Annotated in this window: 200 protein-coding genes, 3 tRNA genes and 22 pseudogenes (1 of these 225 cut by a window edge); 107 read left to right on the top strand and 118 right to left on the bottom strand. The window is 67.7% G+C overall.

What is annotated here, in order from left to right; translation table 11 throughout:
• From BJF87_RS06950 to BJF87_RS25700, 4 genes are all read left to right on the top strand, one after another.
• Window positions 1-1,072, top strand: the 3' portion of a protein-coding gene (locus BJF87_RS06950; protein WP_006357729.1) for a fumarate hydratase. Its footprint begins 626 nt before the window's first position; the window shows 1,072 of its 1,698 coding nt (coding positions 627-1,698); its start codon lies off the left edge, out of view; it ends in the stop codon at window positions 1,070-1,072.
• A gap of 7 nt (window positions 1,073-1,079) precedes the next feature.
• On the top strand, window positions 1,080-2,492 hold the full coding sequence (locus tag BJF87_RS06945) for a class II fumarate hydratase (protein WP_006357728.1): 1,413 nt from the start codon (window positions 1,080-1,082) through the stop codon (window positions 2,490-2,492).
• Between the two features lie 13 nt (window positions 2,493-2,505).
• Window positions 2,506-3,189, top strand: coding sequence for a PIG-L deacetylase family protein (locus BJF87_RS06940; RefSeq protein ID WP_006357727.1), 684 nt, complete (start codon window positions 2,506-2,508; stop codon window positions 3,187-3,189).
• 167 nt (window positions 3,190-3,356) lie between these two features.
• Entirely contained in the window at window positions 3,357-3,521 is a 165-nt protein-coding gene (locus tag BJF87_RS25700) for a hypothetical protein (protein ID WP_006357726.1), read from the top strand.
• Between the two features lie 28 nt (window positions 3,522-3,549).
• Here the strand turns inward: BJF87_RS25700 and BJF87_RS06935 are convergent, their stop codons facing one another.
• Window positions 3,550-5,277, bottom strand: a complete 1,728-nt coding sequence (locus tag BJF87_RS06935) for a GAF domain-containing sensor histidine kinase (RefSeq protein ID WP_006357725.1) — start codon at window positions 5,275-5,277, stop codon at window positions 3,550-3,552.
• A 246-nt stretch (window positions 5,278-5,523) separates the two neighbouring features.
• On the opposite strand from BJF87_RS06935, the gene BJF87_RS06930 reads away from it, so the two are divergent.
• From BJF87_RS06930 to BJF87_RS06920, 3 genes are all read left to right on the top strand, one after another.
• On the top strand, window positions 5,524-6,171 hold the full coding sequence (locus BJF87_RS06930; RefSeq protein ID WP_006357724.1) for a response regulator transcription factor: 648 nt from the start codon (window positions 5,524-5,526) through the stop codon (window positions 6,169-6,171).
• 183 nt (window positions 6,172-6,354) lie between these two features.
• Window positions 6,355-7,230, top strand: coding sequence for a universal stress protein (locus tag BJF87_RS06925; protein ID WP_035750519.1), 876 nt, complete (start codon window positions 6,355-6,357; stop codon window positions 7,228-7,230).
• Between the two features lie 145 nt (window positions 7,231-7,375).
• Entirely contained in the window at window positions 7,376-7,582 is a 207-nt protein-coding gene (locus BJF87_RS06920; protein ID WP_035750516.1) for a hypothetical protein, read from the top strand.
• Here the strand turns inward: BJF87_RS06920 and BJF87_RS06915 are convergent.
• The 5 genes from BJF87_RS06915 to BJF87_RS06895 all read right to left on the bottom strand — a co-directional run bounded on the left by BJF87_RS06915 (window position 7,569) and on the right by BJF87_RS06895 (window position 14,375).
• Window positions 7,569-8,525, bottom strand: coding sequence for a L,D-transpeptidase (locus BJF87_RS06915; protein WP_035750513.1), 957 nt, complete (start codon window positions 8,523-8,525; stop codon window positions 7,569-7,571). The genes BJF87_RS06920 and BJF87_RS06915 overlap by 14 nt on opposite strands.
• Window positions 8,526-9,156: 631 nt before the next feature.
• Entirely contained in the window at window positions 9,157-10,464 is a 1,308-nt protein-coding gene (locus BJF87_RS06910) for a PhoH family protein (protein ID WP_006357721.1), read from the bottom strand.
• 349 nt (window positions 10,465-10,813) lie between these two features.
• Window positions 10,814-11,686, bottom strand: a complete 873-nt coding sequence (locus BJF87_RS06905) for an acyl-ACP desaturase (RefSeq protein ID WP_006357720.1) — start codon at window positions 11,684-11,686, stop codon at window positions 10,814-10,816.
• A gap of 68 nt (window positions 11,687-11,754) precedes the next feature.
• The gene (gene glyA / locus BJF87_RS06900) at window positions 11,755-13,062 is read right to left on the bottom strand and encodes a serine hydroxymethyltransferase (RefSeq protein WP_035750511.1); all 1,308 of its coding nucleotides are present in this window, start codon (window positions 13,060-13,062) and stop codon (window positions 11,755-11,757) included.
• 86 nt (window positions 13,063-13,148) lie between these two features.
• Window positions 13,149-14,375 carry a hypothetical protein gene (locus BJF87_RS06895; protein ID WP_042378378.1) on the bottom strand — a complete coding sequence of 409 codons (1,227 nt, stop codon included), beginning with the start codon at window positions 14,373-14,375 and terminating at the stop codon, window positions 13,149-13,151.
• 126 nt (window positions 14,376-14,501) lie between these two features.
• Between BJF87_RS06895 and coaA the strand changes: the two are divergent.
• Window positions 14,502-15,442: pseudogene (coaA, locus tag BJF87_RS06890) on the top strand (type I pantothenate kinase).
• 20 nt (window positions 15,443-15,462) lie between these two features.
• Here the strand turns inward: coaA and BJF87_RS06885 are convergent.
• Window positions 15,463-16,035, bottom strand: a complete 573-nt coding sequence (locus BJF87_RS06885) for a TetR/AcrR family transcriptional regulator (protein ID WP_006357717.1) — start codon at window positions 16,033-16,035, stop codon at window positions 15,463-15,465.
• Window positions 16,036-16,106: 71 nt separating this feature from the next.
• Between BJF87_RS06885 and BJF87_RS06880 the strand changes: the two genes are divergently transcribed.
• Entirely contained in the window at window positions 16,107-17,270 is a 1,164-nt protein-coding gene (locus tag BJF87_RS06880; RefSeq protein WP_006357716.1) for an acyl-CoA dehydrogenase family protein, read from the top strand.
• A gap of 90 nt (window positions 17,271-17,360) precedes the next feature.
• Here BJF87_RS06880 and BJF87_RS06875 read toward each other — a convergent pair whose 3' ends face one another.
• A complete protein-coding gene (locus tag BJF87_RS06875; protein ID WP_006357715.1) occupies window positions 17,361-17,849 on the bottom strand; it encodes a carboxymuconolactone decarboxylase family protein in 489 nt (162 codons plus the stop codon).
• Window positions 17,846-18,640, bottom strand: coding sequence for an SDR family oxidoreductase (locus BJF87_RS06870; RefSeq protein WP_006357714.1), 795 nt, complete (start codon window positions 18,638-18,640; stop codon window positions 17,846-17,848). The genes BJF87_RS06875 and BJF87_RS06870 overlap by 4 nt, the downstream gene beginning before the upstream one ends.
• Before the next feature lie 97 nt (window positions 18,641-18,737).
• On the opposite strand from BJF87_RS06870, the gene BJF87_RS06865 reads away from it, so the two are divergent.
• Window positions 18,738-20,240: a PLP-dependent aminotransferase family protein gene (locus BJF87_RS06865; RefSeq protein WP_006357713.1), complete on the top strand. Its 1,503-nt coding sequence runs from the start codon at window positions 18,738-18,740 to the stop codon at window positions 20,238-20,240.
• Here the strand turns inward: BJF87_RS06865 and BJF87_RS06860 are convergent.
• The gene (locus BJF87_RS06860) at window positions 20,199-20,981 is read right to left on the bottom strand and encodes an isoprenyl transferase (protein WP_006357712.1); all 783 of its coding nucleotides are present in this window, start codon (window positions 20,979-20,981) and stop codon (window positions 20,199-20,201) included. The two genes, BJF87_RS06865 and BJF87_RS06860, sit on opposite strands and share 42 nt — an antisense overlap.
• Window positions 20,982-21,095: 114 nt before the next feature.
• Here BJF87_RS06860 and BJF87_RS06855 point away from each other — a divergent pair, with 114 nt between their 5' ends.
• Together BJF87_RS06855 and BJF87_RS06850 are read left to right on the top strand one after the other, a co-directional pair.
• The gene (locus BJF87_RS06855) at window positions 21,096-21,770 is read left to right on the top strand and encodes a hemolysin III family protein (protein ID WP_006357711.1); all 675 of its coding nucleotides are present in this window, start codon (window positions 21,096-21,098) and stop codon (window positions 21,768-21,770) included.
• A 337-nt stretch (window positions 21,771-22,107) separates the two neighbouring features.
• On the top strand, window positions 22,108-23,742 hold the full coding sequence (locus tag BJF87_RS06850; RefSeq protein ID WP_035750507.1) for an alkaline phosphatase: 1,635 nt from the start codon (window positions 22,108-22,110) through the stop codon (window positions 23,740-23,742).
• 36 nt (window positions 23,743-23,778) lie between these two features.
• Here BJF87_RS06850 and BJF87_RS06845 read toward each other — a convergent pair whose 3' ends face one another.
• Both BJF87_RS06845 and BJF87_RS06840 read right to left on the bottom strand, forming a co-directional pair.
• Window positions 23,779-24,864, bottom strand: a complete 1,086-nt coding sequence (locus tag BJF87_RS06845; protein WP_006357709.1) for a 3-deoxy-7-phosphoheptulonate synthase — start codon at window positions 24,862-24,864, stop codon at window positions 23,779-23,781.
• A gap of 231 nt (window positions 24,865-25,095) precedes the next feature.
• Window positions 25,096-25,542 (bottom strand): Lrp/AsnC family transcriptional regulator, encoded by a 447-nt coding sequence (locus tag BJF87_RS06840; protein ID WP_006357708.1) that lies wholly within the window; start codon window positions 25,540-25,542, stop codon window positions 25,096-25,098.
• A 255-nt stretch (window positions 25,543-25,797) separates the two neighbouring features.
• Here BJF87_RS06840 and BJF87_RS06835 point away from each other — a divergent pair, with 255 nt between their 5' ends.
• Together BJF87_RS06835 and rocD are read left to right on the top strand one after the other, a co-directional pair.
• Window positions 25,798-26,199: a hypothetical protein gene (locus BJF87_RS06835; protein ID WP_006357707.1), complete on the top strand. Its 402-nt coding sequence runs from the start codon at window positions 25,798-25,800 to the stop codon at window positions 26,197-26,199.
• Entirely contained in the window at window positions 26,169-27,416 is a 1,248-nt protein-coding gene (rocD, locus tag BJF87_RS06830; RefSeq protein WP_006357706.1) for an ornithine--oxo-acid transaminase, read from the top strand. Before BJF87_RS06835 ends, rocD begins: the two co-directional genes overlap by 31 nt.
• Here the strand turns inward: rocD and BJF87_RS06825 are convergent.
• The 4 genes from BJF87_RS06825 to mca are packed head-to-tail and all read right to left on the bottom strand — an operon-like array spanning window position 27,408 to window position 31,178.
• A complete protein-coding gene (locus BJF87_RS06825) occupies window positions 27,408-27,908 on the bottom strand; it encodes a TspO/MBR family protein (protein WP_006357705.1) in 501 nt (166 codons plus the stop codon). The two genes, rocD and BJF87_RS06825, sit on opposite strands and share 9 nt — an antisense overlap.
• Window positions 27,909-27,959: 51 nt before the next feature.
• On the bottom strand, window positions 27,960-29,948 hold the full coding sequence (locus BJF87_RS06820; protein WP_075862894.1) for a thioredoxin domain-containing protein: 1,989 nt from the start codon (window positions 29,946-29,948) through the stop codon (window positions 27,960-27,962).
• A 13-nt stretch (window positions 29,949-29,961) separates the two neighbouring features.
• Window positions 29,962-30,282, bottom strand: a complete 321-nt coding sequence (locus BJF87_RS06815) for a hypothetical protein (protein WP_006357703.1) — start codon at window positions 30,280-30,282, stop codon at window positions 29,962-29,964.
• On the bottom strand, window positions 30,282-31,178 hold the full coding sequence (mca, locus tag BJF87_RS06810; protein ID WP_006357702.1) for a mycothiol conjugate amidase Mca: 897 nt from the start codon (window positions 31,176-31,178) through the stop codon (window positions 30,282-30,284). The genes BJF87_RS06815 and mca overlap by 1 nt, the downstream gene beginning before the upstream one ends.
• 48 nt (window positions 31,179-31,226) lie before the next feature.
• On the opposite strand from mca, the gene BJF87_RS06805 reads away from it, so the two are divergent.
• From BJF87_RS06805 to greA, 3 genes are all read left to right on the top strand, one after another.
• Window positions 31,227-31,685 carry a DUF4307 domain-containing protein gene (locus tag BJF87_RS06805; RefSeq protein WP_006357701.1) on the top strand — a complete coding sequence of 153 codons (459 nt, stop codon included), beginning with the start codon at window positions 31,227-31,229 and terminating at the stop codon, window positions 31,683-31,685.
• Window positions 31,682-32,458 (top strand): queuosine precursor transporter, encoded by a 777-nt coding sequence (locus tag BJF87_RS06800; protein WP_006357700.1) that lies wholly within the window; start codon window positions 31,682-31,684, stop codon window positions 32,456-32,458. Before BJF87_RS06805 ends, BJF87_RS06800 begins: the two co-directional genes overlap by 4 nt.
• A 129-nt stretch (window positions 32,459-32,587) precedes the next feature.
• Window positions 32,588-33,082, top strand: a complete 495-nt coding sequence (gene greA, locus BJF87_RS06795) for a transcription elongation factor GreA (protein WP_005195705.1) — start codon at window positions 32,588-32,590, stop codon at window positions 33,080-33,082.
• Window positions 33,083-33,223: 141 nt separating this feature from the next.
• Here greA and BJF87_RS06790 read toward each other — a convergent pair whose 3' ends face one another.
• Together BJF87_RS06790 and BJF87_RS06785 are read right to left on the bottom strand one after the other, a co-directional pair.
• Window positions 33,224-33,661: an Ltp family lipoprotein gene (locus tag BJF87_RS06790; RefSeq protein WP_035750500.1), complete on the bottom strand. Its 438-nt coding sequence runs from the start codon at window positions 33,659-33,661 to the stop codon at window positions 33,224-33,226.
• 115 nt (window positions 33,662-33,776) lie between these two features.
• Window positions 33,777-34,712 carry a type IV toxin-antitoxin system AbiEi family antitoxin domain-containing protein gene (locus BJF87_RS06785; RefSeq protein ID WP_035750498.1) on the bottom strand — a complete coding sequence of 312 codons (936 nt, stop codon included), beginning with the start codon at window positions 34,710-34,712 and terminating at the stop codon, window positions 33,777-33,779.
• Window positions 34,713-34,895: 183 nt separating this feature from the next.
• Here BJF87_RS06785 and BJF87_RS06780 point away from each other — a divergent pair, with 183 nt between their 5' ends.
• Window positions 34,896-35,414, top strand: a complete 519-nt coding sequence (locus BJF87_RS06780) for an SRPBCC family protein (protein WP_075862846.1) — start codon at window positions 34,896-34,898, stop codon at window positions 35,412-35,414.
• A 15-nt stretch (window positions 35,415-35,429) separates the two neighbouring features.
• Here BJF87_RS06780 and BJF87_RS06775 read toward each other — a convergent pair whose 3' ends face one another.
• The 4 genes from BJF87_RS06775 to BJF87_RS06760 all read right to left on the bottom strand — a co-directional run bounded on the left by BJF87_RS06775 (window position 35,430) and on the right by BJF87_RS06760 (window position 40,179).
• Complete coding sequence (locus tag BJF87_RS06775; protein ID WP_139319430.1) at window positions 35,430-36,278, bottom strand: hypothetical protein; 849 nt, start codon at window positions 36,276-36,278, stop codon at window positions 35,430-35,432.
• Between the two features lie 78 nt (window positions 36,279-36,356).
• Window positions 36,357-37,559, bottom strand: coding sequence for a threonine ammonia-lyase (ilvA, locus tag BJF87_RS06770; protein ID WP_075862844.1), 1,203 nt, complete (start codon window positions 37,557-37,559; stop codon window positions 36,357-36,359).
• 40 nt (window positions 37,560-37,599) lie between these two features.
• Window positions 37,600-38,772: a cystathionine gamma-synthase gene (locus tag BJF87_RS06765; RefSeq protein WP_005195687.1), complete on the bottom strand. Its 1,173-nt coding sequence runs from the start codon at window positions 38,770-38,772 to the stop codon at window positions 37,600-37,602.
• Window positions 38,773-38,784: 12 nt separating this feature from the next.
• On the bottom strand, window positions 38,785-40,179 hold the full coding sequence (locus tag BJF87_RS06760) for a cystathionine beta-synthase (RefSeq protein WP_042375963.1): 1,395 nt from the start codon (window positions 40,177-40,179) through the stop codon (window positions 38,785-38,787).
• Between the two features lie 98 nt (window positions 40,180-40,277).
• On the opposite strand from BJF87_RS06760, the gene BJF87_RS06755 reads away from it, so the two are divergent.
• The gene (locus BJF87_RS06755) at window positions 40,278-41,225 is read left to right on the top strand and encodes an SGNH/GDSL hydrolase family protein (protein WP_187346475.1); all 948 of its coding nucleotides are present in this window, start codon (window positions 40,278-40,280) and stop codon (window positions 41,223-41,225) included.
• A 51-nt stretch (window positions 41,226-41,276) separates the two neighbouring features.
• Window positions 41,277-42,498 (top strand): annotated as a pseudogene (locus BJF87_RS06750) (acetyl-CoA C-acetyltransferase).
• Here BJF87_RS06750 and BJF87_RS06745 read toward each other — a convergent pair.
• From BJF87_RS06745 to BJF87_RS06725, 5 genes and pseudogenes are all read right to left on the bottom strand, one after another.
• A complete protein-coding gene (locus BJF87_RS06745) occupies window positions 42,491-43,051 on the bottom strand; it encodes a DUF6790 family protein (protein WP_075862843.1) in 561 nt (186 codons plus the stop codon). The pseudogene BJF87_RS06750 and the gene BJF87_RS06745 sit on opposite strands and share 8 nt — an antisense overlap.
• A 162-nt stretch (window positions 43,052-43,213) precedes the next feature.
• Window positions 43,214-44,080, bottom strand: a complete 867-nt coding sequence (locus BJF87_RS06740; RefSeq protein WP_006357690.1) for a Bax inhibitor-1/YccA family protein — start codon at window positions 44,078-44,080, stop codon at window positions 43,214-43,216.
• A 126-nt stretch (window positions 44,081-44,206) separates the two neighbouring features.
• On the bottom strand, window positions 44,207-44,908 hold the full coding sequence (locus BJF87_RS06735) for a TetR/AcrR family transcriptional regulator (protein WP_035750487.1): 702 nt from the start codon (window positions 44,906-44,908) through the stop codon (window positions 44,207-44,209).
• Window positions 44,865-47,161: pseudogene (locus BJF87_RS06730) on the bottom strand (MMPL family transporter). The gene BJF87_RS06735 and the pseudogene BJF87_RS06730 overlap by 44 nt, the downstream one beginning before the upstream one ends.
• Window positions 47,162-47,252: 91 nt before the next feature.
• Entirely contained in the window at window positions 47,253-48,158 is a 906-nt protein-coding gene (locus BJF87_RS06725; protein WP_396246697.1) for an oxygenase MpaB family protein, read from the bottom strand.
• A 128-nt stretch (window positions 48,159-48,286) separates the two neighbouring features.
• On the opposite strand from BJF87_RS06725, the gene BJF87_RS27200 reads away from it, so the two are divergent.
• Together BJF87_RS27200 and BJF87_RS06720 are read left to right on the top strand one after the other, a co-directional pair.
• Window positions 48,287-48,544 carry a hypothetical protein gene (locus BJF87_RS27200; RefSeq protein ID WP_231380801.1) on the top strand — a complete coding sequence of 86 codons (258 nt, stop codon included), beginning with the start codon at window positions 48,287-48,289 and terminating at the stop codon, window positions 48,542-48,544.
• Window positions 48,545-48,560: 16 nt separating this feature from the next.
• Window positions 48,561-48,634 (top strand) — tRNA-Leu (locus BJF87_RS06720).
• Window positions 48,635-48,648: 14 nt separating this feature from the next.
• On the opposite strand, the gene BJF87_RS06715 is transcribed toward BJF87_RS06720, so the two are convergent.
• On the bottom strand, window positions 48,649-49,488 hold the full coding sequence (locus tag BJF87_RS06715) for an SGNH/GDSL hydrolase family protein (protein ID WP_006357686.1): 840 nt from the start codon (window positions 49,486-49,488) through the stop codon (window positions 48,649-48,651).
• Window positions 49,489-49,593: 105 nt separating this feature from the next.
• A complete protein-coding gene (locus BJF87_RS06710) occupies window positions 49,594-50,433 on the bottom strand; it encodes an SDR family oxidoreductase (RefSeq protein WP_075862842.1) in 840 nt (279 codons plus the stop codon).
• 131 nt (window positions 50,434-50,564) lie between these two features.
• Between BJF87_RS06710 and BJF87_RS06705 the strand changes: the two genes are divergently transcribed.
• The 4 genes from BJF87_RS06705 (at window position 50,565) to BJF87_RS06695 (ending at window position 53,933) form a co-directional block, all read left to right on the top strand.
• Window positions 50,565-50,810 (top strand): hypothetical protein, encoded by a 246-nt coding sequence (locus BJF87_RS06705; protein WP_006357684.1) that lies wholly within the window; start codon window positions 50,565-50,567, stop codon window positions 50,808-50,810.
• Between the two features lie 129 nt (window positions 50,811-50,939).
• Window positions 50,940-51,218 carry a TetR/AcrR family transcriptional regulator gene (locus BJF87_RS27095; protein ID WP_006357683.1) on the top strand — a complete coding sequence of 93 codons (279 nt, stop codon included), beginning with the start codon at window positions 50,940-50,942 and terminating at the stop codon, window positions 51,216-51,218.
• Entirely contained in the window at window positions 51,215-51,580 is a 366-nt protein-coding gene (locus BJF87_RS27090) for a hypothetical protein (protein ID WP_006357682.1), read from the top strand. The genes BJF87_RS27095 and BJF87_RS27090 overlap by 4 nt, the downstream gene beginning before the upstream one ends.
• Window position 51,581: 1 nt before the next feature.
• Entirely contained in the window at window positions 51,582-53,933 is a 2,352-nt protein-coding gene (locus BJF87_RS06695; protein WP_075862841.1) for an MMPL family transporter, read from the top strand.
• A 12-nt stretch (window positions 53,934-53,945) separates the two neighbouring features.
• On the opposite strand, the gene BJF87_RS06690 is transcribed toward BJF87_RS06695, so the two are convergent.
• The gene (locus BJF87_RS06690; protein ID WP_006357680.1) at window positions 53,946-54,266 is read right to left on the bottom strand and encodes a putative quinol monooxygenase; all 321 of its coding nucleotides are present in this window, start codon (window positions 54,264-54,266) and stop codon (window positions 53,946-53,948) included.
• Window positions 54,267-54,450: 184 nt separating this feature from the next.
• Between BJF87_RS06690 and BJF87_RS06685 the strand changes: the two genes are divergently transcribed.
• On the top strand, window positions 54,451-55,875 hold the full coding sequence (locus BJF87_RS06685; RefSeq protein ID WP_006357679.1) for an aldehyde dehydrogenase family protein: 1,425 nt from the start codon (window positions 54,451-54,453) through the stop codon (window positions 55,873-55,875).
• A gap of 82 nt (window positions 55,876-55,957) precedes the next feature.
• Here the strand turns inward: BJF87_RS06685 and BJF87_RS06680 are convergent, their stop codons facing one another.
• A complete protein-coding gene (locus BJF87_RS06680) occupies window positions 55,958-57,193 on the bottom strand; it encodes a benzoate/H(+) symporter BenE family transporter (protein WP_006357678.1) in 1,236 nt (411 codons plus the stop codon).
• Between the two features lie 118 nt (window positions 57,194-57,311).
• Between BJF87_RS06680 and BJF87_RS06675 the strand changes: the two genes are divergently transcribed.
• The 3 genes from BJF87_RS06675 to BJF87_RS06665 all read left to right on the top strand — a co-directional run bounded on the left by BJF87_RS06675 (window position 57,312) and on the right by BJF87_RS06665 (window position 60,259).
• Entirely contained in the window at window positions 57,312-58,115 is an 804-nt protein-coding gene (locus BJF87_RS06675; protein ID WP_006357677.1) for an alpha/beta fold hydrolase, read from the top strand.
• Window positions 58,116-58,209: 94 nt separating this feature from the next.
• Entirely contained in the window at window positions 58,210-59,709 is a 1,500-nt protein-coding gene (locus BJF87_RS06670; RefSeq protein WP_035750474.1) for an alpha/beta hydrolase family protein, read from the top strand.
• A gap of 106 nt (window positions 59,710-59,815) precedes the next feature.
• On the top strand, window positions 59,816-60,259 hold the full coding sequence (locus BJF87_RS06665) for a hypothetical protein (RefSeq protein ID WP_035750471.1): 444 nt from the start codon (window positions 59,816-59,818) through the stop codon (window positions 60,257-60,259).
• Between the two features lie 12 nt (window positions 60,260-60,271).
• On the opposite strand, the gene BJF87_RS06660 is transcribed toward BJF87_RS06665, so the two are convergent.
• Together BJF87_RS06660 and BJF87_RS06655 are read right to left on the bottom strand one after the other, a co-directional pair.
• Window positions 60,272-61,111: an alpha/beta hydrolase gene (locus BJF87_RS06660; protein ID WP_035750468.1), complete on the bottom strand. Its 840-nt coding sequence runs from the start codon at window positions 61,109-61,111 to the stop codon at window positions 60,272-60,274.
• Between the two features lie 50 nt (window positions 61,112-61,161).
• Entirely contained in the window at window positions 61,162-61,542 is a 381-nt protein-coding gene (locus tag BJF87_RS06655; protein WP_005195626.1) for a hypothetical protein, read from the bottom strand.
• A 128-nt stretch (window positions 61,543-61,670) separates the two neighbouring features.
• Between BJF87_RS06655 and BJF87_RS06650 the strand changes: the two genes are divergently transcribed.
• From BJF87_RS06650 to BJF87_RS06640, 3 genes are read left to right on the top strand one after another with little or no spacing between them, the layout of a single operon-like run.
• Window positions 61,671-62,642 (top strand): pirin family protein, encoded by a 972-nt coding sequence (locus tag BJF87_RS06650; protein WP_035750462.1) that lies wholly within the window; start codon window positions 61,671-61,673, stop codon window positions 62,640-62,642.
• 3 nt (window positions 62,643-62,645) lie between these two features.
• On the top strand, window positions 62,646-63,128 hold the full coding sequence (locus tag BJF87_RS06645; protein WP_075862840.1) for a MarR family winged helix-turn-helix transcriptional regulator: 483 nt from the start codon (window positions 62,646-62,648) through the stop codon (window positions 63,126-63,128).
• Window positions 63,128-63,856, top strand: a complete 729-nt coding sequence (locus BJF87_RS06640) for a pirin family protein (RefSeq protein WP_075862839.1) — start codon at window positions 63,128-63,130, stop codon at window positions 63,854-63,856. The genes BJF87_RS06645 and BJF87_RS06640 overlap by 1 nt, the downstream gene beginning before the upstream one ends.
• Before the next feature lie 13 nt (window positions 63,857-63,869).
• Here BJF87_RS06640 and BJF87_RS06635 read toward each other — a convergent pair whose 3' ends face one another.
• Window positions 63,870-64,802 carry an LLM class F420-dependent oxidoreductase gene (locus BJF87_RS06635; RefSeq protein WP_035750455.1) on the bottom strand — a complete coding sequence of 311 codons (933 nt, stop codon included), beginning with the start codon at window positions 64,800-64,802 and terminating at the stop codon, window positions 63,870-63,872.
• Between the two features lie 139 nt (window positions 64,803-64,941).
• Between BJF87_RS06635 and BJF87_RS06630 the strand changes: the two genes are divergently transcribed.
• Complete coding sequence (locus BJF87_RS06630; RefSeq protein WP_035750453.1) at window positions 64,942-65,358, top strand: DUF6764 family protein; 417 nt, start codon at window positions 64,942-64,944, stop codon at window positions 65,356-65,358.
• Between the two features lie 81 nt (window positions 65,359-65,439).
• On the opposite strand, the gene BJF87_RS06625 is transcribed toward BJF87_RS06630, so the two are convergent.
• Complete coding sequence (locus tag BJF87_RS06625) at window positions 65,440-65,943, bottom strand: mycothiol transferase (protein WP_035750450.1); 504 nt, start codon at window positions 65,941-65,943, stop codon at window positions 65,440-65,442.
• Window positions 65,944-66,011: 68 nt separating this feature from the next.
• On the opposite strand from BJF87_RS06625, the gene BJF87_RS06620 reads away from it, so the two are divergent.
• The 6 genes and pseudogenes from BJF87_RS06620 (at window position 66,012) to BJF87_RS06600 (ending at window position 71,422) form a co-directional block, all read left to right on the top strand.
• Entirely contained in the window at window positions 66,012-67,175 is a 1,164-nt protein-coding gene (locus tag BJF87_RS06620; protein WP_396246696.1) for an NtaA/DmoA family FMN-dependent monooxygenase, read from the top strand.
• On the top strand, window positions 67,160-67,492 hold the full coding sequence (locus BJF87_RS27195) for a hypothetical protein (protein ID WP_396246695.1): 333 nt from the start codon (window positions 67,160-67,162) through the stop codon (window positions 67,490-67,492). Before BJF87_RS06620 ends, BJF87_RS27195 begins: the two co-directional genes overlap by 16 nt.
• Before the next feature lie 13 nt (window positions 67,493-67,505).
• Window positions 67,506-68,579 (top strand): methionine ABC transporter ATP-binding protein, encoded by a 1,074-nt coding sequence (locus BJF87_RS06615; protein WP_075862892.1) that lies wholly within the window; start codon window positions 67,506-67,508, stop codon window positions 68,577-68,579.
• Window positions 68,576-69,283: a methionine ABC transporter permease gene (locus tag BJF87_RS06610; RefSeq protein ID WP_042375949.1), complete on the top strand. Its 708-nt coding sequence runs from the start codon at window positions 68,576-68,578 to the stop codon at window positions 69,281-69,283. Before BJF87_RS06615 ends, BJF87_RS06610 begins: the two co-directional genes overlap by 4 nt.
• 73 nt (window positions 69,284-69,356) lie before the next feature.
• Window positions 69,357-70,002, top strand: a pseudogene (locus BJF87_RS06605) (MetQ/NlpA family ABC transporter substrate-binding protein).
• Window positions 70,003-70,091: 89 nt separating this feature from the next.
• Window positions 70,092-71,422, top strand: a pseudogene (locus tag BJF87_RS06600) (YibE/F family protein).
• A gap of 11 nt (window positions 71,423-71,433) precedes the next feature.
• Here the strand turns inward: BJF87_RS06600 and BJF87_RS06595 are convergent.
• On the bottom strand, window positions 71,434-72,279 hold the full coding sequence (locus BJF87_RS06595) for a serine hydrolase (protein ID WP_139319433.1): 846 nt from the start codon (window positions 72,277-72,279) through the stop codon (window positions 71,434-71,436).
• Between the two features lie 244 nt (window positions 72,280-72,523).
• Between BJF87_RS06595 and BJF87_RS06590 the strand changes: the two genes are divergently transcribed.
• Window positions 72,524-73,723 (top strand): TerD family protein, encoded by a 1,200-nt coding sequence (locus BJF87_RS06590; protein ID WP_035750885.1) that lies wholly within the window; start codon window positions 72,524-72,526, stop codon window positions 73,721-73,723.
• Window positions 73,724-73,726: 3 nt separating this feature from the next.
• Here the strand turns inward: BJF87_RS06590 and BJF87_RS06585 are convergent, their stop codons facing one another.
• The 4 genes from BJF87_RS06585 to BJF87_RS06570 all read right to left on the bottom strand — a co-directional run bounded on the left by BJF87_RS06585 (window position 73,727) and on the right by BJF87_RS06570 (window position 78,304).
• Complete coding sequence (locus tag BJF87_RS06585; RefSeq protein WP_035750441.1) at window positions 73,727-74,974, bottom strand: SfnB family sulfur acquisition oxidoreductase; 1,248 nt, start codon at window positions 74,972-74,974, stop codon at window positions 73,727-73,729.
• Window positions 74,971-76,083, bottom strand: a complete 1,113-nt coding sequence (sfnG, locus tag BJF87_RS06580; RefSeq protein ID WP_035750440.1) for a dimethylsulfone monooxygenase SfnG — start codon at window positions 76,081-76,083, stop codon at window positions 74,971-74,973. Before sfnG ends, BJF87_RS06585 begins: the two co-directional genes overlap by 4 nt.
• Window positions 76,084-76,127: 44 nt before the next feature.
• A complete protein-coding gene (locus tag BJF87_RS06575; RefSeq protein WP_035750437.1) occupies window positions 76,128-77,306 on the bottom strand; it encodes an LLM class flavin-dependent oxidoreductase in 1,179 nt (392 codons plus the stop codon).
• Between the two features lie 338 nt (window positions 77,307-77,644).
• Window positions 77,645-78,304, bottom strand: coding sequence for a TetR family transcriptional regulator (locus tag BJF87_RS06570; protein WP_035750435.1), 660 nt, complete (start codon window positions 78,302-78,304; stop codon window positions 77,645-77,647).
• A 160-nt stretch (window positions 78,305-78,464) separates the two neighbouring features.
• Here BJF87_RS06570 and BJF87_RS06565 point away from each other — a divergent pair, with 160 nt between their 5' ends.
• From BJF87_RS06565 to BJF87_RS06550, 4 genes are all read left to right on the top strand, one after another.
• Window positions 78,465-79,589 carry a ferredoxin reductase gene (locus BJF87_RS06565; RefSeq protein WP_042375946.1) on the top strand — a complete coding sequence of 375 codons (1,125 nt, stop codon included), beginning with the start codon at window positions 78,465-78,467 and terminating at the stop codon, window positions 79,587-79,589.
• A gap of 62 nt (window positions 79,590-79,651) precedes the next feature.
• On the top strand, window positions 79,652-80,866 hold the full coding sequence (locus BJF87_RS06560) for an acyl-CoA desaturase (protein ID WP_035750430.1): 1,215 nt from the start codon (window positions 79,652-79,654) through the stop codon (window positions 80,864-80,866).
• Window positions 80,867-80,990: 124 nt separating this feature from the next.
• Window positions 80,991-81,491, top strand: a complete 501-nt coding sequence (locus BJF87_RS06555) for a hypothetical protein (RefSeq protein WP_035750429.1) — start codon at window positions 80,991-80,993, stop codon at window positions 81,489-81,491.
• Window positions 81,492-81,595: 104 nt separating this feature from the next.
• On the top strand, window positions 81,596-82,093 hold the full coding sequence (locus tag BJF87_RS06550) for a DUF4395 domain-containing protein (protein ID WP_035750883.1): 498 nt from the start codon (window positions 81,596-81,598) through the stop codon (window positions 82,091-82,093).
• A gap of 54 nt (window positions 82,094-82,147) precedes the next feature.
• Here BJF87_RS06550 and BJF87_RS26250 read toward each other — a convergent pair whose 3' ends face one another.
• From BJF87_RS26250 to BJF87_RS06525, 6 genes are all read right to left on the bottom strand, one after another.
• Window positions 82,148-82,321 carry a hypothetical protein gene (locus tag BJF87_RS26250; RefSeq protein WP_006867454.1) on the bottom strand — a complete coding sequence of 58 codons (174 nt, stop codon included), beginning with the start codon at window positions 82,319-82,321 and terminating at the stop codon, window positions 82,148-82,150.
• Window positions 82,322-82,348: 27 nt separating this feature from the next.
• Window positions 82,349-83,296, bottom strand: coding sequence for a Ppx/GppA phosphatase family protein (locus BJF87_RS06545; RefSeq protein WP_035750427.1), 948 nt, complete (start codon window positions 83,294-83,296; stop codon window positions 82,349-82,351).
• Window positions 83,293-83,823 (bottom strand): DUF501 domain-containing protein, encoded by a 531-nt coding sequence (locus tag BJF87_RS06540; RefSeq protein WP_035750424.1) that lies wholly within the window; start codon window positions 83,821-83,823, stop codon window positions 83,293-83,295. Before BJF87_RS06540 ends, BJF87_RS06545 begins: the two co-directional genes overlap by 4 nt.
• Before the next feature lie 11 nt (window positions 83,824-83,834).
• Complete coding sequence (locus BJF87_RS06535; RefSeq protein WP_035750422.1) at window positions 83,835-84,533, bottom strand: septum formation initiator family protein; 699 nt, start codon at window positions 84,531-84,533, stop codon at window positions 83,835-83,837.
• Window positions 84,534-84,545: 12 nt separating this feature from the next.
• Entirely contained in the window at window positions 84,546-85,829 is a 1,284-nt protein-coding gene (gene eno, locus BJF87_RS06530; protein WP_035750420.1) for a phosphopyruvate hydratase, read from the bottom strand.
• 126 nt (window positions 85,830-85,955) lie between these two features.
• Window positions 85,956-86,726, bottom strand: a complete 771-nt coding sequence (locus BJF87_RS06525) for a lytic transglycosylase domain-containing protein (RefSeq protein ID WP_035750419.1) — start codon at window positions 86,724-86,726, stop codon at window positions 85,956-85,958.
• A 423-nt stretch (window positions 86,727-87,149) separates the two neighbouring features.
• Here BJF87_RS06525 and efeU point away from each other — a divergent pair, with 423 nt between their 5' ends.
• The 3 genes from efeU to efeB are packed head-to-tail and all read left to right on the top strand — an operon-like array spanning window position 87,150 to window position 90,653.
• Complete coding sequence (gene efeU / locus BJF87_RS06520; RefSeq protein WP_075862838.1) at window positions 87,150-88,133, top strand: iron uptake transporter permease EfeU; 984 nt, start codon at window positions 87,150-87,152, stop codon at window positions 88,131-88,133.
• Between the two features lie 7 nt (window positions 88,134-88,140).
• Window positions 88,141-89,331 carry an iron uptake system protein EfeO gene (gene efeO / locus BJF87_RS06515; protein WP_262338890.1) on the top strand — a complete coding sequence of 397 codons (1,191 nt, stop codon included), beginning with the start codon at window positions 88,141-88,143 and terminating at the stop codon, window positions 89,329-89,331.
• Window positions 89,328-90,653: an iron uptake transporter deferrochelatase/peroxidase subunit gene (efeB, locus tag BJF87_RS06510; RefSeq protein ID WP_035750412.1), complete on the top strand. Its 1,326-nt coding sequence runs from the start codon at window positions 89,328-89,330 to the stop codon at window positions 90,651-90,653. The genes efeO and efeB overlap by 4 nt, the downstream gene beginning before the upstream one ends.
• 26 nt (window positions 90,654-90,679) lie before the next feature.
• On the opposite strand, the gene BJF87_RS06505 is transcribed toward efeB, so the two are convergent.
• From BJF87_RS06505 to BJF87_RS26615, 6 genes are all read right to left on the bottom strand, one after another.
• The gene (locus tag BJF87_RS06505; protein ID WP_035750409.1) at window positions 90,680-91,585 is read right to left on the bottom strand and encodes a MazG family protein; all 906 of its coding nucleotides are present in this window, start codon (window positions 91,583-91,585) and stop codon (window positions 90,680-90,682) included.
• Window positions 91,586-91,641: 56 nt separating this feature from the next.
• A complete protein-coding gene (mfd, locus tag BJF87_RS06500) occupies window positions 91,642-95,217 on the bottom strand; it encodes a transcription-repair coupling factor (protein ID WP_042375942.1) in 3,576 nt (1,191 codons plus the stop codon).
• Between the two features lie 47 nt (window positions 95,218-95,264).
• A complete protein-coding gene (locus BJF87_RS06495; protein ID WP_006359490.1) occupies window positions 95,265-96,521 on the bottom strand; it encodes a Dyp-type peroxidase in 1,257 nt (418 codons plus the stop codon).
• Window positions 96,514-97,059, bottom strand: a complete 546-nt coding sequence (locus tag BJF87_RS06490) for a copper chaperone PCu(A)C (protein ID WP_006359491.1) — start codon at window positions 97,057-97,059, stop codon at window positions 96,514-96,516. Before BJF87_RS06490 ends, BJF87_RS06495 begins: the two co-directional genes overlap by 8 nt.
• 76 nt (window positions 97,060-97,135) lie before the next feature.
• The gene (locus BJF87_RS06485) at window positions 97,136-97,504 is read right to left on the bottom strand and encodes a hypothetical protein (RefSeq protein WP_262338889.1); all 369 of its coding nucleotides are present in this window, start codon (window positions 97,502-97,504) and stop codon (window positions 97,136-97,138) included.
• Window positions 97,501-97,674 carry a hypothetical protein gene (locus BJF87_RS26615; RefSeq protein ID WP_262338888.1) on the bottom strand — a complete coding sequence of 58 codons (174 nt, stop codon included), beginning with the start codon at window positions 97,672-97,674 and terminating at the stop codon, window positions 97,501-97,503. The genes BJF87_RS06485 and BJF87_RS26615 overlap by 4 nt, the downstream gene beginning before the upstream one ends.
• A gap of 74 nt (window positions 97,675-97,748) precedes the next feature.
• Between BJF87_RS26615 and BJF87_RS06480 the strand changes: the two genes are divergently transcribed.
• Window positions 97,749-98,297, top strand: coding sequence for a GNAT family N-acetyltransferase (locus tag BJF87_RS06480; RefSeq protein ID WP_006359493.1), 549 nt, complete (start codon window positions 97,749-97,751; stop codon window positions 98,295-98,297).
• Window positions 98,298-98,304: 7 nt separating this feature from the next.
• On the opposite strand, the gene BJF87_RS06475 is transcribed toward BJF87_RS06480, so the two are convergent.
• A complete protein-coding gene (locus BJF87_RS06475) occupies window positions 98,305-99,888 on the bottom strand; it encodes a cation:proton antiporter family protein (RefSeq protein ID WP_006359494.1) in 1,584 nt (527 codons plus the stop codon).
• A gap of 165 nt (window positions 99,889-100,053) precedes the next feature.
• Here BJF87_RS06475 and BJF87_RS06470 point away from each other — a divergent pair, with 165 nt between their 5' ends.
• Complete coding sequence (locus tag BJF87_RS06470) at window positions 100,054-100,848, top strand: dioxygenase (protein ID WP_035750403.1); 795 nt, start codon at window positions 100,054-100,056, stop codon at window positions 100,846-100,848.
• Window positions 100,849-100,881: 33 nt separating this feature from the next.
• Here the strand turns inward: BJF87_RS06470 and BJF87_RS06465 are convergent, their stop codons facing one another.
• Together BJF87_RS06465 and BJF87_RS06460 are read right to left on the bottom strand one after the other, a co-directional pair.
• The gene (locus BJF87_RS06465) at window positions 100,882-101,583 is read right to left on the bottom strand and encodes a TetR/AcrR family transcriptional regulator (RefSeq protein ID WP_006359497.1); all 702 of its coding nucleotides are present in this window, start codon (window positions 101,581-101,583) and stop codon (window positions 100,882-100,884) included.
• 105 nt (window positions 101,584-101,688) lie between these two features.
• On the bottom strand, window positions 101,689-102,351 hold the full coding sequence (locus BJF87_RS06460) for a vitamin K epoxide reductase family protein (RefSeq protein ID WP_006361225.1): 663 nt from the start codon (window positions 102,349-102,351) through the stop codon (window positions 101,689-101,691).
• Between the two features lie 197 nt (window positions 102,352-102,548).
• Here BJF87_RS06460 and BJF87_RS06455 point away from each other — a divergent pair, with 197 nt between their 5' ends.
• The 4 genes and pseudogenes from BJF87_RS06455 to BJF87_RS06440 all read left to right on the top strand — a co-directional run bounded on the left by BJF87_RS06455 (window position 102,549) and on the right by BJF87_RS06440 (window position 106,291).
• Window positions 102,549-103,193: an ABC transporter permease gene (locus BJF87_RS06455; protein WP_035750881.1), complete on the top strand. Its 645-nt coding sequence runs from the start codon at window positions 102,549-102,551 to the stop codon at window positions 103,191-103,193.
• A pseudogene (locus BJF87_RS06450) lies at window positions 103,190-104,515 on the top strand (ATP-binding cassette domain-containing protein). Before BJF87_RS06455 ends, BJF87_RS06450 begins: the two are co-directional and overlap by 4 nt.
• Window positions 104,512-105,327 (top strand): ABC transporter permease, encoded by an 816-nt coding sequence (locus tag BJF87_RS06445; protein ID WP_006361222.1) that lies wholly within the window; start codon window positions 104,512-104,514, stop codon window positions 105,325-105,327. The pseudogene BJF87_RS06450 and the gene BJF87_RS06445 overlap by 4 nt, the downstream one beginning before the upstream one ends.
• Window positions 105,324-106,291 (top strand): annotated as a pseudogene (locus BJF87_RS06440) (glycine betaine ABC transporter substrate-binding protein). Before BJF87_RS06445 ends, BJF87_RS06440 begins: the two are co-directional and overlap by 4 nt.
• Before the next feature lie 22 nt (window positions 106,292-106,313).
• Here BJF87_RS06440 and BJF87_RS06435 read toward each other — a convergent pair.
• Window positions 106,314-106,385, bottom strand: a tRNA-Gln gene (locus BJF87_RS06435).
• A gap of 119 nt (window positions 106,386-106,504) precedes the next feature.
• Window positions 106,505-107,259 (bottom strand): annotated as a pseudogene (locus tag BJF87_RS06430) (SDR family oxidoreductase).
• Between the two features lie 278 nt (window positions 107,260-107,537).
• Between BJF87_RS06430 and glmU the strand changes: the two are divergent.
• Window positions 107,538-109,001, top strand: a complete 1,464-nt coding sequence (gene glmU, locus BJF87_RS06425; RefSeq protein WP_035750880.1) for a bifunctional UDP-N-acetylglucosamine diphosphorylase/glucosamine-1-phosphate N-acetyltransferase GlmU — start codon at window positions 107,538-107,540, stop codon at window positions 108,999-109,001.
• An 81-nt stretch (window positions 109,002-109,082) separates the two neighbouring features.
• Complete coding sequence (locus BJF87_RS06420; protein WP_005200959.1) at window positions 109,083-110,060, top strand: ribose-phosphate diphosphokinase; 978 nt, start codon at window positions 109,083-109,085, stop codon at window positions 110,058-110,060.
• An 80-nt stretch (window positions 110,061-110,140) separates the two neighbouring features.
• Here the strand turns inward: BJF87_RS06420 and BJF87_RS06415 are convergent, their stop codons facing one another.
• Complete coding sequence (locus BJF87_RS06415; RefSeq protein WP_084813153.1) at window positions 110,141-111,115, bottom strand: AraC family transcriptional regulator; 975 nt, start codon at window positions 111,113-111,115, stop codon at window positions 110,141-110,143.
• Window positions 111,116-111,344: 229 nt separating this feature from the next.
• Between BJF87_RS06415 and BJF87_RS06410 the strand changes: the two genes are divergently transcribed.
• The 5 genes from BJF87_RS06410 (at window position 111,345) to BJF87_RS06390 (ending at window position 115,312) form a co-directional block, all read left to right on the top strand.
• Complete coding sequence (locus tag BJF87_RS06410) at window positions 111,345-111,914, top strand: flavin reductase family protein (RefSeq protein ID WP_035750394.1); 570 nt, start codon at window positions 111,345-111,347, stop codon at window positions 111,912-111,914.
• Window positions 111,915-111,970: 56 nt separating this feature from the next.
• Window positions 111,971-113,605, top strand: a complete 1,635-nt coding sequence (locus tag BJF87_RS06405; RefSeq protein ID WP_035750392.1) for a 4-hydroxyphenylacetate 3-hydroxylase family protein — start codon at window positions 111,971-111,973, stop codon at window positions 113,603-113,605.
• A gap of 38 nt (window positions 113,606-113,643) precedes the next feature.
• Window positions 113,644-114,522, top strand: coding sequence for a catechol 1,2-dioxygenase (gene catA / locus BJF87_RS06400; RefSeq protein ID WP_075862836.1), 879 nt, complete (start codon window positions 113,644-113,646; stop codon window positions 114,520-114,522).
• Between the two features lie 85 nt (window positions 114,523-114,607).
• Complete coding sequence (gene arsC / locus BJF87_RS06395; protein ID WP_075862835.1) at window positions 114,608-114,949, top strand: arsenate reductase (glutaredoxin); 342 nt, start codon at window positions 114,608-114,610, stop codon at window positions 114,947-114,949.
• A 12-nt stretch (window positions 114,950-114,961) separates the two neighbouring features.
• Complete coding sequence (locus BJF87_RS06390; protein ID WP_074850499.1) at window positions 114,962-115,312, top strand: VOC family protein; 351 nt, start codon at window positions 114,962-114,964, stop codon at window positions 115,310-115,312.
• Here BJF87_RS06390 and BJF87_RS06385 read toward each other — a convergent pair.
• Window positions 115,309-115,746 (bottom strand): limonene-1,2-epoxide hydrolase family protein, encoded by a 438-nt coding sequence (locus BJF87_RS06385; protein WP_006357894.1) that lies wholly within the window; start codon window positions 115,744-115,746, stop codon window positions 115,309-115,311. The genes BJF87_RS06390 and BJF87_RS06385 overlap by 4 nt on opposite strands.
• A gap of 240 nt (window positions 115,747-115,986) precedes the next feature.
• On the opposite strand from BJF87_RS06385, the gene BJF87_RS06380 reads away from it, so the two are divergent.
• The 3 genes from BJF87_RS06380 (at window position 115,987) to BJF87_RS06370 (ending at window position 118,330) form a co-directional block, all read left to right on the top strand.
• Window positions 115,987-116,613: a 50S ribosomal protein L25/general stress protein Ctc gene (locus tag BJF87_RS06380; RefSeq protein WP_035750873.1), complete on the top strand. Its 627-nt coding sequence runs from the start codon at window positions 115,987-115,989 to the stop codon at window positions 116,611-116,613.
• 28 nt (window positions 116,614-116,641) lie between these two features.
• Complete coding sequence (gene pth / locus BJF87_RS06375) at window positions 116,642-117,208, top strand: aminoacyl-tRNA hydrolase (RefSeq protein ID WP_040004037.1); 567 nt, start codon at window positions 116,642-116,644, stop codon at window positions 117,206-117,208.
• 105 nt (window positions 117,209-117,313) lie between these two features.
• Window positions 117,314-118,330: a beta-ketoacyl-ACP synthase III gene (locus BJF87_RS06370; RefSeq protein ID WP_006357891.1), complete on the top strand. Its 1,017-nt coding sequence runs from the start codon at window positions 117,314-117,316 to the stop codon at window positions 118,328-118,330.
• A gap of 62 nt (window positions 118,331-118,392) precedes the next feature.
• Here the strand turns inward: BJF87_RS06370 and BJF87_RS06365 are convergent, their stop codons facing one another.
• Window positions 118,393-119,262, bottom strand: a complete 870-nt coding sequence (locus tag BJF87_RS06365) for a type IV toxin-antitoxin system AbiEi family antitoxin domain-containing protein (protein WP_075862890.1) — start codon at window positions 119,260-119,262, stop codon at window positions 118,393-118,395.
• A gap of 142 nt (window positions 119,263-119,404) precedes the next feature.
• Between BJF87_RS06365 and BJF87_RS06360 the strand changes: the two genes are divergently transcribed.
• Window positions 119,405-121,009 carry a peptide chain release factor 3 gene (locus BJF87_RS06360; RefSeq protein WP_035750387.1) on the top strand — a complete coding sequence of 535 codons (1,605 nt, stop codon included), beginning with the start codon at window positions 119,405-119,407 and terminating at the stop codon, window positions 121,007-121,009.
• Between the two features lie 19 nt (window positions 121,010-121,028).
• Window positions 121,029-121,772, top strand: coding sequence for a hypothetical protein (locus BJF87_RS06355; RefSeq protein ID WP_006357888.1), 744 nt, complete (start codon window positions 121,029-121,031; stop codon window positions 121,770-121,772).
• A 26-nt stretch (window positions 121,773-121,798) separates the two neighbouring features.
• Here BJF87_RS06355 and BJF87_RS06350 read toward each other — a convergent pair.
• A pseudogene (locus BJF87_RS06350) lies at window positions 121,799-122,799 on the bottom strand (enoyl-CoA hydratase/isomerase family protein).
• Between the two features lie 198 nt (window positions 122,800-122,997).
• Between BJF87_RS06350 and BJF87_RS06345 the strand changes: the two are divergent.
• The 5 genes and pseudogenes from BJF87_RS06345 to BJF87_RS06325 all read left to right on the top strand — a co-directional run bounded on the left by BJF87_RS06345 (window position 122,998) and on the right by BJF87_RS06325 (window position 128,585).
• Window positions 122,998-124,584, top strand: coding sequence for an ATP-binding cassette domain-containing protein (locus BJF87_RS06345; protein ID WP_040004031.1), 1,587 nt, complete (start codon window positions 122,998-123,000; stop codon window positions 124,582-124,584).
• A 128-nt stretch (window positions 124,585-124,712) separates the two neighbouring features.
• A complete protein-coding gene (locus BJF87_RS06340; RefSeq protein ID WP_006357885.1) occupies window positions 124,713-125,834 on the top strand; it encodes an MBL fold metallo-hydrolase in 1,122 nt (373 codons plus the stop codon).
• A 67-nt stretch (window positions 125,835-125,901) separates the two neighbouring features.
• Window positions 125,902-126,662, top strand: a pseudogene (locus BJF87_RS06335) (crotonase/enoyl-CoA hydratase family protein).
• A 57-nt stretch (window positions 126,663-126,719) separates the two neighbouring features.
• Window positions 126,720-127,622: a LysR family transcriptional regulator gene (locus BJF87_RS06330; protein ID WP_035750379.1), complete on the top strand. Its 903-nt coding sequence runs from the start codon at window positions 126,720-126,722 to the stop codon at window positions 127,620-127,622.
• A gap of 6 nt (window positions 127,623-127,628) precedes the next feature.
• Complete coding sequence (locus tag BJF87_RS06325) at window positions 127,629-128,585, top strand: LysR family transcriptional regulator (RefSeq protein ID WP_262338887.1); 957 nt, start codon at window positions 127,629-127,631, stop codon at window positions 128,583-128,585.
• A 41-nt stretch (window positions 128,586-128,626) separates the two neighbouring features.
• Here the strand turns inward: BJF87_RS06325 and BJF87_RS06320 are convergent, their stop codons facing one another.
• Window positions 128,627-129,850, bottom strand: a complete 1,224-nt coding sequence (locus BJF87_RS06320; RefSeq protein ID WP_035750375.1) for an acetyl-CoA C-acetyltransferase — start codon at window positions 129,848-129,850, stop codon at window positions 128,627-128,629.
• Window positions 129,851-129,901: 51 nt separating this feature from the next.
• Window positions 129,902-130,660: a 3-oxoacyl-ACP reductase FabG gene (gene fabG / locus BJF87_RS06315; RefSeq protein WP_035750374.1), complete on the bottom strand. Its 759-nt coding sequence runs from the start codon at window positions 130,658-130,660 to the stop codon at window positions 129,902-129,904.
• Between the two features lie 179 nt (window positions 130,661-130,839).
• On the opposite strand from fabG, the gene BJF87_RS06310 reads away from it, so the two are divergent.
• Window positions 130,840-132,039 (top strand): acyl-CoA dehydrogenase family protein, encoded by a 1,200-nt coding sequence (locus BJF87_RS06310; RefSeq protein WP_042375935.1) that lies wholly within the window; start codon window positions 130,840-130,842, stop codon window positions 132,037-132,039.
• Window positions 132,040-132,102: 63 nt separating this feature from the next.
• Here BJF87_RS06310 and BJF87_RS06305 read toward each other — a convergent pair.
• From BJF87_RS06305 to BJF87_RS06290, 4 genes and pseudogenes are all read right to left on the bottom strand, one after another.
• Window positions 132,103-133,763: pseudogene (locus BJF87_RS06305) on the bottom strand (class I adenylate-forming enzyme family protein).
• Entirely contained in the window at window positions 133,760-134,524 is a 765-nt protein-coding gene (locus BJF87_RS06300) for an SDR family NAD(P)-dependent oxidoreductase (RefSeq protein ID WP_006357877.1), read from the bottom strand. The pseudogene BJF87_RS06305 and the gene BJF87_RS06300 overlap by 4 nt, the downstream one beginning before the upstream one ends.
• A 49-nt stretch (window positions 134,525-134,573) precedes the next feature.
• Complete coding sequence (locus tag BJF87_RS06295) at window positions 134,574-135,707, bottom strand: thiolase family protein (protein WP_075862834.1); 1,134 nt, start codon at window positions 135,705-135,707, stop codon at window positions 134,574-134,576.
• Between the two features lie 166 nt (window positions 135,708-135,873).
• The gene (locus BJF87_RS06290; RefSeq protein WP_006357875.1) at window positions 135,874-137,295 is read right to left on the bottom strand and encodes an MFS transporter; all 1,422 of its coding nucleotides are present in this window, start codon (window positions 137,293-137,295) and stop codon (window positions 135,874-135,876) included.
• A gap of 392 nt (window positions 137,296-137,687) precedes the next feature.
• Between BJF87_RS06290 and BJF87_RS06285 the strand changes: the two genes are divergently transcribed.
• On the top strand, window positions 137,688-138,884 hold the full coding sequence (locus tag BJF87_RS06285; protein WP_040004029.1) for an acyl-CoA dehydrogenase family protein: 1,197 nt from the start codon (window positions 137,688-137,690) through the stop codon (window positions 138,882-138,884).
• A gap of 38 nt (window positions 138,885-138,922) precedes the next feature.
• Window positions 138,923-140,080 carry an acyl-CoA dehydrogenase family protein gene (locus tag BJF87_RS06280; RefSeq protein WP_006357873.1) on the top strand — a complete coding sequence of 386 codons (1,158 nt, stop codon included), beginning with the start codon at window positions 138,923-138,925 and terminating at the stop codon, window positions 140,078-140,080.
• Here BJF87_RS06280 and BJF87_RS27085 read toward each other — a convergent pair.
• Together BJF87_RS27085 and BJF87_RS27080 are read right to left on the bottom strand one after the other, a co-directional pair.
• Window positions 140,055-140,474, bottom strand: coding sequence for a DUF559 domain-containing protein (locus BJF87_RS27085; protein WP_316042959.1), 420 nt, complete (start codon window positions 140,472-140,474; stop codon window positions 140,055-140,057). The two genes, BJF87_RS06280 and BJF87_RS27085, sit on opposite strands and share 26 nt — an antisense overlap.
• Before the next feature lie 437 nt (window positions 140,475-140,911).
• Window positions 140,912-141,010: pseudogene (locus BJF87_RS27080) on the bottom strand (hypothetical protein); the annotation flags it as partial.
• Window positions 141,011-141,188: 178 nt separating this feature from the next.
• Here BJF87_RS27080 and BJF87_RS06270 point away from each other — a divergent pair.
• Complete coding sequence (locus BJF87_RS06270) at window positions 141,189-142,073, top strand: SGNH/GDSL hydrolase family protein (RefSeq protein ID WP_006357871.1); 885 nt, start codon at window positions 141,189-141,191, stop codon at window positions 142,071-142,073.
• A gap of 32 nt (window positions 142,074-142,105) precedes the next feature.
• Window positions 142,106-143,911: an ABC-F family ATP-binding cassette domain-containing protein gene (locus BJF87_RS06265; RefSeq protein WP_006357870.1), complete on the top strand. Its 1,806-nt coding sequence runs from the start codon at window positions 142,106-142,108 to the stop codon at window positions 143,909-143,911.
• Window positions 143,912-143,925: 14 nt separating this feature from the next.
• Here the strand turns inward: BJF87_RS06265 and BJF87_RS06260 are convergent, their stop codons facing one another.
• From BJF87_RS06260 to BJF87_RS06250, 3 genes are read right to left on the bottom strand one after another with little or no spacing between them, the layout of a single operon-like run.
• Window positions 143,926-145,077: an alpha/beta fold hydrolase gene (locus BJF87_RS06260; protein ID WP_006357869.1), complete on the bottom strand. Its 1,152-nt coding sequence runs from the start codon at window positions 145,075-145,077 to the stop codon at window positions 143,926-143,928.
• Between the two features lie 49 nt (window positions 145,078-145,126).
• Window positions 145,127-146,077: a 4-(cytidine 5'-diphospho)-2-C-methyl-D-erythritol kinase gene (locus tag BJF87_RS06255; RefSeq protein WP_006357868.1), complete on the bottom strand. Its 951-nt coding sequence runs from the start codon at window positions 146,075-146,077 to the stop codon at window positions 145,127-145,129.
• Window positions 146,078-146,136: 59 nt separating this feature from the next.
• Complete coding sequence (locus BJF87_RS06250) at window positions 146,137-146,805, bottom strand: HAD family hydrolase (protein WP_035750868.1); 669 nt, start codon at window positions 146,803-146,805, stop codon at window positions 146,137-146,139.
• Window positions 146,806-146,914: 109 nt separating this feature from the next.
• Here BJF87_RS06250 and BJF87_RS06245 point away from each other — a divergent pair, with 109 nt between their 5' ends.
• The gene (locus tag BJF87_RS06245; protein ID WP_035750361.1) at window positions 146,915-147,907 is read left to right on the top strand and encodes an LLM class F420-dependent oxidoreductase; all 993 of its coding nucleotides are present in this window, start codon (window positions 146,915-146,917) and stop codon (window positions 147,905-147,907) included.
• 143 nt (window positions 147,908-148,050) lie between these two features.
• On the opposite strand, the gene rsmA is transcribed toward BJF87_RS06245, so the two are convergent.
• From rsmA to BJF87_RS06225, 4 genes are all read right to left on the bottom strand, one after another.
• A complete protein-coding gene (gene rsmA, locus BJF87_RS06240) occupies window positions 148,051-148,953 on the bottom strand; it encodes a 16S rRNA (adenine(1518)-N(6)/adenine(1519)-N(6))-dimethyltransferase RsmA (RefSeq protein ID WP_035750359.1) in 903 nt (300 codons plus the stop codon).
• Complete coding sequence (locus BJF87_RS06235; protein WP_187346474.1) at window positions 148,917-150,065, bottom strand: resuscitation-promoting factor; 1,149 nt, start codon at window positions 150,063-150,065, stop codon at window positions 148,917-148,919. Before BJF87_RS06235 ends, rsmA begins: the two co-directional genes overlap by 37 nt.
• Window positions 150,066-150,218: 153 nt before the next feature.
• The gene (locus tag BJF87_RS06230; protein ID WP_035750356.1) at window positions 150,219-151,145 is read right to left on the bottom strand and encodes a TatD family hydrolase; all 927 of its coding nucleotides are present in this window, start codon (window positions 151,143-151,145) and stop codon (window positions 150,219-150,221) included.
• Window positions 151,146-151,186: 41 nt separating this feature from the next.
• Window positions 151,187-152,026 (bottom strand): PhzF family phenazine biosynthesis protein, encoded by an 840-nt coding sequence (locus BJF87_RS06225; protein ID WP_035750354.1) that lies wholly within the window; start codon window positions 152,024-152,026, stop codon window positions 151,187-151,189.
• A 163-nt stretch (window positions 152,027-152,189) separates the two neighbouring features.
• On the opposite strand from BJF87_RS06225, the gene BJF87_RS06220 reads away from it, so the two are divergent.
• The 8 genes and pseudogenes from BJF87_RS06220 (at window position 152,190) to BJF87_RS06185 (ending at window position 161,823) form a co-directional block, all read left to right on the top strand.
• A complete protein-coding gene (locus tag BJF87_RS06220) occupies window positions 152,190-152,861 on the top strand; it encodes a GntR family transcriptional regulator (protein ID WP_262338886.1) in 672 nt (223 codons plus the stop codon).
• 58 nt (window positions 152,862-152,919) lie between these two features.
• Complete coding sequence (locus tag BJF87_RS06215; RefSeq protein ID WP_035750865.1) at window positions 152,920-153,642, top strand: HAD family phosphatase; 723 nt, start codon at window positions 152,920-152,922, stop codon at window positions 153,640-153,642.
• Window positions 153,639-155,990 (top strand): glycoside hydrolase family 65 protein, encoded by a 2,352-nt coding sequence (locus BJF87_RS06210; RefSeq protein WP_035750352.1) that lies wholly within the window; start codon window positions 153,639-153,641, stop codon window positions 155,988-155,990. The genes BJF87_RS06215 and BJF87_RS06210 overlap by 4 nt, the downstream gene beginning before the upstream one ends.
• 82 nt (window positions 155,991-156,072) lie before the next feature.
• A pseudogene (locus BJF87_RS06205) lies at window positions 156,073-156,727 on the top strand (HEAT repeat domain-containing protein).
• A complete protein-coding gene (locus BJF87_RS06200; protein ID WP_035750346.1) occupies window positions 156,721-157,701 on the top strand; it encodes a HEAT repeat domain-containing protein in 981 nt (326 codons plus the stop codon). The pseudogene BJF87_RS06205 and the gene BJF87_RS06200 overlap by 7 nt, the downstream one beginning before the upstream one ends.
• 58 nt (window positions 157,702-157,759) lie before the next feature.
• Window positions 157,760-159,349, top strand: a complete 1,590-nt coding sequence (metG, locus tag BJF87_RS06195) for a methionine--tRNA ligase (protein ID WP_075862833.1) — start codon at window positions 157,760-157,762, stop codon at window positions 159,347-159,349.
• Window positions 159,350-159,364: 15 nt separating this feature from the next.
• Window positions 159,365-160,513: an aminodeoxychorismate synthase component I gene (locus tag BJF87_RS06190; protein ID WP_075862832.1), complete on the top strand. Its 1,149-nt coding sequence runs from the start codon at window positions 159,365-159,367 to the stop codon at window positions 160,511-160,513.
• Between the two features lie 62 nt (window positions 160,514-160,575).
• Window positions 160,576-161,823, top strand: a complete 1,248-nt coding sequence (locus BJF87_RS06185; protein ID WP_006357854.1) for a helix-turn-helix domain-containing protein — start codon at window positions 160,576-160,578, stop codon at window positions 161,821-161,823.
• Here BJF87_RS06185 and rsmI read toward each other — a convergent pair.
• The gene (gene rsmI / locus BJF87_RS06180; RefSeq protein WP_075862831.1) at window positions 161,747-162,646 is read right to left on the bottom strand and encodes a 16S rRNA (cytidine(1402)-2'-O)-methyltransferase; all 900 of its coding nucleotides are present in this window, start codon (window positions 162,644-162,646) and stop codon (window positions 161,747-161,749) included. The genes BJF87_RS06185 and rsmI overlap by 77 nt on opposite strands.
• Before the next feature lie 38 nt (window positions 162,647-162,684).
• Here rsmI and BJF87_RS06175 point away from each other — a divergent pair, with 38 nt between their 5' ends.
• Window positions 162,685-164,268 carry a dolichyl-phosphate-mannose--protein mannosyltransferase gene (locus tag BJF87_RS06175; RefSeq protein WP_075862830.1) on the top strand — a complete coding sequence of 528 codons (1,584 nt, stop codon included), beginning with the start codon at window positions 162,685-162,687 and terminating at the stop codon, window positions 164,266-164,268.
• Between the two features lie 31 nt (window positions 164,269-164,299).
• Here BJF87_RS06175 and BJF87_RS06170 read toward each other — a convergent pair whose 3' ends face one another.
• From BJF87_RS06170 to BJF87_RS06140, 7 genes are read right to left on the bottom strand one after another with little or no spacing between them, the layout of a single operon-like run.
• On the bottom strand, window positions 164,300-166,075 hold the full coding sequence (locus BJF87_RS06170) for a BCCT family transporter (protein ID WP_230461917.1): 1,776 nt from the start codon (window positions 166,073-166,075) through the stop codon (window positions 164,300-164,302).
• A 32-nt stretch (window positions 166,076-166,107) separates the two neighbouring features.
• A complete protein-coding gene (locus BJF87_RS06165) occupies window positions 166,108-166,485 on the bottom strand; it encodes a GntR family transcriptional regulator (RefSeq protein ID WP_006357849.1) in 378 nt (125 codons plus the stop codon).
• 9 nt (window positions 166,486-166,494) lie between these two features.
• The gene (locus BJF87_RS06160) at window positions 166,495-167,763 is read right to left on the bottom strand and encodes an arginine deiminase (protein WP_075862829.1); all 1,269 of its coding nucleotides are present in this window, start codon (window positions 167,761-167,763) and stop codon (window positions 166,495-166,497) included.
• Between the two features lie 3 nt (window positions 167,764-167,766).
• On the bottom strand, window positions 167,767-169,002 hold the full coding sequence (locus BJF87_RS06155; protein WP_075862828.1) for an MFS transporter: 1,236 nt from the start codon (window positions 169,000-169,002) through the stop codon (window positions 167,767-167,769).
• Window positions 168,999-170,018: a patatin-like phospholipase family protein gene (locus tag BJF87_RS06150; protein WP_075862827.1), complete on the bottom strand. Its 1,020-nt coding sequence runs from the start codon at window positions 170,016-170,018 to the stop codon at window positions 168,999-169,001. The genes BJF87_RS06155 and BJF87_RS06150 overlap by 4 nt, the downstream gene beginning before the upstream one ends.
• A 49-nt stretch (window positions 170,019-170,067) precedes the next feature.
• Complete coding sequence (gene soxR / locus BJF87_RS06145) at window positions 170,068-170,514, bottom strand: redox-sensitive transcriptional activator SoxR (protein WP_006357845.1); 447 nt, start codon at window positions 170,512-170,514, stop codon at window positions 170,068-170,070.
• A 25-nt stretch (window positions 170,515-170,539) separates the two neighbouring features.
• On the bottom strand, window positions 170,540-171,403 hold the full coding sequence (locus BJF87_RS06140; RefSeq protein WP_075862889.1) for a universal stress protein: 864 nt from the start codon (window positions 171,401-171,403) through the stop codon (window positions 170,540-170,542).
• A 155-nt stretch (window positions 171,404-171,558) separates the two neighbouring features.
• Between BJF87_RS06140 and BJF87_RS06135 the strand changes: the two genes are divergently transcribed.
• Together BJF87_RS06135 and BJF87_RS06130 are read left to right on the top strand one after the other, a co-directional pair.
• Entirely contained in the window at window positions 171,559-171,873 is a 315-nt protein-coding gene (locus BJF87_RS06135; protein ID WP_075862888.1) for a hypothetical protein, read from the top strand.
• A gap of 51 nt (window positions 171,874-171,924) precedes the next feature.
• Entirely contained in the window at window positions 171,925-173,415 is a 1,491-nt protein-coding gene (locus BJF87_RS06130; protein ID WP_075862826.1) for a serine/threonine protein kinase, read from the top strand.
• A 25-nt stretch (window positions 173,416-173,440) separates the two neighbouring features.
• Here BJF87_RS06130 and BJF87_RS06125 read toward each other — a convergent pair whose 3' ends face one another.
• Genes BJF87_RS06125 through BJF87_RS06105 form a run of 5 tightly spaced genes read right to left on the bottom strand, consistent with a single transcriptional unit; the run spans window position 173,441 to window position 179,837 of the window.
• Window positions 173,441-174,253 carry a protein kinase domain-containing protein gene (locus BJF87_RS06125; RefSeq protein ID WP_006357841.1) on the bottom strand — a complete coding sequence of 271 codons (813 nt, stop codon included), beginning with the start codon at window positions 174,251-174,253 and terminating at the stop codon, window positions 173,441-173,443.
• A gap of 1 nt (window position 174,254) precedes the next feature.
• Window positions 174,255-176,375, bottom strand: coding sequence for a cation:proton antiporter (locus BJF87_RS06120; protein ID WP_006357840.1), 2,121 nt, complete (start codon window positions 176,373-176,375; stop codon window positions 174,255-174,257).
• A 17-nt stretch (window positions 176,376-176,392) separates the two neighbouring features.
• Window positions 176,393-177,796 carry an FHA domain-containing protein gene (locus BJF87_RS06115; RefSeq protein WP_075862825.1) on the bottom strand — a complete coding sequence of 468 codons (1,404 nt, stop codon included), beginning with the start codon at window positions 177,794-177,796 and terminating at the stop codon, window positions 176,393-176,395.
• Entirely contained in the window at window positions 177,793-178,242 is a 450-nt protein-coding gene (locus BJF87_RS06110) for a hypothetical protein (RefSeq protein ID WP_006357838.1), read from the bottom strand. Before BJF87_RS06110 ends, BJF87_RS06115 begins: the two co-directional genes overlap by 4 nt.
• Window positions 178,242-179,837 (bottom strand): hypothetical protein, encoded by a 1,596-nt coding sequence (locus BJF87_RS06105; protein WP_006357837.1) that lies wholly within the window; start codon window positions 179,835-179,837, stop codon window positions 178,242-178,244. The genes BJF87_RS06110 and BJF87_RS06105 overlap by 1 nt, the downstream gene beginning before the upstream one ends.
• Window positions 179,838-180,264: 427 nt before the next feature.
• Between BJF87_RS06105 and BJF87_RS06100 the strand changes: the two genes are divergently transcribed.
• The 5 genes and pseudogenes from BJF87_RS06100 to BJF87_RS06080 all read left to right on the top strand — a co-directional run bounded on the left by BJF87_RS06100 (window position 180,265) and on the right by BJF87_RS06080 (window position 185,266).
• Window positions 180,265-181,308, top strand: coding sequence for a diiron oxygenase (locus BJF87_RS06100; RefSeq protein ID WP_006357836.1), 1,044 nt, complete (start codon window positions 180,265-180,267; stop codon window positions 181,306-181,308).
• Window positions 181,309-181,356: 48 nt separating this feature from the next.
• A pseudogene (locus BJF87_RS06095) lies at window positions 181,357-182,963 on the top strand (4Fe-4S binding protein).
• Window positions 182,884-183,357: a hypothetical protein gene (locus tag BJF87_RS06090; protein WP_006357834.1), complete on the top strand. Its 474-nt coding sequence runs from the start codon at window positions 182,884-182,886 to the stop codon at window positions 183,355-183,357. The pseudogene BJF87_RS06095 and the gene BJF87_RS06090 overlap by 80 nt, the downstream one beginning before the upstream one ends.
• Window positions 183,354-184,303: pseudogene (locus BJF87_RS06085) on the top strand (EamA family transporter). The gene BJF87_RS06090 and the pseudogene BJF87_RS06085 overlap by 4 nt, the downstream one beginning before the upstream one ends.
• Window positions 184,304-184,459: 156 nt before the next feature.
• Window positions 184,460-185,266: a maleylpyruvate isomerase family mycothiol-dependent enzyme gene (locus BJF87_RS06080; protein ID WP_035750860.1), complete on the top strand. Its 807-nt coding sequence runs from the start codon at window positions 184,460-184,462 to the stop codon at window positions 185,264-185,266.
• A gap of 1 nt (window position 185,267) precedes the next feature.
• Here BJF87_RS06080 and BJF87_RS06075 read toward each other — a convergent pair whose 3' ends face one another.
• Window positions 185,268-186,917, bottom strand: coding sequence for a DEAD/DEAH box helicase (locus tag BJF87_RS06075; RefSeq protein WP_075862824.1), 1,650 nt, complete (start codon window positions 186,915-186,917; stop codon window positions 185,268-185,270).
• Between the two features lie 309 nt (window positions 186,918-187,226).
• A complete protein-coding gene (locus tag BJF87_RS06070; protein WP_006357830.1) occupies window positions 187,227-187,790 on the bottom strand; it encodes a helix-turn-helix domain-containing protein in 564 nt (187 codons plus the stop codon).
• 57 nt (window positions 187,791-187,847) lie between these two features.
• On the opposite strand from BJF87_RS06070, the gene BJF87_RS06065 reads away from it, so the two are divergent.
• Both BJF87_RS06065 and BJF87_RS06060 read left to right on the top strand, forming a co-directional pair.
• Window positions 187,848-188,576, top strand: a complete 729-nt coding sequence (locus BJF87_RS06065) for an AzlC family ABC transporter permease (protein WP_042378620.1) — start codon at window positions 187,848-187,850, stop codon at window positions 188,574-188,576.
• The gene (locus tag BJF87_RS06060; protein WP_042378623.1) at window positions 188,573-188,896 is read left to right on the top strand and encodes an AzlD domain-containing protein; all 324 of its coding nucleotides are present in this window, start codon (window positions 188,573-188,575) and stop codon (window positions 188,894-188,896) included. Before BJF87_RS06065 ends, BJF87_RS06060 begins: the two co-directional genes overlap by 4 nt.
• Before the next feature lie 87 nt (window positions 188,897-188,983).
• Here the strand turns inward: BJF87_RS06060 and BJF87_RS06055 are convergent, their stop codons facing one another.
• Window positions 188,984-190,255 carry a family 1 glycosylhydrolase gene (locus BJF87_RS06055; RefSeq protein WP_139319432.1) on the bottom strand — a complete coding sequence of 424 codons (1,272 nt, stop codon included), beginning with the start codon at window positions 190,253-190,255 and terminating at the stop codon, window positions 188,984-188,986.
• Between the two features lie 50 nt (window positions 190,256-190,305).
• Complete coding sequence (locus BJF87_RS06050) at window positions 190,306-191,253, bottom strand: triacylglycerol lipase (protein WP_035750305.1); 948 nt, start codon at window positions 191,251-191,253, stop codon at window positions 190,306-190,308.
• A gap of 159 nt (window positions 191,254-191,412) precedes the next feature.
• On the opposite strand from BJF87_RS06050, the gene BJF87_RS06045 reads away from it, so the two are divergent.
• Complete coding sequence (locus tag BJF87_RS06045) at window positions 191,413-191,772, top strand: nuclear transport factor 2 family protein (RefSeq protein WP_051406016.1); 360 nt, start codon at window positions 191,413-191,415, stop codon at window positions 191,770-191,772.
• Window positions 191,773-191,817: 45 nt separating this feature from the next.
• Window positions 191,818-192,624: pseudogene (locus tag BJF87_RS06040) on the top strand (LLM class F420-dependent oxidoreductase); the annotation flags it as partial.
• Here BJF87_RS06040 and BJF87_RS06035 read toward each other — a convergent pair.
• The 3 genes and pseudogenes from BJF87_RS06035 to BJF87_RS06025 form a co-directional block, all read right to left on the bottom strand.
• A pseudogene (locus BJF87_RS06035) lies at window positions 192,592-194,436 on the bottom strand (FAD-dependent oxidoreductase); the annotation flags it as partial. The pseudogenes BJF87_RS06040 and BJF87_RS06035 sit on opposite strands and share 33 nt — an antisense overlap.
• Before the next feature lie 81 nt (window positions 194,437-194,517).
• Window positions 194,518-194,943, bottom strand: a complete 426-nt coding sequence (locus BJF87_RS06030) for a DUF5994 family protein (protein ID WP_035755660.1) — start codon at window positions 194,941-194,943, stop codon at window positions 194,518-194,520.
• A 209-nt stretch (window positions 194,944-195,152) separates the two neighbouring features.
• Window positions 195,153-195,228, bottom strand: a tRNA-Ala gene (locus BJF87_RS06025).
• A gap of 90 nt (window positions 195,229-195,318) precedes the next feature.
• Between BJF87_RS06025 and BJF87_RS06020 the strand changes: the two genes are divergently transcribed.
• Window positions 195,319-196,068 (top strand): hypothetical protein, encoded by a 750-nt coding sequence (locus BJF87_RS06020; protein WP_084813152.1) that lies wholly within the window; start codon window positions 195,319-195,321, stop codon window positions 196,066-196,068.
• 15 nt (window positions 196,069-196,083) lie between these two features.
• Here the strand turns inward: BJF87_RS06020 and glpR are convergent, their stop codons facing one another.
• The 5 genes and pseudogenes from glpR to BJF87_RS05995 form a co-directional block, all read right to left on the bottom strand.
• Window positions 196,084-197,268, bottom strand: a complete 1,185-nt coding sequence (glpR, locus tag BJF87_RS06015; protein ID WP_075862822.1) for a gephyrin-like molybdotransferase receptor GlpR — start codon at window positions 197,266-197,268, stop codon at window positions 196,084-196,086.
• Window positions 197,269-197,452: 184 nt separating this feature from the next.
• Window positions 197,453-197,824: pseudogene (locus BJF87_RS06010) on the bottom strand (SIMPL domain-containing protein); the annotation flags it as partial.
• A 13-nt stretch (window positions 197,825-197,837) separates the two neighbouring features.
• Window positions 197,838-198,494 (bottom strand): GNAT family N-acetyltransferase, encoded by a 657-nt coding sequence (locus tag BJF87_RS06005; protein ID WP_035755654.1) that lies wholly within the window; start codon window positions 198,492-198,494, stop codon window positions 197,838-197,840.
• A gap of 38 nt (window positions 198,495-198,532) precedes the next feature.
• The gene (gene glp / locus BJF87_RS06000; protein WP_006357820.1) at window positions 198,533-199,837 is read right to left on the bottom strand and encodes a gephyrin-like molybdotransferase Glp; all 1,305 of its coding nucleotides are present in this window, start codon (window positions 199,835-199,837) and stop codon (window positions 198,533-198,535) included.
• Window positions 199,838-199,930: 93 nt separating this feature from the next.
• A pseudogene (locus BJF87_RS05995) lies at window positions 199,931-200,871 on the bottom strand (UTP--glucose-1-phosphate uridylyltransferase).
• 134 nt (window positions 200,872-201,005) lie between these two features.
• Here BJF87_RS05995 and BJF87_RS05990 point away from each other — a divergent pair.
• Window positions 201,006-201,584 (top strand): 5-formyltetrahydrofolate cyclo-ligase, encoded by a 579-nt coding sequence (locus BJF87_RS05990; protein WP_187346473.1) that lies wholly within the window; start codon window positions 201,006-201,008, stop codon window positions 201,582-201,584.
• Window positions 201,585-201,673: 89 nt separating this feature from the next.
• Here BJF87_RS05990 and BJF87_RS05985 read toward each other — a convergent pair whose 3' ends face one another.
• Entirely contained in the window at window positions 201,674-201,991 is a 318-nt protein-coding gene (locus BJF87_RS05985) for an FmdB family zinc ribbon protein (RefSeq protein WP_075862820.1), read from the bottom strand.
• A 239-nt stretch (window positions 201,992-202,230) separates the two neighbouring features.
• Here BJF87_RS05985 and BJF87_RS05980 point away from each other — a divergent pair, with 239 nt between their 5' ends.
• Entirely contained in the window at window positions 202,231-203,802 is a 1,572-nt protein-coding gene (locus BJF87_RS05980) for a sodium:alanine symporter family protein (RefSeq protein WP_075862819.1), read from the top strand.
• Between the two features lie 21 nt (window positions 203,803-203,823).
• Here BJF87_RS05980 and nhaA read toward each other — a convergent pair whose 3' ends face one another.
• Window positions 203,824-205,056: a Na+/H+ antiporter NhaA gene (gene nhaA / locus BJF87_RS05975; protein WP_075862818.1), complete on the bottom strand. Its 1,233-nt coding sequence runs from the start codon at window positions 205,054-205,056 to the stop codon at window positions 203,824-203,826.
• A gap of 223 nt (window positions 205,057-205,279) precedes the next feature.
• Here nhaA and BJF87_RS05970 point away from each other — a divergent pair, with 223 nt between their 5' ends.
• From BJF87_RS05970 to BJF87_RS26610, 3 genes are all read left to right on the top strand, one after another.
• Window positions 205,280-205,951 (top strand): SAF domain-containing protein, encoded by a 672-nt coding sequence (locus BJF87_RS05970; protein ID WP_075862817.1) that lies wholly within the window; start codon window positions 205,280-205,282, stop codon window positions 205,949-205,951.
• Between the two features lie 175 nt (window positions 205,952-206,126).
• On the top strand, window positions 206,127-206,966 hold the full coding sequence (mscL, locus tag BJF87_RS05965) for a large conductance mechanosensitive channel protein MscL (RefSeq protein WP_075862816.1): 840 nt from the start codon (window positions 206,127-206,129) through the stop codon (window positions 206,964-206,966).
• Window positions 206,967-207,096: 130 nt separating this feature from the next.
• Entirely contained in the window at window positions 207,097-207,225 is a 129-nt protein-coding gene (locus BJF87_RS26610; protein ID WP_262338884.1) for a hypothetical protein, read from the top strand.
• A 100-nt stretch (window positions 207,226-207,325) separates the two neighbouring features.
• Here the strand turns inward: BJF87_RS26610 and BJF87_RS05960 are convergent, their stop codons facing one another.
• The 7 genes and pseudogenes from BJF87_RS05960 to BJF87_RS05925 form a co-directional block, all read right to left on the bottom strand.
• Window positions 207,326-209,032 carry an ABC transporter ATP-binding protein gene (locus BJF87_RS05960; protein ID WP_139319428.1) on the bottom strand — a complete coding sequence of 569 codons (1,707 nt, stop codon included), beginning with the start codon at window positions 209,030-209,032 and terminating at the stop codon, window positions 207,326-207,328.
• Window positions 209,033-209,254: 222 nt separating this feature from the next.
• A complete protein-coding gene (locus tag BJF87_RS05955; protein WP_075862815.1) occupies window positions 209,255-209,986 on the bottom strand; it encodes an MspA family porin in 732 nt (243 codons plus the stop codon).
• A gap of 70 nt (window positions 209,987-210,056) precedes the next feature.
• The gene (locus tag BJF87_RS05950) at window positions 210,057-210,704 is read right to left on the bottom strand and encodes an MspA family porin (RefSeq protein ID WP_075862814.1); all 648 of its coding nucleotides are present in this window, start codon (window positions 210,702-210,704) and stop codon (window positions 210,057-210,059) included.
• A gap of 692 nt (window positions 210,705-211,396) precedes the next feature.
• Window positions 211,397-212,065 (bottom strand): molybdenum cofactor biosynthesis protein B, encoded by a 669-nt coding sequence (locus BJF87_RS05940; protein WP_075862812.1) that lies wholly within the window; start codon window positions 212,063-212,065, stop codon window positions 211,397-211,399.
• A 90-nt stretch (window positions 212,066-212,155) separates the two neighbouring features.
• Entirely contained in the window at window positions 212,156-213,625 is a 1,470-nt protein-coding gene (locus BJF87_RS05935) for a trypsin-like peptidase domain-containing protein (RefSeq protein ID WP_075862811.1), read from the bottom strand.
• A 230-nt stretch (window positions 213,626-213,855) separates the two neighbouring features.
• On the bottom strand, window positions 213,856-215,352 hold the full coding sequence (locus BJF87_RS05930) for an ATP-binding protein (RefSeq protein WP_396246694.1): 1,497 nt from the start codon (window positions 215,350-215,352) through the stop codon (window positions 213,856-213,858).
• Window positions 215,353-215,369: 17 nt separating this feature from the next.
• Window positions 215,370-216,055: pseudogene (locus BJF87_RS05925) on the bottom strand (response regulator transcription factor).
• Window positions 216,056-216,294: 239 nt separating this feature from the next.
• Between BJF87_RS05925 and BJF87_RS05920 the strand changes: the two are divergent.
• Both BJF87_RS05920 and BJF87_RS05915 read left to right on the top strand, forming a co-directional pair.
• A complete protein-coding gene (locus tag BJF87_RS05920; protein ID WP_075862885.1) occupies window positions 216,295-220,398 on the top strand; it encodes a bifunctional nitrate reductase/sulfite reductase flavoprotein subunit alpha in 4,104 nt (1,367 codons plus the stop codon).
• 252 nt (window positions 220,399-220,650) lie between these two features.
• Window positions 220,651-220,950: a GIY-YIG nuclease family protein gene (locus BJF87_RS05915; protein ID WP_035755639.1), complete on the top strand. Its 300-nt coding sequence runs from the start codon at window positions 220,651-220,653 to the stop codon at window positions 220,948-220,950.
• Between the two features lie 245 nt (window positions 220,951-221,195).
• On the opposite strand, the gene BJF87_RS05910 is transcribed toward BJF87_RS05915, so the two are convergent.
• The 6 genes from BJF87_RS05910 to BJF87_RS05885 all read right to left on the bottom strand — a co-directional run bounded on the left by BJF87_RS05910 (window position 221,196) and on the right by BJF87_RS05885 (window position 227,422).
• The gene (locus tag BJF87_RS05910) at window positions 221,196-221,516 is read right to left on the bottom strand and encodes a Rieske (2Fe-2S) protein (RefSeq protein WP_035755637.1); all 321 of its coding nucleotides are present in this window, start codon (window positions 221,514-221,516) and stop codon (window positions 221,196-221,198) included.
• Window positions 221,513-224,014: a nitrite reductase large subunit NirB gene (nirB, locus tag BJF87_RS05905; protein ID WP_035755635.1), complete on the bottom strand. Its 2,502-nt coding sequence runs from the start codon at window positions 224,012-224,014 to the stop codon at window positions 221,513-221,515. The genes BJF87_RS05910 and nirB overlap by 4 nt, the downstream gene beginning before the upstream one ends.
• Window positions 224,014-224,361 carry a hypothetical protein gene (locus BJF87_RS05900; protein ID WP_035755633.1) on the bottom strand — a complete coding sequence of 116 codons (348 nt, stop codon included), beginning with the start codon at window positions 224,359-224,361 and terminating at the stop codon, window positions 224,014-224,016. Before BJF87_RS05900 ends, nirB begins: the two co-directional genes overlap by 1 nt.
• 111 nt (window positions 224,362-224,472) lie before the next feature.
• Window positions 224,473-224,823: a DUF2834 domain-containing protein gene (locus BJF87_RS05895; protein WP_035755631.1), complete on the bottom strand. Its 351-nt coding sequence runs from the start codon at window positions 224,821-224,823 to the stop codon at window positions 224,473-224,475.
• A gap of 59 nt (window positions 224,824-224,882) precedes the next feature.
• Window positions 224,883-226,499: an FAD-dependent oxidoreductase gene (locus BJF87_RS05890; protein ID WP_035755629.1), complete on the bottom strand. Its 1,617-nt coding sequence runs from the start codon at window positions 226,497-226,499 to the stop codon at window positions 224,883-224,885.
• Complete coding sequence (locus tag BJF87_RS05885) at window positions 226,499-227,422, bottom strand: diiron oxygenase (RefSeq protein ID WP_005193878.1); 924 nt, start codon at window positions 227,420-227,422, stop codon at window positions 226,499-226,501. The genes BJF87_RS05890 and BJF87_RS05885 overlap by 1 nt, the downstream gene beginning before the upstream one ends.
• Window positions 227,423-227,610: 188 nt before the next feature.
• On the opposite strand from BJF87_RS05885, the pseudogene BJF87_RS05880 reads away from it, so the two are divergent.
• Window positions 227,611-228,379, top strand: a pseudogene (locus tag BJF87_RS05880) (SDR family oxidoreductase).
• A 121-nt stretch (window positions 228,380-228,500) separates the two neighbouring features.
• Window positions 228,501-229,442 (top strand): hypothetical protein, encoded by a 942-nt coding sequence (locus BJF87_RS05875; protein WP_075862810.1) that lies wholly within the window; start codon window positions 228,501-228,503, stop codon window positions 229,440-229,442.
• A 24-nt stretch (window positions 229,443-229,466) separates the two neighbouring features.
• On the opposite strand, the gene BJF87_RS05870 is transcribed toward BJF87_RS05875, so the two are convergent.
• Window positions 229,467-230,468, bottom strand: a complete 1,002-nt coding sequence (locus tag BJF87_RS05870; protein ID WP_262338883.1) for an IS3 family transposase — start codon at window positions 230,466-230,468, stop codon at window positions 229,467-229,469.
• 20 nt (window positions 230,469-230,488) lie between these two features.
• A pseudogene (locus BJF87_RS05865) lies at window positions 230,489-230,686 on the bottom strand (hypothetical protein); the annotation flags it as partial.

Here is a 230,686-nt window from a genome sequence, read left to right as displayed (position 1 = left end):
CATCCTGAACCCGAAGTCGATCCTGAAGTTCCTCGACGAGAAGATCCGCTCGCTGGGCACCGCGGCCTGCCCACCGTACCACCTCGCCGTCGTGATCGGTGGCACCTCAGCCGAATTCGCACTCAAGACCGCGAAATACGCCTCGGCGCACTACCTCGACAACCTGCCGACGCAGGGTTCGATGTCGGCGCACGGCTTCCGCGACCTCGAACTCGAGGACGAGGTCTTCACACTGACCCAGTCCTTCGGTATCGGCGCCCAGTTCGGCGGCAAGTACTTCTGCCACGACGTCCGCGTGGTCCGCCTGCCGCGCCACGGCGCGTCGTGCCCGGTGGCCATCGCGGTCTCGTGCTCGGCCGACCGTCAGGCTCTCGGCAAGATCACCGCCGACGGCGTGTTCCTCGAGCAGCTCGAGACCGACCCGGCCAAGTACATGCCGGCTGCCGGTGTGGCCGAGGACATCTCGGGCGGCGAGGTGGTCGAGGTCGACCTGAACCGCCCGATGTCGGAGATCCTGGCCCAGCTGTCGCAGTACCCGGTGAAGACGCGCCTGTCGCTGACCGGCCCGCTGGTGGTGGCCCGCGACATCGCCCACGCCAAGATCAAGGAACGCCTCGACGCCGGCGAGCCGATGCCCGATTACCTGCGCGACCATCCCGTCTACTACGCCGGTCCGGCCAAGACGCCCGAGGGCATGGCGTCGGGTTCGTTCGGCCCCACGACCGCCGGCCGCATGGACTCCTACGTCGAGCAGTTCCAGGCCGCGGGCGGCTCCATGGTCATGCTCGCCAAGGGCAACCGATCCAAGCAGGTCACCGAGGCGTGCAACTCGCACGGCGGCTTCTACCTGGGCTCGATCGGCGGCCCGGCGGCCCGTCTGGCGCTCGACTGCATCAAGAGCCAGGAGATTATCGAGTACCCCGAACTGGGTATGGAAGCGGTGTGGAAGATCGAGGTCGAGAATTTCCCGGCCTTCATCGTTGTTGACGACAAGGGCAACGACTTTTTCACCGACCCGAGCGGGTCCGTCAACGTCCCGCTGAGCGGCATAAGGATTCGATCGAAGGAGTAGAACACCTATGACCCAGGCACAGGGCAAGCAGGAATTCCGCACCGAGCACGACACGATGGGCGAGGTGCAGGTCCCCATCGATGCTCTGTGGCGCGCCCAGACCCAGCGCGCGGTGGAGAACTTCCCCATCAGCCACCGCCCGCTGGAACGGACGCAGATCCGCGCGATGGGCCTGTTGAAGGCGGCCTGTGCCACGGTCAACTCCGATCTCGGACTGCTCGACGCGGAGCGGGCCGACGCGATCATCGCGGCGGCCACCGAGATCGCCGACGGCAAACACGACGACCAGTTCCCGATCGACGTCTTCCAGACCGGATCGGGCACGAGTTCGAACATGAACACCAACGAGGTCATCGCGTCGATCGCGAAGGCCAACGGCGTCGACGTGCACCCCAACGATCACGTCAACATGTCGCAGTCGTCGAACGACACCTTCCCCACCGCCACCCATGTCGCGGCGACCGAGGCGGTCGTCACCGATCTCGTCCCGGCACTCGAGCATCTCCGGAAGTCCCTGGCGGACAAAGCGACCGAGTGGCGTGACGTCGTCAAGAGCGGCCGCACCCACCTGATGGACGCGGTGCCGGTGACCCTGGGTCAGGAATTCGCCGGATACGCACGGCAGGTCGAGGCGGGCATCGAGCGCGTCACCGCGACCCTCCCGCGTGTCGGCGAACTGCCCATCGGCGGCACCGCGGTCGGCACCGGGCTCAACGCCCCGGCCGGGTTCGGCACCAAGGTGGTCGCCGAACTCGTCCGCCGCACCGGCGTCGAGGAACTCTCCCTCGCCAAGGACAACTTCGAGGCGCAGGCCGCCCGCGACGGCCTCGTCGAACTGTCCGGGCAGCTGAAGACGATCGCGGTATCGCTCACCAAGATCGCCAACGACGTCCGGTGGATGGGCTCGGGACCGCTGACCGGCCTGGGCGAGATCCTGCTCCCCGACCTCCAGCCGGGCAGCTCGATCATGCCGGGCAAGGTCAATCCCGTTCTGCCCGAAGCGGTCACGCAGGTCGCCGCGCAGGTCGTCGGCAACGACGCGGCGGTCACCTGGGGCGGCGGCAACGGCGCCTTCGAGCTCAACGTCTACATCCCGATGATGGCCCGTAACGTGCTCGAGTCACTCAAGTTGCTGGCCAACGTGTCCCGGCTGTTCGCCGACCGCTGCATCTCCGGGTTGGAGGCCAACGTCGATCGCCTCCGCACCCTCGCCGAGAGCTCCCCGTCGATCGTCACACCGCTGAACAGCGCGATCGGCTACGAGGAGGCCGCCGCGGTCGCCAAGCAGGCGCTCAAGGAGGGCAAGACGATCCGGCAGACCGTCATCGATCGCGGCCTCGTGGGCGACAAGCTCAGCGAGGAGGAACTCGACGCACGTCTCGATGTGCTCAAGATGGCCAACCTCGACCGGGAACGCTGAGTACCGTCTGGTCATGACCTCACCGGAGCCCTTCCCCACGGACTGGCAGACAGCGCTCGTCCTCGTCGCCCATCCCGACGACCCGGAGTACGGCATGGCCGCCGCGGTCGCGCGCTGGACCGGCGAGGGCAAGCGTGTGGTCTACGCGCTCGCCTCCAGCGGCGAACGCGGGATCGAGGGCATGACACCGGCGGAATGCGGCCCACTCCGGGAAGCCGAACAGCGTGCGTCGGCGAAGATCGTCGGGGTCGACGAGGTGGAGTTCTGGGGTTTCCCCGACAGCGACATCCGCAACACCCCCGAACTGCGCGCGAAGATCACCGAGACCGTCGAACGCATTGCGCCGCAGGTCATCCTGTCGCTCTACGGCGGACCGGAGTGGGCGCCCGGCCAACCGAACCAGCGCGACCACATGGAGTTCGCCGCGGCGGTGCTCGACGCCTACGACGCCTTGACGGCCCATTCCGGCGAGGTTCCGGCGTGGCTGTTCGAGAACGGGCCGGCGGCAACCCATGCGGTCGACGTCGACGCGCAGTTCGAAGTGGCCGTCCGGTCCCTCGCCGCGCACGACCGCTACCTGTCGGTCCTCGACCCGGATACGCCCGTCCTCGATCAGGCCCGCGCCCAGATCGACCGGGCGACCGCGCCACGGGACGACGTACGGGTCGCCGGGTTCGAGCTCAAGCGAACCCGCTGACCGGCCCGGACACCAGCAGGGTCCCGAGGTTGGCCCTGTCGACTTGTGACCTTGGGCCCTCCCGGAAACGCCGTCGACACGAGAAGGTAGGGGGGTCAGTCTCTCGAACGCCCGGGAGAGTCCCCTCCGAGACAGTCGGGAGGTGACCGGTCATCACGCTCACCGGTGTGCTCGTCGTTTTCCTCGCAGCCTTCGCGGTCTGCGCGCTCGTCGGCCTGTCCATCTGGCTCATCGTGCTCTTCGGCCTCCTTTCAGGAGTGCAGGCCGTGGCATGGGTGACCGAACGGACCTCGGCCTGGCGACTGCCGGCCGAACCGGGCACCGGTCCGTGAACCGTCCTCACCCGGCAGCGCTGTCTCCCTAGAGCGGTACCGCCCACCGCACGGACAGGCCGCGGCCCGAATCGGGTGTGTTCAGGGCGAATGCCCCGCCCAACTGTTTCGCGCGGTGTCGGAGGTTCTTCAGCCCACTGGGCGTGACGTCCTCGGGCAGCCCGACTCCATCATCGGTGACCTCGACGGCCAGCTCGTCGCCGACCGAGATCGCCACCGTCACCGTCGTCGCGTGGGCATACCGGACCGCGTTGCTCAGGGCCTCACGCACCACCGCGACCACTTGGTCGGCGAGGCGCGGCTCGACGATCGACAGCGGGCCCGCCATCCGCACATGGGTCTGTATGGGCAGGTCGTCGATCTGCTGGTCGATCGTCTCCTGCACCCGCTGACGGAGCCGGGTGGTCTCGGTTTCCTCCGCCTGCAGGTCGAAGATCGTCGAACGCACGTCCTGCACGATGTCCTGCAGATTGTTGATGGACCGCGTCAGCCGCGCGCGGATCTCGGACGACTGGGTGCGTTGGAGCGTCGCCTGCAGGGTGAGCCCCTCGGCGAAGATCCGCTGGATCACGTGGTCGTGCAGGTCACGGGCGATCCGTTCACGATCCTCCAGGACCCGCATCTCGTGGGCCTGGTTCGTCGCGCTGGCCAGCTGCAGCGCCAGGGCCCCCTGGTCGGCGAAGTTCGCGCTCAGGCTCAGCAGGTCCTCCGCGAACCCGTCGCGCCCTTTGGACCGCACGGCGATCAGCACGCCGCGGGTCGATTCCGCCGTACGCAGCGGCGCCACCATCACCGGGCCGTGCTGCGTGGACGAATCCCCGGAGATGTCGTACTCGAGCTCCTCGCGAAGGACCGGCCGACGTCGAACGAAGGCGTCGCCCGAGGTCGACCCCTTGATCGGCACCGTTCGTCCGCGGAAGACCTCGGCGTCGACCCCTTCGGCGACCGTGACGACGAGTTCCTCTACCGATTCCGCCGGCATCTCGTGGTCGTGGGGTTCGGCAATGCAGACCAGATCGGCGTCGGCCAGCGTGAGGACCTTGCGGGCGATCGATTCGAGGACGTCCTGCTGATCGGCCCCGGTCAACAGCTCCGCGATCACGTCGCGATTCGCCTCGATCCAGGCGAGCTGGGTCTGCGCCTGTTCGTACAGCCGGGCGTTCTCGATCGCGATACCTGCCGCCGACGCCAGTGCCTGGATGACGAGTTCGTCGTCCTCGGTGAACAGGGCACCGTTCTTCTTCTCCGTGAGGTACAGGTTTCCGAAGATCTCGTCGCGCACCCGGATCGGGGCGCCCAGGAAGCTCGTCATCGGCGGGTGGTTCGGCGGGAATCCCACCGACGCGGGATGCTCGGACAGGTCGGTGAGCCGTAACACCCGGGGGTCGTCGATGAGCTGCCCCAGCACGCCGCGGCCTGTCGGCAGGTGCCCTATCTCGGCACGGACGTCCTCGCCGATGCCCTGCGCCAGAAAGGCCGACAGGTCGTGTCCGCTGCCGAGGACGCCGACCGCCCCGTACTCGGCGTCGACCAATCGTGTGCCCGCAGACACGATGGCCTCGAGCGTGGTTTCCAGATCGAGATCGGAACTGACCATCAGCATGGCCTCGAGCAGACCGTCGATGCGGTCACGAACATCGGCGATCTGCGTTATCCGGTCGCGGACCTCATCAAGGAGCTCACGTAATCGCATCTGCGACAACTCATTCTGCACCTCAAAAGACCCCACACCGCGTTCCCGGGATTCGCGGACCATATTTCGAATGATATACCCTCCGCTTCGTTGAGTATTGGGTTGACCAATTCTCGCCAGATAGTCTGAAAGCCCTCGAATCATCCTCCCCGCAAAGCAATTCGGATTTCCGTGACCTCGTTTTCCTCGTTGAATCGGACATTTCGGGTATAGGTGGAAATCCGCCAGTCCGGGCAATCTGGGTGAAACACGTCGGGGGTCGACCTACAATTCGTCTCACGGCACCTGCGCCGGAGGGAGGTGTGGCCGATGTTCTCGGTTTTCCTCGTCGATGACCACGAGATCGTCCGGCGGGGTCTCGTCGAACTCCTGGACCACGATGACAACGTCCGGGTCGTCGGCGAGGCCGCGACCTGCGCGCAGGCCCTCGCCCGCATACCGACCGTGCAACCGGACGTCGCGGTCCTCGACGTCCGCCTACCCGACGGCAACGGGATCGAACTGTGCCGCGACTTGCTCAGCCGAGTCGACGGGTTGCGCTGCCTGATCCTGACCTCGATGACCGACGACGAGGCCATGATGGACGCGATCCTCGCCGGCGCCAGCGGGTACGTCATCAAGGACATCACCGGCATGGAACTCGCCCGCGCCATCACCGATGTCGGCGCCGGACGGTCGTTGCTCGACAACCGCGCGGCCGCAGCCCTGATGGACCGGTTGCGCACCCAACGCGAGAAAGAGGAAAAGCCCGGCGACGGATTGAGCGAGCAGGAGAGCACCCTGCTCGCCCTCCTCGGCGAGGGCCTGACCAATCGGCAGATCGCCGCCCGGATGCATCTCGCGGAGAAGACCGTGAAGAACTACGTGTCCCGGCTGCTGGGCAAACTCGGCATGGAGCGCCGTACGCAGGCGGCGGTGTACGCCACCAAAGCGGCGCGACGGGGTCACGCGCACTGAGTCGAGGCTCGCGAGTGATTCGCGTACCATATCCCGCGGGTTAGAGCACGACACGTGTCATTGGTCCCCATCCAACGGGACTCTTTACCCGGTGACTCACCCCTCGCCGGGGCATCTACTGGATTACACGGGCGATGCCGGCACCCCGGCACCCGATGCGTGGACCTCCAGGGGGACTGCCGTGTGACCGCATCCAGATTCACCGACGGACCTGTCGTCGTCGGCGTCGACGGGTCTGCCACCGCCCGCGCCGCCGCCCGCTGGGCCGCGCGCGACGCCGCCCTCCATCGGTCGGAGATCGAGATGATCGCGTCGGCGAATCTCTCGGCGGACGATCCGTACGTCCTCGAACCGCTACGAGCCCGATGCGAACGCGCCCTGGCGGAGGCACGCCGCGTCGCCGAGGACTCGAGCGACTCAACCGACCCGCTGAAGATCACGACCCAGGTCGTCGACTCCCCGCCGGTCACCGCCCTGCTCGAGGCATCGGATCGAGCCCGACTGCTCGTAGTCGGCAACCGCGGGCACATGGCCGGTCACCGCGTGGCCCTCGGCACGATCACCACCGCACTCGCCGAGCACTGCAGATGTCCGCTGACGGTCGTCCGGGACTCCACGTCGAACTGGTCCCAGGCGAGCATCGCGGTCGGCACCGACGGCTCCCCGGGCGGTCGAGTCGCCGTCGACGCCGCGTTCGCCGCGGCCGACCTGCGCGGCGTCCCGGTCACCGTCGTCCACGCCTGGTGCGACACCGATGTCGCCGACATGTCCGTGCCGTGCACGATGTCCGAGTGGCCGAGCCGCCGCAGCCGCGCCGACGCCTGGCTCGACGCCGAACTCGACGAGGTGCGCCGCCGATATCCGCAGGTCACCGTCCGCTGTGCCGTGACCAGGGACCGCCCTGCCCGCGCCTTGCTCGACCACGCCCAGGCTGCGCAACTGCTCGTCGTGGGCGCGCGCGGTCGCGGCGGTTTCGCGGCCATGAGACTGGGCTCGACGAGCCTCTCGGTCCTGCGTTCGGCCCGAGGCCCGGTGATGGTGGTACCCCGCGACCGCTGACCTGCACTCGGTCCGCCGAACCATGTGCCATTCGGCCCTATGAGATCTACGTCACACCCGGTGACACTGAGGTGGTCGCTCGTCCGAGTCCGCCGACGAACCGACGGGACCGATTCGACACAGCGAGCACCAGAGGTCCACCGCCATGACAGTCATATCTCCGCTGTTCGCCGAAACCGAGGGTTCGGCCGACCGGAACTGCGACAGCTGCGGGCGCAGCTTCGTCCTACGACGACCACTCGCCGAGCCCGATCGGGATCAGTGGGCCAGGGTCAACGGCTGGCACATCGGGGTCGAGGAGACCTTCTGCCCCGCCTGCCGGCACGCTCGCTCCGAGATCAGCGACCCGTGAACTGCCCGAACAGGGCGGGAACCGCACCGACCAGCTGCGAGAGCAGTCCGGTCAGCATGTCGGCGGCCGGCACGTCGGGAGTCGACGGCGTGGCACCCGGAGTTGTCTGAGGGGTTGCTCCGGGCGCCTCGCCGGTCGGCGCACCCTGATTGACGCCGATCGTGATCTTCGGGCTCTTCGCGGGGTCGAGCCAGACGAGGATCTTCTTCATCAGCTCGCGCTCGATGGCGACGCAGCCCAGCGTCGGCTGGTCGTTGGTCACATGCAGGAACATCGCCGTCGCCTTGCCGGGCGTGCGCTGCGGATTGTGCGCGATGTTGACCGCGTAGTCGTAGACGGGACCCGAGTTGTACAGGTTCTCGCTGTCACCACCGGGACTCTGGGGCTGACGCACGTGGGTGTTGTAGGTCGGCGACTTGGGATCGGAATCCCACCAGTCCTGCGTATCGACCTTGAGGTAAGGCATCTTGGTGCCCGGATTCTCCTGGCGACCGAAGGCCTGGTCGAGCGGGAACGTTCCCTCCGGGGTGCGGGGCACGTTGTCCTGCGGCTCGCCCATCCCCAGGGAGCCGAGGAATGCCTTGGTCGGGCCGAGACCGGGGACCGGCTTCCAACTGCCGTCGTTCCCCTTCTCGAAGGCCGTGAGCGTGGCGGTGGTGTCCGACGCCTTGGGCGCGGTCACGACGATCATCTGACCGGTCGGGCCCCCGGCGCCCCCGACGCCGCCGGGCGCATCCGCGGAACCGTTGTCGCCCGACAGTTGGTTGAGCACCTCGTCGAGCAGTGGGATGCCGAGGCCCTCCCCCATTCCCGGCAGCGACGGGCTGCCCGGGGTGGTCGGTGGCGTGATCGGTGTCGTCGTCTCCGGATCGGCGAGGGCCTGACCCGCACCACCAGCGCACGCGGCCAGCACCGCAATCACCAATAGTCCCAGCAGTCTCATTCGCCTCATCAGTAACTTCAGCACCACAACAGTGTGACAGCGCGCAAGACCCCGTAAGTCACGTGATGGTCACGGTGCAGTGAGGATCGGATCAAGCGCTCCGACCCGCCCGACTGTCCGCGACCGCCGGATCACCCGTCGATTGTCGAAGGAAAATCGGAAATGATCCATTGTTCGACGCGCAGGACAACGGCCCGAAAATGCGTTGACGCGTTGCGGGCACGCAGAATTCACCGACCTTTTCTTTGCGGAAACGAAACATAATCGTTAGCGTCGGTAACGGCGTTGATCGAGCAGCGACCTCGCCGAACAGAAAGTCACCGACAAAGGAGAGAAATGGGTTCCCTCGAGAACATCGAAGTCCTCACCGCACTCGTCGACCTGCTCAACGCGCTCAGCGACCTCGGCGGCACCGCCGCCTGACCCGACCCCTGAGACCGGCCCACCACCGAGAAATCCGTTGCGAGAGCAGCAGACTCAGCAGTGGGCCACCGTGACGGAAGGCCGCGACGATTCACTCCCCTCAGCGAATCGTCGCGGCCTTCCTCCTCTGAACACTCGCTACGCTCCCGGCGCGGACACACCCCGCCCGCTCGCTACGCTCCCGGCGCGGACACACCCCGCCCGCTCGCTACGCTCCCGGCGCGGAAGGCCCGAACTCCTCCAACATCTCCGTCACCAACGCCGCGATCGGCGACCGCTCGCTGCGGGTGAGCGTGATGTGCGCGAAGAGCGGATGCCCCTTCAGCTTCTCGATGACCGCGGCGACGCCGTCGTGCCGGCCGACGCGGAGGTTGTCGCGCTGAGCGACATCGTGGGTCAGCACCACACGCGAACCCGAGCCCAGGCGCGACAGCACCGTCAGCAGGACGTTACGTTCCAGCGACTGCGCCTCGTCGACGATCACGAACGAGTCGTGCAACGACCGGCCGCGGATGTGCGTCAGCGGCAACACCTCCAGCATCCCGCGGCTCAACACCTCCTCGATGACCTCCGGTGAGGCGAGCCCCTCGAGGGTGTCGAACACCGCCTGCGCCCACGGGCCCATCTTCTCGGCCTCACCTCCGGGGAGGTAACCGAGCTGCTGGCCGCCGACCGCGTACAGCGGCCGGAAGACGACCACCTTGCGCTGGGTCCGTCGTTCGAGAACCGCCTCGAGGCCCGCACACAGCGCCAGCGCCGACTTGCCGGTGCCCGCCTTGCCGCCGAGCGAGACGATGCCGACGCTGTCGTCGAGCAGCAGGTCCAGGGCGACCCGCTGCTCCGCGGAACGGCCGTGCAGGCCAAAGGCCTCACGATCTCCCCGCACCAGTTGCACACGCTTCTCCGCGTTGACGCGTCCGAGGGCGCTCGACGACGGACTGAGCAGACGAATGCCGGTGTGACAGGGCAACTCCCTCGCCTCGTCCAGGTCGATGGCGCCGTCGGCGAACAGTGCGTCGATCGCCGAGGTCTCGACGTCGAGTTCGGTCATCCCCGACCAGCCGGAGACGACGACGTCCTGCGCGTGGTACTCGTCGGCGGCCAGACCGACCGCGCCGGCCTTCACACGCAGCGGGGTGTCCTTGGACACCAGGGTCACGTCCTTGCCCTCGGCACGAAGGTTGAGGGCACAGGCCAGAATCCGGGAATCGTTGCTGTCGGTGCGGAAACCGGCCGGCAGGACGGCCGGATCGGTGTGGTTGAGCTCCACCTGGAGGGTGCCGCCCTCCTCGCCGATCTCGATCGGTAGGTCGAGCCGACCGTGCGCGAGCCGCAGGTCGTCGAGCATGCGCAACGCCTCACGTGCGAACCAGCCGAGCTCGTGGTGGTGGCGTTTGCCCTCGAGTTCGCTGATGACCACCAGTGGCAACACCACTGAGTGCTCCGCGAAGCGCATGACCGCCCAGGGGTCGGACAGCAGCACGGAAGTATCGAGGACGTAGGTGCGTGTGGTCACGTGGAGCTCCTACGTTCGTGCGGCGCCCGCACAAACCTGTTCTCGCCGTTGACCGGCCGGGTCGAAGTCCGTTGCCCTCGGCGTCAGCCGAGGTGGACGAGGACCGGGGCCGGTCCCCTCGCGCTGCTGGTGCAATACACGAATCGAACCTCCCGGACGAACCGCTTCCCCGCGGTCCGTACCGTCAACGTACGCGCAGACCTCGCCGGCGGCGCGCCGGAGTCAGGTGTGTCGGCGTGAATTTCGCGTTAACCGCAGTATCGTCTGACCCAGGGACGCAAACGGCGCCACCAGGACATTTGTCGTCCTGATGGCGCCGTGCGCGCGTGTAGGGAAAGTGTCCCGGTGTCTAGCCGCGGGCGCGGGAGAGGATGCGCTGACGCGCCGCCTCGGCCTCGTCGCCCAGACCCTCGATGGAGTCGAGCTTGACCGCATCGGCGAGGGTCGCGGCGATCTCGCGCCACGTGTCCTCGTTCTCGTAGTCGGCCAGGAGCGCCCGCTCCGCATCGAAATCATCGATGTCGTGGCCGATCGCCTCGGCCCGACCCAGCGCCAGGGCCGAGTCGATCGCGATGACGGTGGCGTCCTGATCGGCGATGATGCCGGCGTTGAGGAACGCACCGAAGGTGTTGGCCTGCTGCTGGTCGTCGGCGGCGATCTTGGTGAGGATCTGCTCCAGGACGTCGTCGGCGGCGATCGCGCTGAGTCGCTTGATGAAGCTGACGCACTGGTTCTCGTGCACCGCCATCAGTGCGAGCACATCGAGCGGTCCGAGCGGGTCGACCTGCTCGGGGGTCTGCCGGTAACCCTTGGTGACGTGGACGAGTCGCCGGTTCTCGGCATCCACCGGATCGATCGCGCGGCGCACGACGAGGTAGTCGCGCAGGACGATCGAGTGCCGGTTGTCCTCCGCGGTCCAGACACCGATCAGCTGACGCCACTCGGAGAAGGCCGGGAAGTGCTTCGCCAGCACGCGGTGGTACGACGGCAGGTTGTCCTTGGTGAGGAGCAGAGCCAGCAGCCCGGCACGCGCCTCGTCCGACAGTGTCGCCTGCGACGGGTCGTAGTCGTCGCCGCCGAGGAAGGCGAAGTTGCGTCCCTCGTCCCACGGCACCCAGTCGTGCGGGTTCCACGGAGTGGCGGCCGACTGGTGGTCTTCCGCGATCTCGGGAAGAGCCTTCTCGAGCGCGATGATCAGGTCGTCTTCAGTGAGTGCGTTCATCGCTGCAAGGATACGGACGCCGCTCGGCGCGGGGCAATTCAGGTCACATCCGAGCGGTCGGCCACGGCTCAGATGCGGCTCATCAGTCCCCACTCCTCGAGTCCCTCGTACAGCGGGAAGTCGAGGGCGAGCTTGGAGACCCGGCCACGCAGGGCCGAGACGTCCGCCGACGAACCTGCGGCGAGCGCCGTCGCGATGATGTCGGCGACCTCGGTGAACTCCTCGTCGCCGAAGCCACGGGTGGCCAGCGCGGGGGTGCCGATGCGCAGACCCGAGGTGACCATCGGCGGACGCGGGTCGAACGGCACCGCGTTCCGGTTGACCGTGATCCCGACCTGGTGGAGCAGATCCTCGGCCTGCTGGCCGTCGAGGTCGCTGTTGCGCAGGTCGACGAGCACGAGGTGGACGTCGGTGCCGCCGGTCAGGACCGAGACGCCGGCTTTGGCGACGTCCTCACCGTTGAGGCGTTCGGCGAGGATGCTCGCGCCCGACAGGGTGCGGCGCTGCCGCTCGGCGAACTCCTCGGTACCGGCGATCTTGAGCGCGACGGCCTTGCCGGCGATCGCGTGCATGAGCGGTCCGCCCTGCTGGCCGGGGAACACGGCCGAGTTGAGCTTCTTGGCCCACTCCTGCTTGGCGAGGATGATGCCGGAGCGGGGTCCGCCGAGGGTCTTGTGCACGGTCGAGCTGACGACGTCGGCATGCGGCACCGGCGACGGGTGCAGGCCCGCGGCGACGAGCCCGGCGAAGTGCGCCATGTCGACCCACAGGTGTGCGCCCACCTCGTCGGCGATCGAGCGGAACGCCTCGAAGTCGAGGGTCCGCGGGTAGGCCGACCAGCCGGCGACGATGACCTTCGGCTTCACGTCGAGGGCGATCTTGCGCACCTCGTCCATGTCGATCCGGAAGTCTTCCTTGCTCACGCCGTAGAAGGCGTTCTCGTAGAGCTTGCCGGAGAAGTTCAGGCGCATGCCGTGCGTGAGGTGACCGCCGTGGGCGAGATCGAGACCGAGCATGGTCTCCCCCGGCTCCATCAGGGCCTGCAGCACGGCCGCGTTGGCCTGCGCACCCGAGTGCGGCTGGACGTTGGCGAAGTCGGCGCCGAACAGTTCCTTGGCACGGTTCCGGGCGATGTCCTCGACGACGTCGACGTACTCGCAACCGCCGTAGTAACGACGTCCCGGGTAACCCTCGGCGTACTTGTTGGTGAGCACGCTGCCCTGTGCCTGCAGCACCGCGCGCGGCACGAAGTTCTCCGAGGCGATCATCTCGAGGGTGTCCCGCTGACGGCTGAGTTCGCCGTTCATGGCGGCGGCGACGTCGGGGTCGAGCTCCGCCAGGGACATCGAGTTCACGGATGACGAGTTCGCGGTCATGGGGTCAAGTCTAGGGACGGCGCCGCGAGCGCAGCGAGCGGGCCATGTGTTGACGCGCTGTTCGATCCCATGACCGGCCATCGGTTCTATCGGCTGACCGCCACCAGCTCCCGTCGGAGGCTCGCCGGGATGAGCGGTTCGTCGAGCAGCCGTCCGAAGGCCGCGGCGCGGTCGTCGGCGGCGTCGAGCCAGGTCTCCAGGAGTTGATAACCCTCGACGTAGGTGCTGATGTACGCCCGCCACAGCGGCGAGGTGAGGAAGCGCAGCATCTGCCGGGCACGCTCGGGCGGTGCGAGCAACCACGTCTGGAGGAAGTCGGCGACGGTGTCGGCGTCGGCGTGCTGGTCGTGCAGCATCAGGGCCGCGTCCTGACGGACGGTGAGGAGCCCGGAGGTCGCCCGTCCCACCCGCGTCGCCCGGTCGGCGTCGAAGCGCAGGCCGAGGTCGGCGTAGATCTCCTGCGCCCAGCCGCCCCACTCCTTGCCCATGATGGCGGTCAGGGCATGGTCCGCGAGCCCTTCGGCCATCAGGCATTGCGGGGTGTTGACGAGGAAGATCGACTGCTCGTGCTGCCCGGCGCCCACGAGCAGTTGTTCCTTGCGGCAGTGCTCGGTGTGGTGGCCGGGGTAGGCCTCGTGGGCGATCAGGTGTGGGAGCGACGACATGTACTGCGTCAGATCGGCGTTGATCGCGACCCGCGACCAGTAGTCGCCGAGGTAGTAGTTGAACCCCGACCACGGCTTGTCGGTGACGACCTCGAAGTCGACGATCTCGTTGTCCGGCAACGGATACTGCGCGCGGACACGTTCGCGAAGGGCACCACTGAACGCCCGGACGCATTCGTCGACCTTGTCGGCGGGGATCTCGTCGGCCCGACGATGAGCGGCGTAGGCGTCGCGGAGATCCTCGCCGCTGGCATCGGCGATACCGAGTGCGTCGGCGAGTTCGGTGTGGGCCTGCCGGTAGCGGTCGGGGTCGGCGAGGGCGATGTCGACGTCGAAGTAGGCGTTGACCTCGTCGACGAAGGAGATGTCGTCGCCGGCGAACTTGCGGGCCGAGCACTCGAGCGCCCGCAGGTGGGACCCGATGAACTCCGCCCGGTCCGCGGGGAGATCACCGGGGAGGTCGGCGCGCAGGGCCCGCGCCTGTGCGGCCAGGTGCGCCGGGTCGGGTGCGGGTCCGTTGGCGATCTCGGCGCGCAGTGCCGGGTCGCCGGTGAACGCGTCGACGAAACCTTCTTCGAGCCGATCGAACGCCAACCCCAGCCGCAGGTAGTCGGTGACGAGGTCGGGGGTCGCGTGATCGGCCGGCATACCGGGCACGTTACCGCGAGCGGACGCACCGCGCGGACCCACCGCGTCGCGGCGAGAGGTGGGCCCTAAGCTGTTACGCATGACGACCCGGGCAGCCGCGCTCACCATGACCCCGGAGCTGCGCTGATGGCTCGCAATGCCAGTGATCGGGACCCCAGTCTGTACCTGGAACTCGACCGCCGGCAGTGGCGCGAACTGCGTGAGTCGATGCCCCTCGTGCTGAACGAGGACGAGCTCGCCGAACTCGTGGGTCTCGGTGAGCAGATCGACCTCGAGGAGGTCGCCGACGTCTACCTGCCCCTCTCGCGTCTGATCCATCTGCAAGTCGCTGCGCGCCAACGACTCTTTGCGGCCACCTCGACCTTCCTCGGCGAGCGTCAGGTCAACCGGCAGGTCCCGTTCGTCATCGGTATCGCCGGCAGTGTCGCAGTCGGCAAGTCGACGACGGCTCGCGTGCTCGCGGCGTTGCTCGCCCGGTGGGAGTCGCATCCGAAGGTCGACCTGATCACCACCGACGGCTTCCTGTTGCCGACGGCGGAGATGCAGCGTCGAGGGATCTTGCATCGCAAGGGTTTTCCCGAGTCGTATGACCGGCGTGCGCTGCTCCGGTTCGTGACCGAGGTGAAGTCGGGTGCGCGCGAGGTGGCCGCGCCGGTCTACTCGCACCTCGCCTACGACATCGTGCCGAGCGTCTATCACTATGTGCGGCAACCCGACATCCTCATCCTCGAGGGATTGAACGTCCTGCAGACCGGCCCGACGCTGATGGTGTCGGATCTCTTCGACTTCTCGATCTACGTCGACGCCAAGATCGAGGACATCGAGGAGTGGTACATCTCCCGGTTCCTGCAGATGCGGACCACGTCGTTCGCCAACCCGGACTCCCACTTCCACGCCTACGCCTCGCTCACCGACGAGCAGGCCACGGCCGCGGCGCGGGACCTGTGGACCTCGATCAACCGGCCGAACCTCATCGAGAACATCCTGCCCACCCGCCCGCGGGCCTCGCTGGTGCTCCGCAAGGCGTCGACCACGCCATCAACCGGGTACGCCTGCGCAAACTGTGAGCATCAGGCCGACGTGACCATCATGTCGGTGTGAGCATCAGGTCCACCAGTTCCGCGCTGTGGCGTCCGGCGGACGCGCGGTCCTCCTCGGAGTAGGACAGGTGCAGCGCCCCGATGCCCATCGCGAAGATCCAGTTGGACCGGACCGACGCGGTCTTCGGATCCATTCCATGGTCGAGGAGACACCGGCGCACCGCTTCTCGCGCACGACGATCGGACGTCCGGATACTCGCCTCGGCATTCGGATCCGAGCGTGCCCATTCCCGCATCGCCCGTTCGATCATCCAGTGCCTCGGGCTCGTCAGTTGGGCGATCAAGCCCAGCAGGCGGTCGCGCGGCGGTAGGTCGGCCAGGGCCGCGAAGTTCTGGTGTTCCTCGTCGTTCCACTCGCCCCACCGTGCGACCAGCGCCGAACGATAGGCCGCGATGTCCTTGAAGTGCCAGTAGAAACTGCCCTTGGTGACTCCCATGCGTTTGCAGACGGTGTCGATCTTGATCTGCTTGAATCCGTCCTCGGCCAGGATCGCGTACCCGAGCTCGATCCAGTCGTCGGCCGACAGGTGGCCGCCGCCACCCTCCTGCGCTCGCCCCATTCCCTCACCCTAACCGCGGTTCTGGCCCGAACCAGACACCCCATACTTTTTTGTATGTTACGTTCCGATCCGTGGACACCCCGACATCCGGCACGGTGCTGATCACCGACGAATTCATCGCCTCCCTGGCCGAGCGCGCGGGCCGGGCGGAGGAACTTCGGCAACTGCCCGCCGAGACCATCCGCGACGCGACCGACTCCGGCCTCTTGGATCTGTTGATCCCCAGTAGGTTCGGCGGACTCGAGGCACCCTTCCCCGAGATCCTCGACCATGTCCGGCGGCTGGCCCACGGCTGCACGTCGAGCGCCTGGACGCTGGGCTTCTATACGTTGCACGGCTGGATCACCGCACTGTTCAGCGAGGCGGCGCAGGAGGAGGCGTTCGCCGACCGCCCGTACCTCGCACCGGCACCTCTGGCACCGACCGGCACCGCGGAGCCGCGGGATGGCGGTTTCTCCGTGTCCGGGCGCTGGTCCTGGGCGACCGGCATCATGGAGGCCAACTGGGTGATGGTGGGTGCCATCGTCACCGGCGACCGACCCGACGCCGTCCTCGCGCTCCTGCCGATCGACGACGCGCGGGTGGAGGACGTCTGGCACACCGACGGCATGCGGGCGACCGGGTCCAACGACGTGGTCGTCGAGAACGCCTTCGTACCGGCGCACCGCACCGTCCGAGTTCGAGATCTCTACGCGGGCAGGACACCTGGCGCGACCCTGCACGACAACTACTCGTATCGCTGGCCGATGGTCCCCGCTCTCGCCCTGCTTGCCGCGATGCCCGCCCTGGGCACGGCCGAGCGGGTCGCCGACCTGTACGCCGCACGACTCTCCGAACGGGTCCTCGCCTACCAGATGGTCAAGCAGAAGGACAAGCCAGCAGCGCGGATTCGCCTGGGCGACGCGCGAATCCGGCTACAGGCTCTTCGGGGCCTGCTTGCGCAGACCACGGCGACCATCGACGAAATCCTCGCTGCCGGAGGGACGGTCGACATCCGCACGCGTGCGCAGGCGCGTCTCGCCGCGGCCCGGATCGTGAACGAATCGAGAGCGGTGATCGGCACCCTGCTCGAGGCATCGGGCGCAAGCGTGCATTTCCTCGACCACCCGATGCAGCGTGCGCGCCGAGACGTCGACGTCCTGTCCGGCCACGTCGTCTTCGATTACGACGAGATCCGGGAGATCGCCGCTTCTCTCGAGATCGGCATGGAGATCTCGCCGTTCGCAATGGTGTAACGCGGCTGATGCGCGTAGCGCAGGATGATGAGCCCACTGCCGGATGAGGTGAGAGGAGCGCCGCGGACACCCGCCGGCGACAACCAGCGGTCAGCCGGCGGCCTGCGACACACGCCGTTCGTCCAGGCCCGCGGGGTACCCACCGGCAACGGCGATCCGGTTCCAGGCGTTGATCATCACGATCGCCGCGACCAGCTGGCCGGTGGTGGCCGCGTCGAAACATGTTCGTACATCGTCGAACACCGCGTCGTCGACACCACCCTCGCCGAGTCGCGTGAGTTGTTCCGCGAGCGCGAGGACCGCCCGCTCCCGTGACGAGAACAGCGACCCCGCCTCACGCCACGTGGCGAGCATCAGCAGCTTGTGCGGGTCGATCTGTGCGGCCAGCGCGTCCCCGGCATGCATGTGCAGGCAGTACGCACAACCGTTCAGCTGCGACACCCGCATCGAGATCAGCTCGCCGATCTCGACGTCGACACCCGCCGACGACGCCCGCTGCAGCGCGACGAGCGCCTTGTAGACGGCGGGATTGTCCTGCGGGATCCACATGCGTGTCGACGGGCGCGGGCGCACGCTCATCTCGCACTACCCGCGTGCGCGCCGGAACGCTGGGCGAGCCATTGTTCGAGCGTGGTCGGGGTGATCACGTCCGGATTCGCGGGCACGAGTCCCCCGCCTCGGATCGCCGATCCGCCTACGGCCGCCCCGATGATCCAGCGCGGCGATCCTCGCTGCGCCGCAACGGCTTTCGCCACGTCGACGAGGTTCATCTCGGCGGGCCCGGCGACCTCGATCTTGCGAACACCGCCGGCGTCGGCGGTCACCGGACCCGCCGTGGCGGTGTCCGCGACCACCTTCGCCACGTCCTCGGCGGCCGCGGGGCGACACCGCATCTTCGGCACGATCGCGACGGGACCGACAGCCATTCGTCCCATCATCTGTTCGGCGAGTTCGAACCACTGCACCGACGCCAGGATGGTCAGCGTCGCCGGGTCGACGACATCGCGGTAGGCGGCTTCCTGAGCCGCCTTGCCCTGGTAGTAACCGAATTTCGCGTTCACCGTCGGATCGTCCGCGTTGACGATCGAGACGCAGACGACGTGCCCGACCGCGGCTGCGGTCGCCGCTCGCCCGATGTTGCGCGCCGTCGTCCGGAAGAAGTCGACGGCCTTCTTCGCGCTCAGCGTCTCGACACTGAGGCAGTCGACCACGACATCGGCACCGGACATCGCCCGGGCCAGCCCCTCCCCGGTGTAGGCGTCGACCCCGGCGCCTCGGTTCGCCCGCACCACCTCGTTGCCGCGCTCGGCGAGCAGGTCCGCCACCCGGCTCCCCAGTACCCCGCTTGCCCCGATCACCACGATCTTCATCTCGCCCCTCCTCACCGACATCGTCGGCCTCTTGTCTGTTCTTCGGTTTCAGGACTTAGGCTAGTGCGGGATTAGCACAAGAAAGTGGTCCAATCCGATGGAAGAAAACAGGGTCAATCCGAGCGCGACCGCCACCGACCCGTGGGCGGAGGTGGCTGCGCGCCTCGGCGCCGATCTGTTTCTCGACCTGCAACCGGACCCGGGGGCCAGCGCACGCGGTCGCGGCGCGACGCTGCGCCGAACGCTCACGGAGGCCCTGCGATCGGCCATCCTTGACGGCCGCCTGCCCGCCGGAACCGCACTGCCGCCGTACCGTTCGCTGGCCGCCGACCTCGGCCTCGCCCGCGGCACGGTGTCGGCCGTGTATCAGGAGTTGATCGCGGAGGGTTGGCTGACCGCCCGCCAGGGTTCCGCCACACGCGTGGCCGACGGCGCGGCACATCCCGAGACCGCGAGCAACCGGAAAGCCGATGAACGCCCCTCGACGCCTTCGCCTTTCCGCTTCCCGCACGACTTCTCGCTCGGACAACCATGCGCGGGAATGTTCCCGCGAACCGACTGGATTCGCGCAACCCGTCGGGTTCTCACCGGTGCCGGGGACGAGGTGTTTGCACCGACCCACCCTCAGGGCCGGGCCGAACTGCGTCGCGCCCTCAGCGGGTACCTGAGCCGGACGCGCGGCGTCCGGACCACCGCCGACCTGATCGTGCTCGGCACCGCGGTCCAGTCCGCATTGGAACTGTTGTCACGCACTGTCTTCGGCGACGTCCTCGCCGTCGAGGGTCACGGCCTGCCCTTCCATTGGCAGGCAGTCGTACGGGGCGGCACCAGAGTGGTCCCGATCGCCGTCGACGACGAGGGGATGGTGATCGACGACCTCGAACGCAGTGGCGCCGCGGCGGTCCTGCTGTCCCCGAGCCACCAGTTCCCGACCGGGGTCCCACTGTCCCCGGCGCGACGCATGCAGGTGATCGAGTGGGCTCGGCGCACCGGCGCGGTCATCGTCGAGGACGACTACGACGGCGAGTTCCGCTACGACCGCGACCCGGTCGGTGCACTGCAGGCACTCGGCCCGGATGTGGTGATCCACGCCGGTTCGATGTCCAAGAGCCTCTCCCCCGCCGTGCGCGCCGGGTGGCTCGCACTGCCACCTCATCTGATGGATGTCGTGATGAACGCCAAGGGAGTACGAGAAGGCGACGCGAGCATCGTCGACCAGCTGATCCTCGCCGACCTGATCGACTCCGGCGCGTACGACCGACACATCCGCCGCAGCCGGCAGGTGTATCGACAGCGCCGCGACGCACTCGTCGAGGCCGTCACCGCGTGCGGTCTGGGTCTACCCGGCATCGCCGCCGGACTGCATGCCGTCATACCCGTCGACCACGCGGACGAGGGTGCACTCGTTCACGAAGCGTTCAGGCGAGGGATCGGGCTCGTCGGACTGTCGCTGTTCCGTCACCCGGACGCCGACCCCCTGCCGCACGGCGGTCTGGTCGTCGGGTTCGGTACGCCTGCGGCGTCGACCTTCACCGCCGACCTGCAGGCCCTTCGCGACCTACTTGCCGAATCGCCTGCTGCGCGCCGAGTAGTCCCGTAGCGCGCGCAGGAAGTCGACCCGGCGGAACTCCGGCCAGTACGCGTCGGTGAACCAGATCTCCGAGTAGGCGCTCTGCCACAGCAAGAATCCCGACAGCCGCTGTTCTCCGGAGGTCCGGATCACGAGGTCGGGATCGGGCTGCCCCTTGGTGTAGAGGTTGGCGTCGATCGCCTCGACGGTGACCGCCTCGATCATCTCCTCGGCAGTGGCGCCGGCGGCACGCTTCTCGTCGAGCAACGCCCGCACCGCGTCGACGATCTCCTGCCGTCCGCCGTACCCGACGGCGACGTTGACGTTCATGCCGTCTCGTTCGCTGGTGCGCTCGGCCGCGACCCGCAGGCGCCCGGCGACGGCCTCGGGCAGGGCGTCGAGGGTGCCGACGATGCGGATGCACCAGTCGCCGTCGGGCGAGGAGATCTCGTCGACGATGTCGGGCACGATCTCGAGCAGAGCGTCGAGCTCGTCCGACGAGCGGTTCAGGTTCTCGGTGGAGAGGAGATAGATGGTGACGGCCTCGATGCCCAGGCCCGCGCACCAGCCGAGCATGTCGGCGATGCGCTGGGCACCCACGCGGTGTCCGTGACTGACGTCGTCGAATCCCGCCTCGCGCGCCCAGCGACGATTGCCGTCGCAGATGATCGCGACATGCCGCGGTAGGCGCTGGGTGTCGAGGAGTTGGATGAGTCGACGTTCGTAGATGGTGAGAGCTGGACGGCGCACCCGATCCGGCAGCAGCTTCATCCTTCGCGGCCTCGTGTCACGTGGGACACCTTACGCGCCGCGATGCGAGCAGAATGACCCCGCCGACCTCCGCGAGCCTCCCTACAGTCGAGTAACTTACGGTACCGTAGGTTTGTGAACACACTGTCGAGCCCGCCCCCGGACGTGGCCGATCGACCACGCCTGCGCGGCGTGATCCACCACTACTCCGCCTATGTGGCAGCGGTCGCCGGTCTCGCGCTGGTCATCGGGGCCGCGATCCTCGACGGCGCCGTCGCCGCGCTGACGTGTGGGATCTATGCGATCACCGTCGTCGGACTCTTCACCGTCAGCGCCACCTATCACCGCATCCCGTGGAAGACGGCGCGTGCCCGCATCCGGATGAAGCGAGCCGACCACGCGATGATCTTTCTCTTCATCGCCGGCACTTACACACCGTTCTGCGCCCTCGGCCTGCCGTCGCCGGTGAGCTGGTGGGTGCTCGGCATCGTGTGGGCGGGTGCGCTCGGCGGCTCGCTGCTGAAGATCCTCTGGCCGGGCGCCCCGCGCTGGCTGGGCGTCACGCTCTATATCCTGCTCGGCTGGGTCATCGTCGTGGTCGCCCCGGCGCTGGTCGAACAGACCGGCTACCTGATCATGATCCTGCTGGCCCTCGGCGGCGTCCTCTACAGCGTCGGCGGAGTCCTGTACGCGGTGCGCTGGCCCAACCCGTGGCCGCGAACCTTCGGTCACCACGAGGTCTTCCACCTCTGCACCGCGGTCGCCGCACTACTCCACTACGCCGCCGCCTGGCTGGTCGTCGCGGGGTAGTATCCGCTCGCCGACCCGCACCGAGGGTTCACATGTGCATCGGCGGCATCATGCCCATACCGTGCATCCACATCGTCATGTGGTGACACATCTGCATCATCTGGTCCATCATCTCGGTTCGCCTCCCTCCACCACTCCGCGACCCCAACCCCGCGGCCCCCCCTTCGTAATCCCACCCCGGATCGGCGCCCGGCGGTAGGGCCGACCGTCGTCCCCCTGAGGGACCAGGTACCCACCGCCGCCTGTGCCGCGCACACAAACCCTTCTTCACCCGAACATCATGTGCCCGATTCCTGCCGGTGCCGTGGAGGTCAGCCGTGGGTGATCGGGTGGGGCCGTGACGAGAACTGATCGTGGTCCGTCCGGTGCCGCACTACGGGTGGACCCCGACCTCACTCTTCGTAGCGGCGCCACCCGTCGACGATTCCTCACCGCAACAGGACTGGTGACGGGACTCGCGTTCACCCCCGGGCTTCTCGGCGCCACCCCACCTGCGACCCCCACCCCGGGGTCGTCCGGATCATTGTTCGCGCTCGGCGTCGCCTCCGGCGATCCCCTGCCGGACGGCATCGTGTTGTGGACGCGACTGGCGCGCAACCCATTCGCCCCAGGAGGAGGGATGGGTTCACGTCCGGTCCGCGTCGACTGGGAGATCGCGACAAACGCATCGATGACGCGTGTCGTGCGCCGGGGGACCGCCCACGCGACGCCGGAATGGGGCCACAGCATCCACGTCGATGTGCGCGGACTCGCCCCGGCCGCCGACCACTTCTACCGCTTCCGGGCACTCGGCGAGATCTCGCCGATCGGCCGGACCCGCACCGCGCCGGCCCCGACCGCCCGGCCGGGTGCGCTGTCGATCGCCGTGGCGTCGTGCCAGAACTGGGCTGACGGCTACTACCACGCTTTCGCCGACATGGCGGCGCACGCACCGGATCTGGTGCTGCACCTCGGCGACTACATCTACGAGAAGCCGATCCCGCTCGACGCCCGCCGCGGCGCGACCCGGCCGGCATCGGCGACCCACGAGGCAGTCGGCCTCGACGACTATCGGGAGCGGTACGCGCTCTACAAGTCCGACCCTGACCTGCAACAGGCCCACGCGATGTCGCCGTTCGTGATCTCCTTCGACGACCATGAGGTCGACAACAACTGGGCCGCAACGATTCCCGAGGATGAGACCACCATGTCGCAGTTCGCTCTCCGGCGCGCCAGTGCATTGCGGGCATGGTGGGAGAACACCCCGGTGCGGACCACCGCACGACCCGACGGCACCGTCATCCGCGCTCATCGGCGTCTCGCCTTCGGCGACCTCGCGGAGATCAACGTCCTCGACACCCGCAGCCACCGCGACGATCAGGCCAACGGGGACAACGACTCCCCGCAGAACGCCCGCACCGCGGATCCGTCCCGGACGATCCTCGGTGACGCGCAGGAACGCTGGCTACTCGACGGCCTGGCGTCGAGTAACGCCCGATGGGATGTCCTCGCCCAGCAGGTCCCGATGGCCGACCTCGCGCGCGGCGGGTCGCGGGCGGTCAGCATGGACGGGTGGAGCGGCTACGAGGCATCGCGACGACGCGTCCTAGACGGGGCGGCACGCCGCGGCGTACACAACCTCGTCTCCCTCGCCGGCGACATCCACCGGAGTGTCGTCGCCGACCTACGGGCCGACTACGTCGACGACTCCCCCACCCGCGGAATCGAACTAGCCACGACGTCGATCACCTCCGGCGGCGACGGCGAGGACAGCGACGACGGCGACCGCGCATTGAAGGCCGCCTCGCCGCACGTGCGGTTCGGCAACTCCCAGCGCGGCTACCTGCTCAATCGCGTGTACCGCGACCGCTGGGAGGCCGAGTTCCGCGTGGCGCCATCGGTGCGGTCACCACGCGGCTCATTGCGACGACGCGCCGTCGTCACGATTCCCGACGCCTCTCCCGAAGTCGACGTAGGCCAATCCGCTCCCTGAGTAGCCCCGGAGCTTGCGGAGGGGCGTATCGAAGGGTCAGGCGCGCGCGAGCGCGTCGAGGACGGTGGCGCTGGCCTCCCAGCCCATGCACTTGTCGGTGACGGACTTGCCGTAGACCAGCGGGGTGGCGTCGGTCGACTGCGCGCCGGGCTCGAGGAAGCTCTCCAGCATGACGCCGCTGATGTTCGACGCCTCGCCGGCCTCGCGAGTGGCACGCAGGATCGCCGCGATCTCGGTCGCGACCTCCGCCTGGCGGATGTGGTCCTTACCGGAGTTGGCGTGCGAGCAGTCGATCATCACGCGTGCGGGCAGACCGGCCTTGTCCAGGGCCGCAGCCGCAGACGCGATCGACTCGGCGTCGAAGTTGGGTCCGCGGGTGCCGCCACGCAGGATGATGTGGCAGTCCTCGTTGCCCGCGGTCTCGACGACCGCGCCGTTGCCGAAGTCGTCGACTCCGAAGAAGACATGTTCAGCCGCAGCGGCTTTCACACCGTCGATGGCGACCTGGACGTTTCCGTCGGTGCCGTTCTTGAAGCCGATCGGCATCGACAGGCCCGACGCGAGCTGGCGGTGCACCTGCGACTCGGTGGTGCGGGCGCCGATGGCGCCCCACGCGACGGCGTCGGCGATGTACTGCGGGCTGGTCGGTTCGAGGAACTCACAGCCGACGGGCAGTCCGAGGTCGATGATGTCGAGCAGCAACGACCGGGCGGTCCGCAGACCGCGCTCGACGTCGAAGGTGTTGTCCATGCCGGGGTCGTTGATCAGACCCTTCCACCCGACCGTGGTGCGCGGCTTCTCGAAGTAGACCCGCATGACGATCTTCAGACGATCGGCGTAGGCCTCGGCCAGCGGCGCCAGACGCCGTGCGTAGTCGATCGCGGCGATCGGATCGTGCACCGAGCACGGTCCGGCGATCACGAGAAGACGGTCGTCGCGGCCGGCGAGGATGTCGGCGATCTCGTCACGGTCGCGGGCAACGGCGAGCGCACGACGCGCGGTCAGGGGCAGTTCGGCGCGGACGGTGTCGGGAGACGGGATCGGACGGAAGGACTTGATCCGACGATCAGAGGTCGATTCGGCCTTGTCTGCCGTACGCGTGGAATCCGGGAGAGTGGTCACGGTGTGTGCCTTTCGAGGTCATGCCCTGTCGGTGGTCCAACCGGGGCACGCCTAGTGGTGGAGCCCCGCTCAAAACGACAAGAGCAGCGACCGTAGGGTCGCTGCTCGGGCTCCGGGTGTTACGTGCGCGCGCTTGGTCAGCGCTTCATCGTGGCCCCACCCGGAGCCTCGATAAAGCGCCAATATGCGCGCACGGTGCTGATCACGGCGACAACACTAACACAACGCGGTCTACGGGTGACCGCGGTCTATCAGTTCACTGAGGACGATGATCGACTCGGACTTGTCCACCGGACCGGCGGCACGGATGCGTTCGAGTGCCTGCTCGAGGTGGCGCACGTCGCGGGCCCGCACCCGCAGGATGGCGTCGGCCTGACCCGAGATGGTCGCCGCGCTGACCACCTCCGGGATCGGTTCCCACGACGCCTTGAGCTCGTCCGGCGAGATGTTGCCGCGGCAGTACACCTGCACATAGGCCTCGGTCGTCCACTGCATCGCGTGCGGATCGACGATGGCGGTGAATCCCCGGATCACCCCGTCGTCGAGTAGACGGTCGACCCGACGCTTGACCGCGGGGGCGGAGAGCCCGACCTCGTCACCGATCTGGGCATAGGTCGCGCGGGCGTCACGGGTGAGGCAGGCGATCACCTTCTCATCCAGATCGTCGAGCGTACGCAATGGATGACCACTCCCCTCTAGTGCTGTGACGTTTTGTTGCACTCATACGCAATCCACGGCGATTGTTTGCATAGATTGCCGACGATACGCTCGATTCATGACGCTGACGAGCCCGGGTATCGCCGCGCCCCCGGTACGCCAGGCGCGGCCAAGGACCTACGCGATGACCCCGCCCGTGCACTTCACGGTGTCCTATGCGATCAATCCCTGGATGGACACCTCGGTTCCGGTGGACACCGACCGGGCCCTCGCCCAATGGCACACCCTGCGATCGGTGTACGAACCCTCGAACTTGTCGACCCGCGGTTCTACCACCTCGACACCGCGCTGGGCGTCCTCGACGACCGCACGATCGCCTACCACCCCGCCGCATTCTCCGCACGCTCACGCCGACTGCGCGACGAGCTGTTCCCCGACGCCATCATCGCCACCGACGCCGACGCGGCCGTGCTCGGCCTCAACCTGGTCTCCGACGGACTCGACGTCGTGATGACCGATCGCGCACCGCATCTCGAGGCAGAGCTGCGCGAGGCCGGGTTCCGGCCGGTGACCGTCGATCTCTCCGAGTTGCTCAAGGGCGGCGGCAGGGTCAAGTGCTGCACATTGGAACTCCAGGAGATACGCTCATGTCCGACACGCTCATCCCCCACGGTGTGACATCTTCTGCAGGTTCCACGACCGACGCCGAACCGCATGTGGCACACAACTACTCCCCGATCCCGGTCACCGCTGCGACCGCCGAGGGTGTGTGGATCACCGACGTCGACGGCAAGCGCCACCTCGACTGTCTGGGCGCGTACTCGGCGGTCAACTTCGGACATCGCCATCCGCGGATCGTCGCCGCGGCACTCGAACAGATCGAACGGGTCACCCTCACCAGTCGTGCGTTCCGTTCGGATCGTCTCGAACCGTTCTGCGCCGCACTCGCGGAACTGTGCGGCAAGGAGATGGTGCTGCCGATGAACACCGGCGCCGAGGCCGTCGAGTCTGCGATCAAGGTCGCCCGAAAGTGGGGTTACGACGTCAAGGGCGTCCCCGACGGCCGCGCGACGATCGTCGTCGCCGGCGGTAATTTCCACGGCCGCACCACGACGATCATCTCGTTCAGCGACGACCCTGATGCTCGCGCCGGATTCGGTCCGTACACACCGGGTTTCGTCCGTGTCCCGTACGGCGACGTCGAGGCGATCGCTGCCGCGATCGACGAGACGACCGTCGGCATCCTGCTCGAACCCATCCAGGGCGAGGCCGGGATCATCGTCCCGCCCGATGACTACCTCCCGCGGGTACGTGCTCTGTGTACCGACAACGACGTCCTGCTGATCGCCGACGAGATCCAATCGGGCCTGGGTCGCACGGGACGTACCTTCGCCGTCGAACACTGGGGCGTCGTACCCGATGTCTACCTGCTCGGCAAGGCGCTCGGTGGCGGGATCGTACCGGTCAGCGCGGTGGTGGCGAACCGCGATGTCCTCGGCGTCCTCCACCCCGGACAGCACGGCTCGACCTTCGGCGGGAACCCCCTCGCCGCGGCGATCGGCCACACCGTCGTCGACATGCTCGCCGACGGCACCTGGCAGGAACGCGCCACCGACCTCGGCGACCACTTACACACGCGGCTGAGGGAGTTCGTCGGCCGCGGCATCGTCGCGACCCGCGGTCTGGGACTCTGGGCTGGTATCGATCTCGATCCGGTGCTCGGCACCGGCAAGGACTTCTGCCTCCGCCTCGCCGAGCACGGCGTCCTGGCCAAGGACACCCATGGATCGACGCTTCGGCTCGCGCCTCCCCTCGTCATCACCGTTCAGGAGATCGACTGGGCGATCGAACGATTCGCCGAATCGCTGGACGAGCTGCGATCCCGGTCAGTGTGATACGCGCTCACGGTCGCGGTTGAGCCACCAGGTCGACGTCGACAGGACCGTGGCGAAGGCGCACCACGCCGGGTAGGCGGCGAGCGCGGCCCCGGCCGGCGGATTCACGGCCGCGGTACGCCGGGCCAGGTCGGCGCTGCTGACCGTGAGGGCCGCGGCGGCCACCGACGCGGTACCCAGCGCCCCTCTGCCGAAGTAGATCCAGCTCCACGCCCCGTTGAGAGCGAGATTGGCACCGAGCGCGGCGAGGTACGCCTGCTTCTCTTCTCGGGCCGGCGACTCGCCCAAACCGTCGATCGCGGTGGCGGAGGTGACCGCGATGTCGGCATAGAGGGCGGTCCAGGCCACCGGGAACACCCAGGTCGGCGGCACGAACGACGGCTTCTTCAGCCGCGGATACCAGGTCTCGACAGCGGGTTTGGTCACCACGCTGCCGATGGCACCGGCTGCGGCGGTGGCGAGCGAGGTCCCGATCAGAGTGGAGATGCGCATACTCATCAATACCCGTCCGGACGGATCCGACACCTGCGTGGTCTGCCGGCCTCACCCCAGCTGCGCGACGAGCGATTCCTCGTCCGTGACCGGCAGCCCGCAGACCGTTCCCCGGCACACGTAGGCGGCGTCGCGTCCGTCGATCGGGCCCCGCGCGACGAGCAGCGGGTGTGAATCCTGTTCGCCGGCAACGACGACCGCTCCGCCGGGGACGTGCGACCACGCCGCCCGGGTCAGCGCATGGTTCGACGCCGACCCTTCTGCCACGGCTATCTGCACCGGCCCGGCGACCCGCGCCGACATCACCGACATCCAGTGCCCGGCCGATCGCGGCAGCTTGGCGACGATCACCGATGCGCGGGACAGACTGTGCTCCAGCAGTTCTGCATAACCGACCGCCTTGGCCGGGTCGGCGAGCATGGATGCGGTGAGCAGCGCCTCGGCCATGAGCGACGCCCCCGCCGGGGTGGCACCGTCGATCGGATCACGGGGCCGGGCGATGAGCCCTTCACCGGTGGCGTCGAACCAGGCGCCGGGCGCCTCCTGATCCGCGAACAGTTCGATCGCGGTGTCGAGCACTCCCGCTCCCGCTCCCAAAAACCGGGTTTCACCGGTGACCTGGAACAGCGTCAGCAGAGCCGTTCTCAGCGTCGCGTGGTCGTCGAGCCCGCCGTCGGTCTCGCCCACGTGTCCGCCGAGCGAGGAACGACGGAGCCGCCCACCGACCAGGTGGTTGCTCAGCAACTCGTCGGCGCAACGAACTCCCTCGTCGACGTAGCCGGTGTCACCCAGCCCGGCACCGGCCTCGGCGAGTGCGGTGCTCGTCATGGCATTCCACGCGGTGACGACCTTGTCGTCGCGGGTGGGCTGGACACGCCTACCCCGCGCCTCGAGGAGCGCGGCACACACGGCAGCGAAGCGCTCGCGGTCGTCCGGGTCGGTCGGGAGCTGCAGCGTCGAGCGACCGTGTTCGAAGGTGCCCCGCTCGGTCACGACGAACAGCTCGGCGGCCCAGCGTCCGGTCTCCGGTCCGAGGACCTCGGCGAGTTCGTCCGGCGTCCACACGTAGGTGGACCCCTCCACGCCGTCGGCATCGGCGTCGAGAGACGAGGCGAATCCGCCCGGCACCCGCAGGTCCCGCCGGAGGAACGTGACCGTCTCCTCGACGACGCGGCGTGCCAACGGATCTCCGGTCCGCCGTGCCAGATGTGCGTAGGCCCGCAGCAGTTGCGCGTTGTCGTAGAGCATCTTCTCGAAGTGGGGTACCACCCAGCCGGCGTCGACCGAGTACCGGGCGAAACCACCGGCGAGCTGGTCGTAGATGCCGCCCCGGCCCATCGCGTCCATGGTTCGGGCGGCGGTCTCGATCGCAGCGGTGTCGCCGGTGCGTTCGGTGTGCCGGATCAGCGCTTCGAGGAGCGCCGAGGGCGGGAATTTGGGTGCGCCGCCGAATCCGCCGAATTCACGATCCTCGTCGTCGAGCACGGTGCGGACGCCGTGCGCGAGCAGTCGGTCGTCGACGGCGACGGTGCCCGCCGGCAACGGGGAGGTGTTCACCACGATGTGCTCGCGCACCTTCGCGGCGGTGTCGTCGAGGTCGGCGCGACGCTGCGTCCACGCCTCGGTGACCGCGGTCAGCACCTGACGGAAGGAGGGGATCTGCCCGCGCGGCCGCGGCGGGTAGTAGGTGCCGGTGTAGAACGGGTCGCCGTCCGGGGTGAGGAAGCAGGTCATGGGCCAACCACCCTGCCCGGTCATCGCGACGGTGGCGCTCATGTAGATGGCGTCGATGTCGGGACGTTCCTCCCGATCGACCTTGATGCAGACGAAGTCGCGGTTCATCTGGGCCGCGGTCGCGTCGTCCTCGAAGGACTCGTGCGCCATCACGTGACACCAGTGACAGGCCGCGTAGCCGACCGACAGCAGCACTGGCACGTCGCGTTCGCGTGCCAGGTTCAACGCGGCGTCGGACCACTCCTGCCAGTGGACCGGATTGTCGGCGTGCTGCCGGAGATATGGGCTCGTCGCCGAGCCCAGCATGTTCGACGAACCGTCAGGTGTCCGCCGGGCGTCGCTCATCGGTCCCGGTCGTGCTCGTCGCGTCCTGGCTTCCGGGTGCAGCGTCGTCGGTGGCAGCGATCGGCCCCGATGGGTCGGTGCCCTCGTCGAAGGCCTGATCCGCCTCGGGGTGCTCGGTGTCGAAGGACTCCGGCAGTTTCTTGAGCTGACGACTCATCGACCAGATCAGGAACGCGGTCCCGACCAGCAGCAACAGGATCACCAGGAGCCCGAGCGGGGACGACTTGCCGAATTCCGGTCCCTGCGGCTCCTCGGCCGCGACGACCATCACGGTGTTGACGATGTCGATGTTCATCACGTCTCGATTCCGGTGAACAGATCGGTTTCGGGGAGGGCGGTCTTCACGCGGGTCTTGGCCAGCTCGAACTCCTCGGTCGGCCACAGTCGCTGCTGCCATTCCAACGGTACGGCGAAGAACATGCCGTTGGGATCGATCTGCGTCGCATGCGCGCGCAGTGCGTCGTCACGCTGTGGGAAGTACTTGGCGCACTCGATCTGGGTGGTCACCCGACCCATCAGGTCACCTCGGCTCGGGTCCCACTTGCTGAGCCACTCGGTGAACGGGCTCTCCTGGCCGTGGCACTCGAACTCGTCGGAGAAGAGCACCATCCGGTCGCGGATGAAACCGTGTGTGTAGTAGAGCTTCGACACCATCCACGGCTCACCGGTTCCCGGGAACGCGTCGGGGTCGCCGGACTGGTCGTAGGCCGCGACCGACACCTCGTGGCACCGGATGTGATCCGGATGCGGGTATCCGCCGTGCTCGTCGTAGGTGATCATCACGTGCGGGCGGAACTCACGGACCAGTCGGACGAGGGACTCGGTGGCCTCCTCCAGCGGGACTGTCGCGAACGAGCCCTCCGGCAGCGGCGGCAGCGGGTCCCCTTCGGGGAGTCCGGAGTCGACGAAGCCAAGCCAGGTCTGCTTCACGCCGAGAGCCTCGGCGGCCCGGGCCATCTCCTCGCGGCGGACCTCGGTCATACGTTCTTTGATGCCGGGACGGTCCATCGCCGGGTTCAGGATGTCGCCGCGCTCGCCACCTGTCAGGGTGACGACGAGCACCTCGTTGCCTTCGGCCGCATACTTGGCGGTCGTGGCCGCACCCTTGCTCGACTCATCGTCGGGGTGCGCGTGGACCGCCATCAGACGGAACACACCCGGCTGCGGGTCGTCGGCGTGGGATTCGGTCACAGTTCCTCACCTTCGGATCGCTACTGCTCCCATGGTAGGTATTGACGCGTGAACAGTTCGGATGGGGGCGCCGCGGAGCGCCCTCGCAGCGGCCCGCGCGCGACCTACCCGGAGGATTCCGCGTCCGCACAGACCCGTCGGCGCTGGTTTCGCGCCCTGTCGATACTCGTAGTCGTGGCCGGCGTCACGCTGGCGGCGATCGGTTACAGCAAGTTCGGCACCGCCGATGTCTCCGGCGAGGCGACCGGTTACGAGATCCTCGACGACAACACCGTCGCCGTGCAGTTCACCGTCGACCGCTCCGACCCGGGCAAGCCCGCGGCCTGTGTGGTGCGCGGACGATCGAAGGACGGCAGCGAGACCGGTCGTCGCGAGATCCTGATCCCGGCCGGCTCCGTCGAACGGATCGGCGTCCGCACCGAGGTCACCACCTCCAAGCCTCCGGTCATCGGTGAGGTCTTCGGCTGCACCGTCGACGTGCCCGCCTACCTCCAGCCCGAGTCGTGAGCACGCGGCAGACCGCACCGGGCGACGCCGCCGCACCCCGCGCCGCGTTCGCCTCCATCGGCAGCCGCCATTTCCCGCTCCTCGTCGCACTGTTCGTCGGTGTGATGCTGATCAGCAACGTCACCGGCACCAAGGGTGTCGTGCTGTTCGACGACTGGCTCAACCTCGACCTGGGGCCCATACACATGCAGGGCCTGGTCACCGACGGTGCCTTCTTCCTGTTCCCGCTCGCCTATGTCCTGGGCGATGTGATCAGCGAGGTGTACGGCTTCCGCGCGATGCGCCGCACGATCCTGGCGGGCTTCGCCGTGCTCATCCTGGCCTCGCTGTGCTTCTGGCTGACCATTCATCTACCCGCCGCCGATTTCTACGAAGGCCAGGAGGCTTTCGCAACCGTCGCCGGCGTCGTTCCGCAATTCCTGCTCGCCGGACTTGCCGGATATGTGGTGGGCGAATTCCTGAATTCATTCGTGTTGGTCAAAATGAAAGAGCGCGCCGGTGAGCGCCATCTCTGGGCACGCCTTCTGGGATCGACCATCGTCGGCGAATTCGCGGACACCCTCGTCTTCTGTTCGATCGCGGCAACCGCCCTCGGTATCTCCACCTGGGGAGATTTCGTCAACTACACGATTGTCGGATTTGTCTGGAAGACCCTGGTGGAGATCGTCATCATGCCGGTGACGTATTTCGTTGTGGGATGGTTGAAACGAGCCGAACCCACCTATCAGGAAGCACTCGACGCGGCAACGGCTGGAACAACGGATGTGCCATAGGTCTCATCGGCTGGTACGATGATCGGATACACGGCTCCGCGAGGGGTCGTGTTGCTGCATTTATAGCAGTCCATATGCCGCGCGGTGAAAGAGTCGCATCGCGGCGCGGACAACACGAAGGAGTGACCGATGACCGACACCCAGGTGACCTGGTTGACCCAAGAGTCGCACGATCGCCTCAAGAGCGAACTCGACTCATTGATCGCCAATCGTCCGGTCATTGCTGCCGAGATCAATGAGCGACGCGAAGAGGGCGACCTCAAGGAGAACGGTGGCTACCACGCCGCCCGCGAAGAGCAGGGCCAGCAGGAAGCGCGCATTCGCCAGCTGCAGGAACTGCTGAACAACGCGAAGGTCGGCGAGGCCCCGACCCAGTCCGGCGTCGCACTTCCCGGTTCCGTCGTCACCGTCTACTACGACGGCGACGAGAAGGACACCGAGACCTTCCTCATCGCGACCCGCGAAGAAGGCGCCTCGGGCGGCAAGCTCGAGACCTACTCACCCAGCTCGCCCCTGGGTTCGGCCCTCATCGACGCCAAGGTCGGCGAGACCCGCGAGTACTCCGTCCCCAGCGGCGCGACCGTCAAGGTGACCCTCGTCAGCGCGGAGCCGTACCACGGCTGATCCAGACCACGAAGCGAGCCCGGGACGACGGTTGTCCCGGGCTCGCTTCGTCTGATGAACCTCAACCCGACCGGCAGACGTCGATCGACGTCTGCGGTCGGGACTGAGGTTCGTCGGTCCGTGTCAGAGCGGACGGATCCGCTAGCTGTGGTCAGCTCCGTAAACCGCCTGCTGATAGGTGAATCCCTCGAACTCCAACTGTTCGATCAGTCCCTGCCTGGAGAACGGGGAATACTCGCGGTACTGACGGGCCGACTTTGCTGCCTGTACATACCAATTCACCTCGCCATCGGCCTCGAGCTGATCGACGGCGGCCGACGAGTCCGAGTACGAGAAGCCCTCGAACTCCAGCTGGTCGACCAGCCCCGACTTCGAGAAACTGGTGTACTCGAGGTATTCCCTCGCCTTCGCGACCGCGTTCGACTTCTCCGACACGAGCTTGATCGCGGGAGCCTGCACGCTCGGCGATGCCTGTGAGGAGACGTTCGTGCCGAAGCCGGCCACGACCCCGATCATCATCACGAACGCCGCCAGGACGCCTGCCGCCCACGGCCATCTCTTCTTCTGGGGGTTGCTCATCGTTCTTCCTTCTCTGCTCACGGTTCTGGGAAGCTGAACCGCGTCTGAGAGAAAGGTGTCACGGGGGTACGACAAAAACGTTGGCGCACAGTGTCATCCGATCAGATGATTCCGGTCAGGCCGCTGCGAACGCATCCAGCCACGGACGAAGCAGCCCCACCAGCTCGCCACGCTCGAGCGTCGCCCACGTCCAACGCACGACCATGATCCCTTGCGCTCGAAGGGCGTCCTCGCGTCGCTTCTCGCGGATCAGCGCGTCGCGCGGAGTCTCCCCCGGACGCAGCAACCGTCCGTACTTCTGCAGGCCGTCGAACTCGCCGACAAGCTCTCCCTCCCAATCGAAATCGGCACGCGCAGGTCCATCGCTCGTCTGGAACGTGTGCTGCAGACGCGGAATCGGCAGCCCGGCTGCGATCATCTGGGCACGACTCCACGATTCGCCGACGCTCTCCGACGCGGCGTCGGCGAGTGCGAGCGCCCGGCGTGCGGTGCCCACCCCACGCCATCGTCCGCGTGATTCGAGGATGGTCGTCATCGTTGCCAGGTCGGCTTTGAGCGCGAGTGCGCGGTCGAAGACGACCAGAGCTCGCTCGAAGTCGCCGTTCATCGCTATATCGACGGCAGAGCGCTCGAGTGTCGTGACCCGGACGCCGTCGACGTCGGTGATGTCGCCGGGCGACAGCGGGCCGGCATGGACGACGCGATGTCCGCGCACGAATCCGCCACGCTCGCGTGTCTTGGTGAGATGGACGAGCTCACGCTCGGGGTGCAGCTGGGACAGTCTGTGGACGGCTGCCGCAGAGTCGTGGCTCAGCGTCGACGTGTCTCCATCTCGTGCCGACGTCGCAACGGCAATCGACTTCAGGCGATACAGCTCGTCGTCGGCGGTGTCGGATTGAAGGTCCGGGTTCGCCACGGCGCAGACACCGGGAGCGAGCCGCACGAGTTCGCCGCGCCGCACGGCCGCCGTGACGACGTCGTCGGAAATGCCCAGCCTGAGGGTTGCTTCGCGTCGGATGAGTCCGTGCCGGTCGGTCGGGAAAGCAGTCATATCTCTTGGACGCAGCACAGCCGCAATCGGTTCACTCGTATTCGCCGAGCGGCCGGGGCGCCGACCGGCGAACCTCGACTCGGCAGGCAGACCTCGATCGAAGTCTGTGAGTCGAGCTGAGGTTCGCCGGTCCCATCGCGGAAGCGCCTGTGGGACCGGCTCGTCGATGCTTCAATGGGCCCCATGGGACGTTCCTATTCGCTGGAGACCTTCGACCTCGACTTCTTCGACGACGCACCGGTGCGTCACGTGATCGACGTCCGGCTGCCGGTCACGCCGCAGCGCGCGTGGGCGGAGTTCACCCGTCAGAACACCCTGGACTGGTGTCGCGCGATCAAGAAGATCGAGTTCACCTCTCCCCCGCCCTATGGCGCCGGCGCCACTCGCAAGGCTGTCCTGGGCCCGGGTTACGTGACGCTCGAAGAGGACTTCTTCCACTGGACCGAAGAACCCGAAACGGGCAGGTACCACAACGCATTCCGGGTCAAGAGCGCCAATGTGCCGGGTATCCGACGTTTCGGCGAGGCCACCCAGATCGACCCCGCCGACGTCGGCTGTCGCCTCCGGTGGACCTTCGCTCTCGAACTGCCCACCGACTCCAAGATCGTCACCGCTTTCTCGGGTCCGGCGTCGTCGACGGTGTACAAGTCGATCGAAGCGGACACGCTCAAGCACTTCGCGGATCTCTCACCAGCTACCTAGACGCCGCTGCCAGGATCACGCAGCGGAGACGATTGAGGTCTGACGATCGATCGTCTCGACCCTCAGCGATGAGAACCGATCAACGTCGAGCTCACCGACGAGACCTGCCAAGAGCTGTACTGGCAACTGACTGCGCCACAGCCTGGGCTCAACGGATGCGAGCGGCAGGGTCACCGTTCCGGCGTCGACGACAGACAATCCGTTCAACCCACGCTCAACCGAACGCCGGAACGCTCGATGTCTCGTCAGAACGTGAATCACGAGGACGCCGAACTCGTCCTCCAACTCGAGCTCATCGTATTCGTCATTCAAATCGTCGTAGTACTCACATATTTCGGCGTCCGTTGCCTCGCGCCGAAGCCAGAGGAGTCCATCGATGGTGACCTCGCGTTGTTGGAGCCCGAGATGGACATCCCCAGCCTGATATCGACCGACGGACGATTCGAAGAGTGCAAGTCCGCCGTCCTTGGCCCTGTTCCGCCCGAACATGAAGACCAGATCATCGAAGTCATAGCAGTCGAGTAGCCCTTCGACGACGTCCAGTGCGGAGTCGGTCACCCATGTGAGCGGCATCGATGCAACCTCACGCCTTGCGCGAAAGGAATTGAGAGTCAACGCATAGACCTCCTCCGAGGTCTTCCGTAGATAAGCCCACCGCTTGAGGTTCGCCAAGAGTTCGTCGACGGACAATCTCTTCAGATCCGCTTCGGTGACAGCGTTGTTCAACACTTCCCGACCGACCTCTTCGACCAGACGACTGGTAGAGGTCAGTACATGGTTCCACCATCCGCTGAGATCCTCCCGAATCCGCTCGGCATGCTCAGGTCCCCAGGCCGACTCGGTTGAGTGTGAACGTCTTCCCATGCACGGCAAGGTAGTTGCGTACCGACGCCCGACGACCAGAAGACTGCACAGGTGACCGCTCCATCCACAACCTGACGGTCAAACCTCCCGCAGAAACCCCGCCGCGCTCAGCGCACGACGAACGTCGCGCTGGTGGTCGGGGCCGCGGGTCTCGACGCTGACCGTCACCTGCACCTCGCCGAGGTAGAGGTCGTCGGCGACGCGTGAGTGCACGATGTCGATGACGCTCGCGCCGAGATCGCGGAGTAGTTCGAGCAGGGCGAGAAGTCCGCCCGGACGGTCGGAGACGGTGGCGGTGAACGTCAGGAACCGACCTGCGGCGGTGAGGCCGTGGGTCGTGACGTGGCGCAACAGCAGGGGGTCGATGTTGCCGCCGGACAATACGACACAGACCTTGCCCGACAGGTCGAGGGTTCCGCCGACCGCGGCGGCAACGCCTGCCGCGCCGGCGGGTTCGACGACCATCTTCGCGCGCTCGAGCATCAGCAGCAGCGCCGTGCTGAGTTCTTCTTCGCTGACCGTGACCACCTGGTCGACATACTCGGTGACGTGCGCGAACGGGACATCTCCCGGTCGGGCCACGGCGATGCCGTCGGCCATGGTGTTCATCGATGCCGCAGGCACCGGACGGGTGGCAGCGAGGGAGGTCGGCCAGGCGGCGGCCTGCGCCGCCTGCACACCGATGACGCGGACGTCCGGCCTCGACGCCTGTACCGCCGCCGCGACTCCGGCGAGCAGACCGCCGCCACCGAGCGGTACGACGATGGTGGTCACGTCGGGCATCTGCTCGAGGATCTCGATCCCGACGGTCGCCTGACCGGCGACGATGTCGGGGTGGTCGAACGGATGGATCAGCACCGCACCGGTCTGATCGGCGTACCGCTGGGCTTCGACGAGTGCGTCGTCGACGGTCTCACCTGCCAGGACCACTTCGGCGCCATAGGCTTTCGTCGCCGCGATCTTCGGCAACGACGCGCCGGTCGGCATGTACACCCGTGCAGAGATCCCCAGCTCGGTCGCCGACCACGCGACCCCCTGCGCGTGGTTCCCCGCACTCGCCGCGACGACGCCGCGCCCCCGTTCGTCGGCCGTCAGCCGGGAGATCCGCAGGTAGGCACCCCGCGGCTTGAACGAACCGGTTCGCTGCAGGTTCTCGGCCTTCAGCCAGACGTCGGCGCCGCTTCGCTCGGACAGCACACGGGACGCGATCAGCGGCGTCCGCCGGACCACGCCGGAGAGTTCTGCGGTCGCCTTCTCGATGTCGGCAGATGTCAGCAGCATGGGGTCAGTATCTACCGATGCCGTTCGATACCACCGTCGCTCAGCGCAGCGCGTTCTCCAGGTCACCCAGGATGTCGTCGATGTCCTCGATTCCGACCGACAGGCGGACCAGGTTGGCGGGGACCTCCAGCAGCGAACCGGCCGTCGACGCGTGGGTCATCGCGCCGGGGTGTTCGATCAGCGACTCGATGCCACCCAGCGACTCCGCGAGCGTGAACACCTCGGTGCGGGCGCAGAAAGCCTTGGCCTCTTCGATGCCGCCCTTGACCAGGACCGACACCATCCCGCCGTAGCGCTTCATCTGCTTCGCCGCGACCGCGTGGCCCGGGTGGTTCTCGAGTCCCGGGTACAGGACGGCCTCGATCTTGTCGTGCGAGTTCAGGAACTCGACGACCTTCTCGGCGTTGTCGCAGTGACGGTCCATGCGGACGGCGAGCGTCTTGGTGCCGCGCATCGTCAGGTAGCCGTCGAACGGTCCGGGAACCGCGCCTGCGCCGTTCTGCAGGAACGCGAAGGCCTCGTCGAGTTCTTCGCTGTCGGTGACCAGCGCACCGCCGACGACGTCGGAGTGACCGCCGAGGTACTTGGTGGTCGAGTGCAGGACGACGTCGGCACCCAGCGTCAGCGGCTGCTGAAGGTACGGCGAGGCAAAGGTGTTGTCCACCACGAGCTTCGCGCCGGCCTCGTGCGCGATTGAGGCGATCGTCTCGATGTCGCCGACGTTGAGCAGCGGGTTGGTGGGTGTCTCGGTCCAGACGAGCTTGGTCTCCGGACGGATGGCGTCACGGACGGCGGCGACATCGGACACCGGTGCCACCGAGTAGGTGATGCCCCACTGGGTGAACACCTTGTCGATGAGACGGAAGGTGCCGCCGTAGGCGTCGTTGGGGATCACCAGGTGATCGCCAGGGCGCAGCGTCGAACGCAGCAGGCAGTCGGTGGCGGCCATGCCGGACGCGAAGGCGCGGCCGTAGGTTCCGTGCTCGAGGGCGGCGAGGTTGGCCTCCAGCGCGCGTCGCGTCGGGTTGCCGGTGCGGGCGTACTCGAAGCCGTCGCGCAGTCCGCCGACGCCGTCCTGGGCGAAGGTCGAGCTGGCGTAGATCGGCACGTTCACCGCGCCGGTCTGAGGGTCCGGATCGTAGCCGGCGTGGATGGCGCGGGTCGAGAAACCTTGCCAGCGAACCGAATCCGCGGCGCTGCGTCGTTCACTCACAGTGTGGTGCTCCTATCCGACGATCGGGTGGCTCGAGACGAACGCGAGCAGGTCGTGGCGCGTGATGACGCCGATGGGCTTGCCGTCCTCTACGACCATCAGGGCATCGCTGTCGCCGAGCGCCTTGGTGGCGGCACTGACCGGCTCACCGGAGCCGATGAGCGGGAACGGATCTCCCATGTGCGCCGAGACGGGATCGGCCAGGCTGGCACGGCCCTCGAAGACGGCGCTGAGCAGATCGCGTTCGGTGACCGCGCCGGCGACCTCGCCGGCCATGACCGGCGGTTCGGCACCGACGACCGGCATCTGCGACACCCCGTACTCGCGGAGGATCTCGATGGCGTCGCGCAGCGTCTCCTGCGGATGTGTGTGGACGAGATCGGGCAGGGCGCCGGTCTTGCCGCGCAGCACGTCGCCGACCAGCGACTCCTTGGTGTTGGCGTCCAGCGGCGTGCGGAGGAAGCCGTAGCTGCTCATCCACTCGTCATTGAAGATCTTGGCCATGTAGCCGCGTCCGCCGTCCGGGAGCAGGACGACGACGACGGCGTCGGGGCCCTCACGCTCGGCGACCTGGAGGGCGGCCACGACCGCCATCCCGCAGGAACCACCGACGAGAAGTCCTTCTTCGCGGGCGAGGCGACGGGTCATGTCGAACGAGTCGGCATCGGAGACGGCGATGATCTCGTCCGGGATGCTCGGGTCGTAGGCGGCCGGCCAGAAGTCCTCACCGACACCCTCGACGAGGTACGGGCGTCCGGTCCCGCCGGAGTACACCGAACCCTCGGGGTCGACTCCGACGACCTTCACCGCACCGTTGGAGACCTCCTTGAGGTAACGCCCGGTGCCGGTGATGGTGCCACCGGTTCCGACGCCGGCCACGAAGTGGGTGACCTTGCCGTCGGTGTCGGCCCAGATCTCCGGACCGGTGGTCTCGTAGTGACTCTGCGGGCCGGCGGGGTTCGCGTACTGGTTGGGCTTCCATCCGCCCTCGATCTCGCGCACGAGGCGATCGGACACGCTGTAGTAGCTGTCGGGGTGCTCCGGCGGCACGGCGGTCGGGCACACGACGACCTCGGCACCGTAGGCGCGCAGCACGTTGCGCTTGTCCTCGCCCACCTTGTCCGGGCAGACGAACACGCACTTGTAGCCGCGCTGCTGCGCGACGAGCGCGAGGCCGACACCGGTGTTGCCGGACGTCGGCTCGATGATGGTGCCGCCGGGCTTGAGTTCGCCGGAGGCCTCCGCGGCGTCGATCATCCGGACCGCGATGCGATCCTTGCTGCTCCCACCCGGATTGAGGTACTCCACCTTGGCCGCGACCAGCCCCGATCCGGGCGAGGTGACAGAGTTCAGCTTGACCAGAGGGGTGTTGCCCACCAGGTCCACAACGTGATTGGCGATGCGCATGTCTCCATGGTCCCAGAACCGTCGTCGCCCCCATCACTCGGCCGTCGTCAACCCGCGGGTCCCTCTGCCACCCTGCCGTTCCCTCTAGACTGGCGGCCGTGTCCGGTTTGAGTCGTAGGGTCGGTACCGACAGTCGGTTCTGGGGTCGGGTCGCCCGCGACGTCGGGGCCACGGCGGCAGCCACCGCGGCCGGAGCAGGCGCCGGTTGGGCGGTGTGGAACTACCTCAACGACCAGGCCGCGACCGCCCGCACGGTGATTCCCCACCGCACCGACAACGCTCCCGACGGGGACGGCGTCTACCACCCGGACGGCCGGGTCACGCGCTACACCCGCGACACCCCGATCGACCTGTTCCTGACCGTCTTCGGCGATTCCACCGCCGCCGGGCTCGGCGTCGACACGGCCGACGAGACACCCGGCGTGCAGGTGGCGCGACGCGTCGCCGCCGAGACCGGCAAGACAGTCCGCTACGCCAACAAGGCCATCGTCGGCGCGACGTCGAAGGGTCTGGCCGCCCAGATCGACGCGATGTTCATCGCCCGCGAACGACCGGATGTCGCGATCATCCTGATCGGCGCGAACGACGTGACCTCCCGCAACGGAATCCGCGCGTCGGCCCGCCGGCTCGGCGACGCCGTACGCCTGCTCGTCGGCGGTGGCGCGAAGGTCGTCGTCGGCACCTGCCCCGACTTCGGGGTGATCACCGCCATCCCCCAACCGTTGCGAACCGTGTTGCGGCAGTGGGGCCTTCAACTCGCCGCCCGGCAGCGGTCGGCGGTCCGAGCCGCCGGCGGGTACCCCGTCCCACTCGCCGACCTCATGGCCAAGGAGTTCCGGGCCCAGCTCGATTTCATGCTGTCCCCGGATCAGTACCACCCGTCGGCGGCGGGGTACGCACTCGCCGCCGACATCCTGATGCCCCCGGTCCTCGATGCGATCGGCGAATGGGGATCGGCGCCGCTGCCCGAGCCGCCCGAGGAATCCCCGGCTGTCGAGGAGACGCGAGTGTCCACCGGACTCCGCCGCCTGCTCAAGCAGGTGTGATCACCAACCCAATGCGACCAAGCATCTGCTTGGTTGGGGTAGCGTGAGCGCATGGCTGAAGCAGTTATCGTATCCACCGCCCGCTCCCCGATCGGCCGCGCCGCCAAGGGATCCCTCAAAGACGTCCGTCCCGACGAACTGTCCCGCCAGATGGTCGAAGCGGCCCTCGCAAAGGTGCCCGAACTCGATCCGGCCGACATCGAGGACATCCACTGGGGCATCGGACAGCCCGGCGGACAGGGCGGCTACAACATCGCCCGTGTGATCGCCGTCGAACTCGGTTACGACCACATCCCCGGCGTGACGGTCAACCGCTACTGCTCGTCGTCGCTGCAGACCACCCGCATGGCGCTGCACGCCATCAAGGCCGGCGAGGCCGACGTCATCATCTCCGGCGGCGTCGAGAGCGTGTCGAGCTTCGGTATCTCCGGCGGCGCGACGGGGCCCCGAACTCCAAGAACCCGCTGTTCGACGACGCGATGGCGCGCACCGAACTCTCCGCCGCCGGCGACGCCGGGATCTGGCACGATCCCCGCCAGGACGGACTCATCCCGGACGTCTACATCGCGATGGGGCAGACCGCCGAGAACGTCGCCACCTTCACCGGCATCTCGCGTGAGGACCAGGACCGCTGGGGTGTCCTCAGCCAGAACCGCGCGGAGGAGGCCATCAAGTCCGGCTTCTTCGAGCGCGAGATCGACGCGGTCACCCTGCCCGACGGCACTCAGGTCACCACCGACGACGGTCCGCGCGCGGGTACGACGTACGAGAAGATCTCGCAGTTGAAGCCGGTCTTCCGCCCTGACGGCACCATCACCGCCGGCAATGCCTGCCCGCTCAACGACGGCGCCGCCGCACTGGTCATCATGAGCGACACCAAGGCCAAGGAACTCGGCCTGACCCCGCTCGCCCGGGTCGTCGCCACCGCCGCCACCGGCCTGTCGCCGGAGATCATGGGCCTGGGCCCGATCGAGGCGATCCGCAAGGCGCTCAAGATCTCCGGGATGTCGCTGTCCGACATCGACCTCGTGGAGATCAACGAGCCTTCGCCGTCCAGGTGCTCGGCTCGGCGAACGAGCTCGGCATCGACCACGACAAGCTGAACGTGTCGGGCGGCGCCATCGCCCTCGGCCACCCGTTCGGCATGACCGGTGCGCGGATCACCACGACCCTGCTCAACAACCTCCGCACCCACGACAAGACCTTCGGCATCGAGTCGATGTGCGTCGGCGGCGGTCAGGGTATGGCCATGGTGCTCGAGCGCCTCAGCTGACGGGAGCCTCGACCCCTTCTTCGACGCCCCTCGCCGCGTTCGGTCCCAGGATCGCAACGCTGCGAGGGGTTGTTCGTCGGTAGATGACCCACGCGATCACGGCAACCCCGACGATGTAGATCTCGGCGGGAATGGCCCACACGTTGTTGGTCGCCGTGTTGTCGTGGATGTAGTACTGCGAGATGTGCCCGGCGAGGTCGCCGCCGTAGCTGATCGCCAGAGCCCAGACGGCGGCGTCGAGCCAACCGCCGCGGTTGCGGACGCGGAAAGTCAGCACGCACAGCAGTCCGACGGCGATGTCGTTCCAGCCGAGTTCCCACTGGAACATCCCGGGAATGAAGTCGGGACCGATGTCCTTGGCGATCTCCGGTGCGTTGGGCCCGACGTGCCCGAAGCCGCCGAGGATGCCGAATACTCCCGCGGGTACGAGAATCCAGAGCAGCACCAGTTCTGCTGCGCGGGCGGCGGTGCGTTTCCGCACCGAACGGTCCATCGAGATGTGCACGATCGCGCCGAGGATCATCAGCGCGAGCTGGATCATGAAGAACACCATTTCCGCACGCTAAGGCCGCAACCACTGGCCGCCGGCAGGAATCTCACGTCGTGTCACGAATTGTCGGATATCAGCACGCCAGCATCGCCATACAAGACGACACCGGCCCCGCACCCTGGGGGCGAGGCCGGTGGCAGTTGTCGCGGTTCCACCGCGTCGGAACTAGTCCGAGTTGAAGTAGCTCAGCAGGCGCAGGATCTCGACGTACAGCCAGACCAGGGTGACGGTCAGGCCGAGGGCGACGCCCCAGGCGGCGCGGTCGGGTGCACCGGCGCGGATGAGACGGTCCGCCGAGTCGAAGTCGAGCAGGAAGCTGAACGCCGCCAGCGCGATGCAGACCAGCGAGAAGATGATCGCGATCGGGCCGCCGTCGCGCAGGATGCCGGCCTCACCGGTGAACAGGCCGATGACCAGGTTGCCCAGCATCAGCACGAGCACGCCGATCATGCCGGCGAACAGCATGCGGGTGAAGCGCGGCGTGACGCGGATGGCGCCGATCTTGTAGACGAACAGCATGCCGAAGAACACGCCGAACGTACCGAGGACCGCCTGCCCGATCAGGGCTCCGGCCGAGATGTCACCGCCGACGACCAGGTTCGCGAAGACGAACGAGATCGAACCGACGAACAGACCCTCGAATGCCGCGTAGGCGAGCACGATGGCCGGGTTGTCCTGCTTGCGACCGAAGGTCGCCACCAGGACGAGGACGAGGCCGCCGATCGCGCCGACCATCATCAGCGGCAGCGCGAGGCTCGTCTGAGCGGCCTCGGTGGCCCGGCTGGAGATGCCGAAGTAGGTCGCGATCGCGACAACCGTGAGGACACCCAGGGTGATCGCGGTCTTGGTGACCACGTCGTCGATCGTGAGCTGGCGGGTGGCCGACGGTGCCTGCGGGCTGTACGGATCAGTGGCCTGACCGTATTTGTTCATCGAGACGCCGGCGCCGGCCATGCCGGCCCCGAATCCCGCGTACCCGGATTGATTGTCGCGGACCACACCGCGCATCACCGGATTGCTGCTCTCTCGCACGAAGCGCTCCTTAATCGGTACGGATGTATACCGTCTCAACGTCGGGTCATTCCTGTGAGTTCCCTGACGGGATCACAAGACGACCGTGTCGAATGCGACTTTACCGGCTCTTGACCATTCTGTCGTTCACGACCGCTCCCCGTCCTGCCGGGAACGGAGCGTCATCAGCCAGGACCGAGCGGTTTCGGAGTCCCGAGTTCCTGCGTTCACGGTCATCACCGCACGTCCCAGGCACACGGCCTTCAGCATCGACTCGGCCCGCTCGAACTGGTCTCCCCAGCCCAGGCCGGGCTTGGCGAGCATCAGCGAGGCGATGCCATGCGCGGCGGCCCAGAGTTCGAGGACGACGTCCTTCACCTCGTCGTGGTCGAACATGCCCTCGTCGGCGAGCTCGGTCACCGTGTCCACGAACCGCGTGTAGGCGCTGGCGGTCAGCACCTGGTCGACCTTGGAGGGATGTGCGGCGTCGGCGGGCTTCCCAAAGGCGACCCGGTAGAGCACCGGGGTCGCGACGGCGAATCGGATGTAGGCGAGCCCGAGTTGCAGCGCACGGTCCAACGGGTCGGTGATGTCCTCGGTGGCGGCGTCGAGCTGGGCGTCGAGTCGCTCGAAGTATCGGGCGCACACGGCGTCGAGCAACGCGCCCTTGTCGGCGAAGTGCAGGTAGATCGACGGCGGGGTCACCCCGACGCGAGTGGCGACCGCCCGGATCGACATGGCGGTGTCGTCTCCGTGCTCGACCAGGAGGTCACCCGCGGCCTCGATGATCTCCTCGGCGAGGATCTCACCTGCCCCGCGAGGCGACCTCGCCCGTCTGCGTGTCGTCACTGTTCTCCTGCGCTCGATCCTTCTCCTGAGTCCGGTACCGACGGGATGTGTCGTCCCCCGGGAGGTCTTCGGCAACTTCCTCGGACAACCCGAAGCGGTCGTGGAGCTTCCGCAGCGGGGGCGGCGCCCACCAGTTGGCGCGTCCGACGAGGCGCATGAATGCCGGCACCAGGAACATCCTGACCAGGGTCGCGTCCATCACCACGGCCAGCGCCAGCCCCACTCCGAACATACGCATGAACGACACCTGGGAGCCGCGATCGCGGCGAAGACGATACTCATCAACAGGGCCGCCGCGGTGATCACCCGGCCGGTACGCGCGAGGCCTAACGCGACCGCGTGGTCGTTCGCCCCGCGGGTGCGGTCGGATTTCAGCCATTCCTCTCGCACGCGTCCGAGCAGGAACATCTCGTAGTCCATGGACAGACCGAACGCCACGCAGAACAGCAGGACAGGCACGGTCGCGTTGAGTGTCCCGGTCGCCGTCGTGCCCAGGCCGTCGAGGTGACCCTCCTGGAAGAACCAGACCATCGCACCGAAGGTCGCCGACAACGAGAGGATGTTGAGCGCCAGTGCCTTCAGTGGGAGGACAACGCTGCCGGTGAAGAGGAACAGCAGCACGAATGTGGCGACGGCGATGATGGCCAGCACCCAGGGCGTGTGGGCGAAGATCGAACTGACGGTGTCATCGGTGGTCGCCGCCAGACCGGTGAACAGGGTGTCGGTTCTCTCGGGTGCGGGTACCGCACGCAACGCGTCGAGCTGAGCCATGCCTGCATCGCTCGTCGGGTCGCGATCGGTGGACACGTTGACGACGTGCACGTCGCCGCGGCTCTCGTCGGGACTGCCGGGCGCGAGCGGCTCGCCGCGGACGAAGGTCCCCGCCGACGAACCGGCCGAGTTGACGTCGTCGACCTGCGACAGCGCTCTCGTGTACGCGGCGAGCGATTCCGGCCCCGCCGGCCCCTGCACGACAATGGTGATGGCCGAGGAGAGGTCGTCCTCGTAGTCGTCGCGGATCTCCTGCTGGATGGCGTGCGAACTGGCGGACTCCGGGAGCACGCGGTCGTCGGGGAAGCCCATCCGGAGTGAGAGGAACGGTGCGCCGAGGACCAGCAGGAAGATGGTGACCACCGCGGCGACCGGCAATGCATGGCGCAGCACCCACTGGACGAGGCGGTACCACCTGGTGTCCTCCGGCTCGCGCGGCTGCGGCGGCGGCAGACGCAGCAGCCGACGCACGGGTTTCCGTGCGTCGAGAGCGTCGATCCGATCCCCGAGGACCATCAGCACGGCCGGGGTGATGATGAGCGCGGAGAACGCCGCCACGGCCACGACTCCCAGGCCGGCGAAGGCGAAGGAACGCAGGAAGTACTGCGGGAACAACACCAGCGCACTGAGCGAGAGCGCCACGGTCACGGCCGAGAACGCCACGGTCCGACCGGCGGTCGCGAGAGTACGGACGATCGCGTCGGGACGTTCGAGTCCCCGGTCGACCTCCTCCCGGTAGCGCGTGAGCAGCAGCAACGTGTAGTCGATGGCCAACGCGAGACCCAGTGCGGTGGTCAGGTTCAGCGCGAACACCGAGACGTCGGTGACCGATCCGATCGCCCGCAGCAGCGCGAACGTCAGGATGATCGAGATGATCCCGATGCCGACGGGCAGGGCCGCCGCGATCAGTCCGCCGAACACGAAGATCAGCACGAGGAAGGTGATGGGGATGGCGATCGCCTCGGCCATCAACAGGTCGGACGAGGTCTGCTCGTTGACCTGGGAGTAGACGAGCGCCTGGCCGCCGACCCGGATCGAGAACCCGTCGCGTTCCCCGGTGAACTCCTCTTCGATCTGCGCGGCCCGGGCGGGGGCCAGGTCCTCGCCGCCCTCGAGGGCGGCGATGATCAGCGTCGACGTCCGGTCGCGGCTGACCAGCGCGGAGTCGAGGGCCGGGTCGGCCCAGACCGACAGGATCTGGTCTTGCACATGCTCGTTCGCATCGAGTTCACGGATAATGTTGTCGGCCAGGGCTTTCGCGGTCGGGTCGCGCGAGATGTCCACGCCGTCGGGACCGTCGAGTTTGAGGACGACCTGGATACCGCCGCGGTTGAACGTCTCGGCGAGCACCTTGTCGGCTCTCGCGGATTCGGCGTTCGGAGCGCTGTAGCCACCGGCCAGGAGATGTTCGGCGGCGGTCGCACCGTACGCGCCGCACACCACGATCAGCACGAAGGCGCCGAGCAGCACCCTCCTCGGCATCGCGATGATCAGCCGTGTCGATCGAACCACCGTGCGTCCCCCTCGCCTCGGTCGACTTACGGCGTTAAGTTATCAGCAGTAAGTTAGCGGGTCAACGGCGTTTCCCGGCGTGAACTTCCATCCCGAGCCCGCGACGCACGGTGCGGAGCTCGCGTTCGATGACGGCGGACTCCGAGCCGAGCAGCCCGGTCGTACGGATGATCTCCCGCAACCGGATCGCCGGGCGCGCGACGTCGACGAGGTGATGCAGCGGCGAACGACGTAAGCCCATCCGCCGCGCAACCGAGCGTTCCACCCACCGCGTCGAGATGGCGGAGAACGACGATCGGAGAACGGGACCGGTCACCGCATCGAGCGCGGAGACCAGGATCGAGGGCACCGGGATCGGCGCGGCACCGTGTACGACGCCGGGCAGGTCGTAGCCCTCGTGCAGCAATGCCTTGATGAGCACCTTCGACGAGTCGTCGGGCTGGAGTTCGAATTCGGCGGCCACCCGGAACAGGTCGGCTGCCTCGGCGTGGCTGGCCGGGAGCAGGTCGTCGTCGACGCCGATGACCCAACCGATCCACCGCCACAGATGCGTGATCGCCTCGCGTTCGGCGCTGCTGTAGTGGATACCGAAGTCACGTGCGACCAGCAGCGGCAGCGCGAGGAAACCGCAGGAGATGGTCATGACCGAATACGTCTGGTTGATCGGTACGCCCCACTCGGCTTCATCCCAGCCCGGCGCACCCTCGTCATGTGGGTGGCGAAGGACATCTCGGATGTAGGCGTGAAGCAACCGAATGCGCAGTGTCCCAACCCAACCCGGGTTCCCTGGAAGCATCGCGCCCGGTGTGGTGGCCTCGGCGACCCAGCGCGCGGTCGACTGCCCCCGATCGCGGGTTCCCAACCCGAGGCGCCCGGTCGCGACCAACGGCCGGACGAAGCCTGCGCCTTGTATCCGTAGATCAGCGATTGGTAGAGCGTCGACGACTGAAGCGTGCCGAATCGCCACCACGCACGGGCCCCCGACGCCGCGAATGCCGCGTCGAACCAGGGTGGCGGGGCGCTCGTCACCTGCAGCAGGCGACGCATCGACGCCAGCATCTCGATCCGGTCGGGATCACCCGCCTCCGAATCCGCATGGGACTCCAGGAGATCGACGAGTGTCGAGAACGACATGCCCCGTTCGCGGGCCTCGACGACCACCGCGTCGGCAAGCGGATCGCCCTGCAACAGGCCGACCTCCAGACGGTCGACGAGTTCGGGATGCCGCGTGCGGACAGCCTCCCAGTTCCGTGCGCCGGTCACCGCTGCCGCGTCCATCCTCCGATGATCACCCGCTCAGGTGAGCGGGTCAAGGAAAGACGGGTCGAGGAACAAGCAGGTCACGGAGCCTGACTATGCTCACTCCGAAGCCCCCATAGCCCAAATGGCAGAGGCAGCCGACTTAAAATCGGCACAGTGTCGGTTCGAGTCCGACTGGGGGCACCGGGTTGTCGAACTCAGCGCGAGGTGCCGAGGTCCTCCGGCAGCGCCTCGGCGATCAGGCGAGCCATGGCCTCATTCCCCTTGAGGTTCTGGTGGAATCCGAGGTAGATGCTGGTCGGCACGAAGCCCTCGAACCACTTGTCCCCGGAGCAGGCGTCATGCCCGACGACCCGGTTCTGGATGTCGACGAAGACGGCGCCGTGACGTCCGGACACCTTCTCCAGAATCGTGTTGTACCGGGCCAGGAAGCCGTTCCGGATGAACCTGATGTCGGCGTCGCTTGCCGGGTTGGCCGGATAGCATCCGCGGTCGCCGAAGTACCCGCCCTGTCCGATCACAGCGATGACCGCCTTGGGCGCCCGCTTCCGGACGGCCTCGAGCGACGAGTCGACCGAGGCCTCGAGCGCGCGCAGCCCGTCGTTGATCCCGGTGACGTAGAAGGGATTGGTCCGGCAGCGCGAGTCCATGCCCTGGATCGGCGCGATACACCAGCGCGAGAGGTTGCCCCAGTTGGCGTCGTTGGCGCCGATCGAGATCGTGATCAGGTCCGTGTCGGGACGCACCGCCTCGATCTGCGGTGGATGGAATCCGTCGAACCGCAGCTGCGGCGCCGTGGTGATGTTCTCCCCGCGGGCGCCGACACAGGCCACCGTGCGGAACGACGTCGCAGCGATGGTCTTCGCGAGCAGGTTCGGGTAGGCCGTCTCCGACCGTGAGCATCCCTGGAACTGGGTGAGCGTGGTCGGGCTGGCCGCCCGCGAATCACCCAGGGCGACGTAGCTGAGCGACCTCCGCTCCCCGGCCGACGGAGCGGCGAGCGCCGGAGCGGCACCGAGCCCCACGACGACGGACATGGCAATCGCAGCGGTAACCACACGGGTCACGATGATGCGTGCAGCAGATGACCGGGAAGATCGCATGGTCGAATTCAACCAGTAGCCTCGGCTCCCGGCTCGATGTCATCCGTTCCGACGACGCACCGGCCGATAGACGAATCGGCCCACCTGTGCATACGCCATCCGCTCGCTTAGTCGTGAACTCAGCCTGCGTGCTCCGTTGAACACGTGGGCGTCCTTGCCGACCACCGCGCGCACCCAGCCGGCGAGCGCGGCGTCGATGATCAGGCGTGCAGCCTTTTCCGGGGCCATCGCGAAGTTCTTCGCCAGGGCTTCGGGGGTGCCGAGGGCCTTGGAGGTGTTGCGGACGAGGTCGGTCCAGATGGTTCCGGGGAGGACCGTGGTGGCGGTGACCTTCGATTTCTTCCCCCGCAGATCCTGTGCGAGGCCGTATCCGAAGAACGCAACCGCCGCCTTGCTGGCTCCGTAGAACGCCGCGCCCGGGAACGGTGCGAGCCCGGACAGGCTCGACGTGATGAGGACCAGTCCACCGTCGGGACGCTGTTCCAGATGCGGCAGGAAGGCCCGGGTGAGCCACACGGTGCCGTAGTAGTTGACACGCATGAGCAGGTCGATGCGGTCGTCGTCGACCTCGGCGATGGGTTGGGTGTCCTGCGGGATGCCGGCCATGTTGAACAGTCCGTCGACCTGCTCGACGTCAGCGAGCACGACCTTCGGAAACCGTTGCACCGCTTCGCGATCACTGATGTCCAGCTTGTGCCCGTGGAACCGGGAGTCGCCCACCAGCCGTCCGGTCTCCGCGAGACCGACCTCGTTGATGTCCGCGCCGACCACCCTCGCACCGCGGGAGATCAGTTCCAGTGCGACGCACCGGCCGATACCGTTGCCCGCACCGGTCACCACGAAGACCTTGCCCGTCAGTCCCTTGCCGTCGACGTCCACGCATCCTCCTCGACCGAGCCGATGCGGGAACCCTAGCAAGCGCTTGGTTGCCCTGTCTGTCCGGTGGTCGTACACGTAAGCCGCCCGGGTCAGCGGCGGGGTGATGCTGCGGTGGTGATGTACTCGGGGACATGTCCACCCGGGTTCTGGCCGTCGACTCCCCAGCCGCCGACGCTGTAGCCGCCGATTCCTCGGCCGCGCTGCTCACCCTCGGCATCTCGCTCTACTCGATCGCGATTCTCGTGTGCCTCGGCGTCGCGATCAACGCCGCACGGTTCCGTCGCCGTCGGCTTGCGATCACCATGGCGTGGGTGGTCGGCGTGCTGACGGTCGCGGGCGTGATCATCGCGATCCTCAGCAGCGTGCACGGAGGTTAGCCCGAACGCCGCCCCGGCGGCCTGATCCAGCGTGAGCCCCACCACTCCCGGCGTCGAGTGAGAGAACACACTCAATTTTGCACACGTCTGCAAGTTTGCATGGCTCTGCAACTTCCGTACCGTGGAGGAGTGCACCCGTCAGGACTCCGTGAGGCGAAGAAGGCCGCAACGCGTAAGGCGCTCGCCCGTGCCGTGCTCCGCCTGTCGACGCGCGACGGGATCGACCACGTGACCATCGACGCGGTCGCCGCGGAGGCGAACGTCTCGGTCCGCACCTTCCACAACTACTTCGCGGCAAAGAAGACGCCCTCCTCCACCTTGTGGACCTCCTACTGGATTCGGTCATCGAGCGGATTGAAGCCCGGCCGGCCGAGGAGAGCTTCTGGTGTTCGGTCCGGACCGCGGTGACCGAGACCGCCACCTCACTCGACGTCGGCGAGCCGGCCGAGATCGTTGCATTGCTGAGGCTTCTCGACACCGACCCGGCCCTGACCGCCCGATCCCGCGACATGGACCTCGACCAGACGGTCGAATCCCGGCTCACGCTGCTCTACGCCCGCCGCGGCCAGCGGACCGATGCGATGTATCCCCACCTGGTCGTCCACACCGCAATCACCGCCGCGCGAGTCGCCCTCGAGTTCTTCGTGGCTCGCGGCCGACCCGACCTGCCTACCGTGCTCGAGTCCGCCTTCGACCAGATGTCGGCGGGTCTGGAGCATTCCATTCCGCTCATGAGCCGCCCGGCCGACGCATCCCACAAGGAGCCCTGACGTGGCAACACACCTGTACCGACTCGGACGCTGGACGTACGAGAATCGCCTCAAGACGATCACGATCTGGGTTCTCGTCCTCATCGGATTGGGTGTCGGCGCAACACTGCTGGCCAAACCCACGTCCGAATCGTTCTCCATCCCGGGCATCCCGTCGGAGAAGGCGCAGGACCTGATGGTCGAGCGCTTCCCCGACGAACCCTCGTTCGGCTCGGACGTCGGCGTCACCTATGTGGTTCGCGCACCCCAGGGATCGACGCTCACCGAGCCCCGGTACCAGCAGGCGATCGACGACATGGTCGCCGACCTCAAGAACGTCGACGGGGTGTCGAGTCCCGACTCGATCGTCAATCCGTTCGTCTCCTACGGCACCGAACAGTCCCCCGGTCGACTCCGGGAACTGTCCCAGGCCTTCCAGGAGCAGACCTTCGGCAAGAGTGCCGCCGAGGCGGCGGCCGATGCCCAGGCGACCTCACCCATCAACTCCTCGGCCACCGTCGCGCAGTTCGGTACGTCCTTCGCCGTGGAGGCGTCGTCGGACATCACCGAGAGGTCCCGCGAGCAGATGGACGCCGTCGCGGAGGACGGGCGAGCCGCTGGACTCACCGTCGAGATGAAGGGCACTGCCACACAGCAATTCGAGCTCGGTATCACCTCCGAACTCATCGGGATCGGGGTCGGCGCACTGATCCTGATCCTCACCTTCGCCTCACTCGTCGCGTGGGGCATGCCGATCATCACCGCGATCGTGGGCGTGGCGATCGGCATGCTCGGCATCCAGATGGGCACGCACTTCTTCGATCTGAGCAAAGAGACCCCAATCCTCGCCACGATGATCGGACTCGCCGTCGGCATCGACTACGCCTTGTTCATCGTGTCGCGGTATCGCCACGAGGTCCATCGATCGTCGAACCGAGCTGACGCGGCCGGGCGGGCCGTCGGCACCGCAGGCTCGGCTGTCGTGTTCGCGGGTAGCACCGTCGTGATCGCGCTCGCGGCGCTGGCGATCGTCAACATCCCGTTCCTCACCGCGATGGGTGTCGCGGCGGCGGCCACCGTGATCGTCGCGGTGCTGGTGGCCCTGACCTTGCTACCAGCGATTCTCGGCCTGTTCGGCGGCAAGGCCTTCGGCGGGCGACTCCCTCGCCTCAACGCGCCCGATGTGGAACCGCACGAGGCCGAGCGCGTGCACAACGGCCAGCGCTGGGTCCAGCGCATCGTCGCCCATCCGCGCGCCGTCACCGCTGCGATCGTCGGCATCCTCGTCGTACTCGCGGTCCCGATGACCGGCCTCAAGCTGGCTCTGCCCAACGACGGGACCGCCGAGCCGTCGACGACACAGCGACAGGCGTACGACATGGTCGCCGACGGCTACGGGCCCGGGTTCAACGGCCCGCTCGTCGTCGTCGCCGATGGGCGCGGTATCGAGGACACGGGTGACCGGCTCCGCACGTTCGGCACCCTCGTCGACGACTTCGCCCAGATCGAAGGGGTGAAGATCGCGCAGATCGGCGCCGGCGGACTGAACGAGGCCCGCGACACCGCGAAGATCACCATCATCCCCTCAACCGCCCCGTCGGACGAGGCCACCCCGCAACTCGTCCAGACCCTGCGCGACATGGAGCCCCGCGTCGCCGCGGCCACCGGCATCTCGTACGGCGTGACCGGTCAGACCGCGATCGAGCTCGACATCTCCGACCGGTTGTCCGACTCGCTCATCCCCTACCTGCTGGTCGTGGTGGGGCTGGCGTTCATCCTGTTGATCATCGTGTTCCGGTCGATCCTGGTGCCCTTGACCGCCGCGCTCGGATTCCTGCTCAGCGTTGCCGCCACTTTCGGTGTCACGGTTGCGCTGTTCACCGACGGAGCCCTGGGCATCGTCGGGAATCCCCAGCCGGTGGTGTCATTCCTGCCGATCATGCTGGTGGGCATCGTGTTCGGACTCGCGATGGACTACCAGGTGTTCCTCGTGACGCGGATGCGGGAGGCCTACGTCCACGGCGCCGATGCGAAAACCGCCGTCGTCGAGGGTTACCGACACAGCGCTCGCGTGGTGGCCGCCGCTGCAGCGATCATGATCTCCGTGTTCGCGGCGTTCATGTTGCAGGACATGGTCTTCATCAAGGTGATGGGCTTCGCGCTGGCCGCGGCGGTGTTCTTCGACGCCTTCGTCGTCCGCATGACACTCATGCCCGCGGTGCTCACGGTGCTCGGCGACAAGGCATGGTGGCTGCCGCGGTGGCTCGACCGCATCCTGCCCGACGTCGACATCGAAGGAGAGAAACTCCGGCTCGACGACTCGGGCCCGTCGACCGACACCGCCCCGGATGCGGCGGTCCGCACCGGGCCCTGACGGCGGCGTCGGTCAGGCGACCTCGAACTCGCCCAGTTTCGACCACTCGTCCCCGTCAATGGTGGTGTTGATGACGTCCGGGGTCCGCTGCAGGTACTTGGGCAGCTCCTGCTGCGCCTGCTTGAAGTGCGGCGAGGTCACATGCGCCTCGGCCGCGTCGTCGTCGAATGCCTCGACCAGCACGTAGGTGTGCGGGTCGTCCAGCGAACGCGACCAGTCGAACCACTTGTTGCCCGGTTCGGCGCGCGTCGCCTCGGTGAACTCGCGCGACAGCTCCGGCCATTCGTCCGCATACTCGGGCTTGATGGGCCATTTCACGACGATGAGAATCATGCCTCGACCTTAGTCCCCGACCTCGGGACGAACTGTCGCAAAATGCGACTGGGACGGCTGTCCCAAAATGTCCCACCCGTCGACCTCTTCCGGCTACCGGAATCGCGAGACCTCCGCCGCCTCAAGGCATAGAGTGTGAAATCGACAACAAATGTCCTCACATCAGTGCGACAACGGAGGCGATATGCCGGACATCACCAAGTTCTACATCGACGGCCGGTGGGTGGAACCCGCCGAGCTCAACGTCATCGACGTGATCAACCCGGCCACGGAGAAGGCCGCCGGCCAGGTCGCGATCGGAAGCGCTGCCGATGTCGACGCCGCCGTGGAAGCCGCCCGTCGCGCCTTCGAGACCTGGGGCCAGACCACCGTCGAGGAGCGACTCGAGGTCATCAACCGGATCATCGCCGAGTACCAGAACCGCATGGGCGATCTCGCCGCCGCGGTCACCGAGGAGATGGGCTCCCCCGTCGGCCTCACCAACGCCGCGCAGGTTCCGATCGGCCTCGGCCACCTGATGACCGCCGCCGCCCAGCTACCCGGCTTCTCCTTCAGCGAGGACCGCGGCGGACACCGCATCGTCAAGGAGCCGATCGGCGTCTGCGGTTTCATCACGCCGTGGAACTGGCCGCTGAACCAGGTCATGTGCAAGGTCGCCCCGGCCCTGGCCACCGGCTGCACCATGGTGCTCAAGCCCTCCGAGGTGGCACCGTTCTCTGCCGCCATCGTGGCCGAGATCTTCGACGCCGCAGGCGTTCCCGCCGGTGTGTTCAACCTCGTCAACGGTGACGGACCGGGCGTCGGCGCCGCGCTGGCCGCCCACCCCGACATCGACATGATCTCGTTCACCGGGTCCACCCGTGCGGGCATCGAGGTAGCCAAGACCGCGGCCCCGTCGGTCAAGCGCGTCGCCCAGGAGCTCGGCGGCAAGAGCCCGAACATCATCCTCGACGACGAGGACTTCGCGAAGAACGTCGCCGGCGGCATCGCGGCGATGATGATGAACTCCGGCCAGTCGTGCAACGCCCCGAGCCGCATGCTCGTGCCGTCCTCCCGTCTCGACGAGGTCGCCGAGATCGCCAAGTCGGTCGAGCCGAACATCACCGTCGGCGATCCGACGACCGATGTGCAGCTCGGCCCGGTGGTCTCCGAGGCACAGTTCGAGAAGATCCAGGGCCTCATCGAGCGTGCGATCGCCGACGGCGCCACCCCGGTCATCGGCGGCGCGGGACGCCCGGAAGGTCTCGAGACCGGCTACTACGTGAAGCCGACGGTGTTCACCAACGTCACCAACGACATGGAGATCGCCCGCACCGAGGTCTTCGGTCCGGTCCTCGTCGTCATCGCCTACGACTCGATCGACGAGGCGATCAAGATCGGCAACGACACCGAATACGGCCTCGCCGGTTACGTCTCCGGCAAGGACATCGACGAGGTCCGCCGCATCGGTTCGCGCATCCGCGCGGGTTCGATCGGTCTCAACGGTGCCACGGTCGACCCGGTCGCACCATTCGGTGGCTACAAGAAGAGTGGCAACGGCCGCGAATGGGGCGACTACGCCTTCGACGAGTTCCTCGAGGTCAAGTCGCTACTCGGCTACGGCGCCTGACGCCACATCCTCTCTCAGGTCCGGCGGGCACATCCACATGTGCCCGCCGGTTTCCGTCTGTCGGTGCCGCGTCCGTCGGTGCTCAGACCGGGTCCTCGGCGCGGAAGTCGTTGCGCTCCACGACCCAGGACACCGCCATCCCGGCGACGAGCCCCCAGAAGGCCGAACCGATGTTCAGGACCGTCAGGTCCGACACCGAGACCAGGAAGGTCAACAGCGCGCCCATCGTGAACCGAGAGCCGAATGCCCCGCGGAATGCTCCCTGCAGCGCACCGAGGAGCGCCAGACCGCCAACCGTCGCGATGAACGCGGCCGGCATCGCCTGCATGAGCGTGACGAACACCGGCGCGAACACACCGATCACGATCGCGAGAACACCGAAGGTCAGTGCCGCGATGTACTGACGGTCGCGACGGCCGCCCGCCACCAGCAAGGCATTGGTGGGGCCGGTCAGGCACGACGAGATGGCCCCGACAGACGCCGCGAGTGCCGACCACAACCCGCTCGCCACGGTGATCACGTTGACCGGCGGACGGTGTCCGGCGCCGCGCAGCACCGCGACCCCTTGTCCGTTCTGTACGACGATCACGGTGATGGCGAGCGGCACCACCAGTTCCATCGCTGCCCGGACGGTGAACTCCGGGACCGTGAAGACCGGCACCGCCACGATCGACGACGCCGGGGTGTCGATGTGAAAGGACCCGGTCGCGACGACCGCGATGGCACCCACCACGAACGCGCCGATGATCGGCGGGACCCGCCGGCTCACCGTCTGATGGCACTGGAGCGCGAAGAAGGCCACCACGATCGGTACCGCGACCCAGGGGTCGGTCCCGACCGCGCCCACGACGTCGAGGCCGAACTGCAGGAACACTCCGGCGACCATGCCCATCACGATGGGCATCGGTATCGCCGACATCGCCTGTCGCACACGCCCGGTCAGACCCACCAGGACGATCAGCAGGCCGGTCAGGAGAAACGCACCGACGACCTCTGCCCACCTCAGGTGCGCCGAAGCCGAACCGACGAGCACCGTGCCGGGGATCGTCCACGCGAACCCCAGCGGCATCTGATACACCCAGCTGGCAACCACCGTCAGGATGCCGTTGAGCACGAAGACCCCGAAGATCCACGACGACAGCTGCGCTGTGGTGAGATCGCCCGCCGCACCCGCCGCGAGGATCACCGCCACCGGTCCCGACGCGGCAAAGATCAGTCCGATCAGGCCGTTCGCCAGGTAGGTCCCGCCTGCATCGCGCAGCATCGACGACGGGCTCGGCCGGGTACCGGTGGGCCGCTCGAAGCCGGTTGCGTACATGTGGGCGAGGCTAGCTCCGTATCCGGCGAGGACAAGGACACAGATTCCCGGGATTGATCGCGTGTGTTTATCGCACGACGCCCACGCGTCGCAGGCGCCGTGAGTACGATCGGCCTTCATGCTGATCCCCACCCACCCCGACTCGACCACCGTCCTCGACGTCGAGGTGACCGGCACCGGCGAGCCGCTTCTGCTCATCGCGGGCATGTCCGCACACCGGGAGATGTGGACCGCCGAACTCCTCGACCGACTGACCCCGCATTTCCAGGTCGCCGTCTACGACCATCGCGGCATCGGCGGGAGCAGCCGCGCGGAGGGTTCGTTCACCATCGCCGACCTCGCCGACGACGCGCGTGGTGTCCTCGACGGCCTCGGCTGGGACACCGCGCACGTCCTGGGCACGTCGATGGGCGGCATGATCGCCCAAGAGCTGACCCTCGGCCACGCCGACCGTGTGCGCAGCCTGGTCCTCGGCTGCACCACCGCGGGCGGTCCGGGCGCGATCGGCACCTCAGGCGCGCTGCGCCTGGTCGAGGCCATCGCCTCCCGCGACGCCGCGCGCGTCGCCCGCACCGCGTTCGAGGTCAACCTGTCCCCCGGATTCTGTTCCGATGACGGCGCATTCGAGAAGTTCACGAAGTTCTCCACACTGCGCAAGGTGCCGTCGGCGGTGGTCGCTGCCCAGGCAGCGGCCTGTGCGGGCCACGACACCCGCGATCGGCTGGCCGCCATCGACGTCCCCACGACCGTCATCCACGGCGACGTCGACGACGTCATCGGCGTCGCCGAGGGCGAACGGCTCGCCGCGGCCATCCCCGACGCCTCCCTCGAAAGGTGGGCCGGCGTCGGGCACATGTTCTGGTGGGAACGCCCCGAGCAGACGGCCGAGGTCGCCATCCGAACAGCGAAGGCAGCAGGCTGAACAGAGCCGGCGTAACGCCGGTCGGGTCGTCGAACGACATTCTTGACATCGGCACCGACGCGATCTTCGGGTGGCCACGTATGTCAGGAGCTCTATGTCGCACTCATCCCAGGCCAGCCCTTCCGAGGCCCCCGGTTCCGAGGCCCCCAGCCCGAAGCCCCGTCGTCTCTCGCCGCGCCGGCGGGTGTTGACCGGTATCTCGGTCGTCGCCATCCTCACGCTCGGCCTGTTCGGGGCGAGCACGCTGTTCGACTCGTCGAACACCGCCAGCGCCCTGCGCGGGCATCCGGAGAAGTTGCGCCCGGGCTGCACCTGGGACTCCTCCGGATATTTCGTGCAGAACTGCAAGGTGTGGTCGGAATCCCAGCAACGTCACGTGATCGTCCAGATCCGCGCCTCCAGCGGCAGCGACAGCGGCGTCTACCTGCTCGACGGCATGCGCGCCAGCGAGACCCGCTCGGCGTGGACCACCGACGTCCAGGCCGCCCGTGTCTACGACGCCAAGGCCGACACAACGCTGGTCATGCCGGTCGGCGGCGCGTCGTCGTTCTACACCGACTGGGACGGTGGCGCAGGCAGCAACAACACCATCATCAAGCAGGAGACCTTCCTGACCTCCGAGCTCCCCGCGTACCTGGAGGAGCAATTCGGCGTCGCCCGCAACAACAACGCGATCGTCGGATTGTCGATGTCGGGCGGCCCCGCGGTGACGCTCGCCGAGCGGCACCCCGAGCAGTTCAAGGTCGTCCAGGCGATGTCGGGTTACTACCAGACCGACAACCCGATCGGCGCCCTCGGCGTCTTCGCGACGCAGAGCCTGGTGTCGAACTACGTCAGCGGCATCGTCAACATGTGGGGCAAGCCGGGCGGCACCCGCTGGACCGACAACGACCCGTCGAAGAACGTCGGCAAGCTCGCGGAGAACGGTCAGGTGCTGGTCATCTCGTCGGGCAACGGTTTCCTCACCCCGTCCGAGCTGGCGAAGCTCGCCCCGCAGGATCAGATCTCGGCGATCGCGCTGGAGATCCTGTCGGCGGTGTCGACCGTGCTGATGCAGCTGCAGGCCAAGCAGTCCGGCGCGTCGGTGATCTCGCTGCCCAACTACGGCGGCCACACCTGGGAGAACTGGGGTCGTGCTCTCGGCGACGGCAAGGGTCACGTCCTCGAGGCGCTGCGCAACAACCCGCCGGTCACCGCGAAGACGACGGTCGTGTCGGCATCGGGCAGCCCTGATCCCGAGGCCCCCGCGAAGGTCACGATGGCCGTGAAACAGGCCGCCGCGGCCTCCCCCGCCCTCGACGCCACTGTCCTGGCCGCACTGGAGTCGACCGACGCCTCCTCCCCGTCGTCGGAGACCTCGTCGTCGGAATCGGCCGGCCCGTCCGACGCCTCGGAGTCGGCTGCACCGTCGAGCGATGACGTGTCGGCATCCGTACCCGCCGCACCCGAGTCGGCAGCGGCCGAATCCGCCGCCCCTGCAGAGCAATCCGCCGCGACGACGACGGACCCCTCCGCACCGGAGCCCGCGCCGTCGGCTCCGCCGGTCTCGGAGCAGCCCGCGTCGTCGACGACGACCACGACACCGGTTCGGTAAGCCGGCTCCGTTGAGGGAGTCAGCACTAGGTATCGCTGAGCGATACCTATTGCTGACCCATCTGTCGGCCCTCGTCGCCACCGCGCACAGCGGATAGGTTTACGAGGTGAACTCCGCCGATCTGGCCGACCTCGTCGGCACCGACACCATCGCCGTGGTGATCGCCTCCGGGCTCATCCTGGTCTGGGGTCTGGCACTGGGTGTGTGGAAGTACCACGGGATCCGCACGTCGCCCGAACACACCGCGCACGTCTACGTCGACATCGCTCATCGGGCGGCGCTGATGTACTCGTTTGCGACCCTCGTCCTCGCGGCCCTCGTCGAGCTGAGTGCGTTTGGACCGGTGGTCAACCTGGTGGCCGCCGCGGTGCCGATCGTGTTCTTCGTCGCCGCGATCGCCGCGTACTGCATCCACGGCGCACTGCGCGACACCACGAATCAGTTCGAGAAACCGATGCCGGGGACGTATCTGTTCATGCTCGCGCTGATCGTCGGCGAGATCGGCGGCGTGCTGGTGCTTCTCGCCGGCGTCGCTGTCCGCCTGACCTGACCGGCGGCTGCGTTACGACGCTGCGGGCGAGTGCCGCTCCAGCCAGCTCACGACCTCGCCGAGGACCACGTCCTGCTCGGGTTCGTTGAAGATCTCGTGGAACAGGTCGTCGTAGATGACCAGCGTCTTGTCCTCCGAACCCGCGAGCCGCTCGACGAGTTCGCTGCCCTTCGGGTCGGTGAGGGCGTCGGCGCCGCCATGCATCACGAGCACCGGCAGCTGCAGTGACGGCAGGCGCTCCGGGAACGACTGCATCGTGGCGATCATCGCCCCGCCCAGCCCGGCCGGAATCTTTCCGCGCGAGACGAGCGGATCGGCGTCGTAGTCCGCGACGACGGCCGGGTCACGGGAGATGCTCGACGAACTCAACGCAGTGGTCGGCAACCCCGGCGCGATCCGCCCGAGCACCGGCGCGACCTTCACCGCCAGCGGAGACAGGTCATCCCCGGGCAGCACCGCCGCGCCCGAGAGGATGAGACCGTCGAGCTTCTCCTGATGGTCGAGTGCATAGTCGAGCGCGATACAGCCGCCCATGCTGTGCCCGATGAGGAACGTCGGGAGCGCATCGTCGGAGACGTGAGCGATGACGGTGTCGAGGTCGTCGGTGAACTCGGCGAAGCGGCGCAGGCGCATCCGCTTTCCGCCGGAGCGTCCGTGCCCGATGTGGTCGGGGATCGCCACCAGATAGCCCGCGTCGACGAGGCGCTGGGCCACGTGGCCGTACCGTCGGCCGTGTTCGGCGAGCCCGTGGGCGATCACCACGACGCCGCGCGGATCGCCCTCGGGCCGGTGCACGTCGTAGACGATGTTCTGGCCGTGCGGTCCGCGGAAACTGTGCTCTTGCGGTGTCATTCCCTGCTCTCTCGTTTCCTGCTCTGGCGCCCTGCTCACACGAACGCGGATCAGTGGAGGCCCAGCCGCGCCGCGACCGACTTGCCCGCGGACTCGAGCACTCCGAGCGGACGAAGCGCGGCCTCGCCGATCCCCACCAGCACCTCGACCCGGGCGACGACCCGCTCGAGCCGCGCCACGACATCGGACATCCGGCCGACGGTGGTGTCCACCTTGTCGAGTGTTCCCGACATCCGTACGAGAGTCGCATCCAGCTTCTCGATCGTCGCGTCGAGATTCCCCATGGTCGGGCCGAGGCCCTCCAGGGTCTCGCCCATGTCGGCGAGAATCCCCTCCAGCTGCTCGACCGTCACGTCGGCATTGAATGCGGCCTGCGCCAGCTTCTTGATGCGTTGACGCTCGGGCGGCTTCGATGACGAGGTGTCGACCATGGGCTGGATTATCGCCCACCGGTCGCCCACCGGGAGAGCGAACGCGTGAGGAATAGTCCGGCGCCCTCGACGGTTGAGGCACACAGAGTTGCTCAAATTTGAGTGACTCACGAACGAAGGAGCACCTCATGCCTGCCGTCTCCGCCGACACCTTGACTCTGGCGCGCCTGTCCTCGCCCGGGGTCGACGCCATCGAACGACCCGTCCGCTCGGTCACGCGCGGACCGCGCGGATACGAAGGAGAAGGGTTCCCGGTGGTGCGCGCCTTCGCCGGCGTCTCCGCCGCCGACCTCGATCCCTTCATCCACATGGACCAGATGGGTGAGGTCGACTACGAACCCGGCGAACCGCGGGGCACCTCCTGGCACCCGCATCGCGGCTTCGAGACCGTGACCTACATGATCGACGGCCGGTTCGCCCACCAGGACTCCGCCGGGGGCGGCGGCCTCATCGAAGACGGTGCGACGCAATGGATGACGGCCGGGTCCGGCATCCTGCACATCGAGACCCCACCGGCCGAGCTGGTCGAGTCGGGCGGGCTGTTCCACGGCATCCAGCTGTGGGTGAACCTGCCCGCCAAGGACAAGTTCCTCCCGCCCAACTACCAGAATCTCGAGGGCGGTCAGGTGGGCCTGGTGACCTCCCCGGACGCCGGGTCGCTGATCCGGATCATCGCCGGCGAGATCGACGGCCACCGCGGGCCGGGATCGACCCACACACCTATCACCCTGGCCCACGCCACGGTGCAACCGGGTGCAGGGGTGTCGATTCCGTGGAATCCCGAGTTCAACGCGCTGGTCTACGTGCTGTCCGGGCGTGGGCGGGTCGGCGCGGAGGGTCCTCCCATCGAACAGGGGTCGCTCGCGGTGCTCGGCAAGGGTGACCGGATCACCGTGGCCGCCGACGGTTCGCAGGACAGCAACCGTCCCGCGCTGGAGGTCCTGCTGCTCGGGGGCCGGCCGATCCGCGAGCGCGTGTTCCAGTACGGCCCGTTCGTCATGAACACCAAGCAGCAACTCGTCGAGGCGATCGAGGACTATCAGGCCGGCCGACTCGGCGTCATCCCGCCGGATGCGCTGATGCCGCACACCGTTCGCTGATCCATGCCACGACACTCCCCCGCCGGGTCCGATGATCTGCAGGCCGCGTGGCGCGTCTTCATCGAGACCGCCGCGCGGCTGCAGACCATGCTCGACGACGATCTGCGTGCCACCGCCGGGATGAGTCTCGCCGACTACAGCGTGTTGCTCATCCTGCACGAGAGCGAGGGCGGCCGCCTGCGGATGCGAGATCTGTCGCACCGCATGGTGTTCTCCACGTCGCGTCTGTCCTACCAGGTCGACGCGATGGTCAGACGTGGTTGGCTGCAACGCGAACGCGCCACCGAGGATCGGCGCGGTAGCTACGCGGTGCTGACGGAGGCGGGACGTGCCGCCTTCCGGGAAGCCGCCCGCGACCACGGTCGGTGCGTCGACGACCTGTTCTTCACGGCACTCCGCCCCTCGGACGGACGCGAACTGCGTGCGGTGATGGAACGACTCGCCGCCCACCTCGACACCACCCACCCGAGAAACCAGGAGAGCTGATGTCGCGCACCATCATCCGTGCCACCGAGCGCCATCACTGGCGCAACGAGTGGCTCGAGTCCTGGCAGTCTTTCCCGGCGACGGGCAACTTCGACCTCGCCGCGAACGCCCACGGAGTCCTGCTCGTGCACAACGACGATCGGGTCGACGCGGGCGAGGGACTCGACCGCCACCAGCACCGTGACGCCGAGATCGTCACGTGGGTCCTCGACGGAGCACTGCGCCACCGCGATTCCACGGGCAACGACGGCATTCTGAAACCCGGCGTGGTACAACGCATGACGGCCGGCCGCGGGATCGCCCACAGCGAGGGCAACGCGACCGGACGCCTGAACGGCACCGACCTGCGTGTGGTCCAGATGTGGGTAGCGCCGGACGAGGCGGGCCTGGCACCCGGGTACGCCGAGGCCGACGTCACCGACGCACTGGCGAGCGGCGAACTCGTGGTCGTCGTCTCCGGACTGTCCCGCCACGCGACGACGGCACCGGTCACGATCAACAACTCCGCCGCCGCCCTGCATGTGGCGCGGATGCCCGCCGGCAAGACGGTGACGCTGCCCGCCGCACCCTACGGTCACCTGTACGTTGCACGAGGGAGCGTCGACGTCGACGGCCACACCCTCGGCGAGGGTGATGCCGTGCGCACGAGAAAGGCCGGCGAGATCTTGCTGAACAGCCCCGGCGGAGCCGAGATCCTGTTCTGGGAGATGCACGCCGGCGTCGCCTGAGCCCGCTGCCGGGTCAACCGCCGAGCTGCGGTGCCACCTTCGACGCGACGAGGTCGAGATGGTCGAGGTCGTCGAGATCCAGTGTCTGGAGATACATCCGGGTGATACCGAGTTCGCGATAGCTCTCGATCTTGGCCGCAACCTCGTCCGGTGTGCCCGCGGCGCCGTTCTCGCGCAGTTCGTCCGGCTCCCGGCCGATCGCCTCGGCGCGACTGCGGAACTCGGCTTCGGTGCTGCCGCAACACAAGACGAGTGCTCCCGAGTATGTCATGGTCTCGGGGCGACGCCCCGCCGCGGCGCAGGCTGCCCGCACGTTGCCGATCAGCTCGCCGGCGACGTCGACGGGCTGGAACACCACGTTGAACTCGTCGGCGAACCGCGCCGCCAACGCCGGGGTGCGCTTCTTGCCGCTGCCACCGACGATGATCGGCGGGCGCGGGTTCTGCACCGGCTTCGGGAGTGCCGGCGAGTTGGTGAGCCGGAAATGCTCACCGCGGTAATCGAACTGACTACCCTCGGGCGTACCCCACAGCCCGGTGATGATCTCGAAGCTCTCCTCCAGACGATCGAACCGTTCCTTGATCGACGGGAACGGGATGCCGTAGGCCTCGTGTTCGGGCTCGTACCAGCCGGCGCCGAGCCCGAGTTCGATTCGGCCGCCGCTCATCTGGTCGACGTTGGCGACCGCGATCGCGAACGGGCCCGGAAGACGGAAGGTGGCCGACGAGACCAACGTGCCCAGACGGATGCGCGAGGTCTCACGCGCGAGACCTGCCAGCGTGATCCACGCGTCGGACGGGCCCGGCAACCCGTCGCCACCCATGCCGCTGTAGTGGTCGGAGCGGAAGAAGGCGTCGTAACCGAGATCCTCGGTCGCCTTCGCCACGGCGAGCAGCTGGTCGTAGGTCGCACCTTGTTGGGGTTCGGTGTAGATTCGCAGTTGCACGGTTTCAACTTACGCGCAGTGGGCACTCACCTCGTGGACGAGTTCCCCGGCCGCCCATCCGGCCCCGTGGCGAATCCGAATCGCATGTGTACGACACCCAACCCGGTACTCGCCGGGTACTCGACAAAGGAGTCCGAAAATGAAGACAGTTGCGCGTACAGCCCTCGGTTTCGTCGTCGCGGCGGCAGGTGCCACCGCAGTATCGCTCGCCGCCGCCCCGTCGGCGGGTGCGGCACCGTCGGTGTGTCCGGCCCTGCCCGGTCAGAGCTCCTCCACGACCTCCTGTAGCGCCGAGTCCGGCCCCAACGGTCTCGCACTCGCCATCACCGACAACGGCGGTAAGGCCAGCTCCACCGCGAACAACTTCGCCGGCCCCGCAGCCATCGCCCTGGGCCCCGGTGCCACCGTCACCATGACCGGTGAGCGCGGTGGTCTGGCCATCGGTATCGCCGGACCCGGCGCCGAGGTCGTCGTCGACGGCAAGAACGGCCCGACCTGCAAGGGCGGCCCCGCATTCGCCGGTGACTTCCAGACCTTCAAGGGCTGCATGTCCTGATCCTTCGCGCCTGACGGGTGCGAACGGGGCGACCGGCCTGGAGCCCTAGGGTCGGCCTGCCTCTCTATCCGGTACGGCGTGTCAGCCGAACAGCCCGCGCAGATATGCGGCCTGTCCGATGTGTTGCGCGTCGTCGTCGACGACGCTGACCAACCGGACGCCGAGCGTCACCGGCGGGTCCCAGTTGGTGTCGACGATCCGGTCCAGATCCGAATCGGTCAGCGCCGCAATGTAGTCCACGCTGACGGCGTGCGTGGCGTCGTAATAGTCGCGGAGCAGGCCCGCATCGTCGACGACCACCCGGGCCACCTCATCGGTCGAATGGCCATACCCGGTGTCGGCCGGCGAGAACGGCAGATCGAATCGCTCGGCCCAGCCGGCGCTCACCCACACCTCGTCGGCGCCGGCGACGTCGGCGACCTGCGCATCCTGAACGCGTGTCAGATGCCAGACCAACCAGGCGATCGTGTTGGCACCCGACGCCGGGGCCCGGTTCAAGACCTCGGGTTCCAGGCCGCTGAGCACTGCGTGAACATTCTCGGAGACGCGACCGAGACCGTCGATTAGCACATCTGTGGCACGCATGCGGCAATTTTAGTTCGCCGTGCGCGCAAAGATGGCGGGTCCGCACATCCGTCAGCATCATTCTTCCGGTGTCTGAACAGAACCAGCCTGCCGTGACCCCCGACAACGGCACGCGCTCCACCCGCAAGATCCGCTTCAACGCGTTCGACATGAATTGCGTTGCGCACCAGTCCCCCGGCCTGTGGCGCCATCCGAGCGACCGGTCGTGGAACTACAACACCATCGACTACTGGGTCGATCTCGCCCGCTTGTTGGAGACCGGCGGCTTCGACGGCCTGTTCATCGCCGACGTCCTCGGGACTTACGACGTCCTGTCCGGCACCGACGAGGCTGCGATCCGACAGGGCTCCCAGATCCCCGTCAACGACCCGCTGCTGCTGGTCTCGGCGATGGCACACGCGACCAAGAACCTCGGCTTCGGCGTCACCACCGCAACCGGTTTCGAGCACCCCTACCCGTTCGCGCGCCGCATGTCGACGCTCGACCACCTGACCCGTGGTCGCGTCGGGTGGAACGTCGTGACCGGTTACCTGCCGTCGGGTGCACGCAACATGGGCGACGACGACCAGCTCGCACACGACGACCGCTACGACCACGCCGACGAGTACCTGACCGTGCTCTACAAGCTCTGGGAGGGTTCGTGGGAACGCGACGCCGTGCGTCGCGACCGTGAGGCGGGCATCTTCGCCGACCCGGCCAAGGTGCACCACATCGGACACGAGGGCAAGCACTTCAAGGTCCCGGGCATCCATCTGTCCGAACCGTCGCCGCAGGGCTTCCCGGTCATCTACCAGGCCGGCGCGTCGCCGCGCGGACGCCGGTTCGCGGCGGAGAACGCCGAGGCCATCTTCGTCGCCGCTCCCACCAAGGCCATCCCGCGCGACGTCGTGAGCAAGATCCGCGAGGAACTCGTCCTCGCCGGTCGAGACCCCTACGACGCCAAGATCTACGCACTGCTCACCATCATCACCGACTCGACGCCCGAGGCCGCGCGCGCGAAAGCCGCCGAGTACCAGTCCTATGCGAGCGAAGGGGGCGCGCTGGTGTTCATGTCCGGTTGGATGGGCATCGCCCCGCGAGCTACAACATCGACGAGCCGATCGGCAACGTGGAGAGCAACGCCATCCAGTCGGCGGTCGCCGCGTTCCAGCAGGCCTCGGAGAGCGGCGAGGAGTGGCGCGTCCGCGACATCGCGGCCTGGGGCGGCATCGGCGGTATGGGCCCCGTCCTGATCGGCTCGGGCGACGAGGTCGCCGAGCAGCTGCAGGACTGGGTGGCCGAGACCGACGTCGACGGCTTCAACGTCGCGTACGCCGTCACCCCGGGTTCCTTCGAGGACATCGTCACCCACGTGATCCCCGCCCTCGAGCGCCGCGGCGTCTACGACCGTGAGTACGTCCCGGGCACATTGCGCCACAAGCTCTTCGGTCGTGGCGACCACCTGCCCGAGAACCACCGCGGTTCGACCTACCGGGTCGGCGGCGTGAACTCGACGGTCGACGACTCGATCCGTGAGCGCAACCGCCTCGCCGCCGCCGGAACGAAGTGATCGGGGCCGCACGATGATCGAAGTCGTTGGGCTCACCAAGGTTTTCGGGGTCGGTTCGCCGAACCCGGCCACTGTTATCGACGAAGTGGAGTTCACCGTCGACTCCGGCGAGATCTTCGCCGTCGTCGGCCCGTCCGGCGCGGGCAAGAGCACGCTCGCCCGCTGCCTCAACCTCCTGGAGCGCCCCACGTCGGGCAAGGTCGTCGTCAACGGTGAGGACCTCACCGCCCTCGGCACCTCCGGATTGCGCGACGCGCGGCGTCGGATCGGCACGGTCTTCCAGTCGGCGAGCCTCCTCTCTCGGCGGACCGCCGCCCAGAACGTCGCCCTGCCGCTGGAATACCTGGGTGCGACGAAGGCATCCACGAAGTCACGGGTCGCCGACCTGCTCGACCTGGTCGGCCTGGCCGACAAGGCCGACCTGTACCCCCATCAGCTCTCGGGCGGGCAGCGTCAGCGTGTGGGCATCGCACGTGCTCTGGCGCTGAAGCCGTCGGTGCTGCTGTCGGACGAGGCCACCTCCGGACTCGACCCGGCCGCCACCGACACCTTCCTCCGGCTGCTGACCGAGGTTCGGGACGAGTTGGGCCTCGCGGTCGTCTTCATCACGCATGAGATGGACACCATCGTGCGGGTCGCCGACACCGTCGGCCGACTCGATCACGGCCGGATCGTCGAACACGGACGCCTCGAAGAGCTCGTGTTGGACCCGGATTCCGTTCTCGGACGGGCACTTCGGCCTCGTGGTCCCAGTGCGTCCGCGTCCGGCGACCAGACCGCGGTCAACGTCGTCTACAACTCGACGACCGTGCCGGCCGACTGGCTCACCCGTATCGGCGGAAGCCTGGGCATCCCGATCTCGGTCCTCGGAGCCAACGTCCAGACCATCGACGGCACCGCCTTCGGCGATCTCACCGTCTCAATCCCGACCGGCCATACCTCCGCATTCGTCGGTGCGGCGAGCGAGCTCGGACTCGCCGCGCGCGTCGGGGAGACACCCGCACCGGACACCGATCCCGTCGGCGGTCTCGAGAACCAGGCCGACAGCGTCGCGCTCGAGAAGAAGAAGGCGGGGGTGGCAGCATGAGCACGATCAACCTGGCCGCCATCACCGTGCCGCTCGACGAGATTCCCGATCTGCTGTGGCCGGCGTTCATCGACACGGTCCTCATGGTCAGCATCGTGATGGTCGTCGTCCTCGTCGTCGGCGTCCCGCTCGGTGCGCTGGTCCACAATCTCGCTCCCGGTGGACTTTTCGAGAACCGGGCGCTGCCCACGCCGCTGTCGTGGCTCATCAGCATCGGCCGCTCGTTGCCGTTCCTGGTCCTGATGACGGCGATCATCCCGTTCACCCGCCTCGTCACCGGCACCAACATCGGCATCGCCGCGGCGGTGGTCCCCATGTCGATCGCCGGTATCGCCTTCTTCACCCGCATCGTGGAGAACTCGCTGCGGTCGGTGCCTGCGTCGACCATCGACGTCGCCCGGGCCTCGGGCGGTTCGAACGCCCAGATCATCTGGAAGGCACAGGTTCCCGAGGCACTGCCGAGCATCGTGGGCGGCCTGACCATCAACACCATCGCGATGATCGAGTACTCGACCATCGCCGGCACGATCGGCGCCGGCGGCCTCGGCTACGTGGCGGTCACCTACGGCTACCAGCGCTTCGACCAGGGCGTCATGGTCGCCACGATCATCGTGCTGGTGATCACCGTGGCGCTCATTCAGCTGGCCGGCGACGCACTCGCCCGCAGCCTCAATCCGGCGACCTCCAAGCGCGTCAACCACTGACCCCAGGCCTTTCCGGGTCACCGCACGTACACCCCTCGCATCACCCCTCACCACACACTTGAAAGGTCCAACCATGTCTCAAGACACCGGCTCCGCCACCGGCGTGTCGGGCACATCGTCCGAAACACCGCCTCCCGCAGGCAATTCCGACATCGAGATCTCCCAGCGGCGGCGCTGGCCGCTGATCGCCGGCGCCCTGGTCGTCGTCGCCGTGCTGGCCGGTGTGCTCGGGTGGCGCTTCCTCGGATCGGATGAGGCCTCCCCAACGAGATCCCCGGCGCGACGCTGACCGTGGTCACCGCCGCTCGCTCTACTCCGATCCCGCGAACGAGGCCCAGGGGCTCTGGCTGCTGGAGCGCGCCGGCCTGATCACCCTCAAGCCCGGCATCGACAAGTGGAAGGCGACCCAGAAGGACATCGCCACCAATCCGCGCAACCTGCAGTTCGTGCTGCTCGACTTCGCTGCCCAGTCACGGTCGCTGGCCGACCTCGACGCCACCGTCGGCTACACCGAGTACTACCTGGCCGCGAACATCCCGATCGAGAAGCAGATCTACGCTCCCCCGGCCCCCGACGAGTTCGCCGGACAGCTCACCATCGGCACCGAGTGGGAGAACACCGACAACATCAAGAACCTCGTCGCCGCGTTCCAAGATCCCGCGGTGCAGGAGTTCCTGGCCACCGATCCGCAGGTGAAGAACATCCTCCTGCCGCTGTAGGCCACGATCTGTGACGCGTTTCCCCACAGGTACGCCGGGCGCCCGGGTCGCATACCGCGATCCGGGCGCTTGCGCATAGGCTCACCGGCGTGGAGCGCAAACATCACGGTCACCCGCATTCGCTGACCGACATCTCCCACATGCTGTCCCCGTTCGCCCGGTGGCTGGTCATCGGGACGCTGGCCGTCACCGCGGTGGCCGTGACCATCGGCATGATCGTCCTGTGGCCGTCGGATTCCGAGCATCCGGTGCCCACCCAGTTCCGGTCGGCCGACGGCGGGTCGATCCAGACGGTCAACGGCGAGGTCGTCGATCAGTTCCGCGCCAACTGCCTGAACCCGGCGGCGGGCTCGGTCCTCGAGACCGCCGACATCCCCATCAACCCGGTCGCCGGCGGTCCCTGCATCCTCAATGCGGTGCGCTTCGACTCCGGTGAGGTCGAGGGCCGGTACACAGTGCTGGAGATCCCGACGAAGGGTGCGCAGTCCGGCGCCGAACCGGGACGGGACGGCGCGCCCGTACCGGGATCGGTCGACGAGCCCCAGGCCGGACAGCCGACACTGCACGTCGGTGACGCGATCCGCCTCTCCACGGTGCCCGGCCCAGAGGGCAACCGGTACACCTTCTTCGACTTCCAGCGCGGCACCGCCACGATCATCTGGGCGATCCTGTTCATCGCGGCCATCGTGCTGGTCGCGGCGTGGCGCGGTTTCCGATCGATCATCGGCCTCGCTTTCGCCTTCATCGTCCTCGGCGGGTTCACCCTGCCGGCCATCCTCGACGGCTCGTCTCCGGTCGCGGTGGCAGTGGTGTCGTCGGCGGTGATCCTGTTCGTCGTGCTCTATCTCGCGCACGGCGTCAGCCTCCGCACGAGTTCGGCCCTACTCGGCACGCTGGTCTCGCTGCTGATGGCCGGTCTGCTGAGCTGGCTGGCGATCGAGACGATGAACCTGACCGGCCTGTCGGGCGACCAGACCACCAACCTGCAGGTCTATCAGGGCAACATCTCGGTCAGCGGCCTCCTGCTGGCCGGGTTCATCATCGGAACCCTCGGTGTCCTCAACGACGTCACCATCACGCAGGCGTCCGCGGCCTCGAGTTGGCCGCCGCCGGTGAGCCGACCCGACTCGCGACGTTCAGGGCCGCGATGCGCGTCGGCCGCGATCACATCGCGAGCACCGTCTACACACTGGTGTTCGCCTACGCCGGCAGCGCCCTGCCGCTGATGCTGCTCTTCTCGGTGGCCCAGCAGCCGCTCGGCGGGCTGCTCACCACCGACGTGGTGGCCGTCGAGCTGGCCCGGTCCTTCGTCGGCGGCATCGCGATCGCCCTGTCGGTTCCGCTGACCACCGCGATCGCCGCAGCCCTCTGCCGGCCCGCGGGCGCACCGTCATCCGCGCCTGCGCATGCGGCGAGCTGAGCTCCGACCGCTCAGCAGCGTCCCTTGGGCAGCTCGGCCAGGTTCTTGCCGAGCCAGTTGCCCAGTCGGGTGAGCATCTTGGTGCCGTCGGTGAACGATCCGCTGCGCGGGATCGCCGCCATCGACACCGCGACCTGACCGTCGACCGTGCTGATGACGCCGAGCTGACGCACCAGATGAGCGCCGGACTTCGACGTGGCCGGTCCCCAGCCGCCCTTCACCGCGGTCACCGCCCCCTTGTTCCGTCCGACCTTGGCAATGCCCCATTGCTGGTTCGGGGCGACGTCACTCATCAGGCGGATGATGTTCTCGCTGCCGGGGAGACACGGCAGGTGCGCACCGAACAGTGCCTGATCGCGCAGGGCCCACGAGGTGTATCCCGGGAACGACGCCGGGGTGTCGACCTCCGACGAGACGTGCGTCCGGGTGTCGTGTCCTTCGCGCAGCACCGCGGTCACGGCATCCACGGAGGCATGACCACCACCGAGCACACCCCACAGCTCACCCGCGGCGTCGTTGTCGGAGAAGGTGATCGCCTTGTCCTCCATCATCGCGACGGCCGGCCCGCGCTTGCGTTGGGCCGCCAGCGAGACCGGCACCTTCAACGTCGACCACGCCCGCCCCGTCTTGAGTGATCCCAGCGAGATGACCTGGTCGCCGCCGACCGGCGCGATCGCGACGCCGAGCTGCCCGGGGAGCGACTTCTTCATCGACTTCTGGAGTGCGGCGTAGCTCTTGGCCAGCTTCTTCTCGACCGGTACCGGCGGGGTGAACCAGGACGCGAACGGCTCGGGCAGCGGCGGCAGCGCCGGGAGTGGGACAGCGTTCGCACTCCCCGCGCCGACGACGACGGACATCAACAGGGCAGCGACGACCAGCGCACACCGAGTCACAACTTTCACAATATTCTCCTGAGTCACTCTAGACACATGAGAATACGAGCCCCGTGGGTCGGGTGACCAGCTTGTATACCCAATCGGGACCTTGTTGCGACCGACGCCACGCCTGCGTCGTCGTGCAATCCGGCCTCCGGCGGCGCACTGGTGTCACCCGGCCGATCGCATACGGACACCGTCGGAGCCGGTGACTACCCTGGTCACCATGCCATCGCTGACCAAGGGCCAGAACGGCCCGCTGTCGACCTCCCAGATCGTCGTCACCGTCGACCTCGCGACCGCCGCGGACGTCTCGGCCCTGCTGGTGACCGACCGTGGCGTCGTACGCAGTGACGACGACTTCGTGTTCTACAACCAGCCGACCGGCCCCGGGGTCTCGCTGCAACCAGCGCCCAACGGACCGGCGCGACTGCACATCTCGACCAACCAGATCCCGGCGGACATCGACGCGGTCCGGGCCGTGATCACCCTCGACGACACGACGTCCACATTCGGCAGGTTCGCACCCCCGGTCGCCCGAGTCACCGACGCCGGCGGCCGCGAACTCTTCGACTTCACCGTCACCGGCCTCACCACCGAGTCCGTCGTCATCGCGTTGGAGGTGTACCGACGCAACCAGGACTGGAAGGTGCGGGCAGTCGGGCAGGGTTATGCCGGCGGGTTCGCCGACCTGGTGCGCGACCACGGCGTCAGCGTCGACGAGGAGCCCACGCCGGCACCGGCACCGGCCCAGACCGCACCGGCTTACTCGAAGCCATCGACCCCGACGCCACCGGCTGCGCCGGCCGCCCCGACGCCGCCCCCTCCCCCGGCACGCCCCTCGGAGATCAACCTCAGCAAGGACCGGCCGGTCAGCCTGACCAAGGGCCAGAAGGTGACTTTGCGCAAGGAGGGTGGCGTCCAGCTCACCAACATCCAGATGGGACTCGGATGGGACCCGGTGCGCGGCGGTCTCCGCGGGGGTTCGATCGACCTCGACGCCTCGGTGCTGATGTTCTCCGGCGGCAAGTGCGTCGAGACGGTCTACTACGGCCACCTCAACAGCAAAGACCGATCGATCCTGCATTCCGGTGACAACCTCACCGGGGCCGGCGACGGCGACGACGAGGTCATTCGCGTTGCACTGCAGTCGGTTCCGCCGCACATCGACGCATTGATGTTCATCGTCACGTCCTACCGCGGGCACACCTTCGAGAAGATCGACAACGCGTACTGCCGACTCGTCGACGAGACCACATCCGCCGAACTCGCCCGGTACACGCTCAAGGGCGGCATGCCGTTCACCGCGATCGCGATGGCGGTCATCAGCCGGGACGGCGCCGAGTGGAAGCTCCGCGCCATCGGTGACGGCTTCAACGCCAAGACACCGAAGAAGGCGCTGCCCCACGTGGGGCAATACCTGTAGGCGTCAGATCACGCCGTGCAACGGCGGATCCTCCCCGCGGAGAAGCCAGCGACCGATGTGCTGGTACTTCCACCGGACGGGGTCGTGCAGCGTGTGCGTCCGCGCATCGCGCCAGAACCGATCGAGCCTCGTTCCGGCTGCGGCACTGCGGGTTCCGCTGACCTCGAACAGTGCCGACGCCACCGGCGTCGCGACCCGGTCGGCCACGGCCTTGGCACGCGCCACCGCGATCGATGCCTCCGCGACGAGTTCACGACTCGGCGCCCCGGCCGAAGCCTCGATCGCCTCGTCGACCTTGCGACCGGCGGCGACGAGCATCGCCTCGGCGGTCGCGACATCGACCTCGAGTTCACCGAAACGCTGGACCACCAGCGGATCGTCGACGGCGCGGTCGACGCCGGCCTCGAACCACGGACGGGCCTTGGTTCGCACGAACTCGACGGCCTCGGTCAGCGCGCCGCGGGCGATCCCGGCGTCGATGGCCACGTGCAGCAGCCGCGCATACGCCCCGTAGGCGGTCGGCGCGGCAGTCGCCGACGCACGGGCCACGAGATCGGCGGCCATGACCTCGACACCCGAGAGCCGTACGGTTCCCGAGCCGGTGGTCCGCTGCCCCACGGCATCCCAGTCGTCGACGATCTCCACGCCCGGCGAGTCCGCGGGGATGAACGCCACGTACTCGCCCGGCGCGAGGTCGACGGCCGGCGCATCGAGCTTCGCCAGGACGGCGAGCGTGTGCGCGAACAGCGAACCCGTGCAGTAGAACTTCTCACCGTCGAGGACGAACCGGGCTGCGTCGCCGTCGGCCGGGGTCAGCCGCGTCGAGATGTCCGCAATGGTCTTCCCGCCGCGCTCCGACTGGGCGTTGGCCACCCGGCCACCGGCGAGAACGTCGGTGAAGATGCGCTCCTGCAAGGCCTCTCCCACGGAGAGGCGCACCAGGTTTAGATAGACGAAGTGGCTGTGCGGGATCTGCGCGATGCTCGGATCGGCGGCGGCGAGGATCGAGATGACCTCGGCCAGCACGCTCGGCGCCGCGTCGAGGCCGCCGAACCGTGCGGGCACGGTCAGCGCGAGAAGACCCGATTCCGACAGGCGATCGATCTCGGCGAACGGCAGCCGGCGGTCGCGATCACGCTCGACGGCACCTGCGGCGAACGACACGGCCAGTTCCCTTGCCACGGAGAGGGCTTCGGCGGTCGATCCGATCCGGCTCGCCAAATCGGGTCGGGCCTGACCGACAGTGGTCACGAAACCGCGACCGGGGTCTGCGATGCCTCGATCTCACGCACGAGCGGGAGCACCTTCTCGCCGAAGTACTCGATCTCCTCCTGGAAGTGGAGGAAGCCACCGAGGATCAGGTCGACGCCGAGGCGCTTGTAGGCCACGATGCGCTCGGCGATCTGCTCCGGGGTACCGATCAGCTGCGTCTTGAAGCCGTCGTTGTACTGCACGAGATCCTCGAATTTCGAGTCCGCCCACATGCCCTTCTTGTCGCCGGTCGAGTTGCCTGCCTGCTGCACGGCATCGCGGAAGCCTTCCACCGCAGGACGATTCGCCTTCTCGACGATCTCGCGCAGGGTGTCGCGGGCTTCCTTCTCGGTGTCGCGCGCGATGATGAAGCCGTTCAGACCGAACTTCACCGAGCGGTTGTGTGCCTGGGCGACGGCGCGCAGGTCGTCGATCTGCTCGGTGACGCCGTCGAAGTCCTTGCCGTTGGAGAAGTACCAGTCGGCGAAGCGGCCGCCGTTGTTGCGGGCCGCGGTCGAGTTGCCGCCCTGGAAGAGCTCCGGGTTCGGACGCTCGGGGGTGTTGAGCGGCTTCGGTTTCAGGGTGAAGTCGTGGATTCGGTAGAAGTCGCCGCGGTAGTCGACGTTGTCCTCGGTCCAGATCTTGCGGATGACCTCGAGGAACTCGCCGCTGCGGCGGTAGCGCTCGTCGTGCTCGAGCCACGGCTCACCGAGGTGGGTGAACTCGTCCTTGAACCAGCCGCTTACCACGTTGATGGCGAAACGACCCTTGGACAGGTGGTCGGCGGTGGCGCCGAGCTTGGCGAGGACCGCCGGGTGCCACAGTCCGGGGTGAACGGCGGCGATGACCTTCAGCCGCTGCGTGGCGAGGAGCAGCGCGAGGCTGAAACTCGTCGACTCGTGCTGGTTCTCGGCGCCATAACTGGCCTCGTAACGGACCTGTGAGAGGGCGTATTCGAAGCCGTTGTCCTCGGCGGTCTGGGCGAGCTTGATGTTGTAGTCGTAGCCCCAGTCGGTGCGCTGTTCGATGGTGCTGGTGACCAGGCCGCCGCTGACGTTCGGCACCCAGTAGGCGAACTTGATCTGGTCCGCGATGGATTCGGTGGACATGGTGTTACCTCCGGAGGTGATTTCTCAGGTGGAGCGTGGGTCGATCAGGACGATGCGGCCTGCAGGCGCGGCAGGAACGCGGTGCGGACCTCTTCGCTCGGGCGGGCGTCGGCCGCGTCGAGCAAGCCGCGTCGGGCGAGCGCCGGCCGGACGCCTTCACCGAAGTGGTAGGCCTCCTCGAGATGCGGGTAGCCGGACAGGATGAAGTGGTCGAGACCGAGTGCGGCGTACTCACCGATGAGTTCGGCGACCTCGTCGTAGGAACCGACGAGCGCGGTGCCGGCACCGCCGCGCACCAGGCCGACGCCCGACCAGACGCCCGGATGGATCTCCAGCGAACGCGGGTCGGGCGAACCCTCGAAAGCGGCTCCGCGGCCATGCAATTCGGACATACGACGCTGCCCCTCGGACTCCGACTGGGCGAGGTTCCGCTGCGCTGCGGCGACCTGTTCGGGATCGAGGTTGCCGAGGAGGCGTTCGGCCTCGGCCCAGGCCTGCTCGGAGGTCTCGCGGGCGATGACGTGGAAGCGGATGCCGTGATCGAGGGTGCGGCCCTGGGCTGCGGCGAGTCCGTTGATCCAGGCGATCTTCTGGGCGACGGCCTCGGGACGCTCACCCCAGGTGAGGTAGGTGTCGGCGTACTTGGCGGCCACATCACCGGCAGCAGGCGACGATCCACCGAAGAAGACCGGCGGGGCCGGGGTGGGGCGACGGCCGAGCAGGGCGTTCTCCACGCGCAGGTGCTTACCGACGAAGTCGACGGGCTCGTCCTGGGTCCACAGCCGACGGATGATCTCCAGGTATTCGCCGCAGCGCTCGTAGCGCGCGTTCTTGGCCAGGAAATCGCCGAAGGCACGCTGCTCGCTCGACTCACCGCCGGTGACGACGTTGATCAGCAGACGACCCTCGGAATGCCACTGGAAGGTCGCCGACATCTGCGCGGCGAGCAGCGGCGAGATGAGGCCGGGACGGAAGGCGATCAGGAACTTGAGGCTCTCGGTCGAATCGATCAGAGCCGCGGTAGTCAGCCACGCGTCCTCACACCACAGTCCGGCCGGGGTCAGGACGGCTTCGAAGCCGTTCACCTCGGCCGCACCGGCGAGCTGCTTGAGGTAACGAAGGTCGGCCGGCCGGTCCCCGTTCATCTGGCTGCCGTGCCCGCCCGCGATCAGGTTGCGGGAGTCACCGTAGGTGGGCAGGAACCAGTGGAAATGCAGAGACACCGCGAAGGCACCTTTCGTCGTAGAGCATCGGGGGTGGAGCGGCAGGCATGATCGGCAGTGCAGGTCGAAACCCGTGCTGCGACACACATGTCGGCCCCAAGTGTCTGGCACCGGCGAGACACGAGGCCACCATTGAAATCTCCGTGACGCCAAGTGGACATTGGTCCGCCCGGTTCGGTAGAGGCACCGTTTCCACAGGTCGGCATCACGACGGGGAGTCGGCAGGCGGCGTCGTATCGCACGCGCCGCCCATGGATCCGGCGAGCAGATCCCGATCACGCCAGACCCCGTCGCACTCTTCGGAGGGGCCCGGTCGGGACCCGTTCAGCGGGTCGAGCTCACTCGGACGGTCGCCACTGGCCCATTCCGAGGAAGACCATCACCAGTTGGCGTTCGGTGCGCTCGACGATCTCCTGCTCGGCACCGCGTCCGCGGTACTCGCCGTCGAGGAGATCGGCCACGGCGGTCAGCATGATCGTGACGATGAGCTCGGCCGCGATCTCGAGGTCTTCGGGCTGCCACGGGGCGAGGTCCGGGATCCGGGCGAGGTCGATCGTCAGCTCCTTGGAGAAGAGCCGGAGTTCGGTGTCGATGGCACGCCGGATCTCCGCGATGCCGCCGTGCTGTTCGCGGATGAGGAATCTGAACTGCGACTCGTTCTCGCGGACGTGACGCAAGAGGATGTCGAGGGAGTTCTTCGCGGTCGGCATCGCCTGACGCGCGGCGAGATCACGCCGACCCTCGCGGAGTGCGCGTCGCAGGACACGCATCGAGTCCTCGACGACGGTGACGCCGAGATCCTCCATCGAGGCGAAGTGTCGATAGAAGGCCGTGGGGACGATGCCCGCGCCGCGGGCCACCTCGCGCAGGCTGATGCTGCCGAAGCTGCGCTCGCCGACGAGGGACCTCGTGGTGTCGAGGAGCGCCTGCCGCGTCTGGTTCTTCTTGTCCGCACGCGTCTGCGCATCGCGCTGGTTCGAACTCCGCGTGCGTGTCACAGACCCGAGTGTATTCGCCACGACCTCCGGTCCCGGCCACGACCTCCTCGAAGACAGTGACAGCCGTCACACAGATCCACGCTTGACGACCCAGGGCGCCGTCATGTCACACTCGTTTGTGTACACCTGTACACCGAAATCATGTGAACGGAGCCCTTCCATGAGCATCCGCACCTCCCACAACCCGACCCCGCGCACCTCCGCCGGCAGCCCCGGCCGCTGGAATCGCCTGGTCGGCTCGATCGTCGAGGCGGCACTGTCCCCGCATCCGGTCGACCGTTATCTCGAACTGCTCGACCCGATGCTCACCTGGCGCGACCTGCGCGGCGAGATCGTCCGGGTCGAGCACCCGACGCCCCGCACGGTGCGTCTCACCATTCGTCCGACACGACAGTGGCGCGGACACCAGGCAGGACAATACGTGCAGCTCAGCGTCGTCATCGACGGCGTACGGCACACCCGTTGTTTCTCGCCGGCCAACGCCGCCGCCGGCTCGGACGGCGCCATCGAGCTGACCATCACCGCCAACGACGACGGCCTCGTCTCCAAGTACCTTGCCGCCGAGGCCCGGACCGGCGACGTCGTCGGACTGTCCCAGGCCGACGGCGACTTCGCACTACCGGAGACCGACCCGACGTCGGCCGTCTTCATCAGCGGGGGCAGCGGAGTTACACCTGTGCTCTCAATGATGAGGACGCTCGTGGCCCGAGGCTACGCAGGACCGATCACGTTCGTGCACTACGCACGCACGGCGTCGGAGGTGGCGTACCGGGACGAGCTCGCCGCCCTGGCGGCCGGGCATCCCAACCTCGACCTCCGGATGCACCACACCCGCGAGGCCCACGACGGCCACTTCACCGCCGCGCACCTCGACAACATCCCCGGCCTGGCCGACGCCGACGTCTTCGTCTGCGGACCGCAGGCCTTGATGGATGCCGTCGCCGAGGCACATACCGAGCTCGGCATCTCGCAGCCATTGCACAGCGAGGCGTTCACCCTGGCCGCACCGACGGTCGTCGACCCCGATTCGGTCGAGGGCGAACTGACGTTCTCACGGTCGGGGGCAACGGCGACCAACGACGGTCGTCCGATCCTCGACCAGGCCGAGGCCGCCGGACTCACCCCGGAATCCGGCTGCCGCATGGGGATCTGCTTCTCCTGCACCGCCGTGAAGAAGTCGGGCTGCACCCGCAACGTCCTGACCGGCGAGACCGACACCGAGTCCGACACCCAGATCCAGCTGTGCATCAACGCCCCGGTCGGTTCCGTCGACATCGAGATCTGACGGTCGGCCACCACACGCCGACCTCCACCCAATCCACTCTCCTAACTAGCAGGAGGCACACCATGACCATCGACATCGCCAAGGACACCCGTCCCGCGCCCACCGAGAACCTGCCGGCCGTAGTCGAGGCCGAGAAGATCAACACCGGAAACACCGACCCCAACACCGTCGTCCTGTCCTATGAACAGGTCGAGGCGCTGGGGCGTGACCTGGACGAGCTGCGCTCCCGGATCGTCGCCGACCTCGGCCAGAAGGATCGCGACTACCTGTACGCGGTCATCCGCGCCCAGCGCGGCTTCGAGATCGGCGGCCGCGCGCTCATGTACCTCGGGTTCTTCCCGCCGGCCTGGATCGCCGCCGTGGGGGCGCTCTCCGTGTCGAAGATCCTCGACAACATGGAGATCGGCCACAACGTGATGCACGGCCAGTACGACTGGATGCGCGAGGACACCTACAATTCGCGCGAATTCGAGTGGGACACCGTGTGTCCGGCTGACCAGTGGAAGCACAGCCACAACTACCTGCACCACACATTCACCAACATCGTCGGCGAGGACCGCGACATCGGTTACGGCATCCTGCGGATGGCGCGCGACCAGAAGTGGAATCCCTACTACCTGGGCAACCTCGGCTATGCGACCGCCCTCATGCTCCTCTTCGAGTGGGGTGTCATGCTCCACGATCTGGAGGCGGAGAACGTGATCCAGGGCAAGCGCAAGTGGAGTGACATCAAGGGCCTGGTGAAAGGTATGTGGCGCAAGGCCGGTCGACAGGTCCTCAAGGACTACGTCGTCTTCCCGGCGCTGACCGGTCCGCTGTTCGTGCCGACCCTGATCGGCAACGCAACCGCGAACCTGGTGCGCAACGTATGGACGTACTCGATCATCTTCTGCGGCCACTTCCCCACCGGTGCACAGACTTTCACCCCTGAGGAATGCCAGAACGAGACCCGGGGCCAGTGGTACCTGCGCCAGATGCTGGGTTCGGCCAACATCACCGGCAGTCCGCTGTTCCACATCATGAGCGGCAACCTGTCCCATCAGATCGAGCACCATCTGTTCCCGGACATCCCTGCCGGCCGCTACCCGGAGATGTCGGCCGAGGTGCGCGAGATCTGTGATCGCTACGGCCTCCCGTACAACACCGGCTCACTCAGTCACCAGCTGGCGTCGACCTGGAAGAAGATCGCGAAGTTGTCGCTGCCGAACTGGATGACCCGCGACGACGACGACCTCACCGTCATCGTCGAGCGTGAGAAGCCCGCGTCGGTCGCCTGATCAGCTCCTCTCCGCACCGTTTCGCCGGCTGGTCCCGGGGGTATCCTCGGGACCAGCCGCGTCGGACGGGCGTGCGCACACTCTCATGTGGGGGCAACACCCTTCAGGAACCCAGGGGGTCTAGATGGTCGACAGCATCGAACGGAACAAGGATCTGATGCAGGAGCTGATCGAGTCCACGGCAACACACGTGGGTCGCATCGCCACGATCATCACCGGTGCCGTCGCCGGGGTGACCCGCGAGATCGGCGAGATCGTCACCGACGGGTTCGAGATGCGGGAGGCCGCCCGCAAGGCGAAGGCCGACGAGCTCGCCCGCGACCCGGAGTGGGGAATCATCGACGCCGAGTTCGCCTATGCGGAGTCGATCAACGACGTCGACCTGTCCGAACCGTTCTCCGAATCCGAGCAGGCGCGAGAAGTGACTGGAGTCGACATGGACGAGATCCCCGATCGCATCGACGTCGGTGAGCAGGCCGGCATCGACCAGGAGGGAGAGGTCTCCCGAGAGGCCGAACTCCCCAGCGACGGCGGCGTGACCGACCAGGACGAGCCCGACGTCGACGACCCGCGGGAGATCGCCGCGGAGGAGCCCCGGATCGCACCCGACATCGATCACTTGTGAGACCGCGCTCACCCTCTTGAGATCTGGGTGGATACAACCTTTGCCAAACGGCGGACTCACCCGTAGCTTGGTCCTGGTTTTCCTAGTTCATGGAGGTTCTGTCGATGTCGGTGCGTGAGGTTCTCACCTTTCCCAACCCCGTGAACGACTATGCGGCCCGCACGACTGCCGGCCTGGTCGTCGCCTTGGCCGTCATCGCGGTCGCGGTCAACAACCCGATCCTCTACGGCGTGCTGGCCCTCGGTTTCGCGCTGCGCGTGGCGTCGGGCCCGACGCTATCCCCGTTCGGACAGCTGTCGGTGAAGTTCATCGTCCCGAAGATCGTCCGCAAGGAGAAGCTCGTCCCGGGTCCGCCGAAGCGTTTCGCCCAGACCATCGGCCTGGTCGTCAGCGGCACGGCGTTCGTGCTCAGCCTCTTCGGTTTCGGTCTGGCCGCACAGATCGCCACCGGCATCCTGATTTTCGCTGCGACTCTCGAGGCCGTGTTCGGATTCTGCCTCGGCTGCACCATCTTCGGATTCCTGCAGCGTGCAGGCATCATCCCCGAGTCGGTGTGCGAGGCCTGCAACAACATCTCGCTGCGCAATCCCGCGGCCGTCTAGCGCCGACAAACCCTCCCTGAGGAGCCCGGAGCTTGCGGAGGGCGTCTCGAAGGGTCAGTCGGACTTCACCGCGCGGTCGGGCACGGTCATCGCCATCATCATGATCTCGGTCTCGCTGTAGTCCCGGCCGGGGTGTTCGGCCGCGAGGTGGGCCTGGACCTTGGGGACGAAGTCGTCTTCGAGGGCGGTGATGGACTCGCCACAGGGGCAACGCAGGTTGTATGCCATGCGTCACATCCTATCGGGGCCGGACGGTCAGTCCAGGATTCCCAATGCGATCCCGTCCAGGATGTCGTGCTCGCTGACGACGAGTTCGGTGATGCCCGCACGCTCGGCCAGCACCCTCGCCAGTTCCAGCGTGACCAGCGATCCCCCGCCGATGACGTCGACGCGACCGGGGTGCATCGGCCCCAGGGCGGCGCGGTCGGCGCGCGTCATGTGGACGAGGTCCCAGCACACGCGGTCCAGGTCGGCCAGCGAGATGCGGGAGAGGTGGATCTTCTCCGAGTCGTACTCGGTCAGCCCGGCGCCGAGCGCGGCGAGCGTCGTCATCGTCCCGGCGACGCCGACCCACGTCCGTGCAGGTTCGACGGGCACCCGCGAGAAGGCCTCGGCCAGCCGCTCGGCGGCGAACGCCCGGGCGGCGGCGATCTCCTCGGCGGTCGGCGGATCCGACGGCAGGGTGCGTTCGGTCAGGCGCACGCACCCGATGTCCGCCGAGTACGCCGCGTGGACACCGTCGGTGTCGCCGAGCACCACCTCGGTCGAGCCGCCCCCGAGGTCGGTGACCACGAAAGGTCCGGTGGCAGGGTCCAATTCACCGACAGCCCCGCGGAAGGACAGCCGCGCTTCCTCGTCCCCGGAGATGACCTCGGCGATGGCGCCGTCGGAGACACAGCCCAGCAGGTCGGCGGTCATCGCGAAGAACTCGTCGCGGTTCGACGCATCACGCGTCGCCGATGTCGCGACCATCCGAACCTTCACGACGCCGAGCGATTCCATCGTCTTGACGTAGTCGGCGAGCGCGATGCGGGTGCGTTCAATCGACTCCGGTGCGAACTGACCCGTGGCGTCGACGCCGTAACCCAGTCGTACGACGCGCATCTCGCGATGCAGGTCGACGAGGCGACCGTCGTCGCCGGCCCGGGCGACGAGGAGACGGATCGAATTGGTACCGCAGTCGACGGCGCCGACGACCGTCACGCGTCGTCTCCGGTGGCCTCCGTGGGCGGAAGCGTGTCGGGCCAGTCGGTCGGGATCGCGGTGCCCCGCAAGCCGTTTGCAGCGGCGAGAGCCACCGCCTCGTCGCCGAACGGGTTGAGACCCGGCCCCTTGGCGAGCGAATGCGCGATCAGCACGTGCAGGCACTTCACCCGGTCGGGCATCCCGCCGCCGGTGAAGTCGGTACCCAGCGACTCGATGGCGTCGCGTTCGGCGAGGTAGTCCTCGTGCGCACGACGATAGGCAGCCGCGAGCTCCGGATCGGACGACAACCGGGCGGTCATCCCTCGCATCACGCCCGCCGATTCCTGACGGCTGGCCTCGGCGGTGAGCCGCGGATCGGTCAAGTAGTACAGCGTCGGGAACGGCGTGCCGTCGGGCAGCCGCGGCGCGGTCTTGACGACGGCCGGCTGCCCGTCAGGTGTGCGGTAACTGATCTCGATGACGCCCCGCGGTTCGCGCCCCAGCTGGGCTGCGACGGTGGCGAGGTCTTCTTCTGACACGCTCACGGTCTCTGACCTCACTGCGCGGCGGGCGGAGTCGACAGGGTGTCCCAGAGGTTGCCGTACCAGGGTGCGCGGGCGCGCTCCTCGGCACGTTCGGCGGCCTCGCGGCGGGCCTGGTCGGCGGGGAACAACATCACGAGCGGGATCTCTCCTGGCTTGACGAACTGCAGACGCGTCCGCGCCTGGGCCTCGATGTAGGCGGGGTCGTTCTGCTCGTTGACCTTCTGCTGGTAGTCGGCGACCTCGCGCCGCAGCTGTTCGTTCGACGCGGTCAGTTGACGGAACTCCGACCGCTGAGTGAAGTAGGTCCGCAGCGGCATCGCCAGCGTCAGGGCGACGACGCAGACCACGACGACCGTGATGACGAGTGTCGCCACGGTCGCCGGGGTCATCTCGAAACGACGCAGACGAGCACTCAAACCGGACCGCATCCGGCTGCGGGACGCGTTCGGCCGGGGACGACGAACCGGTTCGGCCGGCGGGGCGGCTGTGTCGGCCGCGGTCCTCTGGGCTTCGTCGGCGGTGTCCTTGGTGGCGTCGGTGATCAGCTCCTGCTCACCGGTCTCGACGACCGAGGCCGGTGCGACAGGTCGGGCCGGACGTCCGGACCGATCGTGCCGTCGCGTGCGACGGGCGTCGCGTACGCGCGGATCGGCCTTCCGATCACGCGCACGCTGACGCCCGTCACCGCGGTGACGTCGCTCCGAACCCATGAAGACAGCTAATCACGAACCAAACGAGAAACGCGGGAAGGCGAGGTCGCCCGCGTAGCGTGCCGCATCGCCGAGACCCTCTTCGATGCGCAGCAGCTGGTTGTACTTGGCGACACGCTCGGAACGAGCGGGCGCGCCGGTCTTGATCTGGCCACAGCTGCAGGCGACGGCGAGGTCGGCGATGGTGGTGTCCTCGGTCTCACCGGACCGGTGGCTCATCATCGACTTGTAGCCGTTGTTGTGCGCGAGGGCGACGGCATCGAGGGTCTCGGTCAGCGTGCCGATCTGGTTGACCTTGACCAGCAGGGCGTTGGCGATGCCCTTGGAGATGCCCTCTTCGAGGCGCTCGGGGTTGGTGACGAACAGGTCGTCGCCGACGAGCTGCACCTTGTCACCGATCGACTCGGTCAGCTTGGCCCAACCGGTCCAGTCGTCCTCGGACAGACCGTCCTCGATCGAGACGATCGGGTAGTCGGCGATGAGCTTCTCGTAGAACGACACCATGTCGTCGGCGCCGAGCTCCTTGCCCTCGAGCTTGTAGGCGCCGTTGGAGTAGAACTCGGTCGACGCGGCGTCGAGCGCGATGACGACGTCACGGCCGAAGTTGTAGCCGGCCTTGCCGACGGCCTCGCCGATCACGGCGATCGCAGCCTCGGTGTTCGGCAGGTCGGGGGCGAAGCCGCCCTCGTCGCCGAGCGCGGTGTTCAGGCCCTGCTTGTGCAGCACCGACTTGAGCGCGTGGTAGACCTCGGCGCCGCAGCGGAGGGCTTCCTTGAAGGTGGGAGCGCCGACCGGGGCGATCATGAACTCCTGGAAGTCGATGCCGTTGTCCGCGTGCTCACCGCCGTTGATGATGTTCATCATCGGGACCGGCAGGATGTGGGCGTTGGGGCCGCCGATGTAGCGGAACAGCGGCAGACCGGCCGACTCGGCCGCGCCCTTGGCCACCGCGAGCGACACACCGAGCAGCGCGTTGGCGCCGATGCGGCTCTTGTCGGGGGTGCCGTCGCAGTCCAGGAGTGCCTGGTCGACGAGACGCTGTTCCTCGGCCTCGATGCCGATCACCGCGGGTGCCAGCTCGCCGAGGACACCCTCGACGGCCTTGGTGACCCCCTTGCCCAGGTACCGCTCGCCGCCGTCACGGAGCTCGACGGCCTCATGTTCGCCCGTGGAAGCGCCCGACGGAACGGCGGCGCGGGTGAAGGTGCCGTCGTCCAGGACGACCTCGACCTCGACCGTCGGGTTTCCCCGCGAATCGAGAATCTCGCGCGCACCTACCTGCTCGATGATTGCCACGGCTGAACCCCAATCTCGGTGGACGTGCCGGCTGTGATGCCGGTCGGTAGGTCAAAGAGTAGTGGCTGCACCCACGGTCCACGAGACAAGGTCTCGTGCCACGGCCGGAACCGTCCGGCTCCCGGGTCAGAAACGGACGTTGATCGAGTAGGCGTTGGCGTGATCGCGCACGTCGAGGACGTAGGCCATCGAATTGTTGTACCTGCGGACCGCCTTCTCCCAGCCCTCGGCGACGGTCATGTCGTTGCCCGAGGAGACGCACAGGTAGCGGGCGGCGGACAGCGCCGCGTCGTCGATGTTGTCCGGGTCGGGGACGCCGTCGCCGCTGGCGTCCACGCCGTAGCGCTTCCACGTCTCCGGAATGAACTGGAACGGTCCCATGGCGCGGTCGTGGGTGGAGTCGCCGTCGAGGCTGCCGCCGTCGGTGTCGCGGATCTCCATGTTGCCCTTGGTGCCGTCGAGCTGAACCCCGCGGATCGGCGGGCTGACGTCGCCGTTGGCGGCGACACTGGAACCCCGATAGTGCCCGTGCTTGCTCTCGACGCCGGCGATGCCGGCCAGCGTCGTCCACGCGATGCCGCATTCGGGGTGCTGCTGCCGCTGGATCTCCGCGGCGTTGCCGTATGCCTGCAGGGACACGACGGGGATGCCGGTCGACTCGGAGATGGGGTCGGCCCACTCGCGCATCTTGTCGGCGGTGCGGCCCGGTGCGTTGATGTCGATGTAGGGCTGCGGCACGCCCGCGCCGGGCGGGATGCCCTCGGGGATGTCGGGCCTGTTCAGCGACGGGAGGTCGATGCATGCGGAGAGCAGCACCGTCGAGGCGACCGCCACACAGCCCGCCACCAGCCCGTTCCTCCACGAGCGACGGTTCCGCCCCCGGCCCAACACACGCATTCCCCGTTCACTCCTGTCTCAGGTCTGTCGAATAGATCTGGGGCGAGCCGATGCCCGCCCGAGCGACCACGATCGCACATGCCGCGGCGTGCTCGCCTCGGCAACACACAGCGACCCGGTCACAGGGGACAACTGCCGGCGGTCGCCTTCGGTTCCCGATGGTCGGTCGGGACTTCGACGCGGCGTCGCCCACCGTGCGGAATCCGATGCTCGACGCCGATCCCGACATACCGGTCACGGCACCGGCGGAGGTCTGGAAATCACAGTGCGTCGAATCCCGCTGATCAGGCCCCCTCTGGCAGGGATCCGGCCCACCGGTGGGGCGATGTGCCCTATGCGACACACCCTCTCCGGTCTAACGTTCCTATGGCTAGCCTCACCACACACGTCGCCGCTGGGCGTCGAGGAGATGGACCACCGGGAATGTATTACGTATCGGCACTCGCCTCGAGCGGCATTGCGGTCCTGGCTGCCGACGGACCGTCGGTCTGGACGCAGATGGTAGGGAGCGCGCTCATCGGTCTGCGCGAAGGCCTCGAGACCGGGATCGTGGTCATGGTCCTGATCGCCTTCGTCGTCAAGACCGACCGCCGAGACGCCCTCAAGTGGATCTGGGCGGGCGTGGGTGCGGCGGTGGCGATGACGCTCGTGGTGTTCCTCGTGATCCACTTCGGCACATCGACGATGACGCCGCTCGCGGCGGAGACCATCGCCGGCGTCGCGTCGCTGGTGGCGGTCGGGATCGTGACGTTCATGGTGCTGTGGATGAGCGAGGCCTCCTCCCACATCTCCGCCGATCTCAAGAGCGGGATGTCGAAAGCGCTTCTCGCCGGCGGCGCCTCGGTGCTGGGTCTGGCGTTCCTGGCCGTCGGCCGCGAGGGCTTCGAAACGGCGCTGCTGATGGTCGGTTACGCCGAGAGCGTGTCGGGCGGACTGTGGCCGTTGCTCGGACTCGTGATCGGCATCCTCGCCGCCGTCGCGCTGACAGTGCTGATCTACCGCGGAGCGATCCGCATGAACCTCTCGGTGTTCTTCACCTACACCGGCCTGTTCCTGATCGTCGTCGCCGCCGGAATCCTGACCTACGGCATCCGGGCCTTGCAGACGGTCGGCTGGCTGCCCGGCCTCGGCAACACCGCCTTCGACATCTCGGCGACCTACGACGCCTCCTCCTGGTACGGCACGATCCTCGGCGGCATCTTCAACGTGCGCCCGGATCCGACAATCCTGCAGGTGATCGCCTGGATCGTCTACGTGGTGGTCGTGACCACGATCTTCTTCCGTCGACAGCGCGCCGGCCATCGGGCCCCCACCTCGAAGACCCCCGCCGCCCGGAAGAGCGCAACGCCCGACGAGAGCTCCGCGCCCGCGGAGCCCGCCCCCGAAAGGAATCCTCAGTGCTCGTAGACCCGTGGTGGCCGCAGCTGCGGCCGCGGTGGTGATCTCCCCTGTGCTCCTCGCCGGTTGTACCGAGAAGGGCAGCTCCGAGGGCGCGATCGCGGTGACCTCGACCGCCGACGCCTGCGATCTCGCGACCACCGAAGCGACGACCGGCAACGTCGATTTCGCGATCACCAACTCCGGCGACAAGGTCACCGAGTTCTACGTCTACGGCAACAACAACCGCGTCCTCGGCGAGGTCGAGAACATCGGCCCCGGACTGTCCGGCAATCTGACCGTCGAGATCGTCGAACCCGGCACCTACACGGTGGCGTGCAAGCCCGGCATGGTCGGCACCGGCATCCGAACCGAACTCAACGTCGGCGGCGAGCGCAAGGAGAAGGCCGACGTACCCGCAGACGTGACCGCCGCCAAGGCGCAGTACCTCGAGTACGTCCGCAATCAGCTGAACACCCTGCACGCCCAGACGACGTCCTTCGTCGACAGCGTCAAGAAGGGCGATCTCGACGCGGCGCGTGCGCAGTTCGGTCTCACGCGTACCCCGTACGAACGGATCGAGCCGGTCGCCGAGTCCTTCCCCGATCTCGACCCCGCCATCGACATGCGATGGGACGATACCGAGGACGGCACCCAGCCGTTCACCGGCTTCCACCGTCTCGAACGGTTCCTGTGGCCGCCGCAGCCCGCCGAGATCGGCGATGCAGCCGGCCAGATCACGCCGTCGGATGCCGCGAACGCCAAGGCGACCGACAATCCGCAGGCCATCGCCGAGATCGCCGACGGTCTGCTCGCCAACGTGACCAGGCTCCGCGACTCGGTCAGCAAGCCGGACTTCGAGTTCGAGACCCTCTCGTTCGTGAAGGGCCCGCAGGCCCTCATCGACGAGGTCGCCGCCACCAAGGTCGACGGTGAAGAGGACCGGTACTCCCACACCGACCTGTGGGACATCGCCGCCAATCTCGACGGGTCGGAAACCGCGATCGCGACGATGCAGCCGATCATCTCCGCCAAGAACCCGGCACTGATGGACAAGATCACCGCGCAGTTCACGACCGCGCGCGACTCGGTGAACAGATACCGTAACGGCGACGGCTACGTGTCCTACATCGAGGTCACGCCCGAACAGCGCAAGGAGCTGCCCACTCAGATCGACGCGCTGTCGGCCACCCTGTCCCAGGTGCCGGGAATCGTGTTGCAGCAATGAGTGATCCGGCCCGCCACCCCGACGACGCGCAACCAACCGAGCCCGTAGGCCGCACGACGCGACGTGGTCTCTCGCGTCGTGCGATCCTCGGCGGCACCGGTGCCGGACTGCTCGTCGCCGCGGGCGGGATGGCCGTCGGCCGTGCCACCACGCAGGCCCCGGCGACCGACCACATCGTCGAATTCCGGGGTCCACGGCAGGCCGGGATCATCACCGCCGCACAGGATCGGCTGCATTTCGCGAGCTTCGACGTCGTCACCGACAACCGAGACGAGCTCGTCGCGGTGCTGCAACGCTGGACCGACGCGGCCGACCGCATGACCCGCGGCGAGGAGACCGTCCCCGACGGCGCCACCGGCCTCGGTGAGTACACACCACCCGCCGATACCGGGGAAGCGTTGGGGCTGAGCGCTGCTCACCTCACGCTCACGATCGGCTTCGGTCCCGGGCTGTTCGGTCCCAGCGCGTCGGCTCCCGACCGCCCCGACCGGTTCGGTCTCGCCGACCGTCGACCGCCGGCGCTCGTCGACCTGCCGATGTTCGCCGCCGAGAAGATCGACCCCGCACGGTCGTACGGCGACATCTGCGTGCAGGCCTGCGCCGACGACCCGCAGGTGGCGGTCCACGCCATCCGCAATCTCGCCCGAATGGCGGTGGGCGTCATGGCCGTCCGCTGGTCGCAGCTAGGGTTCGGCCGCACGTCGTCGACGACGCAGTCCCAGGACACTCCCCGAAACCTGTTCGGGTTCAAGGACGGCACCGCGAACCTGCGCGCCGAGGACACCGACCTCCTCGACCGCTGGGTCTGGGTCGCCCCGGAGGACAATCCACCGTCGGCGCAGTGGATGACCGGCGGGACCTACCTCGTCGCCCGGCGGATCCGGATGGACATCGAACCGTGGGACCGCGCCAACCTCTTCGAGCAGGAACAGATCGTCGGACGCACCAAGCGATCCGGCGCACCGCTCGGGAAGGCCGGCGAGTTCGACGACCCCGACTTCGCGATCACCTCCGGTGGGACCCCGATCATCGCGCGCAACGCCCATGTGCGGCTGGCACATCCGGACAACCTCGGCGGGGTGCAGATCCTCCGCCGCGGTTACAACTTCACCGACGGGACCGACGGCTTCGGCCACCTCGACGCCGGGCTGTTCTTCATCGCCTTCAACCGCGACACCGGCAAGCAATTCGTGCCCATGCAGCAGGTCCTGTCCCGGCAGGACGCGATGACCGAGTATCTGATCCCCAACGGCTCGGCGAACTTCGCCATCCCACCCGGCCTCGGACCCGGCGAATGGTGGGGGCAGCGGCTCTTTGAGTGACCTTCCGCGACGGCGGTCGCTCACCATCAGTCCGGGAGCACGCTCTCCCAAGCTGCACGCGAATCCAGTTCGATGCCCAGCTCTTTCGCGCGCGCCTCGGCGTCCCGGACCGACGCCATCAGCGCCAGGGCCTTGTCTCGGGTCTGCGCCTCGACGCTGTCGTCGCTCGGGGCGACGGTGACCGTCCACGTCTCGGCCGGAATGGTGTCCACCGGATACGACGCCGCGGTGAGCCGTTCGAAGATCTTCTGCAGCAGGGCGAGCGACGGCTGCGTGGTGGCAACGCCGTCGAGGACGGAGCCGCGCTTCTTCTCCGCGGCCTTGCGTTCCTCCCACTCGCGGATCTGGGTCTCCAGGTCGGAGTGGGCGCCGGACAGCACGCCGGGGGTGCGGCCCATCACCTTGGAGGTGAAACTGCGTGCGACGTCGTCGATGTCGAACGGCGCGTCCGGGTCGTCGGCGGCGATGCGCGCGTGGAAGAGCACCTGCAGCAACAGATCCCCGAGTTCTTCCTTGAGCTCGAGCTGATCACCGGCCTCGATGGCGTCGAGCAGCTCGTAGACCTCCTCGAGGAGGTAGCGACGCAGCGAGTGATGGGTCTGGGTGCTCTCCCAGGGGCCGTCGCGGCGCAACGTGTCCATGAGCGCGACGGAATCGAGGAGCGCCATCCCCGAGACCTTCTGCGTGGCGATGACCTGCTCACCGCGGGCGGCGCGGGCACGCACGAGGGGGTGATCGGCGTCGGTGCTCACCAGCACGGAGTCGACGGGCGTCTCACCGAGCACCTCGTCGAAAACCGGTTCGACACGGTCGAACTCCCAGAGCAGGGCAGCGGGCACGTCCTCGGTGACCTTGACCGATCCGGTGAGCCAGGCGCGCGCCCGGATGGGGATCAGGTCGGGCCGTGCCGGGTCCAACAGCACCACCGTCATTCGTTGTACGCCCTCTCTCGACCCCCGTGGATTTTCCTGCCCCGCTGAGTGGTGTTCTAAGCGTTCGGCTCCGGCTTGAGCTGCGTGAGGAACGTCGTGAGGTACTCGATGAGCTCGTCGTCGCGCAGACGTGCCGAACCGACTCCCCCGGTCCGCGGAATCGGGAGCGTGACCACCGACGTCGTCGCGCGGAAGGTCGCCGAGGAGTAGAGCCTGCGGAGACGCACCTGCTCGCTGTCGAGGAGCGGCAGCGGCGAGATCTTGACGCCCTGTCCGGCCAGTCCGATCTCGGTGATGCCGCGCTCGCGGCAGCGCAGACGCAGGCGGGCGATCGACGCCAGACGCGTCGTCTCGACCGGCGGCGGACCGTAGCGGTCGTTGAGTTCGACGAGCACCGCGTCGACCTCGGCGTCGTCGGTGGCCGACGCCAGCTTGCGGTACGCCTCCAGACGGAGACGGTCCGAGTCGACGTATTCGACCGGGATGTGCGCATCCACCGGCAGGTCGATCCGCACCTCCCCGGTCTCCTGGGTCTCGACGGGCTTGCCGTCGGCCGCGGCGCGATACGCCTCGACGGCCTCGCCAACGAGCCGCACGTAGAGGTCGAAACCGACGCCCGCGACGTGGCCGGACTGTTCGGCGCCGAGAACATTTCCGGCGCCACGCAATTCGAGGTCCTTGAGCGCCACCGCCATACCGGCGCCGAGTTCGTTGTTCTGCGCGATCGTCGCGAGCCGGTCGTAGGCGGTCTCGGTCAGCGGCCGGTCCGGGCTGTAGAGCAGGTAGGCGTAACCGCGTTCACGACTACGTCCGACTCGTCCGCGCAGCTGATGGAGCTGCGAGAGACCGAGGTTCTCGGCGCGGTCCACGATGAGCGTGTTGGCGTTGGAGATGTCGAGACCGGTCTCGATGATGGTCGTACAGACCAGCACGTCGTACTCGCGGTTCCAGAACCCCGACACCGTGCGCTCCAGCTGATCCTCACCCATCTGACCATGCGCGACAACGACTCTCGCCTCGGGGATCATTGCGGCGATGTCCTTGGCCGTCTTGTCGATGGTCGAGACGCGGTTGTGCACGTAGAAGACCTGGCCGTCGCGGAGCAACTCACGACGGATCGCCGCGGCCACCTGTTTCGGCGCGTAGGCGCCGACATAGGTCAGCACCGGGTGGCGCTCCTCGGGTGGGGTGAGGATCGTCGACATCTCGCGGATGCCGGCCATCGACATCTCCAGGGTGCGCGGGATCGGCGTCGCCGACATGGTCAGCACGTCGACGTGGGTGCGCAGCGACTTGATGTGTTCCTTGTGTTCGACGCCGAATCGCTGCTCCTCGTCGACGATCACGAGGCCGAGGTCCTTCCACGTGATACCGGTCTGCAGGAGGCGGTGGGTGCCGATGACGATGTCGACCTCGCCCTTGGCCATCGCCTCGGTGATCTCGCGGGATTCCTTGGCATCGGTGAAGCGCGACAGTCCGCGTACCCGCACCGGGAAACCGCTCATCCGCTCGGTGAACGTCTGCAGATGCTGTTGCGCGAGAATGGTCGTCGGCACGAGGACGGCGACCTGTTTGCCGTCCTGCACCGCCTTGAACGCGGCGCGCACCGCGATCTCGGTCTTGCCGTAACCGACGTCGCCGACGATGACGCGGTCCATCGGGACCGGACGTTCCATGTCGGACTTGACCTCGGCGATGACGGTCAGCTGATCGACCGTCTCGGTGAAGTCGAAGGCGTCTTCCATCTCCTGCTGCCACGGGGTGTCGGGCCCGAAGGCGTGGCCCGGGGCGGCATGACGCGCGGCGTAGAGCTGCACCAGCTCGCCGGCGATCTCGCGAACGGCCTTGCGCGCCTTGCGCTTGGTGTTCTGCCAGTCCGACCCGCCCAGCTTGGACAGCGACGGCTGCTCGCCACCGACGTACCGGGACAACTGGTCGAGCGCGTCCATCGGCACGTACAGCCGGTCGGCGGGCTGGCCGCGTTTGCTCGACGCGTACTCGAGGACCAGGTACTCGCGACGCGCACCCGAGACGGTGCGTTCGATCATCTCGACGAACTTGCCGATGCCGTGCTGGTCGTGCACGACGAGGTCGCCGGCGGCCAGCGCCAGCGGGTCGACCTGGTTGCGGCGCTTGGCCGGGAGCTTGCGTCCGTCACGGACGTTCGCGACGCGCGTACCGGTGAGATCCGCCTCGGTGACCACGACGAGTCCGGCGTCGGCACAGACGATTCCGGCGCGGAGCGTGGCCCCGAAGACCGTGACCTCGCCCGGTTCGGGACGATGCCCCGGCTCGGCGATCACGTACGGCACCTCGGCCTCGGACAGCCGCTCGCCGACTCGCTGGGCGGTGCCCTTGCCGGTGACGACGATCGCGGCGGTCTTGCCGTCGGACACATGCGCCCGGAGCTGGGCGAACGTGGCCGCGATCTCGCGCTCGTCGCCGCGCGGTGCGGGTCCGGGGGTGAGGTCGAGTTCGAGTTCGTTCCCGCTGCCGGTGGACAGCGGTGACAGCGTCCACCACGGGCGTTTGGCCTGTAGTGTCGCTTCGCGCACGTCGCCGAGCGAACGATAGGCGCTGGCCTGCAGGTCGATGCCGGTTCCTGACCGCGGGTCGATCGGGGCGTTCGCGCCCATCGCCGCGGCCGTCCACGACGCCTCGAGGAACTCCGCACCGGTCTTGGACAGGTCCGCGGCGCGGGTCCGGACCTTCTCGGGGTCGAGGATCAGCACGCGTGTCCCGTCGGGGACGACCTCGGTGAGGAGTTGCATCTCGCCGTCGACGAGCGCCGGGATGAGCGCTTCCATTCCCTCGACGGGGATGCCCTCGGCCAGTTTGCCGAGCATCTCGGTGAGTGCGGTGTCGTCGGGGTTCTTCGCCGCGAGATCGCTTGCGCGCGTGCGCACCTTCTCGGACAGGAGTAGTTCACGACCCGGGTGGATGCGTACCTCGGACGCGTCGACCTCGGGCTGGCTGCGCTGGTCGGCGACCGAGAACGCCCGGATCTCGGTGATCTCGTCGCCCCAGAACTCGACGCGGACCGGGTGGTCGGCGGTCGTCGGGAAGACGTCGAGGATGCCGCCGCGGACCGCGAACTCGCCGCGGCGTCCAACCATGTCCACCCGTTCGTAGGCCATCTCGACGAGCTGCGCCAGCAGTCCGTCGAAGTCGACCTCGATGCCCTCGCGCAGCGTTACCGTGGCGACCTCGCCGAGGCCCGGCGCCATCGGCTGCACGAGCGAGCGGACCGTGGTGACCACGACCCGCAGCGGGTTGTCGCCGGGATTGGCGAGACGGTGCAGCACCGCCAGTCGCTGGCCGACGGTGTCCGCGCTCGGCGACAGCCGCTCGTGCGGGAGGGTCTCCCACGAGGGGAACTGGGCCACCGAGTCGGCGTCGTCGAGGAGTTCGGCCAACTCGGCCGTCAGGTCATCGGCCTCGCGACCGTTGGCCGAGACGACCAGCAGCGGGGCCTCGGCGCCGGCGGCCAGACAGGAGACGAGGAACGGCCGGGCGGCGTCGGGTGCGGTGATGTCGAGGCGACGTTCGGCACGGCGTTCGTGCACCTCGCGGAAGGATTTGTCCGCACACGCGAGCGCGGCCAGACCGGACAGGGCACGGGGCGTCGACACTCCGCCGATTGTATGTGCCGCGCCTCGTGCCCCCTCAGGCCGGTCGATCAGCCCAGCAGGCCCTGCCCCAGTACCTCTCCTCGACGAGCCCCGGGAAGGACGGCGTAGACCGCCGATCCGATGGGCGTCGTCCATTGATTCAGCGCGTCGTGTTCGGCCAGCCGCGCCTGGACCGGCACGTATTGGGCGTCGACATCGCGCTGGTAGGCGGCGAACAGGAGGCCGCTGTTGGAGATGGGGATGGTCCCGTCGGCATCGGGTTCCGGCGGGTCGTCGTAGTTGTAGCCACGCCGCAGGAATCGCTCCGTCGGTGTCCGGTGACGGGCGCGGGCGATGTGCGACGACGCCGGGATGGCGGGCAGCCCGTCGACGATCTTGTCGAAGTCCGGGTCGTCGTGTTCACCTCCCCCGCTCAGCGGCGCACCGTCGGTGAGGGTGCGTCCCACCGACAGTTCCTGGCTGCGCGGGTCGACCTCCTGCCATCCGTCGAGATCCATGGCGATCCGACGCAGCACCATCGACGTCCCGCCGGCGAACCACGGCTGTTCGGCGCCGTCGTCCCAGACCAGGGTGTCCGAGTCGGCGGGCCCGAGGTTCACGGTTCCGTCGACCTGCCCCATCAGGTTGCGCATGGTCACCTTCTCGTCCTGGCTGCCGCGGGAGTTGCGGAAGCCGCGCTGGACCCATCGCAGTCGGACCCGTCCCGCCACGTTCGCCGTCAGGACCCGGGTCGCGTGGGCGACGGTGACCGGGTCGTCGGAGCAGATCTGCAGCAGCAGGTCCGTCTGTCCCCAGCGCCGCTCGTCGAGTCGGTCGATGGGGTACGCCGGAAGCGGATGCAGCCACCGGGGCCGTCGGCCCTCCAGTCCCGTCGCGGTGAAGGCGCCGGGGCCCAGGCCGACCGTGACGGTGAGCCTGGCGGGCAATCGGGCGAGTTCCGGTTCGCTGTCGGCCAGCGCCGGCGTACCCCTCGTGAGCCGGGCGGCGTCCTCGGTCCAGACCCGGAGAATCCCGGCGAGCGCCTCCCGCGCCTGCGGCCCCCGATCTGCCGAGAGATCGAGTCCGACGTAGTTGACGTGCGCGGTGGGCGGGGTCGTCACCCCGGCCTGGTGCACGCCGTGGAACTCGACGACGTCGCCGCCGTGCGTGGCGTCCCCGGCTGCGTCCGTGGACCGCGCTGCGATCGCCGTGGCTCCGACACCGAGACCGGCGGCTCCCGCGACGCCTGCGATCAGGCTGCGTCGCGAGAGGGCCGGGCCCCGGCCCCGTCTTCTGCCGTCACCGTGGCTGGTGGACTCAGCCATCACTGCCGGTGTCCGACGAGCCGTGGCCCGGCGTGTACTCCTCGTTGGCTCCACGGAAATCGCGTGCGTGCGCGACCATCTCGCGTGTGGAACCGTCGCCGAAGCGCAAGGTGATGGTGACCGTCTGACCGGCCTCGATCGGCCGCTTCAGGTCCATCAGCATGATGTGGTTCCCGCCGGGTTCGAGCGAGACCGTCTGACCGCCGGCGATCTTCAGGCCGCCGTCGACCTGGCGCATGGTCATGGTGCCGTCGCCGGCCGGGGCCATCTCGTGCACCTCGACGCGGTCGGCGACATCGGTGTCACCACCGGTGAGGGTCACCTCGCGGTCGGAGGTGTTGGCCACGGTGCCGAACGCACCGGTCATCTGCTTGTCGGATGCCTTTACCCACTGGTCGGTGATGGTCACCGAGTCGGCCTGGGTGGCGGGGGTGTCGTCGGAGGAGCATGCGGTCGTGACGGCCAGCGGAAGTGTCAGCGCGGCGAGGATCGCCAGCGGGCGACGAGCCCGGCGGGTCGTGGAAGTGCTTGAGAACATGGATGTTTCGCCTTTTCGGGTACGCGAGTCACCACCGGGGCTCCTGGGCGCCGGCGGGAAATGGAGGAATCAGGGGTCAGACCGGGAGGACCGGCGGACCCCGAGTCCAGATACCCCTGCGACCGAACAGCGGTCGCAGCGGATCGACCGCACCCGCGACCACGAGGACATCCCCGACCGCGATCAACGGAGGCGTCGTGGACGCCAGGATGCGTGAGCCGACACGGCGTGCACACTCCTGCGCGCCGACGAGCAGACCTGCGGAGATCAGCAGCGCCGCAACGTGAAAACCGATCATCGTCGGGCCGGGTAGCAGCGGCGTCGACGCGTGGTGGCCGCCGGTGTGCATCGCCAGATGCCCGAGAAGCTGCGCGACGGTGAGTGCCGCACCGACGGAGAGGATCTCGGTCGCGCGTCCCCGCGTCCCGCCCACCGCCCCGCTCACCCAACCGAGTCCGGCACTGATGGCGACCAGAAGGACAACGTGCGACGACGTCGGGAGGCTCCCCCGGCGAGCGCGTGCGCCCCGACGCTCAGCGACCCGGACGTCATGGCGGCGACGACCGACCAGTGCACGCGCACAAGTCGTTCGGCCGGATCGGACGCCACAGGCATACCCCCGAGCGTACGCCCGCTATTACGCGGAGTAGTAGCCAAGTGGTGGCCCACACACCACTAGTCTCGTCAGAATGCAGGGAGCCCGGACCGACGACATGGGGGTGACGGTGCGCGACGCCGTCGAGACCGACCTCGCGGGCGTGGCGGACATCTACCGCCACTATGTGGAGAACACCGTCGCCACCTTCGACTACGTGGTCCCCTCGCACACCGCTTGGCTGGCGAAGTACCGCACGATCCGCGAGGCGAACAGGCCCTTCGTGGTCGCGACACTGTCTGCGGAGTCCGACCAGCACATCGTCGGCTACGCCTACCTGGGCACATTCCGCGCCATGCCGGCCTACGACCGCTCCACCGAGGACTCCATCTACGTCCGCCCCGGCCTGGGGGGCCGCGGCGTCGGATCGGCGCTCATGGCCGGGCTGCTCGATCGGGCCGATCCTGAGAACGTGCGACAGATCGTGGCGGTGATCGCGGCGACCGGTGGCGAGGGATCGGTCGCCCTGCACTCGCGGTTCGGGTTCACCGAGGTCGGTCGCCTGCGGTCGATCGGCCACAAGGCCGACCAGTGGATCGACTGCGTCTACATGCAGAAGGACCTCTGGGAGCCGTCCTCGTAGTCGGATCTCAGCGGTCGAGGCCCGCGGCCTCGGCGGCGGCGTCGGCCAGACCGACGCCGGTGCCCTCGTAGATGTGGAAGGCGACGTCGGCACCCCGCCCGAGCAGTTCGTCGCGTTCGTCGTCGTACTGCGCGACGACGGCGATGGTCCCCTCGAATTCACGCTCCTCGACTCGATCCAGTGCCACCAGGTTGGACCCGTGGAACGGCATGGCGAACACGAGGATGTCGAGGTCGGAGACGCCCTCGCACCGTTCCCAGAACCCCGTCTCGGTCGCGTCGGCCTCGATCACCCGTAGTCCGCGCGCACGAAGATCGGCGACCTTCAGCGGATCGTTCTCGACGCCGACGACATTCAGCCCGTACTCGTCGACGAGACGGTTGTAGACCGAACTGCCCACCCGGCCGAGACCGAAGACGACGGCACGGGCGGGAGCGAGGTCGATCGCCGCGTCGTCGGGATGGGCGCTCGCGGCGGCTGTTCTCGGGACGTAGGCCGAGAGCCGGGCCACCAGCCCGGACCCCCGACGGTTGACGAGGGTCGAGAACACGAAGCTCGCCGCGACCGCGACCGAGGTGACCACCAGCCAGTCGTCGTCGAGCAGGTCGTTGCTCACGCCGTTGGAGATGACGATGAGGCCGAACTCGGAGAAGTTCGCCAGCGCCAGACCTGCCAGGATCGAGGTGCGCCGACGTAGGCCGAACATGGCCAGCACGAGGGTGAACAGGGCCGCCTCGAGCGGCAGGAGGACCACGAGGACCAGGCCGAGGAGCACGGTGTCGAGGGTGGGCGTGACGTGGAGTCCGATCGAGACGAAGAAGCCCACCAGGAGCAGTTCTCGGAGACCGAACAACGTGCGGGACAGCTCTCCGGCACGCGGATGCGAGGCCAGCAGCACGCCGACGACCATGGCACCGAAGTCGCCTTTGATGCCGACCGATTCGAACAGCCAGTATCCCGGTACGAGCGCCATCGTCACGCCGAAGAGGGTCTGGAGTTCGCCGTGTCCGAGGCGGTTCCACAGTCGCCGGACCACCCAGGCACCCGGGATCAGCAGGACCAGCGCGAACGCCCAGGGACTCGGCGGTTCCCCGCTCATCGACGTGAGGTAGGCGACGGCGACGACGTCCTGGAGGACCAGGATGCCGATCGCGATTCGGCCGTACAGCGAGCGGGACTCCGAGCGTTCGTCGAGCACCTGGACCACGAACACCGTGCTCGAGAAGGACAGCGCGAAACCGAGGAGCGCGAGCGTCTGCCAGCCCTCACCCATGAGCATCCGGACGCCGATGGTCGAGAGCAGTCCGAGGAAGCCGGTGGTGAGACCCATGATCACCGCGAGGTTGATGGCGGTGGTGAGGAAGACCTCGCGCCGGAACAGCATCCGGAGGTCCAGCTTGAGGCCGATGGTGAACAGCAGGATCGTCACGCCCAGATCTGCGAGCGTGTCGATGATCGGCAGGTCGTCGATGCCCGGGGCGTGCAGGATGAATCCGGCCGCCAGGTACCCGACCAACGTCGGCAGACGGACCAGTCGAGCGAGGAATCCGCATCCGAAGATGACGACGAGATAGATGCCGACTGTCTCCACGCGCCGGGAGTCCCTTTCTCTCTGGGCCGCGAGCGGCCGACGGGGATGTCTGGAACGTTATAGCCGCACGCGAGACGACGTGCGGCGGCCACGCCGATTGCCCGACCAGAGCGGGCATCCTGGGCCTCGGGAACAAAACGGACCACAGTCCGGTTAAGATCGGGTATGTCCAGCTCGAACTCCCCCACCCGGCAGCCGGCCCTGTTCCTGTCCCACGGCGCCCCACCCCTCGTCGACAGTCCCACCTGGGTCCGCCAGCTGAAGAAGCTCGCCGGCGGCCTCGCACGGCCGACAGCGATCCTCATCGTGTCGGCGCACTGGGAGGCGGCGCCCCTCACCATCGGCTCCACCGACTCCCGGACGCCGCTGACCTACGACTTCGGCGGCTTCCCGGAGAAGTACTACCGCGTCCAGTACCGGTCGCCGGGCGCCCCGGACCTGGCCCGACGCGTCGCCGCGATGATGCCCGACGGCGAGACGATCGCCCACGACCCCAACCGTCGCCTCGACCACGGCGCGTACGTGCCGATGACCGTCATGTACCCCGAGGCGGACATCCCGGTCCTGCAGATCTCCCTACCGACCCTCGACCCGGAGCGGCTGCTCGACCTCGGTCGACGCCTCAAGCCGCTGCGCGACGAGGGCGTGCTGATCATCGGGTCCGGTTTCACCACCCACGGCCTGCCGTTCCTGCGCGACTGGCGACCCGAGGCGACTCCCCCGAGCTGGTCGGCCGAGTTCGACTCGTGGGCCGCCGAACGATTTGCCGCGGGAGATGTGGAGTCGCTCATCAGGTTTCGCCAGACCGCGCCCGGGATGCCGTATGCGCATCCGACGATCGAACACTTCGCGCCGCTGTTCGTCGCGCTCGGTGCCGGCGACGACGTCGAACAGCGTCCGGATCAGGTCATCGACGGGTTCTGGATGGGACTCTCCAAGCGGAGCCTGGTACTGGCTTGACTGCTGCCTCAGGTGCGAGGAAGCCTCGAAGCGTCAGGAGTCCTCGGCGGTGGTCCGTTCGCGGGGCTCGACGTAGTCGGGGCCGACGAGATCGGGCGACGGGTCGAGGCGGGTGAGCCCGTTCCAGCAGAGGTTCACGAGGTGGGCGGCCACGACCTCCTTCGACGGCTCGCGGACGTCGAGCCACCACTGCGCGGTCGACGACACCATGCCCACCAGGGCCTGGGCATACAGCGGGGCGAGGGCGGGGTCGAAGCCGCGGCGCTCGAAGTCGCCGGCCAGGATGTGCTCGACCTGGCTGACGGCATCGTTGAGAAGGCTTGAGTAGGTGGCCGTCTCGCCGGTCGCCGCGGTGCTGTCGCCGCGGACGAGGATGCGAAACCCGTCCGTGCGCTCCTCCATGTAGGTGAGCAACGCGAGCGCGACCTGCTGGATGCGGTACAGCGACCGGTTCTTCGACAGCGAGGCGGTCACCATCTCGAGCAGCGTCTCCATCTCGCGGTCGACGACGACCGCGTAGAGACCCTCCTTGCCGCCGAAGTGCTCGTACACGATCGGCTTGGAAACGCCTGCGCGCTGCGCGATCTCCTCGATGGAGGTGCCCTCGAAACCGCGTTCGGCGAACAGCCCGCGCGCCACCTCGATCAGCTGTAATCGCCGCTGCGCACCGGTCATCCGCGCCCGGGGCGCGCGCTGCACCTCGGTCGCACCCTCCGCCGGACGTCCGATCGCCATGGGCCCAGCCTAGGACGAGTCGTCGCGGAATCAAGAATGTTGCGCCATTTTTCGCTCCCTGAGGTGCGAGGAGCGTAAGCGACGAGCCACGAAGGGTCCCCGCCCTCAGTACAAGCTCGACCAGTACGACCAGAACCGGATGGCGATGAGCACGATCACGAGCCCCACGGCGAGGACCAGGATCAGGGCGTGGCTACGGGCGACCGCGAGCGCCGCCCCGGATCGCGAGGTCAGTCCGCTCGCATGGAGGTTGCGCACGCTGACGAAGACGAAGATCGGCAGGGTCGCCGCCCACACGACCATGCAGTACGGGCACAGTGCGCCGATCGAGTAGAGGCTCGAGTAGATCAGCCAGCAGATGAAGGCCATCGCCAAGGTCACACCGACCTGCAGACCCGCCCAGTACCAGCCCGCGAGACGTGCACCCGCGAGGATCGCCACGCCGGTGGTGATCACCACCGCGAATCCCGCGATGCCGAGCAGCGGGTTCGGGAACCCGAACAGGGCAGCCTGCGGCTTGGCCATCACCGAACCGCAGCTCAGGACCGGATTGAAGTTGCACGACGGCACGTAGTCGGGGTTCTTGAAGAGTTCGATCCGTTCGACCGTCAGCACGAACGACGCCACGAACCCGATCGCGCCGCCGACGCTCAGGACCCAGGCGACGATCCGCGTCCAGGAACGGACGGCTTCGGCCAGAAGGGCCCGGTCGTCCGGATCGAGCTCTGCTGTGGTCGGTGTTGCATCGGCGGGGGCGCTCTCACTCACCCATCCAGGATGACACTGCCCGACGTGGTCACCGACGGTCGGCGTGCACCGAATCGTGCCGACTCTGCACCGGCCGCAACCGGTGGAGGGTTATCCGCCCACGGTGAGGGTAAAGGCACGCGTGATCGGACAAACGTCGGCACCGGCCCACGCCGATGCGTAATGTCGGATTCACCAACGGGGATGGGAACACAACCGTGCAATTGTGGGATTACATCGGCGACAACGCTCGCTCTCTCACGTTCTTGACATATCAACACGCGTCGCTGTCATTCCAGACCGTGCTCGTCGGCACCCTCGTCGCCATCGCGGTCGCCGCGCTCGTCTACCGGCTTCCGCTGGCCGCCGCGCTCACGCTGACGTCTAGTCGTGTGGCACTGACGATTCCGTCGCTCGCCCTGCTCGCGCTGCTGATCGTCCCGTTCGGGCTCGGCGTGACACCATCGTTCCTGATGCTGGCGTTCTTCGCGATGCTGCCGGTGATCGGCAACGCGGTGGTCGGCTTGCGGTCGGTGCCGCCCGCGGTCGTCGAATCGGCCCGCGGGATCGGGCTTTCGCGGTGGCGCATCCTGCTGACGGTCGAACTACCGATCGCCTGGCCGGTGATCCTGACCGGAATCCGGGTGTCCACACAGATGATCGTGGGCGTCGCGGCGATCGTCGCCTACGTCCTCGGCCCCGGCCTCGGATCACTGATCTTCAACGGGCTCGCACGGCTCGGCGGCGCAAACGCCCTCGAATCAGCGCTGGCCGGAACGCTTCTCATCGTCGTCATCGCGCTCGTCTTCGACGCTCTCCTGGTTCTGCTCGGCCGACTCACCATCTCCAAGGGACTCTCATGACCGACTCCACCACCGCCCCGCCGTCGAAATCCTCGGCAGGCCAACCGTCGTCCGGCGCGAACGGTCGCGTCGTCACCGGCGAATCGATCCGTCTCGAAGGCGTCGTCAAGCGCTACCGGGGCCAGACCAAGCCTGCGGTCGCGCAACTCGACCTCGAGATCGACGCCGGTGACATCGTCGCCTTCGTCGGCCCGTCGGGCTGAGGCAAGACGACGACCCTGAAGATGATCAACCGGCTCATCGAGCCCACCGAGGGTCGTATCTACATCGGCGGGCGTGACGTGACCGCGGAGAACCCGGACAAGCTGCGCCAGTCCATCGGTTACGTCATCCAGTCCGGCGGGCTCTTCCCCCACTGGTCGGTCAGCAAGAACATCGGCACCATCCCGCGAATCCTCAAGTGGGACAAGAAACGCATCGCCGAGCGCACCGAATACCTCATGGACCTGGTCGGACTCGACGCCGCGACCTTCGCCGACCGTCTGCCCAAGGACATGTCGGGCGGTCAGCAGCAGCGCGTCGGTGTGGCCCGTGCTCTGGCGGCCGACCCGCCCGTCCTGCTGATGGACGAGCCGTTCGGTGCCGTCGACCCGATCACGCGAGCCCGCCTGCAGGACAAGCTCATCGCCATCCAGCACGAACTGGGCAAGACGATCGTCATCGTCACCCACGATTTCGAAGACGCAACCAAACTCGGCGACAAGGTCCTGATCCTCTCCGAGGGCGGGCACATCGAACAGTTCGCCCCGCCAGAAGAGATCCTCGCCAACCCGGCCAGCCCGTTCGTCGAGGAGTTCGTCGGTTCCGGTGCGACACTGGCTCACCTGACCCTCACCCGCGTACGCGATGTCGAGATCCGCCAGGTGGTCACCGCCCGCGTCGGCGAAGGGTCCGGCACCGTGGTGAACCGCGCCCGAGCCGCCGGCGAGGACTGGCTGGTCGTCGTCGACGAACACGGCCGGCCGCGAGCCTGGCCCAGCATCGCGGAGGTCTCCGCCAAACCCGAGGTGTCGGATTACCTCGACCCGCGCCTACCGGTCGTCGCACAGTCGTCGACGCTCAACGACGCGCTCGACTCGATGCTCGCGACCAGCCAGGGCGGCGTCCTCGTCACCGACGGACGCGGCGCGGTCATCGGCGCGCTGAACATCGCGTCCGTGATGGAGGCCATCCGCGGACAGCTCGCGGATGTCCGCGACGACGACCACGTCGGCTATCTCGACCACACCGAGGGGTCCGCACCTGTCGACACACCGGTCATCGCAGCCGAGGACGAGTCGTCCGCCGCCGACACGGCCGACGAACCGAGCGCCGAACGATGACCTCCGTCGCCGACGAGTCCGCGCGGGTCACCGCGGCAGCAGAGGCACCGGTCCAACCACCTCGGAGCGGTTTCCGACGCCGGTTCGCGAAGCTGCCCATCGACGTCTGGTTCGAACCGCTGGTCATCATCGTCATCGGCGTCGGGTTCCTGATCTGGTATCAGCGCACGACGTTCACCTCCACCGAGAGCGCCTCGATGGCATGGCCGGCGCTCCGAGCGACCATCCTCGACCACATCGAGCTCACGCTCGTCGCCACCGTGATCGTCGTGTGTATCGCCATCCCGCTCGGCATCGCACTGACCCGACCATCCCTCAAGTGGCTCAACCCGATTGCGGTCAACATCGCCAACATCGGGCAGGCCGCTCCCGCCATCGGCCTGCTGGTGCTGTTCACGTTCTGGCTCGGCACCGGTTTCAACACGGCGGTCATCGGTCTCGTCGTCTACGCGGTGCTCCCGATCCTGCAGAACACGATCGTCGGCCTCCGGCAGGTCGACCAGCGCACGGTCGAGGCCTCCCGCGGCATCGGATTGTCCGCGGTGCGAACGCTTTTCCAGGTCGAGTTGCCGCTCGCGGTGCCGGTCATCCTGAACGGTGTGCGCACGGCGCTGGTGATCCTGGTCGGCACGGCGACCCTGAGTACGTTCATCGGCGCGACGAGCCTCGGCACGCTCATCACCACCGGTATCACCCTGTTCCTGCCGAAACTGCTGGTCGCCGGCGCGGTGCTCGTCGCACTGCTGGCGATGACGATCGACTGGCTCGGACGGCTCGTCGAGTTGGCCGCGACACCGCGGGGGATCTCATGAGAAAGTCCGTCCTGGCCGTCTTCACGGCGATACTCATGGTCGTGGTCGCAGGCTGCGGGCTGGTCAGCTCGTCGGGCACCTTCCGCGAGGCATTCCTCGCCGACGGCTCGACGCCCTTGGAGGGTACCGAGATCCGGGTGACGTCGAAGAATTTCAGTGAATCGGTGCTGCTGGGCAAGATCACCGCGACCTACCTCGGCGCGGCGGGGGCGTCGGTCAAGGATCTGACGAACGCACCGGGTTCGATGTCGTCGCGCCAGGCACTCCTCAACGGCGACGCCGACATCCTCTGGGAGTACACCGGAACCGCCTGGCAGACCTACCTCGGCGAGACCGAGACGATCTCCGACCCGAACGAGCTGTGGAAACGGGTCCGCGACGCCGATCGCGCCAACGGCGCCGAGTGGTTGCCGCCCGCGGCGTTCAACAACACCTACGCGTTCGCGGCGTCGGCACCAACGGCCAAACGTCTCAACGTGAAGACGATGTCGGACATCGCGAACCTGCCGGTGTCGGAGCGGACGTTCTGCATCAACGACGAGTTCCTGAGCCGCGCCGACGGAATGATCCCGATGCTGGAGGCCTACGGAATCCCGCTGGGCACGCCCGATGGCGTACCGAAGGACAACGTGACAGTCATGGACTCCGGGGTCGTCTACACCTCGACGGCGCGCAGCGAACCGTGCAACTTCGGCATGGTGTATTCCACCGACGGCCGGATCAAGAACCTCGATCTCGCGGTACTCACCGACGACCGGAAGTTCTTCCTGCCGTACAGCGGTTGCGTGGTCTTGAGCACGCGCCTCAACAAGGAGCTCCCCAGATCGCCGAACTCATGGCACCGGTGTCTGCGAAGCTCACCGACTCGGTGATGCAGGAACTCAACGGCCGCATCGACATCGACGGTGAGGACCCCGCCGACGTCGCCTACGACTGGTTGCAGGCCGAGGGCTTCGTCGCCTAGCGGCGCACACACTTCGCAAGAGCTCCCCCACCAGGACTCGAACCTGGAATGCCTGAACCAAAATCAGAAGTGTTGCCGATTACACCATGGGGGAATACTGCGCTGACGATTGTGCCACAGCGCTCCGGCGGCGACGTGACGCCACCGGTCGACCTCATTCCGACTCCCAGACTTCGATCGAAGTCTGGGAGTCGAGACGACGTCTGTAAGTCGTCAGTCCTTCGGGCCGCCGGCGACGTAGACGACCTGACCGGAGACGAAGCCCGCACCCTGCTGATGAAGAACGACGCGGTGTGGGCGATGTCCTCGGGGACGCCGACGCGGTTCACCGGGATCTGGCTGGCCGCGGCCTTCTTGAAGTCCTCGAAGGGCACGCCGACACGCTCGGCGGTGGCGGCGGTCATCTCGGTCTCGATGAAGCCGGGAGCGATGGCGTTGGCGGTGACGCCGAACTTGCCCAGCTCGATGGCCAGCGTCTTGGTGAAGCCCTGCATGCCGGCCTTGGCGGCCGAGTAGTTGACCTGGCCGCGGTTACCGAGGGCCGAGGTGCTCGACAGGTTGACGACGCGGCCCCAGCCGGCGTCGACCATGTACTTCTGGGCGGCCTTGGTGACGTTGAAGGCACCTCGCAGATGGACGGCCATGACGGCGTCCCAGTCGTCGACGGTCATCTTGAACAGCAGGTTGTCGCGGGTGATGCCGGCGTTGTTGACGACGACGGTCGGCGCACCGAGCTCGGCGGCGACCTTCTCAACGGCCGCGTTCACCGACGCCTCGTCGGCGACGTTCGCGCCCACGGCGATGGCCTTGCCGCCCTTGTCGGTGATGGCCTTGACGGTGTCGGCGCAGGCATCGGCGTCGAGGTCCAGGACGGCCACGGCCAGGCCGTCGTCGGCGAGTCGCTTGGCCACGGCAGCACCGATGCCCCGTGCCGCGCCGGTGACGATCGCGGTCTTCTGCGTGCTCATTAATACCTCCGTTGGTCAGGTGTGCGGGCCGGGTCACCCGGCCCGCGCTGGTCCGCTCCCCGCCTGCGCGTCGAAGCCGAACGCCCATGGCGCACCGATCGAACGCTCGGGGAATCGCGGTCCCTTGTGTTCTATCAGGTGACGTCGACAGACGTGTGTTCCATCACGTGACAGCGTCGCATTCAGCGAGAACGGTGCGGCGCGTTATTACACCGCCGTACCGGTGCGTAGGATCGCACCCGACGTGAACACCGATGAAGGAAGAGGGTGGGCATTCGATGTCGGGAACGTCGCCATCTGTGGCCGTGATCGTGCTGGCCGCGGGTGCCGGTACCCGGATGAAGTCCAAGACCCCCAAAATCCTCCACACGATTGCCGGCCGATCCCTCCTGGGTCACTCACTCCACGGCACGTCGGGTATCGATCCCGAGCACCTCGTCGTCGTGGTCAGCCATGAGCGTGAACGGGTCTCCGCGGCCGTCGCCGACATCGCCGCCGCGCTGGGCCGCGACATCGCGATCACCGAGCAGGACGAGCCGCGCGGAACCGGCGACGCCGCCCGCGTCGGACTGACCGGACTCCCCGAAGACTTCGCCGGAACCGTCATCGTCACCGCGGCCGACGTCCCGCTCCTCGACGCCGACACCCTCCGCGGGCTCATCGACACCCACACCGCCGACGGCGGCGCCGCGGTCACCCTCACCAGCTTCATCGCCGACGACCCGACCGGCTACGGGCGGATCATCCGCGCCGACGACGACTCCGTGCGCGCCATCGTCGAGCACAAGGACGCGACCGAAGAACAGCGTGCGATCACCGAGGTCAACGCCGGTGTCTACGCCGTCGACGCCGCCGCGCTGCGGGACGGGCTCTCGAAGCTGTCGACCGACAACGTGCAGGGCGAGTTCTACCTCACCGACATCGTCGAGATCGCGCGCGACGCGGGCCAGGCCGTCCGCGGTTTCACCGTTGCGGACCCCGTCCTCGTCGCCGGCTGCAACGACCGCGCACAGCTCGCCGACCTCGGCGCCGAACTCAACCGCCGGATCATCCGCCGCCATCAGGTCGACGGCGTCACCGTCGTCGATCCGGCCACCACCTGGATCGACGTCGACGTGACGATCGAGCCGGATGTGCGGATCGAACCCGGCACGCAGCTCTACGGCCGCACCCACATCGCCGCCGACGCGGTCGTCGGGCCCGACACCACGCTCACCGACGTCACGATCGGCGAAGGCGCCCACGTCATCCGCACCCACGGCAGCGACGCCGTCATCGGCGGCAACGCCTCGGTCGGCCCGTTCGCCTACCTGCGACCGGGAACCGTGCTCGGCGTCGCCGGCAAGATCGGCACCTTCGTGGAGACCAAGAACTCGACGATCGGCGACGGTTCCAAGGTCCCCCACCTCACCTACGTCGGCGACGCCACGATCGGCGAGCACACGAACATCGGCGCGTCGAGCGTCTTCGTCAACTACGACGGCGTGAACAAGTACCGCACGGTGATCGGCGACCATTGCCGCACCGGCTCGGACAACATGTTCGTCGCCCCGGTGAGCATCGGCGACGGGGCATACACCGGAGCCGGAACCGTCGTGCGGCAGAATGTACCGCCGGGAGCCCTCGCGGTCTCGGCGGGAACACAACGTGTCATCGAGGACTGGGTCGTGCGCAAACGGCCCGACACCGCGGCGGCACGCGCGGCACTCGAGGCACGCGACAAGAACTCCGGGTCCGCATAACGGACCCGAGCAGTCCTGCCGTTCACGGCAGGTAGCCCAACTGATCGACCCATAGATCGACCGAACGGACAGAAGAGTTTCATGACCTGGACCACCGACAACCAGAAGAACCTGATGCTGTTCTCTGGTCGTGCCCACCCCGAACTGGCTGAAGCAGTCGCCGACGAACTGGGCATCAAGGTGACCCCCCAGACGGCACGCGACTTCGCCAACGGCGAGCTGTTCGTCCGTTTCGAGGAGTCCGTCCGCGGCTCGGACGCGTTCGTGCTGCAGAGCTGCCCCTACCCGCTGAACCAGTGGGTCATGGAAGCCCTGATCATGATCGACGCACTCAAGCGCGGTTCGGCCAAGCGCATCAGCGTGATCCTGCCGTTCTACCCCTACGCCCGCCAGGACAAGAAGCACCGCGGACGCGAGCCCATCTCGGCCCGCCTCATCGCCGACCTGCTCAAGACCGCGGGCGCCGACCGCATCATCACGGTCGACCTGCACACCGATCAGATCCAGGGCTTCTTCGACGGTCCGGTCGACCACATGCACGCCCTCGGCCAGCTCGCCGGCTACGTCTGCGACAACTACGGCACCGACAACATCACCGTCGTCTCGCCCGACTCCGGTCGTGTGCGCGTCGCCGAGAAGTGGGCCGACGCCCTCAGCGGCGCTCCCCTGGCCTTCATCCACAAGACCCGCGACCCGCTGGTTCCCAACCAGGTCAAGTCGAACCGCGTGGTCGGTGAGGTCGAGGGACGCACCTGCGTCCTGATCGACGACATGATCGACACCGGTGGCACCATCGCCGGCGCGGTCCGCGTGCTCAAGGAGGCCGGTGCCGGCGACGTCATCATCGCGACCACCCACGGCGTCTTCTCCGACCCGGCGGCCGAGCGTCTCGCCGGCTGCGGCGCCAAGGAGGTCATCGCGACCGACACGCTGCCCATCCCGGCCGAGAAGCGTTTCGAGAACCTCACCGTCCTGTCGATCGCCCCGCTGCTCGCGCAGACGATCCGCGAGGTCTTCGAAAATGGTTCGGTCACAAGCCTGTTCGACGGCATCGCCTAGTCTTTCGATTCCCTCTCACCACGGCGCCCGGATGTTCTCACGAACATCCGGGCGCCGTGGTTTTTGTCGTCGTCGGCTCCTTAGGCACCCGCCATCCGCCGCGTCTCCGACGGCGCGACCCCGTACTTGCGTCGATACGCGGCGGCGAAGCGGCCGGTGTGCATGACGCCCCACCGGGTGGCGATGTCGGTGACGGTCGAGGTCCCGCCGCGAGTCAGCAGGTCGTTGTGGATGCACTCGAGCCGAACGTCGAGCACGTACTCCATGGGACTCATCCCCACGCACTCGCGGAAGCTCTGCTGCAGGCGTCGAGCGCTGACCGCCCCGATCTCCGCCAGCTCACCCACGGTCCACGGTCGCGCCGGGTCGGCGTGGATGGCGTCGATGACGCGCTTTACCATGCGCGGGCGGGTTCCGGCCATCGGCTCATCACTCTCGGGCAGTGCGGCCAGCACCAGGGCCGTGGTGAGCATGCCGCCCAGCTGCTCCGCCATTCGCGGGTTGCGCAACAGGATGCCCTCGCACTGCGCGACCTGCTGACGCGCCGACCTCAACAGCCCCAGCCATTCGGCGCCGGCACCGGTGCGCAGATCGAGCTGGCGGGTCAATGACCGGCCCGGGCGGCCGGCGATCCGGTCGATCTCGCGCTGCAGGTAGTCCCGCTCGACCTTGAAACCGATGATCTCGCAGGTCTTGCTCCAGTTGGTGATGACCGTCGAGGTGTCCGGCGGGTTGAGCGTCGCCTGACCTGGTTCGGAGACGATCTCCCGGCCGTCGGTGACCGACGCGATGCTGCCGGACAACGGAACGTTGATGGCCCATGCCCCTGGATGGTCGGTGTCGATCGACACGTCTGCGCCGAAACCGATCCGCGCGAGCACCGTCGGACCGATCGCCGTCGACTCCAGGCGGTAGTGGGAGGCGTCGTCACGGGACAGCGGCCGCAGCTCATGGGGGAAGTACGCGTCCGCGACGACTTCGTGGACCTCATCCCAGTCCGCGATCCCCGACCCCACGACACGACGGGGCGGCGGCGTCACCTGCGACACCGACACCCGCGGTTGGTTGGTCCCCGAAATGGGCGGCCCTGCGCTCACGTCGTCCAGCGTAACTGTGACCGCTGTCACTAACTGCCGTCGGGAGCGATCCAGATCGCAACGTTGCGCACATCGGATCGACGGTTCGCAATGCGGATCGACGGGATGTGATCGCGGTCATACGTTTGGTCGCACCGTCACACCAGACACCCCACCAGCCACTGCCAGAGCAAAGGAGCTGATCCCCATGGACCAACGCACGATGCGCAACATCTTCGGACAGTTCGCCACCGGCGTCACCGTCATCACCTGCGCGAACGACCAGGGCACCCCGCACGGCGCGACGGTCACCGCGTTCACCCCGATCTCGATCGAGCCCCGCCTCTGCCAGGTCACGCTGACCCGCAAGTCGAAGGCCTGCGGCTACCTCGACGACGCGCCGTTCGCGGTCAACATCCTCAAGTCGGATCAGCTCGACACCGCCATGCACTTCGCCGGCAAGCCGCAGGAACACGGGCCCGAATGGAGCTCGGAGTGGCTCGTCCCCGCGCTGGCCGGCAACGCCGCGACCCTCATCTGCAACCCCTGGGCGTCCTACGACGGCGGCGACCACGTCATCTACGTCGGCGAGATCGTCGGCGCCCACGTCGACACCGAGGCGGAGCCGCTCCTGTTCTACCGCAGCAAGTTCCACGACCTCGGCGAGACCTCCGGCGCCGCCGCCTACTGCGGCAGCCTCGACGATCCGCACAGCCGCTGGTTCGACGCGACCGCGCGGTTCACGCCGAGCTGCGTACCGCTATCCGCAGTCTCTTGACCGACCATCCGTCCACCGATCAACTCTCCTGTCGCACAACCGAAGTGAGGATAACCATGACCGCAACCGACATCGCCCCCGACACCGAGACCACCGAAGCGACGATCGTCGACCGCTCGAAGGTGAACGTCGCCGCCGACAGCGAGGCGAACCGCACCGAGAACTTCGCCTCCAAGCCGATGACCGGCGACGAGTACATCGAGTCGCTGCGCGACGACCGCGAGATCTGGCTCAACGGCGAGCGCGTCAAGGACGTGACCACCCACGAGGCATTCCGTAACCCGATCCGGATGACCGCCCGCCTCTACGACGCCATGCACGACCCGGCGACCAAGGACAAGGTCACCGCCCCCACTGACACCGGCAACGGCGGCGTGACCATGCCGTTCTTCCGCGCACCGAAGTCTGCCGACGACCTGCGCGCCGACCGCGACGCCATCGCCACCTGGGCGCGGATGACCTACGGCTGGATGGGCCGCAGCCCCGACTACAAGGCCAGCTTCCTCGGCACCCTGCACGCCAACTCCGAGCTGTACGCACCGTTCCAGGCCAACGCCGAACGCTGGTACAAGGAGTCGCAGGAAAAGGTTCTGTACTGGAACCACGCGATCATCAACCCGCCCGTCGACCGCCAGCTGCCGCCGGACGAGGTCGGCGACGTGTTCATGAAGGTGGAGAAGGAGACCGACGCCGGTCTCATCGTCTCCGGCGCCAAGGTCGTCGCGACCGGTTCGGCAATCACCAACTACAACTTCATCTCCCACTACGGACTCCCGATCAAGAAGAAGCAGTTCGCCCTGATCTGCACCGTCCCGATGGACGCCCCGGGCGTGAAGCTCATCTGCCGCTCGTCGTACACCCAGCAGGCCGCTGTGATGGGCACGCCGTTCGACTACCCGCTGTCGAGCCGCATGGACGAGAACGACACCATCTTCGTCTTCGACAAGGTGCTCGTGCCCTGGGAGAACGTCTTCATGTACGGCGACGTCGACAAGATCAACGCCTTCTTCCCGCAGTCCGGCTTCCTGCCCCGCTTCACCCTCCAGGGCTGCACCCGTCTCGCGGTCAAGCTCGACTTCATCGCCGGCCTGCTGATGAAGGCCCTCGACTGCACCGGCGCCGGCGGGTTCCGCGGCGTGCAGACCCGCGTCGGCGAGGTCATCGGCTGGCGAAACCTGTTCTGGTCGTTGAGCGATGCCATGGTCAACAACCCCGAGCCGTGGATCGGTGACACCGTCATCCCGAAGCTCGAGTACGGCCTGACCTACCGGATGTTCGCCCAGCAGGGCTACCCGCGCGTGAAGGAGATCATCGAGCAGGACGTCGCCTCCGGCCTGATCTACCTGCCGTCGAGCTCGGCGGACTTCAAGAGCCCCGACGTCCGTCCGTACCTGGACAAGTACGTCCGCGGTTCCGACGGCATCCTCGCCGTCGATCGCGTGAAGGTGATGAAGGCGCTGTGGGATTCGATCGGCAGCGAGTTCGGCGGCCGCCACGAGCTGTACGAGCGCAACTACGCCGGCAACCACGAGGGCGTGAAGGCCGAGCTTCTCATGTTCGCCGACGCCCGCGGCACCGTCGGGGAGATGAAGGGTCTCGCCGAGCAGTGCCTGTCCGAGTACGACCTGGACGGCTGGACCGTGCCGGACCTCATCGGCAACGACGACGTCAGCTTCTTCCGGAACCGTTGACCGACCCTCTCGCACAGCCCTTTCGAACAGGAGACATCATGACCACCATCGAGCGGCCCGCCCCGGTCGCATCAGCGACCACCGTCGAATCCCCGACCGCCGCCGGTTCCGGAAGTGCGGCCACCGCAGCCTTCGCGGGCCATCGGTTCACCGCCGACACCTCACCGGAACGTCTGTCGGCCATCGCATCCGAGGCCTTCGCCGGTTTCAGCGCGCTCATCGACAAGTACGAGATCACCTACGACGAGTACCGGGTCCTCAAGCAGTGGCTCATCGACGTCGGTGAGGGTGGTGAGTGGCCGCTGCTCCTCGACGTGTTCGTCGAACACGACATCGAGGAGGTCAACTCACGGAAGTACCAGGGCACCAAGGGAAGCATCGAGGGTCCGTACTATCTGCCGGATTCCCCGCTGCTGCCCGCACGCTGCACACTGCCGATGCGCAGCGTCGACGCCCGCGAGACACCGTTCGTGATGCACGGCCAGGTCACCGATCTCGACGGCAACCCGATGGCCGGCGCGACGATCGAGATCTGGCACGCCGACGCCGAGGGCTACTACTCGGGATTCGCGCCGCACATCCCCGACTGGAACCTGCGGGGCACGATCGTCACCGACGGTCAGGGCCGCTACGAGATCACCACCATCCAACCCGCGCCGTATCAGATCCCGACCGACGGTCCGACCGGCAAGTTCATCGAGGCCGCCGGGTGGCACCCGTGGCGACCTGCGCACCTGCATCTGCGCGTGGCGGCGAAGGGCCGGCATCCGATCGTCACCCAGCTGTACTTCACGGGTGGGGACTGGCTCGACAGCGATGTCGCCTCGGCGACCAAGCCGGAGCTGCTCCTCGACCCGAAGCCGGACGCCGACGGCCGGAACGTCGTGCAGTACGACTTCGCACTCGACCCCGAGTAGCGATCCCCCGCGGAACGGGTACGCGAGCGGTCCGGGTTCTCCCCCTCTGGGGCCCGGGCCGCTTTGCGCTGGGTACGGTGTCTTCGTGGACGCCACGATCTATCACAACCCGAAGTGCTCGACCTCGCGCAAGGCGCTCCAGGCTCTGCGCGATGCCGGCATCGAGCCGACCGTCGTCAAGTACCTCGACGAGCCGTACACCCGTGAGGAACTGGTGCAGCTGTTCGCCGACGCCGGGCTCACCCCGGCGCAGGCCGTGCGCAAGCGTGAGGCCCTCTACAAGGAGCTCGACCTCGCGTCGGCCACCGATGAGGCGATCCTCGACGCGATGGTCGAACACCCCATCCTCGTCGAGCGTCCGATCGTGGTGACCCCCAAAGGGACCCGCATCCCGCGGCCGTTCGAGAAGCTCGACGAGATCCTCTGAAGGGGTATAGCCATGAGCTACGAAGCCAAGATGATCATCCTGTCGACCGAGAACCTGGACGAGTCGATCAAGTTCTACACCGAGACACTGGGCATGTCGCTGAAGTTCCGCGACGGCGCCCACTTCGCCGCCCTCGACGGGGGGCCGGTGACGATCGCTCTCGCCACTGCGGTCGACCACCCGATCCCCGGCAAGGTCGTCGTCGGTATCAAGACCGCCGACGTCGACGCCGCGGCGAAGGCGATCGAGGCCGACGGCGGCGCCATCGTGAAGGGCCCGTACGACGACGCGCACGAGCGTCGTGCCGTGGTGTACGACAACCAGGGCAACGGACTCGTGTTCTACAGCCCGCTGAACCGCTAGGCCGCAGCCGGCAGCGGTTTCTGCACCGACGGCAGGGCCAGTGCCGCGATACCGCGCAGCAGCCCCTTCGTCATGTCGAAGTAGTCGAAGTAGTCGCGCCACACCACGATCCGTCCCTCACGGATCTCGAAGCGGCCGCACACCCAGAACTGCAGATGCAGCCGCCCGAAACGCAACTCGTCGACGCGTTCGGTGAGCACGACACCCGCCTCGTCGGAACTCACGTTGAGCATCCGGTAGTTGAAGCCCACCCACGACTTCTTCGCGACACCGCCGAGCACACCGGCCACCTTGCGCTTGCCGTTGATGGTCGGCAGCGAGACGTTGGTGTACGCGATGTCGTCGTCGATGGTCTCCAGCGCGCCGGCGATGTCCTCGCGCGCGAATGCGTCGAGCAGGGCCGTCACGATCTCGATCGGGGTCTGTGAGGTCATGGCAGCCCAGTATGCCGGGACCGCATCCGGCGAGGGGTGCGATGTGACATCTCGGCAGGTCCTCGACTATCCTTGCCACCGTTGTCTCGGCGAGGGTGACCCAGTCACCGTGATCGGCGCGACCATCGCAGTCTCCTCGGGTGCCCACGTGTGGCCCGGTGGGTGTCCGCGGTCGGAATGCGTGCCCGTTGCTCGTCGCGACGGACGAACGACCGCAACCACCGATCAGAGGAGATCCTCATGGCTACTCAGACCTCCAAGCTGTCTGTCAGCACCCGCACCGAGAAGGGCAAGGGCGCCGCTCGCCGCGCTCGCCGCGAGGGCAAGGTTCCCGCCGTGCTCTACGGCCACGGCACCGACCCGCAGCACCTGCACCTCCCGGCCCGCGACTTCGCCGCGATCCTGCGTAACAACGGCCTCAACGCCATCATCGAGCTCGACATCGAGGGCACCAGCCAGCTCGCGCTCACCAAGCAGGTCGACGTCCACCCGATCCGCAACTACATCGAGCACGCCGACCTGCTCCTCGTCCGTCGCGGTGAGAAGGTGACCATCGAGGTCGCCATCGTCGTCGAGGGTGACGCCGCCCCGGGCACCCTGGTCGTGTCCGACGCCAGCGTCGTCGAGGTCGAGGCCGACGCCCTGTCGATCCCCGAGCAGATCGCCGTCAGCGTCGAGGGTGCCACCGCCGGCACCGCCATCCACGCCTCCGATCTGGACCTGCCGGAGGGCGTCACCCTGATCGCCGATCCGGAGACCCTGATCGTCGCCGTGAACGAGGCCCAGGCCGCGGCCACCGAATCCGACGCCGACGCCGCCGAAGGTGCCGAGGGTGAGGCTGCCGAGGCTCCCGCGGAGTCGGAGTGATCCGACCCCCGACTGCTCTACTCGAGTGGTGAAAATCGTTGTCGGACTCGGTAATCCCGGGTCCAAGTACGAGAAGACGAGGCACAACGTCGGCGCGATGGTCGCCGACGGCCTCGTCGACTCGGCAGGCGAGCGCTGGAAGGTTCACAAGAAATCCGGTGCGGAGGTCGCCGAGGTTCGCCTCGGCGGCCAGTCTGTTCTCGTGGCCAAGCCACGCGTCTACATGAACGAGTCCGGCCGGCAGATCGGCCCGCTGGCCAAGTTCTATTCGGTCGCGCCCGCCGATCTCATCGTCGTGCACGACGAACTCGACATCGACTTCGGTCTCGTGCGCCTCAAACGCGGCGGCGGCGAGGGCGGCCACAACGGGCTGCGTTCGATCAGTCAGGCCATCGGCACCCGCGACTACCTGCGCGTGCGGATGGGTATCGGCCGTCCGCCGGGGCGTCAGGATCCCGCCGACTTCGTGCTCAAGCCGTTCCCGTCCGCGGACCGGGCCGAGGTCGAGCTGATGATCCGCAACGGCTGCGACGCCATCGAACTCCTGGTCTCCCAGGATCTGGAGAGCGCACAGAACACCGTGCACGCCTGGTAACCCGACAATCGATCGGTAACGATGTGCCACGGGAATGCGGTACTTCCCAGTAAGTGGCCGGGTGAGTACCGTCGTATGTCGGGTCACATAATCGGAAGGAAGACCATGGCAGTCATCGCGGACACCTCAGGGATCAACAACATCGGCATGCTCGGGATCGGCGCCTATCGCCCTGAGCGTGTGGTCACCAACGACGAGATCTGCGAGCACATCGACTCCTCCGACGAGTGGATCTACACCCGCACCGGCATCAAGACCCGCCGCTTCGCGCGCCGCGACGAGAGCGTCATGGAGATGTCGGTCAACGCCGGACGCAAGGCCATCGCCAACGCGCTGCTGCAAGGCTCCGACATCGACGCGGTCATCCTCGCCACCAACACGCACCTGCTCCTGACCCCGGCCGGCGCGACCAAGGTGGCCACCGAACTCGGCTGCAACGGCGTCCCCGCCTTCGACGTCACCGTCGGCTGCGCGGGCTTCGGTTACGGCATGGCCCTCGCGTCGGACATGATCCGCGGCGGCAGCGCCACCAACGTGCTGGTCATCGGCGCCGAGCAGCTCTCGGTGGCCCTCGACATGACCGACCGCACCAACTGCTTCATCTTCGGCGACGGCGCGGGCGCCGTGGTCGTCGGACCCACCGAGGAGCAAGAACTCGGCCCGGTGGTCTGGGGTTCGGACGGCTCGCAGTTCAACGCCATCCGCCAGGACTTCGACTGGGTGACCTTCCTCGACGGTGACCGCGTCCAGCGCCCCTACCTCCGCATGGAGGGCACCGCGGTGTTCCGCTGGGCCGCCTTCGAGATGGGCAAGGTCGCCGTCCGCGCCCTCGAGGCCGCCAAGATCGGCTCCGAGGACCTCGACGTCTTCGTCCCCCACCAGGCCAACGCGCGCATCAACGAGCTGCTCGCCAAGAACCTCAAGCTCCGCGACGGCGCCGTCGTCGCCAACGACATCGAGTACACCGGCAACACCTCCGCCGCGTCGATCCCGCTGGCCATGGAGGATCTCCTCTCCACCGGCAAGGCGCAGCCGGGCCAGACCGCCCTCCTCCTCGGCTTCGGTGCCGGACTCTCCTACGCCTCCCAGGTCGTCAAGCTTCCGCCGGTGCCGTTCGAGTAAGTCTCCTTCTTCCAGTTGCGGCAGTTGGTTCCGGTTTCCGGAACCAACTGCCGCATCTGTTTTCAGGCACCGAGCGCCTGACGTACGCGCTCGACGACGTAAGCCGGACGTTCCCTGAGGTCCGCCCAGGTGTAGTTGAGGACCGTCCACCCGAGCGAGATGAGGTCGTTGCGACGACGCCGGTCACGCTGGAAGGTCTCGGCGTCGCGATGAAAGGCCATGCCATCGATCTCGACGGCGAGCATCCTCTCCGGGAACGCGACGTCAACGTAGTAGCCGCCGACCGGATGGTTGCACACGAAGCCGTCGACTCCGCCCTGCCGCAACAGGTCGACCGCGAGCCGCTCGGCCTCGGACCGCGCTCCGGCCTCGACCCCGGCAACCAACGCCGCGATCTCCGTCGCGTCCTCCTTCCTGCGACGACGCTCGGCAGCGGTCCGCAACTGCTCGATCGACACCCGACGCAACAGCAGCGCGGCGTCGAGGATGCTGCTGCCGCTCTCGACCGAGGCCTCCAGCACCGACAGGGGCAGCGAGGTGACGACGAGGTGGTCACGGGTGACCGTCTCGGCATCTGCGAGAGCCCGGTAGCGCACCTGGACTCCATCGACAGGCGATCCGTGCCGAGATCGCGGCGCAGTGACAGTGAACCTCTTGGGTGGCTCGTCGACGATGCCGTGCCACCACGCGGCACCGACGCCGGACAGCGCCGCGTCGTTGCCGACCGCGGCCACCGCGAGTCGGGCCCGGGTCCGCGGCGTAAGCGGATGATCAGCCAGCGTGTACACACCACGCGATTGCGGCGTCCACACGCCGGCCCCCACACGTCGGTGGATACCCGACTTGGTCAGCCCGAACTCCAGAGCTTCGGCGATCGTCACGACCCCGTCGCGCGTGAGCGCGTGGCGTCGGAGGCGGGGTGGCGTCTGCACGTCGATTGGACGCGACGACCCTCCCGCCGGTTCCCAGATCGTGGGTTTGCGGCAGTTGGTGCCGACTACCGGCACCAACTGCCGCATAGTCCGAACGCCATCAGTTTGGAGCCCCCCGACCAGCCGAGTAGCCTCGGATCTCGTGAGTTCTGACGTCGCAACCGAGGTCAAGCGCCGACGTACCTTCGCGATCATCTCCCATCCGGACGCCGGTAAGTCGACGATGACCGAGGCCTTGGCGCTGCATGCGCGCATGATCAGCGAGGCGGGTGCGATCCACGGCAAGGCAGGACGCAAGTCCACCGTCTCCGACTGGATGGAGATGGAGAAGGCCCGCGGCATCTCGGTCAGCTCCACCGCGCTGCAGTTCAACTATGCCGCCGAGCACAGCGACGACGGCATCCCGAGCGTGATCAACCTGGTGGACACCCCCGGTCACGCCGACTTCTCCGAGGACACCTATCGCGTGCTGACCGCGGTCGACGCGGCGGTGATGCTCATCGACGCCGCGAAGGGCCTCGAGCCGCAGACGCTCAAGCTGTTCCAGGTCTGTCGCCACCGCGGCATCCCGGTGATCACGGTCATCAACAAGTGGGACCGTCCCGGCCAGACGCCGCTCGAACTGATCGACGAGATCACCGAGCGCATCGGCCTCACCCCCACCCCGTTGTTCTTCCCGGTCGGCATCGCCGGCGACTTCCGCGGCCTGCTCGACCGCCGCACCGGCGAGTACGTGCACTTCACCCGCACCGCCGGCGGCGCCAAGATCGCCCCCGAGGAGATCATGAGCGCCGACGACGCGGCCGCGCGTGAGGGCGACGAGTGGACGGCCGCCGTCGAAGAGAGCGAACTGCTCTCCGAGATGGGCCAGGACCACGACCAGGAGATGTTCCTCGCCGGCCAGACCTCGCCGATGATCTTCGCCTCGGCGATGCTGAACTTCGGTGTGCGGCAACTGCTCGAGGTGCTCGTCGAGCTCGCTCCCCCGCCCGCCGGCCGCGTCGACGTCGAGGGCAGGGAACGTCCGGTCACCGACCCGTTCAGCGCCGTCGTGTTCAAGGTGCAGGCCGGAATGGACTCGAGCCACCGAGATCGCCTGGCGTACATGCGGATCGTGTCCGGCGAGTTCGAGCGCGGCATGGTCGTCACCCACGCGCAGACCGGAAAGCCGTTCGCCACCAAGTACGCCCAGGCCGTCTTCGGCCGGGACCGTTCCACCGTCGACACCGCCTACCCGGGCGACGTCGTCGGCCTCGTCAACGCGACCGCGCTGGCCCCCGGCGACACCCTCTTCGACGGCCCGAAGGTGCAGTTCCCGCCGATCCCGTCGTTCGCGCCGGAGCACTTCTCGACGCTGCGCGCGACCACCGCCGACAAGTACAAGCAGTTCCGCAAGGCGATGGACCAGCTCGACAGCGAAGGTGTGGTGCAGGTACTGCGCAATGACACCCGCGGCGACATGTCGCCGGTGCTGGCCGCGGTCGGCCCCATGCAGTTCGAGGTCGTCACCGCCCGCATGAAGGCCGAGTTCAACGTCGACACCATCATCGAACCGCTCGGCTACACACTGGCCCGACGCACCGACGCCGAGAGCGCACCCGAACTCGACCGGCAGCGCGGCGTCGAGGTGTTCACCCGCACCGACGGTGCGATCCTGGCGCTCTTCAGCGACAAGTGGCGCCTGCAGTACATCGAGAAGGAACACCCCGACCTGACGCTGCAACCCCTTGTCGCCGCGGCGGATTGAGCCGATGAGGCGTCCCCTCGTGCGCACCTCCGGTGTCGGCGCGCTTGCCGCGGTGTCCGCGGCTGCGCTCCTGATGTCGGGTTGCGCCGGAAATCCGGCACCGGCACCGACGTCGACAAGCACAGCCCCCACCCCGACCGCGCGCCCGATCGATCCCGCGAAATGCGCGGAGAAGCCGCCGCAGGGCAAGGTCGACCGCGGCGGGCACGACCTCCGATTCCGTTCCGGCGACATCCGGATCGCGATCACCGAGCCGGCGGCCACGACGTCCGGACTCCCGGCCGCCGGAAGCGGCGCGAGCGCCGACAAGGCGACGAGCTGCTACGAGTTCAACCGCTGGGGCCCGGAACGACCCGACGTCCCGCCGGACTCATTGTTGTTAGTGTTCAAGGGAATCGGGACCGACGGCGCCCAGATCGAGTTTCCCATCAGCGAATTGACCGGCGGCACGGTGCCACCCGTGGGCGGCGGACCGCGCCCCACCGCGGGTCCGCTGACCAAGCCGATCAACGCGCAGATCGGCGTCTCCGTCGACGGTGTCTACCACCAGTCCTCGGCGTGCCAGCTCAGCATCAGCGGGATGTCGGGCAAGCTCGCGGCCGGGTCGTTCACCTGCTCGGAGGCCTCCCGCGTCGACGCCAACCCGTTCGCCCCCGACGACGACGTGGCCTACGACGCCGACGAGTCGTCGACGAGCCCGCGGCCCGACACCGGCACCCCGCCGACCGTCGTACTGTCCGGGCGGTTCCAGCTCACGCCGTAGGTTTCGACACGGCTCGTCGCACGCGCTCACGCACCCACGATCCGCGCGACGACCGCCGGATCGACGTCGTCGATCGCGGCGGGGTCGAAGACCGGGTTGCGGTCCTTGTCGACCAGCACCGCCCGCACTCCTTCACGGAAGTCGTGGGTGGCGGTGATCTGTTCTGCCGCATGCAGTTCGCGGTCGAAGCACTCGTCGATCCCGGACTGCGCGCCGGCGTTGATCATCGCGGCCGTCACCCAGAGGCTAGTGGGTGAGGCCTTCTCGAGCAGGCCGATCATCTCCTCGGCCCACTCGTCGCCGATCGCTCCGCGCAGACCGCCGACGATGGCGTTGATGTTGTCGTCGGCGAAGTACTCCCCGACCTTGCGGAGGGGGACGTCGCTGGTTTCCGTGGTCCCCGAAGTCGCCAGCGCATCGGCCAGCGGATCTCCGGAACGGATCGACTCGGCGACGCCGGCGATATCGGCCGATGCCACGAAATGCGTTGCCAGGCCGACGGCCACCGCGTCGATGCCACGGATGCGCGCACCGGTGAGACCGAGCCACATGCCGACGCCTCGGGCAGCCGCGGCAGGAAGTAGGTGGAACCGATGTCGGGGAAGAAGCCGATCGCGGTCTCGGGCATCGCGATCATCGCCTTCTCGGTGACCACGCGGATCTCGCCGTGCACGCTGATGCCGAGTCCGCCGCCCATGGCCGCGCCGTCGATGAGGCTCACGTACGGCTTGGGATAGTCGGCGACCATCTGATCCAGCCGGTACTCACTGCTGAAGTAACGGGTGATGGCCGCGGTGTCGCCGTCGAGCGAATGCTCGCGGATCGCCCGGATGTCGCCGCCCGCGCAGAAGGCGCGGTCGCTCGCGGAGGTGACGAGGACGGTCTCGATCGAGTCGTCGTCACCCCAGTCGCCGAGCGCGGCGTACATGTCGTCGATCATGGACTGGTCCAGCGCGTTCAGGGCTTTCGGCCGGTCGAGGACGATCTCGCCGACACCGTTGGACACCGAGGTGCGAATGAAGGACATGCCCCCAACCGTAGCGGTGAGGGAAGACAAGCCGGAGAAAACCCGTTGGCAGACCCGGACGCGTCCACTACCGTGGACCCCGCACACGCAGCCGACCCGAGGAGTGATCCCGCACGATGAAGAACTGAAGTGGCCCCGGCCGGCGCGCGATGTCGTTGCGACACCCGTCGGTGAACCCGAACCACTTCAGGAGATCTCGTGTCTACTCCCCTGCCCCTTTCTTCCCAGCCGTCGGTGGTGCTGTCCGATGTCTCATTCGTCTGGCCCGACGGCACCGCGGTCTTCGATCGCCTCAATCTCGCGCTGGGAGCGTCCACCTATTCGCTGATCGGCGCCAACGGCGCAGGTAAGTCGACGTTGCTCGGCCTGATCTCGCAGCGTCTCCGCCCGGCGTCGGGCAGTGTCAGCATCTCCGGGGCCACGTCCGCGCCGGAGGTGGGGATCGTTCCGCAGGACCCGCAGTCGGATCCGGAGTCGACGGTGTCGGCAGCTCTCGGCATCGACGGCATCCGCAGTGCGATCGGTCTCATCGAGGGCGGCTCGGTCGACGCCGACGACTTCGATGCCGTCGGTGACGACTGGGATGTCGAGGAGCGGGCGATCGGACTCCTCGCCCAGATGGGTCTCCCCACCGACCTCGACCGTCGGGTCGGCGCCATGTCCGGCGGCGAGGCGACGCTGCTGTCGATCGTCGCCGCACTCATGCGCCGACCCTCGGTCCTGCTGCTCGACGAGCCGACGAACAACCTCGACACCAGCTCACGGGCAAGGCTTTTCGACGCCATCGGCGCCTTCGCCGGCACGGTGATCGTCGTGAGTCACGATCTCGAACTTCTCGAACGCGTCGACGCGACGCTCGAGTTGTACCGGGGCCGGGTCCGGGTGTTCGGCGGCCCCTACTCGCATTACCGCGAGATCGTGGACGCCGAGCAGGAGGCGGCCGAGGCCGCGGTGGCAACTGCGGCCGGCGATCTCCGCAAGCAGCGTCGGGAGCTGGTCGACGCCCAGATCAAACTCGACCGGCGCGCCCGCACCGCGTCGACCGCTGAACGGGAGAAGCGGGTGCCGAAGATCATCGCGCACTTGCGTCGCGGTGAGGCGCAGGTGTCGGCGGGGAAGCTGCGCAACGCCCATCAGGACGACGTGGCTGCGGCCGCCTCCCGCCTCGACGGGGCGCGCGAGGAGGTTCGGAAAGATCGCACCGCCCGGATCGTGGTGCCGGAGGCCGACCTGGCCTCGCGGACCCAGGTCGTCACCGACGACCGGCTGCGCATCAACGGCCCGGAACGGATCGCGCTGGTGGGGCCCAACGGTTCCGGGAAGTCGACACTCATCGCCGACCTCGTCGCGCGCGAGGCGATCGTGGTGCCGTATGCGTATGTGCCGCAACAGATCGTCTTCGACAACCCGTCGATGTCGATCGCCGGCCTGGTGTCGGCACATCATCCGGACATCAGCACGCAGGAGGTGCGTTCACATCTGGCCCGGTTCCTGTTCCGGGGTGCACGTGCCGACCGCGCGCTCGAGGAGCTCTCCGGCGGCGAGCGTCTGCGTGTGGGTCTCGCAGACGCACTACTCGGCGATCCCACCCCGAAGCTGCTGATCCTCGACGAGCCGACCAACAACCTGGATCTCGACACGGTCAGCCAACTGGTCGCCGCGCTGGAGCTTTGGAGTGGCGCGCTGCTCGTCGTCTCCCACGACGCGGGATTCCTGGATCGGATCGGGATCGACCGTCGCGTCGAGGTGGGCGGGTCGTCACCAGAGCTGGCCCCCGACACATAGGCAGTTCCTCAGGGCGCCTGAGCCGCCCCCACTTTGAGCATGACGGGGCTCGCATGATCGGATGACTGTTGCGCGTCGCAACTCTTCGTCCGATGCGCCGGGAACGATGACGGCTCAGGAGGTCAAGGATGGCCACGATCGAGGTGACCGGTCGGCGTCAGCAGCAGGCTTGGGCCGACAAGGTGCTCCCCCCTGTCGAGGAGGTGCGCCCGGGTCTGTGGTCGATCCCGGTGCCGATGGGCCCCAACCCGTTGCGCTACGTCCTGGTCTACGCCCTCGCGCTGCCCGACGGCGGCCTGGCGCTCATCGACGTCGGGTGGCCGTCGGACGAGTCCTGGCGAGCCCTTGTCGACGGCATCCGCAGCACCGGTCACGACGTCACCGACGTGCGATCGGCGGCCATCACCCACTTCCATCCCGACCACTTCGGCTTGGTCCCGCGCCTGCTCGAACAGACCGACGTGGAACTGTTGATGCACCGCGCCGACGCGTGTCACCTCCGCTATCACTCCGACGACGAGGTGGAGAGTCAGCTCGACGACGCCCGGTGGGAGTTGCGGGTGCTGGGTGCACCGGCCGACGTCGCCGGGCTCGGGCTCGTCGACTTCGTGCGGCTGCCCGACGGCCGGACCGTCGACCGGGAGCTGACCGCCGACGCCCCGCTCGACATCCCCGGCTGGAATCTGCGCGCCATCTGGACGCCCGGTCACACACCTGGCCATCTGTGTTTCGCCGACGACGACGCGGGGATCATCTTCACCGGCGATCACCTGCTGCCGCGCATCAGCCCCAATGTCTCCACGAGTCCGATGCAGACGGAGAGCCCACTCGCGGACTATCTGGTGTCGCTGGCCAACACCGAGAAGATGCGGGACCACGAGGCCCTGCCATCGCATGAATACCGCTTCCGCGGTCTGGGCGCCCGGGTGACCGGACTCCTGTCGCATCACGAGGATCGTCTCACCGAGATCACCGAGGCGGTCGCGGCCCGGCCCGAGTCCACGGCGTGGGAGATCACCCAGGCCGTGAGCTGGTCCCGGCCGTTCAGCGACCTCAACCTCACGATGAAGCGGCTCGCGCTGCGCGAGACCGACGCTCACCTGCTGGTCTTGAGCGAGCGCGGAATACTCGCCTCGACACCCGCCCCCACCCTGGCCGATCTCGCCGACGTCACCGTCGAGCCGGTCCGGTGGTCGCTCTCGCCGGTGTCCGAACACCGCACCGCGTCGAGCCTGTCGCTACCGAACTGACCGCGACCCGTGTCCCCGCCGGTGGACGTCCCACCGGCGTTCCCCACCGATCAGAGGAGGATCCCCCATGAGCGCCGTGCTCACCGAGTTCGCCGACGGAGTCGCCGTCATCACGATCAACCGGCCCGAGGCGAAGAACGCCGTCAACCTCGAGGTGTCCGAGGGAATCGCGGCCGCCATCGACGAGCTCGAGTCGCGCGACGACCTCACCATCGGCATCCTCACCGGCGCCGGCGGCACGTTCTGCGCGGGAATGGACCTCAAGGCGTTCTCGCGCGGCGAGCAGGTCTCGCTGAAGGACCGCGGTTTCGGCGGTCTCACCGAGGCCCCGCCCAGTAAGCCGCTGATCGCGGCGGTCGAGGGCTGGGCCCTGGCCGGTGGCTGCGAGCTCGCACTGTCCGCCGACCTCGTCGTCGCCGCCGAGAACTCCAAGTTCGGCATCCCCGAGGTCAAGCGTGGTCTCGCCGCGGCCGCAGGCGGTCTACTGCGTCTGCCGAAGATCCTCCCCTACCAGGTCGCGATGGAACTGGCCCTGACCGGAGACCCGCTGTCCGCCGCGCGCGCCCACCAGTTCGGCCTGGTCAACAAGGTCACCGCGCCCGGCGAGGCCCTCGCCGGTGCTCGTGAGCTCGCCGCGAAGATCGCCGCCAACGGACCGCTCGCCGTCAAGGCCACCAAGCAGGTCACCTCGATGGCGATCAACTACACCGACAAGGACCTGATCAAGAAGCAGTGGGAGTACCTGACCCCGGTCTTCTCCTCCGAGGACGCCCAGGAGGGTGCCAAGCATTCGCCGAGAAGCGCGCACCCCAGTGGAAGGGCCGCTGATCCAGACAGTGGAAGGGCCGCTGATCCGCGAAAAGGTCGGTAACTAGAGTGGCTGAGGTGGACCTGCACCTCGTGACCTACTTCGTCGCAGTCGTCGACCACGGAGGGATCACGAAGGCCGCCCAGTCGCTCTACATCTCGCAACCCTCCCTGTCGCAGGCCATCCGGACGCTCGAGAAGCGTCTCGGAGTCACGTTGTTCGACCGGACCGGACGCCGCCTCGAACTGACCGAGGCCGGCCGCAAGCTCGACGACGCGGCGCGGCGCATCCTCGCCGACGTCGAGCGCGCCAAACGGAAGGTCGACGCGGTCCGGGAGCTCCGGTCCGGGCGCGTCGACGTGGTGACGTACGCGGCGTTCAGCATCGATCCGCTCGTGAACGTCGTCCGACTCTTCCGGGAGCGCTTTCCCCGGCTCGCGGTCCGCGTCCTCGCGGCCGACGGTCCGGCCGGTGTCCTCTCCGCGTTGCGGTCCGGCGACGCGGAGATCGGGGTCATCGACTCCTCCGCCGAACACGCGACGTTCTCGGCCATCCCGATGACGGAGCAGGAGCTCGTGGTGGCGTCCCCCGACGCCCTGGTCGCGGGACTCCCGGACACCGTGCCGCGCAGCGCCATCCGGTCGGTCCCATTGGTGATCGATCACAGCGATCAGCACACCGCGGCCTTGCTCGCCGATCTCCTCGACGACGCCGCCGGCAATGTGGTCGTCGATTGCCCGTTGCCCGCGGCGGTCTGGAATCTCGTCGAACGCGGTACGGCCGCAACGGTTGTCCCGCGTACCGTGGGCGACACACAGCTCGCCGGTACCCGGCAGCTCCTACTCGATCCGCCGTTGACGCGACCCTGGGGACTCGTGCTGCGTTCGGGTCTCCCCTCGCCTGCGGCGCTCGCGTTCATCTCCGCGGCCCGGGCCCACTCCGGCCTGAGCCAGGAGCCGACCGAACTCCCGGACTGGTAGGCCACCATGGAATTACGCCAGGTCGAATACTTCCTCGCGGTCGTCGAGAACAAGGGCATCGGCGGCGCCGCCTCCGCGCTGGGTGTCGCGCAACCGACGGTCTCACAGGCGTTGCGGGCACTCGAACGCGAACTCGGCGTCCAGCTGTTCCACCGCATCGGTCGCGGCATGGTGTTGTCGGCGGCGGGCCGCACGATGGTCGGCCCGGCCCGCCAGATCATCCGCGACGTCGACGCCGTCGGCGATCTCCTCGCCGCCGAGGAGGACGAACTCACCGGACACCTCGATCTGCTCGCGTCCCCGGCCACGGCCGTCGGCCCGGTCGTCGACCTCGTCGCCCGCTTCCGTGCCACCTATCCGCGAGTGTCGGTGCGGCTCGGCGACCTGCGTGACGAGACGCGGGCCGCGTCCACCATCGAGGACGGGCACTGCGAGTTCGCCGTCGCCCACCTGCCGATCGCCGGCGACGCGCTCGAGGTCATCGAACTCGGCGAGCAGGAGTACGTACTCGTCTATCCCGAGGGATCCGAGGTCCCGGACGGACCGATCCCGCTGGGGAATCTCCCGTCACTCCCGATGGTGTTCGTACCGCGCGGCCAGTCGGTGGCCGACGAGCTCGAGGAGGCCATGCGGGTCGGAGGCGCCCGGCCACCGGTCGCCGTGCTCTCCGAACATCGCGAGGAACGGCTTCCCATGGTGCTGGCCGGGATCGGCGGCAGCCTGCTGGAACGTTCGATGGCCGAGTCTGCTGCGGACCGCGCCGTCATCCGCGAGACCGAACCCCGCTTCGTGCGGCCGTTCGCGATCGCCTTCGATCCCGCGTCCCTGTCGCCGGTGGGTCAGGCTTTCGTGGAACTCATTCGCGCGCAGGTGGATGAGAACGTAACGGCGCCCCCACCCCGCCGGCCGAGTAGCGTCGCCCCAGCAGAGCAACGCGACGCCCCACCCCCGTCGGCCGAGTAGCGTCGACCGAGCGAAGCGAGGGCGCCGCGTATCGAGGTCCGTCAAGCAACCCGCTCGAAGACCGCGGCGAGACCCTGGCCGCCGCCGATGCACATCGTCTCGAGGCCGTAGCGACCCTCGCGGCGCTGCAGTTCGCGGGCCAGCGAGGCCAGCATGCGGCCGCCGGTCGCGCCGACCGGATGGCCGAGCGAGATGCCCGAGCCGTGGACGTTGGTGCGGTCGAAGTCGCCTCCGGAGCCGAAACGGCCGAAGCCCCATTCGCGAGTGACGGCGAGCGCCTGGGCGGCGAAGGCCTCGTTGAGTTCGATGAGGTCGATGTCGGCCAGGGTCAGACCGGCCTTGGCGAGTGCCTTCTCGGTGGCCGGCACGGGGCCGATGCCCATGGTGCGCGGCGGGACGCCGGCGAGACCCCACGAGACGAGCTTGACGAGCGGGCGCAGGCCCAGCTTCTCGGCGACCTCGGTGGTGGTGACGATGGCCATCGACGCGGCGTCGTTCTGGCCGCTGGCGTTGCCCGCGGTGACGGTGGCCTCGGGATCGGCCTTGCCCATGATCGGCTTGAGTTTGGCCAGCGACTCCAGCGAGACGTCCGGGCGGGGATGTTCGTCGGTGTCGATGATCGTCTCACCGTTACGTCCGGGAACGGTGACCGGGATGATCTCCTCGGCGAGCACGCCGTCCTTCTGGGCACGGACTGCCCGCGTGTGGGATTCGACGGCGAGCTCGTCCTGCTCTTCGCGCGAGATCTCGTACTCCTTGCGGAGGTTCTCGGCGGTCTCGATCATGCCGCCGGGCACCGGGTAGTGCCTGCCGCCGGCGGTCGAGCGGGCGCGGACGAGGCTGTCGTGCATGGCGATTCCGGTGCGCGCACCACCCCATCGCATGTCGACGGAGTAGAACGAGGCGTTGCTCATCGACTCTGCGCCACCGGCGACGACGAGATCGTTGTCGCCGGCGGACACCTGGTAGGCCGCCTGGATGACGGCCTGCAAACCCGAGCCGCAGCGACGGTCGATGTGCATGCCGCCCACCGTGATCGGCAGCCCGGCGTCGAGTGCGATGACGCGACCGAGGGCCGGCGCCTCACTGTTGCCGTTGCAGTGCCCGAGGATCACGTCCTCCACCTTCTCCGGGTCGATACCCGTACGCTCGATCAGACCCTTGAGCGCGGTGACGCCCAGGTCGACTGCCGTGAGGCTCTTGAACATCCCGCCGTAGCGGCCGATGGGGGTACGGACCGGTTCGCAGATGACGACGTCGCGCATGGGTGAGACCTTTCGCAGATCAGAGTGGAAGTATGTGCGTGAGAACAGGTCTCACATGAAGCGACCGCCGGTCACCTCGAGCACGGTGCCGGTCATGTACGAGGACATGTCCGAGGCGAGGAACAGCGCGACGCTGGCAACCTCGCCGACCTCGCCGGCGCGGTGCATGGGGATCTCCGACATCTTCTGGTCCCAGGCCTTCTGCGGCATCGCCTCGGTCATCGCCGAACGGATCAGGCCGGGCTGGATCGCGTTGACCCGCACGCCGTGGTGCGCCATCTCCTTGGCGGCAGCCTTGGTCATGCCGACGATGCCGGCCTTGGCGGCGGAGTAGTTGGTCTGGCCGACCATGCCGACCTTGCCCGACAGCGAGGAGATGTTGACGATCGCGCCGGACTTCTGCTCGCGCATGATCGCGGCGGCCTTGCGGGTGCCGTTCCAGGTGCCCTTGAGGTGGACCGAGATGACGAGGTCGAAGTCCTCTTCGGTCATGGTGCGCATGGTGGCGTCGCGGGTGATGCCGGCGTTGTTCACCAGCACATCCAGCGAACCGAAACCGTCGACGGCCTCGGCGAGCAGCGCGTCGACCTCGTCGCCGTCGACCACGTTGCACTTCACGGCGCGGGCGACGTCGCGGCCACCGAGCTTGTCGGCGGCGGCCTGCGCGGCGTCGAGGTTGAGATCACCCAGGACCACCTTGGCGCCCGCGTCCACAAAGGACCGGGCGATCTCGAAGCCGATGCCCTGGGCGCCACCGGTCACGACGGCGGTTCGTCCCTCGAGCAGCGGCTGGGCGGTGGTGGATGACATCTTCGGTCCTTCCGATGGGGTTCTGGTGCAGACACCAGCGGCGGCGTGAGGCGCCGGGTGATGCCAGTAATCTAACCCGCGAATCCGGCGTCGAACGCGTTCGTTTCATACGCAACGGCTATCGGAGCGATCCCGGTTTCGTATTGGACCCCTCACCGTGGACGCGCAAGAGTGGCACCATGACCGGAGTGACGCAACAACCGACCGCCACCTCTCAGGTGAGCGCGGAAGACTTCGCCGACATCCTGGCGGCGACTCGAGAATTCGTGCGTGAGGTCGTCGTGCCACGCGAACAGGAGATCCTCGACACCGACGCGATTCCCGAGGATATCCGCCAAACCGCCAAGGACATGGGCCTTTTCGGTTACGCGATCCCGCAGGAATGGGGCGGGCTCGGACTCGACCTGACCCAGGACGCCGAACTCGCCATGGAACTCGGCTACACCTCGCTCGCACTGCGCTCGATGTTCGGCACCAACAACGGCATCGCCGGCCAGGTGCTGGTGAACTTCGGCACCGACGAGCAGAAGGCCGCCTGGCTGGAGAGGATCGCCTCCGGTGAGGTCGTCGCCTCCTTCGCACTGACCGAACCGGGCGCCGGTTCGGACCCCGCGGGCCTCCGCACCAAGGCCGTTCGCGACGGCGACGACTGGGTCATCTCCGGCGAGAAGCGCTTCATCACCAACGCCCCGCTGGCCGATCTGTTCGTCGTGTTCGCCCGCACCCGCCCGGCAGACGAGAACGGCACCGGCATCGCGGTGTTCCTCGTCCCGGCCGACTCAGCCGGACTCACGGTCGGTGCCAAGGACCGCAAGATGGGACAGGAGGGCGCCTGGACCGCCGACGTCCACTTCGATGGCGTGCGTGTCCCGAACGCCGCGCTCATCGGCGGCAGCGAGGACGTCGGTTACAAGGCCGCGATGATGTCCCTCGCCCGCGGTCGCGTGCACATCGCCGCACTGTCGGTCGGCACCGCCCAGCGTGCGCTCGACGAATCGATCGCCTGGGCCGCGACCGCCACCCAGGGCGGCCGCCCGATCGGCGAGTTCCAGCTGGTCCAGGCCATGCTGGCCGACCAGCAGACCGGCGTGATGGCCGGCCGCGCCCTGGTGCGCGAGGCCGCCCGGGCCTGGGTCGACAACACCGACCGGCGCGTCGCCCCGTCGGCCGCGAAGCTGTACTGCACCGAGATGGTGGGCAAGGTCGCCGACCTTGCCGTCCAGATCCACGGCGGCAGCGGCTACATGCGCGACGTCCCAGTGGAGCGCATCTACCGCGAGGTCCGCCTGCTGCGTCTCTACGAGGGCACCAGCGAGATCCAGCGCCTCATCATCGGCCGCAACCTCTACAAGCAGGGCACCAAGAACGCCCAGCGCTGAGCTACGGAGAGATATAGCCCGAAACCGCGGTGAGCGCGGTTTCGGGCTATAAAACGGTCCGGGTCAGGCGTGCGTCAGACGCTCGCGCAGGGCGACCTTCTGGATCTTCCCGGCTGCCGAGGTCGGCAGTTCCTCCACGACGACGACGTCGCGGATCTTCTTGTAGGCAACACCTGTTCGGCGACGAACGCGGTCACCGCGTCCTCGTCGATGACGTGGCCGCCCTTGGGGACCAGGAACGCGACCGGTTCCTGACCGATCGGTCCGGCCTCGCGTCCGACCACCGCGGCGGCCGCGACGTCGGGGTGGGTCACCAGGATCTCTTCCAGCTCACGCGGATACACGTTGTAGCCCTTGTAGATCAGCATGTCCTTGGCGCGGTCGCAGATGTAGATGTAGCCGTCGGCGTCGCGGAAGGCGATGTCGCCGGTGTCGAGCCAGCCGTCGACGAACTGTTCCGCGGTCTTCTCGGGATGTCCGAGATAACCGTCGGTGACCTGCGGCCCGCGGACCCAGAGCTGTCCCCGCTCCCCGGCCGGCAGGACGACGGCCGGGTCGTGGGCGGCACGGATCTCCACCTCGGTGTCGAAAGTCGGGAGTCCGACGCTGCCGAGCCGGTACTGGCCTTTCGCGGTGAGCGGCGCCGAGGAGACCAGGCACGTCGCCTCGGTGAGGCCGTAACCCTCGACGATCGCCGCCGCGGGAAACGCCTTCTCGAGCTGCTCGAGCGTCACCAGGTCGATCGGGGCGGCGCCCGAGGAGACCACCCGCACCGAGGTCAGATCGCGCGACTCGACGTCGGGGTGGACGGCCAGTGCATGCCACATCGCCGGGCTGCCGGTCACATACGACGCCCGGTGCTGCTCGATCAGCGCGAGCATCCGCCCGGGTTCGAATCGTCCGGCGAACACATGCGTTGCGCCGCACAGCAACAGGAACGTCATGTTGATCAGCGCGTGGGCGTGGAACAGCGGTGACACGACGACGGTCGCGGCATCACCCGGGACCACTCCGCGATCGGAGCCCGCACGCGGTGTCAATCGCAGCAGACCGTGGTCGCCGACCTCGATCGCGTGCCCGGCACGCCACCCGATCATCTGGGTGGCGTTGCCCAGAACGTTGCGATGAAGAACCCGAACGCCTTTCGAGACGCCGGTGGTCCCACCGGTGAACGCCAGATGCGCGACGTCCTCGGAGGTCACGGTGACGGCGGGAGCTTCAGCGTGCCCGGCGACGAACTCGTCGAGCGAGGTTACCCGCACGCCCTCGGCCCCCAGGCCCTCGACCGCCGCGGCCGAACCGTCGACGACCACCACGGTGGACAGCGGCGAGTCGGCGGCGGCCGACAGGAGCCGACCGGACTGTTCGAACTGCGTGAAGCCGGCCACCGCACCCGTTTCGACGATCTGACGATGCAAGCCGGGTACCGGCTGCAACGGGTTGACGAGGGTGACCGTGGCACCGGCGCGCAACGAACCGTAGTAGGAGACAACGAATTCGATGCTGTTGGTGAGGTAGATCAGCACCACGTCTCGTTCGGCGACACCCGCCGACCGGAGCGCCGACGCCACCGCCGCCGACCGCGCGTCGAGATCGGTGTAGGTCAGCGTCGTCTCGCCGTCGACCACCGCCGCACGGTCGCCGTACAGCGCGGCCATGCTGGCGGGGACGACCGCCATGCTCGTGTCCGGGTAGTTGAGCGTCGTCGGCGTGCCGCCGCTCATCGCGGTGCCATGCGGATCGCGCCGTCGAGTCGGATGGTCTCGCCGTTGAGGTACGCGTTCTCCAGGATGTTGGCCGCGAGCTGGCCGAACTCCTCGGGGCGGCCGAGACGCGACGGGTTGGGGATGCTCGCCGCGAGGGATTCGCGCACGTCGTCACGTAAGCGGGCCAGCAGCGGGGTGTCCATGGTGCCGGGCGCGATGGTGTTGACGCGGATCAGCTTGCTGGCCAGGTCGCGGGCGGCCACGAGGGTCATGCCGACGATGCCGGCCTTCGAGGCCGAGTAGTTGATCTGGCCGATCTGGCCCTCGAACGCGGCGACCGAGGCGGTCATGACGATGGCGCCACGCTCGCCGTCGATGGGTTCGAGGCGCGCGATGCGCTCGGCACCCAGCGACAGAGCGTGGAACGAGCCGACGAGGTTGAGCTTGATGACGAACTCGAAGTCCTCCGCCGATCCGGCCTTGCCCTCCTTGTCGAGGATGCGCATACGACGCCCCGCGCCTGCGCAGTGCACGAGTCCACGCAGTCCACCGCGCTCGTCGGCGACATCGAGTGCGGCCGCGAACTGTTCGGCGTCGGTGATGTCGGCGGCGGCGAAGGACGCCGCCGAACCCAGACCGTCGGCGACGGACTGGCCGTCGGAGGACGGGAGGTCGATCAGGGTGACCAGGCCGCCGGCGTCGACGACGCGCTTGGCGGTGGCGAGGCCCAGACCGGAGGCGCCACCGGTGATCGCGACCGAGAGTCCCTTGAGTTCCATTGTGCTGTTGTGCCTTTCGAAGTGGGGTGACCCGGATCAGGGGTGTAGGTCAGAGGAGTTCGAGGATGGTGGTGTTGGCCATGCCGCCGGCCTCACACATCGACTGGAGGCCGTAGCGGATCCCGTTGTCGCGCATGTGGTGCACGAGGCGGGTCATCAGGATGGCACCCGAACCGCCGAGCGGGTGGCCGACGGCGATCGCGCCGCCGAGCGGGTTGAGTCGCTCGATGTCGGCGCCGGTCTCGGCCTGCCAGGCCAGCGGCACCGGCGCGAAGGCCTCATTGATCTCGAAGGCCCCGATGTCGTCGATCGACAGACCGGAACGCTTGAGCACCTTGGCCGTCGACGGGATGGGGCCGGTCAGCATGATGACCGGGTCGTCGGCGGCGACGACCGCGGTGTGGATTCGGGCGATCGGCGTCAGGCCATGCGATTTCGCCGTCTCCGACGACATGATCAGCAGTGCACCCGAGCCGTCGGAGATCTGCGAGGAGTTGCCGGCGTGGATGACGCCGTCCTCGGCGAACGCGGGCTTGAGCTTGCCGAGCGACTCCAGGGTGCCGCCGCGGCGGATGCCCTCGTCACCTTCGAGCACACCGGGGATCGGGGCGAGCTGACCGTCGAATGCACCGCGGTCGACGGCGGCGGCCGCGAGTTCGTGTGAGCGCAGGGAGTACTCGTCGAGGCGGGTGCGGTCGAAACCCCACTTCGAGGCGATGGTCTCCGCGCCCAGGCCCTGGCTGAACTTGTCGATGCCGTAGCGGTCGAGGACGGTGGCCGGCTGGTGCTCGCCGTTGGGGGCCGAGCTGCCCATCGCGACCCGGCTCATCGACTCCACGCCACCGGCGATGACGACGTCCTGCTGGCCCGAGATCACCGCGGCGGCGGCCTGGCTGACGGCCTGCTGACTCGATCCGCACGCACGAGTGACGGTGGTGCCGGGGACCGATTCCGGCCATCCGGCCGCGAGGATCGCGGTACGCGCGATGTTGCCGGCCTGCTCCGACGACTGGCTGACGCAACCCCACACGACGTCGTCGACGATCGCGGGTTCGACCCCGGTCCGCTCGACGAGAGCCTCGAGGACATGGGCGGACAGGTCGGCCGGGTGGATTCCGGACAGGGCTCCGCGGCGGCGTCCGATCGGGGCGCGGACGGCGTCGACGATCACTGCATCGCGCATGAGGTCTCCTAAGAATGTCGGGCAGTGGATGTGCGTTGTGGGTGGAACCGAGGACGTCCGTGAGCGGAAGTCACCCGTCCTATCGAGCCGACCACGAACGGGTCTGGCGGACAAGTCGATTCCCGCTCACGGACGATGAGGCGCTGCCTATGGGCGAGGTGCTTCCTCAGGCGGTCAGGACCGCATGCGGGCGCAGACGCTTGCGGTCGCGCACCGGGTTGGCGAAGACCAGCGTCAGCACGGCACAGACCGAGGCGACCAGTCCGAGCACCTGGAACGCGGTGGCATAGCCCTCGGCCGGGGTGGCCGCGGCGTCGACGATGACACCCGTGGCGTACGGCGCAACGAGGCCGCCGATGGCCATGATCGCCAGGAAGACACCGAGGGTGCCTGCGGTCTGGCGCGGCGGACAGATCTCCGCAACAGCTGCGTTGAACAGCGGGAACACCATGGCGGCGAACCCGTAGCCGACCGACAGGATCAGGACACAGATGATCGGGGTGCTGATCGACGGCAGCAGGAAAAGCATCACACCGGAGATCAGGACGCCCACCGACGGGACGACGATGCGGAGCACCCGCGGTGACGCGCCCTTGGTGATCATGCGGTCGCTGGTGACCGAGCTCAGCAGCATCAGGGCGAGGCCGACGATCGACGGGAACGCGAACATCGAACCGGACTGCAGCTGGCTGTATCCGAGGCCGTCCTCGAAGTACGACGGCAGCCAGGTCAGCACGACGGACACCAGTGCATAGACACTCATGACGAGCAGGGCTCCGGTGATGAAGGTCGGCGCGAGGAAGATCTTGATCCACGGGGTGGCCGGCTCGGCGTCGGCCGGGGAATCCTCACCCTTCTCACTGTCGTCGACCTTCTTGGTCTTGCCGCTCGCGATGTAGGGTCCAGGGCGCCAGACCGAGAGCCACACGACGGCCCAGACGACACCGGCGGCGGCCAGCGCGAACAGTGCCCAACGCCAGCCGAAGCTGACGGTGATCACGGTGAGCAGCGGCGCGATGGCGATCTTGGAGATCGACGCGGAACCGGCCAGGAGTGCACCGGGCAGCGCGCGGCGGGCGGGCGGGTGCCAGGCATAGGCGGCCGTGTGCAGCAACGCCGACGACGGCCCCTCGGCGAGGCCGAGGAACAGCCGGCTGATGAGGAGGACCGCAAAGCCCGCGACCGCGATCATCGGGAGCATCGCGGCGGCCCAGCACAGTCCGAGGAGGACCAGCGACCAGCGCAGCGTCATCCAGCGGTTGAGCAGGCCGGCGAAGAACCCGCCGATGGTGAAGGTGAGGAAGAACAGGCTGCCGACGAGGCCGATCTGCGAGGCGCTGAGGCCCAGTTCCTCACGCAGCGGCTTGGCGATGATGCCGAGCACGGCCTTGTCGGCATAGTTGATGACGTACAGGCTGACCAGCAAGGAGGTCAGGCTCCAGGCGGTGAGCCGGGATTCGCCGAGCGGGCCGACGCCGCCGCGCTGGGCGGCGAGCGTCTCGAAGTCGGAGGTGGTGGGAGCGTCGGCAGCGGCGGAGGCCGAGGGCTTCCTGCCGGGGCCGGATCCGGAGGCGGTCGTGACCGTCATAGGGGTGTACCTCTTCCAGGGGGAATGGAATCGGGGGTCTGGGGGACGATGCGAATCAAGTGTGGTGGATCACATCTGCACCCGATTGAACGGGGCGTGTTCCCGTCGCCGCAACAGGCGCTCGATGAAGGCTCCGACTGTCGCAGCCTATGTGTCAGGGGTCACAACGCCGTGAACAGGCCGCATTGGTCAGCCCTATCGGAGGGTTAGGCGCGAACACTGTCCGATCCGCTTCCGGAGACGGTCGTGGGTCATTGGCCCGCGCTATCGCACCCTTAGCGCATCGCGTCTACTTCCGCCGGACGCCGGACGGCATGCTTGGGTATGTTGCGTCCCACATCCGCCCGTCGGTGCGACCCGCACCGCCCACTCACGGGAGAGAACTCACCACCATGACCCGTCTCGCGCAGACCCTGGGCCTCACCGAGATCCAGACGGAGATCGTCGCCAACGTGCGATCTTTCGTCGACAAACAGATCATCCCGAATGCGCAGGAACTCGAGCATGCGGACGAGTACCCGCAGGCCATCGTCGACGGCATGAGCGAGATGGGCCTGTTCGGCCTGATGATCCCCGAGGAGTACGGCGGCCTCGGCGAATCGCTGCTCACCTACGCACTGTGCGTCGAGGAACTGGCCCGCGGCTGGATGAGCGTCTCGGGCGTCATCAACACCCATTTCATCGTCGCGTACATGCTGCGCCAGCACGGAACCGACGAGCAGAAGCAGCGGTTCCTGCCGCGGATGGCCACCGGCGAGGTGCGCGGCGCGTTCTCCATGTCGGAACCCGAACTCGGCTCCGACGTCGCGGCGATCAAGACGACCGCCAAGCGCGACGGTGACGACAACTACGTGATCAACGGTCAGAAGATGTGGCTGACCAACGGCGGGTCGTCGACTCTGGTTGCGGCCCTTGTCCGTACCGAGGAGGGCGAGGAGCGCCCGCACAAGAACCTGACCACGTTCCTGGTGGAGAAGCCCGCCGGTTTCGGCGAGGTGGTCCCGGGCGTGACCATCCCCCGCAAGCTGGACAAGATGGGCTACAAGGGAATCGACACCACCGAACTCGTCTTCGACGGCTACCGCGCTCCGGCCACCGACATCCTCGGCGGCGTGCCCGGCAAGGGTTTCGCGCACATGATGGACGGGGTCGAGGTCGGCCGCGTGAACGTGTCCGCGCGGGCGTGCGGAATCGCCCAGCGCGCCTTTGAACTCGGCGTGAAGTACGCCCAGCAGCGCTCCACCTTCGGCAAGCCCATCGCCGAGCATCAGGCCATCGCCTTCTCGCTCGCCGAGATGGCGACCAAGGTCGAGGCCGCGCACCTGATGATGGTCAACGCTGCGCGGCTCAAAGACTCCGGCGAACGCAACGACGTCGCCGCCGGGATGGCCAAGTACCTGTGCAGCGAGTACTGCGCCGAGGTCACCCAGGCGTCGTTCCGCATCCACGGCGGCTACGGCTACTCCAAGGAGTTCGAGATCGAACGCCTGATGCGCGACGCCCCGTTCCTGCTCATCGGCGAGGGCACCAGCGAGATCCAGAAGCAGATCATCTCCAAGGGACTCCTGCGCGAGTACCGCGAGCAGTAATCAATCCCCCTCTTCCCCAACACCTTTAGGAACTGACCATGCAGCGTCGCATCTTCACCGAGGACCACGAGGCCTTCCGCAAGACGATCCGCGATTTCATCGCCAAGGAAGTCACGCCCGTCTACCACGACTGGGAGAAGCAGGGGCACCCCCCGCGCGAGTTCTACAACCGGCTCGGCGATCTCGGCGTCCTGGGCATCGAGGCCCCCGAGGAGTTCGGCGGCGGTGGCGTCAGCGACTTCACCTACTCACTGGTGATCGCCGAGGAGACCTCCGCGGCCGGCGTCACCTTCGGCAGCTATTCGGTGCACTCGAACCTGATCCTGCCCTACCTGATGGAGTACGGGACCCAGGAGCAGAAGGAGCGCTGGATCCCCGGATTCTGTTCCGGCGAACTCATGTTCGCGATCGCGATGACCGAGCCCGGCACCGGTTCGGACCTCGCGAACATCGCGACCACCGCGAAGCTGTCCGAGGACGGCTCGCACTACGTACTCGACGGCGCGAAGACCTTCATCACCGGCGGCGCCCTCGCCGACCGCATCCTCGTCGTCGCCCGCACCACGCCGTTCGATCCCGAGAACCGTCGTGCGGGACTGTCGATCCTGGTGGTGGACACCAAATCCGAGGGCTTCGCGGTGGGCCGCAAGATCGAGAAGATCGGGCTCAAGGCGTCCGACACCGCCGAGCTGTCCTTCGACTCGGTGAAGGTGCCGGTGGAGGATCTGCTCGGCGAGGAGGGCGCCGGCTTCACGTACCTGAGCCACAACCTCGCGCAGGAGCGTCTGACCATCGCGATCGGGGCGTCGGCCACCGCCGCCGCGGCCGTCCAGCACGCCATCGCCTACACCAAGGAACGCGAGGTCTTCGGCAGGCCGGTCGCGGCGTTCCAGAACACCAAGTTCGTGCTCGCCGAGTGCTCGGCCGAGGTCGAGGCCATCCGCGCCATCGTCGACCGTGCACTCGAGCTGCACAACGAGGGCGAACTGACCGTCCCCGATGCCGCGCGCGCCAAGCTGTTCGCGACCGAGACCGCGGGCAAGGTCATCGACAAGTGCCTGCAGCTGCACGGTGGTTACGGCTACGTCCTCGAGTACCCGATCGCCCGCCTGTACGCCGACACCCGCGTCACGCGCATCTACGGTGGCACCAGCGAGGTCATGAAGACGATCATCGCGAAGGATCTGGGGCTCTAGGTTCCCGCTCTCGCCCAGAGTGCGGGATGAGTGCTGGATTCCAGCACTCATCCCGCACTCTGTGTTTGGCGTAGAGCGTATTCGACCTGCGCCGCAACGTACCCCGCTTCTCCAGCAGGTCCGCCCAGGTGAAGTTGAGAACCGTCCACCCGGCGGTGATCAGGACGTTGCGTCGGGTGCGGTCGGATTGGAAGACCTCAGTGTCGCGGTGGTAGGCCATCCCGTCGATCTCGACGGCCACCTTCTCGGCAAGGAAGGCAAAGTCGATGACGTAGCCTGCGGCGGGATGATTGGCGACCCACCCGGTGATGCGGTGCTCCTCGAACACGTCGACGGCGAGTCGCTCCGCAGCAGATCGGGCACCCGACCCGACCAGGACGAGCATCTTTCCCATCTCGGCAGCGCCTGGCACTTGCGTCGACGTTGATACACCGCGACCAACGCCTCGACCGTCACCTTCTCGCGCTGGAGTGCCCGATCGATCACGTCCATGCTGTCTTCGACAGCGCCCTCGAGGACGGACAGTGGAAGCGCCGTCACGCGAAGGCCCTTGTGAACGACGACGTCCGCGCCGCTCAGGGTTCGCCGGATGACCTTTCTGCCCTTCACTGCCGTGCCCTTCCAACTCTTGGGACCGGTGACCGTGACGACGGCGGGCCGCTTGGTCGCCACACCGTGCCACCAGGCCGCTGCCAGCCCGCTGAGTACCGCGTCATGAGACACCGACAACGTCGCGACCCGGGTTCGGGAGCGGTTGGTGACCGGATGATCAGCCAGGCGGTAGAGCCCGTGCGCCTCACGAACCCACTCCCCGGACTTCACCCGACGCGCGATCGCGCCGTTGCTCAGGCCGTGCTCGTGAGCCTCGTCGACGGTGACCAAGCCGTCATGGGCGAGGGCGAGGGTGCGGAGCGCCGTCGGTATCACCATGCTTCGTTGGACGCATATGGGCCGTTGCTGGTTCCGAAGTAACGCCGTCCCCACATAATGCGAAATCAGTGCCGAGAGGCAGCACCAATGACGCACTCTGCGTACGGGCGTGATCTGCTTGCCTTAATATTCGCTGAGCGAAGCAGTGGGTCGGGACGTGGGAAAGTGCGGGAAACAGTTGGTGCGGGAGTCTAAGCGCGGGGTACGTCTGCTGGCGGCGGTCTTGATCACCGCATTCGTGACAGCACTGGTGGCCGCAACGGCATCCCCCGCGCAGGCGGCGCCCGCCCGCTACACCGGCGGCCCGTACATCGCCATGGGCGACTCGCGCGCGTCGGGCGGGTTCTTCACACCGACTCCGGGCTACTTCGACGGCTGCAAACGGTCGGCGCTCAACTATCCGAAGTACGTGGCGGCGATGACGCTGCCGCGGCGCTTCGTCGACATCTCGTGTGCCGGGGCGCAGTCCGCGCATCTCTATCGCGCCGCGCAGCACACCCCGCGCGGGGCGAAGACGGCCCAGCTGAACCTGGTTCCCCGCGATGCGCAGCTCATCACCGTCAGCATCGGCGGCAACGACATGCAGTGGGCCGCGATCCTCTCGCAGTGCAAGATCCGCCAGCCGCTCACCGACCGACGCTGCCGGAACAATCCGCGCCTCGAGAACGAGGTCCGGTGGCGCGTGCAGCGCATGGAGGACCGCGTCACCCCGGCGCTGCGGGCGATCCGCAAGAAGGCACCCCGCGCACAGATCATCGTCGTCGGCCTCGGCGGGTTCATCGGCAACAGCGGTTGCTGGCCGCTGATCCCGCTCAGCGATCCCGACGCCCGGTGGATGCGGCAGGTGTTCCACCGCGCCAACGACGCCCTGCTGCGCGCGACGACCAAGGTCGAGGGCCGTTTCGTCGACGCCAATCGCGGGTCGCTCGGGCACGATCCGTGCAATCTGATCACGCCCTGGTACGAGAGCGCGCTGTCGAACCGGATCGCGATGCCCTATCACGTCAACCAGGCGGGAGCATTCGCGATCGCCATGATGATCAACGGCGCGATCCGCCGGTAGCTCGCACATGACCGGTCACTAACCTGGTCGGCGTGGCTCATCTTCTCGGCGCGGAAACCCTAGGTCTGGAATACCCGACGACCAAGGTCTTCGACTCGGTGTCCCTCGGCGTCAACGAGGGCGACCGGATCGGCATCGTCGGGCGCAACGGCGACGGCAAGTCGAGCCTGCTGGCGATGCTCGCGGGCCGCAAGCAACCCGACTCCGGCCGCGTCACGGTGCGCGGCGGGGTGCGCGTCGGCGTCCTGGACCAGGTCGACCGCTTCGACGACGACGAGACCGTCGGACACGCCGTCGTCGGCGACCGTCCCGAACACGAATGGGCAGGCGACGCGAAGGTCCGCGACGTGATCGGTGGACTGCTCGGCGACGTCGACTGGAATGCCACGACGGGTTCCCTGTCCGGCGGTCAGCGCCGCCGCGTGTCACTCGCCCGGCTCCTGGCCGGCGAACACGACGTCCTCGCGCTCGACGAGCCGACCAACCACCTCGACGTCGAGGCCATCACGTGGCTCGCCGACCACCTCAAGCGCCGCTGGCCCGCCAACGCCGGCGGACTGCTGGTCGTCACCCACGACCGCTGGTTCCTCGACGAGGTCTGCACGGTCACCTGGGAGGTGCACGACCGGATCGTCGAACCGTTCGAAGGCGGATACGCCGCCTACATCCTCCAGCGTGTGGAACGTGACCGGCAGGCCGCGACCATCGAGGCGCGGCGGCAGAACCTGGCACGGAAAGAACTCGCGTGGCTGCGCCGCGGCGCACCGGCCCGCACCTCCAAGCCGAAGTTCCGCATCGACGCGGCCAACGCCCTCATCGCCGACGTCCCGCCCGTCCGCGACAAGGTCGCCCTCCAGTCGCTGGCCACCGCACGCCTCGGCAAGGATGTCGTCGACCTCCTCGACGTGTCGGTCTCCTACGGCGACCGCGACGTCCTCGACGGAGTCGAATGGCGCCTCGCCCCGGGTGAACGGACCGGCATCCTCGGGGTGAACGGTGCAGGAAAGTCGACGCTGCTCGGGCTCATCGCGGGCACGGTCGAAGCGACCGGCGGAAAGGTCAAGCGCGGCAAGACCGTCAAGGTCGCCACCCTCACCCAGCGCCTCGACGACCTCGACCGCTTCCTCGACGACCCGGTCCGGAAGGTGATCGCCGACCTCCAGACCACCTACACCTTCGGCTCCGGCTCGAAGGCGCAGGAGCTCTCCCCCTCGCAGCTGCTCGAACGCCTCGGCTTCGACAGTGCCCAGCTGTCCACCCCGGTCAAGGACCTGTCCGGTGGTCAGAAGCGTCGTCTGCAGTTGCTGCTCATCCTGCTCGATGCCCCGAACGTGCTGATCCTCGACGAGCCGACCAACGACCTCGACACCGACATGTTGGCCGCCCTCGAGGATCTCCTGGACTCCTGGCCCGGCACCCTCATCGTCGTGTCGCACGACCGGTACTTCCTCGAGCGTGTCACCGATCAGCAGTTCGCCGTGATGCACGGCAAGCTGCGCCATCTCCCCGGCGGTGTCGACGAGTTCCTGAAACTCCGTGCAGCACAGCAGAAGGAATCTGCGTCCGCGACGCCGTCGGGCTCAAGCGGCTCGTCGAGCGAATCCACCTCTGCACTCAGCGGCGCGGAACTGCGGGCAGCGAACAAGGAGCTGGCGGCACTGGAGCGCCGGATCGACAAGCTGCACAGCAAGATCGACGAGGCCCGCACCGCTCTCGCCGACCACGACCAGTCCGACTATCAGGGTCTGGCCGCCGAGACCGAACGCATCCGGGAGATGGAGTCCGAACTCGCCGAGATCGAGGAACGCTGGATGGAGCTCGGCGAAGCCCTCGAGTGATCAGCCGAACCCGCCTAACGACCGAAGGCCTCTCGGACGGCCGCCATGACATCGGGCAGTGACCCGTCGACGACGCTGCTGTGGTCGGCGCGGGCATAGGTCTTCAGGTCGACGCTCGTGCCGTTGCGCTCCATCGCCGACCGCAGCGAACGGCTCAGCGGATACGGCAGGACCGGGTCGAGGATGCCGTGGGCGATGGTGACCTTGGCCGGGTAGCCGGCGGTCGGGACCTCGGCATAGGCACGCAGCGCGTCACGGAACCTCTGATCCTCGGTGAACGACGACGCGACAAGCGATCCCGGCGACACCGACCGCAGCGCGGCGACGACGTCACCGTTGCAGCGGGCGCGGGACCGGTCCAGGAACCGTTTGCCGCTGTCGGTGAGAAAGTCTTCGATCTTCAATTCCGGCTGCGAATGGTCGAGGCCCGCAAGGGTGTAGAGGAACGGCGCGCTCAGGACGTTGAGGGCACCGAGTCCTGGAATCCGGGGTCCGAAGAGACCGAACAGGTTCTCCAGAGACGACACCGGGGCGATCGCGACCGCACCCTTGACCGGGAGCTCCGGGGCATACGCCGGTTGACGGTGCGCCGCATGCAGAGCCGCGTGGCCACCCTGGGAATGTCCGACCGACACCCAGGAATCGCCGAGCGCGGCGTCGACCGACCGTGCAGCGCGGATCATGTCGATGACCGAGTACGCCGCGGCGGCACCGCCGAGATAGTCGGTCTCCCCGGCCGATCCGAGTCCGGCATAGTCGGTGGCGGTCACCGCGTAACCGGCGTCGAGCGCGGCCCGCACGGGTGCTTCGACCCCGTCCCCCAGCCGGTGCTTCGTGGGCGCACAATCGTCGGCGATACCGACGGTGCCGTGTGCCCAGGAGACCACCGGCCATCCCCCGGCCGGCGGTGTGCCGCGCGGGACCCAGAAGACACCGGTCGCCATCGCCGGACGTCCACGCTGATCCCGCGTCGCATAGGTCAGACGGGTGCCGGCAGCCGCTGCCGACGGGAGCTGATCGTCGGAGACGTCGGTGGTGGCGAAGACGAATCCGTTGTCGGGGGCCGCGGCCGACGACAGCGGCGTCGATACGAACGACCCGAGGCCGACGAGCACGGCGACGAAAAACGTCAACACGGCGGTCAGGAGTCTGCGGAGCACCCGCACTACTGTAGTGACTCGCCCGAGAAGACGAGGTCAGGGAGTTGTGCCGGTCTCAGTCCGTGCCGAGGACGCGGGTTCCCGGTGCGGGACCACTCGCGGTGCGGACCGCGCGCGCGACGCCCGCTCCCGACAGCTCGGCGGCGACGTTCACCGCGGATTGCTCGTCCGCACACAGGAACGCACACGTCGGGCCCGATCCCGACACGATCCCGTTGAGGGCACCCGCGTCCACCCCGGCACGCAGCGTGCGACGCAGCGTCGGCTGCAGACTCAGCGCGGCCGGTTGGAGGTCGTTGTGCAGCAACGGTGCCACCGCGCGGGGATCACCGGAGGCGAGCGCCTGCATCAGGTCGTCGGGGGAACGCAGGAAGTCGCCCTCCTCGTCGACGTCACCAGACCTGGTGTCGCGCAACCGGTCCAGCTCCTTGTACACCGCGGGCGTCGACAAACCCTCGCGCGCGAGGGCGAGCACCCAGTGGAACTCGCCGCGGGAGAGCACCTGCATCAGCTGCTCACCGCGGCCGGTGCCCAGCGCCGTGTTGCCGTGGAGGGCGAACGGGACGTCGCTCCCGAGACCGGCTGCGATCTCGGCGAGTTCGTCACGCGAGATGTCGAGCTTCCACAGATGCGCGAGCGCCACGAGAGCCCCGGCCGCATCCGCGCTGCCGCCCGCCATGCCCCCGGCGACCGGGATCGTCTTCTCGATCCCGATCGCGACGTACCCCGCACGGTCCGCCCACCCGGCCAGGGCCTGAGCCGCACGGGCCGCGAGGTTGGAGGCGTCGGCGGGCACCGAACCGGCGCCCTCACCACGAACTGTCACGGACAGCTCGTTGGCACGCGCGACCCGGATGTCGTCGTGCAACGAGAGCGCTTGGAACACGGTGACCAGATCGTGGTACCCGTCATCCCGGCGCGGGCCCACACCCAGGTGGAGGTTCACCTTCGACGGGGCGCGCGCGGTGACCGAGTCGGTAACCACCGACAGCGACGTTCGCGACACAGTGAGTCAGACTAGTCGGGCCGATACGGATACGCGCTCAGGGCTGCTCCGCGGCGATCTCAGGGCCGCCATCCGCGGCGCGCGAGTTCACCGACGTGGTCGACGACCAGGACGGCCCCGGCATCGCGGAGCTCGGCCTCGGCGAATCCCCCGGACCGGACCGCGACACACTCGGCGGGGAGCCGATGTGCGGAGGCGACATCCCACACCGTGTCCCCGACCACGATCGCCCGGCCGCCGCCGGCCTCCGTCAGCGCCACTTCGAGAATGTCGGGTGCGGGTTTCGAATCGTCCGCATCGTCCGACGAGGTGACCGCCGCCAGGTCGTCCCGCTCGAAGCCCATCACTTCCAGTGCGGCATCGGTGAATTCGGCCTTCCCCGACGATGCCAGCGCCACCCGATAACCGGCATCGAGCAGGCCCCGGACGAAGTCGACGGCACCGGGCAACGGTCGGACGTCGGGTACCAGCTTCCGATAGTGGCGCTCCCAGTCGTCGCGCAGCGTGTCGCCCAGCGACTCCTCGACCTCGTCGCCGCAGATCTCGCCGACGAGGCGGTCGCCACCCATTCCGATGGCGCGGTGGACCTCCCACCACTGCGGGGTGAGATCGTGCGCGGTGAAGGCCTGCATCCAGGCGAGCGCGTGGAGATACGTCGAGTCGATCAGTGTCCCGTCGACGTCGAGCAACACGGTGTCAACAGATCCGCTCTCGTTGGCCTGGGTCATCTGCACCTGCTTTCCGGGTCGGAGCACTGCGAGCCGTCCGTTTACCCGAACGGCTCGCTGGCTACACCGGAGCGACCGATCTCGACGAGAGACCCGCAGAGGAGATCTGATGACAACCCGATTCGGGTACACCCTGATGACCGAGCAGGCCGGCCCCAAGGACCTCGTCCGCTTTGCCATCGGCGCCGAGGGCGCCGGCTTCGATTTCGAGGTGTCCAGCGACCACTACTTCCCATGGCTGTCCTCGCAGGGGCACGCCCCGTACGCGTGGTCGGTCCTGGGCGCGGTGGCCCACGCGACCGAACGCGTCGAGCTGATGACCTACGTGACCTGCCCGACGATCCGCTACCACCCGGCCATCATCGCGCAGAAGGCCGCGACCCTGCAGATCCTCGCCGACGGCCGCTTCACCCTCGGCCTGGGTTCGGGCGAGAACCTCAACGAGCACGTCGTCGGTGCGGGCTGGCCCGCGGTCACCGACCGCCAGGACATGCTCGCCGAGGCCATCGAGATCATCCGCAAACTGCACACGGGCGACCTCGTCGACTTCCGTGGCGAGTTCTTCCAGGTCGATGCCGCGCGCATCTGGGATCTCCCCGAGCAGCCCGTGCCGATCGGCGTCGCGGTGGCCGGCGACGCCGGGATCGAGACCTTCGGTCCGCTGGCCGACCATCTGATCGCGGTCGAACCGAACGCCGACCTGGTCTCCTCCTGGAACGCGCAGGCGGCCACGGGGACGATCGACGGCAAGAGCACGCGTGCCATCGGGCAGATCCCGATCAGCTGGGACCCGGACCGCGATGCCGCCGTCGAACGGGCCCACGACCAGTTCCGGTGGTTCGCCGGCGGCTGGGATGTCAACGCCGACCTCCGCACCACCGCGGGCTTCGCGGCCGCGACCCAGTACGTCACCCCCGACGACGTGGCCGCCAACATCCCGTGCGGTCCCGACCTCGATCAGATCGTCGACGCCGTGAAGCCCTTCTGGGAGGCCGGGTTCACCGACGTCGCGCTCGTGCAGATCGGTGGCGAGACGCAGGACGATTTCCTGCGGGACGCCGCCCCGGAACTGCTGGAGAAGCTGCGCGCGGCGCCGAGCTGATAACTGCGCGCCGAGAGCTCAAGCGCTCCTCGCACCTCAGGCGGCTGGAGTGGGACCGGATTCCCTACTGCCGAACCTCATCTCGACCGACAGACGTCGATCGAAGTCTGGCGGTCGGGGTCGAAGTCGACCGGAGCGATCCGTCAGACGGTGCGGGCCAACCGCACGAAGTCGTCGACGTCGAGTTTCTCACCGCGGATGCCGGGATCGATGTCGGCGGCGCGCAACCGGCGCTCTGCCTCGGCCGGGGAGCCCGCCCAGCCGGCCAGTGCCGACCGCATCGTCTTGCGGCGCTGCGCGAATGCCGCGTCGATCACGGCGAACACCGTCTGCCGGAACACCGGGTCGATCGGATAGTCGTCGGTGCGCTCGATGCGCACGAGTCCGGACTCGACCTTGGGTTCGGGCCAGAACACGTTGCGCCCCACCGCGCCCGCGCGAGTCACACGGCCGTGGTAGCGGGCCTTCACACTCGGTACGCCGTAGGTGCGGCTGCCGGGCGGTGCGGCGAGCCGGTCGGCCACTTCCGCCTGGACCATCACCAGGGCGGTCGCGATCTCGGGGAACAGTCCGAGCAGGTGCAGCAGGACTGGGACCGAGACGTTGTAGGGGAGGTTGGCGACGAGAGCCGTCGGCACGACGGGCAGGTCGTCGCGGGTCACCTGCAGGGCGTCGGCGAGCACGACGTCGAAGTCGGCGCTCTGCGCCGGTGCGTACTCAGCGACGGTCTGCGGAATCCGTTGCGCCAGAATCGGATCGATTTCGATCGCGACGACCCGGCCGGCCGTGCCGAGAAGGGCGAGGGTCAGCGACCCGAGTCCGGGGCCGACCTCGAGGACGACGTCCTGGGAACCGACGCCGGAGGCCGTGACGATCCGGCGCACGGTGTTCGCGTCATGGACGAAGTTCTGGCCCAGTGTCTTGGTCGGCCGGACACCGACCTCGGCGGCGAGCTCGCGGATCTGCGCGGGTCCGAGCAGTCGCGGTGCGTCGCCTGGCGTGTCGTCGTTCAGCGCAGGCCCAACTTGGACGTGCACGACGGCCATGCGCCCCAGCCCTGCGCGGCCTGGGTCTTCTTGGCGATCGCGATCTGCTCTTCGCGGGTGGCGAGGTCGGCGCGCGGTGCGTACTCGAGACCGCCCCAGCGCTCCCAGGTGTTCTGGTCGAACTGGACGCCGCCGTAGAACCCGTTGCCGGTGTTGATGGCCCAGTTCCCGGTGGCCTCGCACTGCGCGAGGGCGTCCCAGACGGAGCCCGGCGGGACGAACGGCGCTCCCGGCTTGGTGCCGATGCGGACGGTGGCGGCGACGGGCTCGCTGAGCACCTCGCTCGTCAACTTGTCGCGCTTCACGACTCGTCCGTTCACCTTGGTGACCTTATACGTCACCCGCGCCTCACCGGGGGTGCCCTTCTTCTCGACGACCTTGCGGTCGCGGACGAGGGTGGGATCTTCCTTCTTGACCTCCGGCGGGGCGACCGGCTCGGTGACGGTGACGTCCTCGGTCTTGATGCGCGTGACGATGATCTTCAGGTCCGGGGTGACCTCGGTGTCGGCGGCCGGGACGACCTTGTCCTCGGCGCCGAGCGGCGTACCGAGTGCCTCCAGGAGGTCCTTGACGGTGTGGGCGGCGACCACCGGGCGCTTCTTGGCCGGACCGTCGACCAGTTGCACCGGCTTGGGGAGCGCGACGTCGATCTTGCCGCCGTCGACGGGCAGTTCCTCGGTGCCGAAGTCGGCTTCCTCGGCGGCGTGCTCCAGGCCCCGCTCCTCGAGCAGCTGGTCCACGGTGGACGCGTTGGTGATGATGGTCTCGCGCTTGCCCTCGATGTCGAGGGTGAGCTTCTTCAGACGGTTGACCTTGATGGTCTGGCCCTCGCCGAAACCGGAGTCGAGCGACGGGTTGACCTTGTCACCGTCGGCCGGGGCGAGACCCTCGGACTCGAGCAGGCTCTCCACCGACATCGCCATCGTGGAGACCTGACGAGTCTGCCCGTCGACGTCGATGGTGACGGTCTTGTGCATCGCGACGCCCATGACACCACCGGCGGCGACGGTCGCGCAGACGGCTCCCACCGCCAGGCGGGCACGCAGGGAATCGGTCCCGTTGATCTTGGAGAAGACCGACGTGGGCGAGACTGAGGGAGGCAGAGAAGGCAAGGCACAACAATCTGGTCGGGAACAAGGCGCCGCCGCGACCGGAAGACCATCCGAGCTGTTCGGGATGCGTGAGCATCGCAAGCGTGAACCGCTGAGAGCCGGATGTATCGCTCTGGCCGAGCGGGATCACAGTACGATAACGAACCGGCCAGATTATGGCAAAGGGATGTTGTAGGCGCGTCGCGCATTGATGCCTAACAGACGGGCCATCTCCTCTTCGGGCACCCCTCTGACCTCGGCGATCGCCCGCGCCGTGTAGGGCAGGCAGTACGACTGATTCGGCTGGCCACGGTAGGGATGCGGCGTCAGGAACGGCGCGTCGGTCTCTACCAGGATCTGTTCGTCGGGCACCAATTCGGCCGCGACGCGCAGTTCGTCGGCATTGGCGAAGCTCACAGTCCCGGCAAAGCTCAGGATGTACCCGCGGTCGACGCATTCTCGGGCAACGTTCCGGTCACCGGAGAAGCAATGCATGATCACGGTCTCGGGGGCACCTTCGGCGGCCAGGATGTCCAGCAGATCCCGGTCGGCCTCCCGGTTGTGGATCATCAGCGGCTTGCCGACCCGCTTCGCGAGATCGATGTGCCACCGGAACGTCTCGTGCTGGACCTCCGGCGACGCGCAGTCGTCGGACTTACCCGGCCAGTAGTAGTCCAGTCCCGTCTCACCCACCGCGACGACCCGCGGATGACGGACCATCTGCTCGAGTTCGGCGGCGGTCTCGCCGTTCAGGTCGCCCGCATGCATCGGATGCAGTGCGACGGCCGCATAGACCCGGTCGTCCCACTCCGCCGCGGCGACCGCCCAGCGGGCGTCGACCATGTCGTCGGCAACAGTCACCATCTGGTCGACGCCGACCGCCTGCGCGTGGTCGAGGATGGCGCGGACCGACTGGGCATCCCGCCCGCCGCACGCCGCGAGGTGGGTGTGGGCGTCGACGAGGCCCGGCAACGGCGTCGGATCCGGCGGCGGCTCGCGCCGGCGGCGCTTCTTGGCCGCCTTGTTGCTCAGGGTCTCGGCAGGAGCGTCGGCGGTGGCTCCGGTCGGGGGTCCGGCTGCGGCGTCGCTGGCGTCGCTCATGGCAATCACCTTGGCACAGACCGCGGACGTCTCGTGCCGGACTACAGCGCGACTGTGCCCTCGATCACGGTCGCGGTGTCGCCACCGACCCAGATGTTCTCCCCGTCGTCGTGGACGTGGACGCGACCGGCGCGACCGATTGCCGCACCCTGGGCGGCGACATAACTCTCCGGCGCCTGCCCGGTTGATCGGAGCCAGGTCGCGATCCCCGCGTTGAGGCTGCCGGTGACCGGGTCCTCGGGAACGCCGATGCCCGGGACGAAGGCGCGGACCTCGGCGAAGACGTCGCCCGACGAGTAGAGACCGAGCAGGCCGACCTCGTGGTGGCCGAGGGCGGGGATGTCGGGGCGGACCTCGAGCACCCGCTCCCCCGATCCCAGCTGGATCACCATCCACTCGGGACCGTTGTCGACCCATTCCGCCGCGAGCACCTCCCCGGGATCGACACCGAGCGCCGCCACGACCTCGTCGACGGTGTCGGAATCGACCGGCCCCGACCGGCGCAGCGGCGGCGCCGCGAAGGCCAGCCGTGGGCCCGATCGGCGGATACGGACGAGTCCGACGCCGCATTCCTGCACGATGTCCTCACCCTTCGGCCGTCCACCCGAGGTCAGCCACGCATGCGCGGACCCCAGCGTCGGGTGGCCGGCGAACGGCAGCTCCCCGCCCGGCGTGAAGATCCGCAGTTTGTAGTCGGCGGCCGGATCGGTCGGCGGCAGCACGAAGGTGGTCTCCGAGAGGTTGGTCCAACGCGCGAAGGCCGCCATCCGGTCCTCCGCGATGGGAGCACCGGGACCACCGCCATCGACGACCACCGCCACGGGATTGCCCTCGGTGCCGGTGGACGAGAACACATCGACCTGAGCGAAACGACGAGTCATGTCGCCATCGTCTCATCGGGGTTCACGCACCGGCCACGGGATTTCCGGCGAAGTGGACCGGCCAGTAGGGTCCCGCGCCGGTTAAGGTCGATTGAGCGACGCGAACGGACGGAACGATCGATGCCCCCCGGGACCACTACACAGGACACAGCTGGCCGTCGAGGTGGCCGACTACCTGCGCACGCGCATCATGACCGGTGTCCTGCGGCCGGGCGACTTCGTCCGGCTCGACGAGACCGCATCGGTACTCGGGTGCAGCGTCACCCCGGTCCGCGAGGCGCTCGCGACCCTCCGCGGCGAGGGACTCGTCAAGCAGTCCCTGCACCGCGGCTTCATCGTCGAGACGCTCACCCGTGGCGACATCGTCGACACCTTCTGGATGCAGGCCGAACTCTCCGCACGCCTCGCGAGTCATGCCGCCCAGAACCCGCATCTGGACGAACATCTTGGCGAACTGGCTGCGCTCGTCGACGACCTCGAGACTGCCGTCGACTCCGGGCGAGCCGACCAGGTGCTGTCCGCGGAGTTCGCCTTCCACCGCAAGGTGCACCTGATGGCCGAGAGCAAGAAACTCGCCTGGTTCCAGTACTCGGCCAGCAAATACAATCCGCTGCAGCTGTATTCGAGCGACACGGAGTGGGGCCTGTCCGCCGCGGCCAGCCACCGGCGACTCATCGAACTGCTGCGCGAGGGCGACACCGCCGGCATCAAGGCCGAGATCGTCTCCGCCTTCGAGGACGCACGCGACCGCCTGATCGCACAGCTGGAATCCATCGGTTTCTGGGACGACGGTCGTTCGCCGGCAACAGGAGCCCAGTCGGTCAGCTCCGCCTGACGCGCGCTATCGCGCTTCATCGCGCCTTACCCGACTCAGGCGGGTAGCGTTGCGGATCGTGTTGGGATTGCCAGAAGTGATCACTGTCGCGCTCTTCGATCTCGACGGGGTCCTCACCGAAACCGCGGTACTCCACCGCAAGGCTTGGAAGAAGACGTTCGACGCCTTCCTCGCCGATCGCGCGGGCGGCGTGGACGCGCCCGGCTTCGTGGAGTTCACCGACCAGGACTACCTCGACTATGTCGACGGGCGTCCCCGCGAGGACGGGGTACGGGCCTTCCTGGCGTCGCGCGGGATCACCGACGTCGACCCCGCGACCGTGGCCGCGATCGGGAACGGCAAGAACGACATGTTCCTCGTCAGCCTCGCCGAAGACGGAGGTCATGCCTACCCCGGTTCGGTGCGGTACCTCAACGCGGCACGCGATGCCGGTCTGCGCATCGCGGTCGTGACGTCGTCGAAGAATGGAGGACCAGTGCTCGAAGCTGCCGACCTGTCGGGATTCGTCGAGGTCCGCGTCGACGGTCTCGAGATCGCCGCGCGTGGCCTCAACGGCAAACCCGCTCCCGACTCCTATCTCCTGGGAGCCGAACTGATGGGCGTCGAACCCGCTGCGGCCGCGGTCTTCGAGGACGCCATCTCCGGCGTACGGGCCGGTAGCGCAGGCAAATTCGGCTACGTCGTGGGCATAGATCGTGTCGGCGGGGGTCAGGCCGAGGCGATGCGCGCCGCCGGCGCCGACATCGTCGTCAACGATCTCGACGAATTGCTGCCCGCATGAGCGCGGACAAGGCACACGGGTTCGAGATCCACCCGTGGCAGCTGAAGTGGAGCGGCGGAGTCGACCTCGACATGCTCGGCCGCACCGAAACGTTGTTCGCGTTGTCCAACGGGCACATCGGTTTACGCGGCACCTTCGAGGAGGGTGAACCGGTCGATCATCCGGGTACCTACCTCAACGGCTTCTACGAGTTGCGCGGTCTCCCCTACGCGGAGAGCGGTTACGGCTACCCGGAATCGGGCCAAACGGTCGTGAACGTGACCGACGGCAAAATCATCCGCCTGCTCGTCGAGGACGAGCCGATGGACCTCCGGTACGGCCGTACCGAAGAACACGAACGGACACTCGACTTCCGCACCGGCACACTGCGTCGCCACACCCTCTGGACGTCCCCGACCGGGCGCACCGTGCGCATCAAGTCCGAACGTCTCGTCTCGTTCACCAAGCGCACCATCGCGGCCATCCGCTACGAGGTGGAACCCGTCGACGAGGACATGAAACTCGTCCTGCAGTCCGACCTCCTGGCCAACGAGCCGGTCCCGGCCCCCGGGAACGACCCGCGTCTCGCCGCCGCACTCGACGCCCCGCTGGTGTCGGACCTCGCGACCTGCCGCAACTACTGGGGCATGCTGGTCCACCACACCAAGCAGTCCGGTCTGCACATCGCCGCCGGCATGGATCACGAGATCTACTTCCCGGACAAGGCCGACACCTTCATCCGCGCCGACGGCGACCTCGCCCGCCTCACCATCGCGGCGAACGTGCCGAAGGGCAAGAGCCTGACCCTCACCAAGTACATGGGTTACGGCTGGTCGGCCCGACGCTCGGTCCCGGCGCTGCGCGCACAGGTCGACGCGGCGCTGGCGATGGCGATGGAGACCGGCTGGGACTCGCTCAAGGCCGATCAGGTCCGCTACCTCGAGGACTTCTGGCGCGACGCCGACATCGAGCTCGACGGCGATCCCGAACTCCAGCAGGCGGTTCGGTTCGCCCTGTTCCACGTCCTGCAGGCCGGCGCCCGCGGGCAGTCCCGCGCGATCCCGGCCAAGGGACTCACCGGTCCCGGTTACGACGGCCACACCTTCTGGGACACCGAGAGTTTCATCCTGCCGATGCTCACCTACACGGTGCCCGCCGCGGCCGGCGAGGAGCTCCGCTGGCGTCACGCCACCATGGACAAGGCGAAGGCCCGCGCCGCCGAACTCGGCCAGCGCGGTGCGATGTTCCCGTGGCGGTCGATCAACGGCGACGAGTGTTCGGGTTACTGGCCCGCGGGCACGGCCGGTGTGCACGTGTCCGCCGACATCGCCAACGCCACCGCCCGCTACCTGCGCGCCACCGACGACGAACAGTTCGAAACCGAGTGCGGCGTCGAACTTCTCGTGGAGACCGCCCGGTTGTTCGCCGGCCTCGGACACCACGACGTCAACGGCAAGTTCCGGATCGACGGCGTGACCGGGCCGGACGAATACACGGCGGTGGTCAACAACAACGTCTTCACCAACCTCGCAGCGCAGCAGAACCTACGCGACGCGGTGGCGGCGGTCCACCGCCGCCCCGACCTCGCCGAACAGTTCGGGGTGACGACAGCCGAAGCAGCACACTGGGAATCGTGCGCGGACGACATGTCGATCCCCTATGACGAGGCACTCGGGGTGCATCAGCAGTGCGAGTCCTTCACGCTCCTCGGCGCTTGGGATTTCGAGTCCTCAGTCGGTCGCTACCCGTTGCTCTTGAACTATCCGTATTACGACCTCTACCGCAAACAGGTCGTCAAGCAGGCCGACCTGGTCTATGCGACCTACTTGTTCGGCGATTCGTTCACCGCCGAACAGAAGCTCCGCAACTTCGACTACTACTACCCGATCACCGTGCGCGACTCGTCGCTGTCGGCGTGCTGTGAGGCGGTCACCGCGGCCGAGGTCGGCTACCTCGACCTCGCCTACGACCTGTTGGCCGAGTCGGTGTTCACCGATCTTCACGACCTGCACAACAACGTCAACAGCGGCCTGCACATCGCCGCGCTCGCCGGCGCGTGGACCGACTGTGTCGCCGGTTTCGGCGGCATGCGTGACTTCGGCGGGCAGATCACCTTCGCACCGCGGTTGCCGAGCCGGTTGACGTACATGTCGTTCCGCATGATCGTGCGGGAGTCGAAGTTCGTGGTCGCGGTGGACAAGGAACACGCCACCTACCGTTTGCTGTCCGGACCGCCGATCGACCTCTCGCACCACGGCGAGAAGTTCACCCTCACGTCGGCACCGGTGAGCATGAAGATCCCCGACCTCGAGTATCGGGAACCGCCCAAAGCGCCTCCCGGTTGCGAGCCCTACCGCCGCGAGATCTGAGCAGACCTCGACACCTCGTCGTCACCCTTCTTGACCTTCACACTGTGACAGGGTCTGTAGTGGGTGCGAGGAGGTGTTGACGATGACCCAGACGATCACGGCCGCACTGTACGCACCCGACCCGTCGACGCGTCTGCGTGCGGCGCTGGCGGCGGGCACCCAGCCGGACCCGCTTCTGACCGGCGATCTGATCGCGCGCTGCGGCGTCGAAGAAGACTTCTTCGTCCGGGACATGCTGACATGGGCGCTGACCAGGCTCCTGCGGAGGTGACGGTGCCGCGGCTCGTCGGCGAGCTGGTCTCGGACCTGCCGCAGGCCCGCAGCCAGGCGCTGCACACGCTGTCGAAGGTCGGCGACCGGTCCGCGTGGCCGGCCGTCACCACAGATCTGCTGCACGACGCCGATCCCGAGGTCGCCCGGACCGCATGGCGCGCCGCAGTGGCCCTCGTCCCGTCGGGCGAGGAGCCGGCACTCGCGGGCGAACTGGCCCGGGAACTCGGGCGAGGCCCGATCGAAATGCAGCGCAGCCTGAGTCGGGCGCTGGCCGCCCTGGGTGAGGCGTCCCTCGAGGCACTCACCACGCTCGTCGCCATCGAGAGCCCAGGGTCCGTGCGCATGCCGAGGCCACCGCGCGACTCCTCGACGACCCGGACAGCGACTTCGCCGCTGCGCTCGAGCATGCCACGCGGATGACGAAAATCGGCGCGTCCGTGGAGGATTCGAGTCCGCCGTGCTGATCGGCGAGGTGGCGCGGCGTTCGGGTGTCAGCACCCGGATGCTGCGTCACTACGACGCGCTCGGCCTCGTCCGGCCGACCGGCCGCACGACGGGCGGTTACCGCGAGTACTCCGACGCCGACATCGAACGTCTGCTGCACGTGGAAAGCCTGCGGTCGCTGGGGTTGTCGCTGCGCGACGTCGGCCGCGCCCTCGACGATCCGTCCTTTGCGCCGGACGCGTTGATGGAGAAGCTGATCCAGGACACCAGGGATCGGATGGCCGCCGACGCCCGGTTGCTGAATCGACTGCAACAGATCCGGGTGACCGGCGCCGACGACTGGCCGGCCGTGCTCGACGTGGTCGGCCTGCTCCGTGCGGTGCACTCCGAACACCCCGCCCACCGCCAGCGCGCGGCGCTGCGAGCAGGCGAGGCCGGACTGTCCGCCGAGGCGCTGACCGACGCCCTGCTCGCCGAATCCGACGAGAACGTCGCCGGCGCGCTCCGCTGGGCGCTGGCGCAGACTCCGGGAGCGCTCGACCAGCTCGCCGCCCGGCTGACCGATGGCGACGCGACGGTGCGGCGACGCGTGACCACCGCACTCACCGCGATCGACGACGCTCGGGCCACCGCGGTGCTCGAGGCGTCGTTGACCGACCCCGACCCCGGGGTCCGGCGAACGGTCGCCCTCACCCTCGGCCGTCGCGGCGTCGACACCGCGGTGGACGTCCTCGTCGAACTCGTCGCCGCCGGGGACCGCGATGTCGAGGCCGCCGAGATCCTGGCGACGCAGGACGACAACGGCGGGATCGTCGCCCGGCTCGTGGACCGCCTCGGCACCGATCCGGACCCGTCGGTACGGCTGCGCCTGGTCCAGGCACTGGCGGAGATCACCGGCGATGCGGCGTCGAGGACCCTGACCGAGCTGGCCGACGATGCCGACGAGACGGTCGCCCGTACCGCGCGGGCGATCGGGCCGTTCCGATCCCGGTGAGCGGGGCCGACCCGCGATTGGCTGTCGGCGGCTGCCGGTCGGTACTCTGTGGAGCACTATGGCACCCGATCTGACCAGCCCTGATCTGTCCGGCCCGGCCGAGGACGGCACCTCGTACGGCGCGGGGCGGCCGTACTACCTCACCACCGCGATCGCGTATCCCAACGGCGCACCGCACATCGGGCACGCCTACGAGTACATCTCCGCAGATGCCCTCGCACGGTTCAAGCGCCTCGACGGTTTCGACGTCCGGTTCCTGACCGGCACCGACGTCCACGGTCAGAAGATGCAGCAGACCGCACAGACCGAGGGCATCCCCACCGCCGAACTCGCGAACCGCAACTCCGATCGATTCCAGTCGTTGCAGGAACGTCTCGGCTCGAGCTTCGACCGTTTCATCCGCACGTCCGACGAGGACCACAAGCGGGCGTCGGAGGAACTGTGGAAGCGGATGAGCGACCGCGGTGACATCTACCTCGACAAGTATTCCGGCTGGTACGACGTCCGCGACGAGACCTTCTACGCCGAGGCCGACACCGAGGTCGACGACGCCGGCGACCGCGTCGCCTCCGACACCGGGCATGTGGTGACCTGGACCGAGGAGGAGACCTACTTCTTCCGGCTCTCGGCCTACCAGGACAAGCTCCTCGAGTTGTACGAGGCGCAGCCCGACTTCATCGGACCAGACGTCCGCCGCAACGAGGTCATCAGCTTCGTCAAGGGCGGGCTCACCGACCTGTCGGTGTCGCGGACGACCTTCGACTGGGGCGTCCCGGTCCCCGACCATCCCGAGCACGTCATGTACGTGTGGGTCGACGCGCTGACCAACTACCTCACCGGTGTCGGCTTCCCCGACGACGCCGCGACCTTCGAGCGTTTCTGGCCCGCCGACCTGCACATCATCGGCAAGGACATCATCCGGTTCCACTGCGTGTACTGGCCGGCCTTCCTGATGAGCGCGGGCGTCGAACTGCCCAAGCGGGTCTTCGCACACGGCTTCCTGTTCAACAAGGGCGAGAAGATGTCCAAGTCGGTCGGCAACGTCGTCGACCCGGAGAACCTCATCGACGAGTTCGGCCTCGATCCGGTGCGCTACTTCTTCCTGCGCGAGGTGTCGTACGGCCAGGACGGGTCGTACTCGGCCGAGGCGATCGTGTCGCGCATCAACGCCGACCTCTCCAACGAGTTCGGCAACCTCGCCCAGCGCACCCTGTCGATGATCGGCAAGTACTTCGACGGCGTGGTGCCGGCGGCTGCTGACCTCACCGACGCCGACAAGGCCCTGCTGGACCGGGCCGACTCGCTGCTCGGGACCGTCCGCGAGCACTTCGACAACCAGGCCATCCACCTCGGCCTCGAGGCGCTGTGGTCGACGCTGGCCGAGACCAACCGGTACATCTCCGCGCAGGAACCGTGGAAGCTCGCGAAGACCGACCTCGACCGGACCGGCACCGTGCTCTATGTGTGCGCCGAGGTGGTGCGCATCGTCGCGGTGCTGAGCCAGCCGGTCATGCCGGAATCGTCGAACAAGATCCTCGACCTCCTCGCCGTCGGCGACGACCGTCAGTTCAGCGCGGTCACCACCCGTCTGGCGGTGGGAACCGCGCTGCCGAAGCCGTCCCCCGTGTTCCCGCGCTACGAGAACTGACCGACCTCGCCGCTCATGGCCGCGTCCGCGCTCGATGCACTCCGGGCTGTCCATGCCGAGACCCTCACCCGGGGCCTCCCACCGCCCGCGGCGCTGATCGGTGACTGGCTCGGCGCCGACGCGGTGATCGCGCCGAGCATCGAGATCGTCCCGGGCTGCACCCCGCCCGACGACCCGGACCGCTTCTGGTTCGGGCACATCGGCTTCCCGGTGCGCGCCGACGAGTCGGCGCTGCCGACGAATGCCGGCGGCCTCACCGACGGTGTTCTCGTCCTCCGCGACGGCGAGTGGTCCACACTCGGCACCGGCATACCCGACTGGGCGCACGCGGTGCTCGACGCCCCGCACCCGCAGGTCGAGCGCCCCACGACGACCGCCTGGAACCCGCCGGCACGCGAACCGCATCTGGCCGCGATCGGACACTGTCTCGACGCCATCCGCGCCGGCGAGGTGTATCAGGCGTGCGTGTGCACCCGGTTCACCGGCACGTTGTCTTCAGACCCGGTGGACTTCTTCGCCGACCTCGCCGGAGCCACGGCCCCTCCGAAAGCGGCTTTCCTGCAGGGTGTTTGGGGTGCGGTGGCAAGCCTGTCGCCGGAGACCTTCCTGCGTCGTACCGGCAACATCATCAGTTCCTCACCGATCAAGGGGACACTGCCCGCACACGCCGACCCCGACGCACTGTCCGCCTCCGCGAAAGACATCGCGGAGAACATCATGATCGTCGACCTCGTCCGCAACGACCTGGGGCGGATCGCGGTCACCGGCAGCGTCCGGGTGCCCGAACTCCTGTCGGTGGTGCCCGCGCCCGGCGTCTGGCACCTGGTCTCGCGAGTCGAGGCGATCGTGCGGCCCGGCACCGGCAACGACGCCGTGCTCGACGCGACCTTCCCGCCCGCGTCGGTCACCGGCACCCCCAAGCTGCGCGCGATGGAACTGCTCGCCGATTGGGAGCATGCCGCCCGCGGCGTCTACTGCGGGGCGATCGGCATCGCCGGACCCGACCGGGCCCTCGATCTGAACGTGGCCATCCGTACGGTCGAGATCGCGCCGGACGGCAGTCTCGGACTCGGCGTCGGCGGCGGCATCACGATCGACTCCGTCCCGGAGAGCGAGTGGCAGGAATGTCTCGACAAGGCTTCCAGCATCGTCGCTAACATTTGACCGCATACGCTGCAGCATCCTAAATACCGGACTTGATCGTTGATTTCGGTAACATTCCGTCCATGACTCTGTCCATCCAGGCGACAACCGACCTCACGGAGCTCGTCCGGGAGATCAATCGCGACCGCGAGGCCATCATGTCCGGCGCGACACCGCCTCCCGGATTCGCGGGTGAGGTGGTCGAGTCCTGGAGCCGCGTGCAGGCCGCGGACCATCCCTCGACGGTCGACGATCACCATCGCGGACGCATCAGCCGCGACGAGCTCGAAGCCCGCCGGGCCGCCCATCCGCTCCGCCACGCGGTGGACTCCCTCAAGCGGGTGTTCGCCCAGTCGACCGACGACCCGCTGATGGCCCTGGGCATCTTCGACGCCGACGGCGTGATGCTGTGGCGCGGCGGCTCGCCCGCGGTGTTCCCCGAGGCGAACCGCCTCGGTCTCGTGGAGGGCAGCCGGTGGGACGAGGATTCCGCCGCGACCACCGCCGTGGGTTTGGCGATCCGCAACCGCCGACCCAGCCGTCTCTTCGGCCCGGAGCACTACAGCCGATCGCTGCACGGGTTGTACTGCACCGCGACACCGGTTCACGACCCGCGCACCGGCGAGATGATCGCGGTCGCCGGGCTCGCCGGCCCGGCGATGCAGATGCAGCCGGCGGTCTCGGCGTTCACGGCCGCCCTGGCCACGCTGGGCGAGCACGAGGTGACGCTCGCCCATCAGCGCGCACTCGCCGACCTCCGCTACCACGGCGCGGCCCAGCTGGCCGGCCTGCACGGGCCCGGACTCCTCATCGACGACGACGGCTGGGTCGCCGAAGGTCGTGGGTGCACGCCACCGGTCCGGGTGGCCGCGCCGACCGAGGACATGCGTCAGTTCGTACCCGGACTCGGGATGTGCGTCGTCGAACGACTCGGGACGGGCTGGCTGGTGCGTCCGGCGGGCCCCTCGGGCCCGGTCATCGCCGAACTCGACCTCGACGGAGAGCCGACGATCACGGTCTCCGGCGACGACGACCCGTGGCGCACGGTCCTCACCCGTCGCCACGCGCAGATCCTGCTGCTGCTGGCCGATGCGGGCGACCAGGGACTGACCTCACAACAGTTGAGCCAGTTGCTCTTCGGCGACCAGAATCACACCGTCAGCGTGCGCGCCGAGCTGTCGCGACTGCGCCGCGTCGTGGGTGCGCTCGTCTCGAGCCGGCCCTACCGGCTGGCGCCGCGCGTCGAGCTGCGGGTCAGCTCGGATCAGCTCGACGCCTATCGAGAACCGACTGGTAGACGTCGCGCCGCGAGGCACCCGAGCCCTGCGTGACCTCTGCGCAGGCGTCTTTGAGCCGCATCCCGCCGGCCACCAGTTCCTCGGCGCGGTCGGCCAGATCCTCGACGTCGGGTTCGGTGGGCACCGCGCCGGCGATCACCACCGTGATCTCGCCCCTGACGCCGCCCGCCGCCCAGTCGGCCAGTTCGGCCAGACCGCCGCGGCGGACCTCCTCGTAGGTCTTCGTCATCTCCCGGCACACCGCGGCGCGCCGGTCGGGCCCAAGGATCTCGGCCGCCGCGGCCAGGGTGTCGGCCAGCCGGTGCGGCGACTCGAAGAAGACGGCCGTGCGCGGCTGGGTGACGAGTTCCCGCAGCCAGTCCGCGCGGGCCCCCGGCTTGCGTGGCGCGAATCCCTCGAAGCAGAACCGCTCCGACGGCAACGCCGACACCGCGAGTGCCGTCGTCACCGCCGACGGGCCGGGCAGTGCCGTCACGGGCAGGCCGGCCTCGGCGCAGGCCACCACGATCCGGTAACCGGGGTCGCTGACCGACGGCATCCCCGCGTCGGTGACGAGCAGGACCGTCTCGCCACCGGCGATCGCTTCGACGAGTCCGGGTGTCCGGGCCGCCTCCACCTGGTCGTAGTAGCTGACGACGCGTCCGCCGATCTCGACGCCGAGCGCGGTGGCCAGCGCACGGGTGCGGCGGGTGTCCTCGGCGGCGACGATGTCGGCCGTCTGCAGGGCCGACCGCAACCTGGGCGAGGCGTCGCCGACCTGCCCCATGGGTGTGGCGGCCAGCACCAGCCGGCCCGTCGTCCCGGTGTCGGGTGCGGGGTCGTCGGTGGAGTGCGTGTCGGGCTCGGCGGCATTCATCGTCAGCCAGCTTACGAGGGCCCACTAGGATCGAGCGGGTGACCATCACCGCCGCGCGTGACACCTCTGTGCCCGCCGGTGTCCCGGTCCCCGCCGCGGTCCCGCCGCCCCGCCTCGGACCGGAGGTCCCGGCCCCGCTGTTCGGTGCGCCGGATCGCGGTCGCGGCCTGGTGGTCGGCGTCGTCATCACGCTCGTCGCCGTCCTGACCCGGTTCTGGAATCTGAGTCACCCCACGGACAAGGGCACCCCGGTCTTCGACGAGAAGCACTACGTGCCGCAGGGCTGGCAGGTGCTCACCGGCGGCAACTGGATCGAGGACAACCCGGCGTACGGGCTCGTGGTGCATCCACCGATCGGCAAGTGGATGCTCGCAGCATCAGAAGCCGTGTTCGGATACGGCCCGCTCGGCTGGCGGGTCGCGCCGGCGATCGCCGGCGTCCTCATCGTCGTCCTCGTCTACTGCGTCGTGCGCCGGCTGACCCGGTCCACACTCGTCGGTGCGATCGCCGGGATCTTCGCGATCTGCGACGGCGTGTTGTTCGTGCAGTCCCGGATGGGGATGCTCGACATCTTCCAGGCCCTGTTCATCGTCGCCGCCTTCGCCGCGCTCGTCGCCGACCGCGACCAGGTCCGCGAACGGATGTATCGCGTCTACCTCGAGGGCCGGGTGGGCGACAGTCCGTTCGGACCGCGCCTCGGTTTCCGCTGGTACCGCTTCACCGCCGGCGTCATGCTCGGTCTCACCTGCGGGACCAAGTGGTCCGGCGTCTACTACGTCCTCTTCTTCATGGCGCTCGCGATCGGTTTCGACGTCGCGGCCCGCCGCGCGTATCACGTGCAGCGCCCGTGGGTCGGCACGCTCGTCCGCGACGTCGTGCCCGCCGGTGCGAGCCTCGCGGTGATGCCGGTGGCCATCTACTTCCTGACCTACATCCCGTGGTTCAACAGCGAGACCGCCGTCTACCGCTACTCCGAGGGCAACTCCATCGGTACCGGCGGCACCTTCTCCTGGGTGCCCGGGGCGTGGCGTTCGCTCTGGTACTACGAGTCCGGCATCCTCGAGTTCCATTCCGGGCTGACCAACTCGGCAGGCAACCAGCATCCGTGGGAGTCCAAGCCCTGGACCTGGCCGATGAGCCTGCGCCCCATGCTCTACGCCCTCGAGAACGGGCCCGACCAGTGCGGCACGGGTGAGTGCGTCCGTGCGCAGATGCTGATCGGTTCGCCCGCGCTGTGGTGGCTCGCACTGCCCATGCTGCTGTGGGGTCTGTGGTCGTGGATCGTCCGCCGCGACTGGCGTTACGCCGCGGTCGTCGTCGGCTACTGTGCCGGCATCCTGCCGTGGTTCGTGTCCCTCGACCGGCAGATGTACTTCTTCTACGCGACGGCGCTGGCCCCGTTCCTCGTGATGGGTCTCGCGCTCTGTTGCGGTGACCTGCTGCGCGCGACGGCGACCACGGCCCGCGCGCGGCCGGAACGCCGGGTGCTGTCGATCATCGTGGTCGCCGTCTACGTGGCGCTGGTCGTCACCAACTTCGTGTGGCTGTGGCCGATTCTCACCGCGTCCCCGATCTCACCGGGACTGTGGCGGCAGCAGATCTGGCTGCCCAGCTGGGGCTGAGTACTGCCGCCACAGTGCATCGGCCGTGCCGTCAGGCCGGGGAACCGTCCTTCTTGGCGGCCGGGACCGTCCCGTCACCGTTGAGTCCGGCCTGCTCGACGATCTCGGGTTCGATGATCTCGAGATGCCGCACGGCGTCGGCGTGGATGGAGTCGAGTTCTCCGGTGGCGATCGCCTCGGCTTGTTCTCGGACATGCTCGTCGACGCGTGCGGACAACACGGTGCGGGACACGATGAGCGGATCGTGCCGGAGGTCCGAGTACAGCGACAGGCACATGCCGATCATCACCAGGACGAACGGCAGGGCTGCGATGATGGCCATCGTCTTGATGCCGTCGAGGGCGTCATCCCCGCTGATCGCCAGGAGCAGTGCGGCCACCACGCCGGTGAGCACACCCCAGAACACCGTGATCAGGCGTGAGGGTTCCTCCGCGCCGCGCTGTGACAGCGTCCCCATCACCAGCGAGGCGGAATCGGCGCCCGAGACGAAGAAGATCGCCACCAGGATCATCACCAGCGCCGACGCGACGCCGGCCCACGGCAGGTTCGCCAGCACGTCGAACAGGGTGTCCTCGCTGGCGTCGTTGGCCGCGTCGAAGTCGAGCACCCCGGTCATCTGTTCCCGGATCGCGGTACCGCCGAACACGCAGAACCAGACCAGCGACACCGTCGTCGGGACCACCATGACGCCGATCACGAACTCGCGGATGGTCCGCCCGCGACTGATCTTGGCCAGGAACAGGCCGACGAACGGGGTCCACGAGACCCACCACGCCCAGTAGAAGATGGTCCAGTCGGAAAGCCACTGCTGGCCTGCCTCGGACGCCACGGTCGCATCCGAACGGGCCGCGAAGGTCGTCAGGTCGGTGAAGTAGGCACCGAGTGTGGTCGGCAGCAGGTTGAGGATGAAGATCGTCGGGCCGACGACGAAGACGAAGGCCGCGAGCACGACCGCGAGCACCATGTTGATGTTCGAGAGCCACTGGATGCCGCGGGCGATGCCCGAGACCGCGGAGGCGACGAATGCGGCGGTGAGGATCGCGATGATCCCGACCAGGAGGAGCTTCGTGGGTTCATGAACCCAACCGATCTTGTCCAGGCCCGAACCGATCTGCAGTGCACCGAGACCCAGCGACGCGACCGTGCCGAACAGCGTCGCGAAGATCGCGAGGATGTCGATGACCTTGCCGGCCGGACCGTTGGACACCTTCGGACCGAACAGTCGCTCGAACACCGAGCTGATCAGCTGCGTGCGCCCCAGCCGGAATGTGCTGTACGCCAGGGCCAGTCCGACGACCGCGTACATCGCCCAAGGGTGGAATCCCCAGTGGAACATCGTGGTGGCCATCGCGGCGCGCACGTCCTCGGCGCCGATCTCCGGTGGCGGACTGACGAAGTGGAAGAGCGGTTCGTAGGCACCGAAGAACATCAGGCCGATACCCATTCCGGCGCTGAACATCATCGCGATCCAGCTGATGGTACGGAACTGCGGCGTCTCGTCGTCGCGGCCGAGAGGGATGCGCCCGTACTTGGACACCGCGAGGAACACCGCGAAGATGACGAAACCGGTCGCGGAGAGGATGAACAACCACCCGAGGTTGGTGGTGATCCACCCCAGGACGTCGGCACTCGTCGAGTTGAGGCCGTCCTTGTCGGCGAGACCCCAGGCGACGAAGGCGATGACGATGAGGGCAGTGACCGAGAAGACCACGGGATCCAACCGTGGTCGTGCGGGCCGACTCCCCCCACCACGTCCGTGCGAGGAGTCCCGCGCACGGCCAGACGGCACGTTCTGTTCACTTGTCATGAGTCCACCAAAGCAACGTCGGTGCTGCCATTTCAAGTCGCGCGCAGCGCCCGCTCCACCAGAGCGACGATCGTTTTGTCGTCAAGACCCAGGTCACGGGCGGTCTCGACGTAGGTCGTCGCCGCCGCGAACCCGGCATCGTGGGCGTCGTGCCGGCCGGCCCTGATGAACGAGCCCGAGCGTCCGCGGGTCTCGATCACCCCGGCCGCCTCGAGTTCGCGGTAGGTCTTCGCCACGGTGTTGGGGGCGAGGTCGAGATGCGCGGCGAGTGCCCGGACGGTCGGCAGGCGTTCACCGGTGAGCAGCGTGCCGTCGGCGATCAGTTCGATGATGCGGAGCCGCACCTGCTCGAAGGGTGGCCGGTCCGAAGCCGGGTCCACCGTCAGATTGTCCAGCAGCGATGAGCTCATGGCCGGTCCTCACAACAGATCCCGCGCCAGCGGACACGACATGCACCGGGGCCCACCACGACCCGAGCCGAGTTCACGACCCTCGATCTCGATGACCTCGATACCCGAATCACGCAGGCGTCGATTGGTTTCCACGTTCCGGTTGTAGGACACGACGACACCCGGGGACAGGGCGAGGGTGTTGTTGCCGTCGTCCCACTGCTCGCGCTCGGCGGTCACCGGGTCGAGGCCGGTGTCGATCACCCTGAGCTTGCCGATACCCATCGCCTCGGCGGCCGCTTCGACGAAAGGCCGCTCCCCCGTGACGTGTACGGCGTCGGTGGCCGGGTCGTGGGCGAGGGTGAACGCCGACATGTGGTCGCGGATGTTGGGATACATCACCACCGCATCGGTGTCGACCATGGTGCAGACGGTGTCGAGGTGCATGAACGCCCGCGCCTGTTCGATGGGCACCGCGAGCACGGTGTGCGCGAGATGATCGTCGAAGAGGCTGCGCGCCAGCGCTTCCGCACCGGCCGGCGTGGTGCGCTCCCCGACCCCGACGGCGACGACACCCGGGGCGAGGAGCAGCACGTCTCCGCCCTCGACCGGCGCGACCTGCGACTCGTAGGCGCGTCGGGCACCGGTGAAACGAGGGTGATGCGCGTAGATGAGGTCGGTCAGCGATGTCTCGCGTGCCCGCGCGGGAAGTGCCAGGGAGGTGATCGCGAACCGCGAACCGATCCAGAACGAGCTGTCGCGGGTGAACAGCAGGTTCGGCAGCGGTTCGATGGCGAACTCGGGGCCGTGATGCATCCGGCGGACCAGCGACGAACGCTCCGCCGACGGCGTGATCGGGAGCTCGTCGAAGGTCATCCCGGCGGTCAGGACGTGTGACAGCTCCGCGGGCGCGAGTCCGCGCAGGTGCCTCGCGAGATCCTCGGCGAGATGCGTCCCCAGACGGCGTGCGCTGACGGCGGCCGCGATGCCCTGGATGCGGGCGGCCCCGCTGTGCGCGATCGTCTCGGTGAGCAGGTCGCCGAGCAGATAGACGTCGACGCCGCGATCCCGCAGCACCGCGGCGAACGCGTCGTGTTCCTCCTGCGCACGGTCGACCCAGGGCAGCCCGTCGAACAGCAGTTGATCGTTGTTGCGCGGCGTCAGGCGCCGCAGCTCGTCACCGGGACGGTGCAGCATCACCGCACGCAGCGTGCCGACCTCGGAATCGGCCCCCAGGGCGTAGTCCCACCCGGTCGCGGCACTCCCGTTCGAAGCGTCCTGCTGCCCGTCACGCGTCATCGCTCAACCGTAATTCGTTCCGTCACGATCGGCCGCCTCATCGTGGGTGAACGTCGGACCCTGACCGACGATCGCCGGCGCGGTCTCGCGGGCGAACAGCCACGTGACCAGGGCGATCGACGCGACCACGCCGGTCAGCACGAACGCGGGGCCGAAGCCGACACGGTCGGCCACGAACCCGACGATCACCGGCCCGGTCACCGCGCCGAGGTCGGAGGACATGCCGAACGCCGCGAGTGCCGACCCACCCTGCTGGCGGTTGCCCAGGACATCGGCCAGCGCGGCCTGATGGGTGGGGGCGAACAGCCCGGACCCGACGCCGGCGAGCACCGACAGCGCCAGCGCGACGGGCACGTTCGGCGAGAACCCGAGTGCGATGGTGGCGACGACGGTGATCGTCAGCCCCGGCAGCATGATCGGCCGACGACCGAACCGGTCGGAGAGCCTGCCCGCGACGAGGATCGCGAGGACGTTGCCGGCCGCGTAGACCGCCAGCACGATCCCGGCCATCCCCGCCCCCGCACCGAGCCCCTCGGTGATGAACAGCGGGACGACCGCGACGCGCACGCCCATCGATGCCCAGCCCTGCGTGAAGTTCGACGCGAGGATGGCCCGATAGGCGCTGTCGCGCAGGGCGGTCCGGAAACCGATGAGGCCGGCCGTCGGGCCCTCGGCCTGATCGGGGGCGATCACCTCGCGCAGCTGGGTGGCCACGACCGCCGATGCGACCAGCAGCGCGACGGCGTACACGACGAACGGCACGCGCAGGCCGAAACCCACCAGGGCGGCACCGATCAACGGTCCGGTGATGCTGCCGATCAGGAACCCCGCGGAGAACAGGCCCGACACCCGACCCCGAATGTCGCTGGGCGACATCCGGATCAACAGTGCCATCGCCGAGATGCTGAACATCGTCGACCCGATGCCGCCCAGACCGCGGAAGACCAGGAGCTGCCAATACGACTGTGCGAAGGCACAAGCCAGGGTGCTGGCCGCGACGATGAGGAGCCCGGTGAGGTAGAAGCGTCGTTCGCCGAACATCGTCACGAGACGTCCGCCCGTCGGGGCGAACAGCAGGCGCATGATCGCGAAGGCGGACACCACCGCGGTGGCCGCGGTGAACGAGACGTTGAACGCGCGAGCAAAACTCGGCAGGGCGGGCGCGATGAAGCCATAACCGAGTGCGATGACGACGTTGGCCGACAGCAGCACCCAGATGCCGCGAGGGATCTGCCTCATGGCAGCTCGGGCAGATCGTCGAGAGCCTTCGCGGTGAGTTCGCGTCCGAGATCGATCATCTCGGTGGCCTTGTGGAAGTCGAGGGTGCGCACCGCACGACGCGGCACGCGGATCAGGACGTCCGGCGGATAGCCGGCGACCTGATAGCGGGTCAGGGCCTCCTGCATGATGTCGAGCGACCGGCTGAGCACCTCGACGCGACCCATCCGCTGAGGCTCGTCGGCGGTGTCCGGAGACACCGCGGCGGTATCGACCACGACCGCGCCCTCCGCGTCGGGGACGGCAGCCGGCGCGACCTCGTCCGCGCCGTCGGTCGCGACCTCGGTATCCGCGAGGTCGCCGGTCTCCGAACCGAAGCGGTCACGCACCGAGCGCACGAACTCGTTGTCGAGGATGGGCGCGACGTTTCGTCGGAGCAGGCCCTTCGCCTTGGGCTGCCGGCTGGCACCCGTCTCGGGCCCGCCGTCGGAGCCGAGGATCACGCCGATCGTGACGTCGCTGGGGACGCCCGAGGTCGGCGCGACGGGCAGCGGGTCGAGGATGCCGCCGTCGGCGAGCAGTCGCCCCTTGTGTTCGTGCGGGCTGATCACGCCCGGGATCGCGATCGAGGCACGGAGCGCGTCGGCGAGGTTGCCGCGCTGGAACCACACCGCACGACCGGCGGACAGGTCGGTGGCGATGGCCGTGAACGGGATCGGCAGATCCTCGATCGCGGTGTCGCCGAGGATCTCCCGCACGCGGGTGAGGATGCGTTCGGCACCGATGACGCCGGGTTTGGTGAGGGAGACGTCGAGGAGCCGCACGACGTCGAGCTGGGACAGGCCCGAGGTCCAGTCGACGTAGTCGTCGAGCTTGCCCGCGCAGTACAGTCCCCCGACCAGCGCACCCATCGATGATCCGGCGACGGTGACGATCTCGAATCCACGTGCCTCGAGCTCGGCGATCACGCCGATGTGCGCGTACCCGCGAGCGCCGCCACTTCCCAGAGCCAGCGCCACGCGCGACGGTCGAGCCATGCCGCAACCCTACCGCCGCAGGTTCGCCCGCCGAGATCGCGGGAGGTGATCACTCGGTCATGAGGCGGCGGGGGCCGGGACCGAGTTTGTTCAGTTCGTCTCCCGGGTTGAGCAGGTGGCATTCGCCGAGCGACAGGCATCCACACCCGACGCAGGAACCGATCATGTCGCGCATGCTCTCGAGCAGGGAGATGCGGTGGTTGATGTCGTCCATCCAGCGTTTCGACGCCGCCTCCCACATCGACTTCGACGGGGATTCGTGGTCACCGAGTTCGGCGAGCACCTCGCCGATCACCGACAGCGGGATGCCGGCGACCTGCGAGGCCCGGATGAACGCGACCCGGCGCAGCATCGCCCGGTGGTAGCGCCGCTGGTTGCCGGCGGTCCGCCGGCTGAAGATCAGCCCCTGCTCCTCGTAGAACCGGACCGCCGACGGCGCGATGCCCGCCCGCTGCGCGAGCTCCCCGACCGAGAGCTCGAGTCTCTTCAGCGTCATGCGTCGATGGTAGGCACCGCCCCGGTCAGTTGCGCACCACCAAGACCGGGCATTCGGCGTTGTGCATGACCTTCTGGCTGGTCGAGCCGAGCATCAGTCCGCGGAATCCGCCGCGTCCGCGGCTGCCCACGACGACGAGCTGGGCGTCGGTCCCGGCCGCGTCGAGCAGCGCCTTCGCCGGTTCCTCGGGCAACACGCGTCGTTCCACCCGGACGTCCGGGTAGTCCTGCGCGTACCCGGCCAGTCGCTCGGCGAGCACCTCGACCGCGTCCTGGGTCATCCGCTCGACCTCTTCGGGGCCGATCCCGTACCCGTGCAGGGCGTCGGCGTCGAGCGGGGTCCAGGTGTGGACCGCGACCAGCGGGGCGTTGCGCAGCGACGCCTGCCGGAACGCCTCGGCCACGGCCACATCGCTGATCGGCGAGCCGTCCACGCCGACCACCACCGGACCGGTGTCGGAGCCCTCCGCGGCGACGACGGCCACGCGGCCGTGCGCGTGGGCTGCGACGTTGATGCTCACCGAGCCGAGGAACAGGCCCTTCACGCTGCCCAGCCGCCGGGTGCCAACCACGATCATCGCGGCGTCCTTGCCCAGCTCGAGGAGGACGCGCGCCGCGTCCCCGTCGACGATCGACGTCGTGACACTGACGTTCGGCGCTGCCGTCTTGGCGACGTCGTTCGCAGCATGCACGGCGTCCGATGCGTCCTGCCGGATGGCGTCGACGACATCCTGCGGGATGATCAGGCCGGGCGCGTAGTCGCTGGTGCTCGCGTCGTAGGCGCCGACGATCTTGAGATCGAGACCTTCCGCTGCCGCAGCCTTGGCCGCCCATCGCACCGCACCGGTGGCCGCCTCCGAACCGTCCACGCCAACGAGTATCGCGTTCATGTCGGTGATCTCCTCTGGGCTCATCTCGTCTCGTCACGACCCCCTCGTGGAAGCCGAGTCCTCGAACTCCATCCTGCTCCGGAGAACTGCCGGCATCAATGAGCACTAAGTCCTTCCGACCGGCGTGTCGGGGGCCGTGTAGCGTGGTGCTCACCATGACCTCCCCGACTCCGCAGAACTCCAACGACTTTCGCGCAATCGTGATCCACGTCGCCATCACCGTCGTGTTGGGACTGGGCCTCCTCCTCGTCGGACTCGCCGCGTCGGAGTCGGTGCAGAACGTGCTCGTCATCGCCTCACCCGTGGTGGTGATGATCGGTGCGATCGCGATGCTGGTTCGCACCTACCGGGTCTGGAAATCCGGTGGACGCTGGCAGATGTGGCAGGGCGGGGCATGGTTCCTGCTGGTGTTCTTCATCGTGATGCTGTTCAACTCGGCACCCGTGCTGTTCGAGTCGAACACCGAATAGCGCCTCCGGCGGCCGGTAGAATTCGAGCTCTCACACCACAGGGAGCCAAGCGTGTCCTTCGACCTCACCCGCGGCGCGTCACCCGCCCACGGCTCGGTCGTTCCCGGGTCGGTGGTCGCCGGGCATCGCATCGAGCGGGTGCTCCGTGAGTACGAGGTCGGCACGACCTGTCGCGCGATCCCGGTGCCGCCGGTTCCTCCTCCCGCGGGCCGACCGGAACCCGACCCGGTCGTCCTCACCGTCATCGACCGCGCACGTTCGGCGGATGCGCGGTTCCGCAGCTGGTTCGCCCACTCCAATGAATTGGTCTCGGGCATCAGGCATCCCGCGATCGCCCGGATCGCCGGGCACGGTCTCACCGACGGCCGGCTGTGGGTCGCCACCGCGCCGATACCCACCACCGACGCCGCGGATCTGATCCGACGCCACGCGGACGGTGTCGACATCGACCTGGCCGTACGGATCGTCGCCGCGGTCGGCGAGGCACTCGACGCCGCCCACCGTCGAAGGCTCGTGCACGGCGGAGTCACCACCGCCGACATCCTGATCACGACCCGCAGAGACCCCGCCGCCGAGATCACCGCATCCGACCTCACCGACCCCGGTGCGGTCACACTCCACGGCTTCGGCCTGACACCACCCGCGCCCGGGGAGACCACCCCGCACCCGGACTCCGACGTGGCCGCCCTCGGCCGCACGCTCGTCGAACTCCTTACCGGGACCACATCGGTTGCCCGGCACCGGATCTCCGGCGCGGTGTCCCCCGCCTTCCATTCCGTCCTGGCGCGGGCCCTCGATCCCCGGCCCGACCACCGTTATCGGACCTGCGCCGAGTTCGTCCGGGCCGCCGACCTCGCCCTCCACCTCACCCACACCGACGGGGAGCCACCGACCGAGAAGATCGACTCGCCACCGCGCGTCTTCCAACCCGCCGGCAATGCCGACCGGCTGACCGAGCTCGTCGCCGGCCGTCCCGAGGATCGTCGCCTGGATGTCGAGTCACGTCCTGTCCGGCCGCCTGCCCGGTCTGCCGCCGCGCGACGACGCCGGAATCTCACACCGATTCTGGTGGCGCTCGTCGTGGTCGCGGTCTGTGTGGGCGCCGTGATCGTCCTCGGCGCGCGCAACGCGCCACCACCGTGGCCGGCGTCGGTCGGACCGATCGCCGACGCGTTCCCGCGACTGCTGCCCGACTCCCCCGATCAGCAGGGCTGGCGGGATGCGTCCTGCCAGGCCACGTTCCGCGACGGCCTCGACGCCATCTCCTGCTCCGACGCCGAGCAGGTCACCTACGTCGTCTGGCACACGGCCACCCCCGGCGCACGGGACAGCGTCACCGCACCGCTCAAGGGTTATCCGGGTGACGAGATCCAGTGGCGGGACGGTCCCGCGTCGTCGAGCCGCGACAGCCTCGCCGACGGCTGGGTGGTCACCAACTTCGTCGAGCCGGTGCGCGAGCCGTACACGGTGATCACCACGTGGCCGGGCCATTCCGGCCGGCAGATCCTCGACGCCTGGTGGCGATCCGCACCACTCGGGTGACCGGTGCCCGGTTCGGCAACGATCCTCAACGACCCCGCAGGGCGTCGATCCGTTCGGCCACCTGCAGCGCGGTCGACGGCCGGCTCCCGGCCAGCGCCAGACAGTTGGCGATCAGTGTGCGCTCGTCGCGATCGAGCTTCTCCGACAGCGCAGGTGGGGTCGACAGGGCGGCTCGGATCGCCAGCAGCGGCTGGGCGTCGGGCACCTCGCCATACACCCCTTCGTCGGTGAGCGCACGGTGCAGACACGCACCGAGAGACCAGATGTCGGTCGCGCGGGACGGCACGTCACCGGCCAGAAGTGCCGGGTCCATGTACTGCACGGCGCCCGGCTGGGCGAAACTGGTGATCGGCTCCTCGGCCGCGAGCACCCGGGCGAGACCGAGATCGGAGATCTTCCCGCCGGTCTCGGTCACCATGATGCTCGACGGGGTGATGTTGGCGTGGGCGATCCCGGCCTCGTGCAGGGCGTCGACGCCGCGCGCCGCGTCGGCGACCGCGGCCAGGCGTTCGTCCCGGCTGAGGGGACGCGCCGGCGTTCCGAGCGAGCCCATCGGGAAGTACTCCATCGCATACATGAACTGGCCCTGGAGGACCGCGTCGTACAGACCGGCCAGGTAGGGCGAGGCGACCGCGGCGAACGCCCGGAGTTCGCGCACGCCGCGACGGTAGGCGTCGTCGCTGCACACCCCGCTGAAGACCTTGACCACCACGCGATCGGCCGCCAGGCCGAGACGTGCAGGAGGCACCGCGAGGTAGAAGGTTCCGTTGCCGCCGACTCCGAGCTTCTGGAGCACGGTGAAATCCGCAAGCTGTTGCGGGATCTCGACAGTGGCCATGTCAGTGCCTCTCTGGTGATGACGTGGTGTGAGTGGTACCGGCGTTCGGCGTGGGATCGGTCGATGCCGTCGCCTCGGCGTACAGCGTGGTCATCCGGTCCCCCAGTGCTTCTTCGCTGGTCTCGGTGTGGTCGACGACGATCACGGGCGTGTCCGGACCACGCCCGTGGGTGGGGTCGTCGGCGGCGGCAACGGTGAAGGCGGCGTCCTCGCCGCGGTGACGCTTCGGCTCGACCAGGGAGACCCGGACACCGCGATCGATCACGGGCCGCAGGTCGGCGAGCCAGCGCCGCCGTGAACCGGTGGACACGATCGTGAGGGACCTCGACCCGAACAACGCCAGACCGGCTCCCACCACGGCGGCGGTCCGACCGCTGCGGCTGTCGGCGACCACGCAGGTGATGACGCTGCGGCTGGGTGCCGCACCGGCCGCGGCGTTCTCGTCGACGATCGCCACCGGCGCAGCGCGCAACATCTCGCCGAGTTCGCGGTCGGCGGCGTCGATGACGATCACGTCGGCGTTGGCGTTGCGGGTCATCGCGTCGAGGTCGCTGGCCGGGTCGGAGCCGAAGCGGCACAGGACCGACACCGATCCGGCTCCGCTCAGCGAGGCACCGAGCAGGTTCAGCTTCTCCACGGCCGAGGCCATGGCCGCGAAGTCGGGCACCACCGGCACGCCGACCTCGAGGCGTTTGGCCGGGTTGTCCGTCGTGGTGAGCAGGCCGGCCAGCACGACGTCGTAACCCGTTGTGCAGTCGAACAATCGACGGTGTCGAGCGCGCAGGTCCTCGACCGTGCCATCGGGGTCGCGCAACACCACCAGCACCCGCGGGGCGGTCGCCGCGGCCAGCGCCCGACGTTCGGCCGCGGCGATGTCGTTGGCCACCACCGTGTCCGGGTAGACGAGCCGCAGCAGTGGTTCGGTCAGCACCGTCGTCACCAGCGCCATCACCACGAGCATCGCGAAGAGGTCGTCACTGAGGACACCGAGATCGCGTCCGGCCGACAGGATCACCAGCTCGGTGAGTCCGCGGGTGTTCATGAGAACGGCGATGGCCGCGCTCTGCCGTGTGGGGATCGCCGAGACCCGGGCGCCCGCATAGGCGCCGAGGAACTTGCCGGCGATCGCGACGACGAGCACCAGGCCCAGCTGCCACAGCCCCGACAGTCCGATCCCGGCGAGATCGACGCTCAGGCCGGTGACGACGAAGAACATCGGCAGCAACAGCAGCACGCTGACCTGTTCGAGCCGTTCCAGGATCTCGCGATGCAGCTGCTCGGCACCGACCTTCGGCATCACCGCGCCGAACATGAAGGCACCGAAGATCTGGTGGATGCCGATGACGTCGGTCGCCGCCGAGGACAGGAACACGCCGATGAGGATGACCGCCAGGATGTCCGGGGTCAGGCGTCCTGCCGAGTCGCGCCACTCGACCAGCTTGGCCAGCAGCGGGCGCACGATCCCGAACATGATCGCGGCGTACACCAGGGTCATCCCGACGATCTTGGCCACTTCCAGCGGACTGCCGCCCTCGATGATCGCGATGATGAACGCGAGCAGGGTCCAGGCGAGGATGTCGTCGACCGCGGCGGCGGCCAGGCTGAACACCCCGGGGACGGTCCGCATCATCCCGCGGTCGGCGAGGATGCGGGCCAGCACGGGGAACGCGGTGATCGACATCGCGACGCCCATGAACAGGACCATGCCGAGCCGTTCGATCTCGACTCCCCCGACGGTGTCATGCGACGGGTACAGCAGAAGTCCCAGTGCGGCACCGAGTCCGAACGGCAGCACGATCGAGCACGCCGAGATGCTCGCCGCCGCACGCTCACGCCCGCGGGTCAGTCGCATGTCGAGTTCGAGTCCGACGATGAACATGAAGAGCACGAGCCCGATCTGGGCGAGTCCGCCGAGGAGTGGCCGCACCTCTTCGGGGAACAGCCACTGGTCGGGGTTTCCCGGGAGGAGCCCCAGAAGACTCGGCCCAAGGGCGATCCCGGCCGCGATCTCGCCGACGACGGCCGGCTGCCGCACCGCGCGCGCGATCATCCCGCCGATGCGGGCGACCGCGATGATGACCGCGACATCCAGGAGGAGGAACGCGACCGTGTGCTTGTCCATCTCAGATCCCGGCTGTCTCAGATGCGCGCATGATGCGACTCGAAGATGAAGTGGCGTCCTCCGATTCGTACGTGCGACCCCGGGACCAGGACATGCGGACGGTGCGGGAGCAGGCGCACCTCCCGGTTACCGCTGCTCGGGTCGGCGACGAACGTGCCGTTCGCCGAGCCGAGGTCGACGAGCTGAACGGTCCACTCGACCAAGCGGATCTCGACGTGGCGACGCGACAGCTGTCCCGTCTCGTCCTGCACGCGAATCGGTTTCGGGGAACCTGCCCGTCCTCCGCCGGAGGATCCGGGTTCACGACCGATGACCAGGTCCTCGTCGAGCAGGAAGGTGAAACCGTTGTCGAGCAACAGCCAACCCAGCGGCGGGCGCTCCCCCTCGACCAGGAATGTCGTCAGCTGATCCATCCGGATGCCGCAGACACCGCACAACCAGGATTGCGGGTGGTTGAGATGTCCGCGCGAGCATCGGATGCCGTGCACCTTCGCCCGCGACGCCTCGATCTTCACGACCTCGGTCGCGGGACGCTGATGTTCTTCCTTCGGCAGCGGGGCGCGCGGTTCGAGGGGTTCGGCGAGCGGGTTCGGTCGAGCAGCGGGTGCGACCGGCATCGGGTCCGTCGGGAGCGGCTCACCCGGCTCCGGCTGTTCTACCGGCGTCCCACCGAGGGGGGTCGACGTGAACGGCAGGGGTTCGGCGACGTCCGGCCGCATCCGCTCGGTCGTACCCATCGGGTCGGGTTTGGGAACAGCCGGTTCAGACGGGGCCGGCGCAGGCGGGGTGGGCGGCGCGGACCGAGACGGGAAGTCGGCGAACGGGTCAGATGCCGGCTCGGGCTCCGGCTCGGGCTCGGGCTCGGGCCCGGGTTCCGGCGCCGCGGTCTGCGTAGCCGCGGGCAGCGGGTGGAATTCGGTGCCGCGCAATCCGAGCGGCGTGTGCAGCAACGTCCCGGAGGCGGGCACGACACCGTCGACGAGGTCGAACCGTTCCTCCCCGACCTCGGCCGGGACGGAGCCCTCGAGGTACAGGCCGAGCCCCTCGAAGGGCCACGGGATCGCCTTGTCGTAGGCGTCGCCGGGTGGCGGTTCGATCCGTTTGCCGTCGGTCTCGCCGTAGACCCTCCCCGACATGAAGATCGCGATCCCCACGTTGTCCGGCGCGGCGAAGGCGATGTCGATCTGCTCATCGGCCGTGAGCACGAGCTGCGCCAGTGCGCGGACGAGATGGCGGCCGCGCCGGGGTGCCGAATCCGGTACGGACACTGCGGATTCGATGTCGAGCAGGTCCGTGATGAACGCGGCGGGCACCGTGTCGGAGATCAGGCAGAGGAACGCCGGCTTGCGGATCACGATCCCGGCGCCGGGGATCAGCGTCACCGTCGGGGTCACGCTCGGGATGTCACCCGGAATGGTCACAGGAACCGGCCTCCTCGGAATCGCCAGTGCGGGAAGACCGCTCGCAACGGGCCGTTGACCGCGACCCACACCAGCAGCCAGGTGGTGAGGAACTGGACCGTGAACACGAACGGCGACGGCCGCAGTTCCTCCGGCAGCAGACCCGTCCCGTCCACGACGAGCCACACCACGACGCCCTCGTTGATCGCGGTGAGCAGACCGAACAGGGTGGGCCAGTCCTTCTCCCAGCGGAACTGCTGCAGGAAGTGGTAGACGAACTCCCAGGCGACGCCGAGCACGATGACGGTGAACAACACCGTGAACGCGACGCGGTAGACCTCGACGACGGTGGGGTCACCCGACGAGATCAGCCACAGGAACGGCACCAGGACGATGGTCCACGCCCCACCGAGGATGCCGAGCACCAGCACGCGGGTCTGGATCCGCCCCCACAGGGTGGGCAGCATCAGTCGACTCCCTTGTTGTTCATCCACCGCCACCACTGGGCGGTCGAGCGCCACGGTGTGAGTCGTTTGCAGAAACCCTGCCGCGCGAGGTCGTCGACGATCTCGAGAGCGGCGATCTGCAGACCGAGGAAGGTGTCGACACCCGGGAAGTACCCGCCGAGCGTCGCGCTGCCCGATGCGTACAGCTTCCCGTCGCCGTTGCGGGTGCCCTTCAGCTCGAAGTCGCGTTCGACGTCCATCCGGCCGACCGGGTTGATCCCCGCCCCGGTGTGGTCGAGAAGGTCGCGCAGCAAGCGGTGTTCGCGCACGTCGGCCTCGAGTCCGGTGCAGTCGATGACGTAGTCGGCGTACAGCTCGAAGGTGCCGTCCGGCCGGTGCTCCTGCCTGATGGGGGCGTGCGGGTCGACGCGAACCGTCGTCACCACCCCCTGGCCGCCCGGCCCGGGTACCAGGCGCTCGGCCTTGCCGACCGCGGCGCGGTACCACCCTTCGCGGCGGCCGCGCGCGAGCTGTTCCTGCCAGTCGTCGCGGACCGGGGTGTTGGTACCGCCCATCTGTTTGTACGCCTCGGCACGGTCGTGGCCCTCGAGTTTGCGGATGCGCGCTTTGAGCTGACCGCCCCACACCGATTTCGGGTAGTTGAATCCCTGGTAGGCCCAGCCGTCTTTGCCCTTGCGCCGCATGAAGATGTGCGGGCCGTGCGGTTTGTCGTAGTACGTGCGGAACAGGTGCACGATCTGCGTCTGCAGGCCGAGCGCGTCGCGGTCGTCGATGAGGCGTTGCAGCACACGGGATGCGACGATCCCGGCGCCGCGGATCAGGACGGTGCCCGGCTTGCGCTGCAGCGACTGGTAGACGTGTTCGTGGGATTCGTAGGCGTTGACGACCTTGCTGGCATCGCGATAGGTCTCGCGGAAAGCCTGCAGGTCCGGCAGCAGTTTGATCCCCGGATACCCGATGGCCACGTGCACCCAGCGACTGCGGAACGCCACCCGTTTGGTCGGCGAACTCCCCTGTGGCGGTGTGAGGATCGTGAAGTAACCGCCGCCCGCGCGGCGTCGGATCATGCGCACCTGCCCGCGGCGCAGGCAGTTCAGGTAGCCGATGCGGTGGCACTCCTTCTCCATCGACTCGAACGCCTGCCCCGCCTTCGGGGTGTAGTAGTTCGCGAAGATGGGTTCCACCAGGACGTTCCAGAGCGGTTTGAACTTCCTGTCGGCCCACGCCTCACGGACCGCATAGGACGGAAACCCCCAGATGTTGTCCGGTGTCGACGCCGAGTCCGACCGGAGCCGTTCGCCGCGCGGGATCTGCGACACCCGGGTCAGGTACTCGTAGCTGTGCCACGGCACGTCCTGCGGACCGAGGACCGCGATCTGCTCGAGCGGGACACCACAGATCCGCAGATAGTCGACGGTCACGAAGGAACCGATCCCCGAGCCGACGGTGACGAACGGGACGTCGACGATCGGGATGCCCGCCGCCTCCACCATCGCCTCGGTCCAGACGTCGGTGTCGACGAGTTCCGGGGTGAGATCACCGAGGCCGCCGGGGACGGGCCGCGCGGCGCGCCGGGGCGGGACCGTTCCCGGCATCCGGGGCGGATCGGGTACGCGGGGGCCCGGCGGGAACTGACCCGGGGCGGGGAATCGCGTCGGTCCCTGCGGGGGTCGGCTCACCGGCGTCCCCGGACGGATGCGCGCGCACCGGGACCCGGTTTGCTCGGCGCGTACGGGACACGACGGGACATCGCTGGTTCCTCCGATGAGGTCGGGTGGCACGGGATCGTGCGGTAACTCTAGCGCGCGAAGCGGTCCGGAACGGTGTGAAACCAACCGATCGAATTACGGCCGTCTCGGCTGGTCAGCGGGTGAACCGGACATGGTCCGGCGCGCCCCGCGAACCCGCCCCGACCACGGAACGTGACATTGAGTGTTGACAAATAGCGGAGCGTCGAAATACGTTCGGATCATCCGCTGTGGCCGCCCTCACGCGGCCCGGCCCACCTCGAAGGACGCGACGATGACCAAAGCATTGACGAATCCGAACTCCGTTCACACCGCCGGCGACGGCCCGGCACGCTACGTTCCCGAACACGACAAAACGGGCAGCGAGCAGGACTACGGACAGGTGCTCGACGACCTGTCCTCGGCCTCGGTCCACCGGAATTTCGATCCCTACGTGGACATCGACTGGGACGCGCCGCACATGGCGATCACGGAGAACGATCCGCGCTGGATACTCTCCTACGAGGTCGACCCGATCGGGCGACATCCCTGGTACCAGCAACTCCCGGAGAGCAAGCAGATCGAGATCGGCATGTGGCGTCAGGCCAACGTCGCCAAGGTCGGCCTGCAGTTCGAGTCCGTGCTCATCCGCGGCCTGATGCAGTACAGCTTCAAGCTCCCCAACGGCGCACGCGAATTCCGGTACACCACGCACGAATCCAAGGAGGAGTGCAACCACACCCTGATGTTCCAGGAGTTCGTGAACCGCGTGGGCATGGACGTTCCCGGCGCGAAGGTCGGGTACCGACTGATCTCGCCGTTCGTCCCACTGGTCTCGACGGTCTTCCCGATCGTGTTCTTCTTCGGCGTACTCGGCGGCGAAGAGCCGATCGACCACATCCAGAAGGACTTCCTGCGGACCCGCGCCCGCCTGCACCCGACGATGGCCGCGGTGATGCAGCTGCACGTCGCCGAGGAAGCACGGCACATCTCGTTCGCCCACCACTTCATCCGCGAACAGGTCCCACAGCGCAACCGCTTCCAGCGTTTCCTGCTGTCGCTCATGCTGCCGCTGACCATGCGCACCCTGTGCAGCGCGATCGTGGTTCCGCCGCGTTCCTTCGCCAAGGAATTCGACGTCCCGCGCGAGGTCATGAAGGACATCTTCTGGCGATCCGAGGAGTCGAAGCGCTTCCTGCGCAACGTCTTCGGCGACGTCCGTATGCTCGCCGACCAGAGCGGGCTGATGAACCCGGTGTCGCGCCTGCTGTGGCGCGTGCTCGGGATCAGCGGCCGCCCTTCGCGTTTCCGTAGCGAGCCGACCTACACGGCCGCCTGACCCGCCGGCGGAGATCCGCCCCTCACACACAGGTAGCGAACCGACCTCATGCCTCACGTCGTCACTCAGGCGTGCTGCGGCGACGCGTCGTGCGTCTACGCATGCCCCGTCAACTGCATCCACCCCACCCCGGAAGAGCCGGATTTCGGCATCGCGAGATGCTCTACATCGACCCGGCGACCTGCGTCGACTGTGGTGCGTGCGTCAGCGCCTGCCCCGTCGGCGCCATCGTTCCCGGTCACCGCCTGCCCGCGGGGCAGGAGCGATTCGCCGAGGTCAACGCCTCGCAGTACCGCGAAACCGTCGACGGTGCAGCACGTTTCCCCGTCGATCCCGCACGCCGGCTCCCGCTCGCCCCGATCGACCGGCCGCGTCAGCTGGCAGTCGAGGAGAAGGTGTCGATCGGCATCGTCGGATCGGGCCCGTCGGCGATGTACGCCGCGGACGAACTGCTGCGGCATCCCCAGGTCTCGGTGACGATGTACGAGCGTCTCGACCGGCCCTTCGGCCTCGCGCGCTTCGGCGTCGCCCCGGACCATCTGCACACCCGCAAGGTGATGCGCCTGTTCGACGACATCGCACGCAACCCGAACCTGGAGATCCTCCTCGACACCGAGGTGGGTCGCGACATCACGCTCGACGACCTGCGGTCCCGCCACCAGGGCGTCATCTGGGCCGGCGGCGCCCCCACCGACAAGACACTGGACCTGCCGGGGATCGGCCAGGCAGGAGTCACCAGCGCCACGTCTTTCGTCGGCTGGTACAACGGCCATCCGGATTTCACCGACCTCGACGTCGACCTGTCCACCGACCGCGTGGTGGTCGTCGGCAACGGCAACGTCGCTCTCGACGTCGCACGCATCCTCGTCGCCGACCCGGCTGCACTCGTCGACACGTCCATCTCGCCGGCCGCGCTGGCCGCCCTGAAGGAGTCGTCGGTGCGCGAGGTGGTCGTGCTGGGACGACGCGGACCCGCCCATGCCGCGTTCACACTGCCCGAACTGATCGGCCTGGTGGATTCGGGCGTGGCGGTGACCGTCGATCCCGCCGATCTCCGATCCGCCCAGGTGGACGGCGAACTCGACGCCACCATTCGCGCCAAGCTCGACATCCTCGCCGAATGCGCCGAATGCGCCGCCGCCGGCGAACCCGAGGGTCGTCGTATCCGGTTGGCGTTCTTCTGTTCTCCGCTCGAAGTGTCCGGCGAGGACGGACGCGCGACCGGCGTCGTCGTGGGCCGAAACCGGCTGACGGTCGACGATGCGGGTGTCGTCACCGGAATCGAACCCACCGGTGAGATCACCACCCTCGACGCCGGCCTCGTGCTGACCTCGGTCGGTTACCGCGGCGTCGCCGTGCCGGGTTTGCCCTTCGACGACGCCACAGGTGTCATCCCGCACCGCGCCGGCCGGGTGATGGACGGCGAGCAGCCGGTGCCCGGCGTGTACGTGACCGGCTGGATCAAGCGCGGACCGTCCGGCTTCATCGGGACCAACAAGACCGACTCCGCGGAAACCGTGGCGTCGTTGCTCGCCGATCTCGAAACCGGTGCGCTCTCGGATAGATTGATCGACCATGGGGCACGCGTACCAGCGCACCACCGTGCGCGCCGATTTGTCCGCTCTTCCGGCCGACCTCGCGGCGGCGTTGCGTGATCATGCCGAGTCGCGCCAACTGACCATCACCGACGATCTGCCCGCCTGGAGCACCCGGAGCATCAACCCACCTGCCTCGTCCACGATCGGCAGACTGCTCGGCCGGCGCGCGAACCCCGTCGACCCCGACTCGGAGAACCAGACGCTCGTTGTCCTGCATCCGACGCACCTGCTGATCGTCAACTCCGGGGCGAAGCGCGGGATCTCGGCACTGTCGGTACCGCTGGGGATCGCCTCGATCGGGACGCCGGAATCCCCGGACGGGTTCGCGGTGACCGGCTTCGCCGGCGAGAGCGGTCGTCCGGGCAGCTACTACCTGGGCGTCGGCGAACCGCAGGGCGAGGAATGCCGGGAAGCGGTGCGTGCGGCGATCGTGGCCGCGAAGAACCCGTGAGCAGCCCTGTTCAGACCCGTGGCCGCTCCCGGCCGTCCATCGGAATCGCATTGGCGCTGTTCTCGTCGGCGTGCTTCGCCATCTCCGGGGTCCTGGCGCGGGCGATGATCGAATCCGGGTGGTCGGCGGGAGCGACCGTGACCGTGCGCATCGCGGTGGGCGCCGCCGTGCTGGCGATTCCCGGGTTGGTGGCCTTCCGTGACCGGCAGCCACTCTTGCCGCCGCCACCGCAACCCGGCCACCGATCCGGGTGGGTCGTGATCGCCTACGGACTGCTCGCCGTCGCGGGGTGCCAGCTGGCCTACTTCTATGCCGTGACCTACCTGCAGGTCGGGGTGGCGCTGCTGATCGAGTACACCGCACCGGTCGCGGTGCTGGTGTGGATGTGGTTGCGGCACGCTCAGCGACCCACCCGCGTCACCGTGTTCGGCGCCGCTCTCGCGCTCGCCGGCCTCGCCCTGGTCCTCGACCTGACCGGGGAGGTCTCGATCAGCGTGGTGGGCGTCCTGTGGGCTCTGGCCGCCATGGTGGGCGCCGCCGCCTACTTCGTGATCTCCGCCGACGAACGAACCGGCCTGCCGCCTCTCGCACTCGCGGCCGGCGGCCTCGTGATCGGTGCGATCACGCTCGCCACGGCCGGGCTCGTCGGAGCGCTGCCGATGACGGCGTCGACCTCCGCGGTCCGCATCGGCGACCTCTCGCTGCCCTGGTGGGCTCCCCTGCTGATGCTGGGTGTCGTGTCGGCGCGATGGCGTACGCCTTCGGGATCGCGGCCGGCCGGATACTCGGCGCCCGGGTGATGTCGTTCGTCGCCCTGTCCGAGGTGTTGTTCGCGGTGCTGTTCGCCTGGCTCGCCCTCGACGAACTCCCGGCACCGATCCAACTGCTCGGCGGTCTGCTGATCGTCGCCGGTGTCGTGTTCGTCCGATTGGGCGAGGCACCCTGAACCCGGACTCCAGACCTTGGATCACCGCGGCTCGATATCGGATGACGTTGTGCGCGTTCCGCATAGTCGCCGTGAACCGACCCCGTTCCGAAGGATGTGTCGCACGTCGCATCACGCACGAGTAGTCTTGCGGCCCATGTGGGGGAGGAACCACGCGTGACGGGGATGTTCTCGAGGTTTGACTACACCGACGCCGCGCTGACCACCGGGGAACGCTTTCTGGAACTCGTCGAGGGGGTCGACGAGCCGGAGACGCGTGTGCCGCACACACCGGGCTGGACGCTGGTCGACTGTCTGGGGCACGTCGCCCTGGCACCGACGCGATTTCTGGCGCTCGCGCGCGGTGAGGGGGAATGGTGTCGTCAGGCGATCGACGTCCCGGACTTCAACGCGAAACAGATCGCGAATCTGCCGACCCGTGAGGTCTCGGCTCTCGCCCGCCAGCTGAGAGAAGACCTCGACACGCTGGTCGACGCCGTCTCGCACTTCAACGCGCAGGTCCCGAAGATGCGATTCGACGGTGACCGGCACATCCGGGCCGACGCCGCGCTGGGCATCCTCATCGGCGAGTTCGTGGTGCACGGCTACGACGTCGCGCGTGCGGTGGGTGCCCGCTGGTGGGTCGAGCCCGAGGTGGTGCTGATGATCATCCGCGGACGACAGCAGATACTGCCCAGCTGGGTGGACACGACGGCGGCGGTCGGACACCAGGCCACCTACGACATCCGGCTGCGGGGATGTTCGGAACGCTATGTCTACGAGTTCACCGACGGTGAACTGATCATCAACCCCGACCAGCCCCGACGCCCCGACGTCCACATCAGCGTCGACCCGACTGCCGCACTGCTGACCGGCTACGGCCGAATCTCACCCACCTGGGCCGCGCTGACCGGCCGGGCCTTCGCATGGGGAAGCAAGCCGTGGCTTGCGCCACGGCTTGCTCAGAAGTTCTTACCCGCCTGACTCAGCGGCTGGTCGGCGAACCGGCCGGACGGCTGGAGGAACGACGTCCGCCCTGTGCACGTCCACCGGCACGATGCTGGTCACCGGTGCGGGGCTGACCCGCCGAGCGACCCTGCCCTGCCGAGCGCGACTGTCCTGCCGAACGGGACTGGCCGGCCGAGCGAGCGTCGGTGGAACGCTGTCCACCCGAGCGGTGCGACGATCCGGTGCCACCGATGCGCGACTCGCCGCCCTGACCGCGTGCGCCGCCACGGCTCTCACCGCGACCAGCACCGTTGCCACGGCCTTCGCCGCGAGCGCGTCCCGGGCGTCCGCCACCACGGCGACCACCCTGGGAACGACCACCCTGCGAACCACCGCGCTGGCCGCCACGAGCGGCTTCGGCAGCCGCGCGCTCGGCAGCGGAGACGCGGGGTGCGCGCTCGCCGACGAGCTCGTCGACGGCGCCGGCCTTGGCGTCGACCTGCTTCGGGGTGACCTTGATCTTGGCCTTGCGCAGCAGCTGCGAGACCTCACGACGCTGCTCCGGCAGGCACACTGTGACGACGTCACCGGAGCTGCCCGCACGCGCGGTGCGGCCCGAGCGGTGCAGGTATGCCTTGTGCTCGGCGGGCGGATCCACGTGGACGACCAGCTCGATGCCGTCGACGTGCACACCGCGGGCGGCGACGTCGGTGGCCACCAGCACGCGGACGTCTCCCTCACCGAAGGCGGCGAGGTTGCGGTCGCGCTGGGCCTGGCTGAGGTTGCCGTGCAGATCGACTGCCGGGATGCCCTGTTCGCTCAGCTTCTTGGCGAGCTTCTTGGCCTGATGCTTGGTGCGCATGAACAGGATTCGACGACCGGCGCCGGACGCGAGTTCGGCGACGAGGTCGGCCTTGCCCGCGGACGACACCTCGAAGACGTGGTGGGTCATGGCGGCGACCGGCGACTCGGCGGAGTCGACCGAGTGCAGGACCGGATTGTCGAGGAAGCGCTTGGCCAGCTTGTCGACGCCGTTGTCCAGGGTTGCCGAGAACAGCATCCGCTGGCCCTCCGCCGGGGTGGCGGCGAGGAGCTTGGTGACGACCGGGAGGAAGCCGAGGTCGGCCATGTGGTCGGCCTCGTCGATGACGGTGATCTCCACCTCGTCGAGCTTCACGATGCCCTGGCGCATCAGGTCTTCGAGGCGTCCCGGGCAGGCGACGACGATGTCGACGCCGCGGCGGAATGCCTGTTCCTGACGGGCCTGCTTGACGCCACCGAAGACGGTGGTGACGGTGAGGCCGACCGCAGCGGCGAGCGGCTCGACGACGGCGGCGATCTGGGTGGCCAGTTCGCGGGTCGGAGCCAGGATGAGGCCGGTCGGTGCACCGACGTAACGCTTGACCTCCATCTCGGCCAGTCCGGCGACCAGCGGGATGGAGAAGGCGAGGGTCTTGCCCGAGCCGGTCTTGCCGCGGCCGAGGACGTCCTTGCCGTCGAGGGTGTCGGGCAGGGTGTCGGCCTGGATCGGGAAGGCGTCGGCCTTGCCCTGCGATGCCAGGACCTCGACCAGTTTGCTTGGCACGCCGAGGGATTCGAAGGAAACCTGGGGGGCGGTGGTGTCGGCGGGAATGGTCTCGACGATCTGGGTTGCAGTTGCCGAGGGGGTCTCGAGGACAGCAGTCATTATGTGAGCGGAGCTCTTCCTGTGCGTGGCACGCGAGCAGGACGGCAGATCACTGCCGAAGGTCGGTGCCGATGGCGAACACGCGGGTACGCGGCTCGTTCGCCGTATGAAGTCAATGGCAGGCGGTGGACATCTCGAGTGTCCGACCTCGGCGACCACGTTCAGTGGGCCCCGACCTGCGAGAGAAGCGTTCTACGACGCGTTGATGCAACCAATCAGGGTGCAACACTGCGATCGACACTACGCGCCGGTAACGAAAGAAGCGAACCGGTGTGACCGACGTCGCGGTCACCCGCCCCCGCAGACCGGTCAGAACGCCTCACTCAACATGACCGCGACTGTGCCGGGTTCCAGGGCGTCGAAGACATGCTCGACATCGCCGGGGTAACAGATGTAGTCACCGGGACCGAGGACCTCGGCGGCATCGCTGGGCCCGAGGCGGGCGCGACCTGCACTGATGACGACATGTTCGAGGACTCCGCGGGCATGCGGCGCGGACACCCGCGGCTTACCCGGTTCCGCCCGGATGACGTACATGTCGCGTCGAGAACCGGGCGCGGCAGTCGACAGAAGCGTGGCCGAGTAGTCGGCATCGGCGGCCGGGATGACCGGCCCCTCTCCGAAGCGGATCACCTCGACGGTCGGCGCCGGCGAGTCCAGCAGCGCCGAGAACTGCACGCCCAGGGCGGTGGAGAGTGCCCACAACGTCTCTACGCTGGGGTTTCCTTCTCCGGATTCAAGCTGGGACAGCGTCGACTTACCGATTCCTGCACGTCGCGCCAGCTCCGTGAGGGAAAGGCCCGCACGGGTGCGTTCGCGCTTCAGCGACGCGGCGACCAGCTCTTTCGGATTCACCTGCCCGGCATTGTTCATCTAACCGTCCGATCGTCCATCTTGACGAACACTTGTCTCGTGTTCACTATGATAGTCATGCGTTCGGCATGGAGAACACTCGATTCGGCGACTCTGCGCGCCGTGGTCGTGATGTGCCTGTCGGTGCTCGTGATCGGCGCGTCGTACGGCGTTGCCGCGCACAGCGCCGGGCTCGCACTGTGGCAGATCGTGCTCATCGCGACCGTCGTACTCGCCGGGTCGTCGGAATTCGTGTTCGTCGGCGTACTCGCCGCCGGTGGCGTCCCTGTCGTTGCAGCCCTCGCCGGACTTCTGGTCAACACAAGGAACTTCGGATACGGCCTCGCGGTGGGTAAGCACCTGCGCGGACTGCCGGAAATGGTTCTCGGGGCGCATCTCATCAACGACGAGACGGCGGCGATGACCACCGCGGAATCCGAGCCGCGTCGCGCCCGGGCCGCATTCTTGTTGTGCGGCTTGGGCATTCTCGTCTGCTGGCCGGTCGGCGCCGGCCTGGGCGCTCATCTCGGCAGCAGCGTCGCAAGCCCCGAGGCCCTCGGACTCGACGCCGCGTTCCCCGCTCTGCTTGCCGCTCTTGCCGTTCCGGCGCTGCGCACACGCAACACCTGGGTCGCGGTCGCCGTCGGCGGTGCCGTTGCGATCGCCTCGACACCGTTCCTGCCTGCCGGACTGCCGATCCTCTGTGCCTTGGCCGGATTCGCCGCTGTCGAAGCCGTCCGGAGCCTGCTACCGCGTCGGGCCCCTACCCCGCCCCGCGCTCTCGTCGGCAGCGACGCGCCCCGATGACCTCCGGACTGTCCCTCGGCATCGGCATCGCGGTTCTCGCCGTCGGCACCTACCTGATCCGACTGGCCGGGCCACTCCTCCGCAACCGTCTCACCGTGTCGGCGAACACGGAGAAGCTGATGGACCGGGCCACCGTGGTGTTGCTGGTAGCGGTGGCGCTGACCGGCGCCTTCTTCGTCGACCACGACTTCGCCGGATGGGCACGGCCGGCTGGTGTTGCCGTCGGCATCCTCGCGGCCGTCCTGCGCGCCCCGATCGCGGTCGTGGTGATCCTCGCCGCGGCGACCGCCGCCGGACTACGTGCGGTCGGAATCGCCTGACCGACAGACACACTCACCCTTTTTCCGTATTCCCGCCCTCCATCGGGGTGGTGGGAATACGGAAAAGCGGAGGGTTTGCGGGAGTACTTAACGCACAACCGCCGGCTCGGCACAGCTGTCCGGGACATCCACCAGCGAGCACGGGACCGGCAGCCGCGTCGGGCGATACCCGGTCGGGACTCCCCCGGCCCGCGTGATGTCTCGGTACGCGGCGACAGCGTCGGTGGGTCGCCGCGCCAGCGACGGGTCACGTTGCGCGTCAACGGTGTAGAGACCGAAGCGGGAGTCGAAATCGCCCCACTCGTAGTTGTCGGTGAGGCTCCAGTAGTTGTACGACTGCACGTCGATGCCGTCCTGCTTGGCCCGCTGCAGCCAGTACACCGTGTCGCGCAGATGATCTGAGCGACGGTAGCCATCGGGGCGCAGGCCATCAGGATCGGTGGCCAAGCCGTTCTCAATCACCCGGATCGGCTTGCCCGGAAACTGCCGAGCCACGTGCCGGAGTACGTAGTAGATGCTCTCTGGCGCCTGCGAACTCTTCCAGAACTCACCGAGCGCACCGTAGGCCACCGACGCATCGGTGGTCGAGAACGAGTAGTAGTGGTCGACGCCGACGAAGTCCAGGGTGTCGCGCATCCGTTGCGGGAAGATCGATTCCAGCCACGGTTGCAGACCCGCGATCGGATAGTAGGCGAAGTTCGACGACACCTGCGCGCCCGGTTGCACCCGATGGATGTGCCGATAGATGGCGCGATGCGCCGCGACGATCCCGTCGGCCATCCGGCCCAGGTTCTGAGGTGCCACCCCGCCGTACTGGAGTTCGCGTCGAACGTACTCGGTCGGCTCGTTGAACGTGATCCACAGCGGGTCGGCCCAGGCATACCGGTCGACGACCCGCTCGGCGAACGCCACCATGTCGCCGGTCATGCCGGGACGGTTCCAGCCACCGAGATCCACCGCCCACCCGGGATGCACCCAGTGATTCAGGGTGATCATCGGCCACATACCGGCGTCCACGACCTTGCGGATCACGCGGTCGTAGAACGCCCACCCCGCCGGATCATCGTGGCCACGTGTGGGTTCGACTCTCGACCACTCCACCGACGTGCGGTAGATGCCCACGCCCAGCGACGCCGCGCGATCGATGTCCTCGACGTAGCGATGGTAGAAGTCGACGGCGTTGCCGACGGACTGGTCCACCCTGCCCTGCTTGCCGTACCGCAGCCAGTTCGAATCCCGGTTGTACCCCTCCGACTGGAAACCGGATTGAGCGACCCCGAACTCGAAGTCGGGTCCGAGCGGCGGAACCGCAGCCTGCGCAGGCGAGGTGACACCGACGAGGATCAGCCCGGCCGCCACCGCGATCACGAGATGAAGAGCCGCGGGAGGAAGAACTCTGTGCACGACGCTCAGAACGGGCTACCGGTGAACGGCGCGACGCGTTCACAGGGCACGCGGCGGGGGTGTTCCGGGTCGAGCGCGTTCAGCACGAAGAACGCCGTGCGTCGCGACCCCGCCATACCCGCATGTTCGGTGTAGTCGACCGCGCATCCGTCCTGCACAACGATGTTGCGGACATTCTTGCCGCCCGGCGGCAGTCCATACCAGTACGGGACCACGAGTTCGTCGTAGCGGGTGGCGATGTTGGTGTACTGGATGCCCGGCTCGTAGTAGCCGCCGTCGGCGACCTTGCGGAGGAACGCAGCGCCGGGATCGAGGTCGAAACACGCCTGGCACAACGGAACTTGCTCGGGTCGCACGCCGAGCCCGCGGACGAACGGGCCGATGGCATCGGCGGCGGCGACGGTCGTTCCACGCCACACCGGGGCCAATGCGACATACTTGTCGACGCTGTCCTCACCGCCGAGGTACTTGACGTAGTAGGCCGGGACCACGGTCCCCTGCGAATGCCCGATGATGTCGACCTTCGACGCGCCGGTCGTGCGACGCACCTTCGAGACGAAATCGCCCAGCTCGCGCGCGCTCTCGGACATGAGACCCATTCCTCCGATCGCGCTGATCGGCCACGGGGCACCCTTGATCGCACCGTATGTCGTCGTGAAGACGCAATATCCCTCGTTCTTCAGCAGCGGGACGTAGGTTCCCCAATTGGTCTGCTGCGATCCTCCGGTCCCGTGCACGAGGATCACCGGGTTGGGATGACGGGCGGACGGCTTGCAGTTCCAGTCGTTGGCCCCGGGCAGCGAACCGCCCGGGTTGGTCAGTTCCCCGGGGATTCCGGAGAGAAAGTTGTAGGTGACCGGCAATGTGTCTGCCCGCGCGGGCGCGGCGGTGGCGACCAGCACCCCGGCCAATGCCGCCACGACCAGCCCCAACAGCAGCTTCGAGGACCTCATCGCACAGAACCTAACAAACACCTGCCGACCCGGTCGGGCGTTTACCCAGACCGGTTGCCGGACTCCCGATCAACGGGAACCGACTGGCCGGGACGCGCCGATCTCTGATGGCGTAGCACGGTGACGCGAACACAGAAAGCTCAGTTGGACCCTGCCGCCATGGCCGACGTGGTATCCCGGTATCTGTCGTTCCTCGGCGCCGGCACCGGTGAGGACATCGCGGGCCTCTTCGCCGCGGACGCCGTGGTCGAGGATCCGGTCGGCGGGCAGGTTCTGCAGGGACGTGACGCACTCACGTCGTTCTACTCGCGGGTGACCGCCGCCGAGAACTCCGCGGAGTTGCTGACCCTGCGCATGGCCGGCAACTCCGCCGCCTTCCATTTCCGGGTGGTCACCACGACCGAGGACCAGGTGATCACCATCGAACCGATCGATGTCATCACCTTCGACGACCACGGCCTGATCACCGGTCTCCGTGCCCACTGGTCGGCCGAGGACGTCCATACCGTCACACGATGAGAGGTCACGTCGCACAATGAGAGGTCGACGGGAGGCCGTGCGGTCATGCGCCTAGGGATCACGAGTCCGGTCCTGGTCCAGCACCCGAGCACCCGCTCGGACTGGGAACAGGCGGCGACCATCGACGACGTCGCCCGGATCGCGCGACGCGCGGACGACCTGGGCTTCAACCACATCACGTGCAGCGAACACATCGCGGTGCCAGTCGAGGTGGCCGAGGTCCGGGGCGGAAGCTACTGGGATCCGTTGGCCACGTTCGGATACCTTGCGGCCGCCACCAACCGGCTGCACCTGGTCACGAACGTTCTCGTGCTGGGCTACCACCACCCGCTGGAGATCGCGAAGCGATACGGAACCCTCGATCGGGTCAGCCGCGGCCGTCTGGTGCTGGGCGTGGGCGTGGGCACGCTCAAGGAGGAGTTCGACCTCATCGGGGCACCGTTCGACGATCGCGGCGCCCGCGCCGACGACGCGATCGCGGCCCTGCGCGCATCGTTGTCGACGGCCCGGCCGGAGTACCACGGGCGCTTCTACGACTATGCGGACCTGGTGGTGGAGCCGCACGCCGTGCAGGATCATGTGCCGATCTGGGTCGGCGGCCGCACCAGGCGGTCGCTGCGCCGGGCCTGCGCGCACGGTGACGGCTGGGCCCCGTTCGGTCTCGGTTCGGACCAGCTGCGCACGATGCTGGCGGACGCCCCGATTCCACCGTCGTTCGACGTGGTCCTGTCCTCGCCCCGGGCCCTCGATCCGCTCGGTGCGCCCGACACGGTGACGCGGACCCTGAACGATCTGCGCGACGCGGGTGCGACCATCGCCGGCGGTCCATCGGCGCGGAAGGGCCATCGGCACGCCCAGTTGCTGTCCGGCTTCCACCAGGGTCACGTTTCGTCCCCGCTCGGCCAGGAACTCCGAGAGTTCCAGTCCGACAAGGGAACCACCGATCACCACCACGTCCTTCCCCATCGGCAGGAACGCGCGGGTCACGGTCCGGATGGCCTTCGGACTCCTGGTGATGCCGGACAATCGGCCCAGTCGGCCGGCCATCCGGAGGAACCACGACACCTGCGAGAGGTCCCCGCTCCCGGTCATCACCGCGCGCAGCGAATCGCCGGTGTGCACATGGGGCAGATGTCCACCGGGCACGTCCGGCCGGTCGCGCACCGCACCGGTGGCCACGATCACGACGTCGGGGGCGAGGGACCCGACCGACTCCTTCGTGGCCTCGGTCCTCAATCGGATGTCCACATCGAGTCGCTCGACCTCGTTCTTCAGCCACCGCAGCAGCCGATGATTGTCCGGGGTGGTCAGGCTCGAGAACCACAGCGTGCCGCCCAGACGATCGCCCTTGTCCAGCAGGGTCACCCGGTGACCGCGTTCGGCGGCCACCCGCGCGGCTTCGAGTCCGCCGGGACCCGCACCGACGACCACGACATGCTTCGGGCTCGCGGTGCGGACCAGCGGGAGGACGGTCTCGTCACCGAGCGCCGGATTGACCGCACAGACCGGGGTGCCGTCCCAGAAGTTCTCCTGCACACAGACATAGCAGTTGATGCACGGGCGAATCCGCTCCGGCCGTCCGGCACGCAGCTTCGACACCAGGTCGGGGTCGGCGAGCAGTTGCCGACCCATCGCGACGAAGTCGGTCTTCCCCTCGGCGATGGCGGCCTCGCCGACCTCGGGAAGCATCCGGCCGACCGTGATGACCGGGATGGACACCGCCTTCTTCACGTCCGCGGCGAGCTCGACATAAGCCCCGACCGTGTCCGGCAGTGGGCCGTCGGTGAAGTTGGAGAACGGGTTCCGGCCCCAGCCGGTGACATGGATGGCGTCGGCACCGGCGGCCTGGAACAGCTTCGCCGCGCCGACCGCCTCCTCGGGGGTCAGGCCGCCCTCCTCGCCGAACTCGCGACCGGCGACGCGGACGATGACCGCCAGCGAGTCGCCGACCCGCTCCTTGACCGCGGCGATGACCTCGCAGGCCAATCGGGCCCGGTTCTCCAGCGATCCGCCGTAACCGTCGGTCCGCTGGTTGTCGGCGCGACTCAGGAAGCCGCCGAGCACATATCCGTGCGCGCAGTGGATCTCCACCGCATCGCCGCCCGCGGCCTGCACCCGGCCGGCGGCATCGGCGAAACACCTTATGAGCCAGTCGATGTCGTCTTGCGTGGCCTCGTGGTAGGTGGCCGACTTTCCGCCGGACACGGCGGCCATCTTCTGGAGTTCGGCTGGGGTGTTGTCCGCCAGGGCGGACAGGTCACGGGAACCGGCCGGTGTCGAGGCAACGAGGAGCGGACGGTCGTCGATCGTGTCGATCCGCGCCACCCGGCCGTGGTGGGTCATCTGGACGCAGAGCTTGCTGCCTTCTGCATGCACCGCGTCGGCCAGGGCCGCGAGACCCGGGATGAAACGGTCCTCGGACAGTCCCGGTTCCTTGGTGCTGGCACACCCGACCGGATAGGCCACCGCACAGCAACCGGTGATGATCAGGCCCGTACCACCAGCGGCGCGAGCCGCGAAATGGGCGACATCACCCTCTTCGATCTCGCCGTCGACGCACAGGTTCATGTCCATCGCAGGCAGGACAACGCGATTGGGTACCGCCATCGGGCCGATGGCGCCGGGCGCGAGCAGGTGGGCATACCCGCTGGATCGGATCTTCACCACCGCACGGTAAATCGTGGTCGCAGCGTCCGGCGCGAACGGGTCCCGGTCATCGGGACGCCCAGGTGCAGACGTCGGGCGTCAGGACGTGGAGAGCGACCGGCGCGCGAGTTCCAGAATCCGTTCCGCACGACGAAATTCCAGCGAATGCAGCTGACTGTCCGGGGACACGGTGTTGCTTGCCTGACGCAGCAGGATCGCGGCCAGCGACGATGCGGTCCGCGGTGGGATGACCAGAAGCGTCACGACGACCCCGCCTGCGGTCAGTGTCATCAGCGGGGGCGTCATGGGAGAGTCCGGCGAATCCAACCCGGGGATGCGGCGGAAGCTACTCCAGTTGACGTCCATCCCGGTGACGTCGCCGATCTGTGGTCGAGCCGCGGCGAGCACGCCGGGCAGCTCGTCGGCGAGCTGGACCGTGTACGGGTACCACGCGCCGCCGATCGGCGCCGACGGATCTATACCGAACCGCACCCGGGGCGGTCCCAGAAGCGGAGGGACGCTCATCGTCGCACCGCCTCGACGACGACAACGATGCTGAGGGACTCGGAGGTCACATTCCCACCTGACGTGTTCACCAGACGGAGAGTGGACTGTCTACGGTCTGACACCGGAGAGGCCGACAGAGATCTGTCGGATGTTCGATCCGGATACTGAGAAGGTTACCCCGGCAGCGCGACGGCGCGCCCGGCGGCTCGGCATGACCGGCGTGAGAGTGGTGGAGCTAAGGGGAATCGAACCCCTGACCTACTCGATGCGAACGAGTCGCGCTACCAACTGCGCCATAGCCCCGGAGGGTCGTCGTGCGACCAACCGGGAGCCACTGTAGCAGCCCCACCGCGGTGGATCCCAAACGCCCGGACTCATGGCTAGGCTGGGCCGGTGCCTCGGATGTCTGATCAGCAATTGGCCGGTGTTCTCAGCAACGTCGTGGGGGTGATCAACCCTGTTCTCGACGTGCTCGCCGAACGCGACCCGCTCGGCCTCAAGGGTCACACCTTCCATGACCACGACCACCCCGATTCCCGCATCGAGCAGGCCCAACACGCGGCCGCCAAGCTCCTCGACGTCGCGGACTGGCCCGGGACGAAGGGTTGGAGCGAGCGGTCGATGCACAAGCGTGCGAGCTGGTGGGTGACCCGCATCGGGACACTCAACACCACCGCGGTCGCCTTCCCCGGGGTCTTCGGCATCTGGGCGAAACGCCTGCCGATCACTCCCTACCTGGGGTTCGCCAATCAGGCGATGGTGCTCATCGCAATCGCCCGCGAGTACGAGGTCACCGACCGCGGCCGGCAGGTGGCGCTGCTGGCGTCGGTGCTGTGCGGACGGGACATCGCCACCCCTGATCTGTCCTCAGAGTCGGCTGCTCCCCTGCCCAGCGAACCCGAGGAGCGCAAGAAGTCGTTGTTCCGCGGCATCTGGGATGCCGCGAAGCTGCTGCGGGCCGTCGACGACGAGTTCGAGAAACGACCTCAGCCGATGATCCTGTTCCGCATGCTCGGGTACATCCCGGTCATCGGCGCGCCGGCCACCTACCTCGGTGAGCGGTTCGCACTGTCGACGGCCGCCAAGCGCGGTCAGGCGTGGCTGGATGAACACGGGAAGGCGTCGCTGGCCTCAGGGCACTGATCGAGCCTGTTCGGGTCAGCCGACCCGGCGGTACTCCAGGTCCTCGCGGTCCATACGACGACGCTGGAACGGCGGCAGGTGGTCGAACACTGGGTCCTCGTCGTCGATCTCGAGAACCACTGCGCCACCGGGACGCCGGAGGCGCGGGGGCGGCGGGGCGGCGGCGAACTCGGGCACCGCGGCGGCGCGTCGACGACGCTCCTCCTCGGCACGCTGCGCACGCTTGGCGCGGGCGAGTCGCTGAGCCCGGATCTGCTGCTCGACCTTCACCGCCCGACGCAGGTACGCGAGGTAGCCGACCAGCATCAGCCCGACGACACCCGTCGCGACCCAACCGGGCATCCCGATCAGGAAGCCCGACACCAACGACAGGATGAACAGCACGAACAGACCCAGCGTGACCCGCTGCCGCTCGCGGTACTTCAGCTCGCGTTCCTTCTCCGACGAGTAGATGCTGCGGCGAATCCGCTCGGACTGCGGCGAACGCCCGGCCGGCCGCTCGTCCTCCAGCTCGTCGACGACCGACTCCGGTTCGACCTCGGTGTGCCGGGACGCGCGGGCGTAGTCGTCGTACTCGTCCTCGTCGAGATCGTCGGTCGCGTCCTCGTACTCGGCTTCGTCGTATTCGGCTTCGTCGTCGTATTCGGCTTCGTCGTCGTATTCGGCTTCGTCGTCGTATTCGGCTTCGTCGTCGTACTCAGCCTCTTCGGAGTCCTCGTACTCGGCCTCGCCGGACTCGGAATCCTCGGCGTCGTCGACCAAGTCGTCGTCGGTCTCGGCGGTTTCGTCGTCCTCGACCTCGTCGGTTCCATCGGCGAGGTCCTCGAGGTCGGTGTCCTCGGCGTCGGTGTCATCCGTGGCCTCGACGGTCGGCTTGTCCGCCTCGACATCTGCGACGCGCTGGACCTTCGTCGTGACGTCGGCGTCCTCGGTCTCGGCGTCGTCCTCGACCTCGTCGACGACGGCGGTCGCGGTCGCCTTACGGGAGGACTTCCACGACGGGTCGTGCGGGTGGCGAGCCGACGAGCGGCGTCGCGCCGTCGACGGTGCCGTCGCGCGGGATCCACCGCGGTGCAGCAAGCGCGTCTTCTTCGCGGCCTCGGTCGATTTGAGGATCTGGGGACGACCCTTGATAACCATCGGGACCAGCACGAAGAGCCAGACCGCGACGAGACAAACCCACAGTACGGAGTTGGGCATGCGACTCTCCCTTCATTCACTCTGGTCACACGAGGCCACTCCACAATCTAGGGCCCGAAAGTCCCAGTTCCGCGCAGACGCGCCGGAGCGCGACCATGTCGGTGCGGATTCACATGCCGCTCTCACCTCACTCGGCACGAAACCGTAGCTTCACTCGGCGCGGAAACGCGCGTCCACCGCGACGCCAGCGAACGTTTTCGACCGCCACCCCTTCTTCCCCGGACCAGGTGTCGATGAACTCCGACAGCTTCTCGAAGTCCACGAACTCGGCATCGAGACGAATGCGGGTGTTGTACATCGGGTCCCGCGGCTCACCGTCCTGCGAGTAGGCCCGGGACGAGTACACCCGTACCGATTCGGCGGTCCACCGGTTCACCGCACCGGCCGACTCGAGCTCGCCCAGAGCCCCGGTGATCCGCGAATGCAGTGCCACCGCAGCCTCGTACACGGCCGCTTTCACGGGACCTTCGAGATGGACGGCGAGGTCGATCGCGCCGCGTTCCGGGGCGTACCGACCGCGTGCGTTACCGCGAACCACGATTTCGAGATCAGTCATGCCGTGAGCTTAGTTATGAAAAGGACGCCCGACCCGAACGGACCAGCGCCTCGGCCGCGGACCCGACGACCTCCTCGGCCGTCAACGCGAACAACATGTGGTCGCGCCAGCGCTTGTTGACGTCCATATACCGGACCAACAGGCCTTCCTGTCGAAAACCGATGTTCTTCAACACCTTTTGGGACGCCTCGTTGGCCGGCTGCACCGTCGCGTCGAGCCGGTGCAGCCCGACCGGACCGAAGCAGTGGTCCACGCCGAGTGCGACGGCCGCCGTCGCGATGCCCTGGCCGGCGTGCGCGTTGTCGACCCAGTAACCGATCCACGCGCTGCGCACGGCTCCGCGCTGGATGTTGCCGACCGTCAGCTGCCCCACGTACTGACCGTCGAGCTCGATCACGAACGGCAGGATGGCGCCGCGCTTGGCCTCCGACTTCAGCACCGCGAACAGGGGCGGCCACGACGCGGGCTGATGGCGGTCCGCCCAGCTCCCGACGCCGGTGGGTTCCCAGGGCAACAGCGAGTTCTGGTTACGGATGCGCAGTTCGCTCCAGTTCTTGCCGTCGCGGACCTTCACCGGCCGCAACGTGACCGTCCCGGCCTTGGTGCGCAGCGGTCCGAGGGTCGCCGGCCAACCCGGGCTGCCCGCACTGCCGCTCAACCACCTGAACACGATGAGTCAGTTTAAGCGCAATCACGCCCCGGATGCGGTCAGCCGCGCTGGGCGAGGAACGCGACCTCGACCTCGTCGCCGGTGCTCATCTCCTCGACCTCGGGGTCGACCATGATGAGACAGTTCGCCTCGGCGAGTTCGGCCAGCAGGTGCGACGAGCCGGTCGGCGACGCGCCGAGCACCTGGACGAGGTAGTCCCCGGTCCGTTCGTCGCGCATGAGCTGTCCGCGGAGGTATCCCTTGCGACCGCGCACCGAGGCGATCGGCCCGATGGTGCGGGCCTTGATGATCCGACGCATCGGCTGCCGCTTGCCGAGTGCGATGCGGATCAGCGGGCGCACCATCACCTCGAAGGTGACCAGCGCGCTCACGGGGTTCGCAGGCAGCAGGAAGGTCGGCACCTCGTCGCGACCGAGCCGGCCGAAGCCCTGTACAGATCCGGGGTGCATGGCCACGCGGACGATCTCGAGTTCACCGAGGTCGGCGAGGGCGTCGGCGATGGCCTTCGACGCACTGCCGCCGACCGCGCCACAGATCACCACGATCTCGGACCGGATGAGCTGCGCCTCGACCACCTCTCGCATCCGGGAGGCGTCGCGTTCGGCGATGCCGACCCGGTTGACGTCGGCGCCGGCGTCGCGTGCGGCGGCCGCGAGGGCATAGCTGTTGACGTCGTAGATCTGTCCCGGTCCGGGAGTGCGGTCGATGTCGACGAGTTCACTGCCGACCGAGATCACCGACAGACGCGGACGGGGATGCACCATCACGCGCGACTGTCCGACGGCGGCGAGCAGACCCACCTGGGCGGGACCGATGATCGCGCCGGCGCGGACCGCGACATCACCGGGCTGCACGTCGTCGCCGACCCGGCGCACGTAGTTACCGCTCTCGACGCCGTGGCCGATCTTGACCTTCTGATCGCCGCCGTCGGTCCAGCGCAAAGGCACGACCGCGTCGGCGAGCGTCGGCATCGGCGCACCGGTCTCGACGCGGACGGCCTGGCGCGGTTGCAGTCGGGTCGGGGTCCGCGACCCCGGGCCCACCTCCCCGACCACCGGCAGCGACACGATCATGGGCTCGCCCGTCTCGAGGTCGACGAGTTCGGCGCCGTTCGGATCGAAATCCTCGAGATCCTCGGGGGCCAGAACACCGGCCAGGGCCACGTCGACGGCACGCACCGCGTAACCGTCGATCGCGGCCTGGTCGAAACCCGGCATCGGATGCTCGGTGACCACTTCCTCCGCGCACATCAGACCCTGCGCCTCGGAGATCGCGACACGCACCGGCCGCGGCGCCACCGCGGCGGCGGTCACGAGCGTCAGATGATCTTCGACCGACCGCATCTCACCGCACTTCCCGCACTGCTCGATACAACACAGAAGAACGGTATCGGTCCCGCGCGCCGGAACGGCCGAGGCGCGCGGGAGCCCGGGCGATCAGCTGTCGGCGAGCCTCTTCTCGAGCCACTCACGCAGATCAGGGCCGTAATCGTCCCGATCGAGCGCGAAGTCGACGGCGGCCTTGAGGTAGCCACCCGGGTTACCCAGGTCGTGGCGGGTACCGCGATGCACGACGACGTGCACGGGCTCACCCTCTTCGATGAGCAGCGCGATGGCGTCGGTGAGCTGGAGCTCGCCGCCCGCGCCCGGCTTGATCCGACGCAGCGCGTCGAAGATCTTGCGGTCGAGGATGTAGCGTCCGGCCGCGGCGAGATTCGACGGCGCGTCCTGCGGCTCCGGCTTCTCGACCATGCCCTTGAGCTTCATGACGTTGGGGTTGTTGGCGTCGGGCAGCGGCTCGACGTCGAAGACGCCGTAGGCGCTGATGCGGTCCTCGGGGACCTCGATCGCGCACAGGACCGAACCCCCACGACGCTGCCGCGTCCGGGCCATGACCTCCAGCACGCCGCCGGGCAGGACCAGGTCGTCGGGCAGCAGCACTGCGATGGCGTCCTCGTCGTCGTCGAGGCGGTCCTCGACGCAACCGACGGCATGGCCGAGGCCCAGGGGCTTCTCCTGGACGACCGATGCGACCTCGAGCAGGTTGGGCGCCTTGCGGACCTTGGCCAGCATCGCTTCTTTACCGCGCTTGGCGAGGGTGCTCTCGAGGACGAGTCTTTCACGAAGTGCGCGACGACGCCGTCCTTGCCGGGCGAGGTGACGATCAGCAGGCGCTCCGCGCCGGCCGACTTGGCCTCCTCGGCGACCAGCTCGATGCCGGGGGTGTCGACCACCGGCAGCAGCTCCTTGGGCACCGTCTTGGTGGCGGGCAGGAAGCGCGTCCCGAGACCCGCTGCCGGGACCACCGCCGTGCGCGGGATCGGCGGGGTGTTGGGTACGGATTCGTACTCACTGAAGCCATCTTTGGACGCAGTCATGAAACCACCCTAAGACAGGTGTCCCCGAGCGGCCGGACGGACAGCAGTGACCCAGACCTCACCCGTACCGGGGTCGAGGTCCGATACAGTTCGGGCGTCGGCGAGCCACCCACGGCATGAAGGACGGTCGCGTCGTGCGAACCCTGAAGGATCAGCGGCGAGAGGAAGCCGCGAACCGTCGGTCGGGCATGTCGGCGGTCGCGCGCGAGCGGGCTGCCGACAACCTCGCCGAGTGGATACACACCTGCCCGTTCCGGCTCGAGTACGACGTCACCGTCGCGGCCTACGTGCCGGTCGGCGACGAGCCGGGTTCCACGGCGATGCTCGACGCGCTCCTCGATCGCGGCGTGACGGTGCTGCTGCCGGTGGTCCCCGCCGGCGAACCCGCCCCGCTCGACTGGGCGCGCTACACCGGTCCCGGCTCTCTCGCGCCGGGGCGCTGGGGCCTGCTCGAACCCACCCACGACCGTCTCGGTGTTCCCGCGATCCGCGCGGCGTCGGTGGTCCTGATCCCTGCCCTGTCCGTCGACAAGACCGGCGTCCGCCTCGGCCGCGGCGCCGGGTATTACGACCGCACCCTCGTGGGACTGTCCGCGGACCTCGTCGCCGTCGTCTACGACGAGGAACTCGTCGACTCCCTGCCCGCCGGCGACCACGACGTCGCCGTCGGCTGGGCGCTCACCCCGGGCGGCGGATTCCAGGAACTGGGCTGATCTCCGGCCGGTCCTGAGACGACAGAACCTGGGCGGCACGTCCGGAAACGATCCTGCCCAGGTTCTGCTGTGAAGTTGTGCGCGACCCGTCAGGCGGGTGTGGCGGCCTTGCTGTCGGTCTTGGTGGTACTGCTCGAGTTCGCGGACGAATCCGACGAGGACGAGGAGCTGCTCGACGTCGAGCTGTCCGTCGACGAAGACGACGACGCGGTGTCCGAAGAGGACGAACCCGACCGCGAGTCGGTGCGGTAGAAACCGCTCCCCTTGAACACGATGCCGACCGAGTTGAACAGCTTGCGCAGGCGACCGGTGCACTGCGGGCATTCGGTCAGCGCGTCGTCGGAGAACGACTGGACGATGTCGAACTTGTTGTCGCACTCCGTGCAGGCATACGAGTAGGTGGGCACCTGAACCTCCGAAAGTCAGTAAACGCTGACAAGTGTAACCGATTTTGGCACTCCCACATTCCGAGTGCTAACGCCGGGTCCGATGACGACGCCGATGCCCCCTCGATGGGACAGTTCGGGCGACATCAGGCAAGGTGTTTTCCACACTGCGGCCACACCCCGGTCGTTCACCTGCCAAACTACCGTCACCTTCCGATGGCCTGAAGCAACCAGGGCTGCTGACCTATCGCTGGAGTGAGATGACCGACTTCCTCAACGACCTCAACAGCCTGATCTGGAGCAATCCCCTGATCTACCTGTGCCTCGGCTCAGGCGTGTACTTCTCCATCCGGTCACGCTTCATGCAGATCAGGCAGATCCCGGAGATGATCCGCGTGATGATCCGCGGCGAGAGCTCGCCGGACGGGGTGTCGTCGTTCCAGGCACTGATGATCTCGCTGGCCGGTCGCGTCGGCACCGGCAACATCGCCGGCGTCGCCACCGCCATCGCCTTCGGTGGCCCCGGCGCACTGTTCTGGATGTGGGCGATGGCCTTCCTCGGCGCGTCGACCTCCTTCGTGGAGTGCACGCTCGGCCAGATCTACAAGACCCGCGACCGCCTCACCGGTGAGTACCGCGGCGGCCCCGCGTACTACTTCAGCCAGGCCTTCGCTCACACCAAGGCGGCCCCGTTCTTCAAGATCTACGGACTCCTGTTCGCCGCGGTCACCGTGCTGGCGTGCGGCCTGCTCATGCCGAGCGTCCAGTCGAACTCGATGGCTGTCGCGATGAGCCAGGCCTGGGGCATCGCCGACTGGGCCGCCGCCATCGGCATCGTGATCATCCTCGCCTTCGTCATCATCGGCGGCGTCAAGCGCATCGCGACCTTCGCGTCGATCGTCGTGCCGTTCATGGCGGTCTTCTACATCCTGTTCGCCCTCGTCGTCGTCTTCACGAACGCCTCGCAGATCCCCGAGGTGCTGCGACTGATCTTCGCGAGCGCCTTCGGCGTCGACGCGGCGTTCGGTGCGATCATCGGCGCGGCGGTCATGTGGGGCGTCAAGCGCGGCATCTACTCCAACGAGGCCGGCCAGGGAACCGGACCGCACGCCGCGGCCGCCGCCGAAGTCTCCCACCCTGCCAAGCAGGGATTCGTCCAGGCCTTCGCCGTGTACATCGACACGCTGTTCGTCTGTTCGGCCACCGGCTTCCTCATCATCTCGACCGGGGCATACCGGGTCTTCGAGGGTGAGAGCGCCGACGGCGCGGTCCTGTCCGACGGCGGACTGCTCCCCGATGTCGTCGACGTCGGCCCGACCTACGTTCAGGTGGGTTTCGACAGCGTGTGGAGCGGCGCAGGGTCGACGTTCGTGGCGATCTCGCTGGCCTTCTTCTGCCTGACCACGATCATCGCCTACTACTACATGGCGGAGACCAACCTGCGGTTCCTGCTCGGCAAGGCCGCGACCGTCTACATCCACCCGCTGCGCAGCACCGTCGGCTCCAACCTGACGATGCTCCTGCAGGCCCTGATCCTGTTCTCCGTCGCCTACGGCGCGGTGTCGACGGCCAAGGACGCGTGGACCCTCGGCGACATCGGCGTCGGCCTGATGGCGTGGCTCAACATCCTCGGCATCCTGGTCCTGCAGCAACCCGCGTTCAAGGCGCTGCGCGACTACGAGCGTCAGAAGAAGCAGGGCAAGGACCCGATCTTCGACCCGATTGCGCTCGGCATCGTCGGAGCGACCTTCTGGGAGACCTACGAGCACAAGGATCGCTTCCGCGAGGAGAAGCCGATCCCGAGTTCGGAAGGTTCGAGCCCCGACGTCTAGCTGTGGGGTAGGCCCCGACGTTCAACCGCCGATGACGTCCCGGTTGGTGTCCGGGATGTTGTCGCGGTTCATGTCCGCGTCGCGTGCCTGGCGTGCATCCCAGCGCAACAGGGCCGCGGCGAGTGCCGCCGAGACGACCGAGCCGACGAGGATCGCCGCCTTGGCGGCCGCGGCATGGTCGTCGGCCCCTCCCTCGAAGCTGAGTTCGGCGATGAGGAGAGCCACGGTGAAACCGACGCCGGTGAGCATGCCGATCGGCAGCAGGTCGCGTAGTCCGATGGCGTCGGGAAGTCGAAGAGGAGTGAACTTCGTCATCAGCCACGTCGATCCCAGGACGCCGACGAGTTTGCCGACGACGAGTCCGAACACGATGCCGATCGACACGGGCTGCACGATGGAACCCTCGCCCTCGCCACCGATCACGGTGACGCCGGCGGCCGCGAACGCGAAGACCGGAAGCGCAATCGCCGCCGAGTACGGACGCACCGCCTCGTCGAGCCGTTCCGTACGGGGGATCTTCTCACCGTGGATCGCGACGGCGGGTACGACGAAGCCGAGCAGGACGCCCGCGACGGTGGCGTGCACGCCGGATGCGTGCATCAGGGCCCAGGCGACGACGCCGACCGGGATGAACAGCGGCCAGAGCCGCCACGAGCCACGCACCAGGACGCCGAACACCGCGACCACGACGAGTGCGCCGCCGAGCATGACGAAGTCGATCTCGTCGGTGTAGAAGGTCGCGATCACCACGATGCCGAGCAGGTCGTCGACGACGGCCAGCGTGAGCAGGAACGTCCGCAACGGCAGCGGGAGGCCGCGACCGAAGATCGCGAGGACGGCGAGCGCGAAGGCTATGTCGGTGGCGGTCGGGATCGCCCAACCGCGGAGACCTTCGGGGTCGCCGAGGGCGACGACGACCACGTAGAAGAGTGCAGGGGTGACCATTCCGCCCACTGCCGCTGCGATCGGCACCCCGGCGAGCTTCAGATCGCGGAGACCGCCGGCCACGAACTCGTGTTTGAGCTCCACACCGACCACGAAGAAGAAGATCGCCAGCAATCCGTCCGACGCCCAGTGCGCCAGCGAAAGATTCAGATGCAAGAAGTCGGGTCCGACCTCGGTGTGCAGCAGTGACGCGTAGCTCTCCCGCCACGGCGAGTTGGCCCATACGACGGCGATGGCCGCGGTGATGAGCAACAGCACGCCGCTGGTGGTGTCGAGTGCGGCCCACTGCCGAAGGCGGTCGCGTGTCATGGAGCTCCTCTGTCCGCGGGCACACGTATGCCCACATCACGCCGCCCGTGACCGGGCAGCGGCCGACCAGACTTCCCGGCACACCATTGATTTCGTTCCCAGGTCACCCTATCGGAGGCCACTTGCGGTGGCGGACTGTGGACAGTGCGGCCCCGACCGTCGGACAGTCCACAACAGGACCGCAACTCCGTGTTCGGGGTGGTCACCGCCCTACCGTCCACACATGCCTCCCACTCGCATGTCGCTGCCGCGCGACCGACTCGGACCACGCCTCCGCGACCGACTCGCCTCCGCCGCCCGCCCCGGGTGGACGCGCGCGTTGGCGGTCCGACGCCTCGTCGCGGCAGCACTGGTCGTCACGGCCGCCGTGATCGCCCTCGCCGGAACCCGAGCCGACGGCGAGTTCGAGGTGCTCGTCGCGGCGCACGATCTGCTGCCCGGTCAGGTGGTCGCCGCCGACGACCTGACACCCCGGCTCGTCGAGGGGAGCACCGTTCCCGCCGGCGCGATCTCCGACGCCGCGCTCGCAACCGGGCGCACCGTCACCGGTCGCGTACGGGCCGGCGAGATGCTCACCGACACGCGGTTGCTGTCGTCACGCCTGCCGGCCGACCTGACCGGGGTCGACGACGCCCGCCTCGTGCCGGTCCGGTTGTCCGACGAGGCCGTCACGTCGTTGCTCAGGCCCGGAGACGTAGTCGACGTCCTGACCGACTCCGCGGATGTCCTCGCTCGACGCGCCGTCGTGGCGATGCACACGGGCCAGACCTCGCCGACCGGGATCTCCGCTGGTCGCAGCACGGTGGCACCGGTTCTTCTCGCGATGGACGTCGCCGCGGCGCATCGCGTCGCGGCTGCCGGGCTGGAGTCATCGCTGGCGGTGGTCCTGCACTGAATCGGACAAACCGCTGCATTCAGCTGCGACACTCCAGACGATTCAAGGCAAATGGATCGGATCGTTCACGATCGTGGATAGGGTAATACGAGTTTGCACAGCAAATGTCGGATTTGCACCGACTGAGACCAATTCATTGAAACAAGAGCGGAACACCAAGGAGAGGCCGCACACCGTGCTCAAGGGATTCAAGGACTTCATACTCAAGGGCAACGTCGTCGAGCTGGCTACCGCAGTCATCATCGGTGCGGCCTTCACCGCGATCGTGACCGCGTTCACCGACGGCATCGTCCAGCCGATCATCAACTCGATTCCGGTCGGCTCGGATGCCGCTCAGGGACTCGGATTCCAGATCACCGACAACGCCTCGACATTCGTCGACATCGGCAGCGTGATCACCGCCGTCATCAACTTCCTGATCATCGCGGCGGTGGTCTACTTCATCATCATCCTGCCGTACAACAAGCTCTCGGAACTGGGCGGCTTCGGCAAGAAGTCCGAGGTCACCGAGGTCGCTCTGCTGACCGAGATCCGCGATCTGCTCGACCCTGAGGGAACCTCGAAGGCCAAGGCCGAGGCGGAGAGCGACCTGCCGCCGCACCTCGCCGATCCGTCCGCACCGGCCGGTGACGCGTACGCACCCCAGTCGGGTCCGCTCGCGCCGTACGAGTCTCCGTCGGGCGCCGGTACGACGCAGCGCATCTCGGCTCCCCCGCAGTCGGGCGGCCAGCCGTCCCAGCAGGGTCCGTCCCAGCAGGGCCCCTCGCAGTCGGGACCGCAGGCGTCGCCGCTGTTCGGCTCTCCGCAGGGTCAGCCCGGCGGTCCGGGAGGCCAGCCGTACCCGACGCCGCAGCCGGCTCCGGGCAACTACCCGCCGCCCGGAAACTATCCGCCTCCGGGTAACTACCCGCCGCCCGGTTCCCAGTACCCGGGCGAGCAATACCCGGGCGAGCAGTACCCGGGTGATCAGTTCCCGGGTGACGGTCCGGACGCTCCGGGACGCCACTCGCGCTGAGCTCCCAGGAGGCTGACAGCGCGCACCATTCGTATCCCAAGCATGCACTCCTACTTTGGGATTCGTCGCACAGAGGTTGCGACCCGCCGGGGATGACACCCGGTGCGAATCTCGACATGAGGATGGACGAATGCCGAACAAGCCCCAGAACCACAAGCCGCAGCAGCCCAACGGCGGACGGCCCGGCACTCAGCAGCGCAAACAGCCGCCGCGTCCCAAGGCCCGTCCCCAACGGCTCCCCTGGGTCTTCGGTAGCTGACACATCGACAACGAGCCCCTGCCGCCTCGCGCGGCAGGGGCTCGTTGCGTTTCCACGGATGACTGGTGGAGTCGGCAGCAACGCCCGCTCGAGAGCCCGCTCAGGCGGACCGGGCAGTGGCGTGAAATCGTCCGTCGCGCAGCTCGATCCGTCGGTTCGCGATCGCCAGGACACGCGGATCGTGGGTGATCATCACGGTCGTGCGGGACGACGCCAACCTCGCGAGCGGTTCCAGCACCTCGTCAACGGTCTCGGCATCCAGTCCGGTGGTCGGTTCGTCGAGGATCAGCAGTGGCGCGTCCCGTAAGAAGGCTCGGGCCAACGCGATTCGCTGTTGCTGCCCACCGGAGAGGTTGTCCCCGCGTTCGACGACCTCGGCGTCGAAGCCACCGGGGAGTCGCTCGATGAACGGTGTCGCACCGGCCAGATCCGCGGCAGCGACGATGTGTTCGCGCGCGACGTCCGTGCGCCACAACGCTATGTTCTCGGCGATCGAACCGCTCATCAGCGCCGGTCGCTGATGGAGTACCGACATGTGAGCGCGCAGCGTCGGGGTGGACATGGTTCGGATGTCGTTGCCGTTGAGGAGGATCGATCCCGAGTCCGGGTCGTAGAAGCGCAGCAGCAGGTACGTCAACGTACTCTTGCCGGCCCCGCTCGGCCCGGTGATGGCGACGAGATCGCCGGCGCCGATCTCCAGATGCACGTCATCGAGCACCGTCGAATCCGTCTGCGGGTAGGCGAACGAGACACCGTCCAGGGTCAGGCTCACCGCCGACGCCACCGGGCCCGGCGGCACGTCATCTCCGTCGAGCGTCTCGGCCACGCCGACCGGCGCATCCAGCACCTGCGCGACGCGTTCGGCGCTCGCGGTCGCCGCAGTGACGTCGACGACGAGTCCGCCCAGCGTCTGGATCTGCGGGTACAGGTAGCCGAGATAGCCGGTCAGCGCGATCAACGTGCCCAATTCTGCTGCGCCGACCGATATCTGCCAGGCACCGAGGACGATCACCGCGATCATGCACAGCACCTCGACGACGGTGACGGCCTCGGAGAAGGCGGCGTCGGCACGGATCTCCGACATCCGGGCATCGCGCCATAGTCGACTCTGCCGCCCCACCCTGCGCCGGTCTCGATCGAGCTGACCGGCGGCCTGGATGGCGGGCGCATTGGCGACGCCCTCGGCGACCAGGGAACTGATCCGGCCGGCCGACGATCGTTCCCGGCGCGACGCACGCTTGACGATGACGCCGAAACGGCGGGCGATCAGCCACAGCAGGGGTGCGAGGATCGCGGCAGCCAGGGCGAGCTGCCACTGGGTCACGAAAGCCGCGACGGCATAGACGATCAGGCTCACGACGGCGACGGCGGCGGTGACGACCCCGGAAGACAGCAGACTGTCGACCGCTTCCACGTCGGAGGTGTTGCGGGACACGAGATCTCCCGTGCCGAATCGATGTCGCGCATGCGGTGCGAGGCGTTGCGTGTGCACGTACAACCGGTCGCGCAGCCGGAGAAGGAGTTTCTCGGTGACCCCGCCGGTAAGCACCGCTCCCGCGTACGAGGCCGCCGCACCGATGAGGGACGCGGCGATCCACACGAGCAGCGGGTCGAGCAGGGCCGACAGATCGCCGGTGATGAGGACGTCGTCGACGATGTGGGCGAACACGGCGACGGTGACGACCGTGGTCGCGACGTGGACCAGATAGCAGAGGATCGCGACCGCGAGTCTCCACCTGACCCCGTTGAGCAGCGGGCCGAATCGACGCACGGCCGCGCACAGCGACAACGAGCCCGGTTGTTCCATCAGACGTCTCCCAGCGACGGCATCCTCACCGTCGCCGCCAAGGCTAACCCGCCGAGCTTGGGAAACCCTTGTGCGAGGGCCGATCACAGGACCCTCACAGAACATCGTCAGCAGCCGGACAGCTGCCGGGCCCGCCACGAGACACCGCCGACGCAAACACCGCGGGGTGGGAATCCGAGTCGGATTCCACCCCGCGGTGGAGTTGCTGTGTCAGCGAATCGATCAGCCGAGGCTGAAAGGCTTCCCGTTAAGCACGACGACGCCCTTAACGGAATCTGTGCTCACGGTTACCTGCACAACGGCCTTCGCGGATGCGTGGCCGGCGCACGAGTTCACGCCCAACTTCTCCTGGCTGTAGACCACTCCACCCTTGCCACCCTTGAAGGTGTAACTGTTGACCTTGTAGTCGCTGTAGGCTGTGTCCGTGCCCGAAGTCGTGTTCACCAACCAGACGCGCTCAACCTGGCCGGGACCAAGGCTGACCGAGCCATTTGCACCTCCACTCGGGCTCCAACCTCCCTGACTGGGGGGCGTTTCCCACGTTCCTGTACCTCCACTGGGATCTGTGTAGGTACCACTGTTCCCGCTGCTTGGCGGACTGTATGCGTAGCCGCCCTCAGCTCCAGCCCCAGCCCCAAAGTTGACCTGACACCCGACATCGAACCCGACCTTAACCACACCGCCTTCGGCCTTACCTCCGACGGTGACGCGCACCTTGCCCGACAGCCACGCCTCGCGCGAGGTCGGAACGTTGCTGATCGCACGCTGGACGTTGACGTACTCATCGAACAACTGCACAGTCACCGGCGTGCCGTCGACGAGTGTCTTGGTGATCTTGCCACCAGGCAGCGGTCCTGCGGTCGCCCCGCCAGCGCTAAGGCTGGTTAGTCCCATCGCCGCGGCTCCGGCGATACCGGCCGCCGCAACCACGCGACGCGTGATGTTCTTCTTCATGATTCCCCTTCGTGGAATATCAATCTGCTCAGGGCAGATAAGTCAGGAAGTGCTTGTTATCTGCGCCCGGTCAGTTGATGCTGAAGGGCTGGCCGTACAGGGTGGACTGGAGCAAGGTGCCCTCGCCGCTGACCGTACCTTCGTCAGTGCTGTAACCCTTGGCTGCAATAACCTTCGTCACCGAACGGACGGAAGCGTAACCACCGCACTTGTTCAGCGTGAACGAAAGCTGTGAAAGCTGAATGCTGGCGACACCCGAGTCGGACAGGTCCTTGTCGGTGATACTGACTTCCGCGACCTGGCCCGGGCTGAGGGGCAGATTCAGGGAGCCGCTCAGGCCGCCACTCTGCGCGATGAAGTCAATAGAGCCTCCAAGGCCGAGCTCGAGTCCGTCGAGGTTCACCTGACAGCCCACAAGGTAGGTAACCGCCAGGTTGCCACCCACACCCTTGCTCGCCTTCGCGGTGTAGGTGCCCGAGAGGACAAATCCGCGCGACGTCGGAACATTCGCGACAGTAGGGATCGGGTAGGCGCTCTCATTTGTCCGCCAGCTCTGCACTGTTTCGCCGTCGACACCCGAGGCCTTCTTGTATCCGTTGGCCAGCTTTCCTGCTGCCGCATCACCGGCGCCCATGCCGGCCAGGCCCACGACCGCGGCCGAGGCGATCGCGACGGCGCCCGCGGCGCGGCGCAGCCCAAGCTTGCTGAACTTGCTCATTCGTTCCCTCTCACAGGATTCGGCTGTTACCCCGCGGAATGTGTTCACATCCGCAAGTCATGACCCTCGACGTTCGATGGTGTTCCACACAGTAATGCTCAGTCTGCTCACACGCAGGACTTGGCTTGCGTTAAGGATCCATCGAATTCCTGGTCACTGCTGCGTTGTCACTCGCGACAGATCGCAGGACGCTGCTCAAGCCCCGTTCACAGGGGACCGAGCGTTGTCGAGGCGAACGTTATCGGAGGGGTCTCAGAACGGGCAACAGCTGGACTCGGCCGTGTCACAAACCGGATACGCACCATCGCAAATAGTGAATACGTGATCTATCGACGGACGAAAGTTAACGGTAGATAAACACGCTGATGCGGCTATGTACAGCTGGTCGCATTTCACTCGTAATGGGGCGGCCGCTGGGCCTCGAACCAATCCTGAGAGTGACCTTTGTGATCTTCGCCACACGCGTCACTCGTGATGTCCGGGAGGTCGTCCCCGAACACCGAATCAAGCTTCGCGCGACGGGCAGCACGATGAGCAGCAGCGTCATCGCTGCTGCTCACCGGTCGGTTTTCGGGGTTGCCGCGGTCACCCGTCATCGCAGGGAAGTCCTATTTCCGGTCGGTCGATCGTCCTGTCGGACCCGAGATCTCCAGCGCTGCTCGTGGTCCCCGCCACACGCAGCGGTGGCGCGCTCAGAACTCGCTGATGGACTCGATCACATACTTCGCGAGAGGGGCGGCCGTCGCCATTCCGTCGCGCACCGCGGCGCGGGAATCGGCGATATTGACGACCAGGGTCTGCCCGGAGATTCCGGCCAGCCCGCGCGAAAGTCCACCGTCGGTCGCCCCGGCGGCGAGCCCGGAACTACGGATCGCCTCCTCGATGCCGCGCAGCCGGCGGTCGAGCAGCGGTTCGGTGGCCTCCGGGGTCACGTCGCGGGCGCCGACGCCCACACCGCCCACCGAAACCACCAGGTCGACACCACCGATCACCGCGGTGTTCAGAGCGTTCCGGATCTCCACCTCGTCGCCGGGAACAACAACGGCGGCGTCGACGTGGAATCCTGCCTCGGCGAGCAGTTCGCTGACGAGAGGCCCGAGCAGACGCTGGTCCTCACCGTGCGCGGCCTCGTCGTCGACGACGACGACGAGAGCCCGGCCGATCTCCTCGCCCGGCGGGCGATGCGCGGCCTGCTCGTGACGCGCGACGAACTCCCGCGCCGCGGCGTCGGCGGCCACGACATCGGCCGGATCGACCTGACCCGGATCACCCGCGAGACGGACGTCCAGGGACTGTCCCTCCTCGACGGTGTCGCCGGAGATGGCGGTGTTTCCGGGAACGGGGGATCCGGCATCAGACATGGCAGGCCCTTTCTCTCTCGTCTCTGACCGTCCGCTGGACGGTCGTGCGGGGCTGTGTAGTTGTGTGTGGTCGGGCGGTGGCGCCGCGTGTCACTTCACCTCGAGCGTGCCCAACTTGACCTGTGCGGTCTTGGTGTTCGCGCCGTCTGTGTAGGTCACCGTGACCGTGTCCCCCGGCGCATGCGACCGGATGGCCGCCACGAGTGCGTCGCCCGACGGGATCGGACGGTCGTCGACCTTGGTGATGACCGCGTCCTTCGGGATGCCCGCGCCCGCCGCAGGTCCGCCCGGGGTCACATCGGTGACGACGGCGCCGGGCGCGTCGGAGTCACCGCTCGGGCGCACGGACACACCGATGTTGGCGTGGCTGGCCTTGCCCGTGGACTCGAGCTGCTTGGCCACGCGGATCGCCTGGTCGATGGGGATCGCGAACCCGAGTCCGATGCTGCCACCGGCCTGCTGCTCGCCTCCACCGAGGGTGGCGATGGCGGTGTTGATACCGATCAGTGCTCCCCTGGCGTTCACCAGCGCACCGCCCGAGTTGCCGGGATTGATCGCGGCGTCGGTCTGGATGGCATCGATCACCGAGGTGGTGTTGGTGCCCGGATCGCGGGAGGTCAGGACAGGTCGGTTGAGCGCGCTGATGATGCCCGTGGTGACCGTTCCGGCGAGTCCGAGCGGCGAACCGATGGCGATGACGTCCTGCCCGACCGCGAGGTTGTTCGAGTTGCCCACCGTGACCGGGGTCAGATCGTTCCGGTCGACCTTGATGACCGCGATGTCGGAGATCGGATCGGCGCCCAGGACCCGGGCCTGCGCCCGTGAACCGTCCGAGAAGTTGACCCCGACCTTGGCCGCGGGGCCGTTGTCCCCGGCGCTGACGACGTGGTTGTTGGTCATGATGACGCCGTCCTCGGTCAGGACGACACCCGATCCCGAGCCCAGCGCGCCACCCGAGGCGACCTCGATGGAGACCACCGATGGCAGTACACGGGCCGCCACCTCCTGGACCGATCCGGCCGGCGCCTCGACGGGCGCGGTGTTCCCATTCGCCCCGGGGTCGCCGCCGAGCGGACCGCTGCTCGTGCTGCTCGACGACCCGTTGGAACCGTCGGCCAGGGTGTAACCGATCGCACCGCCGGCACCACCGGCGACGAGAGCGACCACCAGCGCACCGGCGCCGAGTGCGGCCAGGCGTCCGCCGCCCTTGTTCTTCGGAGTCCGGGGCGGCGGGTTGCCCCCCGACCCGCCGAACGCGGACTGCGAGTAGGCACCGCCGCCGGGCCCGCCATACGAGGCCTGTGGGGGAAACGGGCTGGTCCCGGGGTTGCCGTAGACAGACGTGGGTGCGTTGTTTCCCCCGTAGCCGGGTCGACCGCCCTGCGCGGGGAATGCTCCGGAGGCCGGACCCGGGTAGCCGTGGCCGCCATGGGACTGCGTCGGTGACTCGGAGCCCGGGGGTGTGGAGGGAGCGCCGCCCCCGGTAAACGGGCCGGCCTCGTGCTGACCGTGCTGGCCACCCCCGTACGGACCGCCACCCTGCGAACCGCCAGTCGTCATCTTCGTCTCTTCCTCGTCGTCTGACCGGCACAGTGCCGGCTGTGGTCGCCACCGGCTGCTGCCGGGTCGGTTCGGTCGGGGTCATCGGTCAAACCACTCGACCGGCGTACCCGAACAACGCCTTCGGTCAACCCTATGGGATCGATGACCAGGTCACACCGGGTAACCACTCGGCTGTCGATGATGTGGACGACGGCCGTCGTGACCCGCCGATGCACGGCGCTTCATCCTTATTGACGAATCACTTGCGGAGATGGTTCCGCAGGAGTTGCCCGGCCGGGCAGAGTCATCCGGATGAGCGCACCGCCGCGTGGCGAGGTGTCGGCCGTGACGGTGCCGCCGTGACGTTCGACGACCTGCCGCACGATCGCCAGGCCCAGCCCCGATCCCGGCATCGACCGCGATTGCGTCGAACGATAGAACCGCTCGAAGACGAGACCGCGGTCCTCCTCGGGGATTCCGGGACCGGCGTCGGCGACGGTGAGCTGCGCTGTCGACATCCCGGTCTGTGTCAAGCCGACGGTCACCGACGTGCCCGGCGGACTCCATTTCGCCGCGTTGTCCAGCACATTCAGTACCGCACGGGAGAGGCCGTGCTGTTCGCCGAAGATGTACCAGGGGGCGAGGTCGAGCTCGAAGTCGATGTCGTTGCGGCGCCGCCGGACGCGTTCGAGGGCCTGCTCGACGATCTCCGCGAGATCGACTTCCTCGTAGACCACCTCGGGCGCGTCCTCGCGGGCGAGGTCGACGAGATCGCCGACCAGCGTGGACAATTCCTCGATCTGAGCCATCACGTCGGCGCGCAGGTCGACCATGTCCTGTTCGGGGACCGCCGGTGCGCCCGGTCGGCTCGCCGCGATCAGCAGTTCCAGGTTGGTGCGCAGCGAGGTCAACGGCGTTCGCAGTTCATGTCCGGCGTCGGCGACGAGACGCGCCTGACGGTCCCGGGATTCGGCGAGCGCCCGCAGCATCGCGTTGAAACTGGCTGTGAGCTTGGCCAATTCGTCGTTGCCGGTCACCGGTATGGGTGTCAGGTCGTTCGTTCGCGCGACCCGTTCGACGGCCCGGTTCAACCGGGCCACCGGTCTCAGTCCGGCACGTCCGACCGTCGTACCGGCGAGAGCCGCCAAAGCCACTCCGCCACAACCGACCACGAGAAGCACCCAAGCCAGGCGTTTGAGAACGCGGTCGGTCTGGATGAGACTCTGCGCCAGGACGAGGGTGTTGCCGTCGTCGAGTTTGCGCGTCAGCACGCGCTGATTCCGGGTGGTGCGCAGGCTCTGCGGATTGGTCCCGGCGATTGCCGGCGCCCGCACGATCTCGCGTTCGGGGTCCTCGAAGGGGACCTGCCCGATGAGATATGTCTGACCGCTCGGGGTCACGAGCGCGACCGAGATGTTCGTGGAGAACACAGTTCCCGCCACCAGCTGCTCGGGCTGGTTGCGCAGCACACCGGCCCGCGCCAAGGCCGCCATCCCGTCGGCACGGCTTTCCAGCTGCTGGTCGACCTCGTTGTACATCGCCCGGTACACCACGAAGTACGCGGCCGCGGCCATCAGGCTCACTGACACCAGCACGACGGTCGCCGAGAGGATCGTGACACGCGAACGCAGCGACACCGCTCGCGTCAACGGCATCGGTGCCCGCATCTCCTTCTCCCCGGACGGGCAGTTCTCCCTGGAGGAGCCAGGTCCGTTGGCGAGCACGTGGGTCAGGCGGTCACGCATCCGCGAGGACGACGACACTAGGGCGGGGTCTCCCGCAGTACGTATCCGACACCGCGCACGGTGTGGATGAGTCGCGACTCCCCGTCCGCCTCGGTCTTGCGGCGCAGGTAGCGACGTAGACCTCGAGAGCGTTGCCCGAGGTCGGGAAGTCGTATCCCCACACCTCTTCGAGGATGCGGCTGCGGGACAGCACGCGCCGCGGGTTTGCCATCAACATCTCCAGCAGCGCGAATTCGGTGCGTGTGAGGCTGATCGACCGCTCGCCACGGGTCACGTCACGCGTCACCGGGTCGAGCGACAGGTCCGCGAAGGTGAGGGTCTCCGAGTCCGCGTCGGCGTCGGGTGCCGCACGACGCAGCAGCGCCCGCAACCGGGCGAGTAGTTCTTCGAGTGCGAACGGCTTCGGCAGATAGTCGTCGGCGCCGGCGTCGAGCCCCGAGACCCGCTCGGAGACTGAATCACGGGCGGTCAGGACCAGGATCGGCAGGTCGTCACCGGCGGAACGGAGTCGGCGGCACACCTCGAGGCCGTCGAGGCGTGGCATCATCACGTCGAGGATGACGACGTCGGGACGATCGGCGAGGATCTTCTCGAGTGCCTCGATGCCGTCGCCCGCGGTCTCGACGGTGTATCCGTTGAAGTTGAGCGACCGTCGCAACGACTCCCGGACCGCCCGGTCGTCATCAACCACGAGGATGCGCATGGCATACAGTCTTATCCGCCTCGGCTGAGATCCGCCTGAGCAACGCCGCAACTCCGGCTATCCGGTCTCGGAATTGCGTGCGACCTGCAGTTCTTTTCCCTTCACAGCCATGGCCGTCGACTGTGAGGTCAAGTTGATGGCTGTGTAACCCCGGCCTTCGGGTTGCGAAACATCCGACTTCGACGCTGGAGACCGTGACCGCCTCCCCCACCACGCACCCCGTCATGTCCCGGTCGGTCATGTCCCTGTGCGCCTACTGCGGCGTCGGCTGTGGCCTGGAGATGCGGCTCGGCGACGCCGGCGAGCTCGTCAGGACCGTCGGGCGCGCCGACCACCCCACGAACTTCGGCCGGCTGTGCACCAAGGGATCGACCACCGTCGACATGCTCGCCGCCGGCGGACGCCTCGACGCCCCGCTCGTCCGGGACGACCGCGGCGGTGAGCTCCGCCGAAGCGGCCTCGATGCCGTCATCACCGACACCGCGCGCCGGTTGCGCGCCATCGTCGACGAACACGGTCCCGACGCCGTGGCGCTGTACGTCTCCGGCCAGATGTCGCTCGAGGCGCAGTACCTGTCCAACAAACTGGCCAAGGGTTTCATCGGCACCAACCAGATCGAGTCGAACTCGCGCCTGTGCATGGCCAGCGCCGGCACGGGATACAAGCTGTCGCTGGGCTCCGACGGTCCGCCCGGGTCGTATCAGGACTTCGACCACGCCGACGTCTTCCTGGTCATCGGATCGAACATGGCCGACTGTCACCCCATCCTCTTCCTCCGGATGATGGACCGGGTCAAGGCGGGCGCCAAGCTGATCGTCGTCGACCCGCGGCGCACCGCGACCGCCGACAAGGCCGACCTGTTCCTGCAGATCGAGTCCGGTACCGACCTCGCCTTCCTGAACGGCCTGCTGCACCTGCTGATCTCCGGCGGTCACACCGACGACGAGTTCATCGCGTCGTTCACCGACGGTTTCGAGCAGATGCCCGAGTTCGCGGCGCAGTATCCGCCGGAGGTCGTCGAATCCATCACCGGCATCGCCGCCGACGACCTGCGCACCGCGGCCACGATGATCGGCGAGGCCGGCGACTGGATGAGTTGCTGGACAATGGGTCTCAACCAGTCGACGCACGGCACCTGGAACACCAATGCTCTGGTCAACCTGCACCTCGCGACGGGCGCCATCTGCCGCCTCGGCAGCGGACCCTTCTCCCTGACCGGCCAGCCGAACGCGATGGGTGGCCGCGAGATGGGTTATATGGGGCCGGGATTGCCGGGCCAGCGTTCGGTGCTGTCCGAGGCGGACCGCACGTTCGTGGAGACCGCGTGGGGCATCCCGTCCGGCACGCTGCGCACGGACGTCGGGGGCGGCACCATCGACATGTTCCGCAGGATGGCCGACGGCGACATCAAGGCCTGCTGGATCATCTGCACCAATCCTGTTGCCTCGGTGGGCAACCGGAAGACCGTGATCGAAGGCCTGGAACGAGCCGATCTCGTGATCACCCAGGACGCCTTTGCCGAGACGGAGACCAACCAGTACGCCGACGTCGTACTGCCGGCGACGCTGTGGTCGGAATCGACCGGGATCATGGTGAATTCGGAGCGAAACCTCACCCTGTTCGAGCCTGCTCTCGCCGCACCCGGGCAGGCGATCCCGGACTGGGAGATCATCACGCGCATCGCGTCGGAGATGGGGTACGCCGAGGCGTTCTCCTATTCGAGTGCCGAGGAGGTCTTCGACGAGATCAAACAGTTCGCCAATCCGAACACCGGCTACGACCTGCGGGGCGTCACCTACGACGGTCTGCGCCGGACTCCGATGCAATGGCCGTGTCCGCCGTCGTCCGACGGAGCCGACCTCCTCGCCGACGGTGCGCGCAATCCGATCCGGTACCTGAACGACGGCCGGAGTCAGACCCTGCATCGTCTCGACGACGGGACGGTGCCTCGGCTGGCATTCGCCACACCGACGCGCCGCGCCCAGTTCTTCGCACGGCCTCACCTCGACGCCGAGGAGCTACCGGACGACGACTATCCGTTCCTGCTCAACACCGGTCGGCTGCCGCATCAGTGGCACACGATGACCAAGACCGGCCGGGTCGCCAAGCTGAACAAGCTGAACCCCGAACCGTTCGTCGAACTCCATCCGGAGGATGCCGCACGCCTGGACCTCGGAGCGAAGGACAAGGTCGAGGTGGCGTCGCGTCGCGGACGAGCGGTGTTGCCCGCCCGGATCTCCGACCGGGTGCGCCCCGGGAACTGCTTCGTGCCGTTCCATTGGAACGACGCCTTCGGCGAACACCTCTCCATCAACGCGGTCACCTCCGATGCCGTGGATCCCCTGTCGCAGCAGCCGGAACTCAAGGTGTGCGCCGTGACACTGACCAAGGTCGCGGGGTCGCCGTCAGCGGTGCCACCGGTCACCGGTTCGTCCGAGTTGGCTGATGCACTGGGCGTTTCGGAGGTCGCCGTTCCGGAGCTGTCACCGGCGGAACAGCTGTATCTGGCCGGGTTGGCCGCAGGAGTCTCGGCTTTTGGTGCTTCCGGAACTCCACCGGGTGTTCCCTCGATCCCGGCCGACGCGCCGCTGAGCGCGGAGGTCCGACTCTGGGCGTCCGGCCTGCTGGCCGGGATGTACTCGCGCGCCGACGCCGCCACGCCGCCTGCGCCGACACCGGATTCGAATGATCCCACCAGCACGATCACCGTGCTGTGGGCGTCGCAGATGGGCAATGCGGAGGAGCTGGCCGCCGAGACCGCTGAACGCATGACGGCGAACGGTCTCCGGGCCGACGCGAAGTCGATGGACGAGGTCGAGGTCGGCGAACTACGGGGTACCGCACTCTTCGTCACGTCCACCACCGGCGACGGCGATCCGCCGGACAACGGCGCAGCGTTCTGGGAGGCGCTGAACGGTGCTGAGGCACCGGACCTTTCCGAGGTCGACTATGCGGTGCTCGCCCTCGGCGACTCGAACTATGACGACTTCTGCGGCCACGGACGCAAACTCGACGAACGGATCGGCGAGCTCGGCGGTCGTCGGATCGTCGACCGGGTCGATTGCGAACCCGACTTCGAGGAGACGGCCGGGAGCTGGCTCAACGACGTGATCCGTGCGATCAGCATCGGCAACCGTGCGCCGGTCTCCGGCGTGACCGACGATCGGGTCACCGTGGTCAGCAAGCCCGCGGACTCCGCGGCCGCCCCGTCGGTTCGGACCGCGCCTGCCTACTCCCGCAAGAAACCGCTGGTCACCTCGCTGGTTCGGAACGTGAAGCTGAATGCCGAGGGCTCGCAGAAGGATGTGCGCAACTTCGGGTTCCGGCTGCCGGCGGACACCCTGACCTACCAGGCCGGCGATGCGCTCGGCGTGTGGCCGTTGAACAATCCGGCCCTCGTGGAGGAGTTCCTCGACCGGACCGGACTCGACGGCGGACACACGGTGACGGTCGGTGGCGACGACATGCCGCTGTACCAGGCGCTACGCGAACGGCTCGAGTTCGCGCGGGTCACACCCGACCTCGTCCGATTCGTCGGTGAGCGTTCGGGTTCCGACGACCTGAAAGCCCTGGCCACTGCGGGCAACAAGTCGGAGTTCAATGACTGGTCCTGGGGACGACAGTCGGTGGATGTCCTCGCCGAGCGCCCGATCCACGCCGACGTCGACGAATGGCTCGCGGTCCTCAAACCGCTGGCCCCACGGTCGTATTCGATCTCGTCGAGTCCGCTGGAAAGCCCCGACGAGGTGCAGCTGACCGTGAATGCGGTGCGCTACAACCGATGCGGCATCCAGCGCGGCGGCGTGTGCTCGACCTTCCTCGCCGACCACGCCGAGGACACCGAGGTCGGGGTCTTCGTCACCTCGACCACGCACTTCCGCCCGCCCGCCGATCCCGACACCCCGATGATCATGATCGGGCCCGGCACCGGCATCGCCCCGTTCCGCGGCTTCCTCCGCGAGCGGGAGGCGTTGGGCCACAACGGCAAGAACTGGCTGTTCTTCGGCGAACAATATTCGGCCACCGATTTCTACTATCGCGACGAACTGACGACGATGCTCGGCGACGGCCTGTTGACCCGCCTCGACGTCGCATTCTCCCGCGACCAGGACCGCAAGATCTACGTCCAGGACCGCATGGTCGAACACGGCGAAGAGCTCTACCAGTGGCTGCACGACGGCGCCCACGTCTACGTCTGCGGCGACGCGTCCCGGATGGCCAAGGACGTCGACGCGACCCTGAAAGGCATTGTCGCGCAGTACGGTCGCCGCTCCCCCGCGAGCGCCGAGGCCTACGTCAAGGCACTCGCCGCCGACAAGCGGTATGTGCGGGACGTGTACTGACCGCCCCGCACCCTGAGGCGCGAGGCGCACCACCACCGCTCCCTGAAGCGCGAGGCGCACCACCACCGCTCCCTGAGGTGCGAGGAGCGCAAGCGACGAGCCCCACCGCTCCCTGAGGTGCGAGGAGCGCAAGCGACGAGCCACGAAGGGCTCGCAACCCAAGAATGCACAGTGACAACACCGTCGCGACAACCGTCCACAGCGTCCGTTCAGCGCGCCGATCGGAACAGTTCGGTACCGCATGATCGCCCCATGGCATGGGTCTACCTCCTCGAGTGCTCTGACGGCTCGTACTACGTGGGCAGCACCCGCGATCTCGCGAAACGACTTCGCGAGCACAGCACCACTCAGACCGGATACACGTCCCAACGACGACCGGTTCGTCTGGCGTGGTCCGCGGAACTCGATCTCGCCGACGCCTACCGAATCGAGCGGCGGATTCACGGCTGGTCCAGAGCCAAGAAGAAGGCGTTGATCGACGGAGAGATCGATCACCTGAAGATGCTGGCGAAGCGACCAAGCGCTGCGAAAGACCCGCGACCCCGTCAGTGACGACGCAGTGTGGTGGTGCACACGTTGAGGAATCAGGTCACCAGGCCTTCGTGGCTCGTCGCTAACGCTCCTCACACCTCAGGCAGCAGACGGTAGGCACCAACGCTCCCCACACCTCGGGCAACAGACGGTAGGCACCACCGCTCCCCACACATCAGGCAGCAGACGGTAGGCACCAACGCTCCTCACACCTCACGCAGCGAAGGATCGCATCACTTCTTTCGCATCAGGTAGCTCGTAAGCGACTACAGCCAGACGATGATGTCCCCGTCGCGCTCTTCGACGCGGTACACGGCAATCGAGCCGATCCCCTCCGACGTACACCCACCATCAGCGAACGTGAAGGCGTACTGGTGCAACGGACAGACGATCTTGGCTTCGTCGAACTGACCGTCGGCCAACGGCCCTCCCCGATGCGGGCACACCGCTTCGGTGGCGCGTAGTGTGCCGTCGGTCATGCGGAACACCGCGATCTGCCTGCCGTGCACCGCATATGCCCGACTCTCCCCGAACTCGAGGTCGCCCACCGACCCCACGACCACACCCGGTTCGGCGACGCTGGTCATCGGACCGGCACCTGAGGGAGCGGCAACAGAGGCAGAGCAGGGGTGAACTGAGCAGGCGACTTGGGTTCGGTCCGATCGAGCCAGGGGTCGACGTACGCGGCGACCGCCTCGTCGATGCGCTCCTGCAGCCCCGCCACCAAGCCGTCACGGTCGGCGACAATGATCGCGCGCAACTCTTCGATGCCGATGCGCGGCACGAAGGCATAGGTCCGCTCGAGCCACTTGCCCTGTTCGCGGTAGTACTGGATGAAGATGCCGCACAACCGGACCACCTCGTCGGGCGAATCAACGGTGGCGAGCAGGTCGCCCTTGCGGATGTGGGCACCGGCAGCACCGCCGACGTAGATCTCCCACTTGCCGTCGCCGATGGCTACCACACCGAAGTCCTTGCACAGCGCCTCGGCACAGTTGCGCGGGCAACCGGTCACGGCGAGTTTGAGTTTCGCCGGCGATTCCAGGCCCTGATAGCGGGTCTCGATGTCGATGCCGAGCTGCGTCGAGTCGCCGAGACCGAAACGGCAATAATCGGTTCCGACACAGGTCTTCACGGTCCGGAAGGACTTGCCGTAGGCGTAACCCGACGGCATGCCGAGGTCCTCCCACACCTTTGGGAGGTCTTCCTTCTTGACGCCGAGCAGGTCGAGTCGCTGACCCCCGGTCGCCTTGATCATCGGGATCGAATACTTCTCCGCAACGTCGGCGATCCTGCGCAACTGCTCGGGCGAGGTGACCCCGCCCTTCATCTGCGGGACCACCGAGAACGTGCCGTCCCGCTGGATGTTCGCGTGCACACGGTCGTTGACGAACAGTGCACCCGGCTCACGTTTCCAGTCCGATCCCCAGATGATCCGAAGCAGCGAGGCGAGTGGCATCTTCGCGGTCGCGTCCTCCCCCGCCGGTGCCAGCTTCTCGAAGACCTCACTGACCGACCGCAGGTTCTGCCGCCGGATCGCGCCGATGAGCTCGGGTTTGGTGAGCGGAATCGCCGGAACGTACCAGTCCGCCGAGGCATCCGCCGTCAGGGCGTCCCCGGCAGCGTATTCGACGATGTCGGCGACGAGCCCCTTGCACGACCCACATCCCTTGCCGGCGCGCGTCTTCGCGCACACCTCGCCGACGCTCGTGCAACCCGACGCCACGCAACTCACGATGTCGCCCTTGGTGACCCCGTTGCAGTTACAGACCTGTACGTCGTCGGCGAGTTCGGCCGCACCGGTCGCCGCGCTCGGCGTCCCCAGGTCGAACAGCATCGAGATGCGCTCGTCCGGCAGCGGCACCTTCTCGTCGAAGGCCTGGGTGAGGAAGTTCGCCTTGGAGATGTCGCCGAGGAGCATGGCGCCGATCAGCTTGTTGTCCCGGACCACGACACTCTTGTAGACACCGCTGCGCGGTTCGTAGAACTGGACGAACTCGTCGTCGTCCCGCTCCGGACCCTTGACACCCATCGCCGCGACGTCGACGCCGGCGACCTTGAGCTTCGTGGTCAGGCGCGAACCGTGGTACTCGGCTCGGGGATTCGCGCCGGTCAGCACGTCGGCGAGAACCACCGCCTGTTCCCACAGCGGGGCGACGAGTCCGTACACCTCACTGCGATGCTGCGCACACTCCCCGACCGCATAGATGAATGCCTCGTCCTCACAACGCATCTGATCGTCGACGACGATCCCGCGTTCGACGACGAGTCCGGCTCCGCGCGCGATCCCGACGTTCGGCCGGATACCGGCGGTCACCACGATCATGTCGGCGGGCAGCGACTCACCGTCGGTGAAGCCGACTCCCGCGACCGTCCCGTCGTCGTTGCGCAGCACCGACGTCGTGCGCTTGCCGGTGTGGACACCCACGCCCAGAGACTCGATCTTGTTGCGCAGCACGCGCCCACCGCGCTCGTCGAGCTGCTGGTTCATCAGGTGCCCGGGCGAGTGCACGACGTCGACGGCCACTCCCTGCGTCTGCAGGCCGTAAGCGGCCTCGAGACCGAGCAGGCCGCCGCCGATCACGACGGCGCGCATGTGATCACGCGAGGTCGCCATCTGCAGCATGCCGTTGGTGTCCTCGATGGTCCGGAAGCCGAACACACCGCGGGCGAGCTTGCCGTCGGGTTCGCGCAGGCCGTCCATGTTGGGGAAGAACGTGTGGGAGCCGGTCGCGATGACGAGGACGTCGAAGTCGATGGCCCGGCCCGACGCGCATGTCACCGTCTTGGCGAACCGGTCGATGGATTCGGCGCGGTCGCCGGCGTACAGGGTGACGCCGTGCTCGCGGTACCAGGCCATCGGGTTCAGCATCAGGTCGTCGTCGTCGACCGTGGCCTCACCGGCCAGCACATGGCTGAGCATGATGCGGTTGTAGTTGCCGTACGGCTCGTCGCCGACCATCGTGACGTCGAACTGGTCACCGCCACCGCGTTCGAGGATCTCCTCGACCGTGCGCGCGCCGGCCATACCGTTTCCGACGACAACCAGGCGTCGTCGTTCCTGCAGGTCCTGAGAGCCCGCCATCAGAAGACGACCATCCCGAAGTCGACCACGACCTCGCCGCTCGCGCCCTCGGGGGCCGCGATCACGAGTTCGAGTGTCGTGTCGGGGTCGACGTCCTCGACCACCCGCAGCGGTACGTTGACCGCCGACCGCGCCCCCATCGGGAACATCCGCATCGGCGTCCCGTCGCGCATCAGCGTCACGCAGACCAACTCGCCGGAACTGTTACCCCCGCGAAAGTACAACGGCTGGGCCGTCATTCCCGACGGCACCACGAACGTCAACGACGGGTCGATGGGCCCGGACTTGGTCAGGCCCGCTCCCGCGAACGGGAAGACACCCTGCAGGAAGTGCGGAGTACTCGACATGCCGCCACTATCCGCGCGCCGCGTGAAATGCGACTTGCCTCGGTGTTACGTCGGCGTTGTCTGGTCCTCACGCCGCATCCGCAGCCACGAGAGCAGTGCGGATCTGGGAGTTCAGCGTCGCAGAGCGCGTTCGCGGGCGAGGAAGAAGAACGGGATCGCCGTCGCGATACCGACCCCGAAGGTGAGGACCACCGACGCGAACCACCAGGGCATGATGCGCAATCGCCTGGCCTCGCCGAACGCCCACAGATGGAAGGCGATCACCACGAAGAGCAGGTCGACCATCGCGAAGCGGCCCGGGGTGGTCTTCATGATGTCGCCGACGAAGAAGTCCTTCACCGACTCCGGCCCGTTCCGCTGAACGTACGGGATCGCGATCGCGTTCTGGGTGACCAGCGCGGTCACGAACACGGCGAACAGCGAACGCTCCCGCCACTTCTGGTTCATACCCTCGTACGCCATTGCGCCTCCTCCGAATGTGTGTCGTATGCCCTGATGGTGACACGAAGAGGGAACGGCGCTCAGGCCTTTCGCCAGCCGGCAGCACCGACCATGTCGGCGACCTGGGTGAACTTCACGCGAGGACGCCCCTGCTCGACGCCGCGCCGGCGTTCACGGCGGTCGATGGCGCGCATGCCGCGGTAACCGATGACGGTCCGCACGCGCTTGCGCACCAAGGCGGTGAACTCACCCGTGCTGCGCTGGGTGCGCTGCAGACGACCCGACGCGGCGTCGGCGATGAAGTCCTCCACGGTTTCGGTGGCGCACTTCTTGTTTGCGCCGATCCCGCCACTCGGTCCGCGCTTGGCCCAGCCCAGCACGTAACCACCGGGGACGACCTCGCCCGACTCGTCGACGAGTCGTCCGTCGGCGTTGCGGAAGATGCCGCGCTCGTCGTCGAAGGCCAGACCCGGGATCGCGGTCGAGCGGTAACCGATGGAGCGCACGACGAGGTCGGCGGCGACGTGGTGCCGGCCCTCGCCGGTCCGGACGGTCACCGCCTGCACCTGCGGGTTGCCGACGATCTCCTCCGGTGTGCTGTGGAACAGGAAAACGATTCGACGTCGCGACCGGTCGGCGGGTTCACCCAACGACGGAACCTGTCCGTCGGCGCCGTCGAACACCTCGACCTCGACACCCGGGATCTCCGACAGCGCACGGTATTCCGCTGCGGTGTACGCCGCGGCGGCCTGGTCGCGACGACCGAGCAGCACCACCTCGTGGACGTTCTGTTCGCGCAAGATCTCGAGCGCACGATCGGCGATGTCGGTGGTGGCCAGCAACTCCGGCGGCGACACGAGGATGCGTGCGACGTCGAGCGCGACATTACCCGTGCCGACGACGACCGCGCGCCCGGTTGCCGGATCGTCGGCGGTTCCCCGGCGCAACGGCGGCCCCTCGTCGACACCGGGCACGCCGTTGTACCAGGCCACCAGATCAGTGGCCGACGTCGAACCAGGCAGATCCTCGCCCGGAATACCCAGGCGACGAGACTCGCTGGCGCCCACGGCGTAGAACACGGCGTCGAAATGCTCGGCCAGTTCGGCCGGGGTGATCTCGTCCGGGCCGTCACCGACCGACACATTGGTCAGCATGGTGACGCGTGGGTCGCGGTAGAGGAGGTCGAATCCGCGGAGCACACCCTTGGTGCCGGGGTGATCCGGTGCCACACCGGCGCGGACCAGTCCGCCCGGAGTCGGCAGCTTGTCGATGACGGTGACGGTCGCCTCGGTCCGGTCGAGCAGTGTCCGTAGCGCGTAGCCGCCCGACGGCCCGGTCCCGACCAGCGCAACCCGTAGGCCGGCAGGCAGTTTCGGGATGTGCGGGTAGGTGACGCCCGCCGACTCGTCGTCGGTCGGTGGGACCCATCCGGACCGGACGTCGGGGTTGCGCTTGTAGTAGTCGGCGTTGATGTCGATGAACACCTTGTCGCGCGTGCCGAGCTTGTCCGCGGGATAGATCGCGTCGACAGGACACGCATCGGCGCAGGCGCCGCAGTCGACGCAGGCCTCCGGATCGATGTGCAGGATGTCGGAGCTGCCGAAGCCGCGTTCCTCAGGGGTGGGGTGGATGCAGTTCACCGGGCACACGGACACGCATGCCGCGTCGCTGCAACATGATTGGGTGATGACGAACATCAGAGCATGTGCGCTTTCCGGTAGTACCGCATGGCGGGCTTGGTGAGCAGTCCGACCTCGTCGAGGAACTCCATGAGGTGGACGCAGCTCGAGCGGATCATCGAGTGGAAGTGCGAGTTCGAGCGCATCTCGCGGACCGCACGGTCGGCGTCGAGGCCGGCGTCGGCAAAGGCCTTGCGCTGAACCAGACTCGTGACGATGTAGTACGCGCCGATGGAGACCGCCAGAGCGCTGAACTGGCGTCGTGCCCAGCTCACGCCCTCCAGCGAGTCCCTCACCTCTTCACGCGCGAACTTCATGTGGCGCGATTCCTCGAGGACGTGGATCTCGTTGACCGTGCGGATGAAGTCGAGCACGCGGTCGTCGCGCATGCAGCCGCGCTGGAAGACGTCCAGGACTTCTTCGGCGACAAGGATTCCGGCGTAGGAGACCTCGTTCTTCGCGGTCTGCATGAAGATCTTGCCGAGGCGGGCGACCTTCTTCGACGGCCGGTAGGAGGTACCGACCATCTTCTCCGAGGCCTTGGCGAACATCAGCGAGTGCCGGCATTCGTCGGCGACCTCGGTGAGTGCGAACTGGAACTCGGAGCCGTGGTAGTCGCCGAGGTACTGATCGCGGATGACCATTTCCTGCAGGATCATCTCGAACCAGATCCCGATGTTCATGATCGAGGCGAACTCGTGGCGGGTGACCGAGATCCGCTGCTCCTCGGTCAGTTCGTCCCAGTAGTCGGTGCCGTACAGCGACGACCACTCGGGGCTGCACCCGTACTTCGTCGGGTCCATCGGCTGGGACCAGTCGATCTCGGTCATCGCATTCCGGGACAGACGGGCAGCCGACGCCAGGAGACGTGCGGAAACCTCCTCGGTGCCCTGGTCACGCATGCTGATGACGTTCTCGGTTCGTTCCATCGCGGCAGTCATGCGAACTCGCCTTCCGGTCGTCGACCATGACAATGATCGATGTAATGACAATGTGTGTTGTCAAGATAGCACCGCGGCGTGACCCAGTAAACGAATCGATGAATATACTGACGAGTAAGTTCGGCGCCTGAAACGGTTGTCGCAGGTCAGCGCCGTCGATGCCGTCACGATCAACCATGGGGGTTCGCATGTCATCCATCTTCATCACCGGCGGGGCGGCCGGGATCGGCCTCGCCACCGCCGAACGCTTCGACCGCGAGGGCTGGACGGTCGGCGTATACGACGTCGATGTCGACGCCCTCGCGAAGGTGAAGGCCGACCACCCCGACTGGATCACCGGCACCCTCGACGTCCGCGAACCGGAACAGTGGGCCGACGCTCTCGCTGAGTTCACCTCCCACACCGGTGGCAAGCTCGACGTCCTCGACAACAACGCCGGAATCCTGCACGAGGGCAAGATCGACGCCATCACGCCCGAGCAGATCAAGCGCCAGATCGACATCGACGCACTCGGCGTCGCCTCGGCGCGCAGGCCGCCTACCCGTACCTGAAGAAGACCCCGGGTGCACACCTGGTGAACATCGCATCGGCGTCGGCGATCTACGGCCAGCCGGGCATCGCCGTCTACTCGGCCACCAAGTTCTTCGTCGGCGGATTCACCGAGGCCCTGGAACTCGAGTGGGAGCACGACGACATCCGCGCCGTCAGCATCTGGCCTCTGTGGGCCAAGACCGCCCTGGCCACCGGCGGCTCCAAGTCCAACAAACCCTTGGCATCCGTATCACCCCCGAGCAGGTCGCCGACAAGGTCTGGGAGTCCGTGCACCCCACCCGCCAGGACAAGCTCCTGCACCGCACCAGCTACTCCGTCGGCGCGCAGACCCTCTTCCTCGGCAACGCCGCGAAGTTCATCCCGAACTTCCTGAACCGAACCGTCAACAAGTTCATCGCGCAGTAGCCACCCGACAAAGCCACCCCTTTTCCGTAAACCCACCCGGCGCGGTCTGGGCGCGTTTACGGAAAAGGGGTGGCTTTGTCGGAGGGTGGGTCCGCAGCGTGCGCTCGTGCGTCTGATTGGTATGGACCTGCCCACCGATCGACACGGCCTGATCCTTCGCAGAGAAACCGTCGGCACCCACATCACCGACGAACAGTTGCAGCGCAGGGTCGAAGGCAAAGCCCTCTATCGCCTCTGGCCGGGTGCGATGGCCGACTTCGCAACGGTCGACGATCTCGACGCCGTCGAGAAGCACCGGCTGACCGTCATCGCCGCCGCGAACGCGGGACGCCCGGGCCGTCTGTTCAGCCACGTCTCCGCCGCTGCCATGCACAGGTTGCCGATGCTCTGGCCGGATCTGTCGCAGGTTCATGTGACGTCGCCGAAGGTCGGGAAACGAACCAAGAGCATCGTCAAGCATCAGGCCGACGTCGAGCCGCAGGACGTCGGGGTCGTCGACGGGGCCACCGTGACGAGCATCGAGCGCACAGCGTGCGACGTCGCCAGACTCGGAACCAGCCGCCAGGCGCTCGTCGTCCTCGACGCCGCACTGCGACGTGACGCCGACGTCGAACGGATGCACCGAATCCTCGATTCGTGTCGAGGGTTCAAGGGAGTCGAGATGTTGCGCCGCATGTTGCCGCAGGCGAACGCACTGTCCGAGAGTGTCGGCGAGTCCCTCAGTCGCGCAGTGATGCTCGAGTCACCCGACCTACCTGTGCCGCGGCAGCAGGTCGAACTCGTCGACGACCGCGGCACGTTGATCGCGCGCGTCGACTTCCTGCTGGCCGACAGGGTCGTCGGCGAGTTCGACGGCATGGTCAAGTACAACGGCACGATCGGCGACAAGCCCGCGTGGAAGACGGTCGTCGACGAGAAGATCCGTGAGGACCGTTTGCGTGCAGAGGGTTACACCGTCATTCGGTGGACGTGGCAGGATCTGGCCGACAAATCCCGTTTCCACGCGATGCTCAAGAAGGCACTGCCCTCGCCTGACGCTGACAGCCCCACCCCTATTCCGTAAACCCACCCGTCGCGGCGGAATTTCTCAACCTGTCTGAGACAGGACTTGGTTGGTTGTTCTTCGGTGGTTGATCCCGACGATGGTCGGGATCTCCGGGGCCCGGGGTGGGCGGCGGAAGCGTTGCGGGTGGGCCAGGTATATGCGGTTGAGCAGTGTTTGGCGGTGCTGCCGCTGCTGGGTGGCAGTACCGTCGAACACTGAGCCCGGGGTGTGCCAGGCCAGTCCGCTGTGGCGATGCTCGTCGGCATAGTTGGCGAGGAAGATAGCGGTCCATGCCCTTGCGTGGTCGATGTTGTCGAACCGTTCTGGGCAGGCCAGGTCGTACTTGATGGTCTTGAACAGCGATTCGGAGAACGGGTTGTCGTCACTAACCCGGGGCCGCGAAAACGACGCCTGGATCTGGGCAGCCTGCAGGGCGTTGAGCAGATCACGTGACCGCATGATCGCCCCGTTGTCGGCGTGCAACACCTGCGGCGAGCCGTAACGGGTGAACGCGGTGGCGAACATGTCGACTGCCATAGCGGTGTCCTCGCGGTGTTCGATGCGCCAGCCGACCGGGTAGCGGGAGAACACATCGATCACCAGATACAGCTTGTAGCGCTGCCGGGCAGGTCCTTTGAGTTCGGTGACATCCCACGACCACAACTGCCCCGGTGCGGTGGCCACCGCCTTCGGGACCGAGCGTGAGGTCCCGCCGCCGTGGCGGCCGCGGCGGCGATCACCGGTCATCTGTTCGGCTTTGGCAATGCGATAGAAACTGGACTGCGAACACGGCACCCGCCCGGCATCGAAAGCCCGCCAATAGGTTTGGCACACCGATAGATCGGCGTACTGCTCGTCTTCGAGTACGGCACACACCTGGGCACGCTCACCGGAGCTCAACGCCGCCGGCTGTGGTCGAGCCCGCTGCGGGATCGGATCAGCCACCGGCGTGTAGTGCCGGTACCGGCGGGAGAGGCGGTAGAAACTCGCCCGCGCCAGTCCCGCCCAGGCACACGCCGCCGCCACCGTCATCCCAGCGGTCACCAGCGCGCTGACCGTCTCGACTAAGACAGACCTTTGCGCTCGAGCCACTGCTGGTACTGCTCGGCGCTCATCAACGCCGGTGGGATCGGCTCCTCCTCGCTCGTCGAGCTCGCGGTGATCCCGTCCATGAGCTCGATAGCTTTTCCCATGATCTCTTGAATGGCTTCGGCCTGTTCGACCTTCTTCTTCAGCCGTTGATTCTCGGCGCGTAACCGCGC

Origin of the sequence: Gordonia sp. CNJ-863, assembly GCF_001942325.1 — a bacterium.
Classification (GTDB): Bacteria; Actinomycetota; Actinomycetes; order Mycobacteriales; family Mycobacteriaceae; genus Gordonia; species Gordonia alkanivorans.
Note: the sequence above shows the minus strand (reverse complement) of the source record. Positions and strands in the feature narration are given on the sequence as shown.

What these genes read in the sequence shown, in the direction of transcription:
- BJF87_RS06785 (WP_035750498.1), bottom strand. Translation starts at nt 34,712, where the DNA reads ATGACTGCTTTCCCGACCGACCGGCACGGACTCATCCGACGCGAAGCA.
- BJF87_RS05950 (WP_075862814.1), bottom strand. Translation starts at nt 210,704, where the DNA reads ATGAGCAAGTTCAGCAAGCTTGGGCTGCGCCGCGCCGCGGGCGCCGTC.
- BJF87_RS06340 (WP_006357885.1), top strand. Translation starts at nt 124,713, where the DNA reads ATGGCCACGATCGAGGTGACCGGTCGGCGTCAGCAGCAGGCTTGGGCC.
- BJF87_RS06790 (WP_035750500.1), bottom strand. Translation starts at nt 33,661, where the DNA reads ATGAGCAACCCCCAGAAGAAGAGATGGCCGTGGGCGGCAGGCGTCCTG.
- BJF87_RS05875 (WP_075862810.1), top strand. Translation starts at nt 228,501, where the DNA reads ATGGACCTGCCCACCGATCGACACGGCCTGATCCTTCGCAGAGAAACC.
- BJF87_RS26610 (WP_262338884.1), top strand. Translation starts at nt 207,097, where the DNA reads ATGCCGAACAAGCCCCAGAACCACAAGCCGCAGCAGCCCAACGGCGGA.
- BJF87_RS05915 (WP_035755639.1), top strand. Translation starts at nt 220,651, where the DNA reads ATGGCATGGGTCTACCTCCTCGAGTGCTCTGACGGCTCGTACTACGTG.
- BJF87_RS05970 (WP_075862817.1), top strand. Translation starts at nt 205,280, where the DNA reads ATGCCTCCCACTCGCATGTCGCTGCCGCGCGACCGACTCGGACCACGC.
- BJF87_RS06775 (WP_139319430.1), bottom strand. Translation starts at nt 36,278, where the DNA reads ATGGGAAGACGTTCACACTCAACCGAGTCGGCCTGGGGACCTGAGCAT.
- BJF87_RS06110 (WP_006357838.1), bottom strand. Translation starts at nt 178,242, where the DNA reads ATGCTGCCCACCCTGTGGGGGCGGATCCAGACCCGCGTGCTGGTGCTC.
- BJF87_RS05890 (WP_035755629.1), bottom strand. Translation starts at nt 226,499, where the DNA reads ATGTTCGTCATCACCCAATCATGTTGCAGCGACGCGGCATGCGTGTCC.
- sfnG (WP_035750440.1), bottom strand. Translation starts at nt 76,083, where the DNA reads ATGTCCACCGAATCCATCGCGGACCAGATCAAGTTCGCCTACTGGGTG.
- BJF87_RS06760 (WP_042375963.1), bottom strand. Translation starts at nt 40,179, where the DNA reads ATGCGCATCGCCAATCACGTTGTGGACCTGGTGGGCAACACCCCTCTG.
- BJF87_RS06525 (WP_035750419.1), bottom strand. Translation starts at nt 86,726, where the DNA reads ATGCGTGTGTTGGGCCGGGGGCGGAACCGTCGCTCGTGGAGGAACGGG.
- BJF87_RS06715 (WP_006357686.1), bottom strand. Translation starts at nt 49,488, where the DNA reads ATGTCCGTCGTCGTGGGGCTCGGTGCCGCTCCGGCGCTCGCCGCTCCG.
- BJF87_RS06370 (WP_006357891.1), top strand. Translation starts at nt 117,314, where the DNA reads ATGGCAGTCATCGCGGACACCTCAGGGATCAACAACATCGGCATGCTC.
- BJF87_RS06645 (WP_075862840.1), top strand. Translation starts at nt 62,646, where the DNA reads ATGCCACGACACTCCCCCGCCGGGTCCGATGATCTGCAGGCCGCGTGG.
- BJF87_RS06825 (WP_006357705.1), bottom strand. Translation starts at nt 27,908, where the DNA reads ATGCGCATCTCCACTCTGATCGGGACCTCGCTCGCCACCGCCGCAGCC.
- greA (WP_005195705.1), top strand. Translation starts at nt 32,588, where the DNA reads ATGACCGACACCCAGGTGACCTGGTTGACCCAAGAGTCGCACGATCGC.
- BJF87_RS27200 (WP_231380801.1), top strand. Translation starts at nt 48,287, where the DNA reads ATGGGACTCCAGGAGATCGACGAGTGTCGAGAACGACATGCCCCGTTC.
- BJF87_RS05980 (WP_075862819.1), top strand. Translation starts at nt 202,231, where the DNA reads ATGACCGACTTCCTCAACGACCTCAACAGCCTGATCTGGAGCAATCCC.
- BJF87_RS06050 (WP_035750305.1), bottom strand. Translation starts at nt 191,253, where the DNA reads ATGAGGTCCTCGAAGCTGCTGTTGGGGCTGGTCGTGGCGGCATTGGCC.
- BJF87_RS06930 (WP_006357724.1), top strand. Translation starts at nt 5,524, where the DNA reads ATGTTCTCGGTTTTCCTCGTCGATGACCACGAGATCGTCCGGCGGGGT.
- fabG (WP_035750374.1), bottom strand. Translation starts at nt 130,660, where the DNA reads ATGTCATCCACCACCGCCCAGCCGCTGCTCGAGGGACGAACCGCCGTC.
- nirB (WP_035755635.1), bottom strand. Translation starts at nt 224,014, where the DNA reads ATGGCGGGCTCTCAGGACCTGCAGGAACGACGACGCCTGGTTGTCGTC.
- BJF87_RS06185 (WP_006357854.1), top strand. Translation starts at nt 160,576, where the DNA reads ATGACTCTGTCCATCCAGGCGACAACCGACCTCACGGAGCTCGTCCGG.
- glmU (WP_035750880.1), top strand. Translation starts at nt 107,538, where the DNA reads ATGTCGGGAACGTCGCCATCTGTGGCCGTGATCGTGCTGGCCGCGGGT.
- glp (WP_006357820.1), bottom strand. Translation starts at nt 199,837, where the DNA reads ATGCGGTCGGTCGAAGATCATCTGACGCTCGTGACCGCCGCCGCGGTG.
- BJF87_RS06940 (WP_006357727.1), top strand. Translation starts at nt 2,506, where the DNA reads ATGACCTCACCGGAGCCCTTCCCCACGGACTGGCAGACAGCGCTCGTC.
- BJF87_RS27085 (WP_316042959.1), bottom strand. Translation starts at nt 140,474, where the DNA reads ATGGGAAAGATGCTCGTCCTGGTCGGGTCGGGTGCCCGATCTGCTGCG.
- BJF87_RS06835 (WP_006357707.1), top strand. Translation starts at nt 25,798, where the DNA reads ATGGCACACCCTGCGATCGGTGTACGAACCCTCGAACTTGTCGACCCG.
- BJF87_RS06155 (WP_075862828.1), bottom strand. Translation starts at nt 169,002, where the DNA reads ATGAGGCAGATCCCTCGCGGCATCTGGGTGCTGCTGTCGGCCAACGTC.
- BJF87_RS06670 (WP_035750474.1), top strand. Translation starts at nt 58,210, where the DNA reads ATGTCGCACTCATCCCAGGCCAGCCCTTCCGAGGCCCCCGGTTCCGAG.
- BJF87_RS06505 (WP_035750409.1), bottom strand. Translation starts at nt 91,585, where the DNA reads ATGACGGTGGTGCTGTTGGACCCGGCACGGCCCGACCTGATCCCCATC.
- BJF87_RS06650 (WP_035750462.1), top strand. Translation starts at nt 61,671, where the DNA reads ATGCCTGCCGTCTCCGCCGACACCTTGACTCTGGCGCGCCTGTCCTCG.
- ilvA (WP_075862844.1), bottom strand. Translation starts at nt 37,559, where the DNA reads ATGCTGCTGACATCTGCCGACATCGAGAAGGCGACCGCAGAACTCTCC.
- BJF87_RS06590 (WP_035750885.1), top strand. Translation starts at nt 72,524, where the DNA reads ATGCCATCGCTGACCAAGGGCCAGAACGGCCCGCTGTCGACCTCCCAG.
- BJF87_RS06420 (WP_005200959.1), top strand. Translation starts at nt 109,083, where the DNA reads ATGACCTGGACCACCGACAACCAGAAGAACCTGATGCTGTTCTCTGGT.
- BJF87_RS06030 (WP_035755660.1), bottom strand. Translation starts at nt 194,943, where the DNA reads ATGAGCGTCCCTCCGCTTCTGGGACCGCCCCGGGTGCGGTTCGGTATA.
- efeB (WP_035750412.1), top strand. Translation starts at nt 89,328, where the DNA reads ATGAGTGATCCGGCCCGCCACCCCGACGACGCGCAACCAACCGAGCCC.
- BJF87_RS06615 (WP_075862892.1), top strand. Translation starts at nt 67,506, where the DNA reads ATGATCGAAGTCGTTGGGCTCACCAAGGTTTTCGGGGTCGGTTCGCCG.
- BJF87_RS06385 (WP_006357894.1), bottom strand. Translation starts at nt 115,746, where the DNA reads ATGACCTCACAGACCCCGATCGAGATCGTGACGGCCCTGCTCGACGCA.
- BJF87_RS26615 (WP_262338888.1), bottom strand. Translation starts at nt 97,674, where the DNA reads ATGCCTGTGGCGTCCGATCCGGCCGAACGACTTGTGCGCGTGCACTGG.
- rsmI (WP_075862831.1), bottom strand. Translation starts at nt 162,646, where the DNA reads ATGAATGCCGCCGAGCCCGACACGCACTCCACCGACGACCCCGCACCC.
- BJF87_RS06230 (WP_035750356.1), bottom strand. Translation starts at nt 151,145, where the DNA reads ATGAGCGACGCCAGCGACGCCGCAGCCGGACCCCCGACCGGAGCCACC.
- catA (WP_075862836.1), top strand. Translation starts at nt 113,644, where the DNA reads ATGACCACCATCGAGCGGCCCGCCCCGGTCGCATCAGCGACCACCGTC.
- BJF87_RS06405 (WP_035750392.1), top strand. Translation starts at nt 111,971, where the DNA reads ATGACCGCAACCGACATCGCCCCCGACACCGAGACCACCGAAGCGACG.
- BJF87_RS05900 (WP_035755633.1), bottom strand. Translation starts at nt 224,361, where the DNA reads ATGTCGAGTACTCCGCACTTCCTGCAGGGTGTCTTCCCGTTCGCGGGA.
- BJF87_RS06105 (WP_006357837.1), bottom strand. Translation starts at nt 179,837, where the DNA reads ATGCCGGGAACGGTCCCGCCCCGGCGCGCCGCGCGGCCCGTCCCCGGC.
- rocD (WP_006357706.1), top strand. Translation starts at nt 26,169, where the DNA reads ATGTCCGACACGCTCATCCCCCACGGTGTGACATCTTCTGCAGGTTCC.
- BJF87_RS06075 (WP_075862824.1), bottom strand. Translation starts at nt 186,917, where the DNA reads ATGACTGCTGTCCTCGAGACCCCCTCGGCAACTGCAACCCAGATCGTC.
- BJF87_RS06250 (WP_035750868.1), bottom strand. Translation starts at nt 146,805, where the DNA reads ATGACCCAGGCCAACGAGAGCGGATCTGTTGACACCGTGTTGCTCGAC.
- BJF87_RS06905 (WP_006357720.1), bottom strand. Translation starts at nt 11,686, where the DNA reads ATGAACGCACTCACTGAAGACGACCTGATCATCGCGCTCGAGAAGGCT.
- BJF87_RS05910 (WP_035755637.1), bottom strand. Translation starts at nt 221,516, where the DNA reads ATGACCAGCGTCGCCGAACCGGGTGTGGTCGTGGGGTCGGTGGGCGAC.
- BJF87_RS06045 (WP_051406016.1), top strand. Translation starts at nt 191,413, where the DNA reads ATGGCCGACGTGGTATCCCGGTATCTGTCGTTCCTCGGCGCCGGCACC.
- BJF87_RS06120 (WP_006357840.1), bottom strand. Translation starts at nt 176,375, where the DNA reads ATGGACAAGCACACGGTCGCGTTCCTCCTCCTGGATGTCGCGGTCATC.
- BJF87_RS06860 (WP_006357712.1), bottom strand. Translation starts at nt 20,981, where the DNA reads ATGAAGCTGCTGCCGGATCGGGTGCGCCGTCCAGCTCTCACCATCTAC.
- BJF87_RS05920 (WP_075862885.1), top strand. Translation starts at nt 216,295, where the DNA reads ATGTCCCTGTGCGCCTACTGCGGCGTCGGCTGTGGCCTGGAGATGCGG.
- BJF87_RS06885 (WP_006357717.1), bottom strand. Translation starts at nt 16,035, where the DNA reads ATGGGGCGAGCGCAGGAGGGTGGCGGCGGCCACCTGTCGGCCGACGAC.
- BJF87_RS06125 (WP_006357841.1), bottom strand. Translation starts at nt 174,253, where the DNA reads ATGGCCACTGTCGAGATCCCGCAACAGCTTGCGGATTTCACCGTGCTC.
- BJF87_RS06470 (WP_035750403.1), top strand. Translation starts at nt 100,054, where the DNA reads ATGTCCAGCTCGAACTCCCCCACCCGGCAGCCGGCCCTGTTCCTGTCC.
- rsmA (WP_035750359.1), bottom strand. Translation starts at nt 148,953, where the DNA reads ATGGCCGTCGTGCACGTCCAAGTTGGGCCTGCGCTGAACGACGACACG.
- BJF87_RS06595 (WP_139319433.1), bottom strand. Translation starts at nt 72,279, where the DNA reads ATGTCCGTCGTCGTCGGCGCGGGGAGTGCGAACGCTGTCCCACTCCCG.
- BJF87_RS06780 (WP_075862846.1), top strand. Translation starts at nt 34,896, where the DNA reads ATGGGACGTTCCTATTCGCTGGAGACCTTCGACCTCGACTTCTTCGAC.
- BJF87_RS05930 (WP_396246694.1), bottom strand. Translation starts at nt 215,352, where the DNA reads ATGCGTGACCGCCTGACCCACGTGCTCGCCAACGGACCTGGCTCCTCC.
- BJF87_RS06705 (WP_006357684.1), top strand. Translation starts at nt 50,565, where the DNA reads ATGTCCACCCGGGTTCTGGCCGTCGACTCCCCAGCCGCCGACGCTGTA.
- BJF87_RS06070 (WP_006357830.1), bottom strand. Translation starts at nt 187,790, where the DNA reads ATGAACAATGCCGGGCAGGTGAATCCGAAAGAGCTGGTCGCCGCGTCG.
- BJF87_RS06165 (WP_006357849.1), bottom strand. Translation starts at nt 166,485, where the DNA reads ATGAGCTCATCGCTGCTGGACAATCTGACGGTGGACCCGGCTTCGGAC.
- BJF87_RS06935 (WP_006357725.1), bottom strand. Translation starts at nt 5,277, where the DNA reads ATGGTCCGCGAATCCCGGGAACGCGGTGTGGGGTCTTTTGAGGTGCAG.
- BJF87_RS06465 (WP_006359497.1), bottom strand. Translation starts at nt 101,583, where the DNA reads ATGGCGATCGGACGTCCGGCGGAGGGTGCGACCGAGGTGCAGCGCGCG.
- BJF87_RS06690 (WP_006357680.1), bottom strand. Translation starts at nt 54,266, where the DNA reads ATGATTCTCATCGTCGTGAAATGGCCCATCAAGCCCGAGTATGCGGAC.
- BJF87_RS06675 (WP_006357677.1), top strand. Translation starts at nt 57,312, where the DNA reads ATGCTGATCCCCACCCACCCCGACTCGACCACCGTCCTCGACGTCGAG.
- BJF87_RS06160 (WP_075862829.1), bottom strand. Translation starts at nt 167,763, where the DNA reads ATGACGCGTGACGGGCAGCAGGACGCTTCGAACGGGAGTGCCGCGACC.
- BJF87_RS06660 (WP_035750468.1), bottom strand. Translation starts at nt 61,111, where the DNA reads ATGACACCGCAAGAGCACAGTTTCCGCGGACCGCACGGCCAGAACATC.
- BJF87_RS06490 (WP_006359491.1), bottom strand. Translation starts at nt 97,059, where the DNA reads ATGTTCTCAAGCACTTCCACGACCCGCCGGGCTCGTCGCCCGCTGGCG.
- BJF87_RS05940 (WP_075862812.1), bottom strand. Translation starts at nt 212,065, where the DNA reads ATGTCTGATGCCGGATCCCCCGTTCCCGGAAACACCGCCATCTCCGGC.
- BJF87_RS06480 (WP_006359493.1), top strand. Translation starts at nt 97,749, where the DNA reads ATGCAGGGAGCCCGGACCGACGACATGGGGGTGACGGTGCGCGACGCC.
- BJF87_RS06410 (WP_035750394.1), top strand. Translation starts at nt 111,345, where the DNA reads ATGGACCAACGCACGATGCGCAACATCTTCGGACAGTTCGCCACCGGC.
- BJF87_RS05955 (WP_075862815.1), bottom strand. Translation starts at nt 209,986, where the DNA reads ATGAAGAAGAACATCACGCGTCGCGTGGTTGCGGCGGCCGGTATCGCC.
- BJF87_RS06655 (WP_005195626.1), bottom strand. Translation starts at nt 61,542, where the DNA reads ATGGTCGACACCTCGTCATCGAAGCCGCCCGAGCGTCAACGCATCAAG.
- BJF87_RS05960 (WP_139319428.1), bottom strand. Translation starts at nt 209,032, where the DNA reads ATGGAACAACCGGGCTCGTTGTCGCTGTGCGCGGCCGTGCGTCGATTC.
- BJF87_RS06560 (WP_035750430.1), top strand. Translation starts at nt 79,652, where the DNA reads ATGACCATCGACATCGCCAAGGACACCCGTCCCGCGCCCACCGAGAAC.
- BJF87_RS05895 (WP_035755631.1), bottom strand. Translation starts at nt 224,823, where the DNA reads ATGGCGTACGAGGGTATGAACCAGAAGTGGCGGGAGCGTTCGCTGTTC.
- BJF87_RS06150 (WP_075862827.1), bottom strand. Translation starts at nt 170,018, where the DNA reads ATGGCTCGACCGTCGCGCGTGGCGCTGGCTCTGGGAAGTGGCGGCGCT.
- BJF87_RS06555 (WP_035750429.1), top strand. Translation starts at nt 80,991, where the DNA reads ATGGTCGACAGCATCGAACGGAACAAGGATCTGATGCAGGAGCTGATC.
- BJF87_RS06870 (WP_006357714.1), bottom strand. Translation starts at nt 18,640, where the DNA reads ATGAAGATCGTGGTGATCGGGGCAAGCGGGGTACTGGGGAGCCGGGTG.
- BJF87_RS06535 (WP_035750422.1), bottom strand. Translation starts at nt 84,533, where the DNA reads ATGGGTTCGGAGCGACGTCACCGCGGTGACGGGCGTCAGCGTGCGCGT.
- BJF87_RS06100 (WP_006357836.1), top strand. Translation starts at nt 180,265, where the DNA reads ATGACCAAAGCATTGACGAATCCGAACTCCGTTCACACCGCCGGCGAC.
- BJF87_RS06090 (WP_006357834.1), top strand. Translation starts at nt 182,884, where the DNA reads ATGGGGCACGCGTACCAGCGCACCACCGTGCGCGCCGATTTGTCCGCT.
- BJF87_RS06065 (WP_042378620.1), top strand. Translation starts at nt 187,848, where the DNA reads ATGCGTTCGGCATGGAGAACACTCGATTCGGCGACTCTGCGCGCCGTG.
- BJF87_RS06285 (WP_040004029.1), top strand. Translation starts at nt 137,688, where the DNA reads ATGACCCGTCTCGCGCAGACCCTGGGCCTCACCGAGATCCAGACGGAG.
- BJF87_RS06895 (WP_042378378.1), bottom strand. Translation starts at nt 14,375, where the DNA reads ATGCCGGCCGATCACGCGACCCCCGACCTCGTCACCGACTACCTGCGG.
- BJF87_RS06630 (WP_035750453.1), top strand. Translation starts at nt 64,942, where the DNA reads ATGAAGACAGTTGCGCGTACAGCCCTCGGTTTCGTCGTCGCGGCGGCA.
- BJF87_RS06310 (WP_042375935.1), top strand. Translation starts at nt 130,840, where the DNA reads ATGACCGGAGTGACGCAACAACCGACCGCCACCTCTCAGGTGAGCGCG.
- BJF87_RS06875 (WP_006357715.1), bottom strand. Translation starts at nt 17,849, where the DNA reads ATGAGCGTGCGCCCGCGCCCGTCGACACGCATGTGGATCCCGCAGGAC.
- BJF87_RS06140 (WP_075862889.1), bottom strand. Translation starts at nt 171,403, where the DNA reads ATGAACGCGATACTCGTTGGCGTGGACGGTTCGGAGGCGGCCACCGGT.
- BJF87_RS06745 (WP_075862843.1), bottom strand. Translation starts at nt 43,051, where the DNA reads ATGGTGTTCTTCATGATCCAGCTCGCGCTGATGATCCTCGGCGCGATC.
- BJF87_RS06225 (WP_035750354.1), bottom strand. Translation starts at nt 152,026, where the DNA reads ATGACTCGTCGTTTCGCTCAGGTCGATGTGTTCTCGTCCACCGGCACC.
- BJF87_RS06550 (WP_035750883.1), top strand. Translation starts at nt 81,596, where the DNA reads ATGTCGGTGCGTGAGGTTCTCACCTTTCCCAACCCCGTGAACGACTAT.
- BJF87_RS06945 (WP_006357728.1), top strand. Translation starts at nt 1,080, where the DNA reads ATGACCCAGGCACAGGGCAAGCAGGAATTCCGCACCGAGCACGACACG.
- BJF87_RS06445 (WP_006361222.1), top strand. Translation starts at nt 104,512, where the DNA reads ATGACCTCCGTCGCCGACGAGTCCGCGCGGGTCACCGCGGCAGCAGAG.
- BJF87_RS06685 (WP_006357679.1), top strand. Translation starts at nt 54,451, where the DNA reads ATGCCGGACATCACCAAGTTCTACATCGACGGCCGGTGGGTGGAACCC.
- BJF87_RS27195 (WP_396246695.1), top strand. Translation starts at nt 67,160, where the DNA reads ATGGGCCCCGTCCTGATCGGCTCGGGCGACGAGGTCGCCGAGCAGCTG.
- BJF87_RS06325 (WP_262338887.1), top strand. Translation starts at nt 127,629, where the DNA reads ATGGAATTACGCCAGGTCGAATACTTCCTCGCGGTCGTCGAGAACAAG.
- soxR (WP_006357845.1), bottom strand. Translation starts at nt 170,514, where the DNA reads ATGACGCTGAAGAGACTCGAGCTCTCGGTCGGGGAGCTCGCGCAGCGG.
- BJF87_RS06320 (WP_035750375.1), bottom strand. Translation starts at nt 129,850, where the DNA reads ATGCGCGACGTCGTCATCTGCGAACCGGTCCGTACCCCCATCGGCCGC.
- BJF87_RS06295 (WP_075862834.1), bottom strand. Translation starts at nt 135,707, where the DNA reads ATGCGCGATGCAGTGATCGTCGACGCCGTCCGCGCCCCGATCGGACGC.
- BJF87_RS06290 (WP_006357875.1), bottom strand. Translation starts at nt 137,295, where the DNA reads ATGACGGTCACGACCGCCTCCGGATCCGGCCCCGGCAGGAAGCCCTCG.
- BJF87_RS26250 (WP_006867454.1), bottom strand. Translation starts at nt 82,321, where the DNA reads ATGGCATACAACCTGCGTTGCCCCTGTGGCGAGTCCATCACCGCCCTC.
- BJF87_RS06245 (WP_035750361.1), top strand. Translation starts at nt 146,915, where the DNA reads ATGACAACCCGATTCGGGTACACCCTGATGACCGAGCAGGCCGGCCCC.
- glpR (WP_075862822.1), bottom strand. Translation starts at nt 197,268, where the DNA reads ATGCCCAACTCCGTACTGTGGGTTTGTCTCGTCGCGGTCTGGCTCTTC.
- BJF87_RS06390 (WP_074850499.1), top strand. Translation starts at nt 114,962, where the DNA reads ATGAGCTACGAAGCCAAGATGATCATCCTGTCGACCGAGAACCTGGAC.
- metG (WP_075862833.1), top strand. Translation starts at nt 157,760, where the DNA reads ATGGCACCCGATCTGACCAGCCCTGATCTGTCCGGCCCGGCCGAGGAC.
- nhaA (WP_075862818.1), bottom strand. Translation starts at nt 205,056, where the DNA reads ATGACACGCGACCGCCTTCGGCAGTGGGCCGCACTCGACACCACCAGC.
- BJF87_RS06280 (WP_006357873.1), top strand. Translation starts at nt 138,923, where the DNA reads ATGCAGCGTCGCATCTTCACCGAGGACCACGAGGCCTTCCGCAAGACG.
- BJF87_RS05885 (WP_005193878.1), bottom strand. Translation starts at nt 227,422, where the DNA reads ATGACTGCCGCGATGGAACGAACCGAGAACGTCATCAGCATGCGTGAC.
- efeU (WP_075862838.1), top strand. Translation starts at nt 87,150, where the DNA reads ATGTATTACGTATCGGCACTCGCCTCGAGCGGCATTGCGGTCCTGGCT.
- BJF87_RS06815 (WP_006357703.1), bottom strand. Translation starts at nt 30,282, where the DNA reads ATGAACATCGACATCGTCAACACCGTGATGGTCGTCGCGGCCGAGGAG.
- BJF87_RS06920 (WP_035750516.1), top strand. Translation starts at nt 7,376, where the DNA reads ATGACAGTCATATCTCCGCTGTTCGCCGAAACCGAGGGTTCGGCCGAC.
- BJF87_RS06210 (WP_035750352.1), top strand. Translation starts at nt 153,639, where the DNA reads ATGAGCGCGGACAAGGCACACGGGTTCGAGATCCACCCGTGGCAGCTG.
- BJF87_RS06915 (WP_035750513.1), bottom strand. Translation starts at nt 8,525, where the DNA reads ATGAGACTGCTGGGACTATTGGTGATTGCGGTGCTGGCCGCGTGCGCT.
- BJF87_RS06495 (WP_006359490.1), bottom strand. Translation starts at nt 96,521, where the DNA reads ATGGCTGAGTCCACCAGCCACGGTGACGGCAGAAGACGGGGCCGGGGC.
- BJF87_RS06060 (WP_042378623.1), top strand. Translation starts at nt 188,573, where the DNA reads ATGACCTCCGGACTGTCCCTCGGCATCGGCATCGCGGTTCTCGCCGTC.
- BJF87_RS06680 (WP_006357678.1), bottom strand. Translation starts at nt 57,193, where the DNA reads ATGTACGCAACCGGCTTCGAGCGGCCCACCGGTACCCGGCCGAGCCCG.
- BJF87_RS06190 (WP_075862832.1), top strand. Translation starts at nt 159,365, where the DNA reads ATGGCCGCGTCCGCGCTCGATGCACTCCGGGCTGTCCATGCCGAGACC.
- BJF87_RS06610 (WP_042375949.1), top strand. Translation starts at nt 68,576, where the DNA reads ATGAGCACGATCAACCTGGCCGCCATCACCGTGCCGCTCGACGAGATT.
- BJF87_RS06380 (WP_035750873.1), top strand. Translation starts at nt 115,987, where the DNA reads ATGGCTACTCAGACCTCCAAGCTGTCTGTCAGCACCCGCACCGAGAAG.
- BJF87_RS06640 (WP_075862839.1), top strand. Translation starts at nt 63,128, where the DNA reads ATGTCGCGCACCATCATCCGTGCCACCGAGCGCCATCACTGGCGCAAC.
- BJF87_RS06300 (WP_006357877.1), bottom strand. Translation starts at nt 134,524, where the DNA reads ATGGAACTCAAGGGACTCTCGGTCGCGATCACCGGTGGCGCCTCCGGT.
- BJF87_RS05935 (WP_075862811.1), bottom strand. Translation starts at nt 213,625, where the DNA reads ATGACGACTGGCGGTTCGCAGGGTGGCGGTCCGTACGGGGGTGGCCAG.
- BJF87_RS06135 (WP_075862888.1), top strand. Translation starts at nt 171,559, where the DNA reads ATGACCTCCCCGACTCCGCAGAACTCCAACGACTTTCGCGCAATCGTG.
- BJF87_RS06820 (WP_075862894.1), bottom strand. Translation starts at nt 29,948, where the DNA reads ATGCTGGGCTCGGCGACGAGCCCATATCTCCGGCAGCACGCCGACAAT.
- BJF87_RS06565 (WP_042375946.1), top strand. Translation starts at nt 78,465, where the DNA reads ATGAGCATCCGCACCTCCCACAACCCGACCCCGCGCACCTCCGCCGGC.
- BJF87_RS06865 (WP_006357713.1), top strand. Translation starts at nt 18,738, where the DNA reads ATGGAAGAAAACAGGGTCAATCCGAGCGCGACCGCCACCGACCCGTGG.
- glyA (WP_035750511.1), bottom strand. Translation starts at nt 13,062, where the DNA reads ATGACCGCGAACTCGTCATCCGTGAACTCGATGTCCCTGGCGGAGCTC.
- BJF87_RS06170 (WP_230461917.1), bottom strand. Translation starts at nt 166,075, where the DNA reads ATGACAAGTGAACAGAACGTGCCGTCTGGCCGTGCGCGGGACTCCTCG.
- BJF87_RS06625 (WP_035750450.1), bottom strand. Translation starts at nt 65,943, where the DNA reads ATGCGTGCCACAGATGTGCTAATCGACGGTCTCGGTCGCGTCTCCGAG.